The organism is Streptomyces sp. NPDC051561 (assembly GCF_044454195.1).
Taxonomy (GTDB): domain Bacteria; phylum Actinomycetota; class Actinomycetes; order Streptomycetales; family Streptomycetaceae; genus Streptomyces.
The window spans coordinates 1-230,686 of sequence record NZ_JBITDM010000013.1 but is presented as its reverse complement, the minus strand read 5'-3'; the positions used below and the strand labels follow the sequence as shown (position 1 = coordinate 230,686).

Genomic DNA, 230,686 nt, shown 5'->3' with positions numbered 1-230,686 from the left:
TGCTGTTCCCCCGGGCCCCGACCGCACGAACCCCTCCAGCGCCTGCTCGTACGCCGTGTCCTGCTCCGTCCAACTGGTGTGCAGCCCGGCCTCCCTGGCCGCCTTCAGCATCGCCGGAACCAGCCGGTCCACCCCGGCGCCGGGTACGGCCACCGCCGTCTGCCACGCCACCCAGGCCGCGTGCGGATCCGGTGCCGCGGCCGTCCCGGCGACCCGGTCGAGCAGCCCGGCCCACTGCCGCGGGCACTCGGTCAGCGCGGCCAGCCGTGCCCGTACATCCGCACTCCGCTTGGTGTCGTGCGTGGACAGCACGGTCCCGGTGGCCGGCCAGTCCCTGGCCAGCCGGGCACAGAAGGCGTGGAACTCTTCCGGTGAGACGGCGGGACGCCCGGGGTCCCCACCCACCTCGGCCGCCGACAGCAGCGGTGTGTACCGGTAGAACGCGGTGTCCTCCACCGACTTGGCCCGCAGCGCCGACGAGGTCTGCGCGAAACGGGCGCAGAAGGCCCGGTGGTCCGGCCCCGCCCCGAGCTTCCCCAGCGCCAACTCCCGTACGACATCAACCGCTTCGGCCTCCTCCGGGACGGCGAACACCGCCTTCGCCTCCCGTACCGCCTCGGGCGGCAGCGTCGCCTCCGCCTCCTCGGGCGTGGGCCCGCCGGCCGCGACGTACGGGCGGTAGACGGGCATCCGGACCAGCAGTTCGCGCAGGGCGGTGCGCAGGGCCCACGGGGCGTGGTCGCGCAGGGCCGGGTCGGCCGCGCAGACGCGTCCGGCGCAGCGCACCAGGTAACCGGTCTCGGCGGCCAGTTCGTGGGTGAGGATGCGGTACGCGGCCCGGCGGGTGGTCGCCGCCCAGTAGCCGCCGCGGTCGCCCGGCGGGTCGGCGAACGTGCGGTAGTACTCGGTGAGTTCGTCGGCCCCGGTGGGATCGGCGAACAGTCCGTCGATCCGGTGCAGGGCGTCGTAACCCGTCGTACCGGCCACCGGCCAGTCGGCGGGCAGCCGCTCCTCGCCGGTGAGGATCTTCTCGACGACGGTCCACACCGTGCGGCCCGACCCGTCCGCAGCCTCGATGGTGGCGTCGGAGAGCCGGCGGAGGTAGGCGCCGGGTGCGGCAAGCCCGTCCGGGTGGTCGATCCGCAGCCCTTCGACGACCCCGTCCCGTACCAGCTCCAGGATCTTCCCGTGGGTGGCGGCGAACACCTCCGGATGCTCCACCCGCACCCCTATCAGGTCCGAAATGGTGAAGAAGCGGCGGTAGTTGAGCTCCGTGCGGGCCAGCCGCCACCAGGAGAGCCGGTACCACTGGGCGTCGAGCAGCTCGGGCAGCGGCAGCTTCTCGGTGCCCTCGCGCAGCGGGAAGGCGTGGTCGAAGTAGCGCAGTACGCCGTCCTCGACGCCGAGGTGCTCCAGTTCGGCGCCGAGCCGCCCGCCGAGAACGGGGAGCAGGATCCGGCCGTCGCCCGCCTCCCAGTCCAGGTCGAACCAGGACGCGTAGCGGGAGGTGGGGCCGTCGCGGAGCACCTCCCACAGCTGCCTGTTGAGGTGCTCGGGGGTGGGGACGGCCATGTGGTTGGGGACGATGTCCAGGACCAGGCCGAGGCCGTGCGCGCGGGCGGTGCGCGCGAGTGCGCGTAACCCCTCCTCGCCGCCCAGCTCCTCGCGTATGCGTGCGTGGTCCACCACGTCGTACCCGTGCAGGGAGCCGGGAACGGCCTCAAGCACGGGGGAAAGGTGCAGATGGGAGACCCCCAGGGAGGCCAGGTACGGCACCGCCGCGGCGGCCGCCGAGAAGGGGAAGGAGGGCTGCAGCTGGAGGCGGTAGGTGGAGGTCGGCGTCATGCGAACCTACGTACCCGCATTCGGGGCTTCTGTGTCATCAGCCCATGCACCCACGCGTGCACGCAAGGATAATTTCGTCTGATGGCTGGAGAGAAAAGGGCAGAGAGCACGGCACAGAACAAGCTGGGGAACAAGGCAGCGGGCAAGGCCGGGAACACGGCACGGAAGAAGCAGGGCAAACGGAAGAATTCCGGGGCTCTGAGCACATACCGGCAGAGCTATCGGGAAGCCATCGCGCTGACGGGCCCCGTGCTGCCCCTGATCTCGTTCTTCGGCCGCCTCCCCCTCGCCATGTGCCAGCTCGGCACCCTCCTCCTGGTCGCCGAAACCAGCGGCAGCCTCGGCACGGCGGGCCTGGTGGGCGGCGCGCTGGCAGCCGGACAGACGGTCGGCGGACCCCTGTTGGGCAGGGCCGCCGACCGGCGCGGACAGCGGGTCGTCGTGCTCTCCGCGACCCTGCTCAACGCGGTCGCCGTGACCGCCCTGGTCCTGGCCGCTCTCGCCCGGACCGAGACCCTGCCGCTCGCGCTGATCGCCGTCGTCGCCGGTGCCTCCGTACCGCAGATCGGCCCGATGTCACGCACCCGGACCCTGGCGCTCGCCCACCGCGGGAACGCCGACGAACGCCTCATCGGCACCGTCCTCTCCTTCGAAGGCACCCTGGACGAGGTCACCTTCGTCCTCGGGCCCGCCCTCGTCGGCCTCGCCGTCGCCGTCGCGCACCCGGCCGCCGCCCTCCTGGTGGCCGCCGCACTACTCGCCGTATGCGGTACGTGGTTCGCCCTGCATCCGACGGCATCCCTGCTACGCCCCGCCGCGCGCACCGCCTCCACCGAACGTACGAGGCTGCCCGGATCCGTCTACGCGCTGCGTGCCTCCATGGCCCTCCAGGGCGCCATGTTCGGTGCGTCCCAGGCGGGCATCACCGCCCTCACCGAAGACCTCGGAATGCCGGAACAGGCCGGCCTGGTCTATGCCGCGATGGGCGTCATGAGCGCCGTCGCGGGCTTCTCGATGGCCGCCGTGCCCGCCCGGATCGGCCTCTCCACCCGCTGGCGCGCCGCCACTGCCGCGCTGGTGGTGCTGTCGGTGCCGCTGGTGTTCGTGGGGAGCCTGTGGGCGCTGTACGTCGTGGTGGTCGTCCTCGGTGTGGCGTACGCCCCGCACATGATCACGATCTTCGGGCTCACCGAACGCGTCGTCCCCGGCCGCCGCCTGGCCGAGTCGATGGCCTGGCTGATGAGCGGAATCGTCGGTGGCCAGGCCCTCGCGCTCGCCCTCTCCGGGCGCCTCGCGGAGACCAGCGGACCGCCCGCCGCGTTCGCCGTCGCGATCGGGGCCGCCGTACTGTGCGCGGGTCTCGCCTGGACGGTGCGCCCTCGCGCCGCGCGAGGACGCACCGTGACAACTCCCGTGACAACGGCCGATGCTGAACAGGCTACGCGGGACGCTGAAGCACCGTCAGACACCGCCCGATCAACGTGATGTGTTCCCCGCCGTCGTGCTTCGCGCCCGTCCCCGGCGGCACCCCGTCCTCACGGGCGGTGTCCACGACGACCTGCCACTGCCGGCCGTGGTCCGCCGGAACATGGAAGTCGATGGTCTCCGCACTCGCGTTGAACATCAGCAGGAACGAATCGTCGGTGATCCGCTCGCCGCGCGGCCCCGGCTCCGAGATCGCCTCCCCGTTCAGGAACACGGTCAGCGCCTTGGCGTGCGCGGCCTCCCAGTCCTCCTGCTCCATTTCCTCACCCTCCGGGGTGAACCACGCGATGTCGGAGAGCTCGTCGTGGGTGCCGCGCACCGCGCGGCCGTGGAAGAAGCGACGGCGCCGGAAGACCGGGTGCTCGCGGCGCAGCGCCACCATCGCGCTGGTGAAGGCCAGCAGGGTGCCCTCCTCCTCGGCATCCCCCGCGCCGTCCTGCTCCCCGGCACGCGGCCAGGGCACCCAGGACAGCTCGTTGTCCTGGCAGTAGGCGTTGTTGTTGCCGTGCTGGGTGCGGGCGAACTCATCGCCGTGGCTGAGCATCGGCACGCCCTGCGAGAGCATCAGGGTGGCGATGAAGTTGCGCATCTGGCGGGCGCGGAGCCTGACGATCTCGTGGTCCTCGGTGGCGCCCTCCGTGCCGCAGTTCCAGGACCGGTTGTGGCTCTCGCCGTCCCGGTTGCCCTCGCCGTTGGCGTCGTTGTGCTTGTCGTTGTACGCCACCAGGTCGTGCAGCGTGAAGCCGTCGTGGCAGGTGGTGAAGTTGATGGAGGCCAGCGGGCGCCGCCCGTCGTCCTGGTAGAGGTCCGAGGAACCGGTCAGACGCCCCGCGAACTCCGCTATCGTCTGCGGCTCACCGCGCCACATGTCGCGCACGGTGTCCCGGTACTTCCCGTTCCACTCCGTCCACAGCGGCGGGAAGTTGCCCACCTGATAGCCGCCCTCGCCCACGTCCCAGGGCTCCGCGATCAGCTTCACCCGGCTCACCACCGGGTCCTGCTGCACCAGGTCGAAGAACGAGGAGAGCCGGTCCACCTCGTGGAACTGCCTGGCCAGCGTCGCCGCCAGGTCGAAGCGGAACCCGTCCACATGCATCTCGGTGACCCAGTACCGCAGCGAATCCATGATCATCTGGAGTACGTGCGGCGAGCGCATCAGCAGTGAATTGCCGGTGCCGGTGGTGTCCATGTAGTACTTCGGGTCGTCCGTGTGCCGGTAGTACGACTGGTTGTCCAGTCCCCGGAACGACAGCGTCGGCCCCAGGTGGTTGCCCTCCGCCGTGTGGTTGTAGACCACGTCCAGGATGACCTCGATGCCCGCCTCGTGCAGCGCCTTCACCGCGGTCTTGAACTCCAGGACCTGCTCGCCCCGGTCGCCCCAGGAGGCATAGCTGTTGTGCGGGGCGAAGAAGCCGATGGTGTTGTAGCCCCAGTAGTTGCGCTTGCCCGCGTCGACCAGCCTGTGGTCGTTCACGAACTGGTGCACCGGCATCAACTCCAGAGCGGTGACGCCCAGTTCGACCAGATGGTCGATGATCACCGGATGCGCCAGGGCGCCGTACGAACCGCGCAGTTCGTCCGGGAGGTCCGGGTGCAGCATGGTGAGGCCCTTGACGTGCGCCTCGTAGAGGATCGTCTGGTGGTACTCGGTGCGCGGCGGTCGGTCGTCGCCCCAGTCGAAGTACGGGTTGATCACCACCGAGGTCATGGTGTGCGGGGCGGAGTCCTGGTCGTTGCGGGAGTCCGGCTTGCCGAAGTGGTAGCCGTAGACCGACTCGCCCCACTCGATCTCGCCGCTTATCGCCTTCGCGTACGGGTCGAGGAGCAGCTTGGCCGAGTTGGACCGCAGCCCCTGGGCGGGGTCGTAGGGGCCGTGCACCCGGTAGCCGTAGCGCTGGCCCGGCATGACGCCGGGCAAATACGCGTGGCGTACGAAGGCGTCGCTCTCCCGCAGTTCGACGGCCATCTCCGAGCCGTCGTCGTTCAGCAGGCACAGCTCGACTCGTTCCGCGGACTCCGAGAAGACCGCGAAGTTGGTGCCGGCGCCGTCGTACGTGGCGCCCAGGGGGTAAGCCTCTCCCGGCCAGATCTGCATCGACTCGACTCTCCCACTCAGCGGACGCCGTAGCGTCAGATCTTCCCCGGAATCCTCCTCCAATGCGGGCTGCCCACACAGCGGTTGTGGCCTTCTGGTGCTTTCTCCCCGTCGTCTCGGGGAACGGCTGCACCCGCCACCCCATGCGGAGTACCCTTCCTTGATCGTTGACGATGGTCCAAAAAGCGTTCAGAAGGCGGTGCGTGGGTGAGCTCGGGAGGGCTGGAGCTACCCCCAGGTGACACGGGTCACGAGGGGGGCTCGGGCGACATCCCGCCCGGTACGGTCTCGCTCGCGCGGCCGATGGAGATCGGCGCGGAACTGGACTGGGGCACGGACGCCTGGAGCGAGGTGCGCACGCGCGCCCAGCGGGCCGGCCGCGCCTACATCTGGCTCAACCTCGTCGAACAGCGGATGCGGGCCGTCGTCGCCGCCGTGCTGCGCCCCGTGTACGAACCGGTGCACGGCGAGGAGTGGGTGGTGGCCGCCGCGGGGCCCGCAGGGCAGGAGTGGGTGCAGCGGGCCGTCGCGGTACGTGAGGTCAGCCGCCGCAAGGGCTATCTGCTCGACCCCGCCGACGACAACGTCCTCAGCTTCCTCACGCTCCCTCAGCTGCGGGAGCTGATGGTGCAGCACTGGCCGTGTTTCGAGCCGTACTACGAGGACCGCAGGGTCGTCGAACTCGCGCTGGACGAGCTGGAGGTGACCCGCAACGTCGTCTCCCGCAACCGGGCGCTGTCGGTGACGGTGCTCGCCCAGGCGGAGCGGGCGTCCTCGCGGCTGCTGGAGATCCTGGGCGCGGGGTCGGGCGCCCCGTCGGCAGACCGGCTGCCGGTGGACGCGGTGGAGTCGCTGGTGGGCGACCGGTACGCGGATGTGGTCTCGGTCCACCCCGACCGGGTGCGCTTGCAGCGGCAGCTGCCGGCCGAGGACCTCTTCGGCGGGGCGCGGCGGGTGGACGCGATCGGGATAGGTCTCAATCTGCTGGTGCAGAACTTCTCCGGGCGGCGGCTGGTGCGGCTGGCGGAGGCGGGGTGCCGGGTGCGGCTGCTCTTCCTCAATCCGGCGAGCAGCGCGGTGAAGCGGCGGGAGCGGGAACTCGGCCTGAAAAAGGGTGAGTTGAGTCGCTCGGTGGAGATGAACATCCTCCATATGCGGCGGGTGCGGGCGCTGCTGCGCGACCCGGGCGCCTTCCAGATCCAGGTGTTCGACGAGACGCCCCGCTTCACGGCGTACCTGGTGGACGGGGACGGTCCTGGCGGCCTGGCGGTGGTGCAGTCGTATCTGCGCCGGGCGCGGGGGATGGAGGCGCCGGTGCTGGTGCTGCGTGGCGGCGGGCGGGGCGGGCGCGACGGGGTGGTGCGGCACGGGCAGGACACCGAGCACGGCCTCTTCGAGACATACCGGGAGGAATTCGAATCGGTGTGGACGGACTCGCGGCCGGTCTCCTGAGGGTCCGGATGCTCTGTCCTGAGGGCGCGTCGCATCTCCGGCCGGTGATCTTCGGAGCCGATTGTCAGTGGTGCGTGCGAGGGTTGTTTTCCGTTGGGGGAGAACACCGAAGGAGGCCCAGCAATGGGATGGCACGGGGAATCGCTGATCGGCTTCGACCTGGAGACCACGGGTACGGAACCGCTGGAGTCGCGCATCGTGACGGCCGCGGTGGTCGAGGTGCGGGGCGGGGACGTGGTGGGGCAGCGGTTGTGGCTCGCTGATCCGGGAGTTCGGATTCCGGCCCAGGCCTCGGCGATACACGGGATCAGCAATGAGCGGGCGGCCAGTGAGGGACGCCCGGTGCGGGAGGTCGCGGACGAGGTCGCCTCACTGCTGGTGGAGAACTGGGCGCGAGGGGTTCCGGTCGTCGCGTACAACGCCGCTTTCGATCTGACGATGCTCTCGGCTGAGCTGGCCAGACATGGGCTGCCGGCGCTGGGGGACCGGATGGCGGAGCGGACGGGCGACGCGGGACTGGGCCCGGTGGTGGACCCGCTGACCATCGACCGTGCGGTCGACCGCTATCGGCGGGGCAAGCGGACGCTGGAGGCGGTGTGCGTGGAGTACGGGGTGGTGCTGGACGGGGCGCACGAGGCGTCGGCGGACGCGGTGGCGGCGGTGCGGGTGGCTCTGGCGATAGCCGAGCGGCATCCGTCGATCGCGGCGCTCTCCTTGCAGGAGCTGCACCAGGAGCAGGTGCGGTGGTACGCGGACTGGGCGAGTGGGTTCCAGGAGTTCCTTCGCACCAAGGGGACACCGGACGCGGTGATCGATCCGGCCTGGCCGGTGCGGGCGCCCAGTGCGGCCGGCACGGGGGTGTAGTTGCGCGCTCCGCCGGTGGCGGCGCCTCGCTCTGCCCGTGGTGGCGCCTCCTTGCGTGCGCCGCCGTCACCCGCTCAGAACGGGTACCACCGCACCTGCGGGTCGTTCTCCCGGAGGGACGCCACCCGGCGGCGGAACTCGACCAGCGCCTTGGGGTTGGTCGGGGCGTGCTGGGCGACCCACGCGCAGCTGGCCGTTTCGCGGGCCCCGCGCAGCACCGTACAGCCGTCCCACTCGCGGACGTCCCAGCCGTAGGTCGAGACGAATCCCTGGTAGGCCTCGTCGGGGAGTCCGTACCGGTCCCGGGAGAGTGCCATGACGACCAGGTCGTGTTCGCGGAAGTCCGAGGAGAAGGTCTCCAGGTCGACCAGGACCGGCCCTTCGGGCCCGACAAGGACGTTGCGCGGCAGCGCGTCCCCGTGAATCGGCCCGGGGGCCAGGCGCGGATTCAGTGCCGCGGCCGCCGCCGCGAACCCGTCCCGACGGCCTCGCAGATACACCGCGTCCTCGGCATCGATCGCATCCCCGGCCAGGCGCAGCCACCGCTCCACGCCACCCAGCAGCTCCCGGGCGGGCAGCGCGAACGGCGGTGCGGGCAGCGCGTGGACCAGGTTGAGGAGGGAGGCCACATCACGCGGCTCGGACGGCCGGACCGCCTCCGGCAGCCTGTGCCAGAGGGTGACCGGGTGGCCGTCCACCAGCCACGGCTTCGCGGCGGCCGGGCGTACCGCGGGGACCCCCGCCGTAGCCAGCCACTCACCCACGGCCAGTTCACGCTCCGCACGGGCCGCCAGGTCGGGGGAGTCCCGGCCCACCTTCGCCACGAAGGCACCGTCCGCACCCTCCACGGCGAACACCGCGTTCTCGCCCAGGGACAGCAGCTTCGCCCCGGCCGCGAGCCCGGTCGCCTCCAGCACCTCGCGTGCGCGCGTCTCGTCCATCGTCGTGCTCTCCCGTGCGGATAGTTCCCAGTTGTCAGGGAACAGGTGGTGAATCCCTCAAAGTCTCGCATCCGTGCAGGCAGGCCGCGCAGGTTGCCTTGACGAACCGACGGCCCGTCAGCACGATGACGGGGGCCGCCTGAGCGTCCAGAACACCACACAACAGTCCGATCTGCCCTAAGGAGCCTAATTCGTGTCATTGGCTACTGAAAAAGGGCAGTCGGGCAGACCGGGCAGACCGCCCGCCGACCGGCCACCCACCGGCCGGCGCCCCGACTTCGGCGCCTGGTTCCTGGTTCTCCCCGCCCTGATTCCCATCCTGGTCCTCAGCGTCGGCCCGCTGCTCTACGGCATCGCGCTCTCCTTCACCGACGCCCAGTCCGGCCGCACCGCCCCCACCCAGTGGATCGGCACCCTCAACTTCCAGGACCTGATCCACGACACCCTCTTCTGGGAGTCGTTCCGGATCGGGCTGGTGTGGGCGGTCGGTGTCACCGTGCCGCAGTTCCTGCTGGCGATGGGGCTGGCCCTGCTGCTCAACCAGAACCTCCGGTTCCGGTGGCTGGCACGCGCCCTGGCGATCATTCCCTGGGCCATGCCGGAGGTCGTCGTCGGCATCATGTGGCGCCTCGTCTACAACCCCGACGCGGGCATCCTGAACGAGACACTCGGCAACCTGGGCCTCGGAGACGGCCGTGACTGGCTGACGGGACTCGCCACCGCCCTCCCCGCCGTGATCATCGTCGGCATCTGGGCGGGCATGCCGCAGACCACCGTCGCCCTGCTCGCCGGACTCCAGAACACTCCGCACGAACTGCACGAGGCCGCCGCCCTCGACGGCGCCGGTGCCTGGCGCCGCTTCCGTACCGTCACCTGGCCCGCGATCCGGCCCATCGCGCTGTCCATCACCGCGCTCAACTTCATCTGGAACTTCAATTCCTTCGCCCTGGTCTACGTCCTGACCAGCGGCGGACCGGGCGGCCGGACCCGCCTCCCGATGCTCTTCGCCTACGAACAGGCCTTCCGTTACGGCCAGTTCGGGTACGCCGCCGCCATGGGCTGTGTGATGGTCGCGGTCATCTCGGTACTCCTCGCCCTGTTCCTGGTGGGCCGTCTCAAGGGAGGCGAGGACAGTTGAGCTTCCTCCGCGTCAGCAAACCCGTACGGGCCGGCCAGTACCTCGCGCTCCTCGCGTACCTGGTCTTCCTCGCCTTCCCGTTCCTCTGGCTGGTCTCGACGGCCTTCAAGTCCCCGCGCGAGCTCGGCGACCTGCACCCCACCTGGATCCCCAAGGACCCCAGCCTCGACAACTTCCGCCAGGCCTTCGATGAGCAGCCGCTGCTGGACGCCGCCCTCAACAGCCTCCTCGCGGCGTTCTCGGCCGCGCTGATCGCCGTCCTCATCGCCACCCCGATGGCCTTCGTGATGGCCCGCCACCGATCCCGGCTGACCACCGCCGCGACCGGCTGGGTGGTGATCAGCCAGGCGTTCCCGTTCGTGCTGGTGATCATTCCGCTGTTCCTGATCCTTAAGAACCTGCATCTGATCAACTCGCTGCCGGGTCTGATCATGGTGTACGTCGTCTGGTCGCTGCCCTTCGCGCTGTGGATGCTGGTGGGGTACGTCCGCGCGGTGCCGCCCGAGCTGGAGGAGGCCGCCGCCGTGGACGGAGCGGGCCGGCTCCGTACTCTCGTCTCGGTCACCGCGCCGCTGCTCGCGCCCGGACTCGTCGCCACCGCGCTGTTCGCGTTCATCACCGCATGGAACGAGTTCTTCTTCGCGCTCGTCCTGCTCAAGTCCCCGGAGAAGCAGACCTTGCCGGTCATCCTCACCCACTTCATCGGCACCGAGGGCGTCGCCGACCTCGGCCCGCTGGCCGCGGCCGCCTTCCTCGCCACCCTGCCCTCGCTGGTGATCTTCTCGATCATCCAGAAGCGGATCACCGGCGGGATGCTGGCCGGGGCGGTGAAGAGCTGATGCGCGCCAAGTGGCTCCCCGTCGCGCTCTGCGGCGTGCTCCTCCTCTCCGGCTGTGCGGCCACCGAGCGGGGCCCCGACAAGAACGGGGTGATCACCCTCCGCTTCCAGTCGCTGGCCTGGCAGAAGGAGTCCATCGAGATCAACAAGCAGTTGGTGAAGGAGTGGAACGCAGCCCACCCCAAGGTGCGGATCGAGTACGTCCAGGGGAGCTGGGACAATGTCCATGACCAGCTGCTCACCTCCTTCGAGGGCGGCGAGGCCCCCGACCTCATCCACGATGCCTCCGACGACCTGGCCGACTTCGCGTACGGCGGCGACCTCGCCGATCTCACCCCGTACCTCAACGGTCCTCTGAACCGGCTGAGCAAGGACGTCCCGCGGCAGAGCTGGGAGACCGCCACCTTCGACAAGAAGGTGTACGGCGTTCCCTTCCTCCAGGAGCCGCGCGTCCTGATCGCCAACTCCAAGCTGCTCAAGGCCTCCGGAGTGCGGATCCCCACGCCCCGGCAGCCGTGGACCTGGGACGAGTTCAGGAACGTCGCGAAGAAGCTGACCACCGACATGGGTCCCAAGAAGTACGGCGTCGCCTGGCCGCTCAAGGAACCGGTGTCGGCCACCCTCAACCTGGGCCTGACGGCGGGCGGCGAGCTGTTCCGGCGGGGCGAGGACGGGAAGTACCGCATCCGTTTCACCGAGGACGACGAGGTGGTGCCCGGCACCGTCCACGACCAGGTCAACACCGATCACTCGGCCTCCTCCGCCACCCTCGGCATGGGCGGCTCGGACACCCTGCCCGGGTTCTTCGGCGGCAAGTACGCGATGGTCCCGCTGGGGTTCTCCTACCGCCAGCAGATCAACGAGCAGGCGCCCGAGGGCTTCGAATGGACCGTGCTGCCGGCCCCGGCGGGCAAGGACGGGCTGACCCAGGGGGTGAGTCCGCAGACGCTCTCGGTGTCCGAGGACAGTCCGTACAAGAAGGAGGCCGTCGAGTTCATCGACTTCTTCCTGCGGTCGGAGAACATGGTGCGCCTCGCCCAGGGCGACTGGATGCTGCCGACCGGAACCGAGGCGCTCAGGGCCCCGGCGCTGCACGCCGAGAAGGACGGCTGGGCCACCGGAACCGCACTCGCCGCCCATCTGAAGGCGGCCCCCGCGCAGGCCGTGCGCGGATACCCGGAGTGGAAGGACAAGGTCGCCACGCCCGCGTACCAGGAGTACTACAGCGGGGCGATCGACGAGGCCGGACTGCGTCAACGCCTGGAGAAGGACGGGAACTTGGTGCTGGGCCGCTATCAGCGCTGAGAGCCGGGGCTGACACGCCGGAGGTCTGAAATAGGTTGCACGAGACGTTCCGTCTCGCTTACGGTGTGCGCATGACTGCCACGCCTCGCACCGGCACGCCTCGCGCTGCCGCGCACATCGCCATGTTCTCCATCGCCTTCCCGGGGCACGTCAATCCGAGTCTTGAGGTGGTACGGGAACTGGTCGCGCGGGGGCACCGCGTGAGTTACGCGATCCCCGCCTCGTACGCCGACAAGGTCGCCGCCACCGGCGCCGAGCCGGTGATCTACACCTCGACCCTGCCGGACGAGGACGCCGACCCGGAGGTCTGGGGCACCGAACTCATCGACAACATCGAGCCGTTCCTGGAGAACGGCATCCAGGCGCTGCCGCAGCTGATCAAGGCCTTCGAGGGGGACGAGCCCGACCTCGTCATCCATGACATCACCGGCTACCCGGCGCCGATCCTCGCCCACCGGTGGGGCGTGCCCGCCATCTCCCTGTCGCCGAACATGGTCGCGTGGGAGGGGTACCACGAGGAGGTGACGGAGCCGATGTACGCCGAACTCCTGAAGACCGAGCGGGGGCAGGCCTACATGACCCGCTTCAGCGACTGGCTGCGGGAGAACGACATGCCCGCGGACGACTTCTTCAGGTTCATCGAGCCCGCCCGCTCCCTCGTCCTCATCCCCAAGGCGCTCCAGCCGAACGCCGACCGGGTGGACGAGACGGTCCACACCTTCGTCGGCGCCTGCCAGGGCGAGCGGGCGGAGCAGGGGGAGTGGCGGCGTCCGGCCGGGGCGGAGAAGGTCGCTCTGGTCTCCCTCGGCTCGTCCTTCACCAAGCAGCCCGCCTTCTACCGCGCATGCCTCAAGGCCTTCGGTGATCTGCCGGGCTGGCACCTGGTGCTCCAGATCGGCCGGTTCGTCGAGGAGTCCGAGCTCGGCGAGATCCCGGCCAACGTCGAAGTGACGCGCTGGGCACCGCAGTTGAGCATCCTCAAGCAGGCCGAACTGTTCGTCACCCACGCGGGGGCGGGCGGCAGTCAGGAAGGGCTGGCCACCGGTACGCCGATGATCGCGGTGCCGCAGGCCGTCGATCAGTTCGGCAACGCCGACATGCTCCAGGCGCTGGGGGTGGCCCGGCGCATCGACACCGAGGACGCCACCGCCGAACTCCTGCGCAGCACGGCCGAGTTGCTGGTGTCGGACGCGGAAGTGGCCGGCCGGCTCGCCCGGATCGCGGACGACATGACGAAGGAGGGCGGCACCAAGCGGGCCGCCGACCTCATCGAGGCCGAACTCCCCGGATAACCTCCGCGCCCGACTTCCCGGCCCGCTTCCTCTTCGCACTCCCTGGTGCCCTTCATTCGTGCGCAATTGAGGAGATGAAGAGAAGAAGTGAAGGAGCCCGGCCCTTGTGATATTCGCAAGGGCCGGGCTTTTTGTGAAGGCGCCAACTGACTTTCAAGTAAGGCCAGTTGACCGAATGCCCGACTCGGCCTGCACTGTCCCTATTTTTGATTACGGATTTTTGTTTAATGGATTACGGCCGTATGGAGGACTTGATCTGTCGCCGTCAATCCGCCAGTGTTTCGACCCAACCCCCGGAGGACTTCCGGTCCTTGGGGGTTACCCCCACACATTCCCCCCACAGAGAATGGCGAGGAGACCCCTCTTCATGGCCATACACAAGACCAAGCTGATCGCGGCGATAACCACCGTTGCCGCCGTGGCAGGTATGACCGCCCTCACCGCCCCCACGGCGGGTGCGGCCCCGGCGCAGGGCACCATCCACGGTGCGAACGCGGCGGGTGCGGTGGCGGGCAGCTACATCGTGATGCTCGACCAGAAGGCCGACAAGAAGGCCCTCGCCAAGAACTACGGCGGTGAGCTGAAGCGCAATTACAGCTCCGCCATCAACGGCTTCTCCGCCTCCGGCCTCACCGAGACCGAGGCCAAGCAGCTCGCGGCCGACCCGGCCGTCGCCAAGGTCGTGCAGAACAAGAAGTTCACCGCCGACGCCACCCAGGACAACCCGCCGTCCTGGGGCATCGACCGCATCGACCAGACCGACACGGCAGGCGACAAGAAGTACACCTATCCCGACAGTGCCGGTGAGGGCGTCACCGCGTACGTCGTCGACACCGGGGTCCGGGTCAGCCACAAGGACTTCGGCGGACGTGCCGTCTCCGGCTTCGACGCCGTCGACAACGACGACAACGCGGACGACGGCAACGGCCACGGCACCCATGTGGCCGGCACCATCGCGGGCACCGCCCACGGTGTCGCCAAGAAGGCGAAGATCGTCGCCGTCCGGGTGCTCGACGACAACGGCTCGGGCACCACCGAGCAGGTCGTCGCGGGCATCGACTGGGTCACCGCCAACCACAAGGGCCCGTCCGTCGCCAACATGAGCCTGGGCGGGGGCGCCGACCCGGCTCTCGACGCTGCGGTCCAGAAGGCCATCGCCTCCGGCGTGACCTTCGCGGTCGCCGCCGGGAACGACGCCAGCGACGCCAAGGACTACTCCCCGGCACGCGTCCCCGAGGCCATCACGGTCGCCTCCTCCACCAACGAGGACGCCCAGTCGGACTTCTCCAACTTCGGTTCGATCGTGGACATCTACGCCCCCGGGTCGGACATCACCTCCTCCTGGAACGACAGCGACGACGGCACCAAGACCATCTCCGGTACGTCCATGGCCACCCCCCACGTGGTCGGCGCGGCGGCGGTCTACCTGGCCGGTCACCAGGACGCCACCCCGGCGCAGGTCGCCGAGGCCCTGACCGGCGGTGCCACCCCGGACAAGATCACCAACCCGTCCGCGGGCACCGCCAACAAGCTCCTGAAGGTCGTCGAGTAGTCCGCGACATCCTGACGGGATCCTGCTGAAGACCGGCCGCCGCGCCCTTCCCCCACGGGGCGCGGCGGCCGATTGTCAGTGGCGCGCCTTATCGTCGGGAGCATGAAGACGAAGAGGTACGCCGCCCTGCTCCGCGGCGTGAATGTGGGCGGCGCCAAGGTGCCGATGGCGGAACTCCGCGGCCTTCTCGCGGAATTGGGGCACACGGACATCACGACGTACCTCAACAGTGGGAACGCGGTCTTCGGCGCGGACGCCGGCATTCCACAGGACGACCTCGCCCGCGACCTCGAAACCGCCATCGAGAAGCACTTCGGCTTCCCCGTCGCCTGTCTGGTCCGCGACCACACCTATCTGCGCGCCGTGGCCGACGGCTGCCCCTTCCCGGCCGACGCACTCGAAGGCAAGCAGCTCCACGCCACGTACTACTCCGGCCCCCTCGGCCCGGACCGTTTCGCCGGCATCGACACCCAGGCGTACCTCCCGGAGGAATTCCGCCTCGGCGACAAGGTCCTCTACCTGTACGCCCCGGGCGGCCTCGGCCGCTCCAAACTCGCCGAAGCCCTCGCCAAGCCCGCCCTCAACAAGGGGCTGATCCCCACCAGTCGAAACTGGAACACGGTACGCAAACTGGTCGAACTCACCGCACCGTGAAGGCCGTTGACAGGGCATGCATGATCGAGCCATAGCGAGGGAGCCCACACCGGGACGAGTGGAACGAGCAGGGAGAGCCGTATGCGGTACGTCATCATCGGGGCCGGTGCGATCGGCGGGGTAGTCGGCGGACAGCTGGCCGAGAGCGGGCACGAGGTGGTGCTGGTGGCCCGCGGCGCCCAACTGGCGGCGCTGCGCGAGACCGGACTCCGGCTCACCACCCCCGAGGGCACCCGGCCCCTCCGGCTCCCGTGTGCGGCAGGTCCCGAGGAGGTGGATTTGCGCCCCGACGACGTACTCCTGCTCGCGGTCAAGAGCCAGGACAGCGTCGCCGCGCTCGACGCCTGGAGCGGACGTCCGGTCGCCGGTGGCGGCACGGCGGGCGAGATGCTGCCCGTGGTCTGCGCCCAGAACGGCGTCGAGAACGAACGGCTCGCGCTGCGCCGCTTCCGCCGGGTGTATGCGATGTGCGTCTACCTCCCGGCGATATTCATCGAGCCTGGAGCGGTCTCGGCGGCCGGGGATCCGATGACCGGCGTACTGCACCTCGGCCGTTACCCCACGGGTGTCGACGCGACGGCCACGGCGATCGCGGCAGACCTGGAGAAGTCGCGCTTCGCGGCGCCGGTGGTGCCGGACGCGATGCGCTGGAAGTACTCCAAACTGCTGAGCAACACCCTCAATTCCCTGGGCGCGGTGTGCGGCGCCCCGGCCCTGTCCGCCCCCGTCGGTCTGGACCTCGCCGCCCGCACCATGGCCGAGGGCCGGGCGGTCCTGGCGGCGGCGGGCATCGAAGCGGTCGGCGAGGCCGAACACATGGCGGCCAGGGACGGCCTGGTCGTCCAGGTGCGGATGGAGAGCGGGGCGGCGGGTGCCGGCTCGTCCTGGCAGAGCCTGGTGCGCGGTACCGGCAGCATCGAGGCCGACTACCTCAACGGCGAAGTAGTCCTCCTCGGCGCCCTGCACGGGGTGCCGACACCGGTCAACGAGGTGCTCCAGCGACTGGCGAACGAGTTCGCACGCGAGCGGCGCGCAGCGGGATCGATGCCGGTGGAGGAAGTGGCGGCAGCAGTGGCAGCAGCGGAATTGGCCCACCGGGACACGGCGTAAGTGGACCGGCCCCCAGGGCCGCCCGCTGGCTAAGGTCGCTGACATGACGACATCGAACAGCCACTCCGCACCGACCTCACCCGGCTCACCCGATTCACCCGCCTCGCCGACCTCGGTGGACTTCTACTTCGACCCCGCGTGCCCCTTCGCCTGGATCACCTCCCGCTGGATGCTGGAGGTCGAGAAGGAGCGCGACCTCACGCTCCGGTTCCGCCCGATGAGCCTCTACCTGCACAACGAGGGCAACGAGCTGCCCGACTGGTACCGCGAGCTGGTCGACAAGTCGATCGGCCCGGTGCGGGTGGCCGTCGCGGCGGCGGAGCGCGAGGGGGACGGCGTGCTGCGCGACCTCTACACCGCTTTCGGCACCCGCATCCACCACGAGAAGAACAAGGACTTCGACGAGGTGATCACGCAGTCCCTCGCCGCACTGGGACTGCCGGCCGACCTCGCCGAGGCCGCGCACTCAACCCAGCACGACGACGCGGTGCGACGCAGCCACGAGGCCGGCTTCGACCCGGAGGCCGGCGGCTACGTCGGCACGCCGACCCTCCACGTCGACGGCACGGTCTGGTTCGGCCCGGTCCTCCAGGCCGTCCCCCGGGGCGAGGAGGCCGCCCGCCTCTTCGACAGCTTCCGCGTGATGGCCAACCACGCGGGCTTCTTCGAACTCAAGCGCACTCGGGCGGGCAAACTGGACTTCAGCTGACCGACCTGGCTTCGCGCGCAGGCAGCGCAGGCAGCGCAGGGTCAGGAGGCGAGGGCGTGGACGGGGAGTGCCGCTTCCTCGTAACGCTCCAGGACGAGCGCGGCCAGTTCGTCCGACGCGCCCAGCACCTGGGCCAGTACGTCAGCCCCTGCCGCCCCCCGCCCGATCCGGTCCGGCAGGCGTCCCGGGGCCAGGACGTACGGGGCGACGGCCACCCGGCGTACTCCCGTCGCGCGGAGTTCCCGCACGACGTCCTCGGTGCGGGGCAGTAGAGCGGAGGCGAACGCAGGCCGCACGGTGCACCAACCGGTGTGCCGCAGCTCCCGCGCAATTTCAGCGATCACTGCGATCGCCTCCGGGTCGGTGGAGCCCGCCGAGGCCAGGACGACCCCGGTCGAGCTCTTGTCCTCGGGCCGCAGCCCGGCTTCGTACAGCCGTCGTTCGACAGCGGCGAGCAGAAGGGGAGAGGGGCCCAGCACGTCCGCGAGGACGATACGCAGCCGAGCGGGCGCCTCCCGCAGCACGGCCGGGATGTCGGACTTGGCGTGGAAGGCGCGGGTGAGGAGGAGGGGGAGGGCGACGACGTCACGCAGTCCGGCGGAGTCCAGACGCGCCAACTGATCCGGCACCGAGGGCGAGTTGAAGTCCAGGAAGGAGACTTCGACGCGCGTCCCCGGCTGTCGCTCCCGCACCCGTGCCGCCAGCGCACGCACCGTCGCCGCGTGGCGTGCGTCGCGGCTGCCGTGGGCGATGAGGAGGAGTGCGGGCGGGGGGACGGGGCCGTGCATGGGGGTCAGCTCCTGACGAGGAGGCCGCGGCTGCGCAGCACGCGACGCTCCAGGGGCGAGAAGAACAGCAGATCGATGCCGATGCCGACGATCAGGATGAGCAGGATCGTGGCGAGGACGCCGGACATGTCGCTGTAGGTGCGGAAGTTTTCCATCAGCTGGCCGAGCCCGGTGCCCAGGTCCGGCGAGCTGGCGATCAGCTCGGCCGCCATCAGCGAGCGCCAGGAGAAGGCCCAGCCCTGCTTGAGTCCGGCCAGATAGCCGGGCAGTGCGGCCGGGAGCAGGACGTGCCTGACGGCGTGCAGTCCGGTCGCGCCCAGGGTGCGGCCCGCCCGCAGATACAGCGGCGGGATCTGGTCGACGCCCGCCACCAGGCCGTTGGCGATCGACGGTACGGCACCCAGCAGGACGACGGCGTAGATCGTGGTGTCGGTGAGGCCGAACCAGATGATCGCGGCGGGCACCCAGGCCACGGACGGAAGCGACTGGAGGCCGGACAGGATCGGCCCGATCGCCGCCCGAACCGGCTTCACCCGGGCCACCAGCAGCCCCAGCGGGGTGCCGATGGCCACCGAGACGACGAAGCCGAGGGCGCCGCGCGAGATGCTGGTCCAGATGTAGCCGAGCAGGGTGCCGTCGAGCCACATCGCCTCGACGGACCTCCAGACGTCCAGCGGGCCCGGCAGGACGTAGTCCGGCTTGACGTCGGAGGCCGCCGCGAGCTGCCAGAGGGTGAGCACGATCGCGACCGCGACCAGCGGCGGGACCACCTTGGCGAGAACGATCCGGCCGAACGGGGCGCGCTCGGCCGTTCGGGACTCCAGGGCGTCCAGACCGGCTTCGAGCCCGGCGAGGTCGGAGCTCTTGCCGGCGCTCCCGGGGGACCGGACGTCCGCCTCGGTGGCGGACGCGGCGTCGGTGTCAGTGCTGGCCATGTCGGCGGATCTCCCCACGGAGTTGTTCGGTGATCTCTACGGACAGGTCGGCGACCGCGGAATCCTCGATCCGGCGCGGCTGCGGGATGCCGACCCGCCACTCCCGGGCGATCCGCCCGGGCCGCGAGGACAGCAGGACGACCCGCTGGGCCAGCCGCACCGCCTCGCGCACGTTGTGCGTGACGAACAGGACGGACACCGAGGTCTCCGCCCAGATGCGGGTGAGTTCCTCGTGGAGTACGTCCCGGGTGATGGCGTCCAGCGCGGCGAACGGCTCGTCCATCAGCAGGAGTTGGCTGTCCTGGGCCAGGGCGCGGGCGAGGGCGACACGCTGGCGCATACCGCCCGACAGCTCGTGCACCCGCTTGCCGTACGCGCCCTTGAGCCGGACGAGTTCCAGCAGTCGCTCCGCCTCCGGGCGGCGCTCCGCCTTGGCGACGCCGCGCAGCTTGAGCGCCAGCTCGATGTTCTTGCCCGCGGTCAGCCACGGGAAGAGGGCGTGTTCCTGGAACATCAGCGCCGGACGGCCGCCCGGCACATCGATGCTTCCGGCGGTCGGCGCGTCCAGCCCGGCAACCAGGTTGAGCAGCGTCGACTTGCCGCAGCCGGACGCCCCCAGGAGGGTCACGAACTCGCCCGGTGCGACATCGATGCTGATGTCGTCCAGGACGAGCTGCTGACCCGGGCCCGGCCGGCCGAACGACTTCGAGACGTGGTCGATGCGCGCGGCGTACGACGTCGAGCGCGCGTCCGTCCCGTCCGCGACCGGCGCGGCGGCGGTGTTCTGCTTGACGAGTGCGGTGGCCATGGGTCTCACCTCCAAGGGGCGTAACAGATGGGCGTAACTGCGCGGTGGTGGCGACTACTTGGCGCCGAGTCCGGCGTCCTCGACGGCCCGGCCGCCCTGTGCCTTCAGGACCTTGTTCAGCGGCCGCAGGTCGTAGATGCCGTCGAGCAGCGGGCTCTTGAGCAGGCCGGTGCCCACCGCGTGCTCGGCCGAGTCACGCAGGCTGACGGAGAGGGGGTCGTCGGTGACCTCGACGTTCTTGAACGCGGGGTCCAGCACCTTGGCGGGCAGCTCCTTGCCGGAGTCCTTCTTCAGCCGGGCGTTGATGCTGGCCTTCGCCTTCTCCGGGTTGGCCTTGATCCACGCGTTGGTCTTCACCGAGGCGCGCAGCAGGGCCTCGGCGACCTCCGGGTGCTGGGCGAGGAAGGTCTGCGAGGCGATCACGTTGGTGATGACGAACTTGCCGTCCTTCCACAGCGTCCGCTCGTCCAGCAGGACCTTCGCGCCGTCGGCGACGAGCTTGGAGGCGGTCGGCTCCGGGACCCAGGCGCCGTCGATGGCACCGGACTTGAAGGAGTTCGGGATCTCCTTGTTGTCCTGGCGCAGCACCGTCACATCACCCTTGCCGGTGGTGGCGTCGACCTTGAGCTTCTTCCCGGCCAGGTAGTGCAGGAGCGCGACGTCCTGCGTGTTGCCGAGCTGCGGGGTCGCCAGGCGCTTGCCCTTGAGGTCGTCCAGGGACTTGATCCTGTCCCCGTTGACGACGAGCGAGACGCCACCGGAGGCGGAACCGGAGATGATCCGCAGGTTCTGGCCCTTGGACTTGGTGTAGCCGTTGATGGAGGGGGAGGGGCCGATCCAGCCGACGTCGATGGCCTTGGCGTTCAGCGCCTCGATCTCGGAGGGGCCGGCGTTGAAGACCTGCGACTTGATCCTGGTGCCGCCCAACTCCTTCTGGAAGAAGCCCTCCTGGAGGCCCACCAGCGCGGTGGCGTGGGTGACATTGGCGAAGTAGCCGATTCTCACCTCGTCGAGGCCGCCGATCTTCTCGCCCTTGGCGACGGGTACGGCCTTGTCCTCGTTCTTCGCCTGTGAGCCGTAGCCGCAGGCGCCGAGCACGCCGATCAGCAGCGGCAGTGCGGCGGCCGCGGCGAGGGAGCGGCGCACGGCGGCCGGGCGTGGAGCGGGTCGGCGCAGGATGGAGCGGGGGGCAGTCATGGCAGACAGTCCTCGGGTCTTCGTCGATGTGTACGGCGATCCGTACGGAAGGGGTGCGGTGCGGGTACGGCGTGCTGGTCGGGGGCGTGCGTCAGCACGCACATCGCCCGACCCCGCCCTGGCCGCTGCCCAGGGTGCCGCTGCCGATCCGGCCGCCCTCCTTCGCGAAGGAGGCGTATACATCGACGTACGCATCGAGGAACGTCATGATCAGAAGTCCCAGCCCTCTTCGTCCGCGACGGAGCCGACCGCTGCCGCGGCGGTCGCGAACGACTCGCCCGCCATGCCGGCCGCGAGCGTCGTACCGTCCGCCGGGTCGATCAGGAGGAACGAACCGGTGCGCCGCGAGTCCACGTACGCGTCGAGCGCGAGCGGCTCCGCCGTGCGCACCACGACCCGGCCGATGTCGTTGGCGACCAGTTGCCCGGGTGCCGGGTGCTGGGAGAGGTCGTCCAGGGTGAGCCGGGACGGGATGTCCTTGACGATCGCCTTGACGGTACGGGTGGTGTGCTTGAGCAGCACCCGCTGGCCCACCGAGAGCGGCTGGTCGGCGACGTGGCAGACGGTCGCCTCGACGTCCTGGGTCGGCGCCGGGGCGTCCGAGACCGGTGCGATCAGGTCGCCGCGCGAGATGTCGATGTCGTCGGCCAGGCGCAGCGTCACCGACTGCGGCGCCCAGGCGATGTCCACGGCCTCGCCGAGCGCGTCGATGCCCTCGATGGTGCTGGTACGTCCCGACGGCAGCACCGTCACCTGCTCGCCGACCCGGAACGCGCCGGCCGCGATCTGACCCGCGTAGCCCCGGTAGTCGGGGTGCTCGGCGGACTGCGGCCGGATCACGTACTGCACCGGGAAGCGGGCGTGGCAGGCGGTGAGGTCATGGGCGACCGGCACCGTCTCCAGGTGTTCCAGCACGGTCGGCCCGCCGTACCAGTCCATGTGCGCGGACGGTTCCACGACATTGTCCCCGGCGAGCGCCGAGATCGGGATCGCGGTGATCTCCGGGACGCCCAACTCGCTGGCGTACGCGGTGAATTCGCGGGCGATGTCGGCGAAGACGGGCTCCGCGTAGTCGACCAGGTCCATCTTGTTCACGGCCAGCACGACGTGCGGGACGCGCAGCAGGGCGGCGACGGCGGCGTGCCTGCGGGTCTGCTCCACGACCCCGTTGCGGGCGTCGACCAGCACCACGGCCAGCTCGGCGGTGGACGCGCCGGTCACCATGTTGCGGGTGTACTGCACGTGCCCGGGGGTGTCGGCCAGGATGAAGCGGCGCCGGGCGGTCGCGAAGTAGCGGTAGGCGACATCGATGGTGATGCCCTGCTCCCGCTCGGCCCGCAGCCCGTCGGTCAGCAGCGCCAGGTCCGGCGCCTCCTGCCCGCGGCTCAGCGACGCCCGCTCGACCGCCTCCAGCTGGTCGGTCAGTACCGACTTCGAGTCGTGCAGCAGCCGCCCCACGAGGGTCGACTTGCCGTCGTCCACGGAACCCGCGGTCGCGAAGCGAAGAAGGGTGGTGGTGCTCAACTGCTCTGTCACCGTAGTCATTTAGAAGTACCCCTCACGCTTGCGGTCTTCCATCGCGGCCTCGGACATCTTGTCGTCGGCCCTCGTTGCGCCCCGCTCGGTGAGCCGGGACGCGGCGATCTCGGCGATGACCTGGTCCAGCGTCACCGCATCGGAATCGACGGCGCCGGTGCAGGACATGTCGCCCACCGTGCGGTAGCGGATCAGCCGCGTCTGGACCTGCTCCGACTCCTTGGGCCCGCCCCATTCGCCCGCCGTCAGCCACATGCCGTTGCGCGCGAACACCTCGCGCTCGTGGGCGTAGTAGATCTCCGGGAGCTCGATCTTCTCGCGGGCGATGTACTGCCACACGTCCAGCTCGGTCCAGTTGGAGAGCGGGAAGACGCGGACGTGCTCGCCCGGGGCGTGCCGGCCGTTGTACAGCTGCCACAGCTCGGGGCGCTGGCGGCGGGGGTCCCACTGCGAGAACTCGTCGCGCAGGGAGAATACCCTTTCCTTGGCCCGTGCCTTCTCCTCGTCACGGCGTCCGCCGCCGAAGACGGCGTCGAACTTCTCCGCCTGGATCTTCTCCGTCAGCGGCAGCGTCTGCAGCGGGTTGCGCGTCCCGTCGGGGCGTTCGCGCAGCTTGCCCGCGTCGATGTAGTCCTGCACCGAGGCCACGTGCAGCCGCAGCCCGTGCTGGGCCACCGCCCGGTCCCGGTACTCAAGCACCTCGGGGAAGTTGTGTCCGGTGTCGACGTGCAGCAGCGAGAAGGGAACCGACGCGGGGGCGAACGCCTTCAGCGCCAGGTGCAGCATCACGATCGAGTCCTTGCCGCCGGAGAAGAGGATCACCGGCCGCTCGAACTCACCCGCCACCTCGCGGAAGATGTGCACCGCCTCGGACTCCAGCGAGTCCAGGTGGCTCAGTGCGAAAGGGCTGCCGAGACCCTCGTCGTCGGCAGTGTTGGCCGTGGTCGTCATGCCAGACCCCTCTCGGTGAGCAGCGCGTGCAGGGCCGCGGCGGACTCCTGCACCGACTGGGTGTGCGACTCGATACGCAGATCCGGGTCGGCGGGAGCCTCGTAGGGGTCGTCCACCCCGGTCAGCCCCGAGATCTCCCCGGCCGCCTGCTTGGCGTACAGACCCTTCACATCCCGTACGGAGCACACCTCGACGGGCGTCGCGACATGCACCTCCAGGTACGCGGTGCCCTCGGCCTGGTGCCGCTTGCGCACCGCCTCGCGGCTGTCCGCGTACGGGGCGATGACCGGGGCCAGTGCCAGCACGCCGTTGCGGGCGAGCAGTTCGGCGACGTAACCGATCCGCTGCACATTGGTGTGCCGGTCCTCGCGGGTGAAGCCGAGCCCGGCGGAGAGGAACTCGCGGATCTCGTCCCCGTCGAGCACCTCGACCCGGCGGCCCTCGGCGCGCAGCCGCTCGGCGAGCGCGTGGGCGAGGGTCGTCTTGCCGGCGCTCGGCAGGCCGGTGAGCCAGACGGTGGCTCCGGTCATCTCGTGATTCTCCTGACTGTCCGTCATCAGTGCAGCCCGCATTCGGTCTTGTTGCGTCCGGCCCAGCGGCCCGCGCGGGCGTCCTCGCCCTCCAGTACCCGGCGTGTGCAGGGGGCGCAGCCGACGGACGCGTAGCCGTCCATCAGGAGGGGGTTGGTGAGGACGCCGTGCTCCGCCACATAGGCGTCGACATCGTCCTGCGTCCAGCGGGCGATCGGTGAGACCTTCACCTTGCGGCGCTTCTCGTCCCAGCCGACCACCGGGGTGTTCGCCCGGGTGGGGGACTCGTCGCGGCGCAGGCCGGTGGCCCAGGCGTCGTACGAACCGAGGCCTTCCTCAAGGGGCTTGACCTTGCGCAGGGCGCAGCACAGGTCGGGGTCGCGGTCGTGCAGCTGGGGGCCGTACTCGGCGTCCTGCTCGGCGACGGTCCGGCGGGGCGTGAGGGTGATGACGTTGACGTCCATCACCGCGTCCACGGCGTCCCGGGTGCCGATGGTCTCCGGGAAGTGGTAGCCGGTGTCGAGGAAGACCACGTCGACACCGGGGAAGGCGCGGGAGGCGAGGTGCGCGACGACGGCGTCCTCCATGGAGGAGGTGACGCAGAAGCGGGGGCCGAAGGTGGTCGCGGCCCACTTCAGGATGTCGAGCGGGGAGGCGTCTTCGAGGTCGCGCCCGGCCTGCTCGGCGAGGGACCTGAGGTCCTGCTGAGTGGTCGTCATATCCCTTCGTCCTCCTTTGCGTTGGTGTGGGCGACACCCCGGGTCAGCAGACCGAGGTACTTCAGCTGGAACGCCCGGTTGCAGGCGTGGCACTCCCAGGCTCCGTGCCCGGTCTCATTGGGCCTGAGGTCCTCGTCGCCGCAGTACGGGCAGTGGAACGGGGCCGCTCGCTCGCTCACGACAGGTCTCCGTCCGCCGCACGGGTCACCCAGGTCGCGAAGCGCTCGCCGTCCTCGCGCTGGTCCTGGAAGCGGGTCAGCACGCGCTCCACGTAGTCGGGCAGCTCGGCGGAAGTAACCTTCAGGCCACGGACCTTGCGGCCGAACCCGGCCTCCAGGCCGAGCGCACCGCCCAGGTGCACCTGGAAGCCCTCCACCTGGTTGCCGTCGGCGTCCAGCATCAGCTGGCCCTTGAGACCGATGTCCGCGACCTGGATGCGGGCGCAGGCGTTGGGGCAGCCGTTGATGTTGATGGTGAGCGGCTCGTCGAACTGCGGGATGCGGCGCTCCAGTTCGTCGATCAGCGAGGCGCCGCGCGCCTTGGTCTCGACGATCGCCAGCTTGCAGAACTCGATGCCGGTGCAGGCCATGGTGCCGCGCCGGAACGGCGACGGGGTGACCCGCAGATCCAGCGACTCAAGGCCCGCGACCAGCGAATCGACCTGCTCCTCGGTGACGTCGAGCACGATCATCTTCTGCTCGGCGGTGGTACGCAGCCGGCCCGACCCGTGCCGGTCGGCGAGCTCCGCGATCTTCGTCAGCGTCGACCCGTCGACCCGGCCGACGCGCGGCGCGAACCCGACGTAGAAGCGCCCGTCCTTCTGCGGGTGCACGCCGAGGTGGTCGCGCCAGGTTCCGGCGGGCTGCTCGGGAGCGGGCCCGTCGAGGAGCTTGCGCTCCAGGTACTCGTCCTCCAGGACCTGACGGAACTTCTCGGGACCCCAGTCGGCGACCAGGAACTTCAGCCGCGCGCGGTTGCGCAGCCGTCGGTAGCCGTAGTCGCGGAAGATGCCGATCACACCGCCGTAGACGTCCGGCACGTCCTCCAGCGCGACCCAGGTCCCCAGCCGTACGCCCAGCTTGGGGTTGGTGGAGAGACCGCCGCCGACCCAGAGGTCGAAGCCGGGGCCGTGCTCCGGGTGGTCGACGCCGACGAAGGCGATGTCGTTGATCTCGTGCGCGACATCCAGCTGCGGGGAGCCGGAGATCGCGGACTTGAACTTGCGGGGCAGGTTGGAGAAGTCCGGGTTGCCGATGAAGCGGCGGTAGATCTCGTCGATGGCGGGGGAGCCGTCGATAATCTCGTCCACGGCGATCCCCGCGACCGGCGAGCCGAGGATGACCCGCGGGGTGTCGCCGCACGCCTCGGTCGTCGACAGCCCGACGGCCTCCAGACGCCGCCAGATCTCCGGCACGTCCTCGATACGGATCCAGTGGTACTGCACGTTCTGCCGGTCGGTGAGGTCGGCGGTGCCGCGCGCGAACTCCTGCGAGATCTCGCCGATCACCCGCAGCTGCTCGGTGGTGAGCCGGCCACCGTCGATCCGTACCCGCAGCATGAAGTACTCGTCGTCCAGCTCCTCCGGCTCCAGGATCGCGGTCTTGCCGCCGTCGATCCCGGGCTTGCGCTGGGTGTAGAGACCCCACCAACGCATGCGTCCGCGCAGGTCGTTGGGGTCGATCGAGTCGAAACCGCGCTTGGAGTAGATCGTCTCAATACGTGTCCGTACGTTGAGACCGTCGTCGTCCTTCTTGAACTGCTCATTGCCGTTGAGGGGCGTGTGGTGCCCTACGGCCCACTGGCCTTCGCCGCGATGGCGTCCGGCCTTGCGGCGGGCTGTGGCAGCAGCCCCCGCGGCGGGCTTCTCTGGGGTGGCAGACATGGCGGTACGTCCTTCGGGGCTGCGAGTGGGCGGGCGGGAACTCGCGGGCAGGCGGCTCTGACCTGCACACTCGCGCAAAGTGGGCGCGTGGGTGCGCAGACATGCTCAAGACGGGGAGCAGGGATCAGAAAAGGGGCTGTGCTCGCTGGAGGAGGCTGTTCTCGTCGAGGAGCGTGGCGGTGCTGGGCTGTCAGCAGGCCGGACAGATGGCGCTGGACATGCGGCCGAGGTCGACGTGACGTCGACTCACCAAGGCAACTCCAGCTGATTCCATGACGGAAGCGTGGCACGAGCGAGTTGGGCCAGTCCACTGTTGTCCAAAATGTGAACGACACCGTCCCGAATGGCGGGACGGTGTGTCAGTGGTCACGTGGGCGCCAAGGGGGCGTACGGGGTGAAAGCGGGGCGGATGTTGCGAGTGGTTCAGGCGTGCGCACCGGGCCACGGGCCGGGATTGGCGACCTCGGGCTCAGCCTCGATCTTGGTGTCGAAGAGCCGGAATCCGCGCTTCAGGTAGTTGTCCATCGCGTGCGGGCCGTCCTTGGAGCAGGTGTGCAGCCAGACCCGCTTGGTCGGGGCGGCCCCGGAGTGGCGCTCCGAGAGGTCCCAGGCGCGCTGGATTCCGTACGACAGGAGATGACCGCCGATGCGCCGGCCTCGGAAGGCGGGAATCAGCCCGAAGTAGACGATTTCGACGGTGCCTTCGCCCTGGGCCTCCAGCTCGACGTACCCGGCCGGCGTCCCACGGTCGTACGCCACCCACGTCTCGACACCTGGACGTTCCACGACCTGCCGCCACTGCGCGTACGACCACGGCAGCCGGTCCGTCCAGCGGATGTCGCCGCCCACGGCGGTGTACAGGAACCGGCTGAATTCGGGGGAGGGAACCTCGGCCCGGACGATTCGCAGGTCGTCGCCGGGCGGCGGCGGGACGGGGGTGTGGTCGTCGGGGGAGGTCTGCTCAAGCGACCAGATGGTGACGTCGGTGGTGGGCTGTGTGGTGCTCATGCCGGTCAGGGAATCACGGCGGTGCGCGAGGCGGCCAGGTGGGGCGCCGTCGGAAGCCGACGTCCGGGACGGGCCGCCGTGGGCCTGCGTGTACGGGCCCGCCTGCCCGGGTCCGACCGGCCCGGGTCCGACCGGCCTGGGTCCGCCGGTACGGGCCCGCCTGCCTGGATCCACCTGGCTGGGCCCGCGCCGGGCTCAGCCCTTCGTGTCCCCCGGCCCTGCCTCCGCTTCCCGCTCCCGTCCCGTGTGCAGTCGCGACTTCACGTCGTCCGGGGGCAGGAACCGCGACCACCGCTCCGGGAACTCCGACGGCATGTCCGGGTTGGCGCCCGTCCACTCGCCCTCGCCGTCGTCCTCCTCGTCCTCGGTGCCCGCCTGGATCACACCCGTCTCGATCCCGGCCGCCCGCGCCCGCGCTATCACCTCGGCGGCCTGCACGGTCCGCAGCCGGTCGTTCTCGGCGCGGGCGGCGGCCGTCGCCACGGACGGCCAGACCCGGTCGATGGCGGCATTGACGGCGGCGCCCACCAGCACCGCGAAGGCCGAGACACCGATCCACAGGAGTACGGCGATGGGCGCGGCCAGTGACCCGTAGATCGTGCCGCCCTCGACGGTGCTGGTGACGTAGATACGGAGCAGAAAGCTGCCCAGCACCCACATCCCGAGCGCGATCAGCGCACCGGGAACGTCCTCCACCCACGGCGAACGCACCGGCACCGACACGTGGTACAGCGTCGTCAGGAAGACCACCGACAGCACTATCACCACCGGCCAGTACAGAACGCTGATCACCTCCGTCCCGAACGGGACCAGCGCCACCACCCTGTCCGGGCCGACCACCATCAGCGGCAGCACCACCGCCCCGATCAGCAGCGCCACGACGTACAGCAGAAAGGCCAGCAGGCGGGTCTTCACGATGCCGCGATGGCCGTCCAGCCCGTACATCACCGTGATCGTGTCGATGAAGACGTTGACCGCGCGCGACCCCGACCACAGGGCGATGGCGAAGCCGATGGAGATGACGTCCGGGCGGCCCTCCCGGGTCACGTCCTCCAACAGCGGCTTCGCGAACTCGTTCACGCCCCGCTCGGAGAGGACCGCGTTGGACGCGCCGAGGATGTTCTCCTCGATGGACTTGACGGTCTCGGTGGCCGTCCAGTTGTCGATGTAGCCGAGGAGGCCGAGCAGACCGAGCAGCAGCGGGGGCAGGGACAGCAGGGTGAAGAAGGCGGCCTCGGCGGCGAGGCCGAGGATGCGGTACTCGACGCAGCTGTTGACGGTGTCCTTGAGCAGCAGCCAGACCAGCTTGCGCTTCGATACGTTGCGGTAGAGAACACGGGCCCGGTGGAGCCGATTCTCCCGCCGGTGTTTCCGGGGCCGTTCGGGTGTTTTCTTTGCTGCCTGCACCTCCTTACCGTAGCCGCATGGCAGCCACCACCCACACAGTGACCAATCAGGCCCCGCCCCTGGTCGGGTACGACGTCTTCGGCGCCGACCGGGCCCTCACGGAGGCTGTCGACCGGCACACCGACGCCGGCCTCCTGGACGAGGTCCGCGAGGAACTGACCACGCTCGGACGGGCCGCCGGATCCGCCCAGGCGCAGGAGTGGGGGACGCAGGCGAACGAGAATCCGCCCGAGCTGCACACCCACGACCGGTACGGGAACCGGATCGACGAGGTCGAGTTCCACCCCTCCTGGCACCGGCTGCTGGGGCACGCGGTCTCGGCCGGGCTGACCAACGCCTGGGGTCGCCCGAACGGGCACGTCCGCCGGGCCGCCGGATTCCTGGTGTGGACCCAGACGGAGGGCGGCCACGGCTGCCCGGTCTCGATGACACACGCGGCGGTGCCCGCGCTGCGCGCCGACCCCTCGCTCGCCGCCTTCTGGGAGCCGCGGCTGACCTCTTCCGTGTACGGGCAGGAACTGTTGCCCGCCGCCCGGAAGCCGGGGGCGCTGTTCGGCATGGGCATGACGGAGAAGCAGGGGGGCAGCGACGTACGGGCCAACACGACCGAGGCGTTGCCGGTCGCGGGGGACGGCGAGTACCTGTTGACCGGGCACAAGTGGTTCTGCTCGGCGCCGATGAGCGACGGGTTCCTGGTGCTCGCCCAGGCGCCGGGCGGGCTGAGCTGCTTCCTGGTGCCCAGGGTGCTGGAGGACGGGACGCACAACGTGTTCCGCATCCAGCGGCTGAAGGACAAGCTCGGCAACAGGTCGAACGCGTCGAGCGAGGTCGAGTTCGACGGGACCTGGGCGCGGATCGTCGGCGAGGAGGGGCGCGGGGTGCGCACCATCATCCAGATGGTGGCGGCGACCCGGCTCGACTGCGTGATCGGCTCGGCGGCGCTGATGCGGCAGGCGGTCGCCCAGGCCACTCACCACGCCGCACACCGGCGGGCCTTCGGCGGCGAGCTGATCGACAAGCCCCTGATGCGCAATGTGCTGGCGGACCTGGCGCTGGAGTCGGAGGCGGCGACCACGCTGGCGATGCGGCTCGCGGCGGCGTACGACAGTGACAGTGAGCAGGACCGGGCGCTGCTGCGCCTCGCGGTTCCGGCCGCGAAGTACTGGGTGACGAAGCGGTGCACGCCGGTGGCGGCGGAGGCGCTGGAGTGCCTGGGCGGCAACGGGTACGTGGAGGAGTCGGGAATGCCGCGGCTGCTGCGGGAGTCGCCGCTGAACTCGATCTGGGAGGGGGCGGGGAACGTCCAGGCGCTGGATGTACTGCGGGCGCTGCAACGGGAGCCGATGGCGCTCAACGCGTTCTTGACGGAGGTCGGGCAGGCCCGGGGCGCGGACCACCGGCTGGACGGCGCGATCAAGGGTCTGCTGACCGAACTGGCCGACCTCGACGGAATCGAGGGCGGGGCCCGGCGACTCGTGGAGCGCATGGCACTGGTGCTCCAGGGCTCCCTCCTGGTGCGCTGGGCCCCACCGGAAGTCGCAGACGCCTTCTGCGCCTCCCGCCTGGGCAACGACTGGGGAACAGCCTTCGGCACCCTCCCCCCGACCCTGAACCTGGGGGCGGTGGTGGACAGGGCCCGGGTGGACGGCTGAGGCGGGGAACGGGCGGGCGGTGGGGCCGGTCCCGCCCACCCGGTATTACCCTGGGCGCCATGGCAGCCGACGACGGCAGGTACCACGAGCGTCCCTCCCGTCTCCCCGGTGCCGTCCTCTGGCAGCGACGCGCCACCCCCGCATCCACGCCCCGCGCGAGCGCCTACCCCGTTCTGCCCGACGGCTGCATGGACCTCCTGTGGATCGACGGCGAACTCCTCGTCGCGGGCCCCGACACCCACGCCCACGACACCACCGACCGCCCCGGCGCCCACTTCGCCGGCCTCCGCCTCCCGCCCGGCGCGGCCCCCGCCCTCCTCGGCGTACCCGCACACGAACTCCGCGACCGCCGAGTTGCGCTCTCCCAACTGTGGCCCCGCACAAGGGTGTTGACCGAACAGGTGACCAACGCCCCCGATCCGGCCCGTGCCCTGGAGGGCCTGGCCCTGCGCCGGGCCGCCGACACCACCCCACCGGACCCCCTGATGCGCGCCGTCGCGGCGGAACTGGCGGCAGGACGCACCGTCGCCGGCGCCGCCGAGACCGTCGGCCTCGGCGCCCGTCAGCTGCACCGCCGCTCCCTGTCCGCCTTCGGGTACGGACCCAAGACCCTCGCCCGGGTACTCCGGCTCCAGCGCGCCCTGGCGCTCGTAAGGGAAGGAACGCCCTTCGCGGCGGCCGCCTACGCCTCGGGCTGTGCGGACCAGGCCCATCTGGCACGCGAGACACGGGAGTTGGCGGGGATGACGCTGAGTGCCTATGCCTCGTTGGCGGCGAAGAGGGAGACCCCGCAGCCGTCCGGGTCGAGCACCACGGCGTAACGCTGGCCCCACACCGCGTCCCACGGCTTCAGGTGCGAGAGGTACCCGGCCCCGGTCAGGTCGTCGTGCACCGCGTCGACCTCGGCCGGGCTGTCGCAGAGGAAGGCCAGCCCCATCCGGTCCCCGCCCTCCGGCTTCTTCCACTGCGGATCGAAGGACGCCATCACTTCCTCGGTGTCCCACAGAACCCGCAGCCCATTGGGCAGCGTGGCCTCCACATGCCCCTCGGCGGCGGCATCGGCGGGAACGGGAACGCCGAGACGGCGGTAGAAGTCGAGGGAGGCGGCCAGGTCGGAGGTGACGATGCTGATGGCGTCGAGTCGCGGTGTAGGTGTCATGGCAGGAGCCTAGGGCGGCAGGGCGCGGCGGATCTTGAAGAATTCGGACGTCGGCGCGCCGTGTCGTGTCGTTGCACGGTGGTGGTGGCTGCTGGGGCCGCCGTACGGAGACGTCATGGAACGGTAAGCGTCGTGCGGTGCGCGTCGGCGCCGGGCGCGGGCGAGACTGTTGACCATGGAGTACGAGAGCGAACCCGGGCCCGCGCCCACCTCCGCCACCACCCCCACCCCCGCACCCCACCGTGTCCTCGTCGTGGACGACGACCCCACCGTCGCCGAGGTGGTCACCGGGTACCTCCGCAGGGCGGGGTTCGCCGTGCGGCAGGCGGCCGACGGCCCTGGCGCGCTCGCGGCGGCGGGGGAGGAGCGGCCGGACCTGGTGGTGCTCGATCTGATGCTGCCGGGGATGGACGGGCTGGAGGTGTGTGCGCGGCTGCGGGCGGCGCACGGGCCCGTGCCGGTCATCATGCTCACGGCGCGCGGGGACGAGGAGGACCGGATTCTCGGGCTGGAGGTCGGGGCGGACGACTATGTCACCAAGCCGTTCAGTCCGCGCGAGCTGGTGCTGCGCGTCGAGTCCGTACTGCGCAGGGCCGCGGCGGCGGTCGGCCGCGCCCCCGGCCCTCTGCTGCGCGCCGCCGGAATCACACTCGACCCGGATGCCCGCCGTGCCACTCGCGAGGGCCGCGAACTAGCCCTCACCCTGCGGGAGTTCGACCTCCTCGCGCATTTCGTCGCGCACCCCGACCGGGTGTTCGCCAGGGAGCAGCTCCTCCAGGACGTATGGGGCTGGGACTTCGGCGATCTGTCGACCGTCACGGTCCACGTCCGCCGCCTGCGCGCCAAGATCGAGACCGACCCCGCGAAACCGGCCATGATCCAGACGGTCTGGGGCGCGGGTTACCGCTTCGGCGTGGGGGCGGACACGGGTGCGAGTACGGATACGGACGCGGACACAGCCCCGGGCGTCGTCGCCGATGCGGCAACGGGTCCGCCACCCACGCCCCGACCCGGCGCCGGGAGCCCCGCGTGAGGGCCGCTGCCGTCCTCGCCCCCGACGCCACCGCCCTCGCCGCGGGCGCGATGGTCGACGACATGGGCGACCTCGCCCTCATCGCCCTGTTCGCCGCGCTCGGCGCCGTCGCAGCCGGGTTCGCGGGCGCGCTGGCCCTGTGGCTGCTGCGGCGGCGGTCGGTGGCGGTGTCGCTGACCGTCGTCGTGGCGGTGACGGTGGCCGCCATGCTCGCCGGGACGCTGTCCGTGTCCTGGGCGATGCTCATCAACGCGCACGACCTCGCCGTCGTCACCACCGTGATCGCGATGGCCGCCGCAGTCTCCCTCGTCACCGCGCTGCTCCTCGGGCGGTGGGTGGTGGCACGGAGCAGAGCGCTCACCCGGGCCGCCCGGTCGTTCGGGGACGGGGGCGACTTCGCCGCGCCCGGCAGGCCCGCGACCGCCGAACTCAACGAGCTGGCCGCCGAGTTGGCGGCCACCAGCGTCAAGCTCTCCGCCTCGCGGGAGCGCGAACGCGCCCTGGAGACCTCCCGGCGCGAGCTGGTCGCCTGGATCTCGCACGACCTGCGGACCCCGCTCGCCGGGCTCCGGGCGATGGCCGAAGCACTGGAGGACGGGGTCGCCGAGGACCCGGCCCGCTACCACCGGCAGATCCGCACCGAGGTCGACCGGCTCAACACCATGGTCGGCGACCTCTTCGAGCTCTCCCGGATCCACGCGGGTTCACTCACCCTCGCCCCCACCAGGCTCTCCCTGTACGACCTGGTGGGCGACGCCCTCGCGGGCGCCGACCCGCTCGCCCGCGAGCACGGCGTGCGGCTCGTGCCCGCCCGGGTCGAGCCGCTGCCCGTCGAGGTCGACGGCCGCGAGATGTCCCGGGTGCTCGCCAACCTGCTGGTCAACGCCATCCGGCGGACCCCCGCCGACGGAACCGTGGCGCTGGCCGCCGAACCGGGACCCGCGCCCGGCACCGTGGTCCTCTCCGTCACCGACGGCTGCGGCGGCATCCCGGAGGCCGATCTGCCGAGGGTCTTCGACACCGGGTGGCGCGGCACCGAGGCGCGAACTCCGCCAGGTGGGGCGGGACTTGGGCTGGCGATCGTCCGGGGGATCGTCGAGGCCCACGAGGGGCGGGCGGCGGTCCGCAACGTTCCGGGCGGGTGCCGGTTCGAGGTGACGCTGCCCCTCGCGCCGCCGCCCGCTCGGGCATGATGGCGATCATGAAGCTACTGATACTCGGCGGGACCGAGTTCGTGGGCAGGGCCGTCACCGAGGACGCCCTCGCGCGCGGCTGGGACGTCACCGTTTTCCACCGCGGCAACCACGCCCCGCCGCCCGGCGTCCGGACCCTGCGCGGAGACCGCCTCGGCGACCTGACCGCACTCGCGGACGCGGTACGCGACGGGGCCCGCCCGGACGCGGTGCTCGACACCTGGTCCGCCGCACCCGACGCCGTACGCAGGACGGCCGGGCTGCTGGCCGGTCATACCGGGCGGTACGTCTATGTGTCGTCGGCGTCGGTGTACGTCCACCCGGCCCCGGCCGGGCACGACGAGGGCGCGCCGCTGGTCGAGCCGGGCGACGAGGGCTATGCGCACATGAAGCGGGCGGGCGAGCTGGCGGCCGACGAGGCGTTCGGCGCGGGCCGTACGGTGCACGCGCGGGCCGGACTGATCCTCGGTCCCGGCGAGAACATCGGGCGCCTGCCGTGGTGGCTGAACCGCATCGCGCGCGGCGGCCCCGTCCTCGCGCCCGGACCGCGCGAACTGCCCCTTCAGTACGTCGACGCCCGCGACCTGGCGGCCTGGATGCTGGACGCGGTCGAGGCGGGCCTGTCCGGGCCGTACAACCTGGTCTCGCCGCAGGGGCACACCTCGATGGGGGAACTGCTGGATTCCTGCGTACGGGCGACGGGCTCGTCCGCCGAACTCCGGTGGACTGCGCCCGAGTTGATCCTGGCGCACGGGATCGAGCCCTGGATACAGCTACCGGTGTGGATCCCGCCGGGCGAGGACCACGACACCATTCACCGCACCGATGTCTCCAAGGCGGTTGCCTCGGGGCTGCGCTGCCGCCCGGTCGCGGAGACGGTCGCGGACACCTGGCACTGGCTCACGGCCCTCGGCGGGGTCGCCCCGCAGCGTGCGGACCGGCCGGTGGTGGGGCTCGACCCGGAGGTCGAGGCCAAGGTGCTCGCGGCGGCGGCCGGCTGACACCTCGGCTACCGTGTCCAGCCCTCCGTCTCGATCAGCAGGCCGATCCGGTGCGGCTGGAAGTCGACGAGTTCGCGGCACCGGCTGACCATCGCCTGGTGCCGCGTCTCCCAGTCGGGCCGGAATCCGTACGCGTGGAAGAACTCGTCCAGCTCCCCGAGGTGTTCGGGGTGCTGGGTGCGGACGATCCACTCGCACCAGGCCAGATCCTCGACGGGATCGCCCGCGTGCGCCCACTCCCAGTCGAGGAGTGCGGTCACCCGGGAGCCGTCCCCGGTGAGCAGCACATTGTTCGGGCCGTAATCCCCGTGCACCAGTACGGATCCCGGCCTGGCCCGGGGGAAGACCTCGGAGGCGTCCACCGAGTGCACGGCCCGCAGCGCCGCACCGCAGGCGTGCAGCACCTCCGGTGCCCGGCCGGCCTCCATCAGGTCCTGTCCGTGGACACCCGAAAGGAAGGTCATGCTGAGGGTCTCGCCGGTGCAACCGATCAAGTGCGGCACGGGAAGCACGGCTCCCAGCGTCTCCAGACCGCACAGTGCGGTGGCCTCCCGCTCCATCCGGCGCTGTGCGTCCCGGCCCTTGTAGGTCTTGGTCACCACGCCCGCATGATGGGTGGTGTGGTTGGTGTATCCGTGCGGCAGCAGTTCCATGGGCGTCAGCTTTGCTCATCAAGGGGCCCGTGTGGGGCCGTCGTTCACCCTGGGGCGGAAGGTTGACGCGGACGGGGTGGTGAAGAAGGGAACGTCTGTACACTCCTCGCACGCGCCGTACGGGGCATGCCGAGGTGGGCCGGAGCGGCGGGGATGCGCCGGAGTCCGGTCGGCGCGTCCCAGGGCCCGGTGTCTGCTTCCCGGTGGCGTGAGGGGGCGCGAACGGGGCGTCCGGGCGGGCCACTTGGTGGAGCGGGCGTGAACGCCGTCGCCGCCGGTGCCAGGTTCCTCCCTTTGATCCGGTGACAGCCGACCGCGCCCCGGTGTGCCTGCCCGCCGATTCGGGGTTCCGGGCATACCGAAGGGCGGGATCGCGCCAGGTGGGGGCCGCTCGGCCATATTCGGCCGGGCCCCGGCCACTCTCGATCTTCCTCGTGCGTTAGGTTAGGCTCACCTAAGCAAGTCGAGGGAGGACCTTTCATGCCCGAGCACATACCGGCACAACTGCCGCATCAGTCGCACGCAGCAGGCGAGTTCGCCGGACGGGTCGCACTCGTCACCGGCGCCGGTCAGGGCATCGGTGAAGCGGTGGTGCGGGCGCTGGTGGCCCGTGGTGCGACCGTCGCCGCCACCGACCGGGCACCCGAAGGCATCGCCTCGCTCGCTGAAACTCTGACAAAGGAGGACGGGTCCGGCAAGGTCGTCGCCTATCCACTCGATGTCACCGACAGTGGGGCCGTCGACGGGACGGTGGCCCGCGTCGAGGCCGAACTCGGTCCGCTGGACCTGCTGGTGAACGTCGCCGGAATCCTCCGCACCGCCCCGGCCACCGAACTCACCGACCAGGACTGGTCCGACACCTTCGCCGTGAACACCACCGGCGTCTTCCACACCTCCCGCGCCGCCGCCGCCCGGATGACGGAACGCCGCAAGGGCTGCATCGTCACCGTCGCCTCCAACGCGGCCGGCATCCCGCGCACCGGAATGGCCGCGTACGCGGCCTCCAAGGCCGCCGCCGCCATGTTCACCAAATGCCTCGGCCTGGAGGTCGCCCGCAGCGGGGTCCGCTGCAACGTGGTCGCGCCGGGATCCACCGACACCCCCATGCAGCGCGGCATGTGGGAGGGCAAGCCGGACGCCGAACAGGGCGTGATCCAGGGTGACCTGGCGTCGTACCGGACCGGCATACCGCTCGGCCGGATCGCCCGCCCCTCCGACATCGCCGACGCGGTGCTCTTCCTCGCCTCCGACCGGGCGCGGCACATCACCATGCAGGACATCTACGTCGACGGCGGCGCGACCCTGCGCTGACGTCTCGGCGCGACGCACCGCGCGGAGTGCCCGCACGGCCGCTCCGCGCGACCTCCCGGCCGCCCCGTACAGCCTTCTGATCCGGCCGCTCCGTACGGCCATCCGACCCGACCGCTCCGTATGTACGTCCCTCTTTCGCTCCGCCCCCACATCCTCACGAGCATTGGAGAACCCGTGGACACCGTGTCGACGGCACCCGCCCCCGCCCCTTCTCGCGCCTCCGTCTCCGGTGACGCGACGCACCCCGCCGTCGGTGCCGCCACCGGCCTGCTGGACGCCTACACCTCCGGCGCGCGCTTCCTCGCCACCCCCACCCGGACCCTGCTCGCCGACGGTCCCGCGCGTGAAGTCCCGCACGGGGAAGAGCCGTTGGCGCAGCGCGTCGCCCAGACGCTGGCCGCCGCCCGGCAGGACGGACAGACACAGCCGGTGGTGATGGGCGCGGTGCGGTTCGACCAGAACGCGCCCGCCGCGCTCGCCGTACCGGAGTTCGTGCAGGACGCGCCGCCGCTCGCCACCGACCCGCTGATAGCCCTGCCGGCCGATCTGCCGGCGGCGACCGAGTGGAAAGTGCGTCCGGTGCCCGAGCCGGAGGTGTACGGGGCCGGGGTCGCGGCGGTCGTGGAGCGCATGTGGCGCGGAGAGTTCAGCAAGGTGGTGCTGGCGCGGACCCTCGAACTCACGGCGGACGCGCCGTTGGACCTGCCGGTGATGCTCCAGCGGCTGGCCAGGCGTGACCCGTCGGGCTATACGTTCGCACTGCCGACCGGGGCCGACCGGACCCTGATCGGGGCCAGCCCCGAACTGCTGCTGTCCCGGCGCGGGAACAAGGTCGTGGCCAACCCCCTCGCCGGGTCGACACCGCGCAGCGCGGACCTGGCGGAGGACGTGCGGCGGGCGGCGGCGCTGCTCGCGTCGGCGAAGGATCTGCACGAGCACGCGGTGGTGGTGGACGCGGTGCACGGGGTGCTGGCGCCGTTCTGCACCACCCTGGACGTGCCGGCCGGGCCGACGCTGATCCGTACGGCCACCATGTGGCATCTGTCGACCACGGTCACGGGGGTGCTGCCGCAGGAGAGCGCGGCTTCGGCGCTCGAACTGGCCCTGGCGCTGCATCCGACGCCGGCCGTCTGCGGCACCCCGACACTGACGGCACGTCAAGTCATAGCGGAGACCGAGCCGTTCGACCGCGGGTTCTTCACCGGGATGGTGGGCTGGGGCAACGCGGACGGTGACGGGGAGTGGGTGGTGACGATTCGCTGCGCCGAGGCGGAGGAGCGGACGTTGCGGCTTTATGCCGGGGCCGGAGTGGTCGCTGCTTCCGAGCCGGAGGCGGAGACGGCGGAGACGGGCGCGAAGTTCCGCACGTTCCTGGACGCGGTGGGGGCGGAGTAGGCGGGAGGGGTGGCCCGAGCGAGGTGCGGCTGGGTCGGTCCGCGGTGACGCGGCCGCACCGTGCCATCCTTGATCCGCTTCAAACGGTTCAACGGGAGGGGTACTCGGCGTGAGCGGCATCGCGGTCATCGGTCTGGGAGCCATGGGACGGCCCATCGCACACAACCTCGTGCAGGCCGGCCACGACGTCGTGGTGTGGAACCGTTCCGACGGGCCCGCTGCCGAACTGGTCGCGGCGGGTGCACGTCGTGCCGCCTCGGTGGCCGAGGCCATGCGGACGCCGGTGGTCTTCTCGGTCCTGTCCGACGACCGGGCCGTCACCGAGACGTTCATCGACTCCGGTGTCCTGGCCCGCACCCCGCGCGGAACGGTTCACGTCAACCTCGCCACGGTGAGTGCGGAGCTGGCCGGCCGAGTCGGCACGGCGCATGCCGAGCACGGCGTCGGTTACCTCGCGGCGCCGGTCTTCGGCCGTGTTCCGGTCGCCGAAGCCGGGGCGCTCAACGTCCTCGCGGCCGGTGAGCAGGCCCTGCTCGACCGCGTGCAGCCGTACTTCGACGTGATCGGCTCACGGACCTGGCGCATGGGCGACCGCCCTGAGCAGGCCAACACCGTCAAGATCCTCGGCAACTACCTGATCGCCTGCGCGATCCAGTCACTGGGCGAGGCCGTCAGTGTCGCGGAGCGCGCCGGTGTCGACTCCGGGCAGTTCGTCGAGCTGCTGACCTCCACACTCTTCCCGGGACCCGTCTACTCCGGCTACGGGCCGATGATCGCCGAGCGGCGCTACCAGCCGGCCGGATTCACCACGGAACTGGGCCGCAAGGATCTCCACCTCGCGCTGGGCGCAGCGGCCGGCCAAGGCACTCCGCTCCCGATCGGTGAACTGCTGCGTGCCGTTTTCGACGAGGCCATCGCCGACGGTCGCGGCGCGGACGACTGGGCGGCCATCGCGGAACAGCAGCCGCGCTGATCACCGACGGTCAACGCCAGGGGCAGCGGCAGGCTCGGCCTCGGTCCCGGCCCGACGGCCACGCGCAGGGGCAGCGTCGCCCTCGGTCCCGGCCCGGCGGCCACGCGCAGGGGCAGCGTCGCCCTCGGTCCCGGCCCGGCGGCCACGCGCAGGCGTCACCCACGCCCTGCTCCGAAGGGGCCGCGCCCATCCGGCCCCACCCCGCCCCCGCGACGTAACCCGCACCACCCCACCCGCCACACGGGGGGCGCTCGCGGCGCGGTGCCGCCGCACCTGCCACGCCTGCCGGGATATCGACCCTACGGTGACCGCTATGAACGCATCCGACACCGATTCAGCCCGCCTGAACGCCCTCGCCGCGCTCAGCAAGAGCACCGACGACAACCGTGCCGAGCTCACCGAGGCCGCCTGGCGCACCGGGACCCGCAATGCCGGCGAGCTCGCCTCGGTCGCCGGTACGGACCGGGATGCCGTCTTCGCCGATCTCACCGCGCGCGGTATCGACTGGCGGGACCCGGACGCGGCTCCGGCGCCGCGTCCGGAGAAGGTGGCAGCACAGCTGGTGGAGCCGGTCGCGCGGGCGGCCGAGGAGGCCTTCGGGCCGCTGGTGCACGACACCCACGACCCCGGTCCGCTCACCACCGCTGCCTGGCAGCTGGCCATCGCGTACCGCTCGATCGCCGCGCTGCTGCTCGACGAACTCCCGGACGCGGAGCGGGAGGAGACCGCTGAGGAGCTGTCCGACAGGCTTCAGATCGCGCTGCACCAGTCGCACATCTACCGGGCCTCCCGCAGCACCCCGCGCCGGCTCGGCGCCCAGACCGGACGCACCGACGCAGAGATCTCCGTACTCCAGCCGCTGCCCAGCGCTGCGAAGATCACCCTCACCCTCCCGTCGGGCGAGAGCATGACCGTGGAACTGGGCAGCGAGGAGGGCACCGGGGTGACCACCGTCAGGTCGGACAACCCGCTGCTCGACACGGCGCTGGAGGCCCACGACCACCTGGAGCTGCACACCGCACTGGACACGGTGGCGCAGGTGCTCACCCGGCACCTCTGAGCCGAACTGCCCTTACGTCGGGGCCAGTTCGGCCGCGCCGAAGGAGACGTCGAAGCGGTCGCACCAGATGCTCACGCTGCGGAACTGCTTCAGGTCCAGGTCGGCGGGGAGTGCGTAGTTCTGGTCCCCCTTGTTGCCCTTGAGCTTCGCCAGGGTGGTGTACGTGCCGTCGTCGAAGACGTGCCAGCCGGCCTTGCCCGGCACCACCTTGGCGTCGCTCAGCAACACCCGCAGGTCGGGGCCGTCGCTGGTGTCGAGATTCTCGATGCGCAGGGTGCGGCTGCCGTCGGGCAGCCGCAGGACCTTGACCGTGCCGCTGGTCGCGTGCTCGTGACTGATCAGGTTTCCGGCCGAGAGGGGCATGGGGCCGGCCGGAACGGGTGTCTCCTTCATGCCGTCCCTCGCGGGCGTCTTCGTGCCGTCCGCCGAGGTAGGGACGGCCGCCATCGGGAGCTCGTCCCGCACCGTGGTGTCCGTGACCAGCTTCCAGGGCTGGAACCAGTAGGCGCCGAACCCGGCCGCGAGCACCGCGACGACCAGGGCGGCGAGTACGACGGGCCTGCGGAGGAAGCGGAGGAATCCGTGCTTGTCCATGTCCGCATTCAACTGCGGGGAGGGGCAGGATGGTCATGATCGACAGGTGACGAAAGTCTGACGCCGCGCGGTCCGGACCCGGTCCGCAGGAGGTGGAAGGCCAGCGCGGCACACAGCTGGAGTGCGGCCGAGGCCAGCAGTGCCAGGGGCACGGACAGGGTGGCCGACGGGCCCGCGAGTGCCGCGCCGAGGGCGAACCCGGTCAGCTTGAGGCTGGCTCCTGTGGTGAAGACCCGGCCGCGCAGGTGGGGCGGTGCGGCCCGGTGACGTATCGCGAACAGCGCGGTGAGCTGGGGGCCGGTGCCCGCTCCGGCGAGGAGGGCTGACGCGACGACCGCTGCGGGGTGGAGGGTCGCCGCGAGGAGACAGGCGGCGGCCAGGACGAGGGTGCTCAGGCCGAGAGTGGTCTCCGGGTGTGCTGCCGTACGGCGGGCCAGCGCGGCGTTGGCGGCGAGGGCGCCCAAAGCGGTGGCGGACAGCAGCAGCGCACCGTGCTCGGGACTGCCCAGGGCGAGTGCGCCCAGGAGCGGTGCGACGGCGACGAAGGCGCCCTCCCCGGTGCAGGAGAGCACCGAGACGGCGGTGGCGCGGGCGAGCGGGCGGCTGCGGATGAGGATGCGCAGTCCGTCCAGCAGGTCGGAGGGGAGGGAGGGGGAAGGGGCGTGTGCGGTGGGGGAGTTGGGAGAGGAGGGCGCCCGGGCCGTCGGAGGGGTCGATGCTGCCGGAAGGGTACGTGCCGTCGGGAGCGCCCACGCCGCCGGAAGCGCCGCGACGATCAGTGCGGCCGACACCGCGACTGCCGCCGGCGCCCCGGCCGCACCTGCCACCACTCCCGCGAGTGCGGGCCCCGCGAGGCTCGCCAGGTTGAAGGTCTGGGCGTCCAGGGCGTTCGCGCGCGGCAGTTCTTTCTCCTCCACGACGTGCGGGAGTTGGGAGGTCCAGCCGCCGGACAGGGCCGGGCCGAACAGGCCCGCGCACACCGCGACCGCCACCACGGCTCCGACCGGGACGCGCCCCAGCGTCAGCAGGATCAACAGGAATGCCGCCGCGTACAGCGCGAGCGCCCCGGCGAGCAGCCGCCCCGGGCGGCCGGACCGGTCGAGCAGTGCGCCGAACACCGGACCGCCCACCGCGGCCGCGACCGTCACCCCCGCCAGCAGGGACGATGCGGTCACGGTCGACCCGGTCACCGCGAGGGCGAGCAGAAGCAGGGCCGGGCCCGACATCTCGTCACCGGTACGGGCTGCGGCGGCCCCGGCGACGTAACGCCACCAGGAGCGGGGGGAGGGGGATCGTGAACGCATGCCGAGCACGGTAGGCAGGTAACGCAAAACGGGGCTAGTTGCGTTACATTCGCGGAATGCTGTCGATGGATACCGCCCGGCGGACCGTGGCCCTGGTCAATGTGCTCTGCGAGGAGCGCGGCACCGCGGACGCGACGGCTGCCGTGGTGAAGGTGCTGGCGGAGTACGGCGAACCGGAGCCGATCGTGCTCGCCGAGGAGGATCTGGCGGACCTGCGCGCCGCCGCACTCCTGCTGCGCGAGGTCTTCGCCGCCGACGGCACCGACGAGGCGGCGGCCCGTCTGAACGCCCTGCTGCGGCGCACCACCGGTGCCTTCCGTCTCACCACGCACTCCGGCACCACTCCCTGGCACCCGCACCTCGACAGCGACGACGAAGCCCCTTGGGGGGAGTGGTTCCTGGCCTCCTCCTGTCTGGCGCTGACCGTCCTGCTCTGGGACCGGCAGGCGGCCCCCGGTGGACTCTGCACCGCCATCGGATGCCCGCACGTCTACCTGGCCCACGGCGCGGGGCCCGAGCGCCGCTACTGCTCGCGGCGGTGCGCCACCAGGGAGCGGGTGGCGGCGCACCGCCGGGGGCGGGCGGCGACGTAACGATCCGGTGCGAGAAGGGACGTGTCAGGTCTTCACCCATCAAGTTGCCACCCTTGTAAGGGGATTGCCGGCGTCAGGAGCCACGTGCGTCAGGAAGCCACCGGAACGGCTCGCCGGGTGCTGCCCGATGCGGCCGCGGCCCGCTTCTCGTCCGCGTCCGCCAGGAGGAAGTACACGGGCGGCAGGGCCAGTTCGATCACCAGCAGCACGATCTGGAACGAGTGCGGCGTACCGGACACCGCCAGCGAGAGCAGTCGTCCCACCGCGCCCAGCAGGAAGACGCCCGCCAGCCGGCGCACCGCCCGGGACGGGACGGGGGACTGGCGGACCGCCCAGATCCAGGCCATCCCGTAGCCGGCGAAGATCGCGCCGAAGAAGCGGCCCAGGCTGTCGATGGTGTTGCCCGCCGACTCGGCCCCCGGGATCGCCGCGTTGCCGCCCACCACATGGAGCAGGCCGATCGCCACACAGGCGACGCCCATCGTCCAGCACAGCACCCTCAGGGCCTTGACCATGACACAACCACCCGTTTCCGTCGGCGAGTTGAGGCTTAGTTGACGTGTGTCCACCAAGCTAGCCGAGCTAAGTGGACGTGTGTCAAGTAGGGTGGGGTGCGTGCCTCCCCGACGACGACTCACACCCGATGGACGCCGCGCCCAACTCCTCGAAGTGGGCGCCGAGTTGTTCGCCGCGCGCCCGTACGACGAAGTGCTGATGGAGGGTGTCGCCGAGGCGGCCGGGGTGTCCCGGGCGCTGCTCTACCGGCACTTCGCCAGCAAACGGGACCTGTTCGTCGCCATCTACCAGCAGGTGGCGGACCGGCTGCTCGCCGCATCGCGGTTCGACCCGGCCGACAGCCTCCAGGAACAGCTGGTCGAGGGGCTGGACGCCCATATCGCGTACTTCGCCGCGAACCGGAACACCGTGATCGCGGCCAACCGCACGCTGGCCGGCGACCGGCTGGTGCAGACGGTGATCGCAGGCGAACTCGACGCACTGCGGGAGCGGCTGCTCGACGCGCTCGCCGGAGCCCACCCGTCCGTCAGCGAGCCGGGGCGGCGGGCGGCCGCCTCCCAGGTGATCAAGAGCTGGCTGGTCTTCGTGCAGGTGCTGTGCGTGGACTGGCTGGACGAGGAGACCTGCACCCGGAGCGAGCTGCGGGACGTGGCCATCGGGGCGCTGCTCGGAGGGCTCGGCCCGCTGCTGGCGGCCGCGCCGGAAGCCGTGCGGGAAGCAGCTGGATAGCCGCTGCCCAGCCGTGCGGGAAGTCGCCGGATAAATGGCTGGCGCGGCGGCGGAGAGCGTGGTTATGGTGTGCCTCGTTCGTCCGGCGGTTGTCGCAATCGCCGGTGTCGGCCCGATCAAGCCAGGAGGTGTGACCGATGGGTGTCATCACTGTGGGTGCCGTGCGCACTCGGAAGCTCGTCATCACCACCTCTGTGGCCTCCGGCTGACCACTCCTTTTCCGCGCCGTCAAGCGCGCTGCCGGGGCCATCCTTGTGAAGGGTCCCCACCTTGTCTTCTTCGGCTTCCTCGTCGATGTCGCTCCACCAGTCTTCCTCGCTCCACCAGTCCTCTTCGCGTCACCAGGCCTCTCCGCTCGACCAGCTCGCCTCCCTCGGCCAGGAATCGGCCGGCTCCGCGCACCCCCTCGCCCGCTACGGCTGGGACGCGGGATGGGAGGCCGAGTTCGCCCCGTACGCCGAGCAGGGTCTGATTCCCTGCCGGGTGGTACGGGTCGACCGCGGCCAGGCCGATGTCGTCACCCCGGACAAAACCGTCCGCGCCGACACCGCCCTGGTCACCCCGCACGACCCGATGCGGGTCATCTGCACCGGCGACTGGGCGGCCCTGGAGCCGGCCGGTGATCCGCAGCTGATCCGGGCGCTGCTGCCGCGCCGTACCGCGTTCGTGCGCTCCACCTCCTCCCAGCGGTCCGAGGGGCAGATCCTCGCCGCCAACGTCGACCACGCGATCATCGCGGTGTCGCTCGCCGTCGAGCTGGACCTCGGCCGGATCGAACGCTTCCTGGCGCTGGCCTGGGAGTCCGGGGCGATGCCGCTGATCGTCCTCACCAAGTGCGATCTGGTGCCGGACGCCACCGGTCTCTCGTACCTCGTCGAGGACGTCGAGACCACCGCGCCCGGGGTGCAGGTGCTGACGGTCAGCTCCGCGACCGGCGACGGCATCGAGGTGCTCCAGGCCGTCGTCGGGAACGGTACGAGCGTGCTGCTCGGCGTCTCCGGCGCGGGCAAGTCCACCCTGGCCAACGCCCTGTGCGGGGCCGAGATCATGGAGGTGCAGGCCACCCGGGACATCGACGGGAAGGGCCGGCACACCACCACGACCCGCAATCTGCTCGCGCTGCCCGGCGGGGGAGTGCTCATCGACACCCCCGGACTGCGCGGGGTCGGACTCTGGGACGCCGAGGCCGGGGTCGGCCAGGTCTTCTCGGAGATCGGGGAGTTGGCCGAGAACTGCCGCTTCCACGACTGCGGCCATGTCGCCGAGCCCGGCTGTGCGGTGCTCGCCGCCATCGAGGACGGCACGCTGCCCGAGCGCCGGCTGGAGAGCTGGCGCAAGCTGATCCGGGAGAACGAGCGGATCGTCGCCAAGACGGACGCCCGGCTGCGCGGTGAGATCAAGCGCGACTGGAAGCAGAAGTCCGCGGAGGGCCGGGCCAACTTCGCGGCGAAGCGCGGCGGCAAGGTCCGGTAGCCGGTCCGGTACGGACGCCGTGGCGGCAGCACGGTTGAGAGGGCATCGAGGCGACTTGGTGCCCCCTCGGCGTACGGATCCCGGGGACGATGTCCGAATCCCGCGAGCCCGGACCCCGGGTCCGGCGCACACTGGTTCCATGACCGCACCTGAGGACACCCCGCGCGGCGCCCTCGACGGCGCCCCTGCCGCCACCCTGGAGGACACCCGCTACCAGGCGGTGACCAGCAGGGACGCCCGATTCGACGGGGTGTTCTTCTTCGCCGTGACGAGCACCGGGATCTACTGCCGGCCGAGCTGCCCCGCGGTGACTCCCAAGCGTTCCAACGTCCGCTTCTTCACCACGGCCGCCGCCGCCCAGGGCAACGGCTTCCGGGCCTGCCGTCGCTGCCGCCCGGACGCCGTGCCCGGCTCGGCGGAGTGGAACGTGCGGGCCGACGCGGTGGGACGGGCCGTGCGGCTGATCGGGGACGGGGTGGTCGACCGGGAAGGGGTGCCCGGTCTGGCGAGGCGGCTCGGGTACAGCGCACGACAGGTGCAGCGGCAGCTGACCGCCGAGCTGGGCGCCGGTCCTGTCGCCCTCGCTCGGGCCCAACGGGCGCACACCGCAAGGGTGTTGCTCCAGACCACCCGGCTGCCCGTCACCGAGATCGCCTTCGCGTCCGGCCACGCGAGCGTCCGCCAGTTCAACGACACCGTGCGGCAGATCTACGCCCGCACCCCGAGCGAGCTGCGCGCGGAGAGCGGAACCGGGATGGCGAGGAGCGCGACCGCGAGCGCCGGGACGGGCACGGTGGTGGTCAGGAGCGGGACCACCGGCCGTCCCGCCGCCGGGGTCCCCCTCCGGCTCGCCTACCGGGGCCCCTACGCCGCCCGGCCCGTCTTCGACCTGCTCGCCCGCGAGGCCGTGCCCCGGGTCGAGGAGGTCCTCGGGGAGGAGCCGGGCGCGCGGACGTACCGGCGCACCCTGCGCCTGCCGTACGGCACCGGGGTCGTCTCCGTCGACGAGGCCCCGCACCCCGGCTGGCTGGAGGCACGGATCAGCCTCACCGATCTGCGCGACCTGACCACCGCCGTGCAGCGGCTGCGCAGGCTCTTCGACCTGGATGCCGACCCCTATGCGGTGGACGAGCGGCTCGGCGCGGATCCGCGGTTGTCCGCGCGGGTGGAGGCCCGGCCAGGGCTGCGTTCGCCCGGCGCCGCCGACCCCGATGAGCTGGCGGTACGTGCACGGGTCGGCCGGGAGCGGGCCGCCGTGCTCGTCGAGGCGTACGGGGAGCCGCTGGCCGAGCCCTGCGGGACGCTCGACCGCCTCTTCCCGACGCCGGACGCCCTGGTCGGCGACCCCGTGGCCGGGCCGCTGGCCACCGCACTCGCCGACGCAACCGTACGGCTCGACGCGGGCGCCGACCGCGAGGAGACGGCCCGCGCGCTGACCGCCGTACCCGGGATGGACCCGCACACCGCCGCGCTGATCCGGATGCGGGCCCTCGGCGACCCGGACGTGGCACTGCCGGGCGGGCCCGACGACGAGCGGTGGCGGCCCTGGCGGTCGTACGCCACCCGGCATCTGGCCGACGCCGCACACCAGGACGTCACCGGATGACACACTCTCGGTCCACTACTTGGCCTCGAAGGTGCCACTGCTCAACGGCTTCCAGACACCGTCCTTGACCTGATTGACCGTCAACTGCCGGTTGGTGGTGTCCCCGAACTCGTCGAACGAGACCTTTCCGGTGACGCCCTCGAAGGATGACTTCTGCACCGCCGCGGTGATCTTCGCCCGCGCGTCCTGCGGCAGCTTGCCGCCGTTCGCCCCGGCGACCGACCTGACCGCCTCGATCAGCGCGGTGGTCGCGTCGTGCGCGTAACCGCCGTAGGCGCCGTAGGGGTCGGTGAACTTGGCGGCCTTGTAGGTGTCCGCGAACTTCTTCCCCGCGGCCCCCTGTTCGAGCGGCGCACCCACCGTGGTGCAGTAGTCGCCGTTCGCCTGGGCGCTGGAGTGGCGGATGAAGAGCGGGTCGGAGATGCCGTCGCCGCCGATCAGCGGGATCTTCGCGCCGGCCTTCTTCAGCTGCCCGGTCAGCGGGCCGGCGTCCGGGTACTCGCCGCCGTAGTAGACGAAGTCCGCGCCCGAACCCTTCACCTTGTTGACCACCGCGGAGAAGTCCTTCGCGCCGGAGGTGATGTGGTCGGATTCCACGATCGTCCCGCCGAGCTTCTTGAACTGCTCCGAGAAGGTGGCCGCCAGGCCCGTCCCGTACGCCTTCTTGTCGTCGATGACGAAGACCTTGGACAGCTTCAGCTTCTCGAAGGCGTGCTGGGCTGCGAACGGTCCCTGCACCGCGTCCGTCGTGGCGGTGCGGAAGTACGTCTTGAAGCGGCGCTCCTTGGTGCCGGTGGCCCAGTCGTCGCCCTGGGTGAGGGACGGGCTGGTGGTCGCCGGGGAGACCGTGGCGAGGCCGGCCTCCTCCAGCACCATCTGCATCGACTTGGCGACACTGGAGTTGAGCGGGCCGACCACGCCCATGACCTTCTTGTCACCGGCCAGCACGGTCGCGTTCTGCTGTCCGTTGCCGGGCAGCGCCTGGTCGTCCAGGGCCTTGAGCTCGAAGCGGATGCCGGGAACGGTCTCGTTCCTGTTGGCCTGGTCGACGGCGAGCTGGGCGGAGTTCCTGGCGCCGACGGCGAGGGCGGACAGGTCGCCGGTCAGCGGCCCGTCGAAACCGAGGACGACGGTGGTGTCCGACCCACCGCCGGTCTTGTTCCCGCTGTCGGCCGGGCGGCTGCCGCAGGCGGACAGCAGGAGGGCGGAACAGACGGCGACGGCCGGCAGGGCAACAGCGTTTCTGCGCATGGGAGTTCCTTAGGGAAGGAGGAGAGGGGGGCAGACGCAGGCTCTTACGGCTTGCTGTTGCGGAACGGTTCGGCCGGACGGCCCAGGTTCGGCTTGCCCAGCACCTTCGGCGCCGACAGCGCGTAGATGCCGTGATTGGTCAGCGCCCAGGCGATGTTGCGGTCCCACTCGACGTACACACCGTGCGTCTGGTTTCCGTACGCGTAGTCCGGGGTGTCCTTGCCGTACGCCTTGGGAACGAAGTACGCCTCGATCTCCGGCTTCTGAGGCTTCGTCACATCGAAGAACTGCACGCCCGCGTTGTAGAACCCGTAACTCAGGACGCCCGCCTGATGGCTGCCGGGGTTGGTGTAGTAGCCGGTCCGCTTGGGTCCGAAGCTGCCGCGCCGCTGGCAGAAGTCGGTGATCCCGGAGGCCTTGGGCGGCTTCGGGCGGGGGAGCCGGCCGACGATGCGCGGGTGGGCCGGGTCCTTGGCGTCGACCTGGAAGATCTCCTTGTACGGCTCGTAGCAGTCCTCGGTGAGGGGGTAGCCGGAGACGTACACCATGCCGGTCTTCTCGTACTGCGAGACATCGATGTTGTCGCCCTCGGTGCCGGCCACCGACGGCGGAAGATCGAGGTGGCCGACGGCCTTCATCCTCGCCGGATTCGAGATGTCCAGCACCGTCAGCCCGAGCCCGCCCTGCACCGCGAAGGCGTAACGCCCGCCCTGCTCAGGCGGCTTGGGGACGAAGAGCGGCATTCGTGCCCCCATCCAGCTGGTCCTGTTCCCGCAGCGCGGATTCTTCCTGTACGCCGCCGACTCGCCGGTGACCTGACCCGGCAGATGCCAGGTGTCGAGCAGTTTGGGGTGCGCCGGGTCGGACATGTCCCAGGACTGGTAGCCCGCCGAGTGGAGATTGGTCGGGTACTCGTTGCCGGAGTACGTGTCGTTCGGGGCGACCGCCAGAAACATGTACTTCCCGCCGGTCCAGTACGGCACATCCAGCGAACCCGAGCCCTGCTGCGGTTTGCCGAGGTCGCTGTGCAGCGGGTCGCGCTGGGTGGAGTCAGTGGAGACGGTCGACAGCAGCTTCCAGTCCTTCTTGCGCGGACCGTCGAGCCGGTAGACCTTGAAACCCTTCAGGCCCTTCTTCGCCCGCAGCTTCGCGACGCCCTCCGGGTTGCCGTACTTGTCGTGCCCCGGCTCGTCCGACAGCTCGCTGATCTGCCGCTTGTCCTCGAAACTCACCACCATCACATAGGCGCCCAGCCTCTTGCTCCACTGGACGGTCGACCCGCCCCAGTAGTCCCCGGCCGCCCAGTCCCTGCTCGCCTTCGACTCGTCGCCGCCGACGTCCTCGCGGGTCAGCTTCTCGACGACCTTGACCTTCTTCACGTCGGTCACGTCATAGACGCGGCCCTCCGAACGGTCGTACTGGAAGAGGTAGCGGCGGCCGTCGAAATCGACGATGTTCTGCCAGGTGTGGAAGTAGTCGGGGGTGAAGTCGGCACCCTCGTAAGCCGCCTCGACCTTCATGTTCTTGCTGTACGACTTCGTGTCGTACTCCGCGCCGCGCCCCGGGAAGGGGTGCGGGTTCTCCTCGTCGAGCGGAGTGAGCGCCGGGTGCAGGAAGCTCTTGTCGAGCTGCATTCCGTACGACCCCGGGTCCACCGGGTCCGGGCGACGGTCCTCGCAGACGGTGGGGATGTCCGGATCGGCGGGAGCGGCGACGGCCTCTCCGGAGGTGGGGACGAGGAATGTGGCGGTGACGGCAGCGGCGGCGGTCGCGGCCAGAGCGACCCGGACCGGAGTGGGACGGAGGGTGCGCATGTGGCGGTCCTTCCAGAGACGGAGGAGGTGCATATGCGGAGGAAAGGGGTGGCGTGAGGGTGTGGGGAACTGGGGGAGGGGCGTAAGGCCGGCTCCCCGGGGTGCCGTGCGCGGCGATCAGGTGGGTGGTGTGGGGCGTCGCGTGGTGCGGTCAGGCGCGTGGTGCGCTCAGGTCACCGTGCTGCTCCGCCGGAAGCGCGGATCACGGTGCTCGCCACTGCTGACGATCTCCCTCAACTGCCGTACGCAGTCGAGGACATCGCCGTACGACACATAGAGCGGATTCACCCCGAACCGCAGCAGGTCCGGCGCCCGCATGTCGCCGATGACACCCCGCGCGACGAGCGCCGCGATCAGCGGGTACGCCTGCGGGTGCCGCAACGCCACCTGACTGCCCCGGCGTTCGGGTTCACGCGGGGTCGCCGCAGTGAACCCGAACCCTTCGAGCAGATCGTCCGCGCACTCCAGGAAGAACCCGGTCAGCCCCAGGCTTTTGGCCCGTACGTCCGCCATCGCCACCCCGTCGTACGCGGTCAGCGCCGCCTCCAGGGCGAGCAGCGACAGCAGCGGCGGCGTGGAGATCCGGGCGGAGGCGACACCGGGCGCCGGGGTGTAGGTGCCGTGCATGCCGAACGGGTCGGCGTGCCCGTGCCACCCGGTGAGTGGCTGGTCGAACGACGACTGGTGGCGTTCGGCGACGTACAGGAAAGCCGGTGCGCCGGGACCGCCGGACAGGTACTTGTAGCCACAGCCGACCGCGAAGTCGGCCTGGATCGCGTCCAGTTGCAGGTCGAGAGCGCCCGCGGCGTGGCACAGGTCCCAGAGCATCACCGCGCCCGCCTCGTGCACGGCCGAGGTGATCGCGGCCATGTCGTAGGCCTCGCCGGTCCGGTAGTCGACCGGTGCGTACGCGGCCACCGCCACGTCGAAACCCTCGGCCGCCAGCACCGACCGGACCTCGCGGGCGGGCACCCGGCGCACCTCGACATCGAGGACGCGGGCCACCGAGTCGGCGATGTACTGGTCGGTGGGGAAGTGGTCCGGGTCGGTCAGCAGCAAGGTGCGGCCGGGGCGCAGACGCACCGCCGCGACCAGCGCGTTGTAGAGCTGCACACTCGTCGAGTCACCGACGACGACCTGGCCGGGGGCCGCGCCGACCAGTCGGCCGAGGGTGTCGCCGACCCGCAGCGGGGAGTCCCACCAGCCGTTGTCGTTCCACGACCGGATCAGATCGGTGCCCCACTGGCGGCACACCGCGTCCTCGATGGCGGGCGGGACGGCGGCGGGCAGCGCACCGAGCGAGTTGCCGTCGAGATAGATGACGCCCTCGGGGAGGAGGAACCGCTCCCGGGTCCCGGCGAGCGGGTCGGCCGCGTCCAGGGCCTCGGCGCGCAGGGCGAGGGTTTTCAACAGGGCGTTCACATCTGTCACTTGACGACCTCCGTGCGGTCGGTGGTGGGGCGCAGCGCGTCCGGCCAGTCCTTGCCCGGGTGCACGGCCCCGCAGTGCGGGCAGGTGCGGGCCGTGTCGTCGCCGTAGAACGCGCTGAAGACCGGCGGCAAATCGTCGACGATCGACTTCAGCTGGACCTCACGGCGGTGGACCAGGTGGTGACAGTTCATGCAGTACCACTCGAAGGCGTCCAACTGACCCTCGGGGCGAGCGAATTCGACGACCAGGCCGATACTGCCCGGCTCGGGGCGCTGCGGTGAGTGGCGCAGATGCGCGGGGGCAAGGAAGACATCTCCCTCGCGGATGAGGAGGTCGCGCGGCGGTTCGCCGTCCTCCTCCATGATCCGGAGCACCATATTGCCCTTGAGCTGGTAGAAGAACTCCTCGATCGGGTCGTCGTGGAAGTCGGTGCGGCGGTTGGGGCCGCCGACGACCGTCACCATCAGGTCGGCGTCCTGCCAGACCTGGACGTTGCCGACCGGGGGCTTGAGCAGATGCTGGTGCTCGGCTATCCAGTTCTGGAAGTTGAAGGGCGCGAGCAGGGGCTTCTTGCCGGTGTCGCTCATGCGGGGGTCTCCTCGGTCCGGGCGGAATGCCGTGTCGGCAGGGAACGCGGTGTCGGTACGCCATGCCGCGTCGCTACGGTGCTGAAGCCGACCGTGCCCAGACCGGCGACCGTCGCCCGGACGTGCACCCCGTCCGCGAGCGGCACCGCCGCGGTGGCGGCCCCCGCGAGGACCACCGTGCCCGCGTCCAGCACCACCCCGGTCGCGGCGGCGAGCCGGGCGGCGGCAGCCAGGGCGCGCAGCGGATGGCCGAGGATCGCGGCGGTGGAACCGGCCTCCACGAGACGCCCGTCGACCTCCAGCAGGACCCCCAGATTGCCGAGTTCGACGGGTGAGCGCCAGGACCCGAGGCAGTAGCCGGCGGCGGAGGTGTTGTCGGCGATCACCTCCGCGAGGGAGAAGGTGAACCCGTCGTACCGCGAGTCGATGACTTCGAGCGCGGGCGCGACGGCGGCCACCGCCGCCAGCGGGTCCCCGTCGCCGGGCAGCAGCGGCCCGCCGAGCAGGAACGCCACCTCGGGCTCCACCCGGGGATGGATCAGCGCCCCCGCGTCGTACGCCGACCCGGCGGCGATCCGCATCCGGTCGGTGATCCGGCCGTGGATCAGGTCGTGCACGCCCATCTGGCGCATCTTCGCGGCACTGGTGAAGCCGAGCTTGAAACCGGTGAGTCGCTCACCGCGCGCCATCCTCCTTGCCACCAGTGAGGTTTGAACCGCGTACGCGTCGGACACCTCGGTGAGCCCACTGCTGCCGCTGCGCAACGGCCGACGGTTCAGGGCCGCCTCGTCGAGGGCGGCCGCGCACTCCTTGAGCTGTGCCTCGTTCATGCCGTGGCCCCCCTGGGGTCCTGCTCCGCGTCCACTGCCGCGAACGCGGCCCGTACCGAACCGAGCCCGTCGATCCGTGCCTCCACCACATCGCCCGGCGCCACCTCCACGACCGGCCCCAGCGCACCGGTCAGCACCGTGTCCCCGGCCCGCAGCGGACGTCCGAGCCGGGCCAGTGTGTCGGCCAGCCAGAGTGCGGCGTGCAGCGGATTGCCCAGGCAGGACGCCCCGGCCCCGACCGACACGGGTTCACCGCGCCGTTCGAGTACCGCACCCGCCGTCCGCAGGTCGAGTGCGTCCAGGGAGACGGGGCGGGTGCCCAGGACGTACACCCCGCTCGACGCGTTGTCGGCGACCGTGTCCACCAGGCTGATGTCCCAGTCACGGATGCGGCTGCCGACCACCTCGATCGCGGGCAGCGCGAACTCGGTCGCCCGCAGGATGTCCGCCACCGTGTGCCGCTCGTGCGTCAGATCCGAGCCGAGCACCAGCGCCACTTCGACCTCGGCGCGCGGCTGAAGGACCGTACCGGCCGGGATCTCCGCGCCGTCCGGTATCGCCGTGTCGTCGAAGAGTGCCCCGAAGTCGGGTGAATCAACGCCGAGTTGACGCTGTACGGCGACGGAGGTCAGCCCGACCTTCCAGCCGGTGATCCGGCGGCCCCCGGCGAGCCTGCGCCGGGTGCGGAGATTCTGCACGGCGTAGGCGGCCGCCACGTCGCCCGGCGGCAGCAGGTCCCGTACGGGGGCGATCGGCACCCCGGTGCGGCAGGCCTCGTCGAGCAGGTCGGCCGTCTCGATGACCGCTTTCTCGGTCCCGCTGGGAGAAGGGGGCACACCCTCACCACCCGTGTCATACCGTGCCGGCGAACTCACCTCGTGAACCTCCCTGTTCAGGACGGAAACACCGGGCCCGGGGCCGGGCTCTGGTGTCTTGTTCCGCCCTTGTGCATCATGAGCCCGCCCAGTTATGTCGAACCAATGCCGGAACGGGCAGCTGCCATACCGGATCCGGCATACGGCCTGCTCGTGAGGAGTCTCGGTGATGGACCTGCTCGACGGAAGGCCCAGGCGGCGGTGATGGACCTGCTCGACGGAAGGCTCAAGTTCCGGCATCTGACGCTGCTGGCCGCGATCGCCGAGCACGGCACCGTCGTCCGGGCCGCCGAATCGCTGCATCTGACCCAGCCCGCCGCCACCCGTACCCTGCGCGAACTGGAGAAGCTCGCCGATGTGGAGCTCTTCCACCGGGAACCGCGCGGGATGCGCCCGACGGTCTACGGAGAGGCGCTGATCGGCCACGCCCGTACGGTCATCGCCGAAGTGCGGCGCGCGGGTGACCACTTGACCGGCCTGCGCGAGGGCCAGGCGGGCACGGTCACCGTCGGCACGCTCCTCGCCGGCGCGAACCTGCTGCTCCCGCGTGCGGTCGCCCGGCTGAAGGCGGAACGCCCGCAGCTGACGGTCATCGTCCGCGAAGGCACCTTCGACCTGCTGCACCCGGCTCTGCTCACCGGGGAACTCGACGTCATCGTCGGCCGGGTCGGCCCCGCGCCGGAGCCGGGCCGGGTGCGCCAGCGGGCCCTCTACCGCGAGCCGATCCGGCTCGCCGTCCGCACCGGCCACCCGCTGCTCCGCGGCCCGGCCACCACCCTCGCCGACACCGTCGGCCACCCGTGGATCCTGCCTCTGGAACAGACCGCGCTCCGCCGGGAGCTGGCGGGCGTTTTCGAGACACAGGGGCTGACGCTGCCGGCGAATCGCGTGGAGTGCACCTCCATCCTGACGATGCGGGCACTGCTGCTGTCCACGGACATGGTCGCGGCCCTCCCGGAGCTGATCCTGCGCGACGACGACCGGCTGGTGGCCCTGCCGGTCGAACTCCCTTCGGTGGGCCGGACGGTGGGCACCACGGAGGCGGCATCCCGGATCCGTACCCCGGCGCTGATGGCGCTGCTGCACCACCTGGAGCGGGAGGCGGCGGAGCTGAGGGTGGCGCTGGCGGGATGAGGGTGGTGCCTCGCACCACGGCCCGTACCCGGTGGTGTCCCGAAGCCCGGCCCGTACCCGGTGGTGCCTCGCACCACGACCCGCCCGGCCCGTACCCGGTGGTGTCCCGAAGCCCCCGCCCGCTAGAGCATCCGCAGCCCTGCCGTCACCACCACCGCCCCCACCAGGGCCACCGGCAACGGAGCCCTGCACAGGCGCAGCAGCACCACCGCCGCCAGCCCCGCCACCAGCGTCGGATCCAGCCCCGACCACCCGGGTCCGGCCACCGCCACCACCACGAACCCCGCCAGCAGCGCGGGTGCGAGGACCGCGATCACCGCCCGCGCCGGCCCCGGCAGTTCCCGGCCGCCGAACACCGCGGGACCCATTCCCTTGATCGCGAAGCTCACCACCGCCACCACACCTATCGCCGCCCACAGCACCGGCATGCTCACCGTCACGCCGCCGCCCTCCGGTACCGCAGCAGCCCCAGTCCCGCCGCCAGCGCCGAACCCACCAGCGCCGGCCCGGTCGGCAGAAACGCGATCAGTACGGCGGCGAGCGCCCCGCCCAGCAGCGCCGGCGGGAAGTTGGCCCGGTCCTTGCGCAGTTCATCCAGGAGCAGCGCCACGAACAGCGCGGGCGTCAGCACATCGAGCCCCAGCGTGTGCTGGAGACCCGCGTCGGGCGCGAGCAGCACACCGAGCGCGGTGCCCGCCACCCAGGCCGGCCACTGCACGGCGGACGCCCCGAACAACAGCAGCCGGTCGAACCGCCCGCCGCCAAGATGCGCCGCCGCCCAGGATCCGTCGACGAGCGACTGCCCCTCCAGTGCCCGCCGCAGCCGCCCGCCCCGCAGATCGCCCGCGACCGCGACACCCATCGGCAGATACCGGGCCTGCACCAGCCCCGCCGCCAGGACCGTCGACGCCAGCCCGCCCGTACCCAGGGTGGCCAGCATCGCGAACTGCGCCGAACCGGAGAAGACGATCAGTGAGCAGACGATCGGCGCGACGACACCCCAGCCCTGCGCGTACGAGGCCGCACCGAAGCTGATGGCCAGCAGGAAGCTCGCCACCGCGAGCCCCGACCCGACGGACAAACCGGCGCGAAGTCCCCCCTGGGGTGGGGGAGTTGTCGATTCCATCACTGCACTCTAACAAGCTAACGACGAATAGGTTGTTAGAGATTTACGTATGCTGGAGCGGTGACCTCGCAGCAACCCGTCTTCGTCGGCGGCCACCCCGTACTGGACTTCGTCAACACCGTCGCCTGGCGCACGGACGGGACCCGGCGCACGGACCGCGTCACGGGCGGCCCGGACGGGTGGCTGAAGTGGGCGCGGGACGCGGGTCTGCGAGGTGGGGCGGGGGAGGTGGCCGGGGTGGGGAAGGGGCGCGACGCGGGGAAGGCGCCCGAGCCCGCCGCGCTCCTGCGGCTGCGCACCGCCCTGGGGCGCATCCTCGACGCATACGTCGAAGGCGCACCGCTGCCCGCCGATGCCTGGGGCGGGTTCCGCCATGCCGTGCTGGAGGCCCGCACCCGTGCGGCGCTGCCCGCCGCCCTGCCGCTGCGATGGAATCCCGCCGGGGCCGGCCTCGTACACGAACTGGCCCTCGGTGCAGAGGAGTTGCTGGCCGATCCGGCGGCGGTTCAGCGCATCGGCCGGTGTGCCGCACCGGGCTGCGGCTGGTTCTATCTGGACAGGACCCGCTCCCGCTCCCGCCGCTGGTGCAGCTCCGGCGACTGCGGCAACCGCGACCGTGCCCGCCGCCACTACGCCCGCACCCGGCCCCCGGGTGAGACACATACGTAACCACGCAGGCGTAGCCCGTGCAGGCGAATCCCATGCAGGCGTCCCCCCCGCCACCCTCTACCGCGCCACCCACCCCCGCTCATACGCATGCCACCCCAGTTGCAACCGCGTCGACACCCCTGCCACTTCCATCAGCCCCTTCACCTTGCGCTGCACCGTCCGCAGGCCCAGCTCCAGCTGCTTGGCCACGCTGGCGTCGGTCAGGCCGGCCAGCAGCAGGGAGAGGATCTTCAGGTCCATCTCGTCGGGCCCCTCGCCCTCCTCGACGAAGGCGACACCGGTGCCCGGCTCTCCCAGCCGTACCGGACGGGCCTCCCGCCAGACCGCCTCGAACAGGCCCATCAGGGACTCCAGGAGGCCGCTCGCGTGCACCACCAGGGCGGCGGGTTCGGCATCGCGGCCGGTCAGCGGGACCATGGCCAGGGAACGGTCGGCGACGACGAGTTTGGTGGGGACCCGGTCGACCACCCGGACCTGCTCGTCACGGCTGAGGGCCGCCGTCAGCTCCACCACACCGCGCGGCAGCATCAGCACCTCGCGTTCCAGGACCACCCGGTAGAGCACCCCGCGTGCGGCGGCCCGTTCCTCGGCCACGTTGTCCAGGCCGGTGACGGCCACCGGCCGGCCGGTGACCAGCGCACACACCTCCTCGGTGGCCCCCAGCTGCAACTGGGCGAACCGGTGGGTCACCGCGCTCGCCCCCGTCACCACCTCCACCAGGTCGTGCACCGCGGGCTCGGACGCCTCCGCCCGGTACTCCTCGGCCAGCAGCGCGGCCGCCAGCTCCGCCTGCTCCAGCTCGTGCCGCTGCTGGGTGAGCAGCGCGCCCAGCGCCACCCCGGGCGGAGCCGCCACCCACCGCGCCGTACCGGACGTGGACTGCGCGGCCAGGCCCTGCCGTTCCAGCCGGCGCAGCGCCCGCTCCGTCTCGCCCTCCCCGGCCGACAGCCGGTGCGCCAGATCGGCCACCTCGGCGGCCCCCACCGTGATGAGCGTCCGGTACGCCGCCTCCTGTGCCTCGTCCAGCCCTATCGCACCCAGCACCTCAAACCTCACCCCTCCCACGCAGCTGTGCCTCATTGGCGGGAATGAGCCACGGCACAAACCCGCCTCACGACATCATCCCTGCACCACCAGCCCCTCTGCCACTGTGTCGCCACCGGCCCACCAACCCGTGAGCCGAACAGACTTGGGGAGCACAATGCGTCCGAGAAAGCGCATATCGCGTACGGCGGTCGGCGCGGCCACCGCCGCGGTCCTCGCCGCCACCGCGGTCACCCCGTCCGTGGCAGCGCCCACGGCCGCGGACCCGACGGCCGGCAAGCAGCCGATCGCCGGAAGCGCGAAGGCCCACGAGAAGCAGCAGCGGGCCGTAGTCGTCACCCTGGTCACCGGCGACAAGGTGCAGGTACGGCAAGGGGGTTCGGGCCCCGACTCGGCCACCGCGCTGCCCCGCCCGGACGGCACGGTGCCGCTCCTGCAGACCCGCACCTCCAGCGTCGGTGAGGGCGGGAAGCCGGACCTCTACGTCTACCCCGCGTCCGCGTCCAAGGCACTGGCCACCGGCCGCGTCGACCGGGAGCTCTTCAATGTCACCGGCCTGATCCGGCAGGGCTACGACGACGCGCGGAGCAAGTCGCTGCCGCTTATCGCCGTTTATGACAAGTCCGTGAACGTCGCCCGCGCGCTCCCCGCCCTCCCGCGCGCCGCCACCCGCGGCCCGGTCCTCGCCCCCGTCGGCGGGGTCGCCCTCAAGGCGGACAAGGACAGGGCCGCCGACTTCTGGGCCGACCTCGGCAACCCCCGCTCGCGCGCCGGCGGCGACCTCGCCAAGCTGTGGCTGGACCGCAAAATCTCCGCCACCCTCGACCGGTCGACCAAGCAGGTGCGCGCCCAGGAGGCGTGGGCCGCCGGATTCGACGGCAAGGGCACCAAGGTCGCCGTCCTGGACACCGGCGCCGACGCCGAGCACCCCGACCTCAAGGGCCGGGTGGTGGCCGCCAAGAACTTCACCGACGCCGGCTCCGAGGCCGACGTCCAGGGGCACGGCACCCACACCGCCTCCACCGTCGGCGGCAGCGGTGCGGCCAGCGGCGGCAAGAAGAAGGGCGTCGCCCCCGGCACCGGACTCCTCAACGGCAAGGTCCTCAACGACCAGGGCCAGGGCGCCGAGTCGTGGATCATCGCGGGCATGGAATGGGCCGTGCAGGAGAAGGCCGACGTCGTCTCCATGAGCCTCGGAGGTGCCGCCACCGACTGCACCGACCCGCTGAGCGTCGCCGCCGAGGAGCTCGCCAAGAGCAAGGACACCCTGTTCGTGCTGGCGGCCGGGAACACCGGCCCGCGCAACAACTCCGTCTCCTCGCCCGGCTGCGCCCCCGGCGTCCTCACCGTCGGCGCCGTCGACCGCGACGACACCACCGCCCAGTTCTCCAGCCGTGGCCCGAACATCGCCACCCACACGCTCAAGCCCGAGATCGCCGCCCCCGGCGTGAACATCTCCGCCGCCTCGGCGGGTGGACGAGGCGCAGAGGCGTACCGCTCCATGTCCGGTACGTCGATGGCGACCCCGCACGTCGCGGGCGCGGCAGCCATCCTCAAGCAGGCCCACCCCGACTGGAGCGCCCAGCAGATCAAGGCGGCCCTGGTCTCCTCCGCCAAGGTCGTCCCCGGCGACGTACGCCAGACCGGCGGCGGCCGCCTCGACGTCAAGGGCGCGCTCGACGCCAAGGTGACCGGTGCGCCCGCCGTGCAGGGCGGCACCTTCAACTGGCCCCAGGACAGCAGCGACCGCACGGACGTCGAACTGCCGTACACCAACACCTCGGACAAGCCCGTCACCCTGGACCTCAAGATCCAGCAGCCCACCGGCAACGACGGCTCCCGCATCCGCTCCAAGGTCGCGAAGCTCGGCAAGGACCGCGTCACCGTCCCGGCCGGCGCCACCGTCAAGGTGCCGCTGACCATCGACCCGTCCGCGCGCATCGACCGGGCCCAGTACGGCGACATCACCGGCCGTGTGCTGGCCACCGCACGCGGCGGCATCACCGTCTCCACGCCTTTCGCGCTCTACGTACAGCCCGAGACCGTCACCCTGCGCGTCAAGGTGATCGACCGCAGCGGCAAGCCCGCCGACGGCGCGAGCTCCCTCGACGTGATCGGCACCGACGACGACCAGGGCGAGAGCCGCCCCAACAACGGGAGCACGGAGCAGCGTTACGAGGTCCGCCCCGGCGCGTACTTCCTCTCCGCCTATGTCTCCACCCCCGACCCGGACGACCTCACCGGCTACGGCTACCAGTCGCTCAGCTACCTGGCCCACCCACAGCTGGAGCTCAAGAAGGACACCACCGTCGTCCTGGACGCCCGCAAGGCGCACAAGCTGAGCGTCCGCACCGACCGGGCGAGCGAGAACCGCGCCACCACCCTCGCCTTCGAGCGGTCCTGGCGGAACACCTGGGTCCACTCCGGTTCCCTCAGCGCGGGCCGTGGCGTCGGCGCCTTCTACGCGGACGTCCAGGGCCGGGCCGACGACGGCGAGTTCGAATTCGGCAGCTACTGGCGGGCGCAGGCGCCGCTGCTCAGCTCCCTCAAGGTCACCGGCGGCCCCGCCCTGCACGCCGTCGTCGGTCCCACGGGCAGCGTGAACCTCGACGGCAAGGGCACCGCTCCGCTCGTCGACGCGGGCAAGGGCACCCCCCAAGAGCTGAAGGCCGCAGGCGTCAAGGGGAGCATCGCCCTGGTCGAAACCCCCGACGGCAGCACCAACCTGGGCAAGGTCACCCAGGACGCGAAGGCCGAGGGCGCCGTGGCCGTCCTGGCACACCGCCCCTCCGCGGGCACCTGGTACCCGAGCGCCGGATTCGGCGACGGCGCGCTGCCGCTGCTCGCCGTCCCCGCCGTCGAGGCCAAGGACCTCAAGGCCCGCCTCGCCCAGGGCAAGGTCACCCTGGACTGGCAGGCCACCGCGCGCAGCCCCTACGTCTACAACCTCGGCTTCCAGGAGAAGGGCCCGCTCAACTCGGCCCGCACCTACGCCACGTCGGACCGCAGGCTGGCCGCCGTCGAATCCGACTACAAGGCGATGGGAGTGCGGGGCAACTTCGTCGAGTCGGCCTACGCACTGCGCCCGAGCGGCAACCTCATCTCCACCTCCCTGATGGCGGACCCGCTGCCGGTCCCCGGCCACCGCACCGAGCTGTACTCCGCCGACGGCTCCGCCTGGGGGCGGTACGTCGGCAGCAGCTTCCCGTTCGGTGAGCTGATGGTCCAGCCGGACCGGAAGTTCCGGGCCGGACAGCGCCTCACCGAGAACTGGTACGGCGGGGTCATCGCGCCCACCGCCCCGCGCGACGCCCAGGACAAGCAGACCCTGGTCTCCGAACGCCAGGGCAACTGGATCGGGTTCGAGAGCGCGATGTGGGGCGACCGCGAGCACTACGCGGTTCCCGGCAGCTTCGGCGACATCGGAAACCTGGTGCTGAAGCGCGACGGCGAGGTCGTGGGGGAGAGCAGCTGGCCCAAGGGCGCCTTCCAGGTCCCGGCCGAGCGGGCCGCGTACGAACTCACCCAGAACATCACCAAGATCGGCGGCCACGCGAGGGTCTGGCAGCGCTCCACCTCCGTTACCACCAGCTGGAAGTTCACCTCCCAGCTCGACGAGAGCACCCAGTCCACCCCGATCCCGATCCTCTTCCCCGGCTACGACCTCCCCGAGGACGGCCTGAAGACCCTCCCCGCGAAGAACGGCCAGAAGATCACCCTGTCCGTCTCGGGTCACAAGGGTTACGTCCCCGGAGCGATCAAGTCCGCGAAGCTCTCCTACTCCTACGACGAGGGCAAGACCTGGACCGAGGCCAGGACGGTCGCGGCCGGCGGGAGTTGGACGGCCACCGTCGACCACGCGGGCGCAACCGGCGAACAGGTCACCCTGAAGACCGAACTGACGGACGTACGCGGTAGCTCCGTCGCCCAGCTCGTGGCCCGCGCCTACGACGTGCGGTAGCCCAACGGCACACCGCGCGGCAGGCATTCGCCGGCCACGAACGGTCCGCCGGGCGTCCTTCCCGTGGGGGGTGGGGCAGCCCGGCGGACCATTTTTTTCGCTCCCGCCCCGTTTCCGAATCGCCCCAGCGGTGGACAATAGGGGCATGAGTCAGCAGGGGGAGCGGCGCACCCACGCCGAGGACGACTGGTGGGACCGGCTGTACGACGAGTCCACCCCGGACAGCGGCCCGGCACGCTCGGGCGACACCTTGGACGACCACTTCGACTCGGCACGGGGGGCCTCCGGCCTGGGGCAGGGGGAGACGGGGGCCCCCGGCCCGGGCCACGCGGTGACGGGGGAGCCGTCCGCCGCAACGGCCGGGGAGCCACCTGGTCCGCCTCTGGGGCGGGGCGGGGTGTGGGACGCCGGGCCGGGTGCGGTGCCGGATGCCGGTCCGTATGAGGTATCGGACTCGGCCGCGGACCCGGGTGCCGGTCCGGGTGCGGACCCGCACTCGGTGCCGGACGCGGGTCCGGACGCGGTGTCGGTCGCGGATTCACCTTCGGCGCGGGACGCGGCCTGGGAAACGGTCCGCGATTCGGTCTGGGGTGTGCCTCCAGGCGCGGGAGCAGGAGCAGGATCGGACTCGAACTCCGCTCCGCGGCGGGGGCCGGATCGGAGCGCGGGCCCGGCGGATCCGTTCGACGGACGGGTTACGGGACGGGCGGCCCCGGGAGCGAGGCCGGAACCAGGCCCCGGCCCGGCCCCGGCCCCGGACATCGGCGTATCGGCCCCGGGCGTGGGGCCGGAGCCCCGCCCCGGACCGGCTCCGGACACGGGCGCACTGGCCCCGGCGCCACGCCCCCCGGCGGACTCCCCCCAAGCGGATGGCTCGGCCGCTCCCGCCCCCCGGATGGGACCCCCGCCCGCTTCCGCTCCACGCACCGATTCCTCGCCCGCGCCCTGGGAGCCTCCCGCCCCCGATGCCCCGCCCCGTACCTTCGGCCCCGATCCGCGCGCGGAGCCCCGGCGCACCACGACCCGGGAGTGGGACGCGTGGCTGCCGACTCCGCGTCGTGGGGCGCGAGTTGCCCCGGACGCGGAAGCCCGGCGGGACGATCCGGCCGACGAGGTACGGGACGAGGAGCCCGTACAGGACCCGACCGGATGGCCGGACCCGCGCCCGGTCGCGGGAGTCGACCCCGCCACCACCTCGACATGGGGACCGCCCCCGGCACCCCCCGGCCCGCCCCCTGCGCCCAACCCCCGCGCGGGCGGCGCCCGCCGCACCCGACGCCTGTGGGACGAGCCCACGGAACCCGCCGCCCCCCGTGGCCCCGTTCCGGCACCCCGCATCGGCGGCCCCACCCCGGACCCGGACCGGGCCGCGCCCCAGGACCCCGACGCCCCAACGGCCCCCACCGGCGCCGTCATCCGGGACACCCCCGCAGCCCCCGCCCCCACAACCGACCCGGCTGACTCTCCCGTCCCCGACGACGAACACCCCGCCCAATCCGCGGCCCACCGCGACGAACCCCAACCTCCCTGGACCACACTCCGACCTTGGGAACCACCGGCCACAACCCCCGCCAACACCTCCCACCGCCCGCCTCCCCGCCCCCGTACCGAAACCCGCGACGAGACCCGGGCCGAAAATCGAACCGAGACCGGCGACGAGACCTGGGCCGGAAGCCGGGCGCAGGCCGGCGACGAGACCTGGGCCGGAAGCCAGGCTCAGGCCAGCGACGAGACCTGGACCGGAAGCCGGGCTCAGGCCGGCGACGAGACCTGGACCGAAAACCGCGACGAGCCACGAGCCGAGACCGGGTCCGAGACCGGGTCCGAGACCCGCGACGAGCCACGAGCCGAGGCCCCCCGCCGAGACCTCCCCCCGCTCCCCACCTCCTTCCCGGCCTGGGACGACGGCCTCGCCGAAGAACCACCCACGACCCCGCCCCCGGCACCCCCACGCGACGCCGCACCCACACCCCTTGAGCAGCTCCTCCCACGCGCCGCCGCAGCCCCACCTCCCGGGCAGCCACACCTCCCACGCGATCCCGCTCCCCTGGAACAGCCCCGCCTCCCACGCGCCGCCGCACCCCCACCCCCCGACCCAGCAGACCCCCCACACGAAGCCCCGCCCCCCGAGCGCACCGCGCCCCCGCCCCCCAGCCGCACCCCGACCGCCGAGTGGGACGCCCCTACCGCGCCTCCCGCCCCCCTCGCCTCGGCCGCTCCTCCGGTCTCGCCCGCTCCGCGGCCCGCCACCGCTCACATCGGTGACGGTCCGCCCACCTATGACCCCGAGCCCACCGCGCTGGTCACCGCCGATCCGAACAACCTGGACGCCCTTGTCCCCGACACCGTGCTCGACGGGGCGCGGTACGGCTCGTACACCCTGCGTGCGGGCTCGGTGCGCGGCGACTCGGCGCGCTACCGCGGTGAGCCTCGGCGTGACGCCCTGCTCGTCGCCCGGTTCGGCGACGGTGTCAACGGGCTGGTGCTGGTCGCCGTGGCCGGCGGAGCCCGCGCGTCCGAGTGCGCCCACCTCGCCGCCGCCGACGCCTGCGACTGGATCGCCGGGGCCGTCGGCCGCAGCCACTCCCGCCTCGCCGAGGACATCAGGGCGGGTCGCCGCGGTGACCTCAAGTCGGGCCTGCACCGCCTCACCGACCGCAGCTTCGGCAAGCTCCGGGCCCGCGCCGCCGAACTCGGCCTGGAACCCGGCGAGTACACCGCCGACCTGCGCTGCCTGCTGCTCCCCGCCGACCCCGACTGCCGGACCCGGATCTTCTTCGGTGTCGGCGAGGGCGGTCTGCTGCGGCTCCGTGACGGGGTCTGGCAGGACATAGAGCCCCCCGAGCCGCGCCCCGACGCGCTCACCGGCGCCCCGGTGGTCGGCTTCGGCGCCGTACCGACAAACCTGGGCGCCGTACCGACAAACCTGGGTGCCGTACCGACGAACCCCGAAGAAACGGCATCCGACGTCACACAGCAGGACGACCCCGAACAGACTCCGCAGGGCGACCGCCTCACCATGGACCTCGGTATCACCACCGGCCCCGCCCCGCACGTGGACCTCGTGCCGCCCAGCTCGCTCTTCCGGTTCCGGGCCTCGGTGGCCCGGCCGGGTGACACGCTGCTGCTGTGCAGCGCGGGCCTCGCGGAACCGCTGCGCGGCGAGCCCGCCCTCGCCGGCGAGCTGGCCGCACGCTGGGAAGGCCCGGACGTCCCCGGTCTGGCCGGCTACCTCGCCGACATGTCCCTACGGGTCAAGGGATACGCCGACGACCGGACGGCGGTCGCGGTCTGGGAGACGTAGCCGCAGAAACGCAGTCGAAGGCGGGCCATTCTGTCGATATGTCCAGATGGAGGGCATGCAAAAGCACAGAGACTCTCGACGGGCATGAGCGCATATTTCATGGGTTGATGGGACAGGCGGGGGAGGAGAACCACAGAACCGTCGTCCCGGCGGACCGTCGTCCCGAGAGGTGTGACCCGGCCATGGCCAAGCAGAAGGTGGCGGAGCAGTTTGTCGACACACTCGTCCAGGCGGGAGTCCAGCGCCTGTACGGAGTCGTCGGAGACAGCCTCAACCCCATCGTCGACGCGATCCGGCGCAACGGGTCCATCGACTGGATCCAGGTCAAGCACGAGGAGACCGCCGCCTTCGCGGCAGGAGCCGAGGCCCAGGTCACCGGCAAACTGGCCGCCTGCGCGGGCTCCTGCGGCCCCGGCAACCTGCACCTGATCAACGGCCTGTACGACGCCCACCGGTCCGCCGCCCCGGTCCTCGCGCTGGCCTCGCACATCCCCTCCGGCGAGATCGGCACCGGCTTCTTCCAGGAGACGCACCCCCAGCAGCTGTTCCAGGAGTGCAGCCACTACAGCGAGCTGATCTCCTCCACCAAGCAGATGCCGCGCGTCCTGCAGTCCGCCATCCAGCACGCGGTCGGCCGCAACGGCGTCAGCGTCGTCACCCTCCCCGGCGATGTGGCGGGCGAACCGGTCAGCGAGGACGGCGGCGACCTCACCCTCGCCACCTCCCGCCCGGCCGTCCGCCCCGGCGAGGCCGAGGTCGCCAAGCTGGCCCAGCTCATCGACGACGCCGACCGGATCACCCTGTTCTGCGGGGCGGGCACGGCGGGCGCACACACCGAGGTGATGGAGTTCGCCGAGCGGATCAAGTCCCCGGTGGGCCACGCGCTGCGCGGCAAGGAGTGGATCCAGTACGACAACCCGTACGACGTCGGCATGAGCGGACTGCTCGGCTACGGCGCCGCCTACGAGGCCACCCACGAGTGCGACCTGCTGATCCTGCTCGGCACCGACTTCCCGTACACCGACTTCCTCCCCGACAACGTCCGCACCGTCCAGGTCGACGTACGCCCCGAACACCTCGGCCGGCGCACCAAGCTGGACCTGGCCATCTGGGGTGACGTCCGCGAGACCCTGCGCTGTCTGACCCCCCGGGTACGCGCCAAGTCCGACCGCCGCTTCCTCGACAAGATGCTGAAGAAGCACGCCGACGCGCTGGAGGGCGTGGTCAAGGCGTACACCCGCAAGGTCGAGAAGCACACCCCGATCCACCCCGAGTACGTCGCCTCGGTCCTCGACGAACTCGCCGACGAGGACGCCGTGTTCACGGTCGACACCGGCATGTGCAACGTCTGGGCGGCCCGCTACCTCACGCCCAACGGCAAGCGCCGGGTGATCGGCTCCTTCTCGCACGGCTCGATGGCCAACGCGCTCCCGCAGGCCATCGGCGCCCAGTTCACCGACCGCTCCCGCCAGGTCGTCTCGATGTCCGGCGACGGCGGCTTCTCGATGCTGATGGGCGACTTCCTCACCCTGGTGCAGTACGACCTCCCGGTGAAGGTCGTCGTCTTCAACAACTCCTCCCTCGGCATGGTCGAACTGGAGATGCTGGTCGACGGCATGCCCTCGTACGGCACCACCCACCACGCCACCGACTACGCGGCCATCGCCCGCGCCGCCGGGGCGCACGGGGTGCGCGTCGAGAAGCCCAAGGACCTCGCGGGCGCCCTCAAGGACGCCTTCAAGCACAAGGGTCCGGCCCTCGTCGACGTGGTCACCGATCCCAACGCGCTGTCCATCCCGCCGCGCATCAAGGCCGAAATGGTCACCGGTTTCGCGCTCTCCGCAAGCAAGATCGTGCTGGAGGGCGGCGTCGGAAGGATGGTCCAGATGGCCCGCTCCAACCTGCGCAACGTCCCGCGCCCGTAGCGTCGGGGCGAACGGGGGTACGCCGTACGAGGGAACGGTGGCGGCGCATGCCGCAAGGGGCCGTACGGGTGGAACCGGTCGCTCACGGCTGGCCTGCGCGCCAGCCCGCGGAAGTACTTCCGATCAAGTGATCATCCGTACTTCAGCCCCCTGGAAGGGTCCGTGACGCGCATGTCTTCCACCCGTCGATTCGGCCGCATCTCCGCGGCCGCCGTCGCCGTCGCCGTCCTCACCTCCCTCGCCGCCCCTGCCGCGTTCGCCGCTGCTCCGGCCGTCGCGCCCGCCGCCGGCTCCGCGGCCGTACCGCCACCGTGGGCTCCAGGGCCGGTGTCAAGCTCGGCATGATCGCCGACGCGGTGATCGACGCCCACGGCAGCGTCCAGGCCTCGGTCCTGTTCGACGGCGGTCTGGTCCTGGACGCCGACGCCCTGGTCCTGCTCGACGCCGGGCTCGGCACCCGCGTCTTCGCCGGCATCGAGGGCGACGTCGTGGTGGGCACGGCCGTCAACGCGATCATCGACGTGGACGCCGACCTGGCCGTCGCACTCGGCCTCGACGTCGACCTGGATCCGGGTTCCGGTCTCCGCCTCCTCTGACCCAACTGACCGCCGTTGTGCGGAACGTGAACGACCGGTGCCCGGTCCTCGCTCGCCGGGAGGACCGGGCACCCGTACGTCCGGAGGGCGTCACCTCCCGCATGGGGTACGCCGGGAACGACAGCCGCGCCTCGGGCGAAGGGGCGAAACGTGCCGTGCGGCCCCTACGCCGCCCCTACCGGACATGAGTGTCGTCTCCCGGGATGGGCATCCATTCCGTGAGGGTGTTCGAGCAGAAAGGGTCGGACCGGGGTGTGGGTGGGGGTTATGACGAGACAGCATCCGGGCAGGGCTGGGCCGAGGACACACGGCCGTACGGCCGCGGGTGAATCGAGGCCGGGCGGGACCAGGGGTGGCGAAGGAAGGGTGGGCGGTACGGGGGAGCGAGGCGCCGCGGGCGAGGAGTACACCGGACTGTGCTGCCGACTGGGCCGGGCGGATCTGACCGCTGTGCCCGAAGTGCGGCGCGCGCTGCGCGAGTTGCTGCGGCACTGGGGACGCCCGGGCTGCGCCGAGGTGGCGGAGCTGCTCACCAGCGAACTGGTGACCAACGCGCTGATCCACACCGACTGCGACGCGGAACTCACCGCGACGCTCCACCGCTCCACGCTCCGGGTCGAGGTCCGTGACTACCTGGAACGTCTCCCGGAACCCAAGCTCGCGGACTGCGACGAGAGCACCCACGGCCGCGGGCTGCTCCTGGTCCAGGCACTCGCGGACGCCTGGGGCGTACGGATGCAGGGGAGGGGCCTGGGCAAGGTGGTGTGGTTCGAACTCGACGGGGGCCCGGCCGGTGCGTGACCGGTCCGGACCCCCGACGCTTCTCCTGTGCGGCGGCGTACCCCGCGGGGTGCGCCGTGGCGGCTAACCGAACTGCTGCTCAAGGTCCTTGAGCTTCTGTTCCAGTGAGTCGAGCCGGGGCAGTGCCTGGGTGTCGTCCTCGGCGGTCAGGTCGACGGTACGGGTCTCAACTCCCTTGGTCCCAGCGCCTTTCACGGCCTGGAGGGAGGGCCGGGAGCGAAGCGGCAGTTGCTCCGCTATGGCGGGCTCCGCGACGGCGTGCGGCGCGGAGCCCGATCCGGCGGAACCCAGGGGTGTCACATCGACCTGACGGCCGCCACGGTTGCGCCCCCAGGCACGGTGCTGGCGGTTGATGGCCTTCAACTGGGCCCGTTCCAGCTTCTCGTGCTCCCGCCTGCGGAGACGGTTCTGCGTCTTCTGCCGCTGGTCCTCGCGGACCTCGTCGACCGCCTCGTCCAGTGTCCGAACGTTCTCCAGCAGCATCAGCGACCAGGCCCCGAAGGTCTCCCTGGGCGCCCGCAGCCAGCGGACGATCCGGATCTGGGGGAGCGGCCGGGGCACCAGGCCCTGCTCGCGCAGTGCCGCACGGCGGGTCTGCTTGAGCGCCCGGTCGAAGAGGACCGCCGCCGAGAGCGACATACCGGCGAAGAAGTGCGGGGCACCCGCGTGCCCGAACCCCCTCGGTGCGTGCACCCAGTTGAACCAGGCGGCGGCCCCGGCGAACGTCCACACCAGGAGCCGGGAGCCGAGCGCCGCGTCACCGTGGCTGGCCTCCCGCACCGCGAGCACGGAGCAGAACATCGCCGCCCCGTCGAGCCCGAACGGCACCAGGTACTCCCAGCCGCCCGACAGGTTCAGATTCTGCTGCCCGAAGCCGACCAGCCCGTGGAAGGACAGGGCGGCGGCGACCGCGGCGCAGCAGAACAGCAGCACATAGGAAGCGCTCCCGTAGAAGGCCTCCTTCCTTCTGCGCCGCTCCTCGCTGCGTTCCCACGAATCCTCCTGGGAGGCGGCGGCCTTGTCGCCCGCCCGCTTGCCACGCGCGACGACTGCGACCGCCGCCAGTACACCCGCGATCATCACGACGCCAGGCAGCAGCCAGTCCAGCGATATGTCGGTCATTCTCATTGCGGAGTCCCTTTGCGTCAGCGCATGCGGCCGGGCCGCGGATCGCGCTCAGTGCGTTTCGGCGACATATTGGCCCACCGCGTGAGGCGCACAAGGGGATTCGGGACAAGAGAACGCCATCGGGACTCCGCACCATGCGGATAGGTGGCAAAAACTCGAACGCCCGCCCCCGTGGGGCGAGTTGAGTTCGAATTGCGCCACCCGCACGAGTGGCGTGGCGATCAGCCGGAGGTTACGGGCTCCGTGATCAGCTTCCTGACCCGGTCCGCGTCGCAGGTCCGGGGGCAGGTGACGCAGGTGTCGTCGGGGCGCAGGGTGTAGAAGAGACAGCAGGTGGCGCGGTCCCGGGTGGGCAGCGATTCGCCGTTCGGACCGGTCAGCTCGCGGAAGCCCGCGGAGGCGCGGTACGGGGCCGTCGCGCCGGGCAGCAGCAGTTCCAGCTCCGCCATCGCCCGCTGCTCCTCGCCGAGCAGATGGGCGACGTACCAGAGCCCCTCGACGATCTCGTCGGTCGCCATGCCCCACAGTGCGTGCGACCGCCGCCGCATCCGCGGCCCGAATCCGGTCAGCACCGGCTCCAGGTGCTCGGCGAGCGCCGCCCGTGCCTCGTCCCGCAGGGCCGCTTCGTCCGGTACGACGCGAGCGCCGGGCAGTGCCGCCGCCGGATCGCCGGGCAGACAGGCGAAGTTTTCCACCCGTACGGTCATCCGCCCCAGCACCCGCTGGAACGCGACGTCCGCGACGGGCACCCGGGGCACCCTGCGGTGCAGGAACCACGGAACGGTCACCAGCAGACAGGCGGGCCACGCGTACCGGTGAAGACCGAAACTGGCGATGACGTCGGGCCGGGCCTGCTGCCCGTAGTCCCGCAGCACCTGTGCGTTGTCCCAGCCGAGGAACGCGTCCAGGGCCGCCCCGCCCGTCGCCAGCTCGTCGGCGCCGACCCAGCCGCCCCCGCGCGGGGCGCTCTCGCCGTCCGTCAGCTCCCGTACGACCAGACTCGGGAACACCTCGGTGAGGCGCGCGTACGAGTCCGCCACCGGGGAGGTGGCGGCAGGGCGCGCGGCGCCGGAGGGGAGCAGAGCGGGGACGGTCATGCAGGGGACCACCGAATCGAATCACGGGCCGAGTGCAGGTAAGCCTTACCTTACCCGATCTGTGGGAGGTTTGAACTGCGGGAGGTGCCACCTAGGCTGCACAGGGACATAAGCCCGCACAACGGAGGTGGACCAGGTGGAGCAGCCCCGAGGGCGAGCCCGCGCGGCCGAGCGGGCGCCGGGGCAGCCGAGGCAGGGGAGTGCCCGTGGGGCGGGCGAGGCGCGTGGTGGGGTGTCCGGCGAGGCGCGTGGTGAGGTGCGTCGTGAAGTGCGGGGCGACGCGCGTGGTGAGCACACCCACAACGGCCCCCGGGCGACGCGTCTGGTGCGGCACTCCGTGCGCGGTCAGATCCTGGACGCCCTGCGCGCCGCCCTGGTCAGCGGCGAGCTCGCGCCCGGCGAGGTCTACTCGGGCCCGGTCCTCGGCGCCCGCTTCGGGGTCTCCGCGACCCCGGTCCGCGAGGCCATGCAGCAGCTGGTCCTGGAGGGCGCGGTGGAGGTCGTCCCCAACCGGGGCTTCCGCGTCACCGAGCGCGCCGAGTCCGACCTCTGCGATCTCGCGGAGGTGCGGGCGCTGATCGAGGTGCCGGTCATGCTGCGGCTGGCCCGCACGGTCAGCCCCGAACGCTGGTGCGCCCTGCGCCCGTCGGCCCAGGCGACGACGGCGGCCGCGGCACGGGGGGACCGGGCGGCCTACGCGGAGGCGGACCTGGCCTTTCACGGGGCGGTGCTGGGGCTCTCCGGCAACCGCCAGCTGGTGAGCGTCGCGGCTGATCTGCACCGCAGGTCGCAGTGGCCGCTGCTGGGTGCGCCGGCGTCCCGGCGGGCGGATCTGGTGGCGGACGCCGCCGAGCACCTGGCCCTCCTGGAGGCCCTGATCGCCCAGGACCTCCAGGTGGTGGAATCACTCGTACGGGAACACTTCACGAGCGCCCACTAGGGCGGCCCGGGTGCCGACGCTGCGGCACCCGGGTGTCAGGCCGTCGCCGCCGGTGGGGCGAGCTGGGCCGCCAGCCAGGTCGGGACGCCGTCCAGGAGGTGGAAGAGGCGGGTGGCCTCGGTACGCAGACGGGTGGCCTCCGGTTCCGGCTGGGCCTCGGCGAGGGCGGCGAGGGCCGGGGCCGTGCCGACCAGATAGCCGAGTTCCTCCCGTATGCGCAGGGACTCGGTGAAGCCGTGCCTGGCCTCGGCCAGCTCGCCCTCGCGCAGGGCGAGTCCGGCGAGGTGGCGCCAGGTGAAGGAGAGCAGCAGGGGCTTGTCGTGCGTGGTGGCGCCCGCGTGGGCGCGCCGGTACGCCGCCTTGGCCGACTCCGGGGAGTCGGAGAGGTGTTCGGCGATCAGGCCCCTGCGGAAGTCCAGGAGGGGGCGGTTGGCGGAGTTCGGGTGCAGCAGGGCCGCTGCCCGGCCCAGTGCGGAACGTGCCTCGTCGGCCCGGTCCCGTACCCCCAACACCGTTGAGGCGTAAGCGAGATGACCACGCTCGCAGGCCGCCTGGCCCCGCTCGTCGTCGTCCTTGGCGAGGGCCTCCGCGCCGCGCAGCGCCTCCTCGGCCTCCGCCCATCCCTGCTCGGTGAACAGACAGCGCTCCACCAGCAGCGCCGTCCGCTGGAGCGCGGGTTTCGCCCCGGGGCGGGAGGCGAGCAGCGCCGCCGCGTCCGCCCAGCAGCCGCGCGACCTCAGTCGCCACACCGCCGTCTGGAGTGGTCCGGCGCCCCCCTCGAACGCCCCCTCCGTACCGAGCTCCCCTGTTCCCGAACCGGAATCCGACATGGCGGTGTCCGCCACATTGCCCTCCCCGAGCGCGCCATCGAGCTGTGAAGTCCGGCCGCTGCGACATCCGTCGGGCGTTCACCGGATGTTCGGTGAACGTCTGTCGGGCATGCGGCCGTGCGCGCATCACAGCATGAAATGACCATCGGGCCAAGGGTCCGGGTGAATGTTTTCACAAAGGGCGCTCCCCACTTGACAGTTGGGGGCCGCACTTCGAAAGGCGGCTCGCCGTCAGCTCATGCGCAGGGCCAGGAAGAAGTCCAATTTGTCTTCCAGCCGGGAGAGATCACGACCCGTCAGCTGTTCGATCCGGCCGACCCGGTAGCGCAGTGTGTTGACGTGCAGGTGGAGCCGGGTCGCACAGCGCGTCCAGGAGCCGTCGCTGTCCAGGAAGGCCTCCAGCGTCGGAATCAGCTCGGCGCGGTGGCGGCGGTCGTAGTCCCGCAGCGGGTCCAGCAGCCGGGCGGTGAAGGCGCGGCGCACGTCGTCCGGCACGAACGGCAGCAGCAGCACGTGCGACGCCAGCTCGTGGTGCCCGGCGGCAGCCACCCGCCCCGGACGCGCGGCGGCGACCCGGCGGGCGTGCCGCGCCTCCTCCAACGCCCCGCGCAGCCCCTCCGCCGAGTGCACCGGCGCGCTCACCCCCAGCGTCAGCCGGCCGTCGTCCGACAGCCCGCCCGACAACGGCGCCTGCACGGCGGCCAGCAGCGTCTCCGCATGCAGCCCCGGGCTCTCGTCACCCTCCGGTACGTCGGCGGAGACGGCCGGCAGCGGCACCAGCGCGATGGCCTCCTCACCGCTGTGCGCCACCGCGATCCGGTCGGCGGGCTCGGCGGCCGCCGCCATCGAGTCCGCCGGAATGGTGGGATCCACCAGGATCTCCTCCAGCAGCGCCTGCGCCGCCGGACCGCTCTCGACGGCCCCGCCGTCCCACTCGACCCGCGCCACCACGACCTGCCAGTGCGGCGCCGCACCGAGACCGGGCAGCAGCACCGGGGCCGCCACCCGCAGCCTGGCCGCGATCTCCGCCGGTGCGGCACCTGCCTGGACCAGTTCCAGGACCTCCTGGGCGAGCCTGCGGCGCACCGTACGGGCCGCGTCCCTGCGGTCGCGCTCCACGGAGATCAGCTGGGTGACGCCCTGGAGCAGGTCCAGCCGGGCCGCCGGCCAGTCGCCCGCGTCGGCCTCCACCGCCAGCAGCCAGTCCGACAGCACGCTCTCGCGCACGTCACGGGAGGCGGCCGTGCCGGCCAGCGCGGCACTCTCGGGGCGGCTCGCGTCCCGGATCGGGAAGAGGGAGTACGTCGTCCCGCCGAGCAGTACCCGGTGCGGGCTGCGGCGGCCGGTGCGGCTGGCGGCCAGGTGCTCGGCGGCCAGCGCCGGGCCCACCCCCAGGGGCAGCGGAGTGTCCGAACCTGCGATCTGCCGGCCCACCGGGGAGAGCACCCAGGCGTGCAGATCCAGATCGGTGGTGAGGAGGTCCAGGACCACCTCGGGGCCGCCGCCCGTCGGGCCCGACGTCATCAGCCGCCGGTGCCGGTCCACCACCGCGGCCAGATCCCCGGCGCGCTCGCCGGAGACCTGCCGTACGACATGCTCGGTGATCGTCGCGAAGGCGACCGCCTCGGTCACCGAGAACAACGGCAGCCGGTGACGGACACAGGCCTCGACCAGGTCGGCGGGGACGCTGCCCAGCTCGGCCTCGCCCGCCGCGAGCCCGACCACACCGGCCGAGGCGAGGATCCGTACGAACGGCTCGGAGTCCTCCGGCACATGGCGCCACGCCAGGCCGGTCAGGACCAGCTCGCCGCCCGCGAGATAGCGGCTCGGGTCGCGCAGATCGGTGGTCATGACGCCGCGCACCGTGCGGTCGAGTTCGTCCTCGCCGCCCAGCAGGCGCAGGCCGAGCGCTTCGGTTTCCAGCAGGGCGCGCAGCCGCATCGTCGTGTCGCCGCCGTTCTGTCTCGTCGGACCGGCCGGAAGGCACCGGTAGCCGTGTGGTCGGTGAAAACTGTGAATTACGGAGAGGTTGCTGATCCCCGTCTTTCGTTCGAATCTACAAGATGCTTACGGCGACCAGCCAACTCCTTCAGTGTTTCGGTGACTGCACCGGGCTGCACACGGCTTGTCTACTTGGGCCACCACCACATGAACAGGACATTGCACAAGGGTCCGATGTCACGCGGTGGCCGTAACTGAACAGTCGCCCCCGAACACGAAGAGAGAGCCACTCATGGACTTCCTTCGCCCCGCCAGCTGGGAGGAGGCGCTCGCCGCCAAGGCCGAGCACCCCACCGCTGTCCCCATCGCGGGTGGCACCGATGTGATGGTCGAGATCAACTTCGACCACCGACGTCCCGGATACCTTCTGGACCTGAACCGCATCGGTGAGCTGCGGGAGTGGGAGGTGGGCCAGGACAACGTGATTCTCGGCGCCTCCGTTCCGTACACCCAGATCATGGACCACCTGCGCGCCGAGCTCCCCGGGCTCGCGCTCGCGTCCCACACCGTGGGATCGCCCCAGATCCGCAACCGCGGATCCGTCGGCGGCAACCTCGGCGCCGCCTCCCCGGCCGGTGACTCGCACCCCGCCCTGCTCTCCGCGGGCGCCGAGGTCGAGGCCGAGTCCGTACGCGGCACCCGGCTCATCCCGGTCGAGGAGTTCTACACCGGCGTCAAGCGCAACGCGCTGGAGCCCGACGAGCTGATCAAGGCCGTGCACATCAAGAAGGCGGACGGCCCGCAGCAGTTCTCCAAGGTCGGCACCCGCAACGCGATGGTGATCGCGGTGTGTGCCTTCGGCATCGCCCTGCACCCCGCGACCCGGACGGTGAAGACGGGCATCGGCTCCGCCGCACCCACCCCGCTGCGCGCCCGCGCGGCCGAGGACTTCCTGAACGCGGCCCTCGAAGAGGGCGGCTTCTGGGAGAGCGGCAAGATCATCACCCCGTCCATCGCCAAGCAGTTCGCGGAGCTCGCCTCCGGCGCCTGCAACCCGATCGACGACGTGCGCGGCACCGCGAAGTACCGCCGCCACGCGGTCGGCATCATGGCCCGCCGCACGCTCGGCTGGACCTGGGAGCAGTACCGCTCCGCCGGCACCGCCACCCTTGAAGGAGCTGCCTGATCATGCGCGTCAATTTCACGGTCAACGGCCGTCCGCAGGAAGCAGACGACGTCTGGGAGGGCGAGAGCCTGCTCTACGTCCTTCGTGAGCGCATGGGCCTCCCCGGCTCCAAGAACGCCTGCGAGCAGGGCGAATGCGGCTCCTGCACGGTCCGCCTGGACGGTGTCCCGGTGTGTGCGTGTCTGGTCGCCGCGGGGCAGGTGCAGGACCGCGAGGTCGTCACCGTCGAGGGCCTCGCCGACTACTCCAAGCACCGCGACGACGCCCACCCCGGTGGCGCGTGCGGCATCGGCGGAGCCTGCGGCGGCGGTACGTCGCTGGACTCGGCCAAGCGCTGGCAGGCCAAGCCCGGTGACTCCAGGACCGGCGAACAGGGCGAGCTCGCCCCGATCCAGCAGGCGTTCATCGACGCGGGGGCGGTCCAGTGCGGATTCTGCACCCCCGGCCTGCTGGTCGCCGCCGACGAGATGCTGGAGCGCAACCCTTCCCCGTCCGACGCGGACATCCGCGAGGCGCTGTCCGGCAACCTCTGCCGCTGCACCGGCTACGAAAAGATCCTCGACGCGGTACGCCTCGCGGCTGCCCGCCAGGAACACCAGGAAGAGACGGTCTAGCACCATGGGCGTCACCGGCACCCCCACCAACATCAACCAGGGCACCAAGACCAAGGGCGGCATCGGCGAGTCCACGCTCCGCCCGGACGGCACCCTCAAGGTCACCGGCGAGTTCGCCTACTCCTCGGACATGTGGCACGAGGACATGCTGTGGGGCCACACCCTGCGCTCCACGGTCGCGCACGCCGAGATCGTGTCCATCGACATCGGCGAGGCGCTCGCCACCTCCGGCGTCTACGCGGTTCTGACGTACGACGACCTGCCGACCGCGCAGAAGACGTACGGCCTGGAATTCAAGGACACCCCGGTGCTCGCCTGCGGCAAGGTGCGCCACCACGGGGAGCCGGTGGCGCTGGTCGCCGCCGACCACCCGGAGACGGCCCGCCGCGCCGCCGCCAAGATCAAGGTCGAGTACCGCGAGCTTCCGGTCATCACCGACGAGGCGTCCGCGACCGCACCCGACGCGATCCTGGTCCACGACAACCGCGACGACCACCACGCGGAGCACGTCCCGCACCCCAACATCGTGCACCGCCAGCCGATCGTCCGCGGCAACGCCGACGAGGCCGCCAAGAAGGCCGACGTCATCGTCAGCGGCGAGTACACCTTCGGGATGCAGGACCAGGCCTTCCTCGGCCCGGAGTCCGGTCTCGCGGTGCCCGCCGAGGACGGCGGCATCGACCTCTATGTCGCCACCCAGTGGCTGCACTCCGACCTCGGGCAGATCGCCCCCGTCCTCGGCATGCCCGAGGAGAAGATCCGGATGACGCTCTCGGGCGTCGGCGGAGCCTTCGGCGGGCGCGAGGACATCTCGATGCAGATCCACGCCTGTCTGCTCGCGGTGGCCACCGGCAAGCCGGTCAAGATGGTCTACAACCGCTTCGAGTCCTTCTTCGGGCACGTCCACCGCCACCCCGCCAAGCTCTGGTACGAGCACGGGGCGACCAAGGACGGCAAGCTCACCCACATGAAGTGCCGCATCGTGCTCGACGGCGGCGCCTACGCCTCGGCCTCCCCGGCCGTCGTCGGCAACGCGTCCTCGCTCAGCGTGGGCCCGTACGTCATCGAGGACGTCGACATCGAGGCCATCGCGCTCTACTCCAACAACCCGCCCTGCGGCGCCATGCGCGGCTTCGGCGCGGTCCAGGCGTGCTTCGCCTACGAGGCACAGATGGACAAGCTGGCGGCCAAGCTGGAGATGGACCCGGTGGAGCTGCGGCAGCTCAACGCCATGGAGCAGGGCACCTTGCTGCCGACCGGCCAGCCCTGCGACTCGCCCGCCCCGGTGGCCGAGCTGCTGCGCCGGATCAAGGCGATGCCGATGCCGCCGGAGCAGCAGTGGCTGGCGGCCGGCGAGCAGGCGGACGTCCGCGCACTGCCCGGCGGGCTCTCCAACACCACGCACGGCGAGTCCGTCGTACGGGGTGTGGGCTACGCGGTCGGCATCAAGAACGTCGGCTTCTCCGAGGGCTTCGACGACTACTCCACCGCCAAGGTCCGGATGGAGGTCATCAACGGCGAACCCGTGGCGACCGTCCACACCGCGATGGCGGAGGTCGGCCAGGGCGGCGTCACCGTCCACGCGCAGATCGCCCGCACCGAGCTGGGTGTCACCCAGGTGACCATCCACCCGGCGGACACCCGGGTCGGTTCGGCCGGCTCCACCTCGGCCTCCCGTCAGACGTACGTCACCGGCGGTGCGGTCAAGAACTCCTGCGAGCTGGTCCGCGAGCAGGTACTGGAGATCGGGCGGCGCAAGTTCGGCTCGTACCACCCCGCCTGGGCGACCGCCGAGCTGCTCCTGGAGGGCGGCAAGGTCGTCACCGACGGCGGCGAGGTACTGGCCGACCTGGTCGACGTACTGGAGAACGAGTCCGTCGAGGTCGAGGAGGAGTGGCGGCACCGGCCGACCGAGGCCTTCGACCTGCGTACCGGACAGGGCAACGGCCACGTCCAGTACTCCTTCGCCGCGCACCGTGCCGTCGTCGAGGTCGACACCGAGCTCGGCCTGGTCAAGGTCATCGAACTGGCCTGTGCGCAGGACGTCGGCAAGGCGCTCAACCCGCTGTCGGTGATCGGCCAGATCCAGGGCGGCACCATCCAGGGGATGGGCATCGCCGTCATGGAGGAGATCGTCGTCGACCCGGTGACCGCGAAGGTGCGCAACCCCTCCTTCACGGACTACCTGCTGCCGACCATCCTCGACACACCGACCATCCCGGTCGACGTACTCGAACTCGCCGACGAGAACGCGCCGTACGGACTGCGCGGCATCGGCGAGGCGCCCACCCTGTCGTCAACTCCCGCTGTGCTGGCGGCAATTCGCCAGGCGACGGGTCTTGAGCTCAACCGGACCCCGGTCCGGCCCGAGCACCTGACGGGGACCTGATCCCCGTGGGCGGGGCGGGGATCACCGGCGATCCCCCCAGGTGATCCCCACTCCGCCCCCCGGGTCCTGACCCACCCGTCGGGCCCGCCCCAGAGCTCCCCGGGCGCCGCCGCCTCCAGGAACGTCACACTTCCCTCCGCCCCGTCGCCCGGGGCCCAAAGTCCGCACCGCTAGCGGCAGTCGCACCACGTGTCACCCCGCATCCCGCATCGTGCGGGTTCCGCTCCATGCGCTTTCGTCTCGGACCGTCCTCCGGGTCGTGCAGCCCTCGTACAGTCCCCGAATTTCGCGGCCCGCTCTTCCTCGGGCGTTCCGCGGATGCCCCTTTGAACCTTGGGAGACAAGGCACCATGACCCAGCAGTCCACTGAGCCGAAGACCACGGCGGAGGACGCCGGCGCGGGTTCGCGCCAGCCCGCCGGCCGGTCCTGGCTCGACCGGTACTTCCACATAACGAAGCGCCAGTCCACCGTTGCCCGTGAGGTCCGCGGCGGCATCACCACCTTCATGGCGATGGCGTACATCCTCCTGCTCAACCCGGTGATCCTCAGCGGTCCTGACGCCAAGGGCGGTGTGCTCGGCAACGCGGCACTGATCACCGCGACCGCGTTCGCGGCGGCCGTCACCACCCTCCTGATGGGCTTCGTCGGCAAGGTTCCGCTCGCTCTGGCGGCCGGTCTCAGCGTCTCCGGCGTACTCGCCTCGCAGGTCGCACCGAACATGACCTGGGGACAGGCCATGGCGATGTGCATCATGTACGGCGTCGTGATCATGCTCCTGGTCGTCACCGGGCTGCGCGAGATGATCATGAACGCCATCCCGCTGGCGCTCAAGCACGGCATCACCATGGGCATCGGCCTCTTCATCGCCCTGATCGGGCTGGTCAAGGCCGGTTTCGTGCACCCGGGCAAGGCGACTCCGCTGTCGCTGGGCCCGGCCGGTGAACTCGCCGGCTGGCCGGTGCTGATCTTCGCCGTCACCCTGCTGCTGATCTTCGCGCTCCAGGCCCGCAACATCCCCGGTGCCATCCTCATCGGCATCGTCGTGGGCACGGTCATCGCGGTCATCGTCAACGCGATCGCCCCGACCCCGGCCAAGGAGTGGAGCAACGGGCGTCCGCCCGCGCTGGACGGCGTGGTCTCGATGCCGGACTTCTCGCTCTTCGGCAAGGTCGAGTTCACCGGCTGGGGCGACATCGGCGTCCTGACCGTCGGCATGATCGTCTTCACCCTGGTGCTGGCCGGCTTCTTCGACGCGATGGCCACCATCATCGGCGTCGGTACCGAAGCCAAGCTCGCCGACGACAAGGGCCGCATGCCGGGCCTGTCCAAGGCGCTGTTCGTCGACGGCGCCGGCGGTGCCATCGGCGGTGTCACCGGAGCCTCCGGCCAGACGGTGTTCGTGGAGTCCGCGACGGGCGTCGGGGAGGGTGCCCGTACGGGTCTCTCCGCGGTCGTCACCGGTCTCTTCTTCGCGGCCTGCATCTTCTTCACCCCGCTCACCGCGATCGTTCCCGCCGAGGTGGCGTCCGCCGCCCTGGTCGTGATCGGCGCGATGATGATGCAGAACGCCCGCCACGTGGACTGGGCCGACCGCGCGACCGCCATCCCGGTGTTCCTCACGGTCGTCCTGATGCCGTTCACCTACACCATCACCACCGGTGTCGCCGCGGGCGTCATCGCCTGGACCGTCATCAAGGTGGCCCAGGGCAAGGCACGCGAACTGGGTGCCCTCATGTGGGCGCTGACGGCGATCTTCGTCATCTACTTCGCCCTCCACCCGATCGAAAACTGGCTCGGCGTCGGGTAGTCGTACCCCTGAGCCACATGTCACTCAGCCCTCCACACTTCCCCCCGACCTGTCGAAGGAGACCGTCATGCTGGACATCGCCGAAGAGCTCGACCGGTGGGCCCGGCAGGGTCGAGAGTTCGCCGTCGCCACGGTCGTGGCGACCAGCGGAAGCTCGCCCCGGCAGCCCGGTGCCGCCCTTGCCGTCGACAGTGACGGCACGGCCATCGGGTCGGTCTCCGGGGGATGCGTGGAGGGCGCGGTCTACGAACTGTGCCAACAGGCGCTGGAGGACGGGCGGTCGGTCGTCGAGCGCTTCGGATACAGCGACGAGGACGCCTTCGCGGTCGGTCTCACCTGTGGCGGCGTCATCGACATCCTGGTGACTCCGGTACGTCGTGACGCGCCGGCCCGGGAGATCTACGCCTCGGCGTTCGCCGCTGCCGCGCAGGGGGCGGCAGCGGCCCTCGCCCGCATCACCGAGGGGCCGCGGGAACTGCTCGGCCGGGCCCTGCTCGTCCACCCCGACGGGCGTGACGAGGGTGGGCTCGGCGGACACCCCGAACTGGACCGTACGGCGGCGTCCGAGGCGCGCGCGATGCTCGATTCGGGCCGCACCGGTGGCGTCACCATAGGAGCGGACGGCTCGCGCTGCGGGCAGCCGCTGACACTCCTCGTCGAGTCGAGCGTTCCGCCGCCCCGCATGATCGTCTTCGGGGCGATCGACTTCGCCTCGGCCCTCGTCCGGGTCGGCAAGTTCCTCGGCTACCGGGTCACCGTCTGCGATGCCCGTCCCGTCTTCGCCACCGCCGCGCGTTTTCCCGAGGCGGACGAGATCGTCGTCGACTGGCCCCACCGGTATCTCGCATCGACCGAGGTCGACGGGCGGACCGTGTTGTGTGTCCTGACCCACGACGCGAAGTTCGACGTTCCGTTGCTGGAGCGGGCGCTGAAGCTGCCGGTCGCGTACGTCGGGGCGATGGGGTCGCGGCGCACGCACCTGGATCGCAATGAGCGTTTGCGTCAAGTAGGGGTCACCGAGCTGGAGTTGGCGCGGCTGCGGTCGCCGATCGGGCTGGATCTCGGGGCTCGTACGCCGGAGGAGACGGCACTTTCGATCGCGGCGGAGATCGTTGCGGCGCGGAGGGGTGGCAGCGGGGTGTCGTTGACCGGGGCGCATACGCCGATTCACCACGATCCGTCGAAGGGGACGGTGGGGCGGATAGGTTCGGTCGCCTGAGGTTTCCCTCCGGGGGAGGGGGCTGGTCGCGCGGTTCCTCGCGCCCCCAGGACGCGCGCTTCGGGGGCGCGGGAAGTGTTCAGGGGGTTGGCGCGCTTTTCTGATCCCTCGTCAGCCCCTGGCTCACCCGTCCGGCTCTGTAACAGCCGTCCCACCCTGCGCTGTGGCCTCATCTGATGCACCGTGATTTCGCGGCCCAGGAACACCCGTAGGTCCCCCACCCTTGACGCGCACATGGCCCTGGGCAACTGTCGTGCGGGAACCGCTCCCGCACGTCCATGCGACCCAGGAGTGACCCATGCGCCCCGAGGAACCCACGCAGCGCGACCGGCACACACCGCAGACGGGTGCCGTGCCGACCCTGCGTCCCGCTCAGCACACCCGGCCCGCAAGGACCTTTCGCCGTAGCACGCTCGCTCTTGTCGCACTGCCCCCGCTCGCGGCCGGGACCATCTGGGCGATGACGTCCGGTGCCGCCTCCGGGGCGCCGGAGCCCGTTGCCGGAGGGCCGGCGCAGGTGGCTCCCGCGCTGGTCGGCAGCCCACGGCTCTATACGCCGCTGGCCAACCCGGACGCGTACAAGCAGGCCCTGAGACTCACCAACGGCGGAACCCGGCAGGGCCTCAGGGAGGCCGCCGGGATCATCGCGACGGTGCGCACCCCGCATGCCGTCTGGTACGGCGACCAGAGTCCGGCGGCGGTCGAGAGGGACGCCAGGGCGACGGTCCGGGAGGCGGCCGAGGACGGGTCGATGCCGGTCTTCGCTCTGTACAACATCCCGGGCCGGGACTGCTCCAGCTACTCCGGCGGTGGCGCGGGCAACACGGCCGAGTACAAGGCCTGGATCGACGGCGTGGCCCGCGGCATCGGGAACCGCGACGCGCTGGTGGTCCTGGAGCCGGACGCGCTCGCCCTGATCCCCTCCGACTGCGGTCAGGACGACGGGCAGGGCACGAAGACGGCCGCCCGGTACGAAGAGGTGAACCACGCGGTGAACACACTCGCCGCGCTGCGTCACACCCGCGTCTACCTCGACACCGGCCACGCAGGCTGGCACGACGTCGCGAGCATCGTGCCCCGGCTGATCAAGGGCGGCATCAAGAACGCCACCGGCTTCTACACCAACGCCTCCAACTACCAGACCGACTCCTCCAACTCCTGGTACGGCAAGCTGATTTCGTCCTGCCTGGCGTATGTGGAGGAGGGCGGAAAGGCCGAGTCCTGCCCGTCGCAGAAGGGCCCGCGCCCGGAGGCCGAGGCCTGGCTGGAGCAGAACGTCAAGACACCCCCCTCGAAGATGAAGCACTTCGTCACGGACACCAGCCGCAACGGCAAGGGGGCGTGGGTGCCGCCCGCCGGGAAGTACACCGACCCGCAGGACTGGTGCAACCCGCCGGGCCGCGGCCTGGGGGTGCGCCCCACCACCCGCACCGGCGACCCGCTGCACGACGCCAAACTGTGGATCAAGACGCCGGGGGAGTCGGACGGGCTGTGCCTGCGCGGTACCGGGGGCCCGAAGGACCCGGAGCGCGGGACCGTCGACCCCAAGGCCGGTGACTGGTTCCCGGACCAGGCCCTGGAACTCGTACGGCTGGCCAGTCCGCCGATCATTCCAGGGGGAGGCCGCCCCGAGTAGCGGCACCGGGCGATAACCTGCCTGAATGGGAACAGCTGTTCATGTGCCGCAGACCCGGGACATGATCGGGGAGGAACTCTCCGGCGACGAAGCGCTGATGGCACTGCGCCACTACGGCGGACGCAAGCTGCTGCTCGACGCCTTCGCACGGTTCCGGTACGCCGACGGGTTCAGCCACGCACGTTCGCTGGGCTATCAAGTGGTGCTCGGCATCGTGCCGTTCCTGATCGCGGTGGTCGGTGCGGCGGCCACCGTGCACACGGACGGCGTGGGGCGCGTCGTCGAGCTGACGCTGGGTCATATCGTGCCGGGGAACAGTACGGGTCTCATCGAGGACGCCTTCGACGAGACCCGGCGCAGTGCCGCCTCCAGCGCCTGGACGGCCGTCGCCATGTGGACCGGGCTGATCTTCGCGATCGTCAATCTGACCTCCGCGATGGCACAGATAGAGCGGGGCGCCAACCGGATCTACGGCATCGAACGCGACCGGCCCTTCACCCACAAGTACGGCCGCAGTCTGCTGCTCGCGCTGGCCGGGGGCCTGCCGATGGTGCTCGGGTTCCTGTGGCTGGTGGCGGGCGACGCGGTCGGGGACGCGCTGGTGGAGGCGCTGGGGTGGTCGGAGTCATGGCTCGGGTGGTGGCACGCGATGGACATTCCGGCCGGGGTGCTGCTGGCGTGGGTGGCCTCGGCGGTGATCCTGCGCTGGTCGCCCCGCAGGCGCCAGCCCGGTTACACCTGGCTGGCGTTCGGGTCGGCGGTGCATCTGGTGCTGTGGGTGGGGTCCACCTGGCTGCTGGCGTTCTACGTCGCCCGCAGCGGCACCTTCGGGGCGGTGTACGGGCCGCTGACCGCCTTCGTGGCCCTGCTGCTGTGGGCCAACCTGACCGGTGTCGCCCTCTTCCTGGGCATCGCCTTCGCCGCCCAGCTGGAGGCCGCCAGAGCGGGCATCACGGACGCGGTACGGCCCGACCCCGGCTTCGGCGGCGAGAACGAAGCGCCTGAGAACCGAGCGCCTGAGAACCAAGCTCCCGAGAACAAAGCTCCCGAGAGCGGCCGGTGAGCGTCACAAATACCGGCGGATCGGCGTCACCGCCGCTTCCCGCAGCCGCTGCACCGTGCCCCGGCGCCGCCATCTGCCGCCGTCCATCAGCTCGCTGCGCGTGACGTCCTCGTCGAAGTGGGTGTCCAGCACGGCCGTGAACTCCTCGTCCAGCACCGCCAGCATCACCTCTTCGTCGTGGTCGAGCGAGCGGCGGTTGAAGTTGGTGGAACCGGTCAGGGCGGCCACCCCGTCCACAGTGATGATCTTGGCGTGCATCATGGTCGGCTGGAAGTGCCAGATCTTCACCCCGCACGCCGTCAGCTCCTCGTAGTGCTGCTCGCCGGCCAGCTGGCACACCCGTTTGTCGGTGTACGGGCCCGGCAGCAGCAGCTCCACCTCGACACCGCGCCGGGCCGTCGCACACAGCAGCTCGATGAAGTAGGGGTCGGGTGCGAAGTACGCGGTGGCCAGTCGCACCCGTACCTCCGCCGACTCCAGCACCACCCGCAGCAGGGTCTGCATGTCCTGCCAGCCGAAGCTCGCCGAGCCGCGCACCACCTGCACCACGGCGTCGCCGGGCGAGGTGTGCTCGATGAAGCGGTCGTGGCCGTCGAAGAGGTCGTCGGAGCACTCCGCCCAGTTCTGGGCGAACGCGGCGGCTATCCCGTCCACCGCGGGGCCGCGCACCTCCACATGGGTGTCCCGCCACTCGTCCGGGTTGCGGGCGTCCCCGCACCACTCCTCGGCGATGCCCACACCGCCGGTGAACGCCCGCTCCTCGTCGACGATCAGCGCCTTGCGGTGGCAGCGGTGGTTCTGCTTGAGCGGGGAGAGCCGCAGGGGCTTGCGGAACCAGGCGACGGTGACCCCGGCCGCGTCCATCTCGGCGAGGAGTTCCTTGTCGATGAGGCGGCTGCCGAACCCGTCGAGCAGCAGCCGCACCCGCAACCCGGCCCTGGCACGGGCGGCCAGCGCGAGCGCGAAGTCCCGCGCGATGTCGCCCTTCCAGTACACGAAGGTCATCATGTCGATGGTGTACTCGGCGTTCTCGATCGCCTTGAGCATCGCGGGGAAGATCTCGTCACCGTTGCGCAGGGCGGTGAGCTTGTTCCCCTCGGTGGCGGCGATGCCGATCAGCCGCTCCAGACGGCGCCGGATGCGCTGCTTGCGCGCGGCCGCGGTGGTGGGTGCGGGTGAGGTCGAGGGGGTGGGTGTGCTCTGTGCGGGGACGAGATCTGCGGTCATGACTCTTCTGCTCCTGCGGGAACTGCGGGGGAGGTACCGGGGACTGCGGGGAGGTGCCGGGGCCGCCGGCCCCTTCCGTCAACTGCCCCGCGGAACAGCGGATATCAGCGCACCTCGATGCCGATCAGGCAGGTGTCGTCATCGGTGTCCGAGCGGCTGTGGGTCAGCAGCCGGTCCAGGTGCTTCTCCAGCTCGGGCGGTGCGGTCCCCGCCAGGGCGAGCAGCTGCTCCAGGGACTCCTGTACGGAGCGGTCGCGCCGCTCGATCAGACCGTCCGTGTACATCAGCAGCCGGTCGCCCGCCTCCAGCATCAACTCGCTCTCGGTGTAAGGAGCTTCGCCGATCGCGCCGAGCAGTATCCCGGGTGGCATCGGCAGCGCCGCCGCGGCGCCGTCCCGGACCAGCACCGGCGGCGGGTGGCCCGCGCGGGCCCAGCGCAGCAGCCGGGTCGCGGGGTCGAAGATGCCGCAGATGGCGGTGGCGGTGACCTGCTCGGTGAGGTGGTGGGCCACCGCGTTGAGCCAGCCCAGGAGCTGGGCCGGGCCCGCGCCGGTGGCGGCCAGGCCGCGCAGCGCGTTACGGAGCACCACCATGCCGGTGGCGGCGTGGATGCCGTGCCCGGCGACGTCGCCGACGGCGAGCAGCACCTTGCCGTCGGGCAGCGCGACCGCGTCGTACCAGTCACCGCCGACCAGGTGTTCCTCCTCGGCGGGCCGGTAGCGCACCGCGACCAGCAGGCCGGAGGTCTCCACCGCGTCCCGGGTCGGCGGCATGATCGCCTGCTGGAGCTGGAGGGCGAGCCGGCTCCGCGCCGCCGACTGCTCCTCGGAGTCGGCCAGCCTGTCGCGGGTCGCCGCCAGCGCCACCTCCGTCCAGTGCTGGGAGGAGACGTCCTGGTAGGCGCCGCGCACCGAGAGGATGGTGCCCGAGGGGTCGGTGACCGGCTCGGCGACGATACGGATGTGCCGCATCACCCCGTCGGCACGCCGCAGCCGGAACGCGGTGGACGCCGAGTGGCGGTGGTGCAGCAGGGTCCGCAGGAAGCGGCCGATGGCCACCGAGTCGTCGCTGTGGGCGTGGTGGTGCAGACGCTCCAGCGGTACGGCGGAGGAGGTGGGCGGCAGCCCGAAGAGGGTGTACAGCTGACTGTTCCAGAGGATGTCGCCGGTGACCGCGTTCTCCTCGAACCCGCCGATCCTGCCCAGGCGTTGGGCGTGCTGGAGCAGGGATGCGAGACGGGTCGCCTCGTCCTCCAGGCGCCAGCTCAGCAGCACCGAGTCGCCGTAGCGGCCGATGCCCACCGAGGCCACCGACACCAACGGCACCTCGTCCACCTGGGAGTTGAGCGTCATCCGCCCCGAGCGGAAGGGCTCGCCGGTGGCGTGCACCCGCAACAGGTGCTCGTACAGCCCGCCCTGATGGGCGCTCAGCGGGTACGCCTCCAGCCAGCGCATCCCGGTCAGCAGCGCCTTGGGGCGGCCCGCGAGATCGGTGAAGCGCTCATTGGCGTACGCGATGTGGAAGTCGACCACACTGTTCTGCTCGTTCAGCAGCGGCAGCAGCACCAGGGCCGGGTCGAGCAGCCCGTCCGCGAGGTCGGCCAGCGGGCCCGCCTTCTCGTCCGGCGGACTGCCGGCCGCGGCGGCGGACACATCGGTGCCCGGCAGGGTGTGCGCACACAGGTCGGCGAGGGCGTCCAGCTGCCGGGTCGCGGCGCCGGACAGCGGCGGCTGCGGCTGCGGCCAGCACACCTCCAGTACGCCCAGGATCCGGCCGCCCACCTCGGCGGGCAGGATGCTGCGCGCCCCGTCGGTGCCGTGCCGCAGGCCGATCCCCGGGGCGCCGGCGGGCAGGCTCCCGTACCAGCGCGGGCGGCGCTCGGTCAGCACCTGCTGGGCCCAGGTGCCCACGCCCGGCGGCACGTAGCGCCAGCGGTCGGCCTCGCCGCGCGAGAAACCCGCGTGCCCGGCCAGTATCAGCGCCCCGTCGCGCCCGGCGGCCCACAGCGCGAGCGCGCCGGCCCCCAGCGGGGCGAGCGCCTGCTCGAAGAGGGAGTTGGCGGCGGTCTGCGCGTCGCCGGTCATCGACCCGGTCTCGGCCGCCCGCAGCCGCAGTACGTTGCCGGGCCGCGCGCCGTCCTCGGGGCGGTGCTGCGACGGCACGGACGACCCGGCGGCGGAGGCGGCCGGCGCGGTCATGGGGAGCGAATCGGCGACATGGTCGCCCGCCGCCCCGTTCACGATGTCGGCGGCCAGTTCCAGCAGCGGCACCCGGGCAGACTCCGCCAGCCGCTCCAGATGCAGGGCCGCCTCGGCGGGCCCGCCCTGGCCGCGCTCGACCAGGATGCCGGTGGCGATACCGATCAACGCCCGTGCGTCGGCCGACTCCTGAGAGAGCGTCAGGTCACGGCGGAGCTGCTCGATGGTGCCGGCGAGCGCGTCCAGCGGGCGTGCCTCCCGGTGGCCGTGCTCCGGAGCGCCGTACGGGGTGTGCTCCGGGGTGTGCTCCTGGCCGAGCCGCGTTCCGTCCCCCCTCACCGGGAGAGCCAGGTGCGCATGCGGTCCACCAGGTCGCCCGCGTCCACGGGCTTGGTGATGTAGTCGCTCGCCCCGGCGGCCAGGCACTTGGCCCGGTCGCCCTCCATCGCCTTGGCGGTCACCGCGATGATCGGCAGATCGGCGTGCTCGGGCATGGCGCGGATGGCGGCGGTCGCGGCGTACCCATCCATCTCGGGCATCATCACGTCCATCAGGATCAGTTCCACCCTGCCGTGCAGTGCGAGCATTTCGAGGCCCTGGCGGCCGTTGTCGGCGTGCAGTACCCGCATCCCGTGGAGTTCCAGGATGCCGGTCAGCGCGTACACGTTGCGGGCGTCGTCGTCGACCACCAGAACCACCCGGCCCTTGAGGTCGAGTGCCCCGTCCGGGTTGGGCTCGGGTGCGCGCACCGCCTCGCTGGGCGGGGTGGTGGGACGAACCAACGGCAGTACGTCGGCGGGCCGTTCGGCGGTCAGATGCAGGGCGATCCGCTCGCGCAGCTCGTCCAGGCTGGGCAGCAGCTCCAGGGGCTTGGTCCGCGACCAGTCCATGATCTGCCGCTCGTGCAGCGTCCCCAGGGGGCGGGTGTGGTGGGCGAGCACCGGCACCTGGCGCAGCGCCGGATCCCCGTCCAGGGCCTCAAGGAGCCGCATCGCCGAGCCGTCGGGCATGTCGAGGCCGATGACCACACAGTGGCACGGGTCCGCCGCCAGCGCGGCGGCCGCCTCCTCCGGGCCGACGGCGGTCCGCACCTGCACGGGCCCCCGCGAGTCCGGCAGCGAACCCTCCGCCAGCTCCGCGACCGCACTCTCCGCGACCAGCGACAGCAGCCCGCGCGGCCGGTCCTCTATCACCAGCAGCCTGCGCGACTGCGCCGGTACGACGGCGGGCACGGCCGGCAGCCCGGCCGCCTCCCGGTGTTTGTCCGCCGGGTCCGCGTACGCGGCGGCCGACTCGAAGCGGGCGACCGGAATGTAGAGGGTGAAGGTGCTGCCCTCGCCCGGCGCGCTGGTCACGTGGATGGCACCGCCCAGCAGATGGGCCATCTCACGGCTGATGGAAAGACCGAGGCCGGTGCCGCCGTACTTGCGGCTGGTGGTGCCGTCCGCCTGCTGGAACGCCCCGAAGATCGCCTCCAGTTGCTGCTCGGCGATCCCGATGCCGGTGTCCATCACCCGGAACGCGACGGCAGGCCCGTGCGGACGCACCGTCGGCGGGAGGTCCGCCCCGATCGCCGGGTCGATCCGCAGCTCCACGGCCCCGGACTCGGTGAACTTCACCGCGTTGGAGAGCAGGTTGCGCAGCACCTGGCGCAGCCGCGAGTCGTCGGTCACCAGCTCCGCCGGGGCGCCCGGCGCCACGCTGATCCGGAAGTCCAGGCCCTTCTGCGCCGTCATCGGACGGAAGGTGGCCTCCACGTAGTCGAGCAGCTTGCGCAGGCCGACCGGCTCCGGATTGACGTCCATCTTTCCGGCCTCGACCTTCGACAGGTCCAGGATGTCGTTGATCAGCTGGAGCAGGTCGGAACCCGCCGAGTGGATCACGCCCGCGTACTCGACCTGCTTGGAGGAGAGGTTGCGGGTCGGGTTCTGGGCGAGCAACTGGGCCAGGATGAGCAGCGAGTTGAGCGGGGTGCGCAGCTCGTGGCTCATGTTGGCCAGGAACTCCGACTTGTACTTGGAGGCGATGGACAGCTGCTGCGCCCTGTCCTCCAGCTCCTGCCTGGCCTGCTCGATCTCCAGGTTCTTCGCCTCGATGTCGCGGTTCTGGGAGGCGAGCAGGGCCGCCTTCTCCTCCAGCTCCGCATTGGAGTGCTGCAACTCCTCCTGCTGCGACTGGAGTTCCTCGGACCGCGACTGCAACTCGGCGGCCAGTCGCTGCGATTCGCCGAGAAGTTCGTCCGTACGGGCGTTGGCGACAATCGTGTTGACGTTGACGCCGACCGTCTCCATCAGCTGCTCCAGGAAGCCCCGGTGCACCGGCGTGAAACCGCCCACCGAGGCCAGCTCGATCACTCCGAGTACCAGGCCCTCGACGACGATCGGGAGCACCAGCAGGCTGCGCGCGTCGGCCGACCCGAGGCCGGAGGACACCGTGACGTAACCCGCCGGCAGCTCGTCGACGGCGATGGTGCGGCGGCTGCGGGCGACCTGGCCGACCAGCGACTGGCCCAGCTCGAAGCGGATCGGGCGGTCGTCGGCGGACTGGAAGTGCCCGTACCAGCCGATGAGTTCGAGCTCGGCGCCGTGCACCTCGTGGCCGGTGTCGTGGGCCAGGTAGAAGGCGCCGTACTGGGCGCCGACCAGCGGGGTCAGCTCGTCCATGATCAGTTCGGCGACCACGGTGAGGTCGCGCTGGCCCTGCATCAGGCTGGAGATCCGGGCCAGGTTGGTCTTGAGCCAGTCCTGTTCCATGTTGGTGCGGGTGGTCTTGCGCAGGGACTCCACCATCGAGTTGATGTTGTCCTTGAGCTCGGAGACCTCGCCGGAGGCGTCCACCGTGATGGAGCGGGTGAGGTCGCCCTCGGCCACCGCGCTGGTCACCTCGGCGATGGCACGGACCTGCCGGGTGAGGTTCCCGGCCAGCTCGTTGACGTTCTCGGTGAGGCGCTTCCAGGTGCCGGAGACACCCTCCACCTCGGCCTGTCCGCCGAGCCGTCCCTCCGAGCCCACCTCGCGGGCGACTCGCGTCACCTCGGCGGCGAACGAGGACAGCTGGTCGACCATGGTGTTGATGGTGGTCTTGAGTTCCAGGATCTCGCCGCGTGCGTCGACGTCGATCTTGCGGGTCAGGTCACCCTGGGCGACGGCGGTGGTCACCTGGGCGATGTTGCGGACCTGCCCGGTGAGGTTGTTGGCCATCGAGTTGACGTTGTCGGTCAGGTCCTTCCAGGTCCCGGCCACGTGCGGGACGTGTGCCTGACCCCCGAGGATGCCCTCGGTGCCGACCTCGCGGGCGACCCGGGTGACCTCGTCGGCGAACGCGGAGAGGGTGGTCACCATGGTGTTGATGACGCCGGCCAGGGCCGCGACCTCGCCCTTCGCCTCGACATTGATCTTCTGCGACAGGTCGCCCTTGGCGACGGCGGTCGCGACCTGGGCGATCGAGCGCACCTGACCGGTCAGGTTGGACGCCATCACATTGACGTTGTCGGTGAGGTCCTTCCAGGTGCCCGAGACGCCGCGCACGGTCGCCTGGCCACCCAGATTGCCCTCGGTGCCGACCTCGCGGGCCACCCTGGTGACCTCGTCGGCGAAGGCCGAGAGCTGGTCGACCATCGTGTTGATGGTCTCCTTCAGCTCCAGGATCTCGCCGCGTGCGTCCACCCGGATCTTCTGCGAGAGGTCGCCCTTGGCGACGGCGGTGGTGACCTGCGCGATGTTCCGCACCTGTGAGGTGAGGTTGTTCGCCATCACGTTGACGGACTCGGTCAGGTCCTTCCACGTACCGGAGACGCCCTGTACGTCGGCCTGCCCGCCCAGCCGGCCCTCGGTGCCCACCTCACGGGCCACCCTGGTCACCTCGTCCGCGAACGAGGACAGCTGGTCGACCATCGTGTTGATGGTGTTCTTCAGCTCGTGGATCTCGCCCTGGGCGTCGACATCGATCTTGCGGGTCAGGTCGCCCTTGGCGACCGCGGTGGCGACCTGTGCGATGTCGCGCACCTGGGTGGTGAGGTTGCCCGCCATCGCGTTGACGGAGTCGGTGAGGTCCTTCCAGGTGCCGTCCACGCCGGGCACCTCGGCCTGACCGCCGAGGCGGCCGTCGGTGCCGACCTCGCGGGCGACCCGGGTGACCTCGGAGGTGAAGAGGGAGAGCTGGTCGACCATGCCGTTGAAGACGAGGGCGATCTCACCGAGCAGACCGTCCCGGTCGTCGGGGAGGCGGGTGCCGAAGTCTCCGTCGCGTACGGCGGTCAGACCGGCCAGCAGCTGCCTCAGCTCGGGTTCGCCCACCGAGCCCGCGGATCCCACCGAGCCCGCGGATCCCACCGACTCAGCCGGTCCCGCGTGGCCGTCCTGGCCCGCCTTCACTGCCTTGCTGTCGATACGTCCCGCACTGCCGGGCGTACGCCGCCTGCCCGTCTCCGCACCAGTACCCATGGTCCTGTTCCACCCCTTCGCTGCGACTTGCTCGACGCCGGCCCGCGCAGGGGGCGGCACCGGTACGACCAGCTCACTTCCGAACGGGCGTTCCGTGGGTCATGGTGCCACAGTTGCCGTACGGCAATTTTCGCAGCTGCCTTACCCGTTCACACCGCGAACGCGGGTGGTGGGGGTGCGGCGAGGCCGCTCGCGGAGCTCATATCCGTCCACTGAAAGGGTAAGTGCTCGATTGCATGCTCGATAAGTGTGGGGGCGTCCCGTGTGAACGGGAACGGGCGGACGGTGAGAGGACCGGCAGATGACCGAGAGAGAGCAGTCCCTGGGTCGTACCGGAAGATCCGAGGGGCGGGACGAGTCCTCCGAGGGGCGGGGCGAGTCATCCCAGGGGCAGGGTGAGAACGCCCCAGGGCGTTCCGAGAGCGAGGCGGAGCGCGCGGACCGGCAGTGGACCGAACTGGTCCAGGAGATCCGGGTGGCTCAGACGGGTGTACAGATCCTCTTCGGATTTCTGCTCACGGTGGTCTTCCAGCCGGGCTTCCAGAACCTCTCGTCGACCGACAAGAACATCTACGTCATCACCGTGATCCTCGGCGCCACCGCCACCGGGGCGCTGATCGGCCCGGTCTCCTTCCACCGGATCGTCTCCGGCCGCCGGATCAAGCACCAGGCGGTGACCTGGGCGGCCCGGCTGACCAACCTCGGCCTGCTCCTGCTGCTCGCCACCCTGTCCTCGGCGCTGCTCCTGGTGATGCGGGCGGTCACCCACAACGCGTACGCGCCGTGGCTGGTGGCCGGAGTGGTGACCTGGTACCTGCTGTGCTGGTACGTGCTGCCGATGTGGGCCCGCAAGCGGCACACCACCGACTGAGCCGCACCGTTCGGACCGGACATTCCGGGACGGGTTCCGCCGCCTTACTGTCCGGACGGTATGTCCGCGCGTAGCGTCCCCGGCGACCCAGTCGGGCGGTCGACGCGAGGGAGTGGATCGCCGACGGCCGGCTCGGCACCAGCTTCGTCCCCGGCGCCCCTGAAAGGCGAGCCGGGCGAATCGCCCCCTGCCCGGACCGAGGCGAACAGCCCCTCCTCGGAACCGAGTTGAAGGACGGTCCCGCGCTCACCCCCGGCCGGGCCCACCGGTGGCCCGTGGCCGCCGGGAAAGCGGGCCGCATCGGTTACGTCGGGCGGGTTTCAACTAAACCTAAGGTTAGGCTAACCTTCCCGGCGTGCAAGCAGGTGAAGAGATATCCCCGGCCGGGCGTCCCCGCGGCCATGAGCTGTCGGCCACGGGCGTCACCGTGGCCTACGACGGCGTTGACGTCGTCCACGGTGCCTCCCTGAGGCTCCGGCCCCGCGAGGTGACCGTCCTGGTCGGCCCGAACGGCAGTGGCAAGTCCACGCTGCTGCGGACGATCGCCCGGCTCCAGCGGCCCCGCGAGGCCGGCCTCGTCATCGACGGCGACACCGACGCCCTCGCGCTGAGCGCCCGCGAGTTCTCCCGGAGCGTCGCCCTGCTCACCCAGGGCCGCCCCACCCCCAGTGGTCTGACCGTGCGCGACCTGGTCGAGTTCGGCCGCTACCCCTACCGGGGGCGCTGGGGCAAGGCCGACCCCGAGGGCCCCGCCGCCGTCGACCGCGCGCTGGCCATGACCGGGGTCGCCGACCTCGCCGACCGGGGTGCCGAGCACCTCTCCGGTGGCCAGTTGCAGCGCGTCTGGCTGGCCGGCTGCCTCGCCCAGGAGACCGGCGTACTTCTCCTCGACGAGCCCACCACCTACCTCGACCTCCGCTATCAGGTTGAACTCCTCGACCTGGTAAGGGACTTGGCGGACGACCACGGCATCGCGGTCGGCGCCGTACTGCACGACCTCGACCAGGCGGCAGCCGTCGCGGACCGCGTCGTCCTCCTTCAGGAGGGGCGGGTCATCGCGGACGGGCTCCCCGAGGACGTACTCACCGCCGAGCGGCTCACGGCCACGTACGGCATCCGTATCGAAGTCGACCCCGACCCTCTTACCGGCAGGCTGCGCACCCGCGCGATAGGCCGCCATCACACGCGAAGCGAAAGGCTCAGCGCCACCTCATGAAGCGCACCCTGATCACCGTCGCGGCCGTCGCCGCGGCGGCCCTGTCCCTGTCCGCCTGCGGGACCACCGAGCCAGCCGCCGACAAGGCCGCCGCCAAGAAGCCTGCCGAGAAGATCACCCTCACCGACGCCCACGGCGCCAAGGTCGTCCTGGACGGCCCGGCCAAGAAGGTCGTCGGCACCGAGTGGAACGTCGTCGAGAACCTGGTCGCGCTGGGCGTCCAGCCCGCCGGCGTCGCCGACATCAAGGGCTACACCGCCTGGGACACCGCCGCTCCGCTCAAGGGCGGCGCCAAGGACATCGGTACCCGCGGCGAGCCCAGCATGGACACCATCGCGGCCCTCGCCCCGGACCTGGTCATTGCCACCACCGACCTGCCGCCGGCCGCCCTCAAGCAGCTGCGCAAGGTCGCCCCGGTGCTGGAGCTGAAGGCGGCCGACGCGGCCGACCCGATCGGCCGGATGACCGACGACATCAACACCATCGCCCAGGCCACCGGCACCACCGCGCAGGCCGACAAGCTCCTCAAGGACTTCGACAAGAAGCTCGCCGACGGCAAGAAGGCCATCGCCGACGCCGGTCACGGCGGCGCGCAGTTCGCCTTCGCCGACGGCTACGTGGTCTCCGGCCAGGCCGCCATCCGCCCGTACACCAAGGGCTCGCTGATCGGCGCGGTCAACGAGAAGCTCGGTCTGAAGACCCCGTGGACCGTCCCGGGCGACAAGGACTACGGCCTCGGCAAGACCGACGTCGAGGGCCTCACCAAGCTCGGTGACGTGCAGTTCGCCTACATCGGCAACAAGACCGACAAGGACAGCAACCCCTTCACCGGGATGCTCGCCAAGGACGCCGTCTGGAAGTCGCTGCCGTTCGTGAAGAAGGGCAATGTGCACCAGCTGCCCGACGGCGTCTGGATGTTCGGCGGCCCGCTGTCGATGAACAGCTACGTCGACTCCGTCGTTACGGCGCTGAAGAAGTAACGACCTCGGGGGCGATGGCGCGCGGGCTCCCGACGCCCTGCGACTCCTCCCCAAGCTCTCAGCTGCGTTCGAGCAGGGGGTACCCCCTGCGGCGTTGTCGTCAGTCGCGAGAGCTCCGCCATCGCTCCCTCCGCCGCCCTGGATCCGAAGCCGCATGACGCCGCTCGCTGATCCACGCTCTACTGCCCCGAGGTCGTCACACCATGGCCGTCACCGCAACCTCCCCCGCCACCACTGGCGATCTCCGCCCCACGGCGGCCAGGACCCGGACGGGGGCGGCTGCGGTGACGGCCGTCCTCGTGCTGGTCGTCGCCGCCCTCGCCTTCGTCGACATCACCCAGGGCACCACCTCGGTCGGTGTTCCCGAGGTATGGAAGGCCCTCACCGGCAAAGCCACCGAGACGGACGCCTCCGTGGTGGTGGCCGCCCGGATCCCGCGCATGGTCGCAGGCCTCCTGATCGGCATCGTGCTCGCTGTCGCGGGCACCGCCCTCCAGGCGGTCAGCCGCAACGTCCTCGCCTCGCCCGACACCCTCGCGGTCAACGCGGGCTCCTACCTGGCGCTCGGCATCACCGCCGTCACCGGCCTGTCGCTGCCGCTGTTCGCCTCCACCGGCGTCGCCTTCATCGGCGGTCTCGCGGCCGCGGCCGTGGTCCTCGGACTGTCCGGACTGGGCGCCGGTACGGTACGTCTCGTGCTGGCCGGCAGCGCGATGCTGCTCGGCCTCACCGCCCTCACCGACGGGCTGCTGCTCCTCTTCCCCCTGGAGACCGAGGGGCTGCGGCAGTGGAACCAGGGCGCCATCGCGCAGAGCGGCTACGACGGCATCCTGCAACTGCTGCCGCTCGCCGTGATCGGCGTCGTGGGCCTGCTGCTGCTGGCCCGGCGGATGGACGCCCTCGCGCTCGGCGACGACGCGGCGCGCGGACTCGGGGTGCCGGTACGCAGCACCCGCGTCCTGGCCGTCGTGCTGGCCACCCTGCTCTCGGCGGGGGCGGTCGCCCTCGCGGGACCGATCGGTTTCGTCGGTCTGTGTGCGCCCGCCCTGGTGCGGCCGCTGGCCCGCCGGATGCGGGCCTTCACCAAGACCCGTTCGATCCTGCCGTTCACCGGCCTCGTTGGGGCGGCACTGGTGCTCGGCTCGGACGTCGCCCTGCGCGCCCTGGTGCCCGCGGACACCGCGGTCGCCGTGCCCACCGGCATCGTCACCAGCCTCGTCGGCGCCGTCTTCCTGATCGTCATGGCGACCAGGACCAACGACACCGTCGGCGCCTCCGCCCCCGACCGGCTGCGCATCCGCAGCCGCGGCGCCTTCGTGATCACCACGGTCGTGCTGCTGGTCCTGCTGGTCTGCGTGACCATCGCCGCCGTCCTCATCGGCGACAGCAAACTCCTGATCGGCGACGTCACCAACTGGGCGCAGAACAACGCGGGCCGGGCCGTCACCTTCGTCCTGGACACCCGCGTCCCGCGCGTCACCGCTGCCCTGCTCGCCGGCGCCGCACTCGCCCTGGCCGGCACCCTGATCCAGGCCGTCACCCGCAACCCGCTCGCCGAACCCAGCACCCTCGGCGTCACCGGCGGCGCGGCCCTGGGCGCCGTACTCCTGGTCACCACCCTGCCGCTGGCCGGAAGCTGGGCGGTCGCCGGGGCCGCGTTCGCGGGCGCGGTGCTCGCCGGAGGCCTGGTCTTCGGGCTGGCCGCGCGCGGCGGATTCCAGCAGAACCGGCTGATCCTGGTCGGCTTCGGAGTGGCCACCGGATCGGCCGCGCTGGTCAGCCTGCTGGTGATCCTGACCGACCCGTTCAACGCCATCAAAGCACTGACCTGGCTCTCCGGATCGACCTACGGGCGCACCTTCCCGGACGTCGTGCCGCTGGCCCTGGTGCTGGCCGTCGGGGTCGCCGTCGCCTTCGCCCGGCGCACCGAACTCGACCTGGTCTCGCTGGACGAGGACACCCCGCGCCTGCTCGGGCTCAGCCTGGGCAGGGGCCGCCTCGGCTTCCTCGTGCTGAGCGTCCTGCTCAGCGCCACCGCCGTCGCCGCGGCCGGAACCATCGGCTTCGTCGGACTGGTCGCCCCGCACGCCGCCCGCGCCCTGGTCGGCCGCCGCCACACCAGAGTGGTGCCGGTGGCCGTCCTGCTGGGCGCCCTGCTGGTCGCTGCGGCGGACCTGGTGGGCCGCACCGTGATCGCCCCGGCCCAGCTGGGCGCGGGCCTGATGACGGCGGTGATCGGTACGCCGTACTTCCTCTATCTGCTGGTACGCAGCCGCCGCCAGGGCGCGTAACGACGCCGCCGCAACCGAAGGGCCCCGTGGCAGCAGCCGTGGGGCCCTTCGCGCACTCGCGAGAAATGCGAGGACACCGCGTCAGCCGTCGAGCCAGTCGCCGCCCAGCTCCGCCGGTGCGTGCCCAAGACCGTTCCACAGGAAGTGCGGGTGGGCGGCCCCGAACATGTAGATCAGCAGCACGGTGTTCTCCCGCCAGCCGGGGGCGCCGCCCATGTTCAGCGTGTGATAGAAATCCGCGCCCAGTGGACCCGAGTCGCGCTGTATCCCGTCGACTCCCTCGCCGCCCGCCAACGAGGCGTTGACCGCCGCGACATAGGTCCGGCGGAGGATCTCCCAGGTACTGTCGATGTCGCCACGCCACTCGCCGTGCAGCGCCTCGAACCCGGCGAGTTCGGAGTGGAACAGCTCCCGCGCACCGGGGTACTCGCGCCGGCAGCGCTCCGAGAGCTCCGCGGCACGCCCGCCGAGCTCCCGCACGGCCGGACGCTCCGAGGTGCGCAAGGTGATGCCCGAAGTCAGCAGCCCCGTACAGGGGTTGGGCTGAAGCCGGCACACCGCACAGCCCTCGACCGGGGGCAGCCCCCCGGTGATCCCGTCGAACCACAGGGCGTGCCGGCCGTTCAGCCCCATCCAGACGGCGGTGGCTCCCACCAGACCGACGTTCCACAGCACCCCGCGCGACTCCGGCATGCAGGCGTACTTGATCAGCGCGATGACGCTCGCCGCCAGCATGGTCTTCTCGTGGTCAGGCATGGACGCCAGCCAGAAGTTGTTGATCTCGCCGGTGGCGGCATCGGCGCGCACGTCCACCATGTCGTCCACCATCCGCGACATCACCAGGATCGCGAGGTTCTCCTCCCGCCACAGCTGGTCGTCGGGGGAGACGTGCCACCACAGGCAGTCCATCATCTGGAGCATGGTGTAGGTGACCCGGTCCAGCGGGGTGTGCTGCGGAAGCGAGAGGGCTCCCCGGCGGTGCAGCCCTATCCAGTACTCGTCCACCGAGCGCTTGTAGCTGGTGAAGATCCCGCTGACCAGCGCGCGGGCCCCGTTGATGTCGAAGTTCTCCTCGACACTCCTGCGCACGGTCCTGGTGATGCCTTCGATGTCCAGGGCCATCCCGGTGCGCTTGTACTCGGGGAAGGTCAGGATGTCGTCCTCGTACCGGAACCTGAGCTCACGCCCGGTGTCCGCGTCCTGGAGCGCCCGGTTCCACACCCAGCCACCGGTCAGTACCGAGTCCAGCTCGTGCCGGTACGGCCAGGTCTTCACGGCGAGCGGCCGCCCGTCGCTCCTGCGGAAGGCGTAGTCGGCCATCCGGCGCGGCGGCGGTTTGGGCAGTTGCGAACAGAACAGGCATAAGCAGGGCGGGTGTTCGTCCGGTGCGGCGGCGGGGCGCGGCGGCGACTGGGCCCGCTCGCGCCAGGCGCCCTCCAGCATTCCGGCGACTAGTCTGCACAGCTCGACGTCCGTCCGCAGGGCAGGAAACGCTTCCCGTACGACGGCCAGCTGCTCGTCCAACTCCCGGAGTCTCAGGGCTCCTTGCGCGTCCGGCGCCGGGAACTCCCTGGGCACCGACGCCAGGGCTCCCTCCAGTCGGATCGCCGTATCGCCGGGCCATGGTGCGGACCCGTCGGTGATCGTGCCCAGTCGCGCTGCTCCCGCTGCCTCGCGACGCGCGTACTCCTCGGCACGATGCCGGACGTTCGCTTTGACCGTGTGCGCGAGTTCCTCGCTGATCTTGGCTTGTTCCATCTGTCACGGCTCCCTTTTCATGGAGATGTCCGCAAACATTAAAGAACAAACGTTCAACCTTTGGCGTGTGTGTGCGACCTCCGTCAATGGAGGGGCAGTTGTGGTTCAGGACGCCTCAGGAGAGTCATCGGGCCCGTTCTCCAGGTGTGCCGATCGGGCCAACTGGTAAGCGAGTTGGGCCCGGCTGCGGCTGCCGACGAGATCGGCGGCCTTGCGGATGTGCGTCGACACGGTCCTGGTGCTGATGCCGAGCCGGGAGGCGATGGCCGTGTCCGTGTGCCCCTCCACCATCAGCCTCAGCACGGCGCGGCGGGTCTCGTCGGTCAGCAGGGGAGGGCGGTTGCGGCCCTCCTCGGGAGTCATGGGTGCGGCGCGCTGCCAGGCGTGCTCGAAGACCTTGACGAAGTAGCTGATGATCGCCGGATGCTCGATGGCCAGCGCCGTGAATTCGAGTTCGTGGCGCGGATCGGGGATGAAGGCGAGCGCCCGGTCGTAGATGATCAGCCGGTCGAACAGCTCGTTGAGGGTGCGGATGTGGGCCCCGGCCGCCGAGATCTGCTCGATGTAGCTGACCATCGCGGGCTGGGCGCGCACGGAGTGCTGATAGAGCGTGCGCTGATGGACGCCGCGCCGGTTCAGGGCGAGGGCCCGGGGGAGCGTTTTCGCCAGGATCGCCGGGACCCGGGTGCCGGGCTGGGCGGTGAGCAACTCCTCCTTGCAGCCGTTCGAAGCGCGCTCCAGGGCGGCGAAGATGACCTCGCTGCCGTGCAGCAACCGCACCGGAGCCGCCGCCGCGCGCTGCTCCGCACGGTAGACGTCCTCGGCGCAGGAGAGGGCGGCGTGAATGGCCGACACCGTCTGCTGCTGGGAGAGGATGGCCCGTTCGAGGGGGCGGGTCATCTCGTGGGCCGCGATCTCGGCGGGCACCGGGCCCCACCTGCCGTCACCCCCGGCCTGCGGCCGCAACAGCCCCAACTCCACTACACAGTCGGGAACCTCACCCGCGTACGAACCCTCGGCGAGGGCGCGTCGGTAGCAATCCAGTCCGCGCTCGCACAGCGTCACCACATCGGATTGCGGCTGGATGTCTGAGTCTCGGCACATCTGCACCCCCTTCTGGTTCTCGCATTGCGCGATCGCGATGCTATCGAGCGTCCCGCTCGCGCACCGGGTCGCCGCACGATTCTGGCTCCGGCATCCCGCCGGACCGATCGGCGGCCTTGGAGGGCGCGATGAAACCCCCGATGAGTTCTCCCATGGAGATGAGTTCGCCCATGAGGATCGGCTCACCCATGGAGCTGCTCACCGCCTCGCTGGCTCCCCTTCCCCGCAGCGACCAGCGGCGTTGGGGTGCGAAGTACGTCGAGGCGCTCCTCGCCGTCGAGGGCAGGAAGACCATGCGGGCACTGGCTCGGCACGCGGGCCCGGGGACGGAGCAGAGCCTGCGGCAGTTCATCAGCCGGTCCCCGTGGGACGAGACGGCGGCACGCCGCACACTGGCCAGGCAGTGGCAGGAGCGGACCGCGCCGCGTGCGTGGGTGGTGGAGCCCCTGGTGCTCGCGAAGACCGGCGATCACTCCGTGGGCGTGGCGCGACAGTTCGTGCCCCGGGCCGGCCGCGTCGTCAACTGCCAGCGGTCGAACGGGACATGGCTCGCGTCCGACCGGATGAGCTGCCCGGTCGACTGGCAACTGGCGCTGCCCGCCCGCTGGACCGACGAGCCCGAGTTACGCCGCCGGGCCTCGATCCCCGTACATGTGCGGCCCTGCCCGCCCGAGCGGTGGGCGACCGCCTCGGTGGCCCGGATGGCGGGGGAGTGGCGGCTGCCGGTGCGGCCCGTGGTGATGGATCTGCGCGGGGCCGACCCCGGGCCGGTCTGCCGCGAACTGACCCACCGTCATATCCCTTTCGTGGTACGGGTCGACCCGCTCACCCCGCACACCACGGTCGAACCGGGCGGTCCCGAGGAACTGCTGCGAGCGGTGAGCCGCCGTACCGTGCCCGTGGAATGGTTCGACCACGCGTCCGGTGCGCGGCGCGCCACCCTGGTGGGTCCGGCCCCCGCCCGCCTGCGGTCCCCGCAGGGACGCTCCCAGGAGCTGACGCTGCTTGCCGCCTGGTCCGTCCCCGGGCAGCGCCGGCCCGGCGAGTTCTGGCTCACCAGCATGGGGTCGGCCCACCCCGGCACGGTCTTCCGTACGGCGATGCTCGGCCGCCGGGTGGTGCGGGACCTGGTGGAGGTGGGCCACCGGGTGGGCGTCCGCGACTTCGAGGGGCGCTCCTTCCGGGGCTGGCACCACATGACCATGGTCTCGCTCGCCCAGGCGCTCTCTCTCCTGGCGAGGGATCAGGAGGGCAGGGGAGCCGAGGGGAACCCGGCGGTGTTCCGCCCGGCCCACTCGGCGAAGGATCCCGGCTCGCGCCCCAGCAACTCCGTGACGGTCGTACGCACTTGGGAGTCCTCCGGCAGCCTGCCCGGCGTCACGTCCGCGTAGTACCGGAAGAACGCGTCGACGTACTGTGGAGGCGTCCCCGCCGCCTCCATCTCCTTGCGGGCCTCTGCGTCGCTCAGCCCCTCGCATCGCAGCGCCCGCCCCAGGGCGTCGCCCAGCACGCGCACCCGGTCCGCCGGGCGCAGCGCCTCCGGCCCGCTGAGTGTGTGGATCAGTCCGAAGTGTGCGGGATCCAGCAGGACGTGGGCGGCGACCGCTCCGACGTCGTACGGATCGACCATCGCGATCGGCACCTCGGGGAACGCCGCCCGCACCACGTCCGAGACCCTCAACTGCGGTGCCCACTCGAAGGTGTTGGACATGAAGCCACTCGGCCGGAGGATCGTCCGCTCGACGTCCGACGTACTCACCGCCCGCTCGGACAGGATCATCATCCGGGAGACCGCGTTGTCTAGATCGCCGTCCGCCGCACCGAGGCCGGACAGCAGGACCACATGCCGCACCCCGGCCCGCTCGCACTCGGCGAGCACTCCGGGCATGTCGGCGTACCCGGGCAGCAGGAACACCCCCTGGACCCCTTCGAGGGCGGCCCGCAGCGAGGCGGGCTCATTGAGGTCGCCCACTGCCGTCGGCAGGTCCGCGGGCAGTCCGGTGGAGGTGCGGCCCTCCCTGACCAGCGCCCGCACCGGACGCCCCGCGCCGTGCAGCTGACGGGCGACCTCGCCGCCGATGTGTCCGGTCGCACCGGTTACCAGAATCATGGGCGAACTCCTCTGTTCCGTAAGCGAATTGGGCGGAAGTATGTCACTGCTCGACGGGCGCGGGCGTGCCGGAGTCGACCTGTACGGGCGCCACGCCGGCCCCGCCATCCGGCGCCCCGCCGCCCGGCACCTTGAGGAACCGCGTCGCCCACACCACCGGCAGTGCGACCGCACACCCGACCAGCGCGACCAACGGCACCTCACCCACCCCGTACGCCGCCAGCGCCCAGCCGCCCACCGCCGCGCCGACCGCGATACCGGCGTTGACCGCCGAGGCCCCCAGCGTCGCCGCGAGGTCGCCACCCGCACCGGCCAGCGAGATCACCCGCAGTTGCAGGGCGGGCGTGACACCGAACCCGACCAGCCCCCAGGCCGCGAGCGCCAGGCCGACCAGCACCGGGTTCGAGCCGAACAGATGGAGCGCCCCGATCGCGGCGATCAGTATCACGGCCCCGACGGTCAGCGTGTTCGACGCGTTCCTGTCGGCGAAGCGCCCGCCACCGAACGTACCGACCGCACTGAACACACCGAAGACCAGCAGGAACGCACTGACCGCACCGCCCCCGATCCCGGTCACCTCTTCGAGGAACGGCGCGAGATAGGTGAAGACCGTGAACTGGGAGCCCAGCAGCAGCAGTCCGGCGAGCAGCATCACCAGCACCCGCGGTGCGAACGCGTGCCGCGCCTGTTCCCCGAGGCCGGCCGACCCGGTGCCCCGTACGGGCGGTACGAGGCTCACGGTGGCCAGCAGCGCGATCACGCCGAGCACCACCACCCCGACGAACGTGGCCCGCCACCCCAGCGCCTGCCCGACCAGCGTGCCCAGCGGCACCCCGAACACCGTGGAGACCGCGATCCCGCCGAAGACCAGACCGACGGCCTGTCCGCGACGCTCGGGCGCGACCAGTTGCGTGGCGACCGCGGAGGCGGAGCCGATGAACAGTCCGTGCAGCGCTCCGCAGAGCACCCGCGCGGCGACCACCATCCCGAAGGCGCCGCCGGCCACCGCCACCAGGTTGCCGCCGATGAACACGGCGAGGGCAAGCCACAGCAGCGTACGGCGAGGCACTTTGATGGTGAGGGCGGTCAGCAGCGGACCACCGAGGGCGATTCCGAGGGCGTAGGCGGTGACCAGCAGCCCCGCGGTGCCCACCGACACCCCCAGATCACTGGCGATGAGGCCGAGAACACCGACGACGACCAGCTCGGCGGTCCCGATCACGAAGGCGCCGAGGCCGAGCACGGCCAGCGCGTACTTGTTCCGTGGGGCGGTTGTCATGGTTCCGGATGCAGTCCCGGTCGTGCTGGTGAGAGGCATGGCGAGGAGTCAACCGGCGCCCGCCCGGACCCGGCAAAGAACCGGGACGGACAGCGTGAGGTCGGCGCCGCGCCGGCGGGCAGCGGCCCACCGACCCCGAGGTCCGGGGCATGGTACTCCGTGGGCCGGTGGCCGAAAGCGCCCCCTGCGCGGCCGCGGTTCGCGGGCTTCGTGTTTGCATATGTTCATGATCATTAATGAACCGGAGGTCGCCTCCGAACCCGCGACCGAGCCGACGGCCGGGCCCGCGACCGAGCCGACGGCCGCGCCCGCAACCGAGCCGACGGCGACGTACCTGGACCACATCCTCGACCACTGGCACCGGGACGAAGACGCCGAAGCCCTCGTCCAGGGCGCTCAGCGGCTGACCCGGGGCCAGGCCCGGCGGCGGCTCTTCGCGCTGGGCCACGCCCTGCGCAGCCAGGGGCTCGCGCCCGGCGACGGAGTGGGACTGTTCCTGGCCAACCGGGTGGACTCCGTACTGGTACAGCTCGCCGTCCACCTCATCGGCTGCCGCGTCGTGTTCCTGCCGCCCGAGCCGGGACCCGGCGAACTCGCCGCACTGGTCGAGCAGTCCGGGGCGCGCGCCGTGGTCACCGACCCGCTCTTCGCGGACCGGGCCGCCGACGCGGCCGCCCGCAGCACCCACGCACCCGTACTGCTCAGCCTCGGCCCCTGCGCGCAGCAGTGCACGGACCTGCTCGCCGTGGCGGACGAGTCCCCCGAGGTACGCCCCGGCGGCGTGCCCGCCCCGGCAGCGGACGAGGCCCTCACCGTTCTCTACACCGGTGGCACCCTGGGCCGCCCCAAGCTCGCCGCCCACAGCCACCGGCTCTACGACACCCTGCTGCACGCGGTGCACTCCCGCTCCGGAGCCTTCTCCTCCGCCGCCCCCGGCACCGACCGGGTCCTCGCCGCCACCCTGCTCACCCACGGCAGCGGCCACCTCACGACCCTCCAGGCACTGGTGACCGGCTCGGTCCTGGTCGTACTCCCCGAGTTCGAGGCGGGCGCGGCGCTGGCCGTGCTGCGAGCCGAGCGGATCACCGCCACCATGTTCGTACCGCCCATGCTGTACGCCCTGCTCGACCACCCGGAGTGCGGCCCGGGCGCCCTTCCCGCGCTGCGGCGGATAGCCGTCGGCGGCGCCGCCTCCTCGCCCGCCCGCCTCCAGCAGGCGGTCGAGGTCTTCGGCCCCGTACTCAGCCAGGGCTACGGCCAGTCGGAGGCACTCGGCATCGCCGCGTACGGCGCGGACCTCGCACGGGAGGCGGAGCGCCGGCCCGAACTCTGGCGCAGCTGCGGCCGCGCGATGACCGGCATCGACATCGAGATCCGTGCCGAGGACAGCGAGAGCGCACTGCCCGTCGGGCAGGTCGGCGAGGTCTGCGTGCGGGGCGGCACGGTGATGCTCGGCTACTACGAGGACCCCGAACGCACCGCGCAGGCCCTGCACCGCGGCTGGCTGCGCACCGGTGACCTGGGCTATCTCGACTCCGAGGGCCACCTCTACCTCGTCGACCGGGCCAAGGACATCATCGTCACCGGATCCACCAGCGACAACGTCTACTCCCGCGTCCTGGAGGACTTCCTGGTCACCCTCCCCGGCGTACGCGACGCGGCGGCGCTCGGCGTACCGGACGCGGACCAGGGCGAGACCGTGCAGATCTTCCTGGCCACCGCCGAGGGCGCCGATGTCGATCCGCAAACGGTCGGCGCGGCGGTCACAGCCGAGCTGGGCGAGCTCTACGCGCCCCGCAGAACGGTCCTCCTCGACCGGCTCCCGACCACCAAGGTCGGCAAGGTCGACAAGAAGGCACTGCGCGCCGCGTGGACCAATCCTCAGGTCCCTTCCGGTGCTGCGGCTACAGCCAGTCCCGCTTCTTGAAGACGAAGTACAGGCCCCCGCAGACCATCGCCATCAGCAGCAGCGCGAACGGATAGCCGAGTGTCCAGTGCAGCTCCGGCATGGTGTCGAAGTTCATCCCGTAGATCGTGCCCACCAGTGTGGGTGCGAAGAGGATGGCGGCCCACGCCGAGATCTTCTTGAAGTCGTCTGCCAGGTGGCGTTGACCTGCGTCGATGCGATCATTGACGTCTCTGGTCAGCGCTGATGCTGCTTTCACTGCCTTTCAGGCTGACGTCGCGTTGCGTATTCAATTCTCCCCACGCGCTCCCCAGCAGCGTTCGTGCTCCCCAAATCCTCCCCAGAGATGGCCCACATCGCGGGCTGTTGCAGAAGGCGGATTGCTGCCAGCCCTGCCCGCTGAGGCTTGCTCAGTAGTCCTTGCATACATGCGGTAGCGTCCGCGCACGCGCGCGGCGCATCTGGCTGGGCCGGAGGGGGAGGGGGCACGGTGGCACCGCGGTTGGGTGGCGAGACGGACAAGTTCGGCAACCGCTACGAGGGAGCCTGGACGATCAGACATGCCCTGTACGTATTGCTGGGCTCGGGCACATCGCTCTGCGTCGAACCGAGTGGGCCGCTGGGCGACGGGGTCGAGTTCGTCTATCGGCACGACCACGAGACGGAGGTGCACCAGGTCAAGCGGCAGAACCGCAATGCAAACAGCTGGAATGTGGCCTCTCTCCGTGGCAAGGGAGTGTGGGAGAGCTTGCGTTCGCATGTCGAGGCGGGCCGGGTGTTCCACTTTGTTTCCGTGGTTCCCGCCCGCGCGCTCGATGAACTCGCCGACCGCGCTCGCCGCTCCGACGATCTCGCCTCCTTCCAATCCGAGTGGTTGACGGACGAGCTCAGGGGCACTTTCGATGTCCTCGCCTCGGGTGGCATCTATGGTTCCACCGTGACGGCCTGGAGGATGTTGAGAGGGCTCCGGGTGGAGTGGCACGACGAGCGGGACCTTGTGCACACCAACGCTGTCCTGGCCGAACAGGCCCTGGCCGGTGCACCCGGCCGCCTGGCGGCGCTCGCCCTCGGCCAAGTCCTGCTCGACAACTTGGGAACCACACTCGACGCGGCGGCCCTCACTACACGGCTGGCGCCGTAGGGGCTGCGGGCCGTCGGGCGGGCCAACGCTCTCGTGGTCTCCGAAGCCGTGAGGAAGGTCACGCGCCGATGGGCGGCGAGCGTCGAACGTACGCTGCTGCGGCCCATCATTCCCCGCGGGGAGGCCGCCTGCCTCGCGGCGGAGGTCAGGGAGGGCACCCGGCGGCTCGTCCTGCTGACCGGCACCGCAGGTGGTGGGAAGAGTGCCGTGCTGCACCAGGCCGTCACCGCCCTCGACGAGGCGGCCACTCCGGTTCTCGCCTTCCGTCTCGACCGTCTGGAGCCCTTCGGCTCAACTCATGAGCTGGGGCAGCGTGTTGGTCTTCCCGTCTCCCCGGTCGGTGCTCTCGGCGCCGTGGCGGGCGGGCGCCCCTGCGTCCTCGTTGTGGACCAGCTCGACGCCGTCAGCATGGCGTCGGGGCGCATCCCGGAGACTTTCGACGCGGTGGCCGACCTGGTGGACGAGGCTGCGGCACATCCCGGCATGCGAGTGGTCCTTGCCTGCCGCACGTTCGACGCCGAGGCCGACGCCCGTATTCGCAGGCTTGCAGCCCAGGAGCACTGCTCACGCGTCACGATCGGTCAGCTCTCCGACTCCCAGGTCGACATCGCTGTCACCGGCATGGGCCTGGACGTCGCCCGACTGGACCCGGCGAAACGGGCGTTGCTGCGCTCACCGCTGCACCTTGTCCTCCTGGAACAGGTCGCGGATCAGGAGGAGGCTCTCCTCCTCCACACCACCCGGCAGCTCTTCGACGCCTTCTGGGATACCAAACAGGAGGAGTGCGCCCGGCGTCCGTCCGTGCGGTTCCACGACGCGGTCTCGGTCGTCGTCGCTGCCATGAGTGCGCGCCAGCGGCTGTCCGTGCCGCAGAGTGTGCTCGACACGGATGACCTGGCCGCCACCCGGAAGGTGCTGGAGTCTGAGCACATCTGTGTGCGCGACGGCCCTCAACTGGCCTTTTTCCACGAGAGCTTCTTCGACTACGCGTTCGCCCGCGACTGGCTCCGGCGCGAAGGGAGTCTGGTCTCCTTCCTCACCGGCGGTGAACAGGAGCTGTTCCGCCGTGGTCAGGTCCGGCAGGTGCTCGATCACCTGCGGGATCTCGACCCGGATCGGTTTGCAGAGGAGGTCGAGGCTCTGCTGACTGGTCCGGCCGTCCGCTACCACCTCAAGCACCTGGCCCTGGCCGTGCTGCGCGGCCTGGACGCTCCCACCGCCCATGAGTGGGCCGCCGTCGCCCGTGTGCTGGACACGCGCCCGCCCTTCCGCGATTACCTCATCGACATGCTCGGCACGCCGGCCTGGTTCCGTCGCATGGACGACGAAGGGGTTTTCGAGAACTGGCTCGGCAGCGCCGACACGAGAGAACGGGACTGGGCGGTAAAGCTGTTGGTGGCGGTCGCCGATGCCTTGCCCGACCGGGTGGCCGGCCTCCTGGAACCGTACGTCGCTGACCCTGGGTACGGTGCGTGGCTGATCCGGATTGTGCTCCACGCCCGCCTCGCCGGCAGCCGACGACTCTTCGACCTCCTGCTCGACGGCGTACGAGCGGGCCTCTTCACCGGCGCCGAACACACTCTCTGGGATTCGGCGGGCAACCTGACCGCCGAAGAGCCCACGTGGGTGGTGGAGTTGCTGAGTGTGCTGCTGGCGGAACGCCCGGACGTTCTCCGGCTCGATGACCAAGACAGGGTGGCGCTACTGCTGAACCGGGACCATGCGGTACTCCGGACGGTGGCCGCCGCCGCTGCCGGAGCACCGGAGGAGTTCTGCGTCCGGATGCTGCCGGTCCTCCTGGCCGTGATCCGTCTGACCGCGTTTCCGAGACGGTCGGGGCGGCCCGTTCGCGACCGTCATTTCTCGTACCGGCATCCCGAAGGCGACCCCGACGACCTGGGTGGCGCCCTGCTGCAGGGCACGGCCACAGCTCTGCGGAGCATAGCGGGCCGGGATGCCGTGCGAGCCCGTCAGCTCGTGGAACACCTGGTGAGCGAGCCGTACGAGGCGGCGCAGTGGCTGCTCTACCAGGTGCTGGTGGCAGCGGGCTCCGAGCTTGCCTCGTGGTCTGCTGACATCCTTCTTCAGGGCCGTCATCGTCTGCTGTCCGGCTACATCGCCAATGCCGTGTGGGGTAGCCGTGAGGTCATCCACTCCATCGGTGGCGCCTTGCCCGACGACACTTTCGGGCGGCTGGAGGAGTCCCTGCTGCACCTGCGGCTTCCTCCGGACGAGAAGCTCTCGCCCTGGCACGAATTCACCCTGTTGACGGCGCTGCCCGAAGAGAGGCTCTCCGAGCGGGCGACGCGTCGGCTCGGAGAACTCCGTCGGCTCCACGACAACCAGGGGGAGCCGGACGAACCGGAGGGGGTGACGGGTAGGTTCGTCGGGCCGCCCATCCCGGCGCAAGCCGCCCGGCACATGAGTGACGACCAGTGGCTGAGGGCCATGAGGAAGCACAGTCGGGACCGAGTCGACTGGGCGACTCATACCGGCGGGGCGCGGGAGTTGTCCCACGTGCTGCAGAGCATGACGGTGGCGGACCCCGTTCGATTCGCGCGGCTCGCTGTGCGGATCGACGCGGGGACGCACCCCTCGTACGGGGCCTCGCTTCTCCTCGGTCTGGGGGAGGCCGAGCCGTACGGCGATCCGGAGACTGTCTTCGAAGCGGTGCGCCACTGTGCGCGCATGGGCCGGCCGGAGCTGGATCGGTGGCTGGGGCACGCCCTGCGGAAGTACCTCGACCACGTGCCACTCGACCTGGTGGAGGAGCTCCTGACCTGCGCTCTCGCCTCGGATGGGCCTGACGCCGCCGCTGATCCGCCCGGCGGGGACAGGGCCGGGGACGACGTGACGCGTGACCTGTTCACCGCTGGGATCAACACCGTACGGGGGAGCGCGGCCGAGAGCCTGGGCGCTCTGCTCGCACATGACACGGACGGGTCCCGTGCCGCCCTGATCGTCCCTCACCTGGGCCGACTGGCGGCCGACCCCTCCCTTGACGTCCGGGCGTGTGTGGCCCATGTGGTGCATGCCGCGATCCGTCACGACCGCCTAGCGGCAGCCGATGCTTTCGCGGTGCTCGTCCAGGCCCCCGACCACCTGCTGTCGTCACCGTACGTAGCCCGCCTGGCCATTGCCTTGATGCACGGAGACCCGGGGTCAGCCGGACCGCTGACGGAACGCATGCTGCGCTCCCCGGCGGCGCCGGTGCGTCGGTGCGGCGGCCAGACCGCCGCGCTGGCCGCCATGGAGTGGGAGGTACCTGACCTGCTGGCCGAGGTGCTTGCGGGGAACGACGGGGCACAGCGCCAGGGAGCGGCGGACGTGTGCGCCCAGCGCCTTCTGAACACTGGTGACGCGGCGCTCGCCCATCACGCACTCGTACAGTTCTTTCATGACCCAGAGGAGAGCGTGCGGGAAGCCGCCGCCGCAGTGGCCGCCGCGCTGCGCGGCCGACGTCTGGGGCCCTATCGGCGAACACTGATCGCACTGATCGACTCCCACGCCTTCGAGGTCGCCCTACCTCAGCTGTTGATCACGCTCGAGGGCGCCCCGGACCGGGTCGACGAACTGGTTCTGGCATGCGCGCGGCGCTTTGTCGTGGTATTCGGAACCGCTTCGGCCGACTTGGCCCGTGGTGCGGCGGCCGATGCCCGCCACATCGGCCGTCTGCTGGTCCGCGCGTATATCCAGGCAACTGCCCCCGCACACCGGTCGGCGATCCTCGACCTCCTGGACCGACTGCTGCTCCTCAGGTCCTACGGCGTGGCCGAGGCGATCAACGAATCCGACCGGAGCTGAACGGACCCGGTCCTGTCCGGGACCGGCTCGCAGATTGCTCCTGCTGTGCGCTGCTGCGCGCCCTGGCGTGCGTCCGGTGCACCGGCGGACAGGGCGGAAATGTTCACCACCGCGATGACCGAGTGCTGTGCTGAGCAGATGATGAATGGCTCGATACACAACAGTCGCGCCGCTTTCCTCGACACGCTGTCGCCCGTCGAACGCGCTGCCTTCACCCGGCTCGGTACGCGACGTCGCTACGCCGTGGGAGACGTACTCATCCACGAGGGTGACCGTACACAGGAGTTGGTGGTCCTGATCGAAGGCATGGTGAAGGTGACCGTCCGGCTGGAACGTGACCAGGTGTCGCTGATGGACATCTGGAACGGTGGGGACATCGTGGGTGAGAAAGCGGCGATGGGAGTTGGACCGCGATCAGCCACCGTCACCGCCTGCGGCGACGTATTCGCCACTGTCGTCCCGCGAGGCGAACTGGAGCTCTTCCTCTTCGCCCATCCCGAGACGTCCATGGCCCTTAGCCGCTTGCTCTGCGTCAGGTTGCACCGGGCCGACCGCCTACGGCTGGAGCTGGGCGGATACCCGGTCGCAGTCAGGCTGGCGCGCGTTCTCGTCGAGTTGGCAGTGACGTACGGGCAACCCGAACGTAACTCACTGCGCATCGACGTGAATCTGTCCCAGGCCGAGTTCGCCGCCCTCGCCGGAGCCGGGACGCGCAGTACGCACGAAGCACTTGCGCGGCTGCGGAGCAAGAACATCATCTCCACCGGTGAGCGGCAGACCTATGTGCGGGACCTGGCCCGTCTGTGCAAGGCGGCCCGGCTGAGCTACCCGATCCCCTAGAGCCATGTCCAGCAAGCCGCACTTTTGCGGCTTGCTCTGCGATTCCTGCTCCCTCCACCCACAGTTGGCGTGCACCACACACAACCCCCTTTGAAAGGTGGAGAGTTGCTGTGAAAGAGATCTTTCCTCCCCAGCCGGCGGCCGGCCTGGCGCATCGGCGGCTGTGCCTGGCCGTGGACGTGGAGCAGTACAGCCGTCTCGACACCCTGACGCAGTCGGTCGTCCAGTGCGATCTGGTCCGGATGCTGGACGAGGCAGCGGTGCTGACCGGGCTGGACCGGGCGGCCTGGACGCGTCAGCCGCAGGGTGACCTGGAGTTCGCCGTACTCCCCGAGGCCACGCCGGAGGATGCCGTTCTGGATTCCTTCGTTCACCATCTCGTGGTCCGTCTCAGGGAACGCAATGCCCGTCCTCCCGCCCAACGGGTCAGGTTGCGGATGGCCGTGGACATCGGCATGGTCGCAGACGCTGCCCTCGGCCACGCGGGCCCGGCTCCGGTCGCCGTGGCGCGCTATGTCAACGCGCCCCAGCTCAAGGCCGTACTCGCCACCCTCACCGCGGCGGATCTCGCCGTCCTCGTGTCGGACCGGCTCTACCAGGACGTCGTGCGGTCCGGGCGGCGGAATCTCGCCCCTGAGCAGTACGTGCAGGCGCATGTGCGGGTGAAGGAGTTCGGCGGCTACGGCTGGGTCCGAGTGCCGGGCCACGCACCTGACGACGTGCGGTCGGCGATGGCGGAGCCGGAGCCGGAGTCCTCGTCAGACGTCGGCGTCTCGAGCGGGACGGCTCTGTCCCAGTACGTTCACCAGGGCGCCGCCGTCGGCCGGGACGTCGTCGGCGGTCTCACCGTCGGCCTGCCCGTGTCCCCTCCGCCGGCTGACTCCGGGCCCGCCCGGTGACGGCCCCGTACAAGGCCCCGCCTTGGCATGAGCGGGGTGACAGCCAATGGGCGGAGTACGGGGTGAACGTCGGCCACGCCGTCTACGGCGGTGTCCACATCTATCCGGGCTCCACGCCCGTCGCACGGCCCCGGCGCCGGAACGGGACGGCGCACCCGGCCCGCATGTCCTGGAACACGCCAGTGCGGTCGGCTCTGACAGACCTTGCACGTGCCTGCGGCCGAACCATCGCGGCCCTGGCACACATCCGGCCCGAAGAGGCCGGAAGGGAGGAGGAATGACATCGATCGGAGCCGGGAGCCTGTTCGCCCGGATCGACCGGGACATCTTTGGACCGCCTGGCGCGACGCGGCCGCCCCTCACGGTGTACGTCGGCTCGCGTGCGGTCCTGCTCGCGCTGGAGGAGAGCAGGGCCGCGCTCTACGGCCCACGACGGGACGCGGCGCTGGCGGCGGCAGTATGGCGACAAGTTGTCACCGAGGCCCGGCGGGACGGCGACGGTACCGGACGGCTGCTCGCCGTCTGGTTGGTCCTCCCCGGGCTGTACCGGAACCTGTACCGGATCCTGCGCCTCTGGCGGCAGGTCGAGCGGGCCGACCTGGAGGCGGAGGCGGTCCTGAGCGTGCTCGCCGCCCTTGACACGGCGGACCTGGACGGCCCGGACACAGGAGGCTGTCTGATCAAGGAGGCGGTGAACCAGATGTGGGCCTACGCGAAGCGCGTCACGCGGGAGATTCCCGTCGTCGACATCGGTGCCTTCGCTGATGTCCGCAACGCCACCACCCCGCCGGAGGAGCAGTCCCGCCCGCCCGAGGGATGGGAGCTGCACGTCACGCCCCCGCCCCGCCGGGAGGGCCTGTACGCCACACTCCGATTCGCCGAGCCGCACCCTCCTCGAGACGGCCGGCAGACCGGTACACGCCTGCCCGACCTGGTGTTCCGGGCTCGCCGTCACGAGGAGGCCGATCTCATCGGCACGCTGGTCCTGCGCCCTGCGGGAGCCCGGCGGTGAGCGGGCGGTCCGGCCCGCCCCTCGGCTTCGCGGAGGCACTTGACCTGCCCCTGTCCGTTGACCTGCGCACAGCCGCCCGCGCCTTCGGAGTCTGCCCCGCGACGGCGTACAAGCTCATCCGCCTCGGTACTTTCCCGTGCCCTGTGCTGCGGGTCGGCGGAAGCTATCGCATCCCCACCGCCTACCTGCTGCGCACTCTCGGCATTGAGGAACGGCCGGTGTACGCCGTCCCCTTGGAAGACGACACGGCGCCCGCAGCCCGACCCCACGACATCCATGCTCATGCATCGGAGGTTCCCGAATGAACACATCACAGACGCTACGACAGGAGTCTGACCAGCCTCGGAGGTGCTTTGTCGTCGGCCCTATCGGTGACCCGCACGCCGCCCATGGCAGCCCCGAGCGCGAGGCGTACGAGCACCACCTCGGCATCTTCGAGCAGGTGATCGCCCCCGCCTGTGAGAAGTACGGCATCAACGCCGTGCGTGCTGACGGCATCGCACATGCCGGTGACATCACCGAGCAGATCTGCCGACACGTCGTCGAGTCCGACCTGGTCGTCGCGGACGTCAGCGGTGGCAACCCCAACGTGATGTACGAACTGGGGCTGCGACACATCACTGGCAAGCCGACAATCCACATCGGAGAGGCCGGGCGACTGCCCTTCGATATCGCGTCGATCAGGACAATCCGCTACCAGCGGACGCGCAGTCATCTGGCCGGCGCCCGCAAGGAGATCGAGAACGCCTTGGAGGCCGGGCTCCGGGACGGCTTCGAACTTCTCACTCCAGCACGGGTGCTGCGCGGACTCCAGCCCGGCGAGGGGTTGGCCTCCGCTTCGGAGGCCGACGACGGAGGAGAGGAGGACGAGGACGCGCCCGGTCTGCTCGACGACTTCGCCGTTATCGAGGACGGGCTGGACGAGATGACCGCCGACATGGAGGCGATCACGAAGACGATCGAGACGATTGGAACGCTCACCGAGCATTCTGGAACCGAGATGCTCGATCTGAGCCAGGCGAACTCGCCCATGAGTGCACGGCTTGCCGCCGTCGCCCGGTACGCGGAGACGATCAGTGCACCGGCGGGCGAACTGCACACCGTCGCCGCCGCGTTCGCGGAACGGATGACGGCCCTCGACAGCGGGGTGCGGGCAGCGCTGGGGCTGATCGAGATGACACCTCCCGACGAGCGCGGCGAGGGAGCGGAGGAGTTCCTGGAGCAACTGATGTCCCTGGACGAGGCCGCGCAGGAGGGTCTGGCGCAGATCGGCTCCTTCGGCACCTCTGCGGGCTCCATGGCCCGGGTCAGTCGGCACCTTCGTAAGCCGGTGAAGGAGATCTCTATCGCCGTGAAGCAACTGACTTCCGCCATCACAAGGATGGGGGAGTGGGCGGCCAAGGCCCGTCAGCTGGCGCGCGATGCCACGGCATGACATTGGTTCGCAGGGCCCGGACCTCCTTCAGAGGCCCGGGCCCTGTGCGTCACGCCTGCTGCTTGCACACTCACGGCCTGGCAGGTTCGGTATCACCTGGGCGCGATCAGTCGATGTCGGGGTCATCGAGCTCTTCGAGGAGGCGGCTCGCGAGGTCGTCTGCCCACTCCACGGCCCAGGTGCGGAGAGCCGTGATGGAGGCATCGCCGAGGCCATAGGCGGTGAAGGCTTCGTCGTCGGTCCACTCGGCTCCGTTGAGGTTCGCCTGGAGGTCCTCGCGCTCGAAGCGGCCGCGGGCGTGGCGGCGGCCGAACTCCTCGAGCTCGGCATTGTTCCAGCGGTGGGAGGCCGCGAACACATCGATCAGATCGCGGGGCGCCCCGCGGTCGGCGAGGGCGCGGACCTTGGTCCCGATCACGTCCTCCTCCGCGAGGACGGGCCCGTACGGGCTCTGGGCGATGGGGCGCCAGAAGATCTCTTTGAGGATGTCGACTTCGCACTCCTGCCCGGTGGCGGGGTCCGTCACGGTGAAGCGAGCGGACAGTGGGGCGGTCTCCAGCGCCTGCACCTTCCAGCCCCGGGCTGTCAGGCCGCTGCAGAGTGCGGCCGCGATGTCGGTCATGGGCGCCGGGTTCTCGGTGGCGACATCGAGGTCTTGGCTGGGTCGGTTCACGAGGCGATGTGCCCTCACGGCGTACCCGCCCGTGAGGACCAGGGGATACGGCGAGCCGAGAGCGATCACATCCGCCAGGAGCCGTGCGTGCAGCTCCGGCATGTCCGTCATGCTGCTGCCCGGGTGAGGGAGGCGAGCTCGGTGAAGGCGTCCTCCCACACAGTGCGCACGGTGCGACCGACGAGGGTGCGCAGCACCGGCCACAGTTGGAGTAGCAGGTCTTGGTTGAGGTAGCGGGGCAGATCGTCGTGCAGGCCCTCGTGCAGAACAGTGCGGTACAGGCCCATGCGCTGGCGGGCATTGCCCAGGTCGTACGAGGTCATCCCGGACCAGGCCAGGTGCAGCGGCAACTCCAGGACACCTTGGGCCGGCCCGTGCAACTCGTCAAGCGAATCCGGTAGACGGCGCCGGAACTTCTCCCGGTACAGCGCGAGATCCTCGGCGTCTGCGCCCGAGAAGTGTCTTGCCCCGGGTCCGGTGTGCTGCGGGTGGGAGGCCATGCCTCCATTATGGCGGCCGCAGAGGGTCAGGGCGTGCGGCTCCGACCATGGAGCCAATGTCACTGTCTGTTGTCTATCGCGGATTCGGCGACGGATACTGGCGAGATGCTCGGAGGGGTTCGGGAAGGCACTGCAGGCGCTGGTACAGGGCTGTGCCGTCAGCCGAATCCCTCCGGATTCTCCCCAGCGACATCAGGAGGGTGAAAAGCCCTGGTCGGAGGCGTCACAGAGGCAAGTAGACGAGATCACCCGCATCACTTCTCCCCAGAGACTCCCAGGGCTGATTTCGCCCTGGTTCGTGACGATGTGAGAGTAAAGGTCGCACAAGAGCTGAGCTTGGGAAGAGCGACTCAGAGCCAGCCCCGTCGCTTGAAAATAATGTACAAACTGACGCAAACTACCCCCATTAGGCCGACCGTGAAGGGGTAGCCGAAGCTCCAGTCGAGTTCCGGCATGTTCTCGAAGTTCATGCCGTAGATCGTGCCGACCAGCGTGGGGGCGAAGAGGATGGCCGCCCAGGCCGAGATCTTCTTGAAGTCGTCTACCTGGGGGCGCTGACCTGCACTTTTGCACTCTCCTAGCGCGTTGAACTGCGGGTACGCACCTTTCTCGACCTTTCGTGTTCGTGCGGTCTGAGGCGGCCGATTCTCCCCCGGCGCTCCCCACGGGGCTTGATCCTCCCCAGATTCTCCCCAGCTGGGTCTGGGTTGTAGGTGCCCGGCAGCGTCCCAGAGGGGTGGTCGGCATGCTCACCCTGTGTGCTGGGCAGGGCCCGAACTTTTGGACGCTCGTCCACCCCTGCGGTGGTGAGGCCGTCTCGACGTGTTGTCGATGACGCACCACGTGGAGTGCGTCGCGATCCTGGAGCCGGTCACGAAGGGCTCCTGACCTGAGGTTTTGTCCGTACGCACTATGCGCGGTGTGGGCGTTACGGGCGATATCTTGCCGCTCGTTCTGGTGGGGTGTCAGGCAGGTCAGGAGCTGTCGGGTGGCGCATATCCTCGGATGCCCGACAGTGAGAGGCCCGGCGGGCGAAGGCTCAAGAGCTGATCGAGCGGCTCGTCGCCGAGGGTCGCGTTCGGATCGCCGACCCTGATGACGACGAGGTCGCGGAGTGGCGGCGCGTCGTCAACTACGCGAAACGCTACGGCCTGGAACCAGCGGGCAAGCGCATTGAGAAGGTTCCGCACGGTGGGCCGGGAAGGGAGCTACTCCTTGCGGATGGCCCGCATCCCAACGCGCGGAGTTAACGGCCGAAGGAAGGCGGGGATCCGGTTCCTGTTCCCTCACGACTGGGGAACCTCCATTCTGATTGCCACCCCGGTATGCCGACCGGCACTGAAAGTCCCTGCTGTGCCAGCTTCTTGATCAGATTCCCCATTCCACCCGGATGGGCTCCCGTGCCGTGGTCAGCGCCCCGCCGAAGTCGGCGAGGCGTTCAGCTAGCGTGCTGGCGGCCAGGCGGGGTGGGAGGGCGGTGGAAAACTTCAGGCCGCGGACGGCGCGGGGGTCGACGGAGGGGAGGGTGAGGGCGTCGGGGAGTTCCGCGCGGGCTGCTTTCCAGTCGGCGGGAGAGAGGTCCTGGCGGAGGCGGAGGTGGGTGTCGGTGGGGCGCTGGACGGGGTCGGCGAGGTTGCCGAGCGAGGCGGCCAGGGTGGCGTTGGCACGGTACCCGGCCCAGGTCCACCAGCGGGTGGCGTCGGCGTCGCGGACCAGGAGGGTGCCGGCCGGGTGGACTTCGTAGGGTGCGCGTTCGGCGCGGAGGTCGGTGAGAGCGGCGGTGGCGCGGCGGGTGAGGCTGACGTCCGGGTCGGTGCCGAGGAGGACGTCGCGTATGGCGCGGGTGAGGGTGAAGGAGAGGCCGCGCGCCTCACTGCCCTGCCATTTGGCGATCCCGCCGTCCTCGACGGGTTCGACGAAGGCGCGGCGGCGGGCCCAGTCGATGAAGGTGACCTGCCAACTACGTCCGGCCAGAAGTAGACGGCGCGGGCCTGGACGCTCTTCGGTGAGGACTGAGGGGTCGGTGGTACCGATCTCGGTGCGGCCGGCGAGCACCGTGAACTCAGGGGGTGCGGTGAAGGAGGCGGTCAGCTCCATGAAGTGCCGTCGGCCGAAGTGCTTCTCGGCTTCGGGGCCGATGAACAGCATGCCGCCGTCGCTGTCGAGGAACCCCTCGGCGACGAGGTGCTTCAAGAGAGGGGCGGCGGACCGGTCGAAGGGTGCGAGACCGTTCCACTGCTCCGGCCACAGACGGTCGCCGATGCGATGTTCCTGCAGGGTGACGGCGAGCAGTTGCTGGGCTACGAGGTGGCGGGGGGAGGGGGGCGGATTGACGGGTTCGACCCAGCCGCGCGACCACAGGGTGAGCAGGCCGGCAGCTTGGAGGAGAGTGTCGGGGCGGGTGGCGAGGAAGAGGCAGTTGCGGGACGTCCCGGTGCGTCGTCCAGTGCGGCCGATGCGCTGCAGGAAGGAGGCGACGGTGGACGGCGAGTCGATTTGGATCACGCGATCCAAGTCGCCGACGTCGATTCCGAGTTCCAGGGTGGAGGTGGAGACGATGACGCAGTCCCGGGCCTCGGCGAAAGCCTGCTCGGAGCGGGCGCGTTCGTCGGTGGAGAGAGAGGCGTGGGAGAGGAACACGGTGACATCGCGGGCACGCAAGGCCGCGCCGAGCTCCTCGACCTGTTTGCGGGAGTCGCAGAAGACGAGCCGCTTCTCGCCCCGGTGCAGGGCGGAGATCACCTTCGCGGCGTTGCCGAGCGACCCGACGTGGTCGAGTTCCACCTCACCGGCGGGCCGGGGGAGCGGTGTGCTGCTGTCAGGTGTGCCGCTGTCGGCGGTGGCAGGCAGTACGACGCCGGGAGCCACGACCCGGCCCGGGCGGTCCGTGGGGTGCGCCCCCTGGAGCCAGGTGAGCAGGGTGTCGGGGTTGCCGACGGTGGCCGAGAGGCCGATGCGCTGGATGCGATGGCCGGTGAGCCGTTCCAGCCGTTCGAGGACGGCGAGCAGGTGCCAGCCCCGGTCGTCGCCCGCGAAGGCGTGTACCTCGTCGACGATGACGGCGCGCACACGCCCCAGCATGTGGGTGTGGTCGGTCTTGACGCTGATGAGCATCGCTTCGAGCGATTCGGGCGTGGTGAGCAGGATGTCGGGCGACTCGGTACGGATACGACGGCGCTGGGATTCACGAGTGTCGCCGTGCCAAAGCGCGGCCCGGCGGCCCAGCCACTGGGCGTAGCCGTCCACCCGGTGCACCAGGTTGTTCAGGAGCGCCTTGAGCGGAGCCAGGTAGAGGACGGAGGTGCCGGTCCAGTGCTGCCGCCGCATCGCGGACAGGATGGGGAAGGTGGCGGCTTCCGTCTTCCCGCCTGCTGTCGGTGCGAGAAGGATGGCGTCCTCGCCGTCCATCAGCGGTTCCACAGCGGCCTTCTGCAGGGGGCGCAGGTCGGGCCACCCAAGGGTGTTGACGATGTGGTGCAGGACGACCGGGTCGAGCCGGTCCAGGGGGTCGGGGGCATCGACTGCGTCGGGTTGTGCGAGTGGGTCGGGGCCGGGCGGCTGGTCCTGCACGTGTGCGGCTCCCTGCGCTGGGCCTTCCGGGAAGGCCATGGATCAGAGGTCGAGGTCGAGGTCGTCCGCCGACGCAGCCGGTGCGGGCGCGGCGAGGTTGCGCTCGGTGGCGGTGAGGTCGCTGCTGCCCAGGGTCAGCTTGTAGTGCGTACGCGGATCGAAGTCGTCGTGCAGGTCGATCCGGTCGAGTACGTCACTGACGAGCTTCTTCAGATACAGCCGTGGGGCCACTCCGACTTTGCCGCCCAGCGCTCCGCCCACGGCCCGTGCCAGGTCGGCGAGATACGCGTCGTCGGCGAGCCGCTTGATCCGGTCGGCGGAGTCGGGAGACGCGACGCCGTCGGCGTACAGGTCACGGATCCTGATGCCCAGGCTGGTCAGGGACTCCTCGGTGAAACCGGGCAGCCGGATCTGGACGGCGCGGGGGTTGTCGAAGCGCGGATCGGTGGTGAAGTCGGTGGCCAGGCGCTGTGCGAGCGGGGCCAGGCGTTGTACGCCCTGCTGCCCGTCGTAGAAGGCCGGTGTGCCGGTGATGACGAGATACAGACCGGGGAAGCGACCGGAGTGCACCTCGTCGATTAGCTGTCGCAGCGCGTTGAGCGCCTTGTCGCGGGCATCCGAGCGGACCCGCTGCAGCGTTTCCACCTCGTCCAGTACGAGGACCAGTCCGGCGTGCCCGGCGTCCTTGAGCACGGTGAGCAGGCCCTGCAGGAACCCGAAGGCCCCGAAGTGGTCGAGGTCGCCACGTACACCAGCGCTGCGTCGGGCGGCTGCGGCGACGTGCGGCTGGCCGCCGAGCCAGGACATCACTGCGGCGGCGGTGGCCTCGTCACCGGCGTCCAAGGACTGCTTGTACCCACGCAGGGCGGTGGCGAAGGCGGGGGCCTGCCGGGACACCTCGGCGAGCCGGGCGGTGAGCAACCGGTCCACGGCCTGCGGGAGTTCGCTCTCGGCCGCGCCGTCTGTGAGCGCGTCCTCCTCAAGGGCGTAGAACCAGGCGTCGACGACCGGCCGCAGGGCGCTCGGCGGGAAGCTCGCTGTGGTCAGGCGTTCGGTGAGCCGCCGGTAGACCGTTTCCAGCTTGTGCAGTGGGGTCTCCGTCTCCGACACCTGGACTTCGGCCACGGCGAAAGTGCGCCGTTTGGCTCGCTCGCAGAGCCAGCGGGTGAAGAAGGTCTTGCCGGAGCCGTACTCACCGCGTACCGCCTTGAACACCGCGCCGCCGGCGGCGACGGTGTCCAGCTCTTCGTCGACCGCCTGCTCGAAGCGCCCCAGGCCGGTGGCCAGCAGGTCGAGGCCGCTCTCGGGGACCGCGCCGCGACGCAGTGCGTCCACGACCACGCGGCGGCGTACAGCGCCGACGGGGGAGGCGGGTCGAGGGTCTGAAGGTTCCAACGCGTTCACCCGAACAGTCTCCCATCCGGCCGGTCGGCGGGCCGCCGGTACGCAGCCGAACGGAACCGGTTAACCGCGCTTACGGTGTTCAAAGGTCGAACTGTTCGATCAGCTGGGCCCGGTGCAGGCGCAGGGTGCGGTTGTCGGGAAGGATCTCCAGGATCTGGGCGCCGTCGTAGTTCAGGAGCTGGGCCAGGGTCGCGGCGAAGCCCGGGGCACGGCTGACGGGCTGACCCGCGCGTTCGGCCAGAGCGGTCATGGGCAGAGTGCCCGCTTCGACGAGGGCTGCCAACGCCTTGGGCAGAACGGTCCTGTCCCGTGGCTTGCGGGCGAGCAGTTCCAGCTGCGCCTCGTACAGCTCGGTGGCGATGAGACGTTCCACGAGTGCGGCGGCAGGGTTCTGTGCCGGGGCGGGCACGGTCTCGGGTTCCGCCGCAGGGGCGGCAGATTCCTGGGGCGCGAGTGGCGCGAGTTCCTCTTCGCCGAAGAGCCCGATGACGCCTTCGGCCACGGGCGTGGCAGCCTTCTTGTTCTGCTTGCCGCGCGAGCGCGACGCCGCGGTGTCGGGCACGGCGACGGCTCCGTCTCCAGCTGCGGATTCCGTCGCAACGGCCATGTCATCGGACCACCACCAAGGGGAAGGGCTCCCCAACTCCCGCCACTCTTCGGGGGGTTGCACCCCGAACGGCAGCAGTGCGAGCAACGGGATGGCGAACTCGGCGAGGGTCGCACCACCGTGATAGCCCGCTTTGAGCGCGGTGTAGCGGGCATCGTGGTCGCGCAGGGCGACGATTCGCGACCCGGGCTCGGGCCACACCACGCGCGGTCCGGCCAGTTCGACCTCGGCCGCTGCGAGGGGTCCGCCGGGGGCGCGATGGCGGGCTGAGCCGATGGTGCCGATTGGGGCGTCGAGCTTGTTGCCGCGCCGTTCGATGACATGACCGTGGTCGGAGGTCAGGAGCACGGTCATGCCGTTCGCACGAGCGGCTCGCAGCAACGGCTCAAGTCCGCCGATCTCCTTGGCGTGCCAGGCGCCGTCGCCGAGCTTCTGCTCCTTGCCCAAGCGGTCGTCGACCGTATTGAGGACGACCGCGACATGGGTGCGTTCGTCGGCGAGGGCTTCGCCGAGCGCGGCGGAGAAGGGCGAGCCAGTGTCGGGTCCGCGCAGGTCGTCCTTGTGGAATACGGCAGCCGGGGCGCCCTTCCAGAAGGAGTGCTGGGGGAAGATCCGCTTCTCGTCGCTCTGGTCCCCCTTCATCAGCCTCCCTGCGAACAGCGAGGTGCGCGATACGGAGGTCAGCGTGGGCAGAGCGGCGGCCACGGCCCGCCGAACCGGCGAGCCGTGCGCCTCGGGCAGAGGGTCGAACTCCGCCCACTGCTCGCGCAGTTCCTCCCCCAGCTCGGCCGCTATTGCCGCGCTCATCCCATCCAGGAGGAGCAGCAGGACTCGGCGTCCCTGCTCGGCCACGACGGGCGCGACCACCCGTTTCAGGAGGGTCTCCACGGTGAGCATGGTCCCGGGGGACGTGCCGTCCGCCGTCCACACCGCGAGCCTTTCGCCGAAGGAGTGGTCGAGCATGCGGCGCTTCTCGCGCACCAGGTCGCCGATCCGGCTGTACGCGTCGGCGAGTGCACTGTCGGGGTCGCCGCCCGCCTCCAGATGCTCAAGAGCACGATCGACCCAGCCGAGTTCATGCAACTGCCGGTGTATCCCGTCGGTCACCGAGGCAATGTTGTCCAGCGGATTCCCAGCCTGTGAATTTCTGCCGAGCGGGTCCCCGGCCAGCCACCTCCGCAGACGTACGGCCATCCGCACCCGCTCGATCCGGGCCCGCGTCTCGCCGTCGACCGTGGCCAGCGCGTGCTCTCCGAGCGCGATGACAGAGGCTGTGACCGCTTCGGTGGAGCTGCCGGCCAGCGCGTGGCCGGCCGCGGTGAAGCGGGCGTCGAGCCCGGCGGGCAGGAGCGGGCTGGCAGCGGCGGCACCCTGCGCCCCGAACTGGGCGACGAGCTGTGCTGCCCGGGCCAGGACCGGGTCGGCCAAGCGGTGTTCGCCCCGGTCCATCAGCCCGCGTACGTATGCCTCTCCGCTGCGGGCGAAGGACGAGAGGAGCCGGTCGAGCTCGTCGCCCTGGGCGGGCGGCTGCTCACCGAGCCACCGTTCGGCCCGCCCTCGTGCGCGGTACAGGTCGTGGTCGGCCTCCGCGTGCCCCCACAGGGTGGCGCAGACGACCGCGTACGCGGCAGCGTCGGCGCCGTGCTCGGCGTCCACCAGGGCACTGATCAACTTGCCGGTGGAGCCGCCCTGTTCGGGTTCGGCGAGGAAGCGGGCCAGGCCGGCCCTCTCCGGTCCACGCAGCTCGCGCAGGAGGTCGGGGCCGTCAGGGGTGAGCGTCCACCGGAAAAGGGCGACGGGGTCGACCCGGTCCGCCTCACCGGCGAACGTGCGCCCGCCCGGCAAGGTGCGCCCACCGGGCACATCGACGTTGTCGCCGTCCAACTGGAGCCGCCGCCGGGCCAGCCGGGTGAGGGCCTCGTCGCGGGAGAGTACGCCCCTGCCGATCGAGCGCCAGGGCCGGGAGCCCGCCGCGTCCAGGAGTGCTTCGGCAGCCCAGGTCTCACCGCGCAGCCGGGTGTCGAGGCCGCTCGCCCCGAACGCCTCCTGCACGACCTCCCAGTTGTCGACGGACCTGATCCGCCGGCCGTAGACACGAGCGAGCAGACCCGGGTCGAGTTCGGTGTTCTCCCGGTCGGTGAGCACCACCAGTACGCACGGCTCCGGCCGGGCCGGGGCATCCAGGTGATTCAGGATCTGCTCGTGCACCGCGAGTACGGACGGTGCGACGGCCACCCGCACCTGCGTCCCGCCCGTCGTCTGCTGCACGGCAGCCCCGTCCCACTGCGGGGCTGCTCGCAGCAGCATGACCCGCACCGCGCCGTCGCAGAGCGCGCTGCGTGCGGCGACGAACTGCCGGACGGTACTCACGGACAGCCGGGCAGGACCGGCAGCACTACCCGAACCGGACCCGCCAGCGGACGCAGTGGTGATCGTGCCGGACATCAGTCGACAACCTTCCAGACGACCTCGACGGTGGCATCGGGATGCGCGGCGGCAAGCGCCGCGATCTCCGCTTGCAGCTCCACAGCCGCCCGTGCGGCGGTCGTCCGGCCACCACCCGAGCGGGCCACCGGACGCGCCGGATCACGCGGCAGGGGCTGCGGCGACGGCAGCACCTGCGGATGGGCGGAGCCGCTGTCCAGGTCCACCGTGTCGGAGCTGGGCCCCACCGGTGCCACGGGAGTCACAGGCGTCACGGGTGCGCCGGGCTGCTGCGGATTCGCCGGGGGACTCTGCCGGGACCGCAGCAGCGTCATCACCTCTCGGCTGCCCTTCTTCAGTACGCCCGCCAGGTCGGGGTAGTCCCCCGGATCACCGGCCGCGGCATCGCGTACCCGCTCCAGGATCGCCGCGCCTTCCCTGCCGAGTGTGTCGGCCAGCTCCAACTGCTCGCCCCAGCTGGTGTTCTGCAGCGCGTCGGCCACCTTCCCGGCCTGCGTCAGCGACATTCCGAACCGGAGTGCACCGAACTCGCCGAGATCGAACCCGGCCAGCCTGTCCACCACCGCCTTGGCGCCGATGCCTTCCTCCCGCACCGACTTCACCAGCTCCTCCGCCCGCCGGGCCAGCACCAGGCGGGGCGAGGAGTCGTCCAGGTGCAGAAAACCCCGGTGCTTCTCCAGCTCCTTGACGAGCCGTCCGGCATCGGCGGCGACCGCGCCCGCGGCCTTGCGGATCTGCCCGGCGAACTGGTTCACGATCCGCCCGCGCCGCAACTGCGGCGCGGGCGTGCCGAACAGCGAATCGAACCGCTTGCGAGCCTCCGCCCAGTCCGCCTCGCTCGGCAACGGCTGCTCCCGCAGCGCGTAGTCCCGCTTCAGCTCGCTCGGCAGCGGGGCGGGTTCGATCGCGGCCCCACCGCGTACCCACACCCGGTCCGACATCTCCGCGTACGAGGCGGCCAGCAACCGCCGCAGCGGATCCGGCAGCCCCCGCCGCTCGGGCAGGTCGCTCCAGTCGCCGAGCGTGACCAGGGTCGGCTCGGCAACCCCGTCCCGGCGGGCCTGCGCGTTGAAGTGATCGAGCCAGGAGGTCGACTGCCGGTAGTACGCCTCCCGCATGGCACCGATCCCGAGCCCGCCCGCGATCCGCGCCATGGTCCTACGGTCCTTGGCCTCGACCTCCGCCTGCCCGTCCCGGTCCTCGGCCGCCCTGCGTACGTACTCGAAGACCGTCTTGATCTCGCCGGCCCGCAGCGGCTTCCCGGTGCCGTCCGGGTCCAGATCCGGGTGGGCGGGGAACTGGTGGGCGAGCAGCCTTCCCGCCAACTGGCGTGCGGCGTCGTCCATTTGTGCCCCGATCGGCAGCCGCAGTTCGGCCACCTGCTGCTGGGTCTCCAGGTGCTGGTCGAAGCCGAGGTCGACGACACCTTCCTGTTTCTGCGCGAGCCCGTAGGCCTGCCGCAGCGCGAGCAGCACCCGCTCGGTGAGGATGTCCCGCTGCGACTGCAGCATGCCCTTGGCGCGCGCCTTGTCGTCGGCGTTGAGGCTGCGCGCGAACTCGGAGTCAAAGCGGGTCTCGTCGGCCAGCGCCTTGTCGATCACGACGAGACGTTCGAAGTCGCCGCGGGTGGCGTCGGTGAGATGAGTGGGCAGCCAGGCCAGAGTGCGCGAGTCACCGCCCGGCTTCTCCCGCAGGACACGCAGCCGCTGGACGTCGTCCATCGGCCCGAACTCGCCCTCGTCGTAAGGGAAGTCGACGACGAGCCGCCAGGCGTCCTCCTGGCTGGGCCGCAGCGCCGCATCCGACAACGAGTCGACATCGGCGACGTTTCCGAACACCACCTCGACCTGCCGCTCGGTGCCCTTCCACACCAGATTGAGTACGTCGTACGGGTCCAGCCCGCCGACCCCGTCGGTGACTTCGAGCGCGTCCTTGAGCAGCACGCGCATCTTGTCCCGGCGGTTGGGCAGGTTGTTGAAGATCTGGGCGTTGGCGAGCACCGCGTCCAGATCGACGCCGGTCAGCTCCAGGCGCACCACCGCGCCAGGACCCGTACCCGCGACCTTGATCTCGGGGAAGGTCGCCGCCCATTCCTTCGTCTTCTGCTCCAGGCGGCCGATCTCGGTACCCGCGATACGAGTGGTGATGGACCCGTGGTTGAGCGCGTTGAGCCGGGCCAGCGTCAGGTCGGACAGCGCGGGGACGCTCGGCGCGAGCGCGGACAGCAGCAACGTCTGCACCAGTCGGCTGTCGCCGGTGAAGTCCCGGCAGCGAGCCTTGAGCTGAGGATCCGTGAGGGTCTCAGGACGGCGCCGGTAAGCCTCCACATCGTCCTCGGTGACCTGGTTGGTCTTCAGCAGGTACGGGCGCAGCTTGTCGCGGTACAGCTTGTCCGCCGCCTCGAAGTGGACGCTGGTCTCACCGCTGAACGCCTTGTCGCCGCCGCCCACGATCGCCGGGTACAGATCCCCCAGCGGTACGAGCTGACCGAGCCGCCAGTCGTCCCGGTGGTCGACGAGCAGCTGACTCATCAGCTTCAGGCCGGTACGGGAACGCTGCAGCGCCGCGGAAATGTGCACCAGCGTGTCCATGAACGCCGGCGGGAACGGATACGTACGCCGAAAGGCGCCCTCGTCCGCTCCCGTGGTCGACTTGTCGTGCCCGAGCAGCGTGTCCCACACATCCGGGCCGAGCTTCTTGGCCTCCGCGAAGGCAGCCGTGATCTGTTCCCTGGCCTCGTCGGTCAGGGGGTTGAGGAGGCGGGCCTGCGCGATCGTCGGCAGGTTGCGGTCCTCCAGGACGATCGAGTCGTACCGGCCACCGTTGAGCTTCAGCGTGTCCTGCACGGCGGCCTCGGCGGCGCCCGACATCTCCTCGCCGACCAGTTCGCGCAGGTCACGCTGGCGGGCGATGAACGAGATGATCGGAATGGCACGCCGCTCGTCGGCGCCTTCTACGAAGTTGGTGACCTTGCCGGCCTCGCGGCCGAGCACCTTCTGGTCGTGGATCAGGGTGGCCAGCCACAGAATCAGTTCGTCCATGAAGAGGACGAGGCCGTCGTACTTGAGGGACTTGGCGTGCGCGGCGATGATGCCGAGACCCTTGTCCAGGGAGACGAACCCGTCCGCGTTCTCGGAGGCGTTGCGGGCGAAGGACGGGAACAGGGTCTTGGTGAGGTCCTGGACCAGCCGGGCCCGCAACTCCTGCGGGGTGGAGGGGTTGTCCAGGTCGAAGCCCTTGGTGTTCTCGTGTTCCTCCTGCGCGACCACGGCTTCGTCGAGGAGTTCGGTGGTCCAGGCGAACGCCTCGCCCCACTCGTCCCCCTCACCGCTGTCGGCCTCGGCGAGCTGCGCGATGACGTGGTCGTCACCGCTGCGGCGGCGCTGCTCGGCGAAGTCCTCGAAGAGGCCGTCGGTCAGATACACCTGCGGCAGCGAACACCCGGGGTGCACCTTGCGGACATGCTCCACGTACCTGCCGAGGATGCGCTGCTCCAAGGACTTGGCGCCGAGCATGTGGTACGGCACGAGCAGGAACTTGCGGCCGTCCGCGTCCAGCCAGGGGTGACCGGAGCGGACGGGGTCGAGGTCGTGGTTGGTACGCGCGGCCTGGTTGCCGGAGAGGAGGGCGTAGAGCACCGCCATGAAGTGCGACTTACCGGAACCGAACGAGCCGTGCAGATAGGCAGCCTTGGAGGAGTGGCTGTCCAACGCCGACTTGATCAGGTCCAGGGCCTCGCCGAAGTTGCCGAGGAGCCGGTCGGTGACGACATAGTTGTCCAGCGCGGCCTTGGCCCCGTCGGGGGTGACGGCCTCGCTCAGCTTCAGTACGAAGTCGGAGGTCGACACCGACTCCGGGATGCGGATCAACTCCCGCAGGAGGGGCCGGTCCTCGGGACGAGGGGTGTTCCTGCTCATGAACGCCATGGTGTTTCTCTACGCTCCTCGTCGTGTCTCAGACTTCGGTGTCGGTGTCGGTGGCCGCGGTGAGTTCCGGCTGCTTCATCTTCTTCGCGGCGGCCTTCTTCGGGGCAGCCGCCTTCTTCGCGCGGGTGGCGGGGGAGGGGCGCCAGGCGCGCAGGGTGTCGTCGGTCAGCCCCAACTCGCCCTGCTTCTGTTGCCGGAAGGCCAGGATCTCGGCGGCCGGTGAGGCGCCGAACTCGGCGTCGTACTCCCCGTACCACTGGTCCAGCCACGGCTGGAGTTCCAGCAGCCCTGCCAGGTACGGCACGATCTCCTCGTCGCCGAGACCGGCGGTCTGCACGTACGAGGCGAGCGCGAGCGCCTGCTCCAGGTGGTCCCAGCCGGCCCACCCGTACAGCTCAGGCGACTGCGCATTGACCGCGCCGTACGAGACGAACCGTTCCTTGGGTACGTCGAGCTTGCCCCGAGCACGCCAGTAGCTCGGCTTGAGGAAGTCGGCGGAGGTGTACTTCGGGGGCACGGGCGTCCGCTCGCGGATCTTCCGCTTTGCGGGCTCGTCGGGCGCGGCGTCCTCTTCACGCTGGAGGTCCCAGACGTGCTCCCAGTCGGCGCGCTTCTTCAACGCGGCGGGCTTGTAGCGGAGGGCGGACACGAAGGGAACGTGCTCCTCGGAGAGCAGGTCGCGGACGGTCTTGGCGAGGTCCTGCCGGGGTGCGTACAAATCGGCTACGGAGGTGAAGTCCTCGTCGGCGGAGAGGGCTTCGGAAAGGCGGGCGAGGGTGGTGACGGTGGGGTTGCCGTTGGCGTCGAACCAGTAGGAGCGGTCCTCCGTCCGGTCCAGCAGCCAGGACTTGAGCGCCCTCTGCCGCATCGAGTCCCAATTCTCGGTGGCCCAGCGGCGCTTGTACTCGGGGCGCTCGATCATGCCGATGGCGCGGTTCGACTCGATGACGTCGATGCGCTTTTGGACGAGGGCGCGGTAGTCGTCGGGCCAGTGGGATGGGATCTCGGTGATGGGAGTGGACCCGTGCCGCTTGAACCACTCACTGCTGGCCTCGCCAGCCTTGACCCGGCGCGCGAGCACGATCTCGAAGGCGCGTTCACCGAGGGCGAGTTCGGGGATGGCGGAGGAGTCGGGTAGGCGCAGGTCCTCGGAGTGCAGGTTGTAGAGGGAGTAGACCTGCCAGTCGAGTTCTTCCTGGAGGGCGATCATGCGGGCGCGGGTGGAGGTGTAGCGGGAAAGAGCGAGGCGGAGCCCGGGGGCGGTGAGGGCGTCGGTGGCTGCGAGGGCGGTGGGGGTTGTCGCGGAGAGCTGCTGGGCGAGAGCGTCGATCTCGGTGGCGAGGGCGGTGGGGTAATCAGCGGGTAGGGGGAGTTCTTGGAGTTTGGTTCCAGTGAATTCGTAGTGATCCTTCCACGCCTCGCTTCCCATGATTGCGTATCCGGCCTCGACTCGCGAGCCTCCGCCTTCTCCCTTGTTGTGGCTTACCATTTTGAGGTAGAACCCGGCCGTTGAGCTATTGAGCAGCCCGAGCAACCGAACATACTCCTCTTCTGTTGAGCTCTCCGGCAAAGTAATTACTGGCGCGTGACGGTTATATACGCGCCCCGAACGCGCCATGGAAAAGTGATTATGAGTTGCCACGAACGGGAATGTGAGCAGGAAATTTGCGCTCAGTCGTGGAGTGCTGTCGAAGGCGTAATTCGACCAAGGTAGCCCGCGCTCTTCCTTCGTCTTCGAAAACATCAAGCTACCGCGCAGTACTGTTCTCCCGTGCCACAGTGTTCGTGTTTCAAGGAAGGAACGCTGATCGGCGTCTCCGTCGGGAGCAAAGATCGTTTCGGCCGCTAGGTGACAGTTCCAGTCGCGGACTTGGTCTCCTGTAACGAATGGGCGAGTAGGTACTGTGCGACGGCTGAGCCAGGCGGCCCCGGGGCGTTCGTACACGAAGAGATCGTCGTCACCAGTGATTGCGGCGAATCCAATTGAATCAGTAGACGCGGAGAGTGAACCCATGGATTCGCTGGTGAGCTTGCCGAGCATTTCCTGGCCGCCTGCGGCGAGTACCCAGGGCTGCTTCCCGAAATACTGGACGCGCTCCAGGTCGTCCACAGAGACCCACTGCCCCACGTTCCCTGGCCGATCGATTAGATTCTTGATCGCCTGCCATACCAGCCCTTCCTCCGGCTTCTCAGGCGCCGAAGGCTCCCCTTGAACGCTCCGCACTGTCCGGATCGTCGCCTGTCGCTTCGAGCCCTCCCTCGGGCGCCCCACCAGGATCACCGTAGGCGTGCCATGCCCTGGGATGTAGGCCCCCGACGAGTCGATGACCTCGGTCAGCTCGACCTTGTGCGCGAAGAACTCCTCGATGAGCTTCGTGCCAAACTCCCGCTTCATGAAGGAGTTCGCCGTGATCTGGCCAACCATTCCGTACGTGTCTTCATCGCCCCCGCCCCGCTTGGCGAGTTCGAAGAACCTCTGAGCGAACGGTACCGACAGCGCGTACTTCCCAGCGCACGCCTTATACAGCTCCCGATACAATTCATTGAGCTTTTTGTCCTTAACCGTGATGTACGGCGGATTCCCCACCACCACGTGGTACCGCCCGGGCTCAAGAATCCGGTCGTACTCGTGCACGTCCTCCGTCGCATACGAGAACTCGGCCAGCGGGTCACCAGCCACACCCTCCTCCCCAATCCCCAGCTGAAGCTCGAGCTGCCGGTCCTTGATGAGCGAGTCGCCCACCGCGAGCTGGATCGGCCACTCGTACTCCCGAGCCGCCCCGAACGTCCGCAGCCCGCTCGCGGCCATCGCCGCAACGAGCAACCGGAACCGCGCCACCGCCACCGCGAACGGGTTCAGGTCCACCCCATGTACCGACTCCAGCGCCGCTCGCACCCGCTCGTACGGCCCGACCTCCGGCCGCTCCTCGCCCCACATCCGCGCCAACCGCCGGAACGCACCCAGCACGAAGTGCCCCGACCCGCACGTCGGGTCGATCATCTTCAGGCCTTCGAAGCCGAACTCCCGCACCGCTGGCGTCATCGTCCGGTCGAGAATGAACTCCTCCACGAACTCCGGGGTTTGGAGCAGCGCATACGTCTTCCGAGCCGCCTCGCTCAGGTCCTGGTACAGGTCCCCCAGGAACCGCGTGTCCCAGCCCTCCGTACCGTCCTCACTCAATGGGTCGGTGAAGTCGTGCACCAGCACCGACGCGGCGGTCGTGCCACCGGAACCACCCTCACCATCCACGGACCTCTGCTCCCGCCAGAAAGCAAGCAGCGCCCCCGCACCATCGTGCGACAGCGGAATCTGGAATAGCGGGTTGTGGTCCCGGTCGAACAACAACCGCCCCGCCTGCCCCTCGCCCAGTTCCGCGAACGCCGTCTCCAGCCATCCGCGATACGTCGGGTCGGCGTCCTTCGCCCCGTACTCCTCGTACCGTGCCTGCGCCGTCTCCCGCCCCGCCACGTCCGGCGCCGTGATGTACGGCTGCGCGATCAGCCGGTTGTCCTCGCTGAAGCGGACGAAGACCGTGCCGAGCACCCAGGCCACCGCGACCTGCGTCACCCGCTCCCCGAGCCAACTGTTCCAGGTGGCCGCCGTACGGCCCAGCTTCTTCGCCTGGTCGTACTCGCCGCGCAGCCGTGCCCCGACCTCGGGGACGGCCTTGACCTGCGCTTCCAGGTCGGTTTCTGCCGCCTTGACCTGCTTCTGCAGATCGCTGAGGAGGCTCTTGCGGTCGATCACGAACGGCTCCCGGAAGTGATAACAAAGGTGAGGAGAGGTGAGATGAGAAGTATGAGGCGCTTGGGAAGGGGGACGGTCTGCCGTACCTACCTCAGACGTCCCCGTCCGGCACCAGATGTTTCCGCGCCACCCACGCATCCGGCACGACGATCCACTCGTCGAACCCAGCCTGGTACGGAACACTCTGCCCGGCCAGCCTCGGCGCTCGCGCCGGGTCGGACTGTGCGACCAGCAGCCACAGTGGGCTGCCTCCCTGCCGCGCCTCCTCCGCGAGCCGACCCAGCAGGTCGAATGCGTCGTACCGCGCCAGCGCCGCCGTGTCGGTGAGCAGCAGCGGGCCGCCACCCTCCGCCAGGCGGTCCCGCAGCAGCGGTTCCACCCGACCCCATGCCTTGTCCGTACGGACACGCAACTGCTGATGCGGTCGCGAGCCCGCCTCTGCCGCATCTGCCTTGAGTACGGTCTCCCACGTCGGCCGGGCCGCCTCGGTGACCACCCCCCGCAGCTCCGCCAGCAACAGCCCCGTCAGCGACACCGCCCGCGCACCGTACGGCTCGTCGGTCAGCCTCCTTACCGCCGCCTCCGCACCCCGGTGCGGCACGGTCAGTACCCGGAAACCGTCCTGTCGCGCCGAGTGTACGAGCCGCTGCTCGGCCTTCACCGCAGCGGCGACCGCTGCATCCGCGTCGTACTGCGTGGGCGCGGAACGGCGTGCAGCCGACGCCGAGACGCCCCAACTCGCGGACGTCAGACCGCTGGTGAACTCCCCGGCGGGCCGGTCCGGGACGAGCCGGAGCACCTTGTCGTAACGCGTCGCCAGCTTCAGCTCGAAACCGGCCTGCTTCAGCAGGCGTACCAGCGCACTGCCCACGGGCAGCTCGCTCGGCACCAGCGGGTCGTCGCCCAGGTCGGGGAAGCGAGTCGCGACCCGCTTGTGGAGCGCGTCAACGGTGAGACCGGGCTGACGGTCTTCCTCGATGCCCGGCTGTACGGCGACCACACCGGCCTGAGTGATCCGCAGCGCACGCACCAGGTCCAGATCGCGCGGATAGATCTCCAGGCGGGGCGTGAGCCCAGCCCCCGGGGAGGCGGCGACCGCGATCTCGGCGGTGCGACGCTCGTCCCAGCCGAGCGTGCCCGGCGGCTGCCGGATCGCAGCGAGCTTGGTGAGGACCGTGCTCGCCGTCGGCAGGGACTCCAGGGCCGCCAGTTCGTCGGCCTGCACGCCCAGCTTGAGCGCGTACTCCTGAAGGGCCGGCATGGTCGGGGTGTCCGCCCCGTCCACTCCGTCGCGTACGTCCATGACGATCAGCCCGAGTACTGGATCGGCGCCCTTGGGCAGCCGGGCGTAGAAGTAACGGAACCGCGACGGGGTCTCGTCGTACTGCTCCCGGTGCTGCTCCCGCTCCACCACGGCACGCAGCAGCGAGAGCGCCAGCGCACGACGGTCGCGCCGCGTGACGAGCTTGCTGCCGCGCTGGGCGAGCAGCGCGTCGGCCAGTTCCAGTACCGGCACCACCCGGCCGCGCTCGGCGACCAGCTCGATCACCTGCTCGCTCAGCAGCTCCAGAGCGGGATCCTCGTACCAGCGCTCCCGCGCCTTCTTCACGATCTGCGGGATACGGCCCGCAGTCAGGGCCAGTTCCTTGGCGATATCGAGTTGCCGGACCCAGGGCAGGCCCTCGGGCAGTCGGCCGTTCTCGTCGGGAAGCCGCAGCAGCAGCCGTACGGCTTCGCGCTCCTTCGCATTGGAACGGGCACTGCCACTCGACGGCCGGGGCACCAGCCGGGAGGCCAGCGCGTCCAGGCTCAGCGTGCGCAGGACTTCCTGGCTTGGGTCGCCGGTGGCGGCAAGCGTTTCGGCAACCGACTTCTCCAGCTCGGTGGCCTCCTGGCGGGCCGCCTTCAGCGCCTCCGCGCTCATCGGCGCGGGCACCGCCTTGCCGAGGCGCAGATTCCACTGCTTCTGCCGGTTCTGGATCTCGGTGCGGGTTCGCGCACCCATGCCCGGTGCGGTGAGGAACTTCCGTACCGAGTAATCAAGCACGTCCCCCACGGAGTTCAGACCCATCGCGAACAGCTGGGACTGTGCGGCGAGTGTCAGCCCCGCCACCGACAGCGGCGTCGAACGGTCGGCCCGCTCCGCCTGCTGGTTCCGGATCTTCTCGGCAGCGTCGTCATCGTCCTCCTGACCGATCTGCGGCGTGGGCGCCTGCGCGATGTCCTCCTGGCCCACCACCTCGACCTGCCCGGACTTGCCGTGCCCGGAACTGGGCGCCGTGGTCCGCTGCGCGTCCAGGAAGATCGCGTTCCAGGCGCGCTCCATCGGCTTCAGGTCCGGGTACCGGTCCTTCACGTTCCGGGCCAGGGCCTTGCGGAAGAAGGCCACCAGACCGTTACGGACCGGGTCGTCGAAGGCATCGGCGGCGAGCTGCGGGTACGGCCATTCCTTCTGGTCGGTCTGCCGGGGCGTGACCGAGCCGTCGCCCCAGCGGGGCAGCTCCCGGGACGCCATCTCGTGCAGTGTCGCCGCCAGCGCGTACCGCTCGGCGTGACCGTCGTACGAACCGCGCGTGATGATCCCGACGAACGGGTCGAGGTAGCCCTCGGTGCCCGCGTCGATCTCCTTCGCCGGATACCCGGCGAGCGAGAAGTCGATCAGGACGAGCTGGCGGGTGCCGTTGGGGCGGATCCGGATCGCGATGTTGTCCGGCTTCAGATCCCGGTGCCAGATGCCCTCCGCCTCCAGGTGCTCCACCGCGCCGAACAGGTACTTTCCGTACGCCTCCAGCTGGTCCATGCCCAGGCGGCCGTAGTCCCGCAACTGGCGGGCGACCGTGTCCTCACGCCTGCGCGACGGCTTGCCGCTCTCCGCGTCCAGAGCGCGGATGTCGCCCACGTACTCCAGCGCGAGCACCCGGCGGCCGGCGAGCGTCAGGGGCTCCCGCTCGTACAGCGCGATGATGCTGGAGTCCCGGTGGATGCGGCCCAGGACCTCGGCCTCCCGGTCGAGCACCCCATGCTTGGCCTCGCTCAGTGCGACCTTGAGCACCGCCACCGGCAGGCCGCCGCTGCGCCGCGGCTCACCGGCCAGGTCACGGACCAGGAACGCCCGCGACGTAGAGCCGGTACCCAGCCGGCGCACGACCTCCCAGCGCCCGGCGAGTATGTCGCCGGCCACCGATTCCAGCGGATCCTTCTCCGGCTCGCTGCTCTGTGCCCCGGCCCCGCCGCCCTCGGGTGGCACGCCGTCCCCGCTCGCAGCCGCTGGGTCCTTGTCCTTCTCGGCGAACGCCTCCTCGACGTACTCGAGCATCTCCAGGAAGTCGTCGACCGTGGACAGCCGACGGCTCGGCTCGTAGGCGGTGGACGCCTCCACCAGGTCGTCGATGTCGGGGTTGAGGCCGTCCACCAGAGCGCTCGGCGCCAGGGTCTCGCCCGCCTCCAGCCGGGACAGGACCTCATTCTGGTTCGCACCCGGCGCCTGCCCGGTGACCAGCAGATACGCGAGGACGCCGAGACCGTACACATCGAGCCGGACCGGATCCGCCTTCGGGATCCGCAGCTCGGGCGCCAGATACGGGTCGGCCTGCTGCGCGACGTGCAGGCCGGACAGCCGGGACGGGGCCAGTGTCAGTGGCTTCCCCTGGCTGGCGCTGTGGCCGGAGGCGATCTGCCAGTCCGCGATCTGCAGATGGGGGCTCAACCAGCGCTGCTCCTCGCCCAGTTCGCGCCCGCGCGGACCACGGTTGCGCGGGACGACGTGCACGGAGTGCGCCGACAAAGTGCGGTGGTGGAGCCGGTTGGAGTGCGCCGAGCGGACCGTCTCGGCGAGCTGGCGCACCAGCGCGAGCCGACCCGGCAGGTCGAGGAGCTGGCCGTGCTCTACCAGGTACTCGTCGAGACGCAGGGTTTCCGGGTGGTAGTCGAAGAGGATCGTCGGCCCCGCCGGGTGTCCCGAGGGCAGATAGCTCTTCAGCTGCACCACACCCGGGTGCCGGAACCGGCTGAGGACGGTGGCCTCCCGCGCGGCGGCCTTCTCCACCGAGGCCCGCTCGGCGTCCGATGCGCCGCGCTCGCTGAGGAAGACCCGTACCCGTGCCAGTTCGTGCAGCTGGGTGTGACGGCCCAGATAGTCGGCCCAGGTGGGGCCGGAGTCGAACGACTTGGCCTCCAGGCGGTACGAACCCACCTCGTGCTGACGGCGGACGGGTGCGATGTGGAGCTGCTTCAGGGCCGCATCGACCTGGCGCGAGACGGTGGCGGTGATCTGCCGGTGGGCGTCCGCCGGAGGGACGGAGAGCATCTCCACCAGCTGCTTGATCGTGAACACGCCGTTCATGTCGGCGCTTGCCAGGTTCACCCCGAGCTTGTCGTCGGTGAAGCAGACCGCCTCACCCACCCAGATCCTGGGCCGCCCGGGGCCGCGGCCCACGGTGTCGCCGATCAGGCTGGCCAGTTCCTTGGCCTTCTGGTTCGTCAGGTGCAGCGGGTTGCCGTGCCGGCGCTGGGTACCGCCGGGCGTCGTCTGCACCCAACTGTTGCCGCCGCCGCTGACCGAGCCGTGCCAGTCCTTCAGCTCGATCAGGAAGACCCCGGCCGGAGCGGTGACCATGAGGTCGACCTCGCGGACGTGCCCACTGCTCGCCGTGAAGGTGAAGTTCGACCAGGCGCGCCATGGTTCCTCGTCCGGCAGACGCTTGCGGATCGCCTCAAGACCGCGGCGCTCGTGCTCGTACCCGGACTCGGTGACCGTCGTCCACCGGCCATCCTCCATGCGGCTCCTGCCCCGTCTCAGCTCGTGTGCGTGTGTGCCGGGAGCGTTCCTGCTGGTGCGGCCCAGGAAGCCCGGCTGATTCCCCCGGACGAAATCCTAAACGGTGACACTGACAACTATCGGGCCGGAAGTGATAGTGGCTGAAAAAGTCCAGGTCAGAGGGTTGAGGGGGCAGGTAGCGGGGGTAGGTGGGCGGTCCCGGTGGCTCGCACCGGAACTGCCCGACCCTTGCGTCAGGCGCGGTCCGAGGTGATCGACAGGAACGCCGACCACTCGGCGTGGGCGAAGGTGAGCAGGGGGCCCTGTGGGTTCTTGGAGTCGCGGATGTGGACGGTGCCGGGGGTGGCTGCGATCTCGACACAGTCAGGGCCCTCGTTGCTGCTGTAGCTGCTCTTGATCCATGTCGGCGCGGCGGTCGTGTCTACGGAGGGCTTGATCGTCATGTCTCTCCCAGGGCTTTCTCGATGAAGGCCAGGGACTCCCGCGGAGTCAGAGCCTGGGCTCGAATGATTCCATAGCGGGTCTCCAGTAGTTGAACGTCCTTCGGTTCTGTGAGTACGCGGCTCAATTGCTGAACCTCTAGGTGTGCAGCCTTCGATCCGTTGCGCGCGGAGAGAAGGCGGAACTGTCCGCCCATACCGGCATGGTCTTCGCACACCGTCGGCATTACTTGGATCTCGACGTTGCGCAACTGGCCCACTTCAAGCAGCCGTTCGAGCTGTTTACGTTGTACGCCACGGCCCCCAAGCGTCCGTCGCAAGGTCACCTCCTCCTGTACGAAACTCAGAATGGGCGACGGCCACCGCTTGAAGATCTCCTGCCGGGCCAACCGCGCGGCGACCTGGGTCTCGATGTGCTCGCTGTCGAATACCGGCCGACGCATGCGAAACAGTGCCCGTGCGTACTCCTCGGTCTGGAGCAGACCCTGGATGTTGTGCGCGCTGTACGCCCCGATCTCGACCGCTTCGTCCTCCAACTTGGCCAGATCCCGCACCTTCTTCGGGTACTTGGCGCGAGCCACGTCCTCCGCGAACGCCACCAATATCCCGCCCGCCCCCAACGCCTCGTCGGCCGCCCGCAGGAACTCCGCCTTCGGGGCCCGTCTGCCCCGTTCCACCGAGGACACCTGTTCCTCGCTGTAACCGATCGCCGCGCCCAGTTCCGCCTGCGTCATCCCCGCCTGCTCGCGCCACAGTTTGAGCTGTCTGCCGACGGTCTTGAGGAGGGCCGACGCCTCCTCGTCGCCGTCGTCCCAGTCCTGCCTCTCGGTCCCACTTCCCGAACGCCCTGCTCCGACTTCGTCCGTCATGTCCGACGCCACCTCCGGTCTGCCGCAGTCCCCGCCAAGTCCCCGCCAACGACCACCCGTACCCACCTGTCACGCCCGGCTCCCCGTACACGCCCTCGGGGCAGCCGGACAGAAACCGGTGTGTACCGGTATCAGCCCTGTTCAGGGTAGAGCCGAGCGGACACGCTCTGTCACATGAACGAGGTAATCGGCAGGGGTGAAGTCCCCGCCTCCGAGCGGAAGTTCACGCAACAGTTCTCCGCCACCCCGCGCGGGGCCCGGCTCGCCAGGCGGCTCGCGGTGCAGCAACTCGACATGTGGGGCGTGCCGTTCGGGTGTGAGGCGTCCGACGCTGTCGCGCTCGTGGTGGCGGAGCTGGCAGCGAACGCCGTGACGCACGGCCGGGTGCCGGGCCGCGATTTCCGGCTCGGGCTGCGGCTCCACCCGTACACCGTCCGCATCGAGGTCACCGACGCGCGCGGGGAGCGCCGGCCGCCGGTAGCCGGTATGGCGACGCCACCGCCGGGGACGGCGACGAGGGGGCGCGGATTTGTTCTCGTACAAGAACTCGCGAAGGAGTGGGGAGTGAGCGAACCAGAGGCGGGGGCGGTCGGCAAGACCGTTTGGGCGGAAGTGCCGCTCATGCCGCCCCCGCGGACTCCACCCACCGAGCCATCGCACGCAGCTCCTCCCGGCCGCTTTCGATGACCTGGAGCCAGTTACCGGCCGGAGTGCCAGGAGGAAGTGGCACATCGCCGATCAGGTCGAAGACGGTGTAGTCGCGGCCCAACCAGTTACGGAGGGCGTGCCAGTGCTCGGAGCGTTCGGAGCTGAGCCCAGGGTGCCGGGGGGTTGTCTCGTACGGGGTGGGGTCGGTGCCGGTACCGGCCAGCAGCCCTGAGCGGCGGACCAGACAGGGGAAGCAGACGCCGCAGTTGTCGTACGGCAGCCCTCGACGCTGACGAGGTGGGGCCCCGCAGCTCATGCTCTGGGCCAGGACGGCCAGGGGGAGCCCCGCGCGGATAGCCGCGCGGCACACTTCGCCCTTGGTGAGGTGCGCGAGGGGGTTCTCGACGGTGACGGAGCCGCCGACCGTACGGATGATGGCGTTGAGCAGGTACAGGGTGCGCGGGTGCACCGACCTGGTGGAGAGAGCGGCGGAACGGGCGGCGCTCAGGGGTGGGTTGAGGGCGAGCTGGCCGTTCTCCGGAACCTGTACCGTGCCCACTTGGTTTGCGGCTGCAGCCCGGACGGCAGTGGCCGCGTAGAGCAGGCCCCGGGGGCGGGAGGAATGCTCGGCCACCTTCCCGTGGACGCTGCTGTTGGTCTGGGCGAGGGTGAGCCGGCGCAGTTCACGCCCTGACTGTCGGGCGAGAGCCTCGACGCCTGCGGACACGTTTCTCAGTACGTGCTCGACCTTCTTCTCCGAGAACGACACAAGCAGGAGAACGCCGTCGTCGGCATCGGCTTCAGCCGCGCGCCGGGCGGCCCAGCTGAGGGAATCCAGACCGCCGGAGAAGAGGGCGACTTCTCGGGCGCACTATTCATCGTCCGCCGGGAAGGGCTCCTGCCGCGGTACGGAGCGCAGTGGGCGCAGAGAGATCTCCCACAGGTCACCGGTCAGGGTGCGCAGCAGGGGCGACAACGGGCCGTCCGTTGCCGCAGCCCAGCGATCCGGGTCCGAGACGGGCACCGAGAGGCGTAACCGGCGGGTCCAGCGGTCCTCCGTCGCCTCGCGGGATGTCAGCTTGTCCGCCAGGAAGACGGCTCGGGACAGTCGCAGCAGGTCGTCGGCCCAGGCAGGGGCCGGCCCGCGCAGGGAGTGATGGCCGGTGATCCTTCCTTCGATCTCCTGGAAACCGGCTGTGCCGATCGGGAGCCAGGTCGGGCCGGGTGGCTGCTCGGAGCTGTGGTCGAGCCACCAGAAGGAGCCCGGGGTCCGTGCTGGTGTCATGTCGAAGGCTCCTCTTTGACCGGGATGGCGGCAATCTCGCCGGCGGCGGACGCAGCAGAGGCCAGACCTAGCACCTTGCCCACGGTGCCGGGAACGAGGAGCCGGGCCACTTCCAGCAGGGGCGGAGCAACGGCAGGCGGATCACTGGCGGCCTCAGCCTCTCCGGGCCCTCCGGACGAGAGCTCGTCGCTCGGCTCCAGTACCACTGCTCCTTCCCCTTCAAAGGCTCCAGTGGCTTCCTCACACGGATTCGGAACGAGGGAGAGGATCAGGTCGGTGACTTTGTCCGGTATCCCACCCTCAGGCGCTATGGACGACAATCCCGGAACCGTCAGGTCGATCTGTTCGGCGATCACCGCGCGCAGGAACTCCGAGATCAGGTCGGCGAAGAACCACCGGTAGAGAAGGCAGAGCAGATCGCCCGCCAGCCCGCGGCCACCCGACGCAGCTGCTTCGGCACCGACGGATGCATGCAGCGTCTCGCGCACCCCGGGCTCTTCGAGGATCCGCCGGGCCGAAGCCACGACCGCGCGGCGCAGGGCCGCATCCACCACGGTGGTGCCGTCGCCCGCGACCCGTTCGGTGAACTCCGCTACGAAGGCATCGGCCGGATCGGGCCACCGAGGACCCTCCGTACCCTCCCCGGGGTCCGCCGGGGCCTCATTCTGGCCGGGGATTCCCTCTTCGTACGAGACCTCGCCTCCGCCCTGGGGCTGCTTACCGACCCGCGCCTCCGGCGGACGCCGATGCAGGCCGACGGGTCCGTCCTCCGCAAGCACTCGCAGAGTGTCGGTGAGGCGCAGCCCGGCGGCGGTGGCTGCTTCCCGCAGCCCAAACGCGTCCTTATCCGCACGGCAGGCATTCTGCAGAGCACCGATCACGGACGCAGCCATGTCCGCCGGGTCAGATCGCTCGGGACCCCAGCGGGAGAGCCTCGTGGTGACCCCGGGCCAGCGTGGCCCCTTCCCACGCGTGGATGTACCCACCCTGCTGCCTCCCCCGAATCGGCCTGCCACTGACTCGTGTCTCCCAGTGCAGCAGCCGTTGGTGCTCGCAGCCAGGGCATGGATCAGCCATCGTCCGGAAGATGACGCTCACGCCGATCGAAGTATTGCGGTGAGCTCATGCCGCATCATCGGCCTGCCGGAGATCGCGGCCAGGCCGACGCAGTGGTTCACGCTAGACCAGGTGATGAGCACTCTGGACGAGCTCCCCTCGGGTGGCAGGCCATGTCTACACGGGTCTTCAGTGGGTCTAGCTCTCAGGGCTGCACCGCCACATTCACCTGCTCGACCCGGATGAGCTGGTCTTCACCACTGTGATCAAAGGACGAGTTGTGCGTCGCCTCGACGTCCACATGTGCGTGACGACCAAAGATGCCTGGGGGAGTCGTGGCTCCGCGGCAGGGGCGGGCACTGAGACGTCGCGCTGGCTACTCACTGTGATGGTCGCCGCGTCGGTGTGAGGAGTAGAGGAAGTCGGTTGGCGGCGCCAGGCGCTCATGACCCGGGTTCTCCCCAGATTCTCCCCGGCGTTCTTCGAGCACTAAAAGGCCAGGTGGGGCGCCCATGTCTGGGAGGGCGAGGAGATCACCTGCATCACTTCTCCCCAGCGGCTCCCCAGGGGCACTCTTTGCTCAACTTCCGAGAGATGCGAGAGCAAAGAGCGAAGAGGGGCCGGTCCCCCGGGAGGGGCTTCAGAGCCAGTTCCGCCGCTTGAAAATCACGTACAAACCCACACAAACAACCCCCATCAAGCTGATTGCGAAGGGGTATCCGAAGCTCCAGCCAAGCTCCGGCATGTTCTCAAAGTTCATTCCGTAGATGGTTCCGACGAGTGTGGGAGCAAAGAGAATTGCGGCCCAAGCTGAAATCTTCTTGATCTCCTCGTTCTGCTCGAAGCCCGCGACCGCCAACGCCCGCATTTCCGCGTTCTGTTGCTGGGTGACCAGGGTCGCGTTGACGGTGAGGATGTCGGTGAGGGCCTGGCGGAAGCCGTCGACGCGTTCGCTGGTGTGGGTGACGTGGTCGGCGACGTCGCGCAGATAGCGCTGGAGTTCTTCGTCGGTGCGGTACTTGGTGAAGCCTGCCATCAGCCCGTTGAGCATGCCGATCAGGGGGCGGGTGGCGCGCTGGAACTCGACGACCTCGCGGGAGAGTTCGTAGATGCGGCGGGAGACCTCGGGGTCGCCGCGGAAGACCTCGGTCTCGATCTCGTCGATGTCGGTCTGTACGCCGGAGACGACCGGGGCGTACCCGTCGACCACCGCGTCCAGGATGGCGTACAGCACCGCTTCGGGGCCGAGGTCCAGCAGCTCCGGCGACGCCTCCATCCGGCGGCGTACGGCGGACAGGTCGGGGGCCGCGCCGTGCCGGACCGTGATCACGAAGTCATGGCCGAGGAAGACGTGCAGCTCGCCGAAGTCGACCTCCTCGGGGGCGTCCAGATAGCGGGCGGCGCGCAGTACGACGAAGAGGGTCTCGCCGTAGCGCTCCAGCTTGGGGCGCTGATGGGCTTCGAGGGCGTCCTCGATGGCGAGCGGGTGCAGGTCGAACTCCTCGGCCAGTGAGTGGAGTTCGGGTTCGGTGGGGCGGTGCAGTCCGATCCAGGCCATGCCGTCCGGGTGCTGGCGCAGCTGGCGGAAGGTCTCGGCGAGGGAGTCGGGGGTGGCGACCCGCAGGCCGTCCCGGTAGAGGGCGGCGGTGACCACGCTGCCGTGGTCGTGCGGGTCGGGCTGCCGGTGGGCCGGGGAGGCCGGCGGCGTGGACGGGGTGGGTGCGAGGGCGGGCTGCCTCCGCCAGGTGCGCTTCTTCGCTGCCATGGGGGCCAGCCCCTCCTTGTCCCGTGATTACGAAGCAGGATATACGGGTCAAATTGCACTGGCACGGTGAAACGGGAAGCTCCACCCGATGCCGGGGAAGCTCCACCCGACCCCGTGCGGAGCCCCGCCCCGCCCCCGAGCGGTCGGAGCCCTGATTCCTCAAGCGGACAGAACTTGTCCGCAAGTCGCCGTAACGTGCGTCCCATGACGACGACCGACGGGCGCCGCAGCGCTTCCGCACCCCTCCTCAGTGCCCGCGCCCTGGGCCGGGCCACCCTCGCCCGCCAGCTCCTGCTGACCCGCAGCGGCCTGACGGCCAGGGAAGCCGTGCACCACCTGGTCGGTCTCCAGGCGCAGAACACCAAGCCGCCGTACGTCTCCCTCGCCGCCCGCCTGGAGGGCTTCGACCCGCACGAGCTGTCGGCGCTGATGGCCTCCCACGAGGTGGGCCGCATGGTCACCATGCGCTCCACCCTGCACACCCTCACCGGCGAGGACTGCCTGAATCTGCGCCTTCTGGTACAGCCCGTCATCGACCGCGAGCTGAAGATCTTTCTCGGGCGGCTCGGCGGGGTGGTCGACGGGAACGAGGTCGCCGCGCTGGCCAGGGAACTCGTCGAGGAGCGTCCGCTGTCCCTCAAGGAGCTGCGCGAGGGGCTGCTGAAGCGGTGGCCCGACAGCAATCCGCAGGAGCTGGCCACCGTCGCCCGCTGTGCGGTGCCCCTGGTCCAGGCCACCCCGCGCGGTCTGTGGGGGGAGAGCGGACAGGTCGCGCTGACCACCGCCAGGAGCTGGTTCGACCGCCCCGAACCCGACCTCGCACCCGCGGAGGTCGACGGTCTGCTCGACGCGACCGTGCTGCGCTACCTCGGCGCCTTCGGCCCCGCCTCGGTGAAGGACATGCAGGTCTGGTGCGGGCGGACCCGGCTGCGTACCGCCTTCGACCGGCTCCGCCCGCGGCTGGTCACCTTCCGCGACGAGCACGGCACCGAACTCTTCGACCTCCCCGACGCGCCCCGCCCCGACGAGGACACCCCCGCGCCGGTCCGCTTCCTCCCCGAGTACGACAACCTGCTGCTTTCGCACGCCGACCGCACCCGCGTCGCACCGCCCGAGTACGCCGCACGCACCTGGTACGTGAACACCTCGTACAGCACCTTTCTGGTGGACGGACTGCTCGCCGGGATCTGGCGGGCCGGCGAGTCCGCCAAGGACGGCACGGCGTGGATCACCGTCGAACCCTTCGGCAAGCTCACCCGCGCCCAGCGCACCGAGGTCGTCGAGGAGGCGACGCGAACCCTCTCCGTGCTGAGCCCGGGGCGCGCCCACGACGTACGGTTCGGCGAGTTCTACGGCACCAGGGCCACGTAGGGCCCGTGTCTCACGCGCCCTGGCGGCCTTTGAGGTCGTCAGTCGGCCCGTCCCGTCGCCGCCACCGTCACTCCGAGCCCGATCATCGCGAAGCCGCCCGCGCCGCCGATCATCGAAAGCCGCCGGTCCGAGCGGGCGAACCAGGCCCGCGCCGCAGAGGCGCCCAGACCCCACAGGGTGTCCGTCACCATGCCGATGGTCACCGGAACCAGTCCCAGCAGCAGCATCTGCAACGGCAGATGACCGGCGGAGTGGTCCACGAACTGGGGGAGGACGGCGGCGAAGAAGACGATGCCTTTCGGGTTGGTGAGGCCGACCAGAAGCCCGTCCAGGACCGTCCGCAGATCTCCGCGCGGCCGCTCGCCCGCCGGGGCCGCCAGGTCCGCTGCCCGCATGTCCTTGCGGTGCCGGAAGGCCTGCACGCCCAGATGCACCAGATAGGCCGCACCGGCCAGCTTCACCGCCAGGAACACCGCTGCCGAGCTCTCCACCAGCGCCCCGATTCCCAGCGCCACCGCGACCACCAGGAAGTACGAGCCGATCAGATTGCCCAGGACCGTCGCGAGCGCGGTACGCCTGCCGTGCGCGAGGGCCCGGCCGATCACGAACAGTACGCTCGGCCCCGGGATCGCGATCACCAGCAGCGACATCGCCGCGAACGCCAGAATCCGCTCCGTGGACACCATGCCCTCACCACCCCTTGCCGATCTCCCGGACAGCGCCCGGGAGACCATCCAAACAGGCTCCATCCAAACAGGGGAGGGCCCCGGTGTTCCAAGGCTGTCCGCGTGCCGGTACGGGGATGCGTGGAGCGCGGGGAGTTACGGCAGCAGCCCCTTCCGCCGGGCTGCCACCACCGCCTCACCCCGCGTGTGCGTGCCCAACTTCCGCATGGCCGACCGCAGATAGCTCTTCACCGTCTCCGGGCGCAGCCCCAGCCGCTCGCCCGCCGCCGCGTTGGTCGCCCCCGACGCCACGCACGCCAGCACATCCGTCTCGCGCGCGGTCAGCGCCACCGGACGCTCCCGTACCACCGGATCTCCCTGCCACGCACCCGCCAACTTCCCGCACACCGCGAGGAGTTCACCGCGCAGCTGCGGATCCACCAGTCGCGGCGCCAGTGCCCGCAGCTCCGCGTGCGCCTCCCGGACCTCCTCCCAGGCGCCGGATCCCGCACCCGGTTCCCGGGCCACGTCCAGCAGCCGTCGCACCTCGTCGCCCACGGCCAACGCCTGCTCCACCTCACGGGCCGCGTCCATCGCCGCCGTCGCCGTGCGCTCGCCGAGCGGCTGCGGGGTGCGCAGGGCGCCGTACAGGACGCCCCTCACCCGGCGCCGTACGATCACCGGCACCGCAAGGACCGAGCGCAGCCCCTCCGCCCGCACCGCCGCGTCGTACTCGTGACTGATGTGCCGGGACGCCAGGTACTCGGTGACCGCGCACGGCCGCGACAGGGCGATCGACTTGCCGCCGAGGCCCACCCCCACCGCGACCGCCAGTCCCTGCAACGCCCGGGTGGACGCCCCGCTCAGCTCCGCGATGCGCAACTCCCGCTCTCCGCCCGCAAGCCCGGCGGGCGGACCGTCGAGCAGCCCGCCGAACGCGACCGGCAGTCCGGTGACCCGGCGCAGTCGCAGTAGTGCCGCCCGCATCTGGGGCGCGTGTGCGGTCCGCGGGGATCCGGAGTCGATCACGTGCGCTTCCTTTCCGCCCCCGTTCGGGGGTGGTGAGATCCGGGTCGGCTGAAACAGGATGTCAGTCACAGGACCCCCGGACGAGGCGCTTGGAGAACAATGCGGACACCGATGACCATCACGGATTTCCTCGACAGGGCCGAGCTGGGCTTCGCGTCGAGTGCGGGCGTGATCGACGAGCCGGACCAGCCGGGCGCACCGGTACCGGTGTCGACCTACGGCCGGCTCGGCGAGCGGGTCCGGGCCTGGCAGGCGGGGCTTGACGCGCTCGGGGTCGGCGAGGGCGAGCGGGTGGCGGTGGTCAGCCACAACTCCGCACGGATGCTGGAGCTGCTGTTCGCCGTGCCGATGAGCGGCCGGGTGTGTGTACCGATCAACTTCCGGCTGAGTCCGGAGGAGATCGAGTACATGGTGCAGCAGAGCGGGGCTTCGGTGCTGCTGGTGGACCCGGAGCTCGACGACGCGCTCTCCGGGGTCAAGGCCAGGCACCGTTTCGTACTCGGCGAGCGGACCGAGACCGAGCTGATGCGCTTCGGTGTCGAGCCGCGCCCGTGGTCGAACCCGGACGAGGACGCCACCGCCACCATCAACTACACCTCCGGAACCACCGCCCAGCCCAAGGGAGTTCAGCTCACCCACCGCAACATCTGGGTCAACGGCCTGACCTTCGGGCTGCACACCCGGGCCTGGGAGCGCGATGTCTACATGCACACGCTGCCGATGTTCCACTGCAACGGCTGGGGCATGCCCTACGTCATGGCCGGACTCGGCGTGAAGCAGGTGGTGCTGCGCAAGGTCGACGGCGCCGAGATCCTGCGCCGGGTCGAGGAGCACGGGGTGACGCTGATGTGCGGCGCCCCGGCGGTGTGGAACGCGGTGCTCGACGCGGCGGCCGGCTGGGAGGGGCCGGTCCCGGGCCGCGACCGGGTGCGGGTGGTCTGTGCGGGCGCTCCGCCGCCCAGCCGCACCATCCAGCGGATGGGCGAGGAACTGGGCTGGGAGTTCACTCAGATCTACGGTCTGACCGAGACCTCGCCGCTGCTCACCTTCAACCGGGCCCGGGCCGAGGACGAGGCACTTCCCGCCGAGGAGCGCGCCCGCAAGCTCTCCCGCGCCGGGGTGCCCGCACTCGGCGTCAAGCTCGAAGTCGCCGACTCCGGAGAGGTGCTGGCCCGCTCCAACGTCGTCCTCGACGGCTACTGGAACAAGCCGCAGGAGACCGGGGCCGCCCTTGCGGACGGCTGGTTCCACACCGGGGACGGCGGCTTCCTCGACGCCGACGACGGCCACCTCACCATCTCCGACCGCAAGAAGGACGTGATCATCACCGGTGGCGAGAACGTCTCCTCGATCGAGGTCGAGGACACCCTCTTCAGTCATCCGGAGGTGGCCGAGGTCGCCGTCATCGGGGTCCCGCACGAGAAGTGGGGCGAGACCATCAAGGCGCTGGTGGTACGGGCCGAGGGCGGGACGGTCCAGGAGGCCGACCTGATCGCGTACTGCAAGGACCGCCTCGCCCGCTACAAGGCACCGACCTCGGTCGAGTTCCGCGAGGCGATCCCGCGCACCGCCACCGGCAAGATCCAGAAGTTCAAGCTCCGCGAGCCCTACTGGGAGGGACTGGAGCGCGGAATCAACTGACGCCTGCGGAAGGCCTGTTAGGGGTGGGCTTACGGGTGGCCGACCACTGCCGCGGCGCACTGGCGCAGGTGAGGACCCGGGCCGCCGGGGCGGGGGCCCGGGCGGCGGGCAGCCCCCGTACGCCCCGGACAACCGGGGCGGCCGTGGTGACTGACCGCACCAAGCCTCACCGGCGCATGCACACCCGTGGCCGCCCTCACCGGCGCATGCACACCCGTGGCCAGCGGTCGAGGCCCAGGGCGGCCTCCTCGGCGACGATCTCCCGCAGTCCGTCCGTGAGTTCGGTGTCGGGGAGGGTGACGAAGCCCAGGCGTGCGTAGTACGGGGCGTTCCACGGTACTTCCGCGAAGGTCGTCAGGGTCAGGCCGGTCGGCCCGGCCACCTTCGCCAGGTGGTCGATCAGTGCCCGGCCCACGCCGCGCCTGGCGGCGCGCGGATGCACCGACACCTGGTCGATGTGCGCCGCCCCGTCCACCTCCTGCCAGATCAGATACGCGGCCGGGAGGCCCTGGGCGTCAGCGAACACCCAAGCCCGGCAGGCGAGTTGGTACTCGGCGAGGAGTTCGAGCGGGGGCGGGTCGTCGTCCGCGATCTCCGGCATGCCGAGCGCGCGGAAGGGTTCGCCGGCTGCGCGTTCGATGTCCTGGAGGTGGGGGAGGTCGGCGGCGGTGGCCGGGCGGATGGGCATGAGGTCAGTATCCCGCGCCGGGGGCTGGCGGGACCGGGCCGCCCCCCGGCGCCCCAGAGGTTCCCCCGGCGCACCAGCGACTTCGCCCGGCTGCTCGCCGCTCCTATGGAGCGTCCTTACCCCCGTCCGTGCGGTGAAGTGCCTCAGCAGCGTCGTCCTGCCTCTCAGCCACCCGGCCCCGAGCCGCTGCCGACCAGTTCGTCGGCGGCGCGCGTGGCGGGTTTCGGAGTGCCCGTGCGGTCCAGGACGAACAGCGGGACGCCGAGTTCCTCGGCGCGGGCGCGGGCCTGGGGTGCGTAACCCGTGAGGGAGAAGAAGACCGGGACCGCCGACGCGTTCAGCCCGTGCAGCCACAGGCACTCCACATCGCGCAGCGTGGATGGCGCGGTGCCCGGGTCGACCTGGGCGACCAGGCCTCGGGCCCGCAGGTCGATGCCGGACGCGGGGTGCTCCGGGGACTGGAGGATGTCCCGGAAGCCGAGCCACTTGAGATAGAGGGCGGCCGCGGTGACCGCGTCGCGTGCGGTGCGGATGGTGAGCGGGCGGAAGGGCGGGCGTGGTGTGGGAGCGCTTCCAGTGCGCCGCGGCGCGGGGGTTTCCGGCGTGGGCGTACGGCCGGGGGCCGCGGGGGTCAGCGGCACCGTGGGCGCCGGCCGGACCGGTATCCGCAGCACCGCCCCGCAGCCGCAGCCCAGCTCCGGCTGCGGCCACTGGTCCTGGCGCCCGCAGGACGTGCAGCGGACCGTCACCCAGGAGTCGGTCCAGGTGCGGCGGGTGATCGGCTGCGGCGGGGCGCCGTGCTGCAGCGGCGGTGCCAGCGGGGCGCCGCACGCGCACGGGAAGACCGGGGGGACGTACGCGTGATCACGACGGCAGGCGGGGCACCGCACCGGCACGCTGCTTCCCATGGGGCGACCTCCCAGGTGGGTTCCGGGCAGTAACGGTTCAGCGGAAAGCACACACGGCGGGACTCGGGGTGACCGGCCGATGCGCTGTGTGGTCCATGGTCACACCAACTGTGAAGCCTTTGCAGGTACTTCCGTTCTTTTCTGACGCCGGAACCGGCGCCCCTCTCTTGACGTCGACACCCTCGCATCCTATGTTGCTTCCACATAGCAGAACAGTACTTCCGCATTACGGAAAACCGGCCTGAAGCAGGAGTGACCCGATGCCCCGTATGACCGCTGCACTCGCAGCAGTTGAGATCCTCAAGCGCGAAGGCGTGAGCCACGCGTTCGGCGTGCCCGGCGCGGCGATCAACCCCTTCTACAAGGCCCTCCAGGCCGGTGGGGGGATCAAGCACACGCTCGCCCGCCACGTTGAGGGCGCGTCCCACATGGCCGAGGGCTACACCCGCAGCAACGCCGGCAACATCGGCGTCTGCATCGGTACGTCCGGCCCCGCCGGCACCGACATGATCACCGGGCTCTACTCGGCCATCGCCGACTCGATCCCGATCCTCTGCATCACGGGCCAGGCGCCGGTCGCCAAGCTCCACAAGGAGGACTTCCAGGCGGTCGACATCGCCTCGATCGCCAAGCCGGTCACCAAGAAGGCGACGACCGTGCTGGAGGCCGCCCAGGTCCCGGGCGTCTTCCAGGAGGCCTTCCACCTGATGCGCTCCGGCCGTCCGGGCCCGGTCCTGATCGACCTGCCGATCGACGTGCAGCTCACCGAGATCGAGTTCGACCCCGAGACGTACCAGCCGCTGCCGGTCTACAAGCCGACCGCCAGCCGCGCCCAGGTCGAGAAGGCGATCTCCTTCCTGCTCGAATCCGAGCGCCCGCTGATCGTCGCCGGTGGCGGCATCATCAACGCCGACGCCACCGACCTGCTGGTCGAGTTCGCCGAGCTGACCGGCACCCCGGTCATCCCCACCCTGATGGGCTGGGGCATCCTGCCCGACGACCACGCGCTGAACGCCGGCATGGTCGGCCTCCAGACCTCGCACCGCTACGGCAACGCGAACTTCCTGGAGTCGGACTTCGTCCTGGGCATCGGCAACCGCTGGGCCAACCGCCACACCGGCGACCTCCCCGTCTACCTGGAGGGCCGCAAGTTCGTCCACGTCGACATCGAGCCCACCCAGATCGGCAAGATCTTCGCGCCGGACTACGGGATCGCCTCCGACGCCAAGGCCGCCCTGGAGCTCTTCGTCGAGGTCGCGAAGGAGCTCAAGGCCGAGGGCAAGCTGCCCGACCGCAGCGCCTGGTCCGCCTCCACCCAGGAGCGCAAGGCCCAGCTCCAGCGCCGCACCCACTTCGACAACGTGCCGCTCAAGCCGCAGCGCGTCTACGAGGAGATGAACAAGGCCTTCGGCCCGGAGACCCGGTACGTCACCACCATCGGCCTCTCCCAGATCGCCGGCGCGCAGATGCTGCACGTCTACAAGCCGCGCCACTGGATCAACTGCGGTCAGGCGGGACCGCTCGGCTGGACCATCCCGGCCGCGCTCGGTGTCGCCACCGCCGACCCCGAGGGCCAGGTCGTCGCCCTCTCCGGCGACTACGACTTCCAGTTCATGCTGGAGGAACTGGCCGTCGGCGCGCAGCACAACATCCCGTACGTCCACGTCCTGGTGAACAACTCCTACCTGGGCCTCATCCGCCAGGCGCAGCGCAACCTGGACATCAACTTCCAGGTCAACCTGGAGTTCGAGAACATCAACTCGCCGGAGCTGGGCGTCTACGGCGTCGACCACGTCAAGGTCGTCGAGGGCCTGGGCTGCAAGGCCATCCGGGTCACCGAGCCCGACCAGCTGCTGCCCGCCTTCGAGGAAGCCAAGAAGCTGGCCGCCGAGTTCCGGGTGCCGGTCGTCGTCGAGGCCATTCTGGAGCGCATCACCAACATCTCGATGAGCGGCGCGGGCATCGACGCCGTCAACGAGTGGGAGGACATCGTGACCGAGCCCGGTCACGCCCCGACCGCGATCCGGCCGTTCGTCGGCCAGTAGTACTACGGATGACGAGGGGGGGGGGGGCCCCCCCCCCCGGGGGGGCCCCCCCCCCCCCCCCCCCCCCCCCCCCCCCCCCCCCCCCCCCCCTCCCGCACGCCCGCCCTCCCTCTCGCGTACCCCTCGTCATACCTGAGAGGTACGCGGCAGATGACCTCCCGCGCGGGACGCGGACGACAGGTGGTGATCCATAACTTCGTTACCGGCAACACAGGTTGCTCCGGTACGGAAGGACCACCCCACCATGACGCCCCGCCGCTCCCGCCGCCCCGCCCCGCTCGCCCCGCGCCGGGGAAGGCTGCGGCGCACGCTGCTCGCCGCTCTGGTCGCCGCGTCGGTCGCCGTACCGGTGGCTGGCGCGTCCGGAGCGACCGAGGTGCCCGCACCCGCCCCGGCCGTCCTCGCTACGCCGCACTCCGCGACAGCCGGCGAACTCGCGGTGCGGTACGCCGCCCGCCGCGCCGACATCCGGGCCGCCGCCCTCGCCGCCGACGCGCACGGTGCGCACAAGCGGGCCACCGTACTCCGCGAACTCGCAGCCCCCGAGCGGCAGTTCTACTCCTTCGACGGTCGCGACGGCGGACGCACCGTCGAGATCTACGGCGACCTGGCGAAGGCGGACCGGATCGCCGTCCTGGTCCCCGGCGCCGACACCTCCGTCGACGTCTACTGGCGCCTGCGCAACAGCGCCCAGGCGCTGCTGCGCGAGGCGGGGGAGCGGGTCGCGGTCGTCGCCTGGATCGGCTACCGCACCCCCGCCACCGTCAGCACGGACGCCCTCACCCCGGACCGCGCGGACTCCGGGGCCGCAGAACTAGGCGCGATATCAGCCGAGTTGGCGGCGGTGCGACCTGCCGCACGCGTCTCCTTCCTCTGCCATTCCTACGGCTCCGTCGTCTGCGCCCGCGCCGCACACGCACTCACCGCCGACAACCTCGTCATGTTCGGCAGCCCCGGCACCGGCGTACCGAACGCCGCCGCGCTCGGCACCCGCGCCACCGTCTGGGCCGGACGCGGCAGCGCCGACTGGATCGCCGACGTCCCGCACCTCTCCGTCGAACTCCCCTTCCTCACCGTCGGGTTCGGCGAGGATCCGGTAAGCCCGGCCTACGGCGCCCGGCACTTCGACGCCGGCGACACCGACCACAGCGGCTACCTGAAGCCCGGCTCGCGCGCACTGCGCAGCCTCGCGGAGATCGTCACGGCCCGCCATGCGTAACGACACCCCGCTGCGCGCCCTCGCCCACCGCATCGACGCCGCCACCCCACCGACCCGCGACCGCGCCCTCGACGCCCTGCGCGGCCTCGCCATCCTCGGTGTGGTCCTCGGGCACTGGCTGGTCACCGCGCTCGTCGTCGACACCGGCACGGTCCGCGGTGCGAGCCCCCTGTTCGAGATGGGCCAACTGGCGCCGGTCTCCTGGCTGTTGCAGACCCTCGCACTGTTCTTCCTGGTCGGCGGGCACGTCGGTGCCAAGGGTTACGCCGCCGCCCGCGCCCGGGGCGAGAGCTACCGCCACTGGCTGGCGGCCCGGCTGCTCCGGCTCGCGAGGCCGATCGCCGCCGTCGCGGCCACCTGGGGCGTCGCCGCCGGTGCGATGCTGGCCTCCGGGGTCGCGCCCGACACCCTGAGCACCCTGCTCAAGCTGGTGCTCTCCCCGCTCTGGTTCCTGCTGGTGTTCGCCGCGCTGACCGCCGCCACCCCACTGGTCGCCAAGCTGAACCCGCTCTGGCCGCTCGCCGTCGTGCTGCACGTCGACCTGATCCGGTTCGGCCTGGACGGGCCCGCATGGCTCAGCTGGATCAACCTCGGTGCGGGCTGGCTGGTCCCGTACTGTCTGGGCGCACTGTGGGCGAACGGCGGACTCCAGCCTCGTAAGCTCCGCACAACAGGCCTGAGCCTGGCGGTGGTCGGGGCACTCGCCACCGCCGCGCTGGTCCTGTTCGCGGGCTACCCCGCCTCCATGGTCGGAGTCCCCGGCGCGGCCGTCTCCAACCTCAACCCGCCCTCCCTCGCCGCCGTCACCTTCGGCCTCGCGCAGTGCGGAGCCGCCCTGTACTTCCTTAGTCAGCTGCGCCGGCTGCTGCGGCGACCCTTCGTCTGGGCGGCCGTCGCGCTGCTCAACCTGTCGGCGATGACCGTCTTCCTCTGGCACCAGACCGCCATGATCGCCGTCACCGCCCTCGGTCTGCTCGCGGGCCACTCGCTGATGGGACTGCACACCGCTCCCGACTCGGCGCTCTGGGTGCTCGCCAGGATCGGCTGGCTGCCGGTGTTCGGGGGCGCACTGCTGGTCTGCTGGGCGGCGTACCGGACGTACGAGCAGCAGCGAAGCGGGGGCGGCAGTCGTGTCGTCTCCGGGGGACAGCCTGCCGGGGAGGCGGTGGAACGCCGTGCATAAGGTGACCTCCATGGGGGGAACGACGGCCGTGCGCCGGACGAAAGAGCTGGTCTTGGCGGTGGCGAGGCAGCTGCGCGAGGACCTGCTGACGGTGCGGGCCGATCCGATGCCCAGGATGCAGGACGGGTGGCCGCCGCTGCTGCCGCACGTCCTGGTGTGGGCGTTCGCGGTCGCCGTGTTCTTCGGCCACGGCAACAATCTGAACTACGCGTTCGGCCTCTCGGACCAGAGCAATGTGGTCCTCTCGGCCGTGGTGGCGGTATCGGTCGCCGGGGCGGTGGTCCGGCCCGCGTTGTGCTGGTGGACGCTGACCGCCGCCGTGATGACGGCCGCCCAGCTGTCGAGCGGGACGGGCGACGGCACCACGATGGCGCCGTGGGCCGGATTCGGGATCGCGGCGCAGGCCATGGCCGTGTTCCTGCTCGCGCTGCGGGTCAGGCTGGTGTCCGTGGTGGTGGCGCTGGCGGTCACCTGGACGGCCGCGGTGATCATCTCGGCTCCGGGCGACGTCAGCAGCCCCGCCCTGACCGTACTCGTCATCTCCGCGCTCGCCGGAGCCGCCCAGCGCCGCTCCCGCGTCGCCCGCAACCGCCTCGCCGCCCAGGAGACCATCACCGCCGAGGAACGCGCCCGCCGCACCCTCCTCGAAGAACGCAGCCGCATCGCCCGGGAACTGCACGACGTCCTCGCCCACCACATGTCGGTGATCTCCATCCAGGCCCAGGTCGCCCCGCACCTCACCGAGAACCCGTCGCCCGAACTACGGGAGAACCTCGCCGGGATACGGCAGAACGCCGTCGAGGCACTCACCGAACTCCGCCGCGTACTAGGGGTGTTGAGGAGCGAGGACACACCCTCCGGGCAGACCCCGCAACCCACCCTCGACCGCCTCGACGAACTCCTCGCGGGCGTCCGCGCCACCGGCCAGCACGTCGAGGCCGAGACCACCGGGACCCGGCGCCCGCTCTCCCCGGGCGTCGAACTCTCCGCGTACCGCATCGTCCAGGAATCCCTCAGCAACGCCATGCGGCACGCCCCCGGCGCCACCGTCCGCCTCACCGTCGCCCACCACGCCACCGCCCTCACCCTCCGCATCGCCAACACCGCGCCCGGCCGGCCCGTCGCTCCCTCACCGGGCGCCGGACACGGACTGCTCGGCATGCGCGAACGCACCGCCATGCTCGGCGGTGAACTCGCCGCGGGACCCCTGCGCGACGGCGGCTACGAGGTCGTGGCCACCCTCCCGCTCACCGACGAACCGCCCACCGAATCCCAGGGGAGAGTCCGTACATGACCATCCGGGTGATGATCGCCGACGACCAGATGATGGTCCGCCAGGGCTTCACCGTGCTGCTCAACGCCGAACCCGGCATCGAGGTCGTCGGCCAGGCCGTCAACGGGCGCGAGGCCGTCGACAAGGTGGCCGAACTCGATCCGGACGTCGTCCTGATGGACATCCGGATGCCCGAACTCGGCGGCATCGACGCCACCCGCATCCTCACCGGGCAGCCCGGATCCCGGGTCAAGGTGCTGGTCCTCACCACCTTCGACCTCGACGAGTACGTGTACGAGGCGCTGCGCGCCGGAGCGTCCGGCTTCCTCCTCAAGGACGCCTCCGCCGAGGAGCTCGCCCAGGCGGTACGGGTGGTGGCGGGTGGCGACGCACTGCTCGCGCCCAACATCACCAAGCGGCTGATCGCCGAATTCTCCCGGGTCAGCGCCACCCCGAAAGCCCCGGTCAAGGACCGTATCGACGAGCTCACCGAGCGCGAGACCGAAGTGCTCTCGCTGGTCGCGCAGGGCCTCTCCAACGCGGAGATCGCGGGCGAACTCGTCGTCGCGGAACAGACGGTGAAGACCCACGTCAGCCGTGTCCTGCAGAAACTCTCCCTGCGCGACCGCACCCAGGCGGCGGTCTTCGCGTACGAGACGGGACTGGTGCGGCCCTCGGGATACTGAGGGGGCCGCGTGGATTGCGGGGAGGCGTGGAGGGGGAACGACGAAAGGGCGCGGAGTACGGGACCGTCCGTACTCCGCGCCCTGGCGCGGTGTGCTGCATACGAGCTGTGCTGCATACGAGCTGTGCTGCATACGAGCTGTGCTGCATTCGAGCTGTGCTGCGTACTTGATGTGAAGCATGGGTTGAATGAGGCCGCGGTGGGGCGATGAGCGGTGGAGGGCTGCTCCGCTCAGGTTGAGGAGAAGCTCTCCGCCACCTTGACCACCGCACTGGCTCGCGCCACCGCGGGCCTCGTTCAAGTCCGTCGCACCGGCCACCCCTCATTCGGGCCGGCGCCACGGACAGCGGTCGGGACTTGACCTCCCGTCAAATCCCTTCCGCAGTCTGTGAGTTGCCAGTGGAAGCTACTGGTTCTCGCGGAGCTCGCGCACCGCTTCCTCGACGCGCTTGCCGTAGTTCGGGTCGGCGGCGTGGAAGTGGGCCAGGTTCTTCTCGACCACGTCGTCACGGGTGACCTGCGAGAGGCCGCCGGCGATGTTGGCGATCAGGCGGGCCTGCTCCTCGGACGACATCAGGCGGTAGAGCTCACCGGCCTGGAAGAAGTGGTCGTCCTTGACGTGCGCGGCGTTCTCGTACGTCCCGGTCCAGCCGGACAGCTCGCGCGGAGCGCCCAGCGGGGCGTCCGTCTGCGCGGGACCGTCGTACGAGTTGGGCTCGTAGTTCTTGTCGTGGCGCGAGCCGTAGCGGGTGGCGTAGGAGCCGTCCCGGCCGTAGTTGTCGGCGGGCGCGTTCTTCGGCGCGTTCACCGGCAGCTGGGTGTGATTGACGCCCAGGCGGTAGCGGTGCGCGTCGGCGTAGGCGAACATCCGGCCCTGGAGCATCTTGTCCGGCGAGGCGGTGATGCCCGGGACGAAGTTGTTCGGGGAGAACGCGGCCTGCTCGACCTCGGCGAAGACGTTGTCCGGGTTGCGGTCGAGGACCAGACGGCCCACGCGCTGCAGCGGGTAGTCCGCGTGCGGCCACACCTTGGTCACGTCGAACGGGTTGAAGCGGTAGTCCGCCGCTTCCGCCGCCGGCATGATCTGGACGTACAGCGTCCAGGACGGGTTCACTCCGCGCTCGATGGCCTGGAGCAGGTCCGTCTGGTGCGAGTTGGCGTCCTTGCCGGCGAGCTCGGCGCCCTGCTCGGCGGAGAGCGAGCGGATGCCCTGGTTCGTCTTGAAGTGGTACTTGACGAAGAAGGCCTCGCCCTCGGCGTTCGTCCACTGGTAGGTGTGCGAGCCGTAGCCGTTCATGTGGCGGTACGAGGCGGGGATGCCGCGGTCGCCCATCAGCCAGGTGATCTGGTGCGTGGCCTCGGGGGCGTGCGCCCAGAAGTCCCAGACGTTGTCCGGCTCCTGCTTGCCCGTGAAGGGGTCGCGCTTCTGGGAGTGGATGAAGTCGGGGAACTTGATCGGGTCCTTGATGAAGAACACCGGGGTGTTGTTGCCGACGAGGTCGTAGTTGCCCTCTTCGGTGTAGAACTTCAGCGCGAAGCCGCGCGGGTCGCGGACCGCGTCCGCGCCACCGAGGTTGTCCGCGACGGTGGAGAAGCGGATGAACGTCTCGGTCCGCTTGCCGACCTCACCGAGGAAGTCCGCGCGGGTGAAGCCGGTGACGTCGTCGGTGACCTCGAAGTAGCCGTAGGCGCCGGAGCCGCGGGCGTGCACGACACGCTCCGGGATGCGCTCACGGTTGAACCGGGCGAGCTTCTCCAGCAGGTGCTGGTCCTGGAGAAGGAGCGGGCCACCGACACCGGCGGAGGCGGAATTCTGGTTGTCGGCGACCGGGGCGCCTGACTCGGTCGTGAGCACACGCTTCGACATGGTGACCTTGGGACCTTCCTGCGGGAGCTGCTGGCGGCGTGAGGAGCGTAAGTACGCGGAGAACGCGGCGTCAACAGTTTGTTGAATTTAAAGATGGATCAAGGGTGGAGCAAGAAAGGGGACCCGGGCCGCGGCAGCGCCTGGGCGCGACAGGACAGGTGTCAGCGCCGCCGCAACCCGGAGTTCAAGTGGCCCTAGTGGTAAGGGCGTTGGGGGTGGATCAGACCTGTGAGCCGGACAGCCGCTCGACGGCACGCAGCAGCGCCGAGTGGTCCAGACCACCGTCGCCCTGGGCGCGCAGCGAGGCGACCAGCTGGGCGACGACCGCGCCGACGGGGAGAGCGGCACCGACATTGCGGGCGGCGTCGGTGACGATGCCCATGTCCTTGTGGTGCAGATCGATCCGGAAACCGGGCGCGAAGTCGCGGTTGAGGAAGTTGTCCTTCTTGCGGGTCAGCACGGTCGAGCCGGCCAGTCCACCGTTGAGCACGTCGAGCGCGGCCTTGAGGTCGACGCCGGACTTCTCCAGGAAGACCACTGCCTCGGCGCACGCCTGGATGTTGACCGCCACGATCAGCTGGTTGGCGGCCTTCACGGTCTGACCGGAGCCGTGCGGACCGCACAGCACGATGGTCTTGCCGAGGGCTTCGAGGATCGGCTTGGCGGAGTCGAAGTCCACCTGCTCGCCACCGACCATGATGGACAGTACGGCCTCGATCGCGCCGGCCTCGCCACCGGAGACCGGGGCGTCCAGGACGCGGATGCCCTTGTCCTTGGCGGCCTTCGCGAGGTCGATCGAGGTCTGCGGGGTGATCGAGGACATGTCGACCAGGAGGGCGCCGGACTTCGCGTTCTCCAGGATGCCGTCCGCACCGTACGCGATGGCCTCGACCTGCGGGGAGGCGGGCACCATCGTGATGACGACGTCGGCGTCCTTGACGGCCTCGGCGATCGAGCCCGCACCCTTGCCGCCGGCCGCGACCAGGCGGTCGATCTTGGCCTGCTCCAGGGTGAACCCGGTGACGTCGTAACCGGCCTTCAGCAGGTTCTCGGCCATGGGGGAGCCCATGATGCCGAGGCCGATGAATCCGATCTTGGGGAGGGTGCTCATGCGGGGTGCCTCTCTCAAATGCCGTGTCACGTCGTTGAAATGACCGCTGCGGTGAATTGACCGCTTCGTCAGTTGGCCGCGCGGAGCGGCTGCGGCAGCCACTCGAAGGCGTCGGCGCTCGGGCGGTCGCCCGGCTTGTACTCACAGCCGATCCAGCCCTCGTAGCCCGCCTTCTTCAGGCGGCCGAGCAGCTCGACGAAGTCGAGGTCGCCGGAGCCCGGTGCGCCACGGCCCGGGTTGTCGGCGATCTGGACGTGGCCGGTCCTGTCGGCGTACGCGTCGATGACCTCGTTGAGGTCCTCGCCGTTCATCGACAGGTGGTAAAGGTCGAGCAGGAACTTGGCGTTGCCAAGACCCGTCGCCTCGTTCACCTTGTCGACGACCTCGATCGCGGACGGGGCGCTCACCAGCGGGTAGAGCGGCGACTCCGGCTTGTTGAGGGCCTCGACAAGGAGGATCGCCCCGACCCGGTCGGCCGCGCGGGCCGCCAGTACGAGGTTCTCCAGGGCCAGGGTGTCCTGGATCTGCGGGTCGACGCCCTCGACGCGGTTGCCGTAGAGCGCGTTGAGCGCCTTGCAGCCGACCGAGGCGGCGAAGTCGGCCGCCACGTCGATGTTGGCGCGGAAGCGGTCCGACTCCTCGCCGGGGAGCGAGAGCGCGCCGCGGTCCGGGCCGGGCAGCTGCCCTGCGTAGAAGTTCAGGCCCACCAGCTGGGTGCCGGCGTCGTCGAGCGCCTTCTTGAGGGCGTCGAGCTCCGACTGGTCGGGGGTCGGGGTCTCGATCCAGGGCCACCACAGCTCGACCGCCGTGAAGCCGGCCGCGGCGGCTGCCGCGGGACGCTCCAGGAGCGGGAGTTCCGTGAAGAGGATCGAGAGGTTCACATCGAAGCGGTGGTCCGAGTAGCCCATGAGGTTTTCGGCGCTCCTTCCGTATTGCGGAAGTTATTTTCTGCTTGATGGAAGGTTGCAGTCCGAGCTTCGCACTTGTCAAGAGGGGCTGCCGGATTTCACGTATCGCCGGTTAGGTTGAGCGCGTGCGATTGAGAGTGGAGTTCACGACCGAGCCCTTCGATCTCGACGAGGCGCCGCCGCATGCGGTGGCCGCCCGTGAGGTGATCCAGGCGGCCGAGCTGGACGCGGTCGACGTAGGACCCTTCGGCAATACCGCCGAGGGGCAGGCGGACGCGGTGCTGACCGCGGTCGACGCCCTGCTGCGCAAGTCCCTCGCTTCCGGAGCGACCCGGGTGTCGTTGCAGGTCAACGTGATCGGCGAGGCCGACCGGACCGATGTGTCCGGTGAGGCCGACGGCGATGGGAACGCCGAGAACGGGGAGGCTGGATAAATGACGGAGCCCGGGGACCACCCCTTGGTCACGGCGGTCAAGCCGCTCGTCGACGCCATGGGCGCGGAAATGATGGAGCCGGGCAGAGCCGGCCGGGACGATGTCGTGCTCGCCTGGGAGGGGGAGGACGTCATAGCCGTACGGCTGCCCCAGCTCTCCGACTCCCTGGATCACATCCTGGCCGCGCTGGAGCGGGGGCACGGAATGCCGCTCGCCGAGCTGGACCGCAAGTCCAAGCAGTCGGTCGTACGGACGCTGGAGGCGCGCGGTGCCTTTTCGGTGAGGCACGGTGTGGAAACGGTGGCTGGGGCGCTAGGTGTCTCTCGATTCACCGTCTACAACTATCTAAATAGGGAAAACGCCTCCAAGGAGGACTAGTTGACCCCTCTGAGGCCCTTCTGAGGGGTCGATTCGCGCCCCGTTTGATCGATCATTTTGAGTCGCCGCCGTCCCCGCTTGGGGGCGGCGGCTTTTGTCTTCGCGAACTTTCAACAAACTGTTGACGTCCAGTTGTTGAGAGCGTTAGCTATGCGCAGCCCGTCCAGCACAAGGCCACGGAGGCTCCCGTGACTTCGGTCCAGACACCGGGCCTTTCCCGGTTCAACACCCTCCCCGCGAGTGAGGCCCAGGCCACGCTCCACGAGGTGTGTGCCAGCTCGGCGTGGGGGAGCAAGCTCAACGCTCAGCGCCCGTACGCCACAGCGGAGGAACTGTTTCTCGCCAGTGACTCCGCCCTCGCGGAACTCACCGCCGGGGACCTTTCCGAAGCAATGGCGGGACACCCGCCGATCGGCCGCCCGAAGCCCGGGGACCCGACATCCGAGCGCGAACAGCGCTCGATGGCCGGCGCCTCCGAGGAACTCAAGGCCGAGATGCTCGAACTGAACCTGGCATACCAGGACAAGTTTGGACATGTCTTTCTGATCTGTGCCACCGGCGCGACCGGTGAGTACATGCGCGACGCGGTGAAGACGCGGATCGGGAACTCGCCCGAACAGGAGCGGGAGATCGTCCGCACCGAACTGGGCAAGATCAACCGCATCCGGCTGACCCGCCTCGTGGAATCGGAAGAAGAGAACTGATGAGTACCGCAACCACCGCTTCGGTGTCCACGCACATCCTGGACACCAGCATCGGCCGCCCCGCCGAGGGCGTCACCATCACGCTGACCGCCCGCAGTGGCGCCGGCGCCGACTGGACGACGCTCGGTGGCTCGAAGACCGACGCGGACGGGCGTTGCAAGGACCTCCCGGCCCTGCCGGAGGGGACGACCCACGTCCGGCTCGACTTCGAGACCGAGACCTACTTCGCAAGCAAGAGCGAGACCGAAGCCGAGGCTCAGCAGGACGCCCCCCGCGTAAGGGACAGCGGCGCGTTCTTCCCGGAAGTGGCGATCACCTTCGCCGTCGTACCGGGCGAACACTTCCACGTACCGCTGCTGCTCAACCCGTTCGGCTACTCCGTATACCGAGGGAGCTAGCACCGACATGCCCACCATTCTCGGCCAGAACCAGTACGGCAAAGCAGAGAACCGCGTCGTCAAGATCACGCGGGACGGCGACACCCACCACATCAAGGACCTGAATGTCTCGGTCGCCCTCTCGGGCGACATGGAAGACGTCCACTACTCCGGCTCGAACGCCAACGTGCTCCCCACGGACACCACCAAGAACACGGTGTACGCGTTCGCCAAGGAGTACGGCATCGAGTCCGCCGAGCAGTTCGGCATCCACCTCGCGCGTCACTTCGTGACCACGCAGGAGCCGATCAAGAAGGCCCGGATCCGGATCGAGGAGTACTCCTGGGAGCGCATCGCGACCTCGGACAACAACTCCAAGTTCATCGGCTCCGACGAGGTGAACCACTCCTTCGCCCGTAAGGGCCAGGAGCTGCGCACCACCCAGATCACCTTCGACGGGACGAACTGGGAGGTCATCTCCGGCCTCAAGGACCTCACCGTGATGAACTCCACCAACTCGGAGTTCTGGGGTTACGTCAAGGACAAGTACACGACGCTCAAGGAGGCGTACGACCGCATCCTGTGCACCGACGTGTCCGCCGCCTGGCGCTTCAACTGGACCAGCGACGAGAGCCGGATGCCCAACTGGGAGAAGTCGTACGAGCAGACCAAGAAGCACATCCTCCAGGCGTTCGCCGAGACGTACTCGCTCTCGCTCCAGCAGACCCTGTACCAGATGGGCTCGCGGGTCATCAACAGCCGCAGTGAGATCGACGAGATCCGCTTCTCGCTGCCGAACAACCACCACTTCCTGGTCGACCTCGAACCGTTCGGGCTGAAGAACGACAACGAGGTCTATTTCGCCGCGGACCGCCCGTACGGCCTCATCGAGGCCACCATCCTCCGGGACGGAGTCGAGCCGCAGATCCCGGTCGACATGACCAACCTCTGACGCGGTCCCGCCCGCGCCGCCCCCTCCCTGCCGTAGGGGGCGGCGCGCTCGGACCGGAGGGAACGAACATTCATGGCACAGCCAGCAAAGGGGCCGGCAACAAAAGGCCTAGGTGAAAGTCCTCTCGGGAGCCCGGTCGATCTCCTCGACCCCGTACACCCGGTGGATGAAAAGCTCCCCAGTAAGCGGCTCGTCCCCGCCGCCCTCCAGCACATCGCCGCCATGTATGCAGGCGTCGTCACCCCTCCGCTCATCATCGGCCAGGCCTGCGGCCTGGACGCCGCCGGAATGACCCGGCTGATCGCGGCCAGCCTGCTGATCGCAGGACTCGCCACGATCCTCCAGACCATCGGTGTGGGGAAGTTCGCCGGAAACCGGCTGCCCTTCGTCAACGCCGCCTCCTCCGCGGGCATCGCTCCGATGCTCGCCATCGCCGAGACCAGCGCGCCCGGCCATCAGCTGCCCGCGATCTACGGCGCGGTGATGGTCGCCGGAGTGTTCTGCCTGGCCATCGGTCCCTTCTTCGGGAGGCTGCTGCGTTTCTTCCCGCCGCTCGTCACCGGCGTCGTGATCACCCTGATCGGCGTGACGCTGATGCCCGTGCCGGTCTCCTGGGCACAGGGCGGTGACAAGGAGGCCGCCGACTTCGGCGACATGAGGTACCTGGCGCTCGCCGCCTTCACCCTCGCCGTGATCCTGGTCATCCAGCGCTTCGGCAAGGGCTTCGTCAAGCAGGTCGCCCTGCTCTTCGGCATGCTGATCGGCACGCTGGCCGCCATCCCGTTCGGCCTGGCCGACTTCAGCGGGCTGAAGGACGCACCGATCGCCGCCCTCCCCACCCCCTTCGCCTTCGGCGCCCCCGAGTTCCAGCCCGCCGCGATCCTCTCGCTGTGCATCGTGATGCTGGTCCTGATGACCGAGTCCTCGGCCGGGATGCTCGCCCTCGGCAAGATCTGTGAACGCGACTGCGACGGGAAGACCATCACCCGTGGCCTGCGCACCGACGGCATCGCCACCCTGGTCGGCCCCGTCTTCGGCGGCTTCCCGACCAGCGCCTTCGCCCAGAACGTCGGCGTGGTCACCCTCACCAAGGTGCGCAGCCGTTACGTCGTCGCCGTCGCCGGTGGCGCACTGCTCTTCCTCGGCGCCTTCCCGGTGCTCGGCGCGGTCGTCTCGATGGTCCCGATGCCCGTCCTCGGCGGCGCCGGCATCGTCCTCTTCGGCTCGATCGCGGTCAGCGGCATCCGTACCCTCTCCGAGGCCGGACTCGACGACAGCTCGAACATCATCCTCGTCGCGGTGGCACTCGGCGCGGGCATCATCCCGCTCGCCGCGCCCACCTTCTACGCGGACTTCCCCGCCTGGGCACAGACCGTCCTCGGCTCCGGCATCAGCGCCGGCGCACTGGTAGCGGTCGTACTCAACCTGTTCTTCCACCATCTCGGCACCCGCGAGCGTCGCACTCCAGCGCCGTCCGTGGCACTCAAATCCTCCTAGGGTCCTGCCGTGCCCATTCGTCACAGAGGTAAGGAAAAGTCCATGGCAGTACCGGCAGCAAAAGTTTCGCGCATCGTCATCGAAAACTGCGCGATCGCGACCGTCGACGCCAACGACACGGAATACGCGTCGGGTCACGTCGTCGTCGCGGGCAACCGGATCGAGTCCATCGGAGCGGGCGCGGCGCCCGAGGGCCTGGAGAACGTGACCCGCCGAGTCGACGGCACCGGTCACCTCGTCACTCCCGGCCTGATCAACACGCACCACCACTTCTACCAGTGGATCACCCGGGGCCTGGCCACCGACCACAACCTGTTCAACTGGCTCGTCGCCCTCTACCCGACGTGGGCGCGGATCGACGAGCAGATGGTGACGGCGGCCGCCCAGGGTTCCCTGGCGATGATGGCCCGCGGTGGTGTCACCACCGCCATGGACCACCACTACGTCTTCCCGCGCGGTTCCGGCGACCTGTCGTCGGCGATCGTCGGCGCGGCCTCGGACATGGGTGTACGTTTCACCCTCGCCCGGGGCTCCATGGACCGGGGCGAGTCGGACGGCGGCCTGCCGCCGGACTTCGCCATCGAGACCCTGGAAGGCGCGCTCGCCGCCACCGAGGCGACGATCGACCAGCACCACGACGCCTCCTTCGACTCGATGACCCAGATCGCGGTCGCACCGTGCTCCCCCTTCTCGGTCTCCACCGAACTCATGAAGCAGGGAGCCGAGTTGGCCCGCCGCAAGGGTGTGCGGCTGCACACCCACGGCAGCGAGACGGTCGAGGAGGAGAAGTTCTGCCACGAGCTGTTCGGCATGGGCCCCACCGACTACTTCGAGTCGACGGGCTGGCTCGGCAGCGACGTGTGGATGGCGCACTGCGTCCACATGAACGACTCCGACATCGCCGCCTTCGCCCGCACCGGCACCGGCGTCGCCCACTGCCCCTCCTCCAACGCGCGTCTCGCCGCGGGCATCGCCCGGGTCCCCGACATGCTGAAGGCCGGCGTCCCGGTCGGCCTCGGCGTCGACGGCACCGCCTCCAACGAGTCCGGCGAGCTGCACACCGAGCTGCGCAACGCGCTGCTCATCAACCGCCTCAACACCGAGCACCGCGAGCGGGCCCTCAACGCCCGCCAGGCGCTCCGCCTCGGCACCCACGGAGGCGCCCAAGTACTGGGCCGCGCGGACCAGATCGGCTCGCTCGAAGCCGGCAAGCTCGCGGACCTGGTGATGTGGAAGATCGACGGCCTCGGCCACTCCACCATCGCCGACCCGGTCACCGCCATCATCTTCGGCGCGGCGGCCCCGGTCACCCTGTCCCTCGTCAACGGCCGTGCCGTCGTCGAAGGCAACCACCTGATCACGGTGGACGAGGACGCCATCGCCCGCAGCGCGCGGGACGAGGCCCAGCGGCTGGCGCGGATCGCCGCGCAGCCCCGCTGAGCCGACCACCTCGTACCACTGAACCCCCTGCACAACAGGGGGAGTTGAAGATTCCGACCGAGGGGGACGGCCCTCGGTCGGGACCGAGCAGCCGAGCGGGCTGCTCGGGCGCCGTTCCCGGGGGCGTGGCCCAATGCTTCATGCCCCCGGGGCGGTCCGGCGTATCCGGGCGCGAACGACGGCACAGCAACACAGCAGCAACACGGGCACATAGCAACACCTCTGCACCACCAGCACCTTGCATCGCGCAACACCTCCCCGAAGCACGTGCCAATCCCGGCACTGGAAACGACAGGAGGACGCTGTGGCCAAGTCGCCCAGGTCAACCGCGCAAGGCTCCAAGGCGGACGGCACCGCCCCGGAGGCACCACTCACCAAACACCCGGTCGACCAGGGGATGCCTCCCCTGAAGCTCGCCACGACCGGACTCCAGCACGTCGCCGCCATGTACGCGGGCGTCGTCGCGCCCCCGCTGATCGTCGGCGCCGCCATCGGCCTCGACGGCAAGGAACTCACCTTCCTCACCGGCGCCAGCCTCTTCATGGCCGGTCTCGCCACGCTCCTCCAGACGCTCGGCATCTGGAACATCGGCGCCCGGCTGCCCTTCGTCAACGGCGTCACCTTCGCCGGCGTCGCCCCGATGCTCGCCATCGCGAGCGGCCAGTCGAAGGAGGACGCGCTCCCGGTCATCTTCGGCGCGATCATCGTCGCGGGCGCGATCGGATTCATCGCCGCCCCCTTCTTCTCCAAGCTGGTCCGGTTCTTCCCGCCGGTCGTCACCGGCACGGTCATCACCCTGATCGGCATATCCCTCCTCCCGGTCGCCTTCGGCTGGGCGCAGGGCCCCAACCCCAAGGCGGCGGACTACGGTTCGACGACCTTCCTGGGCCTGGCCGGTATCACGCTGGTGATCGTGCTGCTGCTCCGCCGCTTCACCCGCGGCTTCGTGAAGCAGATCGCCGTACTGCTCGGCCTGGTGATCGGCACGATCATCGCGATCCCGTTCGGCGCCACCGACTTCACCGCGGTCACCGAGGCGTCCGTCGTCGGCTTCCCGACGCCGTTCCACTTCGGCGCACCGCAGTTCGTGGCCGCCGCGATCATCTCGATGTGTGTGGTCATGCTCGTCTCGATGACCGAGTCGACCGCCGACATGCTGGCCCTCGGCGAGATCGTCGAGCGCCCGGCCGACGAGAAGACCATCGCCGCGGGACTGCGCGCCGACGCCCTCGGTTCCGCGGTCAGCCCGCTGTTCAACGGCTTCATGTGCAGCGCCTTCGCGCAGAACATCGGCCTGGTCGCGATGACCAAGATCCGCAGTCGTTTCGTGGTCGCGGCGGGCGGCGGCTTCCTGATCCTGATGGGTCTCTGCCCGATCGCCGCCTCGCTGATCGCGGTCGTACCGCGCCCGGTGCTCGGCGGCGCAGGCATCGTGCTCTTCGGCTCGGTCGCGGCCAGCGGCATCCAGACCCTCGTCAAGGCGGGCCTGGAGAAGGACAACAACGTCCTGATCGTCGCCGTCTCCCTCGCGGTCGGCATCATCCCGATCGCGGCGCCGACCTTCTACCACCACTTCCCGGAGACCGCGAAGATCATCCTGGACTCCGGAATCTCCACCGGCTGCCTCGCGGCGGTCGTCCTCAACCTCGTCTTCAACCACATCGGCAAGCGCCGTGACGACGATGAGGTCACGGCTCCGATGGAGCCGGGCGAGGAGATGTCCCACCGGGGCGAGAAGCCGGTGGCGGCAGCGCACTGATCCGGTTCCGGTACGTTCTCGGGGTCGGCCCCGGCGGTTGCGCGGACGCAGCGGCCGGGGCCTGCCCCTTTGCCTGCCTCACGACGTGGAGGGTGCGTCAACTGCGTTACGTCGACGTTGTGTTGGCCGCCACCAAGGCCTCGCTCACACTCGTCCGGGCGTACCGCACCACCCGCCCCGTCCGGTGCGCGTTCACCAGGCCGGCCGCTCGCATCGCGGTCAGGTGCTGGGAGACGCCGCCCGCGGTGATGTCCAGGCGGCGGGCTAGATCCGTGGTCGAGGCGGGGGTGGTGAGCTCGGCGAGGAGGCGGGCGCGGGTACGGCCGAGGACACCGGCCAGGGCGTCCGAGCAGGAGGCCCTGGGAGGGTCCCAGAGGGTGCCGATGCCCCGGGCCGGATAGCGCAGGGTGGGCACGGCCTCGTCGTCCGCGAGGGTGGAGAAGATGCGCGGCCAGGTGAAGGCCGACGGCACCAGCAGCAGGCCCCGGCCACCCAGCCGGCGGGGCCCGCTGGTGAAGCGGTTGGGGAGCTGCAACGTGCCGGTGTCCCAGGTGAGCTGCGGATCCAGGCTGTCCAGCAGGGCGTGGGCGCCTCCTTCCGCGAACCGGTGCGCGCGGTGCGCGATGTCCCCCTGGAGCAGTGCGCTCAGCCGGGGCCAGTACGGGGCGAGGGCCACTTCCCAGTACGCGGCGATGGTGTCCGCGAGACGGGCCAGCTCCCTTTCCGGGTCGGCCCGGAGCGCTGCCATCGCCTCCGGGAGATGGGCCGACTTCGTGGTGCTGAGCTGCGCGAGCGGGGTCGCACGGAGGGTCGTCAGCTCCACTTCCAGCGAGGGCTGCGGAGTGGTCGGCGGCGGCACCAGTACACCCGGAATGCCGACCGTCGGCACGGACACCAGGTCGAAGAGCGGTGCCGGATCCAGCTTGGCCGCCGCGAGCATCGGCCGTACCTGCTCCACCCAACTCCGGTGCAGATCATGGGAGTCGGCGGCCTTCAGTACGCGGACACTCGCCACCACCTCCCACAGCGGTGACACCGCGAACCTGGTCCGCGCCACGTCCTCCAGCGTGAACTCGATCTCCAGGGTGCCGCCCCCGCCGCCCACCGGGTGCCTGGTCGTCATGGGAACACCTGCCCTTCTCGGTATGCGGCTCTCGGCGTGCGGCTCTCGGTATGCAGCAGAGGATTCAGTGGAGGTTTTAGCAGAGGCTAAAACATTGGAACGCGCCACGTCCGCCCGGCACCGTGACGTCATGCCTTCACAGACCTCCGCCGAGGCCCGGGGCCCCTGGCGTCACGCCGGGTTCCGCACCCTCTTCACCGCCACCGCGCTCAGCCACCTCAGTACCCAGATCGGCTATGTGGCCGTGCCTCTGATCGCCGTGACCTCACTGGACGCCACGGCGGGCGAGGTCGGTCTGCTCGCCACCCTGAGCACCCTCGCCTTCCTGCTGATCGGGCTGCCCGCCGGAGCCTGGGTGGACCGGATGCGGCACCGCCGGGTGCTGATAGCCGCCGATCTGACGCGGGCCGCGCTGTTCGCCTCGGTGCCGGTGGCGTGGGCGGCGGGGGTGCTCACGCTGGAGCAGCTGTACGCGGTGGTGCTGTTCAGCGGGTGCGCGACCGTCTTCTTCGACGTGGGGTCACAGAGTGTGCTGCCGCAACTCGTCGGGCAGGAAGGGCTGTTGAGTGCCAACGCCGCCGTGGTGGGCGTGCAGGCGGCGAGCAATGTCGCGGGGCGGGGTGCGGGCGGCGGCCTGGTGGCGCTGCTCACCGCACCGGTCGCCGTGGTGGGCATGGGGATTCTCCATCTGGCCGCCGCGCTGCGACTGCTCGCCCTCGACAAGGCCCCGGCCCCCACCCGCCCGGAGCGCCCCACCGCGCTGAGAACCCAGATCGCCGAAGGCCTGCGCCACGTCCTGCACCACCCGGAACTCCGCGCGCTGGCCCTCACCGCCTCCCTCTGCAACCTCGGCACCCAGCTCGTCAACACTCTCCTTCCGATCCTCTTCACCCGCCAACTCGGCCTCTCCGCAGCATGGTTGGGGCTCTTCTGGGCGATGGGCGGCCTGGGGATCCTGCTCGGCTCCCGATGCGCCCGCCCGCTCGCGGGCCGCCTCGGGCACGGACGCGCCATCGGGCTGGCCGCGATTGTCCTGGCCCCCGCCGCACTGGTCGTCCCGTTCGTCGACCGGGGCCCCTGGCTCGCCGTCGCGGCGGTCGGCTGGATGCTCACCACCTTCGACATCGGCATCAACAACGTCCTCAGCGTCAGCCTCCGCCAGACCCTCACCCCCGCCCCGCTCCTCGGCCGCACCAACGCCACCTTCCGCTTCATGCTCAGCGGCTCCCTCGCCATCGGCTCCGCCCTGGCCGGCCTGCTCGGCGAACTCGCCGGAATTCGCACCGCGCTGTGGGTGGGCGCGGGATTCCTCGCCCTCGCCTTCCTCCCGGTCTTCCTCTCCCCGGTCCGCAAGCGGCGCCGACTCCCGCAGCCCCTCTGGGAGGCGGAGGCCCTCGTCCGTCAGCCGATCCGGTAACTGTCCCCGTACACCCTCCACCGCAGCGGTGGGGCCAGCGTGAGGTTCCCTGCCCGCACGAAGACCCGCTGGGCCGTCTCCACCCGGCTGATGTCGCCGTGCGAGCGCTCCCGGCGCATCGAGTCCGCCCGTACGTCCAGGAACGCGTTCAGATACGCCTTCTCGTCGCCGCCCTCGGCGGGCAGCGCGGCCCGCTGCCGGGCCCGCGCTCGCAGGGTGGCGAAACCGGTCGAGTTCGGGCTGTCGCCCAGACCGTGCATCACGAACGCGTCGAAGTACACGAACTGGCCCAGCGCCCCGACCCCGTCCGCCTTCCCCTGACGTACCGCGGGAGCGAAGTACTCCCGGTCCCGCTGGGTGTCCTGGGCGGCCCGGAACAGCGGATCGGTGTCGGCGGCCTCCTGCCAGGTCCCGGTGAAGTCCTCGCCGAGCCCCTCGTGCGACTCGGTGCCCCGCACCGCGCGCAGCGCGGGCAGAAACTCCTCCAGGATGTTGCCGGGGCGCGCGGCCGTGTACCGCTCGACCACCTTCAGCATGTCGCCCGTCCCCGAACAGAACCCGACGATCCCCGCCGTGTAGCCGCGCCCGTCGCCGATGTCCTGGATGTACCGGTACTGCTCGCGCCATCGCAGGGAGGAGTTCTCGGCACTGGAGATCAGCTGCATCGCGATCTCCTTCTTCGCCGGAGCGTCGAGATCCACCGGCCGCGCGGTGGACGCCTTCGGCGAGGGCCGTACCGGCGTCGGCGCGACGGACGACACCGCGGAAGAGATCCCGGACGGCAGCACGCTCCCCGCAGATCCACCACCTCCCTTTCCCCCACCCGTATCCACGCCTACGCACCCCACCAGTACCGAGACCGCGGCAATCGGTCCCAGTACACGCATCACGGACTTCACCCGACGACCCTGGCATGCGGGCACCCCCTGTACCGTCGGAGTCATGGAAGATCACTCCGTCGTCGATGTGGGCGACGTACGCATGGCGTACCGCTCCTGGGGCGACCAGCACGGCGCCCCTGTCATCCTGCTCCACGGAATCGGCAGTTCCGCGCTGAGCTGGGAGAAGGCCGGGCAGGCGCTGGGCGAGGAATGGCGGGTGTACGCCCTCGATCTGCGCGGCCACGGCGAGAGCGACTGGCCCGACGAGTACGAGCTCGAACAGATGCGGGACGACGTACTGGGCTTCATCGAGGAGTCGAAGATCGACCGCGCGGGAGTGGTCGGTCACGGCATGGGTGGCGTCGTCGCCTACCTCCTCGCGCAGGACCACCCGGACCGGGTGGAGCGTCTAGTCCTGGAGGAGACGCCCGCCCCCTTCGACGGTGCTCAGGACGTACTCCCGGCGGACGGTGTCGTCGACTACGACGAGAACGCGGTCCCGGAGATCCAGCAGCAGCTCGCCGGCCCCCCGGCCGAATGGCTGGAGCGGCTCGGCGAGATCGTCGCCCCCACCCTCATCATCACCGGCGGCCACGACAGCGAGATGGATCAGTCCGAGATCCCGGAGATGGCCGACCGTATCCCGGACTGCTCCCAGATCATGCTGCCGGGCGGCCACCGCATCCACGAGCGGAGCCCGCAGCAGTTCGCGGACAAGGTGAGCGACTTCTTCAGCAGTTGAGGAGGCGGCCGTTCGCGAAGGTGAAACGTTCTGAGGCTGACCGCCCCACCTTTGCGAACGAGCGTGCCCGGAGGCCCCGATGGAGCCGGCGGCGACCGGGGCTTCGCGCACGGCCGGGGCGAGCAGGCCGACGAGGTGCTGCTCACCCTGCGCTCCGCTGCGTAGCGTCGCGGAGCAGGGCCACGGCCAGGACCAGCCCCAGGGCCACCGCCAACGCGCCGACTGTGAAAGCAAGTTGGTAGCCGGAATTGAGGGCCGGTGCGGTGGCCGTGCCGGTGGCGGTGAGGCCCGCGGTGTGGCCGGCCGCCAGGGAGGTCAGGGCGGCGAGGCCGAACGCGCCGCCCACCACCTGGGTGGTGTTGAACAGGCCGGAGGCCAGGCCCGCGTCCTCGGGGCGGGCGTCGGACATGGCGAGACCGGTCAGTGCGGGCATCGCGATGCCGAAGCCGACGGCCAGGAGCAGGATCGCGGGCAGTACGTCGACGGCGTACGAACCCTGCACGGGGGCCCTGCCGAAGAGGACCAGGCCGGCGACGATCGCGACCAGTCCGGCACGCAGCACCGTGCGCGGCCCGAAGCGGCTGGTGAGTCGGGTGGAGAGGCCCAGCATCAGGGCGCCGATGACCAGCGGGGCGGGCAGGAAGCCGAGGCCGGTGGTCAGGCTCTCGTACCCCAGCACCTGTTGCAGATAGAGGGCGCCGATGTACTGAAAGGCGTACATGCCCGCGATCATCAGGATCTGTACGAGATTCGCGCCGGTGAGGGTGCGGGAGCGGAAGATCCGGAGCCGTACCAGCGGCTCGGCGGTACGGGTCTGACGGAAGGCGAAGGCGCCGAGCAGCGCGAGCGAGAGCGCGCCGAGGCCGAGCGTGCGGACGGATGCCCAGCCGTGGTCGGCGGCCTGGACGAGGGTGTAGACGCCGAGCATCAGAGCGGCCGTGACCAGGGCCGCGCCGAGGTAGTCGGCGCCCTTGCCGAGGCCCGCGCCGGGGTCGCGGGCCAGCACCCGCCAGGCGGCGATCAGGGAGAGCACGCCGATCGGCAGGTTGATGAGGAAGATCCAGTGCCAGGAGAGCGCACTGGTCAGCGCGCCGCCGAGGAAGGTGCCCAGCGCACCGCCCGCCGCGCCCACCGCACTGAAGACGGCGATCGCCTTGGCCCGCTCGCCGCCCTCGGGGAAGAGCGCGACGAGCATGCCGAGGACGACGGCGGTGGTCATGGCGCCACCGATGCCCTGGAGCGCGCGGGCGGCGATCAGCACACCCGGGGTGACCGCGATCCCGCACAGCAGCGAGGCCAGCGTGAAGACGCCGAGGCCCGCCGTGAACATCCGCTTGCGGCCGATCAGGTCGCCGAGCCGGCCGGAGAGCAGTAGCAGCCCGCCGAAGGGGATCAGATAGGCGTTGACGACCCAGGCGAGTCCGGCGGGGGAGAGGCCGAGGTCGTTCTGGATGGCGGGCATCGCGACGGTGACGATGTTCCCGTCGAGGATCGTCATCAGGGTGGCCGCGCAGAGAATGAGGAGCGCGGTCCAACGCGAGCGGTCCGTGGACGACTTGACGCCGACGCCGACGCCGACGCCGACGCCGACGCCCGGTCCGGCTCCGGCCCGTGCGGTCGGCTTGGGCGCCTGCCCGGTCTCTGACACTGCTGACATGCTGTCCGACCTCCAAAGGTGCACTTCTTGTAACGGGGGAGATCGTGCGTGAGCATGGGGGTTCGCCATAAGGAGGCACTTTCATGTCCCACCGGAACACCGCTGTTACCTCGCAGGCAGTGAACGCGCAGGCGTGCCCGGTGCGGGAGGTTCTTGACAGGGTGGTCGGGAAGTGGAGCGTCCCGATCCTGATCGCCGCGGCCCACGGCCCGATCCGCTTCACCGAGCTGGAGCGGTCCATCGACGGCATCAGCCGCCGGATGCTCACCCTCACGCTGCGCGGTCTGGAGCGCGACGGACTGCTGGTGCGTACCGTGCACCCGACGGTCCCGCCGAAGGTGGAGTACGAGCTGACGCCGGTCGCCCGCGAACTGCACTCCTCGCTCCTCGGGCTGACCAGCTGGGCGGAGCGCCACCGGGTGACGGTCGCGCAGGCGCGCGCCGCGTACGACGAGGAGCACGGGGCGACGGCGTAAGCCCACAGTCCGGAGGCCGGCAGTCCCCGCAGCACTCGCCCCGCCCCCCCCTCGCTGCGGATGCGGGCCCCCGGCCCCTGTGGTCCATTGGCCGAAAGGTCAGGGACGAGCCCAGGGGCCGAGCAATGAGTACAGCGACCTCACCGGACGCGGATCCGGGGGCAGCCCCAGAGCCGGACGGCAAGCGGCGCTTCACCTTCCCCAGCGCCCTCACCATCCTCGCGCTGGTCACCTTCGGCGTCTGGCTGCTCGCCTTCCTGATTCCGCCGGGCGCCTACGACCGGGACAAGAACGGTTCGCCCCTCCAGGGCACCTACCACCGCGTCCCCTCCGACCAGAGCTTCACCGATCGGCTCAACGACCTCTTCCTCTCGCCGGTCAACGGCCTGTACGGCATCCAGGAAGAGCAGACCGGCACGGTCGGCCCCGACCTCACCGGCGCCCTCTACGGCAGCGCCGGCGTCTTCCTCTTCGTGCTCGCGATCGGCGCCTTCATCACCGTGGTCTTCGCGACCGGCGCCCTCGACCGCGGCATCGGCCGCCTCGCCCACCGGCTGCGCGAGCGCGGGGTGCTGCTGATCGCGGGGGTGATGCTGATCTTCGCCCTGCTGGGCACGGTCGAGGGTTTCGCGGAGGAGACCCTCGGCTTCTACGGGCTGATCGTTCCGCTGATGCTCGCTCTCGGGTACGACCGGATGGTGGCCACCGGCACCATCATCCTCGGCGCCGGCGTCGGGGTGCTCTGCTCCACCGTCAACCCCTTCGCCACCGGGGTCGCCTCGTCCGCCGCCGGGATCTCGATCGGTGACGGCATCGTGCTGCGTGCGCTCATGTGGGTGGTGCTGACCGCGGTCACCGTCGCCTACGTCATCCGGTACGCGCGCCGCGTCCGGCGCGACCCCGACCGCTCGCTCTCCGGATTTCTGCCCGGCGACCGCGAACAGTCCGCGGCCGAGTCCCAGGAGCCGCCCGCGCTCACCTCGCTGCACAGGGTGCTGCTGGTGCTGGTCGCGCTCACCTTCGCGTTCATGATCTTCTCGGTGGTGCCGTGGTCGAGCGCGCTGACCGGGGACGCCGACGCCGCCCCGTACGGTTTCGAGCTCGGCTGGTCCTTTCCGCAGTTGGCGGCGTTGTTCCTGGTGGCGGCGGTGGTGGTCGGGATGGTCGCCCGCTTCGGTGAGCAGAAGCTGTCAGCGACGATCGCCCAGGGCGCGGCGGACTTCATCTCCCCGGCGCTGGTGATCGTGCTCGCGCGCGGAGTCACCGTGATCATGAACAACTCCCGTATCACCGACACCGTGCTGAACGCCGTCGAGGGCGTCGTCACCGGCACCTCCTCCGCCGTCTTCGCGGTGATCGTCTTCCTGGTCAACCTCCCGCTGGCCTTCCTGATCCCCTCTACCTCCGGGCACGCCACCCTCGCCATGCCGATCCTCGCCCCGCTGGCCGACTTCGCCGGGGTGCCGCGTTCGGTGGTCGTCACGGCGTGGCAGTCGGCGAGCGGACTGATGAACATGTGGGTGCCCACCACCGCCGTCACCATCGGCGGCGTCGCCCTCGCCAAGGTCGGCTACGACAAGTACCTGCGGTTCGTGATGCCGTTGCTGGTGATCCTGGCAGTGCTGATCTGTGGGTTCCTGGTGCTGGGAGCGGCCGTGGGCTAGGGGGTACGGCGGGCGGGCGGCCGTTCCCTGGGCCGCGCCCCTTGTGAGGGAGCGGGTCGCCATGGCATACAGGTCTGGACCATTGTCTCCTTCCTCCCCCACGGATGAGAGGTCCAGTCGTGCAACGCCCCACCGTGTACGCCGCGTTGACCTGTACCGCCCTGCTGCTGACCGCCACCGCGTGCAGCAACGCCAAGGCCGAGCCCCCGCTCGACCGCACCCCGCCCGCCACCCCCGCCGGGGTCACCGCCCAGGCGGGCAGCGCCACTTCGGTCCACGTCATGTGGAACCCGGCGTCCGACGACAGAGGTGTCACGGGCTACGAGGTGTACGAGAAGGGGAAGCGGGTGAAGACGGTCGTGGCCCCGGACACCATGGTCGACGTGGACCGGCTGGCCCCCGCGAAGGCGTACTCCTTCACCGTCCGCGCCCGCGACCTCGCCGGGAACCTCTCCGCCCCGAGCGCCGCCGTCCCGGCCACCACCCCGGCGCCCACCCCGGACGACCGCACCCCGCCGACCACCCCCACCGCCCTGCGCGGGAAGGTGAACGGCTCCGGTGCGGTGACCCTGAACTGGGGGCGCGCCACCGACGCCGGGGGCGGTGTCACGGCGTACGACATCTACCAGGAGAACTCCCGCATCCACAGTGCGCGCGGCACCGAGACCAGCACCCGGGTCGAGGGGCTGCGCCCCGGCACCGTCTACACCTTCACGGTCCGGGCCAGGGACGCCGCCGAGAACTCCTCCAAGGACAGCAACTCCCTCGACCTCAAGACCGCACCGGGCCCGGGGCAGGGGCCGTCCACCGCGCCCACCGCACTGACGGCCACCGCCCGCACCTCGCCGACCGGGGAGCGCACCGTCGTGCTGAGCTGGACCCAGCCCCGTACCGGCGGCGAGATCCAGGAGTACCAGCTGTACCTGAACGGCAGATTCGCCACCACCATCGCCTGGGGTGCGCCGCCGCCCGGCCCGGCGACGTACACCTTCACGGTCACCGATCCGCCCGGCACGCGCTACGCCGTCAAGCTGCGCGCGAAGCTGCCGGACGGCAAGTGGGGCGACTTCTCGGCCTCGCGGACGGTCACCACGGCGGGGTAACTGCGGGCCGGCGGCGGGTGTTTCCCGGCGGGATGCGGTGTTGCCCCTGCTCAGAGGCAACGAGGAAACGGGTCGCGACGGCCCAGGGGCGGTGCAGGGTCATCGGTACCGGCACGCATCTTCCGCAGTCGCGGAACCGTACAAGGAGAACCGTGATGAGTAACCGCATCCGCATCGCCGCCGCCACCCTCAGCGCCGGTCTGGTCCTCGCGGCCACCGGTCTGGGCGCGGTGGCCCAGGCGTCCTCCGCACCCGCCGCGCCCCTCAAGGGGCAGGCGGCGGCGCCCTGCTGGCACAGCGGCGGCAAGTGGTGGTGCAACAACAAGCGGGGCGCGGCGGTCTGGGACGCCGACAGCGTCACCATCGTCGGCTACATGAACACCAACCCGTCCTGGTTCAACTGCCGCCTGGACGCCGACTCCACCGGCGGCGGCGGCCCTCACCCCAACCGCTGGCTGCTGACCACCGCCGACAACGGGCAGGTCGGCTGGATGAAGGACAGCGACATCTACAGCGAGACCGACCCGGTGCGGGTCTGCGGGACCTGAGCGGTCTGCGGGACCTGAGGGCCGTCCGCGGGACCTGAAGGGTGGACGCGACGACTGTGAGCGCCGGGCCGGCGGGCCCGGCGCTCGCAGTCGTGCGCTCGCCCTCACATCCGGACGCGGCTCCTCAGCTCCGACTCAGCCCCTCCCCAGCTCCCGGCCCCCGAAGGCGCCCGAGCCGTCCGCGGTCTGCCACCAGGCGGTGAGGTCGGTGCCCGTCATGGTGGCCCAGAGCGGGGTTTCCTGGACCAGGGCCCGGCCCAGGGTGCGGCCCAGGTCCACCATGGTGCGGCCCGCCGGGGCGCGGTGGGCGTCGTAGGCGGCGAGGGCTTCGGTGGGGGTGGTGCAGGAGATCAGCGCGGACTGGAGGGCGGCGGCGTCCTGGAGGGCCTTGACCGCGCCCGCACCGGTGTGCGGGCGGGCCACCGTGGCGGCGTCGCCGACCAGGGCCAGGCGGCCGGTGGCGTAGTGCGGGGCGGTGAAGTCGTAGAGGGGCTGGACGAAGCGGTCGGCGGGCGGGGTGGTGTTTATCAGGGTGCGGAAGAACGGCGGGAGCTGGTGGTCGACGAGGGAGGCGAGGTGGGCGGCGAGAGCGGGGGTGAGGGTGCGCCCGCTGTCGGTGGGGAGGGTGTGGCCGGTGGGCGGGGTGGTGTAGAAGACCCAGTTGACCCGGTGGCCGCCCGCGTCGTCCGGGATGCGGTAGATGACGATGTGGCCGCCGTCGAAGACGACGTACGCGCACTCGTCGGTGGGCCAGAGGTGGGCGTCGGGGAGGTCGGACTCGGGGTAGGCGCCGCGCCAGGCGAGATAGCCCGAGTACGCGGGGTCGGTTCCGGGGCAGGCCGTCGTGCGGACCAGCGAGCGGTAGCCGTCCGCGCCGACCGCGAAGTCGTAGCTCTCGCCGTCGATTTCGACGCCCCTGGTGGTGCTGCGGAGCTGCTTGGCGGCATTGCCGGTACGGAAGTCCACCGAGGCCGGGACCCGGGCGCGCAGCTCCCGCCAGAGCGGTCCCCAGTTGTACGTGCGGAACGGGAAGGGCATCTCGGTGAGGCGACGGCCGAGGGGCGAGGACGCCGAGTCGTCCCGGACGTACCAGCCGCGCCGGGTCATCTGGACCCACGGCATCCGCGCGTCGACGAACCCGGCCGCCGCCAGCTCCGCGTACCGGCTGTCGTGCATGGCCAGCCCCACACCGCGTTCGGCCAGGCGGCCGTCGGTGCGCTCGTAGACGGTGATCTCGTCGGCGCCGCCCCGGTGCGCGGCGAGTGCCGCCGCACAGCCCGCGATCGATCCGCCGACGACTGCGACTCTGCCTCCAGTGACCATGTGGTCATTGTGGCAGTGCGGTTGGAGCGTGGTGGGGAGCGTGAGCGGGTGGCGCGGAACGGGCCGTGGGCTACGTGTGGCTGGTCAGGCGGCGGTGTTCCGACTCGTCGACCTGTTCACCGGAGGACGGCAGGAGTTGCGGGATGCCGTCGATGATCGGGTAGCGGCGGTGCAGGCGGGGGTTGTAGAGGACGTCCTCCGCCGGGAGGAGGGTGAGGGGGCCCTTGTCGAGCGGGCAGGCCAGGATCCTGAGCAGCGGGTCAGCGGGGTTCATGGCTCAATTCCTTTTCGGGGGAGGGTTGTTCGGACGTGGGAAGGGTGAGGAGTACGACGATCGCGAGGGCGGCCCCCGCCACCCGGAGGGTGAGGCGCAGGGGGTCGTGGGGGAGGGACTCGCCGAAGGCCAGGGACCCGAGGGTGGCGGTGAAGAGGCAGGAGGTGGTGGTGCAGACGGGAACCACGAGCGAGGCGCGGCAACGTTGCAGCGCGGTCTGCGAGAGGACCAGCCCGGTGGCGCCGGTGACCAGGAGGAGATAGGGGTACGGGGAGGTGAGCACGGCGGCGAGGGTGCCGGTCAGGTCGTGCGGGTCGAGGTACGCGGAGAGGCCCTTGATGGCGAGGGAGCTGACGCCGTAGACGAAGCCGACGGCCACTCCGTAGAGGACACCGCTGGTGCTGCGGGTCAGATCCACCAGCCGCGCGTCCCGGCGGTCCGCGACGACGTACACCCAGATTCCCGCACCGAGCGACAGCCCGCTGAGCAGCAGGATCAGGGCGTAGGGGGAGTGCCTGCCGATCGGTTCGGCGCTCTCGTCGAGGGAGAGCACCACCATCAGCAGGGCCACCACGATCGCCACCATGGCCCAGCGCTCGCGCGACGAGGTCCGCTCGCCGAGCGCCCGCGAGGACAGCAGCAGGAGCAGCACCAGGCCGGAGATGAACAGGGCCTGCGCGACGGTCATCGGCAGCGTCCGGTAGACCACCAGCTGCGCCACGAACCCGCCCGCCAGCGCGAGCGAACCGCCCAGCCACAGCGGACTGCCGAGCAGCAGCCGCACCGCACGGGCCGGGCGCCGGATGTCCAGCCCCGGCAGGCTCGACAGGGCCCGCTTCTCCAGCACGAAGCCGCTGCTGAAGAGGACGTTCGCGAACAGCGCCGCCGCCACGCCCCACCACATCACGCGCCCCGATCGCCGTTGTGTGAAGGAGAGTTGGTGGTACGCCGTCGGCGGGCGTGCACCAGCAGGATCGAAGCGGCGGACGGTGCGGCGCAGGCCAGCCGGTCCAGTGGGCGCAGCGGGCGCGGTACGCCGTGGAAGGGTGCGCCCGCGATCCGTACCACCTCGAAGCCGGACGCGGTCAGGAACTCGCGCAGCGCGCGGGCCGTGTACAGGCGGAGATGGCCGACGACCTCGCGTCCGGGACGCCCGTGGATGCCGCGCAGGCTCACCTCCGAGAAGACCGGCTGCACTCCGGCGAGGAGGAGGGCCCGGTTGTACCAGGCTGCCAGATTGGGGGTGGAGAGCATCAGGTGGCCGCCCGGGGCGAGCACGCGGCGGATCTCGTCCAGGGCGCTGTCCGGGTCGACGAGATGCTCGATGACCTCGCTGAAGAGGACGGCGTCGGCCGCCCCGTTCGCGAACGGCAGCCCCCCGTCGGTGAGTTCACCGCGTACGGCGTGCAGCTCGCCGGGGGCGGCGGCGAAGGAGGCGCTCGCCCGGCGCAGTGCGTCCTGCGACCAGTCGACGCCGACGAGACGGTGCCCGGTGAGCAGCGGGGCGGCGGTGACCGCCGCCCGGCCGTCGCCGCAGCCCAGGTCGAGGACGGTGGCGCCGGGGGTGGAGGCCAGCGCGCCGGCGAGCATCCGGGCCTGACGCAGGCTGCGGGCGTCTCCGGAGGCCACCGGCACGGCGGGGTTCTCGTAGAAGTCGCGGAGCTGCGGGGGGTGCTGTGGGGCGGGTGCGGTGGTGGCTTCCGCGGTGGGCTCGGCGGCCTGGGCGATTGGTTCGGTGCTGGGTTCGGTGCTGGGCCCGGTGCTGGGTTCGGTCGTGGCCGTCATGAGGAACGACCTTTCTCGGCTGTGGAGTTGAGGTGCTTCTCGAAGAGTTCCTGGAGGTGTACGCCGTCCTGCGGGCCAAGGAGCGCGCCCGACCAGCGCAGGGCGAGATGCAGTCGGCCGTTGGTGCTGGCCGTGGTCACGGTCAGCCCGCGCGGCATCCGGGCGGGCGCGGAGAACCAGACGGCGTCGGCCCGCCCCACCTCGTCGCCGAAGTCCAGCGGGTACGGCACGCGCCCGATGTTGCTGAGCAGTGTGGTGGACGTCCACGGTGCGGCGGCCCGGCGCAGCTGCCGGGTGAGCGCGGCGCGTACGGCGACGGGCACGACCGGTGCGGTGAGGAGGGTGGCACCGTGGCCGAGCTGAGGTCTGAGGAGGGCCTTGAGAGCGCGGGTGCGCTCGGCCGTGAGGCGCAGGAGATCGGGCGTCTCCAGCTTCAACTCCTCGGGCGAGTAGGGAACTTCGACGAGTCGGGTGCCGTTGCCGATGGGCATGTCCATTCCCCGGGGGCGGTCGTCCACCGGCATGGTGATGCGCATCGGGCGGCGCTGCCCGCCGTGTTCCAGGTTCCATTCGGCGATCATGCGTGCGGTGGCGACCATGAGCTGGTCGTTCACGGTGTACGGGGCTTCGCGCGGGCGGCGCGGGACGGGGAGGTCGGCGACCAGCAGGCCGTTGCCGTCGCCGCCGGGCGGCGGAGTACCCGGGGCCACTCGGGCGACCGGGGCCAACCCCGGTGAAGGGGCGGGCTGTTGGTGGTGCACCTCCGGGCGCTCAGGAGCGGCGACCGTGGCGGGGGAGTTGTCCCGGCCGCCGTACAGTTCGGCGGCGGTCGCCAGGATGCGGAGGCAGGCGGGGCCGTCCAGGGCGGTGTGGTTGATGACCAGGACGAGGACGTTGCCGATGGCTTCGAGCCGGATGGGCGGGGAGAGGGAGAGCGGCGGGGCCTGGGCGAGGGCGCGGGCCCGGGCCAGCGGGAGGGCGTCCGGGCCGGGCTCCGGGAAGCTGACGACGGCGTCGGTGTCGGGGGCGGGGGTGAGTTCCCACTGGTAGCGCCGCCGGTACCAGGGGCCCGGTGCCTCGCGCATCAGGATGCGGGGGTGGCGGCGGAGGGCCTCCAGGAAAGCGGCGCGGAGGCGGGTGGGGTCGGGGGCGGTGGGGAGGTGCACCTCGATGTGCACGGTCTCGGGTTCGTGGGGGTCCAGGCAGTGCCGGGTGATCTCGTCCACGACGGAGAAGGGGGTGGTGAGGGGGGTTCCGCGGGCGGGGCGGGAGGTGTGGGTGGCGGTCATGGCGTCCGGTCTCCCTCGGAGGGTGGGGCGGGGTGCCTGCGGGGTGCTGTGGGCGGGTGGGGGTCGGTGGGTGGAGTGCGGGTGGTCGGAGGGTTGCTCGCGCAGTTCCCCGCGCCCCCGGGAGGGGCGCGGGGATGGTTACGCCTCGTCCGTGCCGCGTCGTCGCCAGTTGTCTCCGATGGTTACCACGGCTGCTACCAGGGCGGTCAGGGCCAGGGCCTGGGCCAGGGGGCTGAAGGATCCGGAATGGGCGGCTACCGGGGAGCCGGCGCCCCAGGCTGCCGTCACGCCCGCTGCCGCCATCGCGACCAGAGCGATCGGTGGGAGCAGGGTGTGGCGGAAGTGGGCCACGGCTGCCAGGGCCGGGACCAGGAGGGCCAGTGGTCCGGCGATCAGGATCATGACCACGGTCAGTGCGGCCAGGCCAAGCACCGGGCCGGGGGCGGGGGCCGCGTCTCCCGGCACCTCGCTGCCCACCCCCGGTGCGGGATCGCGCCGTACCCACACCACCAGGCCGATCAGCGCCAGCACGGCCACCCCGCCGCCGATCAGCCCGCCGACGTACCACTTGGCCGGTTCGAACTCCAGGCGGACGGTGCCGCCCTCGCCCTCCGGGATCAACCATCCCTGCTGCCAGCCGTCGAGCCGGACCGGGGCCAGTTCCTTGCCGTTGAGGGTGGCGCTCCAGCCCGCGTTCGCGTTCTCGTACAGCTGGAGGTACGAGGCCTGGCCCGCGCCCACGGTCGCCGTGCGGTCATCCCCGGACCAGTCGGACAGGTCCAATTTCCGGGGGGCGGTGGAGGGTTCGGGTGTTCCGGCGGCGGTGCTGCCGCGCCGGAGCGTGATGTCGGTGATGGCCAGCGGCCCGGTGTCACCCGCCTCGATGCGGTGCGTTCCGGGGGACAGCTGGGCCGTACCGTCCCGCTGATCGCCCGCACAGAGCGACACCTCGATCGGGCGGCGCTCCGTCAGGTCGCGGAGGCTGCCGCCGGCACTCGTCGCGTGCAGGGTGCCGTCGATCGCGAGGACCGGGCCCTGCCCGCAGGGGAGCGAGAACCTGCGGTCCGGCTCCGGTTGCGGCACTCGGTACTCCTCCAGGGCGGGGACGTACACCTCGCTCAGCCCGACCGGAAGCTGCAACTCGCCCTCCGCGACCGGGTTGTGGATGGTCAGGGGCGCCACCTTGGTGATGGTGATGTCCAGCCGGTCGGTGGTGATCGGCTCGAACCGGGCGAGCCCGTTCGGGTCGACGGACGCGGTGGCCGCGCCGTCCGGCGAGCTGATCTCGACCTGCTCGGGGCGGGTCGAGAGCCCGCCGGCCGCCGCGAACACGATCTCGCCCACCGGACGCTTCACGGGCCACCGCAGATGCAGCACGGACTTGTTGCCGGAGATCCAGGAGGTGGTGAGGTCGCCGTCGACGAGGTTGCGGGGGCTGAGCGAGGTGCCCAGCTTGGCCGTCGAGTCGGCGGTGGCGGTCAACTGCCGCCGCTGGTCGGGGGCTTGCCGGTAGAGCAGCTGATCGAGGGCATCGCCGGGTACCGGCAGGGCCGTCGCCCGGAGCGAGTAGGCGCCGTCCTTGCGGGTGGTGAACTGGCGGTGCAGCCCGACCTCCGCGGAGACCGGCGACAGGCCGCCGGGGTCGCTGCCCCGGTGCAGGGAGAGGACGTCCGCGTCCACGTCGCCGCCCGACCGGGAGTCGGACTCCGCAGGCAGCGCGAGCAGCTTCGTCACCTGGACCCCCGGGATGTCCACGGCTGTGAACCCCGCGCCCATCAGCCCGGGCCGGCCCTGCTGGGCCTCGTCGATCGTGATGCGCAGCCAACTCGCCTCACCCACAGGCGCGTTGATGATCTGGGGAAGTCCGTTCGGCTGGAGCGGGCTGGTCGCACTGCCCTTGTCCGTCTCCACCCGCACGACGGTCGGCGCCGCCCGCACCCCGTCCGAGGGCAACGGAGTCACCCGGATGGTGGCGGGGATCGCGGTGCGCCGCTCGAAGTCGACGCGCAGCCACTGACCCTTGGGTGTGGCCGGGCTGCCCTCGGTCCACGCGGTGTCCGGGTTGCCGTCGAAGGCGTTCACCGGGTCGTACTGCGGGAGGTGGAACAGCCAGTTGCCGCTGCTGGACGCCGTCACCGACTTCGCGCCGCGCAGCACCGCCGTGGTCTGGTGCCGGGGATTGTCGGACGGAAGGATCTGGCGCGGCTGACGCCCGGGGTCCTGCACACTGCCCGGAAGATTGCGCTCGGTGGCGGTGTAGGTGTACGAGGTGTTGGTGTTGACCAGGCCGAACCGGGTGTCCGCCCGACGCAGCCCGTCGCCCGCCGTGCGCAGCGAAGGCGTGCCCAGGCCGGGGGAGTTGTCGCCGGTGAGGACGGCGGGGCGGTTGCGCATGGTCGGGTCCGCCGACAGCTGTAGCAGCGTCTCGGGGCCGCCGCTGACCACGGCGGTGTCCGCGACCGGCTTGAGACCGGCCCGCCCCGGGTCCTGTGCGCCGGCCGGGGGCTCGTACACCTCGACCGCCTGCTGCCTCGGGTAGAGACCCTCGACCTGCACCGGAGTGTCGTCCGGGATGCGCCCGCCGGTCAGTACCGGGCCGAACCCGGTGACCCGCCGGTACCCGGAGAACTCCAGCGTCCGCTTCACCGTCTGCGGTGGTACGTAGCCGATCTGGTCCGGATCGAGGTCGTTGCGCACCACCACGTAGTGCAGCCCGGCCCGCCCCAAGTAGTCCGACAGGCCCGGGACTTCACCGCCGGACATCAGTGCCTGCTCGACAGCGTCCAGCGCCCGCCGGTTGCCCGGGGTGCCGAAGGGTACGAAGTCCCGCTGGGCCCACGGTGATTCGGCAAGCACATCCAGTGGCTGGTCGATGGTCGAGCCCCACGTCTGGATGCCGTGCGCGGTCGCCGGGACGACCAGGGCCCGGGTCGCGGCGGAGTTCTCCTTCAGCCAACTCGCGGTCTGCTCCCAGTGCTTGGGGAGTTTGGTGAAAGCGCCGGGCTGCAGGATGCTGCCGTTGACGTACGGCAGCAGCAGGCCCGGCAGTACGACCAGCGCGGCGAGCAGGGGCGCGTACCGGCGCCCCGGCAGCCTTCTGGCCCCGCGCCGCTCGGCGGCGACCGCCACCGCGTGGATCAGCCCGAGCACCAGCACGAGCGCCAGACCCGACTGGAACTTGTAGATGTTGCGGAACGGCACCAGCCACCCGTTCAGCCAGTCCTGCACCGTCCCCGGGAAGAGCGCGCCGAGCGAACCCCCGAACCCGGCCAGGGTGATCAGCGCCACCGACACCACGACCAGCAGCGCCCAGCGCCGCTCGGGCACGTCCCGGCGGGCCAGTCCCGCCAGTCCGATCGCCGCCGCGCACGCCGAGCCGAGGATCGCCAGGACGGAAGCGACGACCGTCCACCCGGCGGGCAGCCAGGCGTCGCCGAAGTGCAGATACGCCGTCCAGTTGCCCGCGCCGCGCAGCAGTTCGGTGGCGGACATGGTGCCGGTGGTGGTCTCGGCCTGCTCGACGTACGGCATGAAGTTCTCGCCGTGGATGCCCAGCATCAGCAGCGGAACGATCCACCACAGGGTGGCGAGCAGCACCCCCGGCACCCACCAGAGGATCTGGGTGCGGCGGCGGGGCCCGGCCGGGCGGCTGAGCAGATAGAGCGCGACGGGGAGCAGCGCGGCCAGCGTGGAGGCCGCGTTCACACCGCCCATGAAGGGGATGACCAGGGCCGAGCGAAGTGCCGAACTGCGGGCGCTGAAACGGGGGTTGACCAGAGGCAGCAGTACCCAGGGCAGGAGCGCGCCGGGCAGCGCCGCCGCCGAGGTCGAACCGATCACGATGGTGTAGGTCGGCCAGAGCGCGTACACGGCAGCGCCGAGCAGCCGGGTCGGCGAGGTGCCGATGCCCAGCCGCTCGGCGAGTCGCAGCGCACCCCAGAACGCCACGGTGACGACCAGCGACAGCCAGAGCCGCTCGGCCAGCCAGGTGGGCAGCTGCACCAGATCGGACAGCGCGTAATAGGGGAGCATCGGGAAGGCGTAGCCCACGTACTGGTCGAAGATCCCGCCGAACCCGGCCCGCGAATGCCACAACTCACCGAGGTCCGCGAGGAACTTGAACGGGTCGGCCGCCACCCCGAGCTTCGTCTCGAAGCTCATCTTCCCCGGTGACACCGCCAGGAACGCCACCAGTACGGTCGCCCAGAACCCGAACAGCCAACGCCGCGAACGCGGTTCGTCCTCGCCGGGCCGGGGCCCGCCAGGAGGCGGCGCGGCGTGCGAGGGCGGGCGGGGCGGGGCCGGGAGCGTACTGGTCATGTGGACCGCCGGAGTATGAGGAGGAGATTCCAGGTGGTGAACTCGCGCAGCACCGGAACCTTGGGGGCGAGGGACGGCAGCAGCGGCCAGTAGCGGGCCCGCGCCGAGACGACGGAGACATCGCTGCGCGCCCGCACCTGGCGCAGCGTCGTCCCCACATGGACCTGGAAGAGGTTCTCGCCGACCGTGTGTTTCGCGGGTCTGCCGGTGCGGCGTTCGTAACGGCGGCGGCCTCGTTCGGCGCCCAGGTAGTGCCAGGGCGCCCACTCGTGGCCGCCCCAGGGGGAGTACCAGTTGGTGAAGGCGACGTAGATCAGCCCGCCTGGGCGGGTCACCCGGACCATCTCGCTGAGAAAGGTCTGGGGGTCGGCGACGTGCTCCAGCACATTGGAGGAGAAGCAGACATCGGCCGCGCCGTCGGCGAGCGGCAGCAGATAGCCGTCCGCGAGGACCGCTCCCTGGGGAGGCTTGGCCCCCTCGGGAGTCAGCTCCCTGGAGTCGGGTTCGAAGAGATAGCACTCCGCGCCGCGCCGGCGGAACTCCTCGGCGAAGTGCCCGCTGCCGCCGCCGATGTCGACGACGACCCGGTCCTTGAGCGGGACGTGGCGCTGTACCTGGTTGACGGCGTCGCGGGCGAGCAGGGTGTAGCAGTGGTCCGGGTCGTGCTGCTCGCGCAGGAACGCGCGGAACAGCGCGGCGGAGCGGCGGAACGAGGGGTCCCTGAGGGGGGTGGGCCCACGGGAGGTGGACCTGTCGTTCCTCATCGCAGGGTGGCCGCCTCTGGCTCCACCGGGCGCGGTGTTCTCGCGGGGGCGGGGCGCGGTGCCGCCGCCTCCGCCGCCACGGCCCGGAACTGGCTGACCGTGCTCGACCACCGGTAGGCCTCCGCCCGTACGGCGGCGGCCCGGCCCATCGCCTCACGCCGCCCGGTGCTGAGGGCGAGCGCGCACCACGCGGCGGCGAAGGAACTCTCGCCACGTGCCAGCACTCCCGTTACCCCCTCGTCGATGGAGTCCCGCAGCCCGGGTACGTCGAAGCCGATCGACGGGGTGGACCGGGTGGCCGCCTCGGTGACGACCAGCCCCCACCCCTCCACCGCGGAGGGGTGCAGCAACAGCCAGGAAGCGCAGAGCAGTTGATGCTTCTCGGCCTCCGAGACGTACCCCTTGAAGATCACGTCGGGGCCGGCCATGGCCTCCAGCCGCTGCCGCTCCGGGCCGTCGCCGACGATGACCAGCTTGCCGCCGGTCACCGGCCGGACCCGCTCCCACAGCCGAAGCAGCAGATCGATGCGCTTGTACTCGACGAGCCTGCCCATCGCCAGGAACATCGGCTCGGGGGAGCGTGGGGCCGGGACGCCGGGGTCCTCGACCCCGTTGTGGACCACGCGGATGCGGTCGCGGTCCACACCCAGGGCGCCGAGAGCGTTGGCGGTGGACGCGGACACCGCGACCAGCAGGTTGTTGCGCTGGGCGGCGGACAGCGCCCAGTGTTCGAGGCGGCGTCCGAGGCCGGCTGCGGGGCCGGGGAAGCGCATGCCCCACAGCTCGGTGTGGACGTGGTTGACCAGGCAGAGGGTGGGGCCTCGGTGCCAGAGCGGGGTCAGGTACGGCAGCCCGTTGCAGACCTCGACCATCAGGTCGCAGCCGCCGACCTGCCGGGTGAAGGCGCTGGGCGCCCGCAGGAAGTGACCGAGGTCACCGCCCGCCGACACCACCCGGTAGTTGCGGTACGCGGCGGGCCCCCCGCACAGCAGAGTGACCTGGTGGCCGAGCGTGGTGAGCCCGTCCGCCAGCCGGTCGACCAGGAGCTCCGAACCGCCGGCGGCCGGGTTTCCCAGGTCGCGGCGGGACAGGAAGACGATCCTGCGGGGGTGTGCGGGAGATTCGTGGGACGAGGGTGAGTCATGGGTCCCGGAGGGCTCGAATGCCGCCGGGGACTCATGGGTTTCCCGCGCCTCGGGGGGCCTGAGCACCCGGAGGGGTTTCGCGGTGTGCACAGTGGGGGGTACGTGCTGGGGCATCCGAGCTCCAACTCGTCTAGGGGTGCGGAACCTGGAGGAACGTCTGAGTGCGCGAGGGTGCGTGCGGTGGGGTGGATAGGTAGTTTTCGCCACGCCGTTCGACGCGGCTACTCACCTGGATGACAAGTTCCGCCCCGAAATGAGCTGATGCCTCATCACAATGTGCAGCCGGTAAGTGAGGTGGATGCCTACGGTGCTGTCGCCAGGCCCGGCTTCCGGCCCCGGACGACCAGAACCAGACCGGTCGCGGCCAGCGCCGCCCCGGCCGCTCCGCCGCCCATCGGCAGTGTTTGGCCGACCAGCTCCAGCTTGTCGCTGTCCGCCCCCGCCATGGCCACCTGGGCCCGCTGGGTGTCCGGGGTGAACTCCATCCGCCGGCTGTCCAGCAGCACCATGGAGTCCTTCTTCGAGCCCGGCGCCCGCACGGTCTTGCGCGGGCCGATCGCCGCGTTCACGATGCGCCCGGTCCGCTTGTCGACCACCAGCTCGATGCCGTGGTTGGCGTACCACTCCTCGGCGAGCACCTGCCCCCGCTCCGGCAGCCCGATCAGGCGTCCCGGGACCATCCGGGTGCCGGTCTTGGCCGCCGGGACGGTGGCGGCGAAGAGATAGCCCTCGTACCCCTGGATCTTCTTGGGGCCGACGTAGCGGAGGCTCACCGTGGAGCCCAGAGTGCTGTCCCACCAGCGGTAGGAGCGCTTCTCGACGTCGAAGGGGAACTTCAGGTAGGCCTCCCCGTCGAAGGTGGGCTGCTCCTTGCAGCAGTGCACCGGCTCGTTGGTGCGGCGGTCGGTGACCCACCGCTCCAGCGTCCACTGGAGGGAGTCGGTGGTGTCGGCCGCGGGCAGGGTGTCCGCGGTGTCGATCGAGGTGGAGACGTCCCACACGGCCCGGCCGCTGCGCTCGCTGTCGGCGACGTCGCCGCGCACTTGCCGGGTGATCGTGAGCGGCTTGCCCGAGACGGTCCGGATGGCCTTGGTGTCGAAGTAGCTGCCGGTGCCGGTGAAGACCGTGGTGGTGTTGATGTCGATCGGACTGCTTTTGGCGCGTGGGCTGACGTACCAGGTCAGCAGGGGTGCGAGCACCAGCAGGAAGACGCCGGTGCCGAGCAGGACCAGGGACAGGGGGGAAGCGGTGCGACGCATACGGGGCGCTCCAGGGGACCGTGTCGGAGAGGAGGGTTCGGGACCCCGCGGCGAGTGCTGTGCAGGGCGACTCGGGGTGGCGCGAGGGGTGACGCGGAGGCGGAACACGTGCACGGTGCGTATGGGCCGGGAACCGTAAGCGTGGTCTTGACGGACTGTCAATCTCCTGATGACACTGTGGACTTGCTGTCAGGCTGCCGGTGGGGACCAGCGTCAGAGAGGCCTCCCGCCATGCCCAGACTTCTTTCCGCGCTACTGACCTCCCTCGCTGCCGCCGCGCTCGCGGTGGGTGCGGCGTTCGGCATCGTGGCGCTGCTGAACGCCACTCCGGAACAGCCCAATGTGCCCCTGATCAGCTATGAGACGGCGACACCGCGGAAATGACGGAGATGACCCGAGCCGAGAGTTCCCCCCTGGCAAACGCGAGCGGCGGTACGGCGGCACCGGCCGCGTCCGGCACGACTGCCGCGCCTTCCTTACCCGTCGCGCCTTCCCCACCCGCTGCACCTTCCCCAGCCGTCAGGTCTGCCCCACCTGCCTCACCTGCCTCACCTGCCTCACCTGTCTCACCGACCCCACCTGCCGCATCGGTATCCGGTGACAGGCCGGGCGGTGACAGGTCGGGCGGTGACAGTCCGGCTGTCGACAGTCCGGCCGTCGACAGGCCGGTTGGCGGCTCGACGGGCTCCTCCGCCTGGGCGGACGTACCCCGCCTCCAGATCCGGCAGTTCGCCGACCGGGCCCTGGCCGAAGTCCCCTCCCTCGCCCAGCAGATCCTCGACGAGATCTGCCGCGAGCACCCCCGGATGCCCCTGCTCGTCGACGAGCACGGCGACCTGATGGCGCTGGTCGCCATCCGGCGCGCCCTGGAGGACTTCGTCCAGCACCTTCTCCACAAGGACGTTCGGCGGCTGCACCTTCACCTGGAGGTGTTCCAGGAGTTCGGACGCGGCGAGGGCCTGCACGGGCGCTCCCTCAACTCACTCCAGGCGGTGTACCGGCTGGGGGTCCGGCTGGCCTGGCGACGGCTTGCCGAGATCGGTCAGCAGGTGAGCATTCCGCCGCCCGCGATGTACGAGCTCGCAGAGGCAGGGTTCGCCTTCCTCGACGGACTGGTGGACGAGTCGGTACGCGGCTTCGCGGAGGCGGCGGCGCGCCAGGCCGGTGAACGCCTGCGTCTGCAGAGGAAGTTGGCCCAGGTGATCCTTCGCGAGCGCAAGGTCAGGGACGGTGTGAACGCCGCCGAGTCCCTTGCCGAGTTCGCTTCGCACGCGGCGCGCATCGGGTGGACGCTGCCGGAACGGGTCGCGGTGGGTGTGCTGTTGCGTCCCTCGCGGGACAGTGTCGCGCCGGCGGTCGGGGAGGAGGTGCTCCTCGACATGGAGAGCGAACAGCCACTGATGATCGTGCCGGACCCGGGGATGCCGGGCCGGCCCGAGCAACTACGGCGTGCGACGACGGGGTGGAGCGGGGCGATCGGACCGGCGGTGCCGTTGGCCGAGGCCGCGAAATCCTTGCGGTGGGCGGGGGCGGCGGTGGGGCTGATGGAGCGCGGACTGCTTCCCTCCGGCGGCCTCCTGCACTGCACCGAGCACACCGAGGCCCTCGTCCTGCTCCCTCCCGAGGAACTCATCGGCGACCTGACGGCGCGGTGCCTGGCGCCACTGGCGGGGTGCGGTCCCACGCAGGGCCGCCGCCTGGCGGAGACCCTGCTGGCATGGCTGGAGACCCGGGGCGGGGCGCCGGAGGTGGCGGCGCGGCTCGGGGTCCACCCCCAGACGGTCCGCTACCGCATGCGGCAGATCCGCGAGCTGTGGGGCGGGGAGGTGGACGACCCGGACCGCCGCTTCGAACTGGAACTGGTCCTGAGAGCCCAGCGCCTGAGGGGCGAACTGGCGGAGCCGGTGAGGTGAGCCGGCTTTCTGACCGGGGCGCGGTACCGGGGCGGGCCGGGACGGCAAGGGTGGCGACTCCGTCGGGGGCCGCCCCCTTGCCCGCCCGTTCCGCCCCCGGGGGGCGGCCCCGCCGCCCGAGCGGGCGCCGGTAGGCGGGGACGGCATCCCCGCCCCCTGGTGCCCCGCAGGGGCATTCCAGGGGCGCGGGGAACTGCGCGGGCAACCACGAAACACCCGCAGGAAGCCCCACCAGCCCCGCGGCCAGCGGTTTAGGGAAGGGGCGGGGAGGGGCCAAAGCCCGCCGCAGGCGCAAGCAACCCGCCCACACGCACCGCCCGCGCAGCGACCGCACGCACAACCCCGCCCCGCGCAACACCCCCGGCCCGCCCCAAGCAATCACCGCCTGGAACGGGCCGAAGTCGCACCCCCCGCACACCACAAGTGGCAGGAAGGACGCAAAGGGCCGAAGGGGCCCGAAAGGACTAACCCACCAGCTGCTCGTACGCCGGCAGCGTCAAGAAGTCCGCATAGTCCGCGTCCAGCGACACCGTCAGCAGCAGATCGTGCGCCTGCTGCCACTTCCCCGCGGCGAACGCCTCCTCCCCGACCTCCGCGCGGATCTTCGCCAGCTCCTCCGCCGCGATCTTCCGCGCCAGCTCCGCCGTCGCCTTCTCGCCGTTCTCGAAGACGACACCCGCGTTGATCCACTGCCAGATCTGCGACCGCGAGATCTCCGCGGTGGCCGCGTCCTCCATCAGGTTGAAGATGGCGACCGCGCCGAGGCCACGGAGCCACGCCTCGATGTAGCGGGTACCGACCTGGACGGCCGCGACCAGACCCTGGTAGGTCGGCTTGGCGTCGAGCGAGTCGATGGCGATCAGGTCCCCGGCCGCCACCGAGACGTCTTCCCGCAGCCGCTCCTTCTGGTTCGGCTTCTCGCCGAGGACCGCGTCGAAGGAGGCCATCGCGATCGGCACCAGGTCCGGGTGCGCCACCCACGACCCGTCGAAGCCGTCGCCCGCCTCGCGGTCCTTGTCCGCCTTGACCTTCTCGAAGGCGACCTTGTTGACCTCGGCGTCGCGGCGCGACGGGATGAAGGCCGCCATTCCGCCGATCGCGTGCGCCCCGCGCTTGTGGCACGTGCGCACCAGCAGCTCCGTGTACGCCCGCATGAACGGCGCCGTCATCGTCACCGCGTTCCGGTCCGGCAGCACGAACTTCGCGCCACCGTCACGGAAGTTCTTCACGATCGAGAAGAGGTAGTCCCAGCGGCCCGCGTTCAGCCCCGCCGCGTGCTCACGCAGCTCGTAGAGGATCTCCTCCATCTCGTACGCCGCCGTGATCGTCTCGATCAGCACGGTCGCGCGGACGGTGCCCTGCGGAATGCCGACGTAGTCCTGGGCGAAGACGAAGATCTCGTTCCACAGTCGCGCTTCGAGGTGCGACTCGGTCTTCGGCAGGTAGAAGTACGGGCCCTTGCCGAGCTCGATCAGCCGCTTCGCGTTGTGGAAGAAGTACAGACCGAAGTCGACCAGCGCACCCGGGACCGGCGAACCGTCCGCGTCGCGCAGGTGCCGCTCCTCCAGGTGCCAGCCGCGCGGCCGCATGACGACCGTCGCCAGCTCGGAGTTGTCCTTCAGGGCGTACGACTTGCCCGACCGCGCATCCGTGAAGTCGATGTTGCGGGTGTACGCGTCGATCAGATTGCGCTGGCCGAGGACCACGTTCTCCCAGGTGGGAGCCGATGCGTCCTCGAAGTCGGCGAGCCAGACCCGGGCGCCCGAGTTCAGGGCGTTGATGGTCATCTTCTGGTCGGTCGGACCGGTGATCTCCACCCGGCGGTCGTTCAGCGCGGCCGGGGCCGGCGCGACCTTCCAGGAGTCGTCCTCGCGGATCGCGGCCGTCTCGGGGAGGAAGTCCAGCGAGGACGTACGGGCGATCTCGGCGCGGCGCTCACCACGACGGGCCAGCAGTTCGTTGCGGCGGGGGGTGAACCGCTGGTGCAGCTCGGCCACGAACGCGAGGGCCGCGTCGGTCAGGACCTCGTCCTGCCGGGGCAGGGGCTCGGCATCGACAATGGCCAGCGGGGACGGCGCTGGTGCGGACATGAGCTGTCACTCCTTCGCGGGCGGTGCCTCACGCGGCCGCCGGGCAGCGCGCACGGCACGGGGTGCCGAGGGTGCCGAGGTACGGGCGCAGGCGCCGTCTGATGTGTTTCGGTCGAACAGGTGCTTCTGATCAGTGGATATTAGTTTCCTCATGGTGGAAGTTCAATGGTTTGTTGATGTCGAGATTCTTCGGGGCGACAGAACGTGTCCCTGAGTGCCTCGCCGCTCACTTCGCGTGCGCGGAGGATGCGGAAGTGCCTTCGCCCGCCTCCAGTCGTGCGAGGTCTTCGGGGAGATCGATGTCGTACGCCTCCGCCACATCTCCACATTCGGCGAGCGTGATCTCGCCCGCGTGCTCCTTCAGATAGACGCGTGCCCCGCGATCCCCCTCGGCAGTCCTCGCGATCTCTGTCCACCGGTCCGCCGCGAAGAGCACCGGGTGCCCGCGCTTCCCGTCGTACGCCGCGGCCGCGAGCCCCGTCGTCCCGCCCGCCGCCAGCACCCGGGCCACCGCCGCCGCCCCGATCCCCGGCTGGTCCACCAGTGACACCAGGGCGCGGCCCCAACTCCCCTGATCTGCTAGGGAGTTCAGGCCCGCGCGCAGTGAAGTGCCCATTCCCTCGGCCCAGTCCGGATTCTCCACCAGTACACAGCCGGTCAGGTCGGCCCGCGCCCGTACCTCCTGGGACGACGCGCCCAGCACGACGTACACCTGCCCACAGCCCCCCTCCCGCAGCACCCGCACCGCGTGCTCGACCAGCGGGCGGCCACGGTGTTCCAGGAGGGCCTTGGGCCGCCCGCCCAGCCGTCGGCCGCCTCCCGCGGCGAGAAGCAGCCCTACGGTGTCCGAGGTACTCGATGCGCGTGACATGGTCCCTGGATACCTCAGATACGGTCGGAACCACGTCATCAGGAGGGGTAGTCGTAGTGAGTGGGGACGGGGCTTTCGAGCCGCTGAAGGAGCAGGACCCACGGGTGGTCGGCGGATACCGGCTGGTCGCGAAGCTCGGTGCCGGCGGGATGGGGGACGTGTATCTGTCCCACACGCCGGGCGGGCGGGCCGTCGCGCTCAAGGTGATCCGGCCGCATCTCACCGGGGATCCGGAGTTCCGGCGGCGGTTCCGCCAGGAGGTGCAGGCCGCCCGGCAGGTCGCGGGGCTGCACACCGCGCCCGTCATCGACGCCGAGACGGAGGGCGAGACCCCGTGGCTGGCCACGGCGTTCGTCCCCGGGCCCTCGCTCGCCGAGGCGATCTCCGCGCACGGACCACTGCCCGTGTCCTCGGTGCTGCTGCTGGTGGCGGGGGTGGCCGAGGCACTCCAGGCGATCCACGCCTGCGGCATCGTGCACCGCGACCTCAAGCCGTCCAATGTGCTGCTCGCCAACGACGGCCCGCGCGTCATCGACTTCGGCATCGCGCACGCGGCCGGGGCGGGCTCGCTCACCGCGAGCGGTGTCGCCGTCGGCACCCCGGCGTTCATGTCCCCGGAGCAGGCGGCCGGCCGGCCGATCGGTGCGGCGACGGACATCTTCTCGCTGGGCGTCGTCGCCTCGCACGCGGCCAGTGGAAACCCGGCGTTCGGCGAGGGCACCCCGCACGGGGTGCTCTACCGCGTCGTACACGAGGAACCGCAGCTCACCGGCGTGCCACCGGAGCTGCACGACCTCATATCCCGCTGCCTCGCCAAGGACCCGGCGTCCCGGCCCACCACCGACCAGGTCATCCAGCTGTGCCGGGCGGCGGCCGGGGGCGCGGGACTGCGACGCGGCGAGAACTGGCTGCCGCCCGAGCTGAGTGCCGCGATATCCGCCAGGCCGGCGGCACCGACCGCATCGGACACGCCCGCCACTCCTGCCACGCCCGCCACTCCTGCCACGCCCGAGGCCCCCGCCGCCCCCGGCACTCCGTCTCCGCCGGTCGGGCCCTCCGCGTACGGGACACCCGCCGGAGGCCTCGGATCCGCCGTGCCGCCGGGGGCGTTCGACCCGCCGCAGCCCGCCTCCCCCTACGGGCCCGGACCGGTACAGGGCCACCCGTACGGGCAGCCGCTGCCGTACCCGCCGTCGCCGCAGCAGCAACCGCCCCAGCACGCCGCGTACGGCTACCCGCAGCCTTACGGCCAGTCCGGGCAGACCCCCGCGTCCGGCGCGCCGCAGGGCGCCGCTCCCGGCGACACCGGCGGAACGGGACGCACGGCACCCGGCGCCGCGCCGCGCCCGAAGGCCCGTCGCACCAGGGTGCTCGGAGCGGTGGCCGCCGTGCTGGTGGCCGGGGGACTGGGCGCCGGAGCAGTCCACGTGCTGAGCAAGGACGACGGGGGAGCGACGACCGGACAGCACGGGCAGACCCAGGAGCCCGAGGTCGACCGGTCGGAAGCGGACCAGATCCCGGGCCGTGAGGGCGAGACCCCGCTGCCGGGCGAACAGCTCCCGCAACCGGGAGAGACCCGGCAGCCCGGTCCCGGCCCCGGCGGCAAGACCCAGCCGCCACGGCCCGGCGGACAGACCCAGCAACCCGGTGGCGGCAAGTCCCAGCAGCCGAAGCCGCCGCAGCAGACCTACCCGCCGGGGCCGGACTCCTCCTCCGTGCCGCCGACCTCCATGGACACCCGCAAGAAGGGCACTTTGGCCCCACCGCTGAAGGTTCCGCCCGCGGCCCAGCGGCCCACCCCGGGGTAACGGGCCCCACGTGGGCCCACATCCGCACCGCCCGGCGGGAGTTGAAACCACCGGGCCCGGTCAGTCCTGGAACGAGCCGTCACCGCGCCGCTGGTGACGGCGCATCACATGGCCGCACTGCGGACAGTTCCGCAGGAAGATCGGCTTGATGAGCCAGGAGAACGTGACGACGTACAGTGCCTTGCGCCCCGTCCGCCCCAGCAGGCTTTTCGTACACGTACCGCAGTCGCGGCATCCGTCCGCCATGACAACCCCCTGAAGGTGCGGCGCACGGCTGTGCGCGCTCTCTTCCACGGTAGATCCGTCGAGGTCAACAGGGGCGCGAGGCCGCTCTGTCGTAGCCGGGCCGGGTCAGGGTCGCACCAAGGATGTGACGGCCTTCCGCTCAACCCTCCTGGAGGATTACCGTCCGTACGGTGGCGCACACGCGGCGAGAGCGTTAACGTGCCCGACGCCCGGGCTCGTTCGGAAGAGAACGACTTGGGTCCGGCACAAGGGCGTGCGAGCGTGCGAAGGGGAGAGCTTTGTTGCGAAGCGCTGAGGAGCGGTGCGTGACCATCAGTGGTGACGACCCGAGGGTGGCCGAACTCCATACGGTCGTGGCCCGCCTCCGCCGCGAACTGGCCTCGCTTCCCTTCGAGTTGATGGACCGGGCGATAGCCGAGGACGAACTGGCGGACCTGGCGGCGATGGTGCTCGGCGGCTCGCCCGAGGTGCCGAGGATGCGCCGGTCGCTGTTACTGATCGCCGGGGCGATCGGCTCGGTGAGCGCCCTGGCACCCGCGGTCGCCCGGGTCCGGGCGGCGGTCGACCGCTTCGACGAGGACCACCCGGCCCGGACCCGTACGGACTGACTCCTGGAGGTGCGGCCCTCTCGGACCCGTACAACCGGCGTAGGTTGCGGGCCCTTTGGCGGGACGCGCCGGTCCTTGACCGCTCTGTAGGCGTACGCTGGCAGCATCGAGAGCATTTCTTGACCGGCCTCCATGCCGGTATCTCTCTCGATTCGATAGCACCGGGCCGACCACGGCAGGCCCGGGGACGGGTCGACACCATGACGGTGCTCACCGCGCGACCTCCTCCGACCACCCTGGCCGCCAGGCCTTCCGGAAGTCCGCCGCCGCGGCTGTCCGTCAAACCCGCGGGCCCGCGCACCGGGCTGCTCGACGGTGCCTGGTGGCCGCACTCTCGCGACCTCGCTCGCGAACTCCCGGTCCTGGTCGACCTGTTGGGTCCCTTGTGGGGCCGCATCACGCGCGCCACGGTGAACCCGACGCACTGGCCGGTCGTACCGCGCAAGGTTTCCGTCGCCGGCCGTGTGGTCAAGGTGGGCTGGTTCCGCGCCGAGCAGGACCCACACCAACTCCTGTTGTTCTCCTACCACGTCGGGCGCTGGGACCTGCTGATCATCCCCCCGGAGACCGGTGCCGCGGCTGCCGCCCGGCTCATGGCCGCGGCCTGCGACCTTCGGACCGTCCGGACGGGCAGCGCGCTCATCGCGGACGAGCTGGAGCGCCATCCCGCAGCCCCGGCCGAGGCGGACGTGCCGACCCGAATCCAGGCGGAGGCGTGGGAGGCGGAGGGCGGCGCCGTGGCCCTGCCCGTCGGCACGACCGCCGGGTGCTGACGGGCCAACGACGTACGCACCCCGCCGAGACCGGCTGACCCCCGGTCGCGCTCCGCATGTTCCACCGGCCCGAGACCCCGGCCGTCTCCACCGAGACCGAGGGCAAGGAGCCGTGCATGCACCCCAGTTCCACCGTTGACCGCACCCGGGCCGGGCCGTGAGACGCCGCCGCCCCCGCCTTCGGCGGATCGGCGCCCCTCCCCGCCGACGACGGCCCGGCGACGACGGGCGCTCGCCCTCACGCTCCGCACGGTCACGGACCCGGGCATCACCGTCCGGGTTCCACCGCGTCCTCACTCACGGCGGCCACACCGCCGCACGCCCCGTGCGTATCGCGCCCCGCGACGGCCGCACACCGGCCGAACGGCACGTACCTCGCCTCCCGGCCGACCCGGACGTACGCGCGCCCCCGGGCCACCGGCCTGTGGCCCCTCACCCTCATCTCCTTCGGCGCATCGCCACCCGGCGTGCCCGAAGCCACAAGTAGTACCCGGACCCACGCAGGAGACCCCCGTGACCATCGCATCCGGCACCCCGGACCCGCCCCTGCTCCTCGCACGTCTGCGCCTGACCCCGTTGGACGGTGACCCCCACCGCATCGACGGCGCCTGGTGGCCCCGAACCGGCGACCTGACCGTCGAGCTGCCCGGTTTGCTCGCGGGGTTGCCGCACGCCTGGTCGCGGATCATCCACGTCACGGTGAACGGCACCCTGTGGTCCGCCTTCCCCGGGCGGATGCTCGTCGCCGGTCAGGTACTGCATCTGCATCACTCGGCCTCCTCGCAGTCCACCCCCACGGCCTGCCTGGTCGCACCCGGCATGGGCAGGTGGGACCTCGTGGTCGTACCTCCTCATACCGAAGAGGCCGAGGCACTGCACCTGATGGCCACCGCTGCCGCGAACCCGCCGCCCCCGCCGCAGCGCGACACGGCGTCGAACGCCGCCGCCTCGATGCCCATGACGCCGTGATCGCACCGCCGGCGCTGCACGCACTCCCTGGTAGTGGCACGCGATCGGGACGAGGCAGGGCGGCGGCGGGTGGCAGGACCGTGTGGGGAGCGTGGCTTCTGATCCTCTTGGAGGTGAGGCGGCAGGCCTGAGCTTGCGTGTGGGGAGCAGCTTGCGGCCGCGTTCGTCGACCTCGCCGGCACCTTGGTGCAGGACTTCGACGTCATCGCATTCCTGCACACGCTCGCCGAGCACTGTGGGGCCCTGCTGGACGTGGCCGCTGCCGGGACTGCTTCCTCACCAAGACGCAGCTCCCGGACGTCCCACCGGCGACGCGAGCAGCCGAGACGCGGTGGCCACGTTTCGCGCCCGCCCTGGTCCGGCTCCGCGGCTACGCGTTCAGCCACGAGCGCCCCCTCCTGGACGTCGCCCGGGACGTGCTGGCCCGGCGGCTGCACCTGGACGACAACGGGGACAGCGCCGCCCCGGCGCCTCCAAGAGCCTCTTGGGCACAGGCGCTACGAGGACTGCTGCCACTTCAGCGCCGCGATCTCCTCGACCTCGCCCGCCGCCAGCAGGGCGAACAGCCGGGCCGCCTCCTCCTTGTCGATCTCGTCCAGGGTCAGCGCCTCGGCGGCCTCGTCCTCGACGTTCTCCCAGAGCAGCAGCCCGCCCGCGAACGCGGTCAGCGACCAGCCGCTCTCCTGGGTCAGAGACACCTCCGGATTGGCCACCTCCGGGTCCGCCAGGCCGTCGACCACCAGGGTGCGGACGGTCGCCGCGTCCGGCTCGTCCACCGCGTCGCCGTGGACGTCGTACATGAAGTAGGTCATGGCCAGATTCCTTCTGTGCTGAACCCTTGGGTCCTCGTATGCTCACGTGCCGATCGGAGCCCGTCCGTACCGGACGGGTGTTCCGTGACAACCGACCACTATGGGGGAAAAGTGAAGCGAAGGACATTGGGCTTGGTGGGGGCGGGCGCGGCGGCCGTGCTGGCGATGGGGCTGACGGCGGCGCCGGCCCAGGCGCACAGCACCGACGACTGGATCACGACCGGGGACTGGGCCCACGTGCCCGGCAACCGCGACGCCAATCTGAACTGGGGAGGCGTCGCCAAGGGCAAGGTGATGATCAACTGGGACGGCACCTACGTCGAGGTCAAGGGCGAGATCACGGACACCAAGGTCGACGGGCTGTGCGCCATCGCGCAGATCCGCTACGAGGTGAAGACCAACGGCGCCTGGGCCGGTCACTGGCACTACCGCTCGACGGTGGTGGACTGCTCCAACGGCAACGGCGCGGCCAGCCCGATCTCCAAGGGCCGCTACCCCACCCGCAACCTCAGCGCCCGCGCCTGCGTCGGCGACGCGAAGGGCGCCACCACCCGCTGCGAGGGCACCTGGCACTGAGCGCCCTCACCCGCTGCGAGGGCTGATTTCCGGACACCGGCTCTCACCGCCTGATCAGCCTGCGGGCCGTGGCCGCCGCGACGGCCGACGTACGGGAGTCCACGCCCAGCTTCGCGTAGATGTGCACCAGGTGGGACTTCACGGTCGCCTGGCTGAGGAACAGCGCCTTGCTGATCTGCTGGTTCGACAGGCCCTCGCCGACGAGCTGGAGCACTTCCAGCTCCCGTTTGGTGAGGGCCTCGGCGGGGGTGCGCATCCGGTCCATCAGACGGTGCGCGACCGCCGGGGCGAGCGCGGACTGCCCGGCCGCCGCCGTGCGCACCGCCGCCGCCAGCTCCTCCGGCGGGGCGTCCTTGAGGAGATAACCCGAGGCGCCCGCCTCGACCGCCGCGAGGATGTCCGCGTCGGTGTCGTACGTGGTCAGGACCAGTACCCGGGGCGCCCCGGGGCGGTCGGTGATCGCGGCCGTCGCCGCCGACCCGTGCATCCGGCCGGGCCCGAACTGGAGGTCCATCAGTACGACGTCGATACCGCCACCTGCCGCCCGCCGCACCGCCTCCTCGGCGGTGGCCGTCTCCGTCACCACCACGAAGTCGGCCTCCGTGTCGAGCACCGCGCGCAGTCCCGCCCGTACCACCGGATGGTCGTCGGCGAGCAGCAGCCGGATCGGCGGGGAGGTGGGGGACGACGTGGGGGACGTCATGAACGCGCTCCTGCGGGCAGAGGAAGGGTGATGGCCACGGCGGTGCCCTGGCCGGGGGCGGACTCCACGCTGAGCGTGCCGCCCAGCGAGCGGGCCCTGGCGCGCATCGCGGGCAGCCCGAAGCCGCCCTCGTCGGTGGACGCGACGGCACGGCGCACCGCGTGCGGGTCAAAACCCTTGCCGTCGTCGACCACGTCCAGCGCCACCGAGGTGTCCATGAAGCTCAGGGTGATCTCGGCCCGGCCCGCACCCGCGTGCCGCACCGTGTTGGCGAGCGCGGACTGGGCGATGCGCAGCAGCGCGACCTCGTACGGCGTGGGCAGTTCCACCGGCGTACCGCTGACCGAGAACTGGACGGCGGGGCCGCCGGTGGTCCTGGTGCACAGCCGCTCCAGCGCGGCGGCCAGCGAGCCGTGCTCCAGGTCGGGCGGGCTCAGCGCGCGGACGAAGCGGCGGGCCTCGGCGAGATTGTCCTGGGCTGCCTCGCGGGCCTGCCGGATATGGGCGAGGGCGGGGTCCTCGGCGGGCAGGGCGCGCTCGGCGGCGCGCAGCAGGAGCTGGATGCTGGAGAGGCCCTGGGCGAGGGTGTCGTGGATCTCGCGGGCGAGGCGCTCACGCTCGGCGAGGGTGCCCGCCGACCGCTCGGCCTCCGCCAGCTCGGCGCGGGTGGACAGGAGTTCGTCGATCAGCTCGCGCCGGCGTTCGCTCTCCCGGTAGAGGGCCTGATAGCCCAGTACGGTCGCGATGGCTACCGCACCGCCGAGCAGCGGGCCGATGAAGGTGCCGGGCGATATCGGCTGCCCGTGCAGGACGAAACTGGTGATCGCGGCCGTCGCGGTGACGGCGACCGCAGCGAGCCCCCACCGCATCGGCATCAGATGCAGCTGGAGGAAGTACAGCGGGAACGCCGCCCACAGCCCGTCCGGCGACACCACGAGCAGCGCCAGCCAGGACACGCCCAGCGCGGCCAGCCACACCGTCGCCGCCCGCTGCGAGCGCCCCACGGCCGGGCTGAGGGTGCCGACGGCGTACACCCCGGCCATCAGGACGGCGGCGGCCACCACCGCGTACGCGTGCGGGCCGCCCACCGCGACGGCCTTCACGGCGGCCAGCGCGAGCAGTCCGGCGAGCAGGGCGTGCAGGCACAGGCGCAGGACGCGCAGCACCGGGGTGAGCACGAGGGGGGCGGGGGAAGACGCTGGTGAGTCCATGGTTCCAACCAGCCTAAAGGGGACACCCTCGCCGCCGGTCAATCAAAAGGTTGATATCAAAGCGAACCGCCGCCCGATGTTTTCGCGGGCCCGCGCGACCAGAGTGGGGATCATGTTCGTCGCATGGAGAGATCTCCGCTTCGCCAAGGGCCGCTTCGCCCTCATGGGTTCGGTCGTCGTCCTGATCACCCTGCTCGTCGGTCTGCTGTCGGGGCTGACCGCGGGGCTGGGCAGGGACAACACCGTCGCCCTCACTTCGCTGCCCGCCGACCGCCTCGCCTTCGCCGCGCCCCCGGACGGCCAGCAGGTGTCGTTCACCAACTCCTCCGTGGGGGAGAGCGCTTGGCGGGACTGGGCCGGGCAGCCCGGCATCGACAGTGCCCAGCCGATCGGTATACGTACCGTCAACGGCTGGGCCAAGAACCGCACGGTCGCCGTGGCCGCCTTCGGTGTCGAACCCTCGGCGAAGATCGCACCGGCGTCCGGCAAGCTCGGTCCGGGCCAGGTCGTCCTCTCCGCCAAGGCCGCCGAGGAGCTGAACGCCGGCGCCGGTGACAAGGTCCGCCTCGGCTCGGTCGAGGAGACGGTCGCCGCCGTCGAGGGCGACGCCATGTACAGCCACACCCCGGTCGTCTGGACCTCCCTGGACGACTGGCAGAAGCTCGGCCACAGCGGTACGTCGATGGAGGAGCAGGCCACCGTGGTCGCGCTGACCGGCGACGGCGCGGACTACGCAGCCGGCGACAAGGCCACCGGCACCCGGTCCGTCGCGCTCGCCGACTCCCTCTCCGCGCTCTCCTCCTACACGGCGGAGAACGGCTCGCTCCAGCTGATGCGCGGCTTCCTCTTCGCCATCTCCGCGCTCGTCGTCGGCGCCTTCTTCACGGTGTGGACGATCCAGCGCAGCGGCGACATCGCCGTACTGAAGGCGCTGGGCGCCTCCACCCCGTACCTGCTGAAGGACGCACTCGGCCAGGCGGTGGTGATGCTCTCGCTCGGCACCCTGGCCGGAACGGCGCTCGCGACCCTGCTCGGGGCGGCGATCGGCGGCGCGGTCCCCTTCGTCCTCGACGCGGCGACCCTCCTGGTCCCCGCCTTCGTCATGATCGCGCTCGGCATCGTCGGCGCCGCCCTGTCCATCCGGCGCATCACCGCCGTCGACCCCCTCACCGCGCTCGGGAGTGCCCGATGACCCTCGCCCTGCACGACGTCACCCTCACCTACCCGGACGGCGACAACTCCCGGCTCACCGCGCTGGACGCGGTGTCCCTGGAGGTCGCGGCGGGCGAACTCACGGCGGTCGTCGGCCCGTCGGGCTCCGGCAAGTCCAGCCTGCTCGCGGTCGCCGCCACCCTGGTCACACCCGACTCGGGCCGCGTCGTCGTCGACGGTACGGAGACCGGGCCGCTGACCCGCGCCGACAAGGCGGAGCTGCGGCGCGACCGGATCGGGATCGTCTTCCAGCAGCCGAACCTGCTGCCCTCGCTCACCGCGGTGGAGCAACTCCAGGTGATGGCCCACCTCTCGGGCCGCAAGCCGCGCGACGTGCGTTCCCGAGCACGTGAGTTGCTGGATTCGGTGGGCCTCGCGGACAAGGCGGACCGCCGTCCGCACCAGCTGTCCGGTGGGCAGCGGCAGCGGATCAACATCGCCAGGGCGCTGATGAACGAGCCCGCCGTGATGCTGGTCGACGAGCCGACCAGCGCGCTCGACCACGAGCGGGGAGCAGCCGTCCTGGACCTGCTGCGCACGCTGACCAGCGAGCGGGGCGTGGCCACCGTGCTGGTCACCCACGACCACTCGCACCTGGATGTGGCGGACCGGACGGCACGGATGGACGACGGGCGGCTGGCGGCGGGGGCGGTGGTGTAGGGGGGGGCGCCGTCGTGCGCTCGCGCGGGTGCGCACGGGCGGTCGTGCGGTCAGTCGGCCGTCGAACGCCCCGCTGCCGCCGCCCGGTAGCGGCCCGGGGTGGTCCCGAACTCCCGGCTGAAGGCGTGCGAGAACGCGTAGGGGGTGCCGTAGCCGACACGGCGGGCGACGGTGGCCAGCGGGTCCTCGGTGTCGCGGAGCAGAGTGGCCGCGTAGGTCAGCCGCCACCAGGTGAGGTACGCCATCGGCGGGCGGCCCACCAGGGCGGTGAACCGGCGGGCCAGCGTGGGCCGGGAGACGCCCGCCTCGGCGGCCAGTCGGTCGTTGGTCCAGGGGGCGGCAGGGTCGGAGTGCAGTGCCCGCAGGGCGGCTGACGCCACCGGGTCACCCAGCACGGCCGGCCAGGCTCCGGTCGACCCCTCGGTCAGCCAGGAGCGGATCAGGTAGACGAGGAGCAGGTCCAGCAGGCTGGGCACCGCGATGCAGGACCCGGCCCGCGGCGTTTCCAGCTCGCGGCCCAACAGGTCGATGGCGGACCGTAGTTCGGGGTGACTGCCCACCCGGTTCGGCAGGTGGACGACCGCGGGCAGCTCGGCCATGAGTGGGTGCATCCGGTTGCGGTCGAGCCGGTACTTGCCGCACAGCATCTCCGTTCCGCCGGAGCCGCCACGGTCTGCGGGGCTCTTCCGTCCGCCGAGCCGGCTCTCGATCGGGGCCGCCCGCCCCGCGGTCCCGGAGTCCACCGGAGAGTCCGCGATCACGTGTCCCGTGCCGTGCGGCAGCAGCACCGAGTCTCCCGCGCCGAGCGACACCGGGACGCCGCCGTCGGGGAGCAGCCAGCAACTCCCGCTCAGCACCACGTGGAAGCCCGCACCGTCGTACGGGTCGACGCGCGTGCACCAACTCCCCTCCGCCCACACCCGGTCGGAGGAGGGGCGGCCCATGCGCACGGCGGAGATGGCGTCACTCACTACGTCCATCGCGCCAGGGTAGCTGTCGCCTCACTGGTGAGACGCACGCGTATCCAAGTGAGCCGTTCGGGCATTGTGGCGCTCCCCGGGCCCTTCCTAGGGTCGGGGCATGAACAACGACAGCGTGCAGAGCATGGTGCTGGGAGACGTCGAGGTCATCCGGATCACCGAGTGGCGGGCGGCGTTCGCGCCCGCCCGTACCCTCGTCCCGGAGTCCACCGCCGGGATCTGGCAGAACAACGAGGACTGGCTGGCCCCCGACCACTGGGATCCTGACACCGACAGTGCGGTGGCCGCGCTGCAGACCTACGTGCTGCGCAGCGCCGGCCGGACCGTGGTGGTCGACCCCGGGGTGGGCAACGGGCGCGAACGGCCGAAGTCTCCGCACTTCCACCACTGGCAGGGCGACTTCCTGGGGCTGCTGGCCCGGGCGGGCATCGGCCCGCAGGACGTCGACGTGGTGGTCAACACCCACCTGCACGGCGACCACGTCGGCTGGAACACCATGGACGGCAACGGGGAGTGGGTACCGACGTTCCCGCACGCCCAGTACCTCGTGCCGGCCGCCGACGACTTTCACTTCGGCCCCGCCAACGCGTACGGGAACGGCCTGTCGGTGGAGGACCGGCTGATCTACGAGGACAGCATCGCACCCGTCCACCGAACCGGACAGGCCGTGCTGTGGGACGGCGGCCACCGCATCGACGAGCACCTCACCCTGGAGTCCGCCCCCGGCCACACGCCCGGATCATCCGTACTGCGGCTCGCCTCCGGGGCGGACCGGGCGGTCTTCGTCGGCGATCTGCTGCACAGCCCGGTGCAGATCCTGCGGCCCTCCTGCAACAGCTGCTTCTGCCTGGACGCCGGGCAGGCGGCGGCCGGCCGGCGCCGGGTCCTCGAACGCGCCGCCGCCGAGCGGGAACTGGTGGTCCCCGCACACTTCGGCGGCGCGGGCGCGGTGCAGGTCCGCCGGGAGGGGGAGGGATTCGCCCTCGGGGAGTGGGCGGCCTTCGGCGCGGGCCCGGCGGCTCCGGTGGGGCGGGTCCGGACGGACTAGGTCTGGAGGGGCGGGCCCGGGCAGGTCCGGTGCCGCCCGGCCGCCGCCCCGGCCGTCAGCCCTGGGCCGGTCCTGTGGTGGTCAGTGCCACCGAGAGGTCCTGGGCGACCTCCTGGAGGATCGGCACGATGCGCTCGGTGGCCGCCTCGGTCACCCGGCCGGCCGGGCCGGAGATGGAAACCGCCGCCGCCGTCGGGGAGTTGGGCACGGAGACCGCCAGGCACCGCACCCCGATCTCCTGCTCGTTGTCGTCGACGGCGTACCCCGCCCGCCGCACCTGCTCCAGCGCGTCGAGGAAGCCCTCGGGAGTGGTGATCGTCTTCTCGGTGGCGGCAGGCATTCCGGTACGGGCGAGCAGTGCCCGCACCTCGTCCGCCGGAGTGTGCGCGAGCAGCGCCTTGCCGACGCCCGTGGAGTGCGGCAGCACCCGCCGGCCCACCTCGGTGAACATCCGCATGGAGTGCTTCGACGGCACCTGCGCCACGTACACGATCTCGTCGCCGTCCAGCAGCGCCATGTTGGCGGTCTCGCCGGTCTCCTCGACCAGGCGCGCCAGGTAGGGGCGGGCCCAGGTGCCGAGCAGCCGCGAGGCGCTCTCGCCGAGGCGGATCAGCCGGGGGCCGAGCGAGTAACGCCGGTTCGGCTGCTGGCGGACGTAACCGCAGGCGACCAGCGTGCGCATCAGGCGGTGGATGGTCGGCAGCGGGAGACCGCTGCTGGCGGAGAGTTCGCTCAGTCCGACCTCACCGCCCGCGTCGGCCATCCGCTCAAGAAGGTCGAAGGCGCGCTCCAGGGACTGCACACCGCCGCTGGCGGCGGCAGGCTTGGAAGCGTCGGTGGCGCTGGCGCTGGACGTCGGCACGGAGCGGTCCTTTCGGGGCTGGCAGGCAAGGCAGCAGACTACCTGTGGTAGTTCCCGGTACCCCTCATGGCAGGAGATACATTCTACAGAGCGGAATTCTAATTCCATCCTGTGGAAACCTCCAAGGGTGGTGTCGGTGATCACATCGGACCGGCCCCGACCCGGGGACCCCTTGACGGCTCCTTTGTCCGGATGAAGACTCCGCTTCGACAGATGCTTCAACAGAACGTTGAATACAGCGTTCGGCCAGCTGGAACCCGAATGACCCGAAGGAGCCGTGAGTGTCGGACGTGACCGCCGAACCCGTACCGGACCTGGTGCTGCGCTCGCAGCGCGTCGTCACCCCCGAGGGCACCCGCCCCGCCTCGGTCGCCGTCGCCGACGGGAAGATCGTCGCGGTCCTCCCGTACGACGCCTACGGCTCCGAGGGTGAGCAGCTGCCCGCCGGTGCCCGCCTCGAAGACCTCGGCGAGCACGCGCTGCTGCCCGGCCTGGTCGACACCCATGTCCATGTGAACGACCCGGGCCGCACCGAGTGGGAGGGCTTCTGGACCGCCACCCGCGCCGCCGCGGCCGGTGGCATCACCACCCTCCTGGACATGCCGCTCAACTCGCTGCCGCCGACCACCACGGCCGGCAACCTCCTCGTGAAGCAGGACGTGGCCCGGCCCAAGGCACACGTCGACACCGGCTTCTGGGGCGGCGCGATCCCGTCCAACGTGGCCGACCTCAAGCCGCTGTACGAGGCCGGGGTGTTCGGCTTCAAGTGCTTCCTCTCGCCGTCCGGCGTCGAGGAGTTCCCGGAGCTCGACCAGGACCAGCTCGCCCGGTCCATGGCGGAGATCGCCGGCCTCGGCGGCCTGCTGATCGTGCACGCCGAGGACCCGCACCACCTCGCCGAGGCCCCGCAGAAGTCCGGGAGCAAGTACGCCGACTTCCTGGCCTCCCGCCCGCGCGACGCCGAGAACACCGCCATCGAGGGCCTGATCGCCCTCGCCAAGCGGCTCGACGCCCGGGTCCACGTACTGCACCTGTCGTCCTGTGACGCGCTGCCGCTGATCGCCGCCGCCAAGCGCGAGGGCGTCCGGATCTCCGTCGAGTCGTGCCCGCACTTCCTCACCCTCACCGCCGAGGAAGTCCCCGACGGGGCAACGGAGTTCAAGTGCTGCCCGCCGATCCGCGAGGCCGAGAACCAGGACGTGCTCTGGGCCGGCCTGGCCGACGGGACGATCGACTGCATCGTCTCCGACCACTCCCCGTGCACCACCGACCTCAAGACCCCGGACTTCGCGTCCGCCTGGGGCGGCATCTCCTCCCTCCAGCTCGGCCTGCCCGCCATCTGGAGCGAGGCCCGCAAGCGTGGCCACTCGCTGGACGACGTGGTGCGCTGGATGTCCGAGGCGCCCGCGAAGCTGGCGGGCCTGGAGCAGAAGGGCGCCATCGAGGCCGGCCGCGACGCCGACTTCGCGGTCCTCGCACCCGAGGAGACCTTCACCGTCGACCCGGTCGAGCTCTACCACCGCAACCAGGTCACCGCGTACGCCGGCAAGACCCTGCACGGCGTCGTCAAGCAGACCTGGCTGCGCGGCACCCTCATCAACCGCGAGGGCACTCTCACCGAGCCCACCGGCCACCTGCTCGAAAGGACCAAGTGACCATGACGGACACCTCGGGGATACCCTCCTTCACCGGTGACGCCAGTCCCTTCGGCGGCGGCGACCCGTACGCCGACTACCGCACGGCGGTCTTCCCCTTCACCCACCTCGCCGACCTGGCCGACCGCCGTCTCGGCGCGGGTGTGATCGCCGCCAACGACGAGTTCTTCGCCGAGCGCGAGAACATGCTCATCCCCGAGCCCGCCCACTTCGACCCGGAGCGCTTCGGGCACAAGGGCAAGATCATGGACGGCTGGGAGACCCGCCGCCGCCGTGGCGTCTCGGCCGAGCAGCCGCACCCCACCGAGGACGACCACGACTGGGCGCTGGTACGTCTCGGCGCCCCCGGCGTGGTCCGCGGCATCGTCATCGACACCGCCCACTTCCGCGGCAACTACCCGCAGGCCGTCTCCGTCCAGGGCACCGCGGTGCCCGGCTCCCCGTCGCCCGAGGACCTGCTCTCCGACGACGTGAAGTGGACGACGCTCGTCCCCCGTACCGCGATCGGCGGCCACGCCGCCAACGGCTTCGCGGTCCTCGCCGAGCAGCGCTTCACCCACCTCCGGGTCAATCAGCACCCCGACGGCGGCATCGCCCGCCTGCGGGTGTACGGCGAAGTCGTCCCCGACCCGGCCTGGCTGACCACGCTGGGCACCTTCGACCTGGTCGCCCTGGAGAACGGCGGACGCGTCGAGGACGCCTCCGACCGCTTCTACTCGCCCGCCACCAACACCATCCAGCCGGGCCGCTCCCGCAAGATGGACGACGGCTGGGAGACCAGGCGCCGCCGCGACAAGGGCAACGACTGGATCAGCTACCACCTTGTCGAGCAGGCCGAGATCCGCGCCGTCGAGATCGACACCGCCTACCTCAAGGGCAACTCGGCGGGCTGGGCGGCCCTTTCGGTCCGCGACGGCGAGGCGGGGGAGTGGGTCGAGATCCTGCCGCGCACCCGCCTCCAGCCGGACACCAACCACCGCTTCGTGCTGGCCTCCGCCCCGGCGGCCACCGAGGTCCGGGTCGACATCTACCCCGACGGCGGCATCTCCCGGCTGCGCCTCTTCGGCTCGCTGACCGAGCAGGGCGCCGCCTCGCTGGCCGCCCGCCACCACGAACTCGGTGGCTGACGAAGGTAGTTGGCGAGCAGACTTCAGTGGGGCCCACCGGCCGACACCGGTGGGCCCCACTGTCCTGCGCCCGCCCCTACCGCTCTTCGGCCGGCGAGCCGGGCCGCCCGTGCCAGTCCAGGCAGACGATCATCGCGTCGTCCTCCGCCAGGCCCTCCCCGCGGTGCCCGGCCAGTTCCAGCAGCACCGCGCGCGGCACCTGTGACGGCGGCAGCAGCCTGGTCGACTGGATCGCCCGGGCCAGGGCCCGCTCGCTGTAGCGCTCACCGGCGGGCGAGGGCGCGTCGTACACCCCGTCGCTGATGAACAGCAGCCGGTCGCCGGGCAGCACCTGCCAGGGCTGCGCCGTGTAGACGGTGTCCTCGAACATGCCCAGGGGCAGCTGGTGGTCCAGGTCGATCCGCTCCACGACGCCGTCGCGCAGCCGCCACACCTGCGGCGAACCCGCGTCGACGATCTCCACCTGGCCGGTCGGCAGATGGAAGCGCAGCAGCAGTACCGAGAGGTGCTGCACCCCCTGATGGCGGCCGTAGACCGCCTGGTCGGCCAGGCACGCCTGGTCCGTGAGGTCCAGGCCCGCCCGCCGCGCGTTGCGCAGCGCGTTGATGGCGAGGCTGGTGAGCAGCGCCGCGTCGATGCCCTCGCCCATGCCGTTGGTGAGCGTCAGGATGAGGTGGTCGGGCGAGGTGGACCAGTCGAAGTTGTCGCCGTGGATCGCGTACGCGGGCTCCAGCTGCGCACCCAGCTCGTACTCGGCGCGTGCGCAGGATCGCCCCGGCAGCAACTGCCACTGGATCTCGGCGGCCAGCGTCAGCCGCTCCGCCCTGCGGGCCTGGAGATAGAGATCGGTGTCGCGCTCGGCGACCACGATCTGATGCCCCAACACCTCTGCCACCTCGGCCAGTTCGGCCAGCACCCCGGCGTCGTACAGCTTCTCGGGCAGGGTCACGGACAGCACGCCGAGCCGGTCGCCGCGCACCGAGACCGGCAGGTGCGCCGTCACCGAATCCGGGAGGGAACCGGGGCAGGGATACGGCTGCTGCGCCCCGAAGGCCCGCCCCGGCGCACTCGTGTACGCCGATACGGGTTCGGAGGCACGGGGGAGCGCCCCGACCGGTTGCAGTATCGTCGTGGCGTAGTCGGCCATGAGCAGGTCGGCCCCGAGGGAACCGTAGTGGTCCGCGAGGACCGTGCGCACCGCTTCGAGCAGTGCGTGAGGGGCCGCGGTCCGCAGGGCGCGTTCCACGGACACGAGTCTGTCCAACGTCGGAGAATCACTTTCTCGAAGGATGTAGCGGGAGGGGCAAGCGTGAACCTCCAGGACTCACGCCGTGGTGGTGAAGGGGTTCCGGGCGAGCGGTCGGCCGGAGGGACGCCACCAGGAGGGACGCCACCAGGAGTGACGGCACCCGGAGTGACGGCTGTCGGGGCGCACGCGGGGGCGGCGTCCGCCGCAGGGATCGCCTGCGAGGTCATCGCCCTTCTCGAAGTGCTGTGGGAGCGGGGCAGGGATGCCGTGTCCCCCGCACCGGTCTCCACCTCGCAGCTGCGGGTCATGCACATTCTGGAGCGCGACGAGGGCATCAATCTGCGCACGCTCGGCGAGGTGCTGGGGGCGGCGCCGCCCTCGGTCAGCAGGCTCTGCGACCGTCTTGAGGCGCTGGGTTATGTCAAGAGGTCGGCCAGCACGGTCAGTCGGCGCGAGGTCGAGCTGCGGCTGACCGGTCCGGGCCGCACCTATCTGCGCGAGCTGCGGGCACGCCGCGAGGAGGCGCTGCTGGCGGCGGTCTCGGTGATGCCGGCCGGGGCACGCGAGGCGCTGATCCACGGGCTCGGGGAGTTCCGTACCGCCGTGGAGCAGGGGTTTCCGGTGCGTCAGTGGCAGCAGCGGGATCCGGCGGACGAAGCTGCCAGATCCGCGTAGTCGTGGACGGTGCACGACTGCTCCGTCCGCTCCACTCGCTGGGCCAGGGCTTGCGCCACCCGCCGGGCCGGGGCCCGTCGCACTTGTCACGGCCACTGCCTTTCCCGACCGGTGCGGGCCGCTGCCGGGTGACACCCCGGCCAGCCGTTCCGCGCGCGTATCGTATCGGGTGTGTGGGACCTGTGCCCAGCTGGAGGCGCAATGCACCGGTTTTGTGGGATAGTTCACCTTTTCCGTGAAGGTTCTGTGCCCCCCGCCTCGCTGTGGAGGTGGGGGGCAGAGGGCGGTCGGGCGAGGTCCGTCAGGCTGCGTGCCCGCCGTCCATGACCAGCTCCGCGCCCGTCACAAAGGCACCCTCGTCACTCGCCAGATACGCCACCAGCGACGCCGCCTCCTCCGGGCGCCCGAACCGGCCCAGTGCGGTGTTCGCCCGCTGCGGCTCCGCGTACGGACCGTCCGCCGGGTTCATGTCCGTGTCGACCGCGCCCGGGTGGATCAGATTGACGGTGATGCCCCGGTCGCCGACCTCCCGCGCGAGGGCCTTGGTCAGCCCGGTCAGGGCCGACTTGCTCATCGCGTAGAGGGAGCCGCCGGGGCCGCCCGCGTACCGGGTGAGGGCCGATCCGGTGGAGACGATCCGGCCGCCGTCCTCCAGGACGCCGGCCGCCGCCTGCGAAGCCAGGAACACCGCCCGCACATTCACCGCGAGCACCCGGTCCACATCCGCGAGCGTCAGTCCCTCGATGGGGCCCAGCACGCCGATGCCCGCATTGTTGACCAGGATGTCCAGCCGGCCGAAGTGGTCGGCCACCGTGGCGACCGCGCCGGTGACCGACTCCGCGTCCGCCGAGTCCATCCGTACCGCGAGCCCCCGCCGGCCCAGCGCCTCGATCTTGCGCACCACGTCCCGTGCCGCCTGCTCGCCCTCCACGTAGGTGACCGCGACATCGGCGCCGTCCTGCGCCAGCCGCAGCGCGATGGCCGCACCCATGCCCCGGCTGCCGCCGGTGACCAGCGCCGCCCTGGTCGTGAGGGTGGTGCCCGTGTGCGCGTCCGTGTTCGTCGTCGTAGACATCTGGAGGTCCTCTTCGTTGGCTGCTGTCGCAGGTCCGAGTGGTGGTTGCGATTTCAAGGAAACCCGCCGGGCGCATCCCGTGCTGGCGCCATTCGGACACCGACCCCGCACCCCACCGAGCCCGTCCGTACCGCCGAAATCCCTTCCCCGGAAGATCGGCCTCCCGGTACGGTGAGCGCTCCGCGTGCGAGCCGCCGAAGTCTCCACCTCAACACCCTCAGTTGGAGACCGCGCCGTGGCCGCCACCTCTTCCGCCGTGCACACCCCCGCGCCCGCCCGCGCGGCCCGCTTCGCCGATCTGCCCGTGCTGGGTGTGGCGGTGGTGTGGGGAGCCAGCTATCTCGCCGCGAAGGAGATCACCACCGCGCAGACCGTCGTGGCGGTGCTGGTGCTGCGGTTCGCGATCGTGCTGCCGGTGCTCCTGGTCGTCGGGTGGCGGAAGCTGCGGGCGCTGACCCCCGCGCAGTGGCGGAGCGCCGGACTCCTCGGGCTGGTGCTCAGCGGGATCTTCCTGCTGGAGACGTACGGCGTCGTGCACACCTCGGCCACCAACGCCGGGCTCATCATCAGCCTCACGATGATCTTCACCCCGCTCGCCGAGGCGGCCGTCACCAGGACCACGCCGCCGCGTGCGTTCCTGGCCGCCGCAGGGCTCTCGGTACTGGGGGTGGTCCTGCTGACCCAGGGCGGCGGCTTCACCGCGCCGTCGGCCGGGGACCTGCTGATGCTGCTCGCCGCGCTGGCCCGTACGGCCCACGTGCTGTTCATGGCGCGGATGAAGGGGGCGGGGGAGGCGGACGCGCTGTCGCTGACCACGGTCCAACTCGGCGCGGCGGTGGCCGTGTTCGCCGTACTGGCCACGGTTCCCGGGACCGGTCCCTCACCCTGGAGCGTGGCGGCCGGATTCGGGGCGGGGGAGTGGGCGGGGCTGCTGTTCCTGTCCGTGTTCTGCACGCTGATCGCGTTTGCCGTACAGATGTGGGCGGTACGTCGCACCTCGCCGTCCCGCGTCAGCCTGCTCCTGGGGACGGAGCCGCTGTGGGCGGCGGCGGTGGGGATCGCCATCGGGGGCGAACGGCTCGGTGCGCCGGGCCTGCTGGGCGGCGTACTGGTACTGGCGGGAACGGCATGGGGGCGACGGGCCTCCGCCGACCGGAGAACCGCTGTGGCCTGAGGGAGCCCCTCCGCTCCCCTTGCCCACCCTGTCAGCTGTCGCCGGAGCCCCTGGCGTGGGCGGCGGTGCGGCCCGAGCGTTCAGCCGCCACGACCAGGGCGAGGCCCGCCGCGGCCAGCACGATATTGGCGTAGATCTCGTAACCGTCGAACCAGCTGAGCTTGTCCACCACGGTCCACATCCTGAACCCGTCGAACCACTCGTGGACCAGCCCGCCCACGCCCCACAGCAGCAGCAGGAAACCGACAACTTCCAGGATTCGCTTCATGCGGCCCAGCCTGGACCGTCCGGGAGCGGGCCGGAATCGGCCGTAGGGCTGCCGGGCGTGGCCGGTGCCCCCGCCGAAAGTCGCGTCCTGGGCGACTTTGGTCGCTGGGGCGTCTGCGCGGGCCCCGGCACCGTTCTCACCTGCGTACTTTGGGAGGTATGAGCGAACAGGAGTACCGGTGGCTGCTGCCGTCGGCGTTGGGCCGTCCCGAAGCGCCCGGGGACGGGAGCGGGAAGGGTGGCGGCAGGGGAAAGCGGCTGCCGAGGACGCCGCGGGACTGGTTCGTGGACCTGTCGATGTTCCTGCTGGCCGCGCTCATCGGATGGGGCGCCGCCACCACCGCGTACGAGATCGGCAACCCCGGCTTTGTGCTGGTGTTCGACCAGGTCACCGGGGCGCTCGCCTGTTGCGCGCTGTGGCTGCGGCGGCGCTGGCCGACCGGACTCGCGATGGCGCTCATCGCGCTCGGGACCATCTCGCCGACGTCCTCCGGGGCCATGATCGTCGCACTGTTCAGCGTGACCATCCACCGGCCCTTCAGGGTGGTGGGCCCACTGGCCGGGGCGGCGCTGGTCAGCGGGCTGATCCAGATGGTGCTGCGGCCCGACCCGTCGGTGTCCTGGCAGGTGACCCTGATCGCCAGCGTGTTCATCACCCTGTTCGTCGTCGGCTGGGGCATGTTCGTACGTTCCCGCCGTCAGCTCGTCGAGGCCCTGCGCGACCGGGCGGTACGTGCCGAGGCCGAGGCGGCGCTCCGCGCCGAGCAGGCCCAGCGGCTGGCCCGCGAGGACATGGCCCGCGAGATGCACGACGTACTCGCCCACCGGCTCAGCCTGTTGAGCGTGCACGCCGGAGCACTGGAGTTCCGGCCCGACGCACCGCCCGCCGAGGTCGCCCGCGCGGCAGGGGTGATCCGCGACAGCGCCCATGAAGCACTCCAGGACCTCCGCGAGATCATCGGCGTGCTCCGCAGCCCGGGGTCCGGCCCCGGCGACGAGGACCGGCCGCAGCCCACCCTCGACACCCTCGACGCACTGGTCGCCGAGTCCCGCCAGGCAGGCGCCAAGGCCACCTTCGACAACCGCATCGAAGACCCGGCGGCGGTCCCCGGCGCGGTCGGCCGCACCGTCTACCGCATCGCCCAGGAAGGCCTGACCAACGCCCGCAAGCACGCCCCCGGCGCCGAGGTCTCCGTCACCGTCTCGGGCCGCGCGGGCGACGGGATCCAGGTCGAGATCCGCAACCCGGCCCCCGTCGGCGACGTACCGGAGGTCCCCGGGTCCGGACAGGGCCTCATCGGCCTCACCGAACGCGCGACCCTCGCCGGCGGCCGACTCACCCACGGCCCCCGGCCCGACGGCGGCTTCGTGATCACCGCTTGGCTACCGTGGGCCCCATGACGACGACCAGGATCACCCTCCTTCTCGTGGACGACGACCCCCTCGTGCGGGCCGGGCTCACCTTCATGCTCGGCGGCGCCGAGGACATCGAGATCATCGGCGAGGCCGCCGACGGCGCCCAAGCGCTCGACGCCGTGAGGGAGTTGCGGCCCGACGTCGTCCTGATGGACATCCGGATGCCGGTACTGGACGGACTCAGCGCCACCGAACGCCTGCGCGCGGCGCCCGACGCCCCCGAGGTCGTCGTCCTCACCACCTTCCATGCCGACGAGCAGGTTCTGCGGGCGCTGCGCGCCGGGGCAGCCGGATTCGTGCTCAAGGACACCCCGCCCGCCGAAATCGTCGCCGCGGTACGGCGGGTGGCCGCCGGTGACCCCGTACTCTCGCCCGCCGTCACCCAGCAGCTCATCACCCATGTCGCCGCCCCCGGCGGCACCGAGGACCGCAAGGGCCGCGCCCAGCAGCGGCTGGGCCAACTCGCCGAACGCGAAAGGGAAGTGGCCCTGGCGGTCGGCCGGGGCTGCTCCAACGCGGAGATCGCCGCCGAGCTGTACATGAGCGTGCCCACCGTGAAGACCCACGTCTCCCGCATCCTCGCCAAGCTGGACCTCAACAACCGGGTCCAGATCGCCCTGTTGGCCCATGACGCCGGACTGCTCGACGGGGCCGACGACGTAGGCTGACGGCGGGGGACGCCGAGCCAACGGGAGGGACACATCATGGCGGTCGTCGATCTGCGGGAACACACCGAGGAATTCACGGCGGATCCATATCCGTTCTACGCCAAGCTGCGCGAGAGCGGACCCGCCCACCTCGTCCGCACCGCCGACGTCGAGGAAATGCTGCTGATCGTCGGGTACGAGGAGGCCAGGGCGGCCCTCGCGGACCCCCGGCTCAGTAAGAACTGGCGCAACTTCGACCTGTGGTCGGGCGAGGACGGCAACGCCCTGAACGCCAACATGCTGGAAGCCGACCCGCCGCACCACACCCGGCTGCGCAAGCTGGTCACCCGGGAGTTCACCGCGCGGCGGGTGGAGGCGATGCGTCCGCGCGTCCAGCAGGTCGCCGACGAACTCCTCGACTCCATGACGGCGAAGGGACGTTCCTCCGCCGACCTGATCGACGCACTCGCCTTTCCGCTGCCGATGACGGTCATCTGCGAACTCCTCGGCGTGCCCGACCTCGACCGGGACCGCTTCCGCGCCTGGTCCAACGAGGTCGTCGCACCCACCAGTCCCGAGGCGACGGCCACCGCCGCCTCCGAGATGAGCGTCTTCCTCGCCGAGTTGATCGAGGACAAGCGGAGCTCGCCCGGCGAGGACCTGCTGAGCGGTCTGGTCAAAGCGAGGGAGGAGGACGGCGACCGGCTCACCTCCGACGAACTCGTCGGGATGGCCTTCCTGCTGCTCGTGGCGGGCCACGAGACCACCGTCAACCTGATCTCCAACGGGGTACGCGCGCTGCTCGCCCACCCCGACCAACTCGCCGCCCTGCGCGCCGACTTCGACGGCCTCATCGACGGCGCGGTGGAGGAGATGCTCCGCTACGACGGACCGGTGGAGACCTCCACCTTCCGTTTCACCGGCGAACCGGTCGAGATCGGTGGTGTCTCCGTACCGGCCGGCAAGGCGGTGCTGGTGGCGGTGGGTGCCGGTGACCGCGACCCCGCCCGCTACCCGGACCCCGACCGCTTCGACATCCGTCGACCGACCCAGGGGCACCTCGCCTTCGGCCATGGCATCCACTTCTGCCTGGGCGCTCCGCTGGCCCGGATGGAGGGGCGGATCGCGATCCGCAGCCTGCTGGAGCGCTGCCCCGACCTGGCGCCGGACCCGGAGGGCGGGCCGCTGGAGTGGCTGCCGGGGCTGCTGATCAGGGGAGTGCGGGAGCTGCCGGTGCGGTGGTGAGGCAGCTCCGGTGCGGGGGCGCCGTCGGGTCCGGTCAGGGCGCGACGGCGCTACCCCGCCGCCCCCCGGAGCGCCTCGGCCGCGCTACCCCGCCGCCCCGCCTCGCGCTGCCCCACGAAAGGCCAACGGGCTGGTCCCGGTGCGCTGCTGGAAGAACTTTCCGAAGTTCGCCGCGTCCCGGAACCCGAGCAGTCCCGCGATCCTCGACGCGCTGTGGTCGCTGTGGGCCAGCAGCCGCTGCGCCTCCAGTACGACCCGGCGGTCGATGAACTCCTTCGCACCGACCCCCGACGCGGCGAGCGTCGCCCGCGACAGGGTGCGGGGGGCGTACCCGAGCTCGCGGGCGTAGTCCTCGACACGACGGGTGCGGGCGAAGTCCCGCTCCACCGCCGCCCGGAAACGCAGATAGGTGTCGGGGCTGTCGCAGCCCCCCTGCGGCTCGTCCAGCGGGGTGAACCGCAGCAGCAGGGCGGCAAGGAGGTGGCGGAGTACGGCGAGGTGGGTCTCCGGAGGGAGTGGGCCGCCGTCCCGCAGCGACCGGAACTCATGGTCCAGGTGGTCGAGCGCACGCCGCGCCGCCACCCCGTCCGCCTCGGCCGGGCGGCGTACCGTCGGCCCGAAGGGATCGTCCAGCCGGGCCGCCGCACTGGTCGCCGGATCCGGAAAGCCCGCCTCGAAGAGTACGAGGACGCCCTCCGCCCCGTACAGCTCGTCCCAGCGGTGCACCTGCCCCGGCCGTACCCACAGCCACTCGCCCGGCAGCAGCCGGTACGACGCGAAGTCGACCATCAGCGGGAGGACGCCGCTGTCGAGGACGAGGAGATGATGGAAGTCGGGGCGGTGCGACACCGCGAGCGAACCCGCGCAGGCGCCTGCACGCAGCGTGGCCAGGGTCAGCACCTCCACGCCGGCGGGCGCCGAGCTGGGCGCGTGGAAGCGGACCTCGGGGATGGGCGCGGACCCCGCCCGTGATCCTGACCCGTTCGGCTGTCGGTTTTTCACCACCATGTGTCCGGAGCGTACCCGGCAATCAGGGCTTTCACCTCATATGTTGGTGGAAGGGCGGGATGAGACCGCAGCCCGGATCCCTAAAATCACCACCTTGGAAGGACTTCCCATGGCCAAGATCACTCTGTTCGGCGCCACCGGTACCCTCGGCAGCCGCGTCCTGCGTGAGGCCCTGTCCCGTGGCCACCAGGTCACCGCCGTCGTCCGTGACCCGTCCAAGCTCGACGCCGCCGGCCACCAGAACCTCACCGTCACCACCGGCGACGTCCTCGACCCGGCCTCGGTGAGCGCGGCCGCCAAGGGCCAGGACGTGCTGCTCAGCGCGGTCGGCGGTGGCGACGGCCCCGGCCACCTCGCGACCATCGAGCCCGCGGCGAAGTCCCTGGTCGCAGGGGTACGTGCGCTGGGTGACGAAGCGCCCCGGCTGATCGCGGTGGGCGGCGCGGGCTCGCTGCGCACCCCGGACGGCAAGCTGGTGTGGGACGCCGAGGGGCTGCCCGAGTTCCTGCTCCAGATCATGCACGCGCACGGCGACGCGCTCGACTTCTACCGCACGGTGGACGACATCGACTGGACCAACGTCAGCCCCGCCGGGACCATCGAACCCGGCGAGCGCACCGGCTCGTACCGCCAGGACACCGAGAACCTGGTGCTGGACGCGGAGGGCAACAGCCGGATCAGCGCGGAGGACTACGCGGTGGCGCTGGTGGACGAGATCGAGCGTCCGCAGCACGTGGGGGAGCGGTTCACCGTCGGGTACTGAACGCCCGCGTCCGAGGGGCCCCGGGCGGCGGGGCGGTGGGGCGGTGGCGTCAGGCCGGCTCGCCCCCGGGTATCTCCGCCACCCGAACCGCCCGCCGCTCCCGCCGTGACACCTCGCACGCCTCGGCCACCCGCAGCGCCTGAAGTGCCTCGCGCCCGTCGCAGGGGTTCGCGCGTTCACCTCGGACGACGTGCAGGAACGCGTCCAGTTCCGCTTCGTACGCGGGCGCGAACCGCTCCAGGAACCCGGCCCAAGGCTTCGCCGGAGCGGGCGGGCCCAGCGGCTGCGTGGAGGTGATCGGGGTGCGGTCGTCGAGGCCAACCGCGAGCTGGTCCAGCTCCCCGGCCAGCTCCATCCGTACGTCGTACCCGGCACCGTTGCAGCGGGTCGCGGTCGCCGTGGCCAGCGCCCCGTCGTCCAGGGTCAGCACCACCGCGGCCGTCGCCACATCGCCCGCCGCCGCGAACATCGCGGGCCCGGCCGCCGACCCGACGGCGTACACCTCCACCACCTCCCGCCCGGTGACCCAGCGCAGGATGTCGAAGTCGTGCACCAGGCAGTCCCGGTAGAGACCGCCGGAGAGCGGGAGGTAGGCGGCCGGGGGCGGGGTCGCGTCGGAGGAGACGGTCCGCACGGTGTGCAGCCGGCCCAGCTCGCCCGCCCGGACCCGGTCGCGGGCCGCCGCGTACCCGGCGTCGAAGCGGCGCATGAAGCCGAGCTGGAGCACCGTGCCCGCCGCCTCCACCGCGCGCAGGGCGGCCAGCGTGCCGGGCAGGTCGACGGCGATGGGCTTCTCGCAGAACACCGGGAGCCCGGCGTGGGCAGCGAGAGCGATCTGCCCGGCGTGCGCCGCGGTCGCCGACGCGATCACCACCGCGTCCAGTCCGGCCCCCAACAGGTCCTCGGCCGGGGCGAATTCGGCGCCCACGCGCTCCGCGAGCTCGGCGGCCCGTACCGCATCCGCATCCGCCAGTACCAGCGAGTCCACCGCCGGATGACGAGCGAGCACCTCCGCATGGAAGGATCCGATCCGGCCCGTGCCCATGAGTCCGATACGCATGCCCCCACTCGACAACAGCGCTGACACCCTGTCAAGAAGCTTGTCAGGACATCAGGACAATCCGACGCGAGGGCAACGGGCCACGTCAGCACCTGAGTTGATGACGCGCTGCCGTCGCGCGGCTACGCTCGCCACCGTGCCAAAACAAGCGACCGACCCCACCGTCGCCCTGCAGCTCGGCGTGGACCGCGCCAGCCCCGTACCCCTCTACTTCCAGCTCTCCCAGCAGCTCGAAGCCGCCATAGAGAAGGGCAGGCTCACGCCGGGGAGTCTGCTGGGCAACGAGGTCGAGCTGGCCGCCCGCCTCGGGCTTTCCCGGCCCACCGTCCGTCAGGCCATCCAGTCCCTGGTGGAAAAGGGGCTGCTGGTGCGCCGCCGGGGCATCGGAACCCAGGTAATGCACAGCCAGGTCCGCCGCCCGCTCGAACTGAGCAGCTTGTACGACGACCTGGCGGCGGCCGGACAGCACCCGGCCACCCGCGTCCTGCACAACGCCGTCGAGCAGGCCGGACCCGAGGTCGCCGCCGCCCTCGGCCTCGCGGAGGGCGCCGAGGTGCACCGCATCGACCGGCTCCGCTCCGCCCACGACGAACCCATGGCCTTCCTCCGCAACCACCTCCCCGCCGGACTGCTCCCCCTCGACAGCGCCGAACTGGAGACCACCGGCCTCTACCGGATGATGCGCACCGCCGGAATCACCCTGCACAGCGCCCGCCAGACCGTGGGGGCGCGGGCGGCGGACACCCAGGAGGGCGCCCTGCTGGGCGAGGCGGCCGGGGCGCCGCTGCTCACCATGGAGCGGCGGACGTACGACGGCACCGGGCGCGCGGTCGAGTTCGGCTCGCACCTCTACCGGGCGTCGCGGTACGCCTTCGACTTCCAGCTGCTCGTACGGGCGTGAATCCGCCCCGGACCCGCGTCCGCTGCCGCTGTGAAGGCCCGGACCGGGTGAACTCCCTTGCTCGTAAAGCCCGTTACGCTACTGGAGAATGTCCGGACAAACCATTGACGGCGTCGTACCCGCCCGGTTAAAACACCCCCAGCCGTCAACCGGGCGGCGGGGGACACGAGGCGGACTCACACACCATGCCCACCACTCGCAAGGCCCGTACGGCAACCCTGCTGGCCACCACCTGCGCAGTCGCCGCGCTCACCGTCACCGGGTGCAGCAGCTCCGGAGGCAAGGAATCCGTGGAGAAACCGGCGCAGAGCGAGGGCGCGGGCGGCAAGGCCGCCGACACGCCCCGCATCAAGATCGCGATGATCACGCACTCCGGCGAGGGCGACACCTTCTGGGACATCGTCCAGAACGGCGCCAAGGCGGCGGCCGAGAAGGACAACGTCGAGTTCCTCTACTCAGCCAACAAGGAGGGCAAGGAGCAGGCCCAGCTCATCGAGGCGGCCATCGACAAGAAGGTCCAGGGCATCGTCGTCACCCTCGCCAAGCCCGAAGCGGTGGGCGCCGCCGTGAAGAAGGCCGTCGCGGCGGGCATACCCGTGGTCACCATCAACTCCGGAGGCCAGCACTCCGCCGCCCTCGGCGCACTCAGCCACATCGGCCAGGACGAGGCCGTCGCGGGCGAGGGCGTCGGCGAGGAGCTCAACAAGCGGGGCAGGAAGAAGGCACTCTGCGTGATCCACGAACAGGGCAACGTCTCCCTGGAGGAGCGCTGCGCGGGCGTGAAGAAGACCTTCAGGGGCAGTGTCGAGAACCTCAATGTGGAGGGCACCAACATGCCCGCCTCCACCTCCTCCATCGAGGCGAAGCTCCAGACCGCCAAGGACATCGACGCCGTCGTCACCCTGGGCGCACCGTTCGCGGACGCGACGGTGAAGGCGAAGGAGGGCTCCGGCAGCAAGGCCGAGGTGGACACCTTCGACCTCAACGCGGCCGTCGTGAAGAGCCTCAAGGACCGGCAGGTCGGCTTCGCCGTCGACCAGCAGCCGTACCTCCAGGGCTACCTCGCCATCGACGAGATCTGGCTGAATCGCACCAACGGAAACGTCCTGGGCGGCGGCAAGCCGGTCCTCACCGGACCCGCGATCGTGACCGTGAAGGACGTCCAGGCCCTGGAGAAGTACACCGCCCGCGGCACCCGGTGACCTGCCCCATGACCTGCCCGACGGCCCGCCCCACCACCGCACGCCCGGCCCCCGGACCCGCTGCGCCGCCCCGGGGGAGGACCCCCGGCCGCCCGGCGGGAAGGCTCCCGGCTCGCCCGGCCCCTGATGAGTGCCCGCACCTGGGCTTCAGGGATACTTGGCCAGCCGGGGTCTGGCTCAATACCGCCCCGACGCACCGAGGAGTACAGCGAGAAGGGCACCACGTCGTGGCAAGGGTTCGGACAGAGGTACGTGTGCTGGGCGCCGTGCTGGCGGCGGTACTCGGGGCTTCCCTCGCCGGTTGCAGCAGCACGGGCGGCAAGCGGGCCGAGGAGCGCGCGGCCGAGTCCGCCGCCCGGGGCAAGGCCGCGGTGAGCACCCCCAGGTGGACCTTCGCCATGGTCACCCACTCGGGTGCAGGGGACACGTTCTGGGACATCGTCCAGAAGGGCGCCAAGCAGGCGGCCGACAAGGACAACATCGAATTCCTTTACGCAAACAACGCGGAGGCCCAGCAGCAGGCCCAGCTGGTCGACACCTACATCGACAAGAAGGTCGACGGGCTGATCGTCTCGCTCGCCAAGCCGGACGCCATGAAGGACGTCGTCGCGAAGGCCACCAGGGCCGGCATCCCGGTGATCACCATCAACTCCGGCACCGCCGAGTCCAAGGCCTTCGGCGCGCTCACCCACATCGGCCAGGACGAGGCCATCGCGGGCGAGGCGGTCGGCGAGGAGCTGGACAAGCGCGACCGGAAGAAGGCCCTCTGCGTCCTGCACGAGCGGGGCAACGTCGGCCACGAGCAGCGCTGCGAAGGCGTGAAGAAGGCCTTCGGGGGCAGCGTCGAGAACCTCTATGTCGACGGCACCAACATGCCCGACGTACAGGCGTCCATCGAGGCCAAGCTGCAGACCTCCAAGGACATCGACTCCGTCGTCACCCTCGGCGCGCCCTTCGCGGACGCCGCCGTACAGGCCAAGCAGCAGTCCGGGAGCAAGGCCGAGATCGACACCTTCGACCTCAACGCCAAGGTCGCGGGACTGCTGGCCGACGGCACCCTCGGCTTCGCCGTGGACCAGCAGCCGTACCTCCAGGGCTACGAGGCCGTGGACCTGCTCTGGCTCTACCGCTACAACGCGAACGTGCTCGGCGGCGGCAGGCCGGTACTGACCGGCCCGCAGATCATCTCCAAGGACAGTGCGGCGGAGCTGCAGGCGTACACGAAGCGGGGGACCCGATGACAGCGACAGCACCAGCGCCCGCACCAGGGGCGGGCCACGACGAACGGCTGATCCACACCTCGCCGCTGCGCAAACTGATGGGCCGCCCCGAACTGGGCTCGGTCGTCGGCGCGATCGCCGTCTTCCTCTTCTTCTCGATCGCGGCGGACAGCTTCCTGCGCGCGTCGAGCTTCGGGACCGTGCTGTACGCGGCCTCCACCATCGGCATCATGGCGGTGCCCGTCGCGCTCCTGATGATCGGCGGCGAGTTCGACCTGTCGGCCGGTGTGATGGTGACCAGCTCGGCGCTGATCTCCTCCATGTTCAGCTACCAGATGACCGCCAACGTCTGGGTCGGCGTCTTCGTCTCGCTGCTGGTCACGCTCCTCATCGGCGTGTTCAACGGCTTCATGCTGACCCGCACCCAACTGCCCAGCTTCATCATCACGCTGGGCACCTTCCTGATGCTGACCGGTCTGAACCTCGGCTTCACCAAGCTCATCAGCGGCACCGTGTCCACCAAGAGCATCGGCGACATGGAGGGCTTCGAGTCCGCCAAGGCCGTCTTCGCCTCCCAGATCACCATCGGCTCGGTGAACCTCAAAATCACCATCCTCTGGTGGTTCGTGCTGATCGCCCTGGCCACCTGGATCCTGCTGCGCACCCGCGCCGGAAACTGGATCTTCGCGGTGGGCGGCGAGAAGGACGCGGCGCGCGCGACCGGCGTCCCGGTCAACAAGACCCGCATCGGCCTCTACATGGGGGTCGCCTTCGCCGCCTGGATCTCCGGCCAGCACCTGCTCTTCTCCTACGACGTCGTGCAGTCCGGCGAGGGCGTCGGCAACGAGCTGACGTACATCATCGCGGCGGTCATCGGCGGCTGTCTGATCACCGGCGGGTACGGTTCCGCGATCGGCTCGGCGGTCGGGGCGTTCATCTTCGGCATGACGAGCAAGGGCATCGTCTACGCCGAGTGGAATCCGGACTGGTTCAAGTTCTTCCTCGGAGCGATGCTCCTTCTGGCCACCCTGCTGAACGCATGGGTACGCAAGCGTGCGGAGGCAAGGTCATGAGCGCACCGGTCGATGCCGGACCCCGGGTTCCGCTGGTCGAACTCGATCACGTCAGCAAGTACTACGGGAACATCAAGGCCCTCGAAGACGTCTCGCTGGAGGTCCACGCGGGCGAGATCACCTGTGTGCTCGGCGACAACGGCGCCGGCAAGTCCACCCTGATCAAGATCATCGCCGGGCTGCACCAGCACAACGCGGGCACCTTCCGCATCGAGGGCGCGGACACCACCCTGGTCAATCCGCGCGACGCCCTGGACCGGGGCATCGCGACGGTCTTCCAGGACCTGGCGGTCGTCCCCCTGATGCCGGTCTGGCGGAACTTCTTCCTCGGCTCCGAGCCGACGAAGGGCCGCGGCCCGTTCCGTCGCCTCGATGTCGACCTGATGCGCCGGACGACCCGCTCGGAACTGCTCCGTATGGGCATCGACCTGCGCGACGTCGACCAGCCGATCGGCACCCTCTCCGGTGGTGAGCGGCAGTGCGTGGCCATCGCCCGCGCCGTCTACTTCGGCGCCAAGGTCCTCGTCCTGGACGAGCCGACGGCCGCGCTGGGCGTCAAGCAGTCCGGCGTCGTCCTGAAGTACGTCGCGGCCGCGCGCGACGCGGGCCTGGGCGTCGTCCTGATCACCCACAACCCGCACCACGCCTACCTGGTCGGCGACCGCTTCGTCCTGCTCAAGCGCGGTGCCATGTCGGGGAGCCACCTCAAGGCGGAGATCACCCTCGACGAACTGACCCGTCAGATGGCCGGGGGCTCGGAGCTGGATGATCTGCGTCATGAGCTGGAGCGGGCACCGGCACCGAACCTGCACGGGGTGACGGACTAGCGGGGAGAGGCGGGCCCGTGCCCCTGCCAGGGGCACGGGCCCGCCCCTACATCAGCATCTCCAGCCGCACCGGCAGCCTCCGTGCCCTCCTGCCCACCGCCCCGTAGACCGCGTTGGCGACCGCCGCCGCCACCCCCGTGATCCCGACCTCGCCGGCTCCCACCACGCCGCCCGGCATGGTCGGATCCGCGTCGTTCAGAAAGTGCACGTCCAGGGACGGCACGTCCGCGTGGACCGGCACGTGGTACTCCGAGAGGGTCGCGTTCGTGATCCGCCCGGTACGAGGATCGACCAGCGTCTCCTCGCCCAGCGCCATCCCCAGCCCCATCACGATCCCGCCGCGCAGCTGACTCGCCGCCAGCTTCGCGTTGACCACCGTGCCGATGTCGAAGACGCCGACCCACCGGGAGACCCGTACCTCTCCCGTCTCCGGATCCACCCGCACCTCGCAGAAGTGCGCACCGGTGGCCGCCCTCACCCAGGTCCGCCGGTCCCGGAGGAACTCGGCCGCGAAGCGCGCCTGTGTCATTCCGCGCCCCAGCCGCGAGTCCGAGCCCACCGACACCTCCACCGGCCCGCGCCGCCGTCTCCGGCGCAACGCGTCCAGCACCGGCTCCCCGGGACGCGCCCCCGCCTTCGCCCGGGCCTTCTCGCACGCGGTGAGCAGCGCCGCCGCCACACTCGCGGTCTGGGTCGAACCGCCCGCACCCGGCCCCCACGGCAGATCCGTGTCGCCGTACTCGACCCGAACGTCCCCGACCGCGATCCCCAGCGCATCGGCCGCGATCTGGGCCTGCGCGGTCGCCGCACCCACCCCGATCTCGTGGAACGCGCACCGCACCAGCGCCCCCTCGCCCGCCGCCACCCGCACCGACACGTGGGCCGGCTGCATCAGCGCCGGATGCAGTGCCGCCGCCACACCCCGGCCGATCAGCCACCGGCCGTCGCGCACCGAGCCGGGCGCGACCGGCCCCGGCTGCCAGCCGAAGCGGCGGGCGCCCTCCTCGTACACCTCGCGCATCGCGCGGTGGGAGAACTTCCGGCGCTCGTCGAGGGGGTTGAGGGCGGGCTCGTTGCGGACGCGCAGGGCGACCGGGTCCATGGAGAGCCGTTCGGCGAGCTCGTCCATCGCGGACTCCAGGGCGAACGAGCCGATCGACTCGCCGGGCGCCCGCATCCAGGTGTTGGGGACGACATCCATCCGGACGACGTGCTGCCGCAGATGGATGTTCTCGGCGGCGTAGGCGTGGTGCGAGAGCGAGGTGATCTGCTCGGCGTATCCGCCCGCGTTGCCCAGGTGGGCGACGCTGGTGTGCAGCAGTGCGGTGAGGGTGCCGTCCGCGCGGGCGCCGAGGGCGACCCGCTGGGTGGACGGGGTGCGTCCGCCGACCGTGCGGTAGACGCCCTCGCGGGTCAGCTGCAACCGGACCGGACGACAAGTGACACGCGCGGCCAGCACCGCCAGGACCGTCCCCGGCCAGACCATCGCCTTGCCGCCGAACGCCCCGCCCACGAACTCGGCCCGCGCCCGCACCTGCTTCACCGGCACATCGAACTTGTACGCCAGGTGCTGCCGCAGCTGGTCCAGGTTCTGCGTCGTGTCGTGCACGGTGAGACGGTCGCCGTCCCAGACCGCCGTGGTGCCGTGCGGCTCGATCGCGCTGTGGTGGTGCACCGGCGTCTCGTAGTGCAGGTCCACGGTGAACTCGGCCTCCGCCAGGGCGAGTTCGGTATCCCCCTTGTCGCCCTCCGCCTCCTGCAGCAGGCCGCTCTTCTGCGGTACGGCGTCGTGGCGCGCGGCCGCGAAGTCGACGACGGCCGGCCGGGTGTCGTACACGACCTCGACGAGTGACGCCGCGTGCCGGGCGGCCTCGACGCTCGACGCGACGACGACCGCGACCGGCTGCCCGTTCCAGTGCACCTCGTCGGTGCCCAGGTAGTTCACCGAGGAGCCGGCTGCCTCGCCGGCCGGACTGAGCACGCCCGCCGGTTTGGTCGGCTTGAGGGCGGGCGCGTTGTGGTGGGTGAGGACGGTGACCACGCCGGGCTCGGCCACCGCCTTCGCCGTGTCGATGCGGGAGATACGTCCACGGGTCACCGTCGCGTGCACCAGGGCCGCGTGCAGCAGCCCCGGATACGGCTGCTCGGCCGGATACCGGGCGCTGCCCATCACCTTCGCCGGACCGTCGAAGCGGTCCACCGGCAGCCCGACATACCGGGGTCCGGGACGCGGCGGCACCTGCTCCCGCCCCCGCTCCCGTACCTCCTGAGCAGCCTCCCGCGTCTGCCTGCGGAATCCCTTCATCCGGCACCACCTTCCGTAAGCCCGCACAGCGTGGACACCAGCACCCGCCGCACCAGCTCGACCTTGAACGCGTTCTGCGGACGCCCGCCGGCCGGGGCCAGCTCCGTGTGCGCCGCCCGCCGGTACGACTCCTCGCCCGCCGTCGCCCCCAACAGCACCCGTTCCGCGCCGCGCGCCCGCCACGGCACCGTGCCGATCCCGCCGAGCCCGATCCGTACCTCCGAGACCATTCCCCGGTCCACCTCCAGCGCCACCGCGACGGACACCAGCGCGAAGGCGTACGACGCCCGGTCGCGCACCTTGCGGTAGCGCGAGTTCGCGGCGGCGGACAGCGCGGGCAGCTCGACGGCGGTGATCAGCTCGTCGGGGGCCAGTTCGGTCTCCTCGTGCGGGGTGCGGCCCGGCAGCCGGTGGAAGCCTGCCAGCGGCAGGTACCGGGTGCCGCGCACACTCACCGCCTCGACCACGGCGTCCAGCGCCACCAGCGCCACCGCCATGTCGGAAGGGTGCGCGGCGATGCAGTGTGCGCTGGTGCCGAGTACCGCGTGCGTCCGGTGGAAGCCGTCGATGGCGTCGCAGCCGGAGCCGGGGGAGCGCTTGTTGCACCGGGTGGCGTGATCGGTGAAGTAGCTGCAGCGGGTGCGCTGGAGGAGATTGCCCCCGACCGTCGCCATGTTGCGCAGCTGGCCGGAGGCGCCGCTCAGCACTGCCTGCGCGAGCACCGGGTAGCGCGTGCGGACCAGGGGGTGCGCGGCGAGCTGGCTGTTACTGGTGAGCGCGCCGATCCGCAGACCGCCGCCGGGCAGTGCGTCGATGCCGGTGAGCGGCAGGCGCGATACGTCGATCAGTGCGTCCGGGGTCTCGACGCCCTCGCGCATCAGGTCGACCAGATTGGTGCCGCCCGCGAGGAACTTGGTGCCCGGCCCGACGGCGGCCACCGCCGCCGCCACGTCCGCGGCCCGCTGGTACCCGAAGTCCTTCACGCGGACCGCCCCCGCACGCCCTCGGCGCCGGACTGCTCCGCCACGTCCCGGATCGCCGCCACGATCCCGTTGTACGCACCGCACCGGCACAGGTTGCCGCTCATCCGCTCCCGGATCTCCTCGTCACTCAGCGCCGCGGGCCCGTGCGCCAGGTCCTCGGTGACCACACTGGGCGCCCCGGCCCCGTACTCCTGGAGCATGCCGAGCGCCGAGCAGAGCTGGCCGGGCGTGCAGTAACCGCACTGGAAGCCGTCATGGGCGACGAAGGCCCGCTGCAACGGGTGGTCGATGCCCTCGACCGTGGTGATCTCGCGCCCTTCGCACTGGACCGCAAGGGTGAGACACGCCACGATCCGCGTCCCGTCCACCAGCACCGTGCACGCCCCGCACGCCCCCTGGTCGCAGCCCTTCTTGGTGCCCGTCATGCCCAGTCGGTCGCGCAGCGCGTCCAGCAGACTGACCCGGGGTTCCAGGGCCAGTACGGTGTCCACACCGTTGACCCGCATCGTCACGTCGACCACGGCCGCTCCACTCTCCCGCTCGGCACTCTGCGCACCCGTATGTGAACCGAAGGTAACGGCGGCCGCGTCCGGCCGCCCCTCCGGACAAGTCCGGCACCCGCCGGGGTGGCAGAATCGGCCCCGAGCGGGCGCCGTCCGCCGTCGGCCCGTTCCGGCCGGCTCCCCGAGACCCCGCAGGGACGATTCCAGTCGTGCGTTTCCCCCGCCGCCCCGCCCGGTTCCCCGGGACAGCGCCCACCGCGGAAGGCCTTGGCCGATGAGCAGCACCTACCGCGACTTCGCCACCCGAGGCACCGCCCGGGCCACCGTGCTGCGTACCGTCGGCCCCCGCGAACGCCGCTCCCACCTCACCGCCCCGCGGGTGCCCACCGTCGGCATCGACATCGGCGGTACGAAGGTGATGGCGGGCGTCGTCGACGCCGACGGCACCATCCTGGAGACCCTCCGTACCGAGACCCCGGACAAGTCCAAGAGCCCCAAGGTCGTCGAGGACACCATCGTCGAGCTGGTCCTGGACCTCTCCGACCGGCACGACGTCCACGCGGTGGGCATCGGTGCGGCCGGCTGGGTCGACGCGGACCGCAGCAAGGTCCTCTTCGCCCCCCACCTGGCCTGGCGCAACGAGCCGCTGCGCGACGCGATCACCGCCCGTCTGGCGGTCCCGGTCCTCGTCGACAACGACGCCAACACCGCCGCCTGGGCCGAGTGGCGCTTCGGTGCCGGACGCGGCGAGGACCACCTCGTCATGATCACTCTCGGCACCGGGATCGGCGGGGCGATCCTGGAGGACGGGCAGGTCAAGCGCGGCAAGTACGGCGTCGCCGGCGAGTTCGGCCATATGCAGGTCGTCCCCGGCGGACACCGCTGCCCGTGCGGCAACCGGGGCTGCTGGGAGCAGTACAGCTCCGGCAACGCCCTGGTCCGCGAGGCCCGGGAGCTGGCCGCCGCCGACTCCCCTGTCGCCTACCACCTGATCGAGCGGGTCGGCGGCAACATCCACGAGATCACCGGACCGCTCATCACCGAGCTGGCCCGTGAGGGCGACGCCATGTGCGTCGAACTCCTCCAGGACATCGGCCAGTGGCTCGGCGTCGGCATCGCCAATCTGGCCGCCGCGCTCGACCCCTCCTGCTTCGTCATCGGTGGCGGCGTCAGCGCCGCCGACGACCTGCTGATCGGCCCCGCCCGCGACGCCTTCCGCCGTCAGCTCACCGGACGCGGCTACCGCCCCGAGGCCCGTATCGCCAAGGCCCAGCTCGGCCCCGAGGCCGGTATGGTCGGCGCCGCCGACCTGGCCCGGCTGGTCGCCCGCCGCTTCCGCCGCACCAATCGCCGCCGTGTCGAGCGGCACGAACGCTACGAGCGCTACGCCCAGGCCCTGCGCACCGCCGGCATCCCCGGCGCTGTACTCCCCGACCCCCCGGCCGGCGCCACCTCCAGTACCTCCAGCACCAGCGGCAACACCCCGGAGCCGACGAACACCCCCGAAACCCCCCGCTCCGAACCCCCCCACGCCGAAACCCGCCGCCCCGAGGACCGCACGACCCGCGCCGACGGCGCACAGGGAACCACCGAATGACCTCCGCGATCCCACGCCAGAGCCCCCCGCACGGAAGCCGCCGGAACCGGCCGCCGGAGACCCGCCGGCACATGATCGTCCGTCGCACCCTCACCCTGGTCGTCATCGTCCTGCTGATCGGCGTACCGGCCGGCTATCTGCTGATCTCCGCCGAGCAGAGCCGAGACAGTGGCCGCAACAAGGAGGCCGAGGCCTCCGCCGCCGGCCTCACCGTCGGCTGGCCGTCCCAGGTGCAGCGCCGCATCTACCACCTCCCGATCCCGCTGATGGCGCAGAACCTCGCCTACTACGAGACCAACAACTGGAAGACCAGCCGGATGTACGTCCGGTTCGCCACCACCCCCGCCGACCTCGACACCTTCCTCAGGGACGTGGGCACCTCCACCGCCGCCCTCAAGGACGGCGACATCACCATCCACGAACGCGACCAGCGCACCGTCAACTGGCACTTCAGCCCCCACCTCAAGTGGTCCGGCCTGACCTACCAGCAGAAGGAACCGCTGCCCACCCTGAACATCACCGTGGACCGCACGGTTCCGGAACGTCCCTGGGTGTACGCGGTCTCCACCGCCAGCCCCTGACGGTCAGGCACCGGGCTCCTCGTCCCGCCCCGGCACGGCAGGGACGAGCAGCGCCGGGTTCGACGGCACCCGGCGGAGCGAGGGTGCCGGGTAGGAGAGGTGTGCGAGGCGTGCCTGTTCCTGGCGCATGTGGGCGAGGGATTCCAGGATGTAGCCGACCAGGAGGACGAGCATCG

General features: G+C 70.8%; 188 protein-coding genes and 5 pseudogenes (1 of these 193 cut by a window edge). 100 read left to right on the top strand and 93 right to left on the bottom strand.

The features are described 5' to 3' along the window. A protein-coding gene (gene treY, locus ACIA73_RS26830; RefSeq protein ID WP_399441282.1) for a malto-oligosyltrehalose synthase crosses the window boundary here: on the bottom strand, nt 1-1,845 show its 5' portion. Its footprint begins 621 nt before the window's first position; only the first 1,845 of its 2,466 coding nucleotides appear in the window; the start codon lies at nt 1,843-1,845; its stop codon lies off the left edge, out of view. A 198-nt stretch (nt 1,846-2,043) separates the two neighbouring features. On the opposite strand from treY, the gene ACIA73_RS26825 reads away from it, so the two are divergent. Continuing rightward, nucleotides 2,044-3,330 (top strand): MFS transporter, encoded by a 1,287-nt coding sequence (locus ACIA73_RS26825; RefSeq protein ID WP_399441296.1) that lies wholly within the window; start codon nt 2,044-2,046, stop codon nt 3,328-3,330. Here ACIA73_RS26825 and glgX read toward each other — a convergent pair. Then, nucleotides 3,284-5,425, bottom strand: a complete 2,142-nt coding sequence (glgX, locus tag ACIA73_RS26820; protein ID WP_399441281.1) for a glycogen debranching protein GlgX — start codon at nt 5,423-5,425, stop codon at nt 3,284-3,286. The genes ACIA73_RS26825 and glgX overlap by 47 nt on opposite strands. 207 nt (nt 5,426-5,632) lie before the next feature. On the opposite strand from glgX, the gene ACIA73_RS26815 reads away from it, so the two are divergent. Continuing rightward, nucleotides 5,633-6,877 (top strand): SAV2148 family HEPN domain-containing protein, encoded by a 1,245-nt coding sequence (locus ACIA73_RS26815; protein ID WP_399441280.1) that lies wholly within the window; start codon nt 5,633-5,635, stop codon nt 6,875-6,877. Nucleotides 6,878-7,000: 123 nt separating this feature from the next. Beyond that, nucleotides 7,001-7,741: a 3'-5' exonuclease gene (locus ACIA73_RS26810; protein ID WP_399441279.1), complete on the top strand. Its 741-nt coding sequence runs from the start codon at nt 7,001-7,003 to the stop codon at nt 7,739-7,741. A 74-nt stretch (nt 7,742-7,815) separates the two neighbouring features. On the opposite strand, the gene ACIA73_RS26805 is transcribed toward ACIA73_RS26810, so the two are convergent. Beyond that, complete coding sequence (locus tag ACIA73_RS26805; protein ID WP_399441278.1) at nt 7,816-8,682, bottom strand: phosphotransferase enzyme family protein; 867 nt, start codon at nt 8,680-8,682, stop codon at nt 7,816-7,818. Nucleotides 8,683-8,875: 193 nt separating this feature from the next. Here ACIA73_RS26805 and ACIA73_RS26800 point away from each other — a divergent pair, with 193 nt between their 5' ends. The 8 genes from ACIA73_RS26800 to ACIA73_RS26765 all read left to right on the top strand — a co-directional run bounded on the left by ACIA73_RS26800 (nt 8,876) and on the right by ACIA73_RS26765 (nt 17,280). Next, entirely contained in the window at nt 8,876-9,820 is a 945-nt protein-coding gene (locus tag ACIA73_RS26800; protein ID WP_399441277.1) for a carbohydrate ABC transporter permease, read from the top strand. Then, nucleotides 9,817-10,659 carry a carbohydrate ABC transporter permease gene (locus ACIA73_RS26795; RefSeq protein WP_399441276.1) on the top strand — a complete coding sequence of 281 codons (843 nt, stop codon included), beginning with the start codon at nt 9,817-9,819 and terminating at the stop codon, nt 10,657-10,659. Before ACIA73_RS26800 ends, ACIA73_RS26795 begins: the two co-directional genes overlap by 4 nt. Continuing rightward, complete coding sequence (locus ACIA73_RS26790; RefSeq protein ID WP_399441275.1) at nt 10,659-11,963, top strand: ABC transporter substrate-binding protein; 1,305 nt, start codon at nt 10,659-10,661, stop codon at nt 11,961-11,963. Before ACIA73_RS26795 ends, ACIA73_RS26790 begins: the two co-directional genes overlap by 1 nt. A gap of 71 nt (nt 11,964-12,034) precedes the next feature. Continuing rightward, nucleotides 12,035-13,255, top strand: a complete 1,221-nt coding sequence (mgt, locus tag ACIA73_RS26785) for a macrolide-inactivating glycosyltransferase (RefSeq protein WP_399441274.1) — start codon at nt 12,035-12,037, stop codon at nt 13,253-13,255. Nucleotides 13,256-13,622: 367 nt separating this feature from the next. Next, nucleotides 13,623-14,807, top strand: coding sequence for a S8 family peptidase (locus tag ACIA73_RS26780; RefSeq protein WP_399441272.1), 1,185 nt, complete (start codon nt 13,623-13,625; stop codon nt 14,805-14,807). 102 nt (nt 14,808-14,909) lie between these two features. Next, nucleotides 14,910-15,461, top strand: a complete 552-nt coding sequence (locus tag ACIA73_RS26775) for a DUF1697 domain-containing protein (RefSeq protein WP_399441271.1) — start codon at nt 14,910-14,912, stop codon at nt 15,459-15,461. 81 nt (nt 15,462-15,542) lie between these two features. After that, complete coding sequence (locus ACIA73_RS26770; protein WP_399441270.1) at nt 15,543-16,571, top strand: ketopantoate reductase family protein; 1,029 nt, start codon at nt 15,543-15,545, stop codon at nt 16,569-16,571. 43 nt (nt 16,572-16,614) lie between these two features. Further along, nucleotides 16,615-17,280 carry a DsbA family protein gene (locus tag ACIA73_RS26765; protein WP_399441269.1) on the top strand — a complete coding sequence of 222 codons (666 nt, stop codon included), beginning with the start codon at nt 16,615-16,617 and terminating at the stop codon, nt 17,278-17,280. A gap of 41 nt (nt 17,281-17,321) precedes the next feature. On the opposite strand, the gene ACIA73_RS26760 is transcribed toward ACIA73_RS26765, so the two are convergent. The 13 genes from ACIA73_RS26760 to ACIA73_RS26700 all read right to left on the bottom strand — a co-directional run bounded on the left by ACIA73_RS26760 (nt 17,322) and on the right by ACIA73_RS26700 (nt 29,041). Beyond that, nucleotides 17,322-18,068, bottom strand: coding sequence for a sirohydrochlorin chelatase (locus tag ACIA73_RS26760; protein ID WP_399441268.1), 747 nt, complete (start codon nt 18,066-18,068; stop codon nt 17,322-17,324). Between the two features lie 5 nt (nt 18,069-18,073). Beyond that, nucleotides 18,074-19,003, bottom strand: coding sequence for an ABC transporter permease (locus ACIA73_RS26755; protein ID WP_399441267.1), 930 nt, complete (start codon nt 19,001-19,003; stop codon nt 18,074-18,076). Continuing rightward, nucleotides 18,990-19,811, bottom strand: a complete 822-nt coding sequence (locus ACIA73_RS26750) for an ABC transporter ATP-binding protein (RefSeq protein WP_399441266.1) — start codon at nt 19,809-19,811, stop codon at nt 18,990-18,992. Before ACIA73_RS26750 ends, ACIA73_RS26755 begins: the two co-directional genes overlap by 14 nt. 54 nt (nt 19,812-19,865) lie before the next feature. Beyond that, a complete protein-coding gene (locus tag ACIA73_RS26745) occupies nt 19,866-21,008 on the bottom strand; it encodes an aliphatic sulfonate ABC transporter substrate-binding protein (RefSeq protein WP_399441265.1) in 1,143 nt (380 codons plus the stop codon). A 210-nt stretch (nt 21,009-21,218) separates the two neighbouring features. Next, complete coding sequence (locus ACIA73_RS26740) at nt 21,219-22,553, bottom strand: sulfate adenylyltransferase subunit 1 (RefSeq protein ID WP_399441264.1); 1,335 nt, start codon at nt 22,551-22,553, stop codon at nt 21,219-21,221. Further along, nucleotides 22,554-23,495, bottom strand: coding sequence for a sulfate adenylyltransferase subunit CysD (gene cysD / locus ACIA73_RS26735; protein ID WP_399441263.1), 942 nt, complete (start codon nt 23,493-23,495; stop codon nt 22,554-22,556). It abuts the gene before it with no gap. Beyond that, nucleotides 23,492-24,025, bottom strand: coding sequence for an adenylyl-sulfate kinase (gene cysC, locus ACIA73_RS26730; protein WP_399441262.1), 534 nt, complete (start codon nt 24,023-24,025; stop codon nt 23,492-23,494). The genes cysD and cysC overlap by 4 nt, the downstream gene beginning before the upstream one ends. 26 nt (nt 24,026-24,051) lie before the next feature. Further along, nucleotides 24,052-24,744: a phosphoadenylyl-sulfate reductase gene (locus tag ACIA73_RS26725; RefSeq protein WP_399441261.1), complete on the bottom strand. Its 693-nt coding sequence runs from the start codon at nt 24,742-24,744 to the stop codon at nt 24,052-24,054. Next, complete coding sequence (locus tag ACIA73_RS26720) at nt 24,741-24,923, bottom strand: hypothetical protein (protein WP_399441260.1); 183 nt, start codon at nt 24,921-24,923, stop codon at nt 24,741-24,743. The genes ACIA73_RS26725 and ACIA73_RS26720 overlap by 4 nt, the downstream gene beginning before the upstream one ends. Beyond that, nucleotides 24,920-26,626: a nitrite/sulfite reductase gene (locus ACIA73_RS26715; protein ID WP_399441259.1), complete on the bottom strand. Its 1,707-nt coding sequence runs from the start codon at nt 26,624-26,626 to the stop codon at nt 24,920-24,922. The genes ACIA73_RS26720 and ACIA73_RS26715 overlap by 4 nt, the downstream gene beginning before the upstream one ends. Before the next feature lie 190 nt (nt 26,627-26,816). Then, nucleotides 26,817-26,900: a putative leader peptide gene (locus ACIA73_RS26710; RefSeq protein ID WP_399441295.1), complete on the bottom strand. Its 84-nt coding sequence runs from the start codon at nt 26,898-26,900 to the stop codon at nt 26,817-26,819. 149 nt (nt 26,901-27,049) lie between these two features. Continuing rightward, nucleotides 27,050-27,634 carry a GNAT family N-acetyltransferase gene (locus ACIA73_RS26705; protein WP_399441258.1) on the bottom strand — a complete coding sequence of 195 codons (585 nt, stop codon included), beginning with the start codon at nt 27,632-27,634 and terminating at the stop codon, nt 27,050-27,052. A 195-nt stretch (nt 27,635-27,829) separates the two neighbouring features. Continuing rightward, on the bottom strand, nt 27,830-29,041 hold the full coding sequence (locus ACIA73_RS26700; RefSeq protein WP_399441257.1) for a YihY/virulence factor BrkB family protein: 1,212 nt from the start codon (nt 29,039-29,041) through the stop codon (nt 27,830-27,832). A gap of 17 nt (nt 29,042-29,058) precedes the next feature. Between ACIA73_RS26700 and ACIA73_RS26695 the strand changes: the two genes are divergently transcribed. Together ACIA73_RS26695 and ACIA73_RS26690 are read left to right on the top strand one after the other, a co-directional pair. Further along, entirely contained in the window at nt 29,059-30,693 is a 1,635-nt protein-coding gene (locus ACIA73_RS26695; protein ID WP_399441256.1) for an acyl-CoA dehydrogenase family protein, read from the top strand. Nucleotides 30,694-30,752: 59 nt separating this feature from the next. Beyond that, nucleotides 30,753-31,514: a helix-turn-helix domain-containing protein gene (locus tag ACIA73_RS26690; RefSeq protein ID WP_399441255.1), complete on the top strand. Its 762-nt coding sequence runs from the start codon at nt 30,753-30,755 to the stop codon at nt 31,512-31,514. On the opposite strand, the gene ACIA73_RS26685 is transcribed toward ACIA73_RS26690, so the two are convergent. Then, nucleotides 31,451-31,852 (bottom strand): VOC family protein, encoded by a 402-nt coding sequence (locus ACIA73_RS26685; RefSeq protein ID WP_399441254.1) that lies wholly within the window; start codon nt 31,850-31,852, stop codon nt 31,451-31,453. The two genes, ACIA73_RS26690 and ACIA73_RS26685, sit on opposite strands and share 64 nt — an antisense overlap. Nucleotides 31,853-32,027: 175 nt before the next feature. Between ACIA73_RS26685 and ACIA73_RS26680 the strand changes: the two genes are divergently transcribed. The 3 genes from ACIA73_RS26680 (at nt 32,028) to ACIA73_RS26670 (ending at nt 35,079) form a co-directional block, all read left to right on the top strand. Beyond that, nucleotides 32,028-32,885, top strand: a complete 858-nt coding sequence (locus tag ACIA73_RS26680; RefSeq protein WP_399441253.1) for a response regulator transcription factor — start codon at nt 32,028-32,030, stop codon at nt 32,883-32,885. A 62-nt stretch (nt 32,886-32,947) separates the two neighbouring features. Further along, entirely contained in the window at nt 32,948-34,078 is a 1,131-nt protein-coding gene (locus ACIA73_RS26675; RefSeq protein ID WP_399441294.1) for a sensor histidine kinase, read from the top strand. 8 nt (nt 34,079-34,086) lie between these two features. Beyond that, the gene (locus ACIA73_RS26670) at nt 34,087-35,079 is read left to right on the top strand and encodes an NAD-dependent epimerase/dehydratase family protein (protein ID WP_399441252.1); all 993 of its coding nucleotides are present in this window, start codon (nt 34,087-34,089) and stop codon (nt 35,077-35,079) included. An 8-nt stretch (nt 35,080-35,087) separates the two neighbouring features. Here ACIA73_RS26670 and ACIA73_RS26665 read toward each other — a convergent pair whose 3' ends face one another. Beyond that, nucleotides 35,088-35,732 carry a phosphotransferase family protein gene (locus ACIA73_RS26665; RefSeq protein WP_399441251.1) on the bottom strand — a complete coding sequence of 215 codons (645 nt, stop codon included), beginning with the start codon at nt 35,730-35,732 and terminating at the stop codon, nt 35,088-35,090. A gap of 480 nt (nt 35,733-36,212) precedes the next feature. Between ACIA73_RS26665 and ACIA73_RS26660 the strand changes: the two genes are divergently transcribed. The 4 genes from ACIA73_RS26660 (at nt 36,213) to ACIA73_RS26645 (ending at nt 40,471) form a co-directional block, all read left to right on the top strand. After that, entirely contained in the window at nt 36,213-37,043 is an 831-nt protein-coding gene (locus ACIA73_RS26660; protein ID WP_399441250.1) for a 2,3-dihydro-2,3-dihydroxybenzoate dehydrogenase, read from the top strand. Between the two features lie 183 nt (nt 37,044-37,226). Beyond that, nucleotides 37,227-38,438 carry an isochorismate synthase DhbC gene (gene dhbC / locus ACIA73_RS26655; RefSeq protein ID WP_399441293.1) on the top strand — a complete coding sequence of 404 codons (1,212 nt, stop codon included), beginning with the start codon at nt 37,227-37,229 and terminating at the stop codon, nt 38,436-38,438. Between the two features lie 109 nt (nt 38,439-38,547). Then, on the top strand, nt 38,548-39,411 hold the full coding sequence (locus tag ACIA73_RS26650; RefSeq protein ID WP_399441249.1) for an NAD(P)-dependent oxidoreductase: 864 nt from the start codon (nt 38,548-38,550) through the stop codon (nt 39,409-39,411). A gap of 313 nt (nt 39,412-39,724) precedes the next feature. After that, nucleotides 39,725-40,471: a hypothetical protein gene (locus tag ACIA73_RS26645; protein WP_399441248.1), complete on the top strand. Its 747-nt coding sequence runs from the start codon at nt 39,725-39,727 to the stop codon at nt 40,469-40,471. Nucleotides 40,472-40,483: 12 nt separating this feature from the next. Here ACIA73_RS26645 and ACIA73_RS26640 read toward each other — a convergent pair whose 3' ends face one another. Further along, a complete protein-coding gene (locus ACIA73_RS26640) occupies nt 40,484-41,065 on the bottom strand; it encodes a DM13 domain-containing protein (protein ID WP_399441247.1) in 582 nt (193 codons plus the stop codon). Nucleotides 41,066-41,073: 8 nt separating this feature from the next. Beyond that, a complete protein-coding gene (locus ACIA73_RS26635; RefSeq protein ID WP_399441246.1) occupies nt 41,074-42,369 on the bottom strand; it encodes an MFS transporter in 1,296 nt (431 codons plus the stop codon). Between the two features lie 56 nt (nt 42,370-42,425). Between ACIA73_RS26635 and ACIA73_RS26630 the strand changes: the two genes are divergently transcribed. Next, nucleotides 42,426-42,962, top strand: a complete 537-nt coding sequence (locus ACIA73_RS26630) for a CGNR zinc finger domain-containing protein (RefSeq protein ID WP_399441245.1) — start codon at nt 42,426-42,428, stop codon at nt 42,960-42,962. 89 nt (nt 42,963-43,051) lie between these two features. On the opposite strand, the gene ACIA73_RS26625 is transcribed toward ACIA73_RS26630, so the two are convergent. Next, the gene (locus ACIA73_RS26625) at nt 43,052-43,477 is read right to left on the bottom strand and encodes a DUF4345 domain-containing protein (protein ID WP_399441244.1); all 426 of its coding nucleotides are present in this window, start codon (nt 43,475-43,477) and stop codon (nt 43,052-43,054) included. A 100-nt stretch (nt 43,478-43,577) separates the two neighbouring features. Between ACIA73_RS26625 and ACIA73_RS26620 the strand changes: the two genes are divergently transcribed. From ACIA73_RS26620 to ACIA73_RS26610, 3 genes are all read left to right on the top strand, one after another. Beyond that, entirely contained in the window at nt 43,578-44,207 is a 630-nt protein-coding gene (locus tag ACIA73_RS26620) for a TetR/AcrR family transcriptional regulator (RefSeq protein WP_399441243.1), read from the top strand. 270 nt (nt 44,208-44,477) lie between these two features. After that, a complete protein-coding gene (rsgA, locus tag ACIA73_RS26615) occupies nt 44,478-45,680 on the top strand; it encodes a ribosome small subunit-dependent GTPase A (RefSeq protein WP_399441242.1) in 1,203 nt (400 codons plus the stop codon). Nucleotides 45,681-45,819: 139 nt separating this feature from the next. Beyond that, complete coding sequence (locus ACIA73_RS26610; protein WP_399441241.1) at nt 45,820-47,286, top strand: DNA-3-methyladenine glycosylase 2 family protein; 1,467 nt, start codon at nt 45,820-45,822, stop codon at nt 47,284-47,286. A 15-nt stretch (nt 47,287-47,301) separates the two neighbouring features. Here the strand turns inward: ACIA73_RS26610 and ACIA73_RS26605 are convergent, their stop codons facing one another. The 6 genes from ACIA73_RS26605 to ACIA73_RS26580 form a co-directional block, all read right to left on the bottom strand. Next, on the bottom strand, nt 47,302-48,537 hold the full coding sequence (locus ACIA73_RS26605; protein WP_399441240.1) for a branched-chain amino acid ABC transporter substrate-binding protein: 1,236 nt from the start codon (nt 48,535-48,537) through the stop codon (nt 47,302-47,304). Between the two features lie 44 nt (nt 48,538-48,581). Continuing rightward, entirely contained in the window at nt 48,582-50,351 is a 1,770-nt protein-coding gene (locus ACIA73_RS26600) for a hypothetical protein (protein ID WP_399441238.1), read from the bottom strand. A gap of 168 nt (nt 50,352-50,519) precedes the next feature. Beyond that, nucleotides 50,520-51,782, bottom strand: a complete 1,263-nt coding sequence (gene kynU / locus ACIA73_RS26595) for a kynureninase (RefSeq protein ID WP_399441237.1) — start codon at nt 51,780-51,782, stop codon at nt 50,520-50,522. Next, complete coding sequence (locus ACIA73_RS26590; protein ID WP_399441236.1) at nt 51,779-52,369, bottom strand: 3-hydroxyanthranilate 3,4-dioxygenase; 591 nt, start codon at nt 52,367-52,369, stop codon at nt 51,779-51,781. The genes kynU and ACIA73_RS26590 overlap by 4 nt, the downstream gene beginning before the upstream one ends. After that, nucleotides 52,366-53,199 (bottom strand): 2-keto-4-pentenoate hydratase, encoded by an 834-nt coding sequence (locus ACIA73_RS26585; protein WP_399441235.1) that lies wholly within the window; start codon nt 53,197-53,199, stop codon nt 52,366-52,368. Before ACIA73_RS26585 ends, ACIA73_RS26590 begins: the two co-directional genes overlap by 4 nt. Then, nucleotides 53,196-54,035: a 2-keto-4-pentenoate hydratase gene (locus tag ACIA73_RS26580; protein WP_399441234.1), complete on the bottom strand. Its 840-nt coding sequence runs from the start codon at nt 54,033-54,035 to the stop codon at nt 53,196-53,198. The genes ACIA73_RS26585 and ACIA73_RS26580 overlap by 4 nt, the downstream gene beginning before the upstream one ends. A 243-nt stretch (nt 54,036-54,278) precedes the next feature. Here ACIA73_RS26580 and ACIA73_RS26575 point away from each other — a divergent pair, with 243 nt between their 5' ends. Then, the gene (locus tag ACIA73_RS26575; protein WP_399441233.1) at nt 54,279-55,208 is read left to right on the top strand and encodes a LysR substrate-binding domain-containing protein; all 930 of its coding nucleotides are present in this window, start codon (nt 54,279-54,281) and stop codon (nt 55,206-55,208) included. A gap of 122 nt (nt 55,209-55,330) precedes the next feature. On the opposite strand, the gene ACIA73_RS26570 is transcribed toward ACIA73_RS26575, so the two are convergent. Next, the gene (locus tag ACIA73_RS26570) at nt 55,331-55,648 is read right to left on the bottom strand and encodes an AzlD domain-containing protein (protein WP_399441232.1); all 318 of its coding nucleotides are present in this window, start codon (nt 55,646-55,648) and stop codon (nt 55,331-55,333) included. Next, nucleotides 55,645-56,334 (bottom strand): AzlC family ABC transporter permease, encoded by a 690-nt coding sequence (locus ACIA73_RS26565; RefSeq protein ID WP_399441231.1) that lies wholly within the window; start codon nt 56,332-56,334, stop codon nt 55,645-55,647. Before ACIA73_RS26565 ends, ACIA73_RS26570 begins: the two co-directional genes overlap by 4 nt. Nucleotides 56,335-56,394: 60 nt before the next feature. On the opposite strand from ACIA73_RS26565, the gene ACIA73_RS26560 reads away from it, so the two are divergent. Next, nucleotides 56,395-57,003 (top strand): CGNR zinc finger domain-containing protein, encoded by a 609-nt coding sequence (locus ACIA73_RS26560; protein WP_399441230.1) that lies wholly within the window; start codon nt 56,395-56,397, stop codon nt 57,001-57,003. Nucleotides 57,004-57,060: 57 nt separating this feature from the next. On the opposite strand, the gene ACIA73_RS26555 is transcribed toward ACIA73_RS26560, so the two are convergent. After that, a complete protein-coding gene (locus tag ACIA73_RS26555; RefSeq protein ID WP_399441292.1) occupies nt 57,061-58,047 on the bottom strand; it encodes a helix-turn-helix transcriptional regulator in 987 nt (328 codons plus the stop codon). A gap of 157 nt (nt 58,048-58,204) precedes the next feature. Between ACIA73_RS26555 and ACIA73_RS26550 the strand changes: the two genes are divergently transcribed. From ACIA73_RS26550 to ACIA73_RS26525, 6 genes are all read left to right on the top strand, one after another. Further along, nucleotides 58,205-62,008 (top strand): S8 family peptidase, encoded by a 3,804-nt coding sequence (locus ACIA73_RS26550; RefSeq protein WP_399441229.1) that lies wholly within the window; start codon nt 58,205-58,207, stop codon nt 62,006-62,008. Nucleotides 62,009-62,903: 895 nt separating this feature from the next. Next, nucleotides 62,904-65,312, top strand: coding sequence for a protein phosphatase 2C domain-containing protein (locus ACIA73_RS26545; protein WP_399441228.1), 2,409 nt, complete (start codon nt 62,904-62,906; stop codon nt 65,310-65,312). 182 nt (nt 65,313-65,494) lie between these two features. Then, nucleotides 65,495-67,237, top strand: a complete 1,743-nt coding sequence (locus ACIA73_RS26540) for a pyruvate dehydrogenase (RefSeq protein WP_399441227.1) — start codon at nt 65,495-65,497, stop codon at nt 67,235-67,237. A gap of 171 nt (nt 67,238-67,408) precedes the next feature. Continuing rightward, a complete protein-coding gene (locus tag ACIA73_RS26535) occupies nt 67,409-67,582 on the top strand; it encodes a hypothetical protein (protein WP_399441226.1) in 174 nt (57 codons plus the stop codon). Beyond that, complete coding sequence (locus tag ACIA73_RS26530; RefSeq protein ID WP_399441225.1) at nt 67,579-67,833, top strand: hypothetical protein; 255 nt, start codon at nt 67,579-67,581, stop codon at nt 67,831-67,833. The genes ACIA73_RS26535 and ACIA73_RS26530 overlap by 4 nt, the downstream gene beginning before the upstream one ends. A gap of 366 nt (nt 67,834-68,199) precedes the next feature. Further along, nucleotides 68,200-68,634 (top strand): ATP-binding protein, encoded by a 435-nt coding sequence (locus ACIA73_RS26525; RefSeq protein ID WP_399441224.1) that lies wholly within the window; start codon nt 68,200-68,202, stop codon nt 68,632-68,634. Nucleotides 68,635-68,697: 63 nt separating this feature from the next. Here the strand turns inward: ACIA73_RS26525 and ACIA73_RS26520 are convergent, their stop codons facing one another. Both ACIA73_RS26520 and ACIA73_RS26515 read right to left on the bottom strand, forming a co-directional pair. Beyond that, nucleotides 68,698-69,762 carry a DUF2637 domain-containing protein gene (locus tag ACIA73_RS26520; protein ID WP_399441223.1) on the bottom strand — a complete coding sequence of 355 codons (1,065 nt, stop codon included), beginning with the start codon at nt 69,760-69,762 and terminating at the stop codon, nt 68,698-68,700. Nucleotides 69,763-69,983: 221 nt separating this feature from the next. Continuing rightward, nucleotides 69,984-70,859, bottom strand: a complete 876-nt coding sequence (locus tag ACIA73_RS26515) for a (2Fe-2S)-binding protein (protein ID WP_399441222.1) — start codon at nt 70,857-70,859, stop codon at nt 69,984-69,986. 136 nt (nt 70,860-70,995) lie between these two features. Between ACIA73_RS26515 and ACIA73_RS26510 the strand changes: the two genes are divergently transcribed. Further along, nucleotides 70,996-71,799: a GntR family transcriptional regulator gene (locus ACIA73_RS26510; RefSeq protein WP_399441221.1), complete on the top strand. Its 804-nt coding sequence runs from the start codon at nt 70,996-70,998 to the stop codon at nt 71,797-71,799. Between the two features lie 35 nt (nt 71,800-71,834). Here ACIA73_RS26510 and ACIA73_RS26505 read toward each other — a convergent pair whose 3' ends face one another. Both ACIA73_RS26505 and ACIA73_RS26500 read right to left on the bottom strand, forming a co-directional pair. Next, nucleotides 71,835-72,644, bottom strand: coding sequence for a hypothetical protein (locus tag ACIA73_RS26505; RefSeq protein WP_399441220.1), 810 nt, complete (start codon nt 72,642-72,644; stop codon nt 71,835-71,837). A 216-nt stretch (nt 72,645-72,860) separates the two neighbouring features. Then, nucleotides 72,861-74,570 (bottom strand): PucR family transcriptional regulator, encoded by a 1,710-nt coding sequence (locus tag ACIA73_RS26500; RefSeq protein WP_399441219.1) that lies wholly within the window; start codon nt 74,568-74,570, stop codon nt 72,861-72,863. 292 nt (nt 74,571-74,862) lie between these two features. Between ACIA73_RS26500 and ACIA73_RS26495 the strand changes: the two genes are divergently transcribed. The 7 genes and pseudogenes from ACIA73_RS26495 to ACIA73_RS26465 form a co-directional block, all read left to right on the top strand. Next, entirely contained in the window at nt 74,863-75,756 is an 894-nt protein-coding gene (locus ACIA73_RS26495) for an FAD binding domain-containing protein (protein WP_399441217.1), read from the top strand. Between the two features lie 2 nt (nt 75,757-75,758). Next, nucleotides 75,759-76,370, top strand: coding sequence for a (2Fe-2S)-binding protein (locus ACIA73_RS26490; protein ID WP_399441215.1), 612 nt, complete (start codon nt 75,759-75,761; stop codon nt 76,368-76,370). A 4-nt stretch (nt 76,371-76,374) separates the two neighbouring features. Then, on the top strand, nt 76,375-78,759 hold the full coding sequence (locus tag ACIA73_RS26485) for a xanthine dehydrogenase family protein molybdopterin-binding subunit (protein ID WP_399441214.1): 2,385 nt from the start codon (nt 76,375-76,377) through the stop codon (nt 78,757-78,759). Nucleotides 78,760-79,109: 350 nt separating this feature from the next. Further along, the gene (locus ACIA73_RS26480; protein ID WP_399441213.1) at nt 79,110-80,567 is read left to right on the top strand and encodes an NCS2 family permease; all 1,458 of its coding nucleotides are present in this window, start codon (nt 79,110-79,112) and stop codon (nt 80,565-80,567) included. 67 nt (nt 80,568-80,634) lie between these two features. Then, on the top strand, nt 80,635-81,786 hold the full coding sequence (locus ACIA73_RS26475) for an XdhC family protein (RefSeq protein ID WP_399441212.1): 1,152 nt from the start codon (nt 80,635-80,637) through the stop codon (nt 81,784-81,786). Between the two features lie 298 nt (nt 81,787-82,084). Continuing rightward, entirely contained in the window at nt 82,085-83,422 is a 1,338-nt protein-coding gene (locus ACIA73_RS26470) for a glycoside hydrolase family 6 protein (RefSeq protein WP_399441211.1), read from the top strand. 25 nt (nt 83,423-83,447) lie between these two features. Beyond that, nucleotides 83,448-84,407: pseudogene (locus tag ACIA73_RS26465) on the top strand (YihY/virulence factor BrkB family protein); the annotation flags it as partial. 81 nt (nt 84,408-84,488) lie between these two features. Here ACIA73_RS26465 and ACIA73_RS26460 read toward each other — a convergent pair. From ACIA73_RS26460 to ACIA73_RS26450, 3 genes are all read right to left on the bottom strand, one after another. Further along, on the bottom strand, nt 84,489-85,712 hold the full coding sequence (locus tag ACIA73_RS26460) for a phosphatidylserine/phosphatidylglycerophosphate/cardiolipin synthase family protein (protein ID WP_399441210.1): 1,224 nt from the start codon (nt 85,710-85,712) through the stop codon (nt 84,489-84,491). Between the two features lie 104 nt (nt 85,713-85,816). Next, nucleotides 85,817-88,249 carry a SpoIIE family protein phosphatase gene (locus ACIA73_RS26455; protein ID WP_399441209.1) on the bottom strand — a complete coding sequence of 811 codons (2,433 nt, stop codon included), beginning with the start codon at nt 88,247-88,249 and terminating at the stop codon, nt 85,817-85,819. Next, a complete protein-coding gene (locus tag ACIA73_RS26450) occupies nt 88,246-92,352 on the bottom strand; it encodes a HAMP domain-containing protein (RefSeq protein ID WP_399441208.1) in 4,107 nt (1,368 codons plus the stop codon). Before ACIA73_RS26450 ends, ACIA73_RS26455 begins: the two co-directional genes overlap by 4 nt. A gap of 301 nt (nt 92,353-92,653) precedes the next feature. On the opposite strand from ACIA73_RS26450, the gene ACIA73_RS26445 reads away from it, so the two are divergent. The 4 genes from ACIA73_RS26445 (at nt 92,654) to ACIA73_RS26430 (ending at nt 97,710) form a co-directional block, all read left to right on the top strand. Next, nucleotides 92,654-93,223, top strand: a complete 570-nt coding sequence (locus tag ACIA73_RS26445) for a DUF6328 family protein (protein ID WP_399441207.1) — start codon at nt 92,654-92,656, stop codon at nt 93,221-93,223. 355 nt (nt 93,224-93,578) lie between these two features. After that, nucleotides 93,579-94,439: an ABC transporter ATP-binding protein gene (locus ACIA73_RS26440; protein WP_399441206.1), complete on the top strand. Its 861-nt coding sequence runs from the start codon at nt 93,579-93,581 to the stop codon at nt 94,437-94,439. After that, nucleotides 94,436-95,419, top strand: a complete 984-nt coding sequence (locus ACIA73_RS26435; protein ID WP_399441205.1) for an ABC transporter substrate-binding protein — start codon at nt 94,436-94,438, stop codon at nt 95,417-95,419. Before ACIA73_RS26440 ends, ACIA73_RS26435 begins: the two co-directional genes overlap by 4 nt. A gap of 203 nt (nt 95,420-95,622) precedes the next feature. Then, nucleotides 95,623-97,710, top strand: coding sequence for an iron ABC transporter permease (locus tag ACIA73_RS26430; protein WP_399441203.1), 2,088 nt, complete (start codon nt 95,623-95,625; stop codon nt 97,708-97,710). 81 nt (nt 97,711-97,791) lie between these two features. Here the strand turns inward: ACIA73_RS26430 and ACIA73_RS26425 are convergent, their stop codons facing one another. The 3 genes from ACIA73_RS26425 to ACIA73_RS26415 all read right to left on the bottom strand — a co-directional run bounded on the left by ACIA73_RS26425 (nt 97,792) and on the right by ACIA73_RS26415 (nt 100,774). Further along, nucleotides 97,792-99,468, bottom strand: coding sequence for a hypothetical protein (locus ACIA73_RS26425; protein WP_399441202.1), 1,677 nt, complete (start codon nt 99,466-99,468; stop codon nt 97,792-97,794). Nucleotides 99,469-99,573: 105 nt separating this feature from the next. After that, a complete protein-coding gene (locus ACIA73_RS26420; protein WP_399441201.1) occupies nt 99,574-100,572 on the bottom strand; it encodes a LuxR C-terminal-related transcriptional regulator in 999 nt (332 codons plus the stop codon). Between the two features lie 40 nt (nt 100,573-100,612). After that, the gene (locus ACIA73_RS26415) at nt 100,613-100,774 is read right to left on the bottom strand and encodes a hypothetical protein (protein ID WP_399441298.1); all 162 of its coding nucleotides are present in this window, start codon (nt 100,772-100,774) and stop codon (nt 100,613-100,615) included. Here ACIA73_RS26415 and ACIA73_RS26410 point away from each other — a divergent pair. Continuing rightward, nucleotides 100,701-101,381: pseudogene (locus tag ACIA73_RS26410) on the top strand (transposase); the annotation flags it as partial. The gene ACIA73_RS26415 and the pseudogene ACIA73_RS26410 overlap by 74 nt on opposite strands. A gap of 434 nt (nt 101,382-101,815) precedes the next feature. Here the strand turns inward: ACIA73_RS26410 and ACIA73_RS26405 are convergent. Together ACIA73_RS26405 and ACIA73_RS26400 are read right to left on the bottom strand one after the other, a co-directional pair. Beyond that, on the bottom strand, nt 101,816-102,682 hold the full coding sequence (locus tag ACIA73_RS26405) for an NAD(P)H-binding protein (protein ID WP_399441200.1): 867 nt from the start codon (nt 102,680-102,682) through the stop codon (nt 101,816-101,818). A gap of 43 nt (nt 102,683-102,725) precedes the next feature. Further along, nucleotides 102,726-104,000, bottom strand: coding sequence for an MFS transporter (locus tag ACIA73_RS26400; RefSeq protein WP_399441199.1), 1,275 nt, complete (start codon nt 103,998-104,000; stop codon nt 102,726-102,728). A gap of 187 nt (nt 104,001-104,187) precedes the next feature. On the opposite strand from ACIA73_RS26400, the gene ACIA73_RS26395 reads away from it, so the two are divergent. Then, complete coding sequence (locus ACIA73_RS26395; protein WP_399441198.1) at nt 104,188-105,888, top strand: AMP-binding protein; 1,701 nt, start codon at nt 104,188-104,190, stop codon at nt 105,886-105,888. Here ACIA73_RS26395 and ACIA73_RS26390 read toward each other — a convergent pair. Continuing rightward, nucleotides 105,866-106,057, bottom strand: a pseudogene (locus ACIA73_RS26390) (CorA family divalent cation transporter); the annotation flags it as partial. The gene ACIA73_RS26395 and the pseudogene ACIA73_RS26390 overlap by 23 nt on opposite strands. Before the next feature lie 300 nt (nt 106,058-106,357). On the opposite strand from ACIA73_RS26390, the gene ACIA73_RS26385 reads away from it, so the two are divergent. The 7 genes from ACIA73_RS26385 to ACIA73_RS26355 all read left to right on the top strand — a co-directional run bounded on the left by ACIA73_RS26385 (nt 106,358) and on the right by ACIA73_RS26355 (nt 114,998). Further along, entirely contained in the window at nt 106,358-107,008 is a 651-nt protein-coding gene (locus ACIA73_RS26385) for a hypothetical protein (protein WP_399441197.1), read from the top strand. 48 nt (nt 107,009-107,056) lie between these two features. Then, nucleotides 107,057-110,812 (top strand): hypothetical protein, encoded by a 3,756-nt coding sequence (locus ACIA73_RS26380; protein ID WP_399441196.1) that lies wholly within the window; start codon nt 107,057-107,059, stop codon nt 110,810-110,812. Between the two features lie 99 nt (nt 110,813-110,911). Beyond that, on the top strand, nt 110,912-111,652 hold the full coding sequence (locus ACIA73_RS26375) for a Crp/Fnr family transcriptional regulator (RefSeq protein WP_399441195.1): 741 nt from the start codon (nt 110,912-110,914) through the stop codon (nt 111,650-111,652). Between the two features lie 110 nt (nt 111,653-111,762). After that, nucleotides 111,763-112,551 (top strand): hypothetical protein, encoded by a 789-nt coding sequence (locus tag ACIA73_RS26370; RefSeq protein WP_399441194.1) that lies wholly within the window; start codon nt 111,763-111,765, stop codon nt 112,549-112,551. Between the two features lie 277 nt (nt 112,552-112,828). Beyond that, nucleotides 112,829-113,563: a hypothetical protein gene (locus ACIA73_RS26365; protein ID WP_399441193.1), complete on the top strand. Its 735-nt coding sequence runs from the start codon at nt 112,829-112,831 to the stop codon at nt 113,561-113,563. After that, nucleotides 113,560-113,868 carry a helix-turn-helix domain-containing protein gene (locus ACIA73_RS26360; protein ID WP_399441192.1) on the top strand — a complete coding sequence of 103 codons (309 nt, stop codon included), beginning with the start codon at nt 113,560-113,562 and terminating at the stop codon, nt 113,866-113,868. The genes ACIA73_RS26365 and ACIA73_RS26360 overlap by 4 nt, the downstream gene beginning before the upstream one ends. After that, complete coding sequence (locus ACIA73_RS26355) at nt 113,865-114,998, top strand: hypothetical protein (protein ID WP_399441191.1); 1,134 nt, start codon at nt 113,865-113,867, stop codon at nt 114,996-114,998. The genes ACIA73_RS26360 and ACIA73_RS26355 overlap by 4 nt, the downstream gene beginning before the upstream one ends. Nucleotides 114,999-115,104: 106 nt before the next feature. Here ACIA73_RS26355 and ACIA73_RS26350 read toward each other — a convergent pair whose 3' ends face one another. The 11 genes and pseudogenes from ACIA73_RS26350 to ACIA73_RS26300 form a co-directional block, all read right to left on the bottom strand. Continuing rightward, nucleotides 115,105-115,782 (bottom strand): nucleotidyl transferase AbiEii/AbiGii toxin family protein, encoded by a 678-nt coding sequence (locus tag ACIA73_RS26350; RefSeq protein ID WP_399441190.1) that lies wholly within the window; start codon nt 115,780-115,782, stop codon nt 115,105-115,107. Next, complete coding sequence (locus ACIA73_RS26345; protein ID WP_399441189.1) at nt 115,779-116,171, bottom strand: hypothetical protein; 393 nt, start codon at nt 116,169-116,171, stop codon at nt 115,779-115,781. The genes ACIA73_RS26350 and ACIA73_RS26345 overlap by 4 nt, the downstream gene beginning before the upstream one ends. A gap of 350 nt (nt 116,172-116,521) precedes the next feature. After that, a pseudogene (locus ACIA73_RS26340) lies at nt 116,522-116,719 on the bottom strand (CorA family divalent cation transporter); the annotation flags it as partial. Nucleotides 116,720-117,539: 820 nt separating this feature from the next. Further along, entirely contained in the window at nt 117,540-119,741 is a 2,202-nt protein-coding gene (locus ACIA73_RS26335) for a DEAD/DEAH box helicase (protein ID WP_399441188.1), read from the bottom strand. Nucleotides 119,742-119,783: 42 nt separating this feature from the next. Next, nucleotides 119,784-121,136 carry a BREX system ATP-binding protein BrxD gene (gene brxD, locus ACIA73_RS26330; RefSeq protein WP_399441187.1) on the bottom strand — a complete coding sequence of 451 codons (1,353 nt, stop codon included), beginning with the start codon at nt 121,134-121,136 and terminating at the stop codon, nt 119,784-119,786. Nucleotides 121,137-121,224: 88 nt separating this feature from the next. Further along, a complete protein-coding gene (gene pglZ, locus ACIA73_RS26325; protein WP_399441186.1) occupies nt 121,225-124,197 on the bottom strand; it encodes a BREX-2 system phosphatase PglZ in 2,973 nt (990 codons plus the stop codon). Continuing rightward, complete coding sequence (locus tag ACIA73_RS26320) at nt 124,197-128,123, bottom strand: phage resistance protein (protein WP_399441185.1); 3,927 nt, start codon at nt 128,121-128,123, stop codon at nt 124,197-124,199. The genes pglZ and ACIA73_RS26320 overlap by 1 nt, the downstream gene beginning before the upstream one ends. Before the next feature lie 28 nt (nt 128,124-128,151). Then, nucleotides 128,152-131,871: a BREX-2 system adenine-specific DNA-methyltransferase PglX gene (pglX, locus tag ACIA73_RS26315; protein WP_399441184.1), complete on the bottom strand. Its 3,720-nt coding sequence runs from the start codon at nt 131,869-131,871 to the stop codon at nt 128,152-128,154. Between the two features lie 91 nt (nt 131,872-131,962). After that, entirely contained in the window at nt 131,963-136,648 is a 4,686-nt protein-coding gene (gene pglW, locus ACIA73_RS26310) for a BREX system serine/threonine kinase PglW (protein ID WP_399441183.1), read from the bottom strand. Between the two features lie 233 nt (nt 136,649-136,881). After that, nucleotides 136,882-137,091, bottom strand: a complete 210-nt coding sequence (locus ACIA73_RS26305) for a DUF397 domain-containing protein (RefSeq protein ID WP_399441182.1) — start codon at nt 137,089-137,091, stop codon at nt 136,882-136,884. Further along, a complete protein-coding gene (locus tag ACIA73_RS26300; protein WP_399441181.1) occupies nt 137,088-137,957 on the bottom strand; it encodes a helix-turn-helix domain-containing protein in 870 nt (289 codons plus the stop codon). The genes ACIA73_RS26305 and ACIA73_RS26300 overlap by 4 nt, the downstream gene beginning before the upstream one ends. A gap of 174 nt (nt 137,958-138,131) precedes the next feature. Here ACIA73_RS26300 and ACIA73_RS26295 point away from each other — a divergent pair, with 174 nt between their 5' ends. Next, complete coding sequence (locus tag ACIA73_RS26295) at nt 138,132-138,644, top strand: ATP-binding protein (RefSeq protein ID WP_399441180.1); 513 nt, start codon at nt 138,132-138,134, stop codon at nt 138,642-138,644. On the opposite strand, the gene ACIA73_RS26290 is transcribed toward ACIA73_RS26295, so the two are convergent. The 4 genes from ACIA73_RS26290 to ACIA73_RS26275 all read right to left on the bottom strand — a co-directional run bounded on the left by ACIA73_RS26290 (nt 138,577) and on the right by ACIA73_RS26275 (nt 142,711). Next, a complete protein-coding gene (locus ACIA73_RS26290; protein ID WP_399441178.1) occupies nt 138,577-139,374 on the bottom strand; it encodes a 7-cyano-7-deazaguanine synthase in 798 nt (265 codons plus the stop codon). The two genes, ACIA73_RS26295 and ACIA73_RS26290, sit on opposite strands and share 68 nt — an antisense overlap. A gap of 102 nt (nt 139,375-139,476) precedes the next feature. Then, on the bottom strand, nt 139,477-139,890 hold the full coding sequence (locus ACIA73_RS26285; protein WP_399441177.1) for a hypothetical protein: 414 nt from the start codon (nt 139,888-139,890) through the stop codon (nt 139,477-139,479). Further along, nucleotides 139,887-140,783, bottom strand: a complete 897-nt coding sequence (locus tag ACIA73_RS26280; RefSeq protein WP_399441176.1) for a hypothetical protein — start codon at nt 140,781-140,783, stop codon at nt 139,887-139,889. Before ACIA73_RS26280 ends, ACIA73_RS26285 begins: the two co-directional genes overlap by 4 nt. 803 nt (nt 140,784-141,586) lie before the next feature. Next, nucleotides 141,587-142,711: a magnesium and cobalt transport protein CorA gene (locus ACIA73_RS26275; RefSeq protein WP_399441174.1), complete on the bottom strand. Its 1,125-nt coding sequence runs from the start codon at nt 142,709-142,711 to the stop codon at nt 141,587-141,589. A 204-nt stretch (nt 142,712-142,915) separates the two neighbouring features. Here ACIA73_RS26275 and ACIA73_RS26270 point away from each other — a divergent pair, with 204 nt between their 5' ends. Then, a complete protein-coding gene (locus ACIA73_RS26270; RefSeq protein WP_399441173.1) occupies nt 142,916-144,082 on the top strand; it encodes a winged helix DNA-binding domain-containing protein in 1,167 nt (388 codons plus the stop codon). 38 nt (nt 144,083-144,120) lie between these two features. Here ACIA73_RS26270 and ACIA73_RS26265 read toward each other — a convergent pair whose 3' ends face one another. Together ACIA73_RS26265 and ACIA73_RS26260 are read right to left on the bottom strand one after the other, a co-directional pair. After that, complete coding sequence (locus ACIA73_RS26265) at nt 144,121-144,768, bottom strand: LysE family translocator (RefSeq protein ID WP_399441172.1); 648 nt, start codon at nt 144,766-144,768, stop codon at nt 144,121-144,123. 135 nt (nt 144,769-144,903) lie between these two features. Next, nucleotides 144,904-145,734: a response regulator transcription factor gene (locus ACIA73_RS26260; protein ID WP_399441291.1), complete on the bottom strand. Its 831-nt coding sequence runs from the start codon at nt 145,732-145,734 to the stop codon at nt 144,904-144,906. A 141-nt stretch (nt 145,735-145,875) separates the two neighbouring features. On the opposite strand from ACIA73_RS26260, the gene ACIA73_RS26255 reads away from it, so the two are divergent. Further along, complete coding sequence (locus ACIA73_RS26255) at nt 145,876-147,417, top strand: AMP-binding protein (protein ID WP_399441171.1); 1,542 nt, start codon at nt 145,876-145,878, stop codon at nt 147,415-147,417. 196 nt (nt 147,418-147,613) lie between these two features. On the opposite strand, the gene ACIA73_RS26250 is transcribed toward ACIA73_RS26255, so the two are convergent. Continuing rightward, a complete protein-coding gene (locus ACIA73_RS26250; protein WP_399441170.1) occupies nt 147,614-148,105 on the bottom strand; it encodes a GNAT family N-acetyltransferase in 492 nt (163 codons plus the stop codon). Nucleotides 148,106-148,269: 164 nt separating this feature from the next. Further along, the gene (locus ACIA73_RS26245; RefSeq protein WP_399441169.1) at nt 148,270-149,013 is read right to left on the bottom strand and encodes a hypothetical protein; all 744 of its coding nucleotides are present in this window, start codon (nt 149,011-149,013) and stop codon (nt 148,270-148,272) included. A gap of 260 nt (nt 149,014-149,273) precedes the next feature. Here ACIA73_RS26245 and gcl point away from each other — a divergent pair, with 260 nt between their 5' ends. The 5 genes from gcl (at nt 149,274) to ACIA73_RS26220 (ending at nt 155,419) form a co-directional block, all read left to right on the top strand. Beyond that, a complete protein-coding gene (gene gcl, locus ACIA73_RS26240; RefSeq protein ID WP_399441168.1) occupies nt 149,274-151,058 on the top strand; it encodes a glyoxylate carboligase in 1,785 nt (594 codons plus the stop codon). Nucleotides 151,059-151,302: 244 nt separating this feature from the next. Then, on the top strand, nt 151,303-152,277 hold the full coding sequence (locus tag ACIA73_RS26235; protein ID WP_399441167.1) for an alpha/beta hydrolase: 975 nt from the start codon (nt 151,303-151,305) through the stop codon (nt 152,275-152,277). After that, the gene (locus ACIA73_RS26230; protein ID WP_399441166.1) at nt 152,270-153,460 is read left to right on the top strand and encodes an acyltransferase; all 1,191 of its coding nucleotides are present in this window, start codon (nt 152,270-152,272) and stop codon (nt 153,458-153,460) included. Before ACIA73_RS26235 ends, ACIA73_RS26230 begins: the two co-directional genes overlap by 8 nt. Before the next feature lie 10 nt (nt 153,461-153,470). Beyond that, nucleotides 153,471-154,754 (top strand): sensor histidine kinase, encoded by a 1,284-nt coding sequence (locus ACIA73_RS26225; protein WP_399441165.1) that lies wholly within the window; start codon nt 153,471-153,473, stop codon nt 154,752-154,754. Then, nucleotides 154,751-155,419: a response regulator gene (locus ACIA73_RS26220; protein WP_399441164.1), complete on the top strand. Its 669-nt coding sequence runs from the start codon at nt 154,751-154,753 to the stop codon at nt 155,417-155,419. The genes ACIA73_RS26225 and ACIA73_RS26220 overlap by 4 nt, the downstream gene beginning before the upstream one ends. Before the next feature lie 405 nt (nt 155,420-155,824). Here the strand turns inward: ACIA73_RS26220 and ACIA73_RS26215 are convergent, their stop codons facing one another. The 3 genes from ACIA73_RS26215 to ACIA73_RS26205 form a co-directional block, all read right to left on the bottom strand. Further along, nucleotides 155,825-157,285: a catalase gene (locus tag ACIA73_RS26215; RefSeq protein ID WP_399441163.1), complete on the bottom strand. Its 1,461-nt coding sequence runs from the start codon at nt 157,283-157,285 to the stop codon at nt 155,825-155,827. A gap of 220 nt (nt 157,286-157,505) precedes the next feature. Next, a complete protein-coding gene (locus ACIA73_RS26210; protein WP_399441162.1) occupies nt 157,506-158,396 on the bottom strand; it encodes a 2-hydroxy-3-oxopropionate reductase in 891 nt (296 codons plus the stop codon). Between the two features lie 68 nt (nt 158,397-158,464). Continuing rightward, nucleotides 158,465-159,304: a TIM barrel protein gene (locus ACIA73_RS26205; RefSeq protein WP_399441161.1), complete on the bottom strand. Its 840-nt coding sequence runs from the start codon at nt 159,302-159,304 to the stop codon at nt 158,465-158,467. A gap of 125 nt (nt 159,305-159,429) precedes the next feature. On the opposite strand from ACIA73_RS26205, the gene ACIA73_RS26200 reads away from it, so the two are divergent. The 8 genes from ACIA73_RS26200 (at nt 159,430) to ACIA73_RS26165 (ending at nt 166,845) form a co-directional block, all read left to right on the top strand. Beyond that, on the top strand, nt 159,430-159,738 hold the full coding sequence (locus ACIA73_RS26200) for a hypothetical protein (protein ID WP_399441160.1): 309 nt from the start codon (nt 159,430-159,432) through the stop codon (nt 159,736-159,738). After that, complete coding sequence (locus tag ACIA73_RS26195; RefSeq protein WP_399441158.1) at nt 159,739-160,116, top strand: helix-turn-helix domain-containing protein; 378 nt, start codon at nt 159,739-159,741, stop codon at nt 160,114-160,116. It begins immediately after the preceding gene. Between the two features lie 188 nt (nt 160,117-160,304). Continuing rightward, the gene (gene uraD / locus ACIA73_RS26190) at nt 160,305-160,820 is read left to right on the top strand and encodes a 2-oxo-4-hydroxy-4-carboxy-5-ureidoimidazoline decarboxylase (RefSeq protein ID WP_399441157.1); all 516 of its coding nucleotides are present in this window, start codon (nt 160,305-160,307) and stop codon (nt 160,818-160,820) included. Next, nucleotides 160,820-161,218: a hydroxyisourate hydrolase gene (gene uraH / locus ACIA73_RS26185; RefSeq protein ID WP_399441156.1), complete on the top strand. Its 399-nt coding sequence runs from the start codon at nt 160,820-160,822 to the stop codon at nt 161,216-161,218. Before uraD ends, uraH begins: the two co-directional genes overlap by 1 nt. 7 nt (nt 161,219-161,225) lie before the next feature. Beyond that, the gene (gene pucL / locus ACIA73_RS26180) at nt 161,226-162,149 is read left to right on the top strand and encodes a factor-independent urate hydroxylase (protein WP_399441155.1); all 924 of its coding nucleotides are present in this window, start codon (nt 161,226-161,228) and stop codon (nt 162,147-162,149) included. Nucleotides 162,150-162,221: 72 nt separating this feature from the next. Beyond that, on the top strand, nt 162,222-163,646 hold the full coding sequence (locus ACIA73_RS26175; protein ID WP_399441154.1) for a nucleobase:cation symporter-2 family protein: 1,425 nt from the start codon (nt 162,222-162,224) through the stop codon (nt 163,644-163,646). Between the two features lie 42 nt (nt 163,647-163,688). Continuing rightward, a complete protein-coding gene (locus ACIA73_RS26170; RefSeq protein ID WP_399441153.1) occupies nt 163,689-165,086 on the top strand; it encodes an 8-oxoguanine deaminase in 1,398 nt (465 codons plus the stop codon). Nucleotides 165,087-165,483: 397 nt separating this feature from the next. Beyond that, entirely contained in the window at nt 165,484-166,845 is a 1,362-nt protein-coding gene (locus ACIA73_RS26165) for a nucleobase:cation symporter-2 family protein (RefSeq protein WP_399441290.1), read from the top strand. A gap of 106 nt (nt 166,846-166,951) precedes the next feature. Here ACIA73_RS26165 and ACIA73_RS26160 read toward each other — a convergent pair whose 3' ends face one another. Further along, nucleotides 166,952-167,968: an ArsR/SmtB family transcription factor gene (locus ACIA73_RS26160; protein ID WP_399441152.1), complete on the bottom strand. Its 1,017-nt coding sequence runs from the start codon at nt 167,966-167,968 to the stop codon at nt 166,952-166,954. A gap of 130 nt (nt 167,969-168,098) precedes the next feature. On the opposite strand from ACIA73_RS26160, the gene ACIA73_RS26155 reads away from it, so the two are divergent. Next, nucleotides 168,099-169,385 (top strand): MFS transporter, encoded by a 1,287-nt coding sequence (locus tag ACIA73_RS26155; RefSeq protein WP_399441151.1) that lies wholly within the window; start codon nt 168,099-168,101, stop codon nt 169,383-169,385. Here the strand turns inward: ACIA73_RS26155 and ACIA73_RS26150 are convergent. Continuing rightward, the gene (locus ACIA73_RS26150; protein WP_399441150.1) at nt 169,370-170,272 is read right to left on the bottom strand and encodes a chitosanase; all 903 of its coding nucleotides are present in this window, start codon (nt 170,270-170,272) and stop codon (nt 169,370-169,372) included. The two genes, ACIA73_RS26155 and ACIA73_RS26150, sit on opposite strands and share 16 nt — an antisense overlap. Nucleotides 170,273-170,327: 55 nt before the next feature. Between ACIA73_RS26150 and ACIA73_RS26145 the strand changes: the two genes are divergently transcribed. Beyond that, the gene (locus ACIA73_RS26145) at nt 170,328-171,008 is read left to right on the top strand and encodes an alpha/beta fold hydrolase (RefSeq protein WP_399441149.1); all 681 of its coding nucleotides are present in this window, start codon (nt 170,328-170,330) and stop codon (nt 171,006-171,008) included. A 142-nt stretch (nt 171,009-171,150) separates the two neighbouring features. Here ACIA73_RS26145 and ACIA73_RS26140 read toward each other — a convergent pair whose 3' ends face one another. After that, a complete protein-coding gene (locus ACIA73_RS26140) occupies nt 171,151-172,506 on the bottom strand; it encodes an MFS transporter (protein ID WP_399441289.1) in 1,356 nt (451 codons plus the stop codon). 242 nt (nt 172,507-172,748) lie between these two features. Between ACIA73_RS26140 and ACIA73_RS26135 the strand changes: the two genes are divergently transcribed. From ACIA73_RS26135 to ACIA73_RS26120, 4 genes are all read left to right on the top strand, one after another. Further along, the gene (locus ACIA73_RS26135; RefSeq protein ID WP_399441148.1) at nt 172,749-173,141 is read left to right on the top strand and encodes a winged helix-turn-helix transcriptional regulator; all 393 of its coding nucleotides are present in this window, start codon (nt 172,749-172,751) and stop codon (nt 173,139-173,141) included. Nucleotides 173,142-173,266: 125 nt separating this feature from the next. Further along, nucleotides 173,267-174,805, top strand: a complete 1,539-nt coding sequence (locus tag ACIA73_RS26130; RefSeq protein WP_399441147.1) for a YfcC family protein — start codon at nt 173,267-173,269, stop codon at nt 174,803-174,805. 104 nt (nt 174,806-174,909) lie between these two features. After that, nucleotides 174,910-175,908, top strand: a complete 999-nt coding sequence (locus ACIA73_RS26125; protein WP_399441146.1) for a fibronectin type III domain-containing protein — start codon at nt 174,910-174,912, stop codon at nt 175,906-175,908. A 155-nt stretch (nt 175,909-176,063) separates the two neighbouring features. After that, the gene (locus ACIA73_RS26120; RefSeq protein WP_399441144.1) at nt 176,064-176,456 is read left to right on the top strand and encodes a hypothetical protein; all 393 of its coding nucleotides are present in this window, start codon (nt 176,064-176,066) and stop codon (nt 176,454-176,456) included. A gap of 135 nt (nt 176,457-176,591) precedes the next feature. Here ACIA73_RS26120 and ACIA73_RS26115 read toward each other — a convergent pair whose 3' ends face one another. From ACIA73_RS26115 to ACIA73_RS26075, 9 genes are all read right to left on the bottom strand, one after another. Further along, on the bottom strand, nt 176,592-177,779 hold the full coding sequence (locus tag ACIA73_RS26115) for an FAD-dependent monooxygenase (protein WP_399441143.1): 1,188 nt from the start codon (nt 177,777-177,779) through the stop codon (nt 176,592-176,594). Nucleotides 177,780-177,849: 70 nt separating this feature from the next. Then, complete coding sequence (locus ACIA73_RS26110; RefSeq protein ID WP_399441142.1) at nt 177,850-178,053, bottom strand: Trm112 family protein; 204 nt, start codon at nt 178,051-178,053, stop codon at nt 177,850-177,852. Beyond that, the gene (locus ACIA73_RS26105) at nt 178,040-178,945 is read right to left on the bottom strand and encodes a hypothetical protein (RefSeq protein WP_399441141.1); all 906 of its coding nucleotides are present in this window, start codon (nt 178,943-178,945) and stop codon (nt 178,040-178,042) included. Before ACIA73_RS26105 ends, ACIA73_RS26110 begins: the two co-directional genes overlap by 14 nt. Nucleotides 178,946-178,956: 11 nt before the next feature. Then, nucleotides 178,957-179,838, bottom strand: coding sequence for a methyltransferase domain-containing protein (locus tag ACIA73_RS26100; protein WP_399441140.1), 882 nt, complete (start codon nt 179,836-179,838; stop codon nt 178,957-178,959). After that, on the bottom strand, nt 179,835-181,127 hold the full coding sequence (locus ACIA73_RS26095; RefSeq protein ID WP_399441139.1) for a condensation protein: 1,293 nt from the start codon (nt 181,125-181,127) through the stop codon (nt 179,835-179,837). The genes ACIA73_RS26100 and ACIA73_RS26095 overlap by 4 nt, the downstream gene beginning before the upstream one ends. A gap of 138 nt (nt 181,128-181,265) precedes the next feature. After that, nucleotides 181,266-185,447, bottom strand: a complete 4,182-nt coding sequence (locus tag ACIA73_RS26090; RefSeq protein ID WP_399441138.1) for an alpha-(1->3)-arabinofuranosyltransferase family protein — start codon at nt 185,445-185,447, stop codon at nt 181,266-181,268. Continuing rightward, the gene (locus ACIA73_RS26085) at nt 185,444-186,211 is read right to left on the bottom strand and encodes a class I SAM-dependent methyltransferase (protein WP_399441137.1); all 768 of its coding nucleotides are present in this window, start codon (nt 186,209-186,211) and stop codon (nt 185,444-185,446) included. The genes ACIA73_RS26090 and ACIA73_RS26085 overlap by 4 nt, the downstream gene beginning before the upstream one ends. Further along, complete coding sequence (locus ACIA73_RS26080; RefSeq protein WP_399441136.1) at nt 186,208-187,470, bottom strand: glycosyltransferase family 4 protein; 1,263 nt, start codon at nt 187,468-187,470, stop codon at nt 186,208-186,210. The genes ACIA73_RS26085 and ACIA73_RS26080 overlap by 4 nt, the downstream gene beginning before the upstream one ends. Before the next feature lie 188 nt (nt 187,471-187,658). Next, nucleotides 187,659-188,615 (bottom strand): DUF3068 domain-containing protein, encoded by a 957-nt coding sequence (locus tag ACIA73_RS26075; protein WP_399441135.1) that lies wholly within the window; start codon nt 188,613-188,615, stop codon nt 187,659-187,661. Between the two features lie 231 nt (nt 188,616-188,846). Between ACIA73_RS26075 and ACIA73_RS26070 the strand changes: the two genes are divergently transcribed. Together ACIA73_RS26070 and ACIA73_RS26065 are read left to right on the top strand one after the other, a co-directional pair. Then, nucleotides 188,847-188,999 (top strand): hypothetical protein, encoded by a 153-nt coding sequence (locus ACIA73_RS26070; protein WP_399441134.1) that lies wholly within the window; start codon nt 188,847-188,849, stop codon nt 188,997-188,999. Between the two features lie 422 nt (nt 189,000-189,421). After that, nucleotides 189,422-190,528 (top strand): helix-turn-helix domain-containing protein, encoded by a 1,107-nt coding sequence (locus tag ACIA73_RS26065; protein WP_399441133.1) that lies wholly within the window; start codon nt 189,422-189,424, stop codon nt 190,526-190,528. A gap of 464 nt (nt 190,529-190,992) precedes the next feature. Here the strand turns inward: ACIA73_RS26065 and aceB are convergent, their stop codons facing one another. Together aceB and ACIA73_RS26055 are read right to left on the bottom strand one after the other, a co-directional pair. After that, a complete protein-coding gene (gene aceB / locus ACIA73_RS26060) occupies nt 190,993-192,618 on the bottom strand; it encodes a malate synthase A (protein ID WP_399441132.1) in 1,626 nt (541 codons plus the stop codon). Nucleotides 192,619-192,844: 226 nt separating this feature from the next. Beyond that, nucleotides 192,845-193,489 (bottom strand): NTP transferase domain-containing protein, encoded by a 645-nt coding sequence (locus ACIA73_RS26055; RefSeq protein ID WP_399441131.1) that lies wholly within the window; start codon nt 193,487-193,489, stop codon nt 192,845-192,847. 56 nt (nt 193,490-193,545) lie between these two features. Between ACIA73_RS26055 and ACIA73_RS26050 the strand changes: the two genes are divergently transcribed. Next, on the top strand, nt 193,546-195,297 hold the full coding sequence (locus ACIA73_RS26050; RefSeq protein ID WP_399441130.1) for a protein kinase: 1,752 nt from the start codon (nt 193,546-193,548) through the stop codon (nt 195,295-195,297). A gap of 60 nt (nt 195,298-195,357) precedes the next feature. Here ACIA73_RS26050 and ACIA73_RS26045 read toward each other — a convergent pair whose 3' ends face one another. Beyond that, entirely contained in the window at nt 195,358-195,543 is a 186-nt protein-coding gene (locus tag ACIA73_RS26045) for a hypothetical protein (RefSeq protein WP_399441129.1), read from the bottom strand. A gap of 278 nt (nt 195,544-195,821) precedes the next feature. On the opposite strand from ACIA73_RS26045, the gene ACIA73_RS26040 reads away from it, so the two are divergent. The 3 genes from ACIA73_RS26040 to ACIA73_RS26030 all read left to right on the top strand — a co-directional run bounded on the left by ACIA73_RS26040 (nt 195,822) and on the right by ACIA73_RS26030 (nt 197,893). Beyond that, nucleotides 195,822-196,151 (top strand): DUF5955 family protein, encoded by a 330-nt coding sequence (locus ACIA73_RS26040; RefSeq protein WP_399441128.1) that lies wholly within the window; start codon nt 195,822-195,824, stop codon nt 196,149-196,151. 200 nt (nt 196,152-196,351) lie between these two features. Beyond that, nucleotides 196,352-196,924 (top strand): DUF5994 family protein, encoded by a 573-nt coding sequence (locus ACIA73_RS26035; RefSeq protein WP_399441127.1) that lies wholly within the window; start codon nt 196,352-196,354, stop codon nt 196,922-196,924. A 513-nt stretch (nt 196,925-197,437) separates the two neighbouring features. Next, nucleotides 197,438-197,893, top strand: coding sequence for a DUF5994 family protein (locus tag ACIA73_RS26030; RefSeq protein ID WP_399441126.1), 456 nt, complete (start codon nt 197,438-197,440; stop codon nt 197,891-197,893). A 497-nt stretch (nt 197,894-198,390) separates the two neighbouring features. Here ACIA73_RS26030 and ACIA73_RS26025 read toward each other — a convergent pair whose 3' ends face one another. Next, nucleotides 198,391-198,705: a hypothetical protein gene (locus ACIA73_RS26025; protein WP_399441125.1), complete on the bottom strand. Its 315-nt coding sequence runs from the start codon at nt 198,703-198,705 to the stop codon at nt 198,391-198,393. Nucleotides 198,706-198,816: 111 nt separating this feature from the next. Here ACIA73_RS26025 and ACIA73_RS26020 point away from each other — a divergent pair, with 111 nt between their 5' ends. Then, nucleotides 198,817-199,281: a hypothetical protein gene (locus tag ACIA73_RS26020; protein ID WP_399441124.1), complete on the top strand. Its 465-nt coding sequence runs from the start codon at nt 198,817-198,819 to the stop codon at nt 199,279-199,281. A gap of 43 nt (nt 199,282-199,324) precedes the next feature. On the opposite strand, the gene ACIA73_RS26015 is transcribed toward ACIA73_RS26020, so the two are convergent. After that, entirely contained in the window at nt 199,325-199,984 is a 660-nt protein-coding gene (locus ACIA73_RS26015; RefSeq protein WP_399441123.1) for a response regulator, read from the bottom strand. Then, complete coding sequence (locus ACIA73_RS26010) at nt 199,981-201,195, bottom strand: sensor histidine kinase (protein WP_399441122.1); 1,215 nt, start codon at nt 201,193-201,195, stop codon at nt 199,981-199,983. The genes ACIA73_RS26015 and ACIA73_RS26010 overlap by 4 nt, the downstream gene beginning before the upstream one ends. A gap of 112 nt (nt 201,196-201,307) precedes the next feature. On the opposite strand from ACIA73_RS26010, the gene ACIA73_RS26005 reads away from it, so the two are divergent. Together ACIA73_RS26005 and ACIA73_RS26000 are read left to right on the top strand one after the other, a co-directional pair. Then, entirely contained in the window at nt 201,308-202,387 is a 1,080-nt protein-coding gene (locus ACIA73_RS26005; RefSeq protein WP_399441121.1) for an ABC transporter permease, read from the top strand. Next, nucleotides 202,384-203,067: an ABC transporter ATP-binding protein gene (locus ACIA73_RS26000; protein WP_399441120.1), complete on the top strand. Its 684-nt coding sequence runs from the start codon at nt 202,384-202,386 to the stop codon at nt 203,065-203,067. The genes ACIA73_RS26005 and ACIA73_RS26000 overlap by 4 nt, the downstream gene beginning before the upstream one ends. Nucleotides 203,068-203,117: 50 nt before the next feature. On the opposite strand, the gene ACIA73_RS25995 is transcribed toward ACIA73_RS26000, so the two are convergent. Continuing rightward, nucleotides 203,118-204,047, bottom strand: coding sequence for an AraC family transcriptional regulator (locus tag ACIA73_RS25995; protein WP_399441119.1), 930 nt, complete (start codon nt 204,045-204,047; stop codon nt 203,118-203,120). A 100-nt stretch (nt 204,048-204,147) separates the two neighbouring features. Between ACIA73_RS25995 and ACIA73_RS25990 the strand changes: the two genes are divergently transcribed. Further along, nucleotides 204,148-205,095 carry an MBL fold metallo-hydrolase gene (locus ACIA73_RS25990; protein WP_399441118.1) on the top strand — a complete coding sequence of 316 codons (948 nt, stop codon included), beginning with the start codon at nt 204,148-204,150 and terminating at the stop codon, nt 205,093-205,095. A 55-nt stretch (nt 205,096-205,150) separates the two neighbouring features. On the opposite strand, the gene ACIA73_RS25985 is transcribed toward ACIA73_RS25990, so the two are convergent. Further along, complete coding sequence (locus tag ACIA73_RS25985; RefSeq protein WP_399441117.1) at nt 205,151-205,957, bottom strand: IclR family transcriptional regulator; 807 nt, start codon at nt 205,955-205,957, stop codon at nt 205,151-205,153. 290 nt (nt 205,958-206,247) lie between these two features. On the opposite strand from ACIA73_RS25985, the gene allB reads away from it, so the two are divergent. Next, nucleotides 206,248-207,612: an allantoinase AllB gene (gene allB / locus ACIA73_RS25980; protein ID WP_399441288.1), complete on the top strand. Its 1,365-nt coding sequence runs from the start codon at nt 206,248-206,250 to the stop codon at nt 207,610-207,612. Nucleotides 207,613-207,614: 2 nt separating this feature from the next. Then, nucleotides 207,615-208,739, top strand: coding sequence for an allantoicase (gene alc / locus ACIA73_RS25975; RefSeq protein ID WP_399441116.1), 1,125 nt, complete (start codon nt 207,615-207,617; stop codon nt 208,737-208,739). A gap of 76 nt (nt 208,740-208,815) precedes the next feature. Here the strand turns inward: alc and ACIA73_RS25970 are convergent, their stop codons facing one another. Then, nucleotides 208,816-210,003 (bottom strand): PP2C family protein-serine/threonine phosphatase, encoded by a 1,188-nt coding sequence (locus ACIA73_RS25970; protein ID WP_399441115.1) that lies wholly within the window; start codon nt 210,001-210,003, stop codon nt 208,816-208,818. Between the two features lie 150 nt (nt 210,004-210,153). Between ACIA73_RS25970 and ACIA73_RS25965 the strand changes: the two genes are divergently transcribed. After that, nucleotides 210,154-210,663, top strand: coding sequence for a MarR family winged helix-turn-helix transcriptional regulator (locus ACIA73_RS25965; RefSeq protein ID WP_399441114.1), 510 nt, complete (start codon nt 210,154-210,156; stop codon nt 210,661-210,663). Nucleotides 210,664-210,964: 301 nt separating this feature from the next. On the opposite strand, the gene ACIA73_RS25960 is transcribed toward ACIA73_RS25965, so the two are convergent. After that, entirely contained in the window at nt 210,965-211,738 is a 774-nt protein-coding gene (locus ACIA73_RS25960; protein WP_399441113.1) for an SDR family NAD(P)-dependent oxidoreductase, read from the bottom strand. Nucleotides 211,739-211,973: 235 nt separating this feature from the next. Here ACIA73_RS25960 and ACIA73_RS25955 point away from each other — a divergent pair, with 235 nt between their 5' ends. Then, nucleotides 211,974-212,912 (top strand): DMT family transporter, encoded by a 939-nt coding sequence (locus tag ACIA73_RS25955; protein WP_399441112.1) that lies wholly within the window; start codon nt 211,974-211,976, stop codon nt 212,910-212,912. Nucleotides 212,913-212,943: 31 nt separating this feature from the next. Here ACIA73_RS25955 and ACIA73_RS25950 read toward each other — a convergent pair whose 3' ends face one another. Beyond that, nucleotides 212,944-213,180 (bottom strand): hypothetical protein, encoded by a 237-nt coding sequence (locus ACIA73_RS25950; protein ID WP_399441111.1) that lies wholly within the window; start codon nt 213,178-213,180, stop codon nt 212,944-212,946. A gap of 158 nt (nt 213,181-213,338) precedes the next feature. On the opposite strand from ACIA73_RS25950, the gene ACIA73_RS25945 reads away from it, so the two are divergent. The 3 genes from ACIA73_RS25945 to ACIA73_RS25935 are packed head-to-tail and all read left to right on the top strand — an operon-like array spanning nt 213,339 to nt 216,487. Then, complete coding sequence (locus tag ACIA73_RS25945) at nt 213,339-214,580, top strand: sensor histidine kinase (RefSeq protein ID WP_399441110.1); 1,242 nt, start codon at nt 213,339-213,341, stop codon at nt 214,578-214,580. Continuing rightward, a complete protein-coding gene (locus ACIA73_RS25940) occupies nt 214,577-215,263 on the top strand; it encodes a response regulator (RefSeq protein WP_399441109.1) in 687 nt (228 codons plus the stop codon). Before ACIA73_RS25945 ends, ACIA73_RS25940 begins: the two co-directional genes overlap by 4 nt. Before the next feature lie 36 nt (nt 215,264-215,299). Further along, nucleotides 215,300-216,487 (top strand): cytochrome P450, encoded by a 1,188-nt coding sequence (locus ACIA73_RS25935; RefSeq protein ID WP_399441108.1) that lies wholly within the window; start codon nt 215,300-215,302, stop codon nt 216,485-216,487. 84 nt (nt 216,488-216,571) lie between these two features. Here ACIA73_RS25935 and ACIA73_RS25930 read toward each other — a convergent pair whose 3' ends face one another. Next, nucleotides 216,572-217,495 (bottom strand): helix-turn-helix domain-containing protein, encoded by a 924-nt coding sequence (locus tag ACIA73_RS25930; RefSeq protein WP_399441107.1) that lies wholly within the window; start codon nt 217,493-217,495, stop codon nt 216,572-216,574. Between the two features lie 109 nt (nt 217,496-217,604). On the opposite strand from ACIA73_RS25930, the gene ACIA73_RS25925 reads away from it, so the two are divergent. After that, complete coding sequence (locus ACIA73_RS25925; RefSeq protein ID WP_399441106.1) at nt 217,605-218,258, top strand: NAD(P)-dependent oxidoreductase; 654 nt, start codon at nt 217,605-217,607, stop codon at nt 218,256-218,258. 49 nt (nt 218,259-218,307) lie between these two features. Here ACIA73_RS25925 and ACIA73_RS25920 read toward each other — a convergent pair whose 3' ends face one another. Then, nucleotides 218,308-219,318 (bottom strand): Gfo/Idh/MocA family oxidoreductase, encoded by a 1,011-nt coding sequence (locus tag ACIA73_RS25920; protein WP_399441105.1) that lies wholly within the window; start codon nt 219,316-219,318, stop codon nt 218,308-218,310. A 181-nt stretch (nt 219,319-219,499) separates the two neighbouring features. Between ACIA73_RS25920 and ACIA73_RS25915 the strand changes: the two genes are divergently transcribed. From ACIA73_RS25915 to ACIA73_RS25895, 5 genes are all read left to right on the top strand, one after another. After that, complete coding sequence (locus ACIA73_RS25915) at nt 219,500-220,219, top strand: GntR family transcriptional regulator (protein WP_399441287.1); 720 nt, start codon at nt 219,500-219,502, stop codon at nt 220,217-220,219. Nucleotides 220,220-220,404: 185 nt separating this feature from the next. After that, nucleotides 220,405-221,421 carry a substrate-binding domain-containing protein gene (locus tag ACIA73_RS25910; RefSeq protein WP_399441104.1) on the top strand — a complete coding sequence of 339 codons (1,017 nt, stop codon included), beginning with the start codon at nt 220,405-220,407 and terminating at the stop codon, nt 221,419-221,421. A gap of 257 nt (nt 221,422-221,678) precedes the next feature. Further along, nucleotides 221,679-222,662 carry a sugar ABC transporter substrate-binding protein gene (locus ACIA73_RS25905; protein ID WP_399441286.1) on the top strand — a complete coding sequence of 328 codons (984 nt, stop codon included), beginning with the start codon at nt 221,679-221,681 and terminating at the stop codon, nt 222,660-222,662. Beyond that, a complete protein-coding gene (locus ACIA73_RS25900; protein WP_399441103.1) occupies nt 222,659-223,714 on the top strand; it encodes an ABC transporter permease in 1,056 nt (351 codons plus the stop codon). The genes ACIA73_RS25905 and ACIA73_RS25900 overlap by 4 nt, the downstream gene beginning before the upstream one ends. Then, entirely contained in the window at nt 223,711-224,541 is an 831-nt protein-coding gene (locus tag ACIA73_RS25895; RefSeq protein WP_399441102.1) for an ATP-binding cassette domain-containing protein, read from the top strand. The genes ACIA73_RS25900 and ACIA73_RS25895 overlap by 4 nt, the downstream gene beginning before the upstream one ends. A 46-nt stretch (nt 224,542-224,587) precedes the next feature. On the opposite strand, the gene ACIA73_RS25890 is transcribed toward ACIA73_RS25895, so the two are convergent. Genes ACIA73_RS25890 through ACIA73_RS25880 form a run of 3 tightly spaced genes read right to left on the bottom strand, consistent with a single transcriptional unit; the run spans nt 224,588 to nt 228,335 of the window. Further along, nucleotides 224,588-226,846 (bottom strand): xanthine dehydrogenase family protein molybdopterin-binding subunit, encoded by a 2,259-nt coding sequence (locus tag ACIA73_RS25890; protein WP_399441101.1) that lies wholly within the window; start codon nt 226,844-226,846, stop codon nt 224,588-224,590. Further along, nucleotides 226,843-227,829 (bottom strand): FAD binding domain-containing protein, encoded by a 987-nt coding sequence (locus tag ACIA73_RS25885; protein WP_399441100.1) that lies wholly within the window; start codon nt 227,827-227,829, stop codon nt 226,843-226,845. The genes ACIA73_RS25890 and ACIA73_RS25885 overlap by 4 nt, the downstream gene beginning before the upstream one ends. Next, nucleotides 227,826-228,335 carry a (2Fe-2S)-binding protein gene (locus tag ACIA73_RS25880; RefSeq protein ID WP_399441285.1) on the bottom strand — a complete coding sequence of 170 codons (510 nt, stop codon included), beginning with the start codon at nt 228,333-228,335 and terminating at the stop codon, nt 227,826-227,828. Before ACIA73_RS25880 ends, ACIA73_RS25885 begins: the two co-directional genes overlap by 4 nt. Nucleotides 228,336-228,606: 271 nt before the next feature. Between ACIA73_RS25880 and ACIA73_RS25875 the strand changes: the two are divergent. After that, nucleotides 228,607-229,743 (top strand): annotated as a pseudogene (locus ACIA73_RS25875) (ROK family glucokinase); the annotation flags it as partial. Between the two features lie 182 nt (nt 229,744-229,925). Continuing rightward, nucleotides 229,926-230,510 (top strand): hypothetical protein, encoded by a 585-nt coding sequence (locus ACIA73_RS25870; protein ID WP_399441099.1) that lies wholly within the window; start codon nt 229,926-229,928, stop codon nt 230,508-230,510. Nucleotides 230,511-230,686 lie beyond the last annotated feature (176 nt).

Bases quoted from the DNA above. Each gene is read 5' to 3' on its own strand.
- glgX (WP_399441281.1), bottom strand. From the start codon at position 5,425: ATGCAGATCTGGCCGGGAGAGGCTTACCCCCTGGGCGCCACGTACGAC.
- ACIA73_RS26810 (WP_399441279.1), top strand. From the start codon at position 7,001: ATGGGATGGCACGGGGAATCGCTGATCGGCTTCGACCTGGAGACCACG.
- ACIA73_RS26805 (WP_399441278.1), bottom strand. From the start codon at position 8,682: ATGGACGAGACGCGCGCACGCGAGGTGCTGGAGGCGACCGGGCTCGCG.
- ACIA73_RS26790 (WP_399441275.1), top strand. From the start codon at position 10,659: ATGCGCGCCAAGTGGCTCCCCGTCGCGCTCTGCGGCGTGCTCCTCCTC.
- mgt (WP_399441274.1), top strand. From the start codon at position 12,035: ATGACTGCCACGCCTCGCACCGGCACGCCTCGCGCTGCCGCGCACATC.
- ACIA73_RS26780 (WP_399441272.1), top strand. From the start codon at position 13,623: ATGGCCATACACAAGACCAAGCTGATCGCGGCGATAACCACCGTTGCC.
- ACIA73_RS26775 (WP_399441271.1), top strand. From the start codon at position 14,910: ATGAAGACGAAGAGGTACGCCGCCCTGCTCCGCGGCGTGAATGTGGGC.
- ACIA73_RS26770 (WP_399441270.1), top strand. From the start codon at position 15,543: ATGCGGTACGTCATCATCGGGGCCGGTGCGATCGGCGGGGTAGTCGGC.
- ACIA73_RS26765 (WP_399441269.1), top strand. From the start codon at position 16,615: ATGACGACATCGAACAGCCACTCCGCACCGACCTCACCCGGCTCACCC.
- ACIA73_RS26760 (WP_399441268.1), bottom strand. From the start codon at position 18,068: ATGCACGGCCCCGTCCCCCCGCCCGCACTCCTCCTCATCGCCCACGGC.
- ACIA73_RS26755 (WP_399441267.1), bottom strand. From the start codon at position 19,003: ATGGCCAGCACTGACACCGACGCCGCGTCCGCCACCGAGGCGGACGTC.
- ACIA73_RS26750 (WP_399441266.1), bottom strand. From the start codon at position 19,811: ATGGCCACCGCACTCGTCAAGCAGAACACCGCCGCCGCGCCGGTCGCG.
- ACIA73_RS26745 (WP_399441265.1), bottom strand. From the start codon at position 21,008: ATGACTGCCCCCCGCTCCATCCTGCGCCGACCCGCTCCACGCCCGGCC.
- ACIA73_RS26740 (WP_399441264.1), bottom strand. From the start codon at position 22,553: ATGACTACGGTGACAGAGCAGTTGAGCACCACCACCCTTCTTCGCTTC.
- cysD (WP_399441263.1), bottom strand. From the start codon at position 23,495: ATGACGACCACGGCCAACACTGCCGACGACGAGGGTCTCGGCAGCCCT.
- cysC (WP_399441262.1), bottom strand. From the start codon at position 24,025: ATGACCGGAGCCACCGTCTGGCTCACCGGCCTGCCGAGCGCCGGCAAG.
- ACIA73_RS26725 (WP_399441261.1), bottom strand. From the start codon at position 24,744: ATGACGACCACTCAGCAGGACCTCAGGTCCCTCGCCGAGCAGGCCGGG.
- ACIA73_RS26715 (WP_399441259.1), bottom strand. From the start codon at position 26,626: ATGTCTGCCACCCCAGAGAAGCCCGCCGCGGGGGCTGCTGCCACAGCC.
- ACIA73_RS26710 (WP_399441295.1), bottom strand. From the start codon at position 26,900: ATGGAATCAGCTGGAGTTGCCTTGGTGAGTCGACGTCACGTCGACCTC.
- ACIA73_RS26705 (WP_399441258.1), bottom strand. From the start codon at position 27,634: ATGAGCACCACACAGCCCACCACCGACGTCACCATCTGGTCGCTTGAG.
- ACIA73_RS26695 (WP_399441256.1), top strand. From the start codon at position 29,059: ATGGCAGCCACCACCCACACAGTGACCAATCAGGCCCCGCCCCTGGTC.
- ACIA73_RS26690 (WP_399441255.1), top strand. From the start codon at position 30,753: ATGGCAGCCGACGACGGCAGGTACCACGAGCGTCCCTCCCGTCTCCCC.
- ACIA73_RS26685 (WP_399441254.1), bottom strand. From the start codon at position 31,852: ATGACACCTACACCGCGACTCGACGCCATCAGCATCGTCACCTCCGAC.
- ACIA73_RS26680 (WP_399441253.1), top strand. From the start codon at position 32,028: ATGGAGTACGAGAGCGAACCCGGGCCCGCGCCCACCTCCGCCACCACC.
- ACIA73_RS26675 (WP_399441294.1), top strand. From the start codon at position 32,948: ATGGGCGACCTCGCCCTCATCGCCCTGTTCGCCGCGCTCGGCGCCGTC.
- ACIA73_RS26670 (WP_399441252.1), top strand. From the start codon at position 34,087: ATGAAGCTACTGATACTCGGCGGGACCGAGTTCGTGGGCAGGGCCGTC.
- ACIA73_RS26665 (WP_399441251.1), bottom strand. From the start codon at position 35,732: ATGGAACTGCTGCCGCACGGATACACCAACCACACCACCCATCATGCG.
- ACIA73_RS26660 (WP_399441250.1), top strand. From the start codon at position 36,213: ATGCCCGAGCACATACCGGCACAACTGCCGCATCAGTCGCACGCAGCA.
- ACIA73_RS26645 (WP_399441248.1), top strand. From the start codon at position 39,725: ATGAACGCATCCGACACCGATTCAGCCCGCCTGAACGCCCTCGCCGCG.
- ACIA73_RS26640 (WP_399441247.1), bottom strand. From the start codon at position 41,065: ATGGACAAGCACGGATTCCTCCGCTTCCTCCGCAGGCCCGTCGTACTC.
- ACIA73_RS26635 (WP_399441246.1), bottom strand. From the start codon at position 42,369: ATGCGTTCACGATCCCCCTCCCCCCGCTCCTGGTGGCGTTACGTCGCC.
- ACIA73_RS26630 (WP_399441245.1), top strand. From the start codon at position 42,426: ATGCTGTCGATGGATACCGCCCGGCGGACCGTGGCCCTGGTCAATGTG.
- ACIA73_RS26625 (WP_399441244.1), bottom strand. From the start codon at position 43,477: ATGGTCAAGGCCCTGAGGGTGCTGTGCTGGACGATGGGCGTCGCCTGT.
- ACIA73_RS26610 (WP_399441241.1), top strand. From the start codon at position 45,820: ATGACCGCACCTGAGGACACCCCGCGCGGCGCCCTCGACGGCGCCCCT.
- ACIA73_RS26605 (WP_399441240.1), bottom strand. From the start codon at position 48,537: ATGCGCAGAAACGCTGTTGCCCTGCCGGCCGTCGCCGTCTGTTCCGCC.
- ACIA73_RS26600 (WP_399441238.1), bottom strand. From the start codon at position 50,351: ATGCGCACCCTCCGTCCCACTCCGGTCCGGGTCGCTCTGGCCGCGACC.
- ACIA73_RS26590 (WP_399441236.1), bottom strand. From the start codon at position 52,369: ATGAGCGACACCGGCAAGAAGCCCCTGCTCGCGCCCTTCAACTTCCAG.
- ACIA73_RS26585 (WP_399441235.1), bottom strand. From the start codon at position 53,199: ATGAACGAGGCACAGCTCAAGGAGTGCGCGGCCGCCCTCGACGAGGCG.
- ACIA73_RS26575 (WP_399441233.1), top strand. From the start codon at position 54,279: ATGGACCTGCTCGACGGAAGGCTCAAGTTCCGGCATCTGACGCTGCTG.
- ACIA73_RS26565 (WP_399441231.1), bottom strand. From the start codon at position 56,334: ATGGAATCGACAACTCCCCCACCCCAGGGGGGACTTCGCGCCGGTTTG.
- ACIA73_RS26550 (WP_399441229.1), top strand. From the start codon at position 58,205: ATGCGTCCGAGAAAGCGCATATCGCGTACGGCGGTCGGCGCGGCCACC.
- ACIA73_RS26545 (WP_399441228.1), top strand. From the start codon at position 62,904: ATGGGACCCCCGCCCGCTTCCGCTCCACGCACCGATTCCTCGCCCGCG.
- ACIA73_RS26540 (WP_399441227.1), top strand. From the start codon at position 65,495: ATGGCCAAGCAGAAGGTGGCGGAGCAGTTTGTCGACACACTCGTCCAG.
- ACIA73_RS26535 (WP_399441226.1), top strand. From the start codon at position 67,409: ATGTCTTCCACCCGTCGATTCGGCCGCATCTCCGCGGCCGCCGTCGCC.
- ACIA73_RS26530 (WP_399441225.1), top strand. From the start codon at position 67,579: ATGATCGCCGACGCGGTGATCGACGCCCACGGCAGCGTCCAGGCCTCG.
- ACIA73_RS26520 (WP_399441223.1), bottom strand. From the start codon at position 69,762: ATGAGAATGACCGACATATCGCTGGACTGGCTGCTGCCTGGCGTCGTG.
- ACIA73_RS26515 (WP_399441222.1), bottom strand. From the start codon at position 70,859: ATGACCGTCCCCGCTCTGCTCCCCTCCGGCGCCGCGCGCCCTGCCGCC.
- ACIA73_RS26500 (WP_399441219.1), bottom strand. From the start codon at position 74,570: ATGCGGCTGCGCGCCCTGCTGGAAACCGAAGCGCTCGGCCTGCGCCTG.
- ACIA73_RS26495 (WP_399441217.1), top strand. From the start codon at position 74,863: ATGGACTTCCTTCGCCCCGCCAGCTGGGAGGAGGCGCTCGCCGCCAAG.
- ACIA73_RS26490 (WP_399441215.1), top strand. From the start codon at position 75,759: ATGCGCGTCAATTTCACGGTCAACGGCCGTCCGCAGGAAGCAGACGAC.
- ACIA73_RS26485 (WP_399441214.1), top strand. From the start codon at position 76,375: ATGGGCGTCACCGGCACCCCCACCAACATCAACCAGGGCACCAAGACC.
- ACIA73_RS26480 (WP_399441213.1), top strand. From the start codon at position 79,110: ATGACCCAGCAGTCCACTGAGCCGAAGACCACGGCGGAGGACGCCGGC.
- ACIA73_RS26475 (WP_399441212.1), top strand. From the start codon at position 80,635: ATGCTGGACATCGCCGAAGAGCTCGACCGGTGGGCCCGGCAGGGTCGA.
- ACIA73_RS26470 (WP_399441211.1), top strand. From the start codon at position 82,085: ATGCGCCCCGAGGAACCCACGCAGCGCGACCGGCACACACCGCAGACG.
- ACIA73_RS26460 (WP_399441210.1), bottom strand. From the start codon at position 85,712: ATGACCGCAGATCTCGTCCCCGCACAGAGCACACCCACCCCCTCGACC.
- ACIA73_RS26450 (WP_399441208.1), bottom strand. From the start codon at position 92,352: ATGGGTACTGGTGCGGAGACGGGCAGGCGGCGTACGCCCGGCAGTGCG.
- ACIA73_RS26445 (WP_399441207.1), top strand. From the start codon at position 92,654: ATGACCGAGAGAGAGCAGTCCCTGGGTCGTACCGGAAGATCCGAGGGG.
- ACIA73_RS26435 (WP_399441205.1), top strand. From the start codon at position 94,436: ATGAAGCGCACCCTGATCACCGTCGCGGCCGTCGCCGCGGCGGCCCTG.
- ACIA73_RS26430 (WP_399441203.1), top strand. From the start codon at position 95,623: ATGGCCGTCACCGCAACCTCCCCCGCCACCACTGGCGATCTCCGCCCC.
- ACIA73_RS26425 (WP_399441202.1), bottom strand. From the start codon at position 99,468: ATGGAACAAGCCAAGATCAGCGAGGAACTCGCGCACACGGTCAAAGCG.
- ACIA73_RS26420 (WP_399441201.1), bottom strand. From the start codon at position 100,572: ATGTGCCGAGACTCAGACATCCAGCCGCAATCCGATGTGGTGACGCTG.
- ACIA73_RS26405 (WP_399441200.1), bottom strand. From the start codon at position 102,682: ATGATTCTGGTAACCGGTGCGACCGGACACATCGGCGGCGAGGTCGCC.
- ACIA73_RS26400 (WP_399441199.1), bottom strand. From the start codon at position 104,000: ATGCCTCTCACCAGCACGACCGGGACTGCATCCGGAACCATGACAACC.
- ACIA73_RS26395 (WP_399441198.1), top strand. From the start codon at position 104,188: ATGATCATTAATGAACCGGAGGTCGCCTCCGAACCCGCGACCGAGCCG.
- ACIA73_RS26375 (WP_399441195.1), top strand. From the start codon at position 110,912: ATGTTCACCACCGCGATGACCGAGTGCTGTGCTGAGCAGATGATGAAT.
- ACIA73_RS26365 (WP_399441193.1), top strand. From the start codon at position 112,829: ATGACATCGATCGGAGCCGGGAGCCTGTTCGCCCGGATCGACCGGGAC.
- ACIA73_RS26355 (WP_399441191.1), top strand. From the start codon at position 113,865: ATGAACACATCACAGACGCTACGACAGGAGTCTGACCAGCCTCGGAGG.
- ACIA73_RS26350 (WP_399441190.1), bottom strand. From the start codon at position 115,782: ATGACGGACATGCCGGAGCTGCACGCACGGCTCCTGGCGGATGTGATC.
- ACIA73_RS26345 (WP_399441189.1), bottom strand. From the start codon at position 116,171: ATGGCCTCCCACCCGCAGCACACCGGACCCGGGGCAAGACACTTCTCG.
- pglZ (WP_399441186.1), bottom strand. From the start codon at position 124,197: ATGTCCGGCACGATCACCACTGCGTCCGCTGGCGGGTCCGGTTCGGGT.
- ACIA73_RS26320 (WP_399441185.1), bottom strand. From the start codon at position 128,123: ATGGCGTTCATGAGCAGGAACACCCCTCGTCCCGAGGACCGGCCCCTC.
- pglW (WP_399441183.1), bottom strand. From the start codon at position 136,648: ATGGAGGATGGCCGGTGGACGACGGTCACCGAGTCCGGGTACGAGCAC.
- ACIA73_RS26305 (WP_399441182.1), bottom strand. From the start codon at position 137,091: ATGACGATCAAGCCCTCCGTAGACACGACCGCCGCGCCGACATGGATC.
- ACIA73_RS26300 (WP_399441181.1), bottom strand. From the start codon at position 137,957: ATGACGGACGAAGTCGGAGCAGGGCGTTCGGGAAGTGGGACCGAGAGG.
- ACIA73_RS26295 (WP_399441180.1), top strand. From the start codon at position 138,132: ATGAACGAGGTAATCGGCAGGGGTGAAGTCCCCGCCTCCGAGCGGAAG.
- ACIA73_RS26285 (WP_399441177.1), bottom strand. From the start codon at position 139,890: ATGACACCAGCACGGACCCCGGGCTCCTTCTGGTGGCTCGACCACAGC.
- ACIA73_RS26280 (WP_399441176.1), bottom strand. From the start codon at position 140,783: ATGGCTGCGTCCGTGATCGGTGCTCTGCAGAATGCCTGCCGTGCGGAT.
- ACIA73_RS26275 (WP_399441174.1), bottom strand. From the start codon at position 142,711: ATGGCAGCGAAGAAGCGCACCTGGCGGAGGCAGCCCGCCCTCGCACCC.
- ACIA73_RS26270 (WP_399441173.1), top strand. From the start codon at position 142,916: ATGACGACGACCGACGGGCGCCGCAGCGCTTCCGCACCCCTCCTCAGT.
- ACIA73_RS26265 (WP_399441172.1), bottom strand. From the start codon at position 144,768: ATGGTGTCCACGGAGCGGATTCTGGCGTTCGCGGCGATGTCGCTGCTG.
- ACIA73_RS26260 (WP_399441291.1), bottom strand. From the start codon at position 145,734: ATGCGGGCGGCACTACTGCGACTGCGCCGGGTCACCGGACTGCCGGTC.
- ACIA73_RS26255 (WP_399441171.1), top strand. From the start codon at position 145,876: ATGCGGACACCGATGACCATCACGGATTTCCTCGACAGGGCCGAGCTG.
- ACIA73_RS26250 (WP_399441170.1), bottom strand. From the start codon at position 148,105: ATGCCCATCCGCCCGGCCACCGCCGCCGACCTCCCCCACCTCCAGGAC.
- ACIA73_RS26245 (WP_399441169.1), bottom strand. From the start codon at position 149,013: ATGGGAAGCAGCGTGCCGGTGCGGTGCCCCGCCTGCCGTCGTGATCAC.
- gcl (WP_399441168.1), top strand. From the start codon at position 149,274: ATGCCCCGTATGACCGCTGCACTCGCAGCAGTTGAGATCCTCAAGCGC.
- ACIA73_RS26235 (WP_399441167.1), top strand. From the start codon at position 151,303: ATGACGCCCCGCCGCTCCCGCCGCCCCGCCCCGCTCGCCCCGCGCCGG.
- ACIA73_RS26230 (WP_399441166.1), top strand. From the start codon at position 152,270: ATGCGTAACGACACCCCGCTGCGCGCCCTCGCCCACCGCATCGACGCC.
- ACIA73_RS26225 (WP_399441165.1), top strand. From the start codon at position 153,471: ATGGGGGGAACGACGGCCGTGCGCCGGACGAAAGAGCTGGTCTTGGCG.
- ACIA73_RS26220 (WP_399441164.1), top strand. From the start codon at position 154,751: ATGACCATCCGGGTGATGATCGCCGACGACCAGATGATGGTCCGCCAG.
- ACIA73_RS26215 (WP_399441163.1), bottom strand. From the start codon at position 157,285: ATGTCGAAGCGTGTGCTCACGACCGAGTCAGGCGCCCCGGTCGCCGAC.
- ACIA73_RS26210 (WP_399441162.1), bottom strand. From the start codon at position 158,396: ATGAGCACCCTCCCCAAGATCGGATTCATCGGCCTCGGCATCATGGGC.
- ACIA73_RS26205 (WP_399441161.1), bottom strand. From the start codon at position 159,304: ATGGGCTACTCGGACCACCGCTTCGATGTGAACCTCTCGATCCTCTTC.
- ACIA73_RS26195 (WP_399441158.1), top strand. From the start codon at position 159,739: ATGACGGAGCCCGGGGACCACCCCTTGGTCACGGCGGTCAAGCCGCTC.
- uraH (WP_399441156.1), top strand. From the start codon at position 160,820: ATGAGTACCGCAACCACCGCTTCGGTGTCCACGCACATCCTGGACACC.
- pucL (WP_399441155.1), top strand. From the start codon at position 161,226: ATGCCCACCATTCTCGGCCAGAACCAGTACGGCAAAGCAGAGAACCGC.
- ACIA73_RS26175 (WP_399441154.1), top strand. From the start codon at position 162,222: ATGGCACAGCCAGCAAAGGGGCCGGCAACAAAAGGCCTAGGTGAAAGT.
- ACIA73_RS26170 (WP_399441153.1), top strand. From the start codon at position 163,689: ATGGCAGTACCGGCAGCAAAAGTTTCGCGCATCGTCATCGAAAACTGC.
- ACIA73_RS26165 (WP_399441290.1), top strand. From the start codon at position 165,484: ATGCCTCCCCTGAAGCTCGCCACGACCGGACTCCAGCACGTCGCCGCC.
- ACIA73_RS26160 (WP_399441152.1), bottom strand. From the start codon at position 167,968: ATGACGACCAGGCACCCGGTGGGCGGCGGGGGCGGCACCCTGGAGATC.
- ACIA73_RS26155 (WP_399441151.1), top strand. From the start codon at position 168,099: ATGCCTTCACAGACCTCCGCCGAGGCCCGGGGCCCCTGGCGTCACGCC.
- ACIA73_RS26150 (WP_399441150.1), bottom strand. From the start codon at position 170,272: ATGCGTGTACTGGGACCGATTGCCGCGGTCTCGGTACTGGTGGGGTGC.
- ACIA73_RS26145 (WP_399441149.1), top strand. From the start codon at position 170,328: ATGGAAGATCACTCCGTCGTCGATGTGGGCGACGTACGCATGGCGTAC.
- ACIA73_RS26140 (WP_399441289.1), bottom strand. From the start codon at position 172,506: ATGACGATCCTCGACGGGAACATCGTCACCGTCGCGATGCCCGCCATC.
- ACIA73_RS26135 (WP_399441148.1), top strand. From the start codon at position 172,749: ATGTCCCACCGGAACACCGCTGTTACCTCGCAGGCAGTGAACGCGCAG.
- ACIA73_RS26130 (WP_399441147.1), top strand. From the start codon at position 173,267: ATGAGTACAGCGACCTCACCGGACGCGGATCCGGGGGCAGCCCCAGAG.
- ACIA73_RS26125 (WP_399441146.1), top strand. From the start codon at position 174,910: ATGAGAGGTCCAGTCGTGCAACGCCCCACCGTGTACGCCGCGTTGACC.
- ACIA73_RS26120 (WP_399441144.1), top strand. From the start codon at position 176,064: ATGAGTAACCGCATCCGCATCGCCGCCGCCACCCTCAGCGCCGGTCTG.
- ACIA73_RS26115 (WP_399441143.1), bottom strand. From the start codon at position 177,779: ATGGTCACTGGAGGCAGAGTCGCAGTCGTCGGCGGATCGATCGCGGGC.
- ACIA73_RS26110 (WP_399441142.1), bottom strand. From the start codon at position 178,053: ATGAACCCCGCTGACCCGCTGCTCAGGATCCTGGCCTGCCCGCTCGAC.
- ACIA73_RS26100 (WP_399441140.1), bottom strand. From the start codon at position 179,838: ATGACGGCCACGACCGAACCCAGCACCGGGCCCAGCACCGAACCCAGC.
- ACIA73_RS26095 (WP_399441139.1), bottom strand. From the start codon at position 181,127: ATGACCGCCACCCACACCTCCCGCCCCGCCCGCGGAACCCCCCTCACC.
- ACIA73_RS26090 (WP_399441138.1), bottom strand. From the start codon at position 185,447: ATGACCAGTACGCTCCCGGCCCCGCCCCGCCCGCCCTCGCACGCCGCG.
- ACIA73_RS26085 (WP_399441137.1), bottom strand. From the start codon at position 186,211: ATGAGGAACGACAGGTCCACCTCCCGTGGGCCCACCCCCCTCAGGGAC.
- ACIA73_RS26080 (WP_399441136.1), bottom strand. From the start codon at position 187,470: ATGCCCCAGCACGTACCCCCCACTGTGCACACCGCGAAACCCCTCCGG.
- ACIA73_RS26075 (WP_399441135.1), bottom strand. From the start codon at position 188,615: ATGCGTCGCACCGCTTCCCCCCTGTCCCTGGTCCTGCTCGGCACCGGC.
- ACIA73_RS26070 (WP_399441134.1), top strand. From the start codon at position 188,847: ATGCCCAGACTTCTTTCCGCGCTACTGACCTCCCTCGCTGCCGCCGCG.
- ACIA73_RS26065 (WP_399441133.1), top strand. From the start codon at position 189,422: ATGCCCCTGCTCGTCGACGAGCACGGCGACCTGATGGCGCTGGTCGCC.
- aceB (WP_399441132.1), bottom strand. From the start codon at position 192,618: ATGTCCGCACCAGCGCCGTCCCCGCTGGCCATTGTCGATGCCGAGCCC.
- ACIA73_RS26055 (WP_399441131.1), bottom strand. From the start codon at position 193,489: ATGTCACGCGCATCGAGTACCTCGGACACCGTAGGGCTGCTTCTCGCC.
- ACIA73_RS26045 (WP_399441129.1), bottom strand. From the start codon at position 195,543: ATGGCGGACGGATGCCGCGACTGCGGTACGTGTACGAAAAGCCTGCTG.
- ACIA73_RS26035 (WP_399441127.1), top strand. From the start codon at position 196,352: ATGACGGTGCTCACCGCGCGACCTCCTCCGACCACCCTGGCCGCCAGG.
- ACIA73_RS26025 (WP_399441125.1), bottom strand. From the start codon at position 198,705: ATGACCTACTTCATGTACGACGTCCACGGCGACGCGGTGGACGAGCCG.
- ACIA73_RS26015 (WP_399441123.1), bottom strand. From the start codon at position 199,984: ATGACGTCCCCCACGTCGTCCCCCACCTCCCCGCCGATCCGGCTGCTG.
- ACIA73_RS26010 (WP_399441122.1), bottom strand. From the start codon at position 201,195: ATGGACTCACCAGCGTCTTCCCCCGCCCCCCTCGTGCTCACCCCGGTG.
- ACIA73_RS26005 (WP_399441121.1), top strand. From the start codon at position 201,308: ATGTTCGTCGCATGGAGAGATCTCCGCTTCGCCAAGGGCCGCTTCGCC.
- ACIA73_RS26000 (WP_399441120.1), top strand. From the start codon at position 202,384: ATGACCCTCGCCCTGCACGACGTCACCCTCACCTACCCGGACGGCGAC.
- ACIA73_RS25995 (WP_399441119.1), bottom strand. From the start codon at position 204,047: ATGGACGTAGTGAGTGACGCCATCTCCGCCGTGCGCATGGGCCGCCCC.
- ACIA73_RS25990 (WP_399441118.1), top strand. From the start codon at position 204,148: ATGAACAACGACAGCGTGCAGAGCATGGTGCTGGGAGACGTCGAGGTC.
- alc (WP_399441116.1), top strand. From the start codon at position 207,615: ATGACGGACACCTCGGGGATACCCTCCTTCACCGGTGACGCCAGTCCC.
- ACIA73_RS25960 (WP_399441113.1), bottom strand. From the start codon at position 211,738: ATGTCTACGACGACGAACACGGACGCGCACACGGGCACCACCCTCACG.
- ACIA73_RS25950 (WP_399441111.1), bottom strand. From the start codon at position 213,180: ATGAAGCGAATCCTGGAAGTTGTCGGTTTCCTGCTGCTGCTGTGGGGC.
- ACIA73_RS25945 (WP_399441110.1), top strand. From the start codon at position 213,339: ATGAGCGAACAGGAGTACCGGTGGCTGCTGCCGTCGGCGTTGGGCCGT.
- ACIA73_RS25940 (WP_399441109.1), top strand. From the start codon at position 214,577: ATGACGACGACCAGGATCACCCTCCTTCTCGTGGACGACGACCCCCTC.
- ACIA73_RS25935 (WP_399441108.1), top strand. From the start codon at position 215,300: ATGGCGGTCGTCGATCTGCGGGAACACACCGAGGAATTCACGGCGGAT.
- ACIA73_RS25930 (WP_399441107.1), bottom strand. From the start codon at position 217,495: ATGGTGGTGAAAAACCGACAGCCGAACGGGTCAGGATCACGGGCGGGG.
- ACIA73_RS25925 (WP_399441106.1), top strand. From the start codon at position 217,605: ATGGCCAAGATCACTCTGTTCGGCGCCACCGGTACCCTCGGCAGCCGC.
- ACIA73_RS25920 (WP_399441105.1), bottom strand. From the start codon at position 219,318: ATGCGTATCGGACTCATGGGCACGGGCCGGATCGGATCCTTCCATGCG.
- ACIA73_RS25910 (WP_399441104.1), top strand. From the start codon at position 220,405: ATGCCCACCACTCGCAAGGCCCGTACGGCAACCCTGCTGGCCACCACC.
- ACIA73_RS25900 (WP_399441103.1), top strand. From the start codon at position 222,659: ATGACAGCGACAGCACCAGCGCCCGCACCAGGGGCGGGCCACGACGAA.
- ACIA73_RS25895 (WP_399441102.1), top strand. From the start codon at position 223,711: ATGAGCGCACCGGTCGATGCCGGACCCCGGGTTCCGCTGGTCGAACTC.
- ACIA73_RS25890 (WP_399441101.1), bottom strand. From the start codon at position 226,846: ATGAAGGGATTCCGCAGGCAGACGCGGGAGGCTGCTCAGGAGGTACGG.
- ACIA73_RS25880 (WP_399441285.1), bottom strand. From the start codon at position 228,335: ATGCGGGTCAACGGTGTGGACACCGTACTGGCCCTGGAACCCCGGGTC.
- ACIA73_RS25870 (WP_399441099.1), top strand. From the start codon at position 229,926: ATGACCTCCGCGATCCCACGCCAGAGCCCCCCGCACGGAAGCCGCCGG.